We start from the raw sequence: 221500 nt of genomic DNA on the forward strand, positions 1-221500 counted from the left end.
GGATCGCGGCTTCGACCGTCGCCAGATCGGTGAAGTCGGCGAAACTCACTTGGAGGCCGGCCGAGCGCTTGCGCACCCGCTCCATCAGCCGGAACGAGCCGCCATAGATATCGTCGGTGGCCACGATATGGGCGCCGGCATCGAGCAGCTCCAGCACCGTTCCGATCGCCGCCAGACCGGAGGCGAAGGCGAAGGCCTTCGTGCCGCTTTCGAGATCGGCCACCGCGCGCTCGAAGGCGAAGCGCGTCGGGTTCTGGCTGCGGGCGTACTCAAAGCCCTTGTGCACGCCGGGCGACTGCTGGCCGTAGGTGGAGGTGGCGTAGATCGGCACCATCACCGCGCCGGTGGTCGGGTCGTGGCTCTGGCCGCCATGAATGGTGCGGGTGGAAAAGGCCAGGCGGTTCCTGCCAGATGTCGTCATTTTGCGCGGCGCCTCAGATGGTTGATCAGGTCGATACGGGTTATCAGGCCGATGAACTCCTCGCCATCGAAGACGATGGCGACCTCGTTGCGGTCGAAGACGGGTAAGAGCGCGTCGAGCGTCTGGCTGGCCTGCAGCGTGTGCAGGCTGGAGGTCATGGCAGTGCGCACCGGCGCGTTGAAACGGTCCCAGCGGCCGTCATAGGGACCGTCGACCTTGGCCAGGATGTCGCTCTCGTCGACGATGCCGACCAGCTTGCCGTCGTCGAGCACCGGCAATTGCGAGACATCGGAGCGGCGCATGCGGCCATAGGCGTTGAGCAGGGTTTCCTCGGGGCCGACTGTGACGATGTCACCCGTGCGCGGCGAGCGCATGACAAGGTCGCGCAGGTCGCCATGCTGCTCTTGGTCGGCCAAGCCCTGCTCGGCCAGCCAGATGTCGTCGAACACCTTCGACAGGTATTTGTTGCCGCTGTCGCAGACCAGCGTGACGACGCGTTTCGGCGTCGTCTGCTCGCGGCAATAGCGAAGCGCGGCCGACAGAAGCGTGCCGGAGGACGAGCCGGCCAGGATGCCCTCGCGGGACAGGAGATCGCGCACCGCCAGCATGCTCTGCTTGTCGGTGATGGAATAGGCCTTCTTGACCAGCGAGAGGTCGGCATTGGGCGGCACGAAATCCTCGCCTATGCCTTCGACGGTCCAGCTGCCGGCCTCTTCCATCTTGCCGGTCTTGATCAGCGGCGCCAGCACCGAGCCGACCGGATCGGCCAGCACCATCTCGGTTTTCGGCGAATGTTTTGCGAAATAGCGGCCGAGACCGGTGAGCGTGCCGCCGGAGCCGACGCCGACCACCACCGCGTCGACGTCGCCGTCGAGCTGGGTAAAAATTTCCGGGCCGGTGGTGGTCTCGTGCGCCAGCGGGTTTGCCGGGTTGGCGAACTGGTTGGCATAGAAGGCGCCGGGCAGCTCGGTGGCGATCTTCTCGGCCATGTCCTGGTAATATTCGGGATGGCCCTTGCCGACGTCGGAACGGGTCATGCGCACTTCGGCGCCTAAAGCGCGCAGATGCTGGATCTTCTCGCGCGACATCTTGTCGGGCACGACGAGGATTATGCGGTAGCCTTTGGGGATGCCGACCTGGGCGAGGCCGAGGCCGGTGTTGCCGGCTGTCGCCTCGACGATGGTGCCGCCGGGCTTCAGCCGGCCCGCCTTCTCGGCCGCCGCGATCATCGACAACGCGATGCGGTCCTTGATCGAGCCGCCGGGATTCTGGCTTTCCAGCTTGATGAACAGCCGGCACTTGCCGGTGTCGAATTTGGTGAGCTCGACAACCGGCGTCTGGCCGATCAGGTCGAGCACCGAGGCGTAGGGCGGACGCAGCCGCGCCAAATTGCCTTCCGCGCCGTCCGGCGCCGCTTTCCTGTGCACGCTCATCTCGGACCCTCCATGGAAGCAAGTTCGACGCGGGTTACAATCTCGCGCATGATGCCGGCCGGACTCCATTCCGGCTTCACGCATCACACAGGAGCGTCTTTTCCAGCCCTTTTGGCTTGGAAAGAAGATAGATCGTGCCAATCCGGCGGCGAGTGGGGGAATGGAATTTCGCGAGGTGCGTAATCTCCCCCCTCGCGGGGGAGATGTCGCCGAAGGCGACAGAGGGGGTCACCGCGCGTGAAGCGCTAACCTCCCTCTGCAGCAGGTAGGTCGAGCCCGGTCGAAACGACCCCTCTGCCTGCCGGCCATCTCCCCCTCAACGGGGGAGATTACGCTTCAATTGCCGCCTAGCCCCTCGATCCCAATCAGGAATCCGGATTACCGAGGCCGGCGAGATGGCGGCATCTTGCCGACCGATCACCACAGCGGCCAACCACCGCGATGCTTCAACGAACCATGTGGTTCGTTGCCGCTGCCTTTTCCACCATGCTAGCCGAATTCCGCGCGGGGCCAACGCAAGGAGCAGCCGATGAAGATTCTTGCTATGACAATTTCAAGCCCGGCGTCACGCTCGACGATCTGCGGCCCTATCTGCGCGACGAGGTCTCGAATGTCTGGCGGCTTTGGAAGGCAGGCATCGTGCGCGAGAATTATGCGCGCGCCGATGTCGGCGGCGTCATTATCGTCTTCGAGCTCGACAGCATCGAGGAAGCCAGGCGCTACACCGACGATTTCCCGCTGTCCAAGGCCGGGTTGCTGGAATGGCACTTCATCGCCTTCGACGCGCCGCTGCCGCTCGAATTCCTGTTCGACCCGACCGTCGACATCGCCAAGCCCTGGGATCGGACGGCGGCATGATCTGGTCAAGCGAAGGCATCGAGATCCCGACCAGCATGGCCGAATGGTGCGATCCGCGCCGCATGGCGCTGGTCGTCTACGACATGCAGGTCGGCATCTGCCGCCAGGTCGCAGGCGCGGCGACGATCATCGAACGCACCGGCACGGCACTGGAAGCGGCGCGCTCGGCCGGCATGCGGGTGGCGTTCACGCGCCATCTGTCGCTGCCGAAGAAATGGATGGGCGCCACGCAGTTGCGCACCGCCATGGCCTGGCAGCGGCAGGGCGATCCCGCTGCGGTAGAGCCATGGTTTCTGCGCGACGCCGAAGCGACGCGGATCGTACCCGAACTGGAGCCGCGCCCCGACGAGGCGGTGTTCGATAAGCTCACCATGTCGGCCTTCGATTCCACCGCCTTCGGCTTTGCCTTGCGTGACTGCGGCGTGCGCGCCGTGGCGCTCGCCGGCATCGCCATGGAGATCGGCATCGAGCCGACGGTGCGCCAAGCGACCGACAATGGCTTCGTGGCCGTTCTGATCGATGACGCCTGCGGCTTCGGCAACCGGGAAGCGCGCGACCGCTCGCTGGCCACGCTTCGTTTCCTCGGCGAAGCGGTTGTCACCGATGCCGCGGGCTTTTGCGGCGCGCTTGCCAGCACGGTCTGAGGAAGTGGGCTTGTTAATGCATGTCGCGCAAAAAGTGCGCAGCGGTTTTGCGATAACGGACATGCATAAAAACAAAGACTTAAAGCGCGTCGCCTGAATCCGCTTCGGCGCGACGCGCTTTAGGCGGCGGCTTCGACATCGGTGCGGAAGCGCACGCCCTCGGCGCGGCCATGCACGCTGCCCCAGTCGTAGAGCGCCTGCAGCGCAGCGGCAAGGTCGTGGCCGCGCTCGGTCAAAGTATAGCGCCCCTTGCCGTCGGGCGATGCCTCGAGCCTGACGAAACCGATCTCGACGAGATCGCCCAGGCGCTGGGTCAGCATCTTGTCGGAAAGCGACGGGATCGTCCGGCGCAATTCGGAATAGCGCAGCGGCCGCTCCTTGATCCGGGCCAGGATCACTGTCTTCCACTTGCCGCCGAGCGCATCGAGCGCGAACTCGACCGGGCAGCCATAGAGTCTACCGCGTTGGGTCATGTGCAGATGGTAGGCAAGGCGGGGCCGCGACGAAAGCGGAAATTGCCCGGCCATGTGGCCAGATTGCCTTGTCCGACTTCGCAGGCAACACTTTCAGAAAGGAGTGCGACAATGAGCGTGCGGGATCCAAATCCGGTCAATGGGCGAAAACCCAAACGCGTGGCGATCATCATCGCCAATCCGGCCGTCTCGACCACGACCGGGTGGCCGGTCGGCTTCTGGTGGAGCGAACTCACGCATCCCTGGTTCGCCTTCACCGAACGCGGCTATCAAGTCGAGATCTTCTCGCCCGACGGCGGCAAGTGCGAGGCCGATGCGCTGAGCGACCCGCGCGATCCATCGGGCTATTCGGAGACCGACCTCATCTCGCTCGGCTTCATTTCGAGCCCGAAACTTTCTGCCCTGGTCGACAACACGCGACCGGTGGCCGAGATCGATGTCGAGCGCTTCGACGCAATCGTCGTCGCCGGCGGCCAGGCGCCGATGTTCACCTACGAGCGCGCTACCGATTTGCAGTGGATATTCGTCGCCTTCCATGAAGCCGGCAAGGTGGCCGCCGCGCTCTGCCATGGCACCGCCATCCTTCGCTACGCGAGGCACACCGACGGAACGCTGCTCGCCGCCGGCAAGACCGTCACCGGCTTTGCCAATGCCGAGGAGGACTTTGCCGACAAAGCCACCTGGGAGATGGGCGCGCTCGAACGCGGCAAGCATCTGATGCCGTGGCGAATCGAGGACGAACTCAAGGCGATCGGCGCCAACTATGTCCAGGCCGGCTTGTGGCGCGGCTTTGCCGTGCGCGACGGCAATCTCATCACCGGCCAGCAGAATTTTTCCGGCGCCGAGACCGCGCGGGTCGTCTGCGAGGCGCTTGGCGGCTGAAGGTCAAACCGGAACCTGGAGTATTTGTTTTTACGCAATTCCGGACGGAAAACCGGTACGCTTTTCCTGGAATTGCTCAGCCCAGCAATTGCTTGCTGAGCTTGGCGCATTGGACGCGGATGTCGGGAATGGCGTCGATCTCGAAGAAGGTGCCGCGCGTCAGCGGGCCGACGGCGAGGAGCTTCGACGACACCGTGCCGTCGGCCGCGATCAGCTCGCATCTGGCGGTGACGTCGAGGCCGAGGCGCAGCGGATCGGGACGGGCCAGGCCGCGCTCGACCAGCGAACGCACGAGCCCGTTCGACGTCTTCGAGATGTCGCGGGCAATGCCCATGCAGTCATAGATGCGCGCGACCTCGAGCCTTTCCTGCGCCTGCGTGCCGCGCTGCTGGATCGTGACGGTGAAGCCGTCGTTCGGTTCGATGTCCGCGACGCGTCCGGCAACGAGGCGGATGCGACCCGAGCCGACCGCTTCGGTGACACGCTCGTAAACCTCCGGCGCCATGCGGTGGCGATGGATGTCCCACCAGGCTTTGGTGTGCTCGACGAAGCGGCGTTTGGCCGAGGGCGGCCAGTTCTGCCAGATCTTCTGGTTGAAGGGCCTCAAGCCGTCGACGACGTCGCGCCAGTCGCCGCCGGCCTTCTGGTTCTCGCGGATCAGGTTGCGGAACCAGCCGACGAAATAGGAGAGCTGGGTGCCGAGCGGGATGTCGGCGACATCGAGCTTGATCGGGTTGCCCTTGCGATGCGGCGAGGGCAGCAGACCGCGCCGCGACACGGCGACGATCTCGCCGCGATGGCCGCGCTGCTCCAGCGAAAGAAAGGCGTCGACCATGCTGAGGCCCGTGCCGAGCACCAGCACGGGAGCCTGCGGGTCGAGCGCCGTGTCGGCCTCCGATCCCATCCGGATGGCGCGGCCCTGGAAGGCACCCGGCTGCTCGTCATGGCCGGTGGCCAAGACGGCAAGGTGGCCGACGACGCTGGTGCCGTTGGCCAGGGCCACCTCGACGCCCGACGGGGTCGGCGAGACCGACAGGCTCTCCTCGCGGATCAGCCGCAAACGGCCGCGCTCGCGCTCGCGGTCTTCGAGATCGTCGAGCAGCTCCTTCAGATAGCGGGCATAGAGGCTGCGCGGCGCATAGAACGGCCCCTGGTCCGGCAGGGCGAGGCCGCGCTCCAGCACCCAGCGCGCGAAATTGTCCGGATCGTCGGCATAGGCGCTCATGCCCGAGGCCTTGACGTTGAGCACATGCGCGGAAAGCAGCGTCGAATAGGCCATGCCCTGGCCGAAATGCGGACGCTTCTCGATCAGCGTGACGCGCAGATCGGGGTTCGGCGATTTGAGCAGATGCGCAGCCAGCACGACGCCGCTGGCGCCGCCGCCGACAATGATGATGGAATTGCCGCGTCCAACCATGGCTGAAATTCAGGAGGCTCGAGGGGCCGCGATCGGGCCTAGACAGCCGGGGCCGACTGCCATGAGGCAGCCGATGCCGCGGCCGGCCGGCCGGCGCCACGAACGAATAGCGGTATGCGATTCAGTTGGTCGCGCATCGTTCTCTCTCCCTAATGTCGATAAGATTACTATACTAACCCGTTCGCACACGAAAGCCGGTTTCAATTCCGCCGCTATCTGGGGCATGGATTTACCTGGAAAAGGTGACAGCGGGATTTTTGTTCGCAGCCTGACCAAGCGTATTGGTCGGCTTCGTCATCCTAGGGCGAAGCGACGCGAAGCGGAGCGCAGACCCTAGGATCCATTCCGTTACATTCATGATAGGTGCCACGATGCAGAACAAAGACCCGGCGCAACACCGGACAGTTCTGTACCGTAGCATCACCTCTATTTTACGGCATGGATTCTAGGGTCTGCGCGCGTCGCTTCGCTCCTTGCTCCGCCCTAGAATGACGACAGAAGGGACGGCTCGCCAATCTCCGAGAGGCTCCGGTCACCAAGCACCCGCGACCAACCTTTTGCGCCTCCGCCGCTGGTACCTAGCGACACTTTTCCAACAAAGCCCGTTTGGTTGGAAGGATTTAACTCTACAAACCCGATAGAATTAACAGACGATAGAAAGGCAATCCGGTTTTCTCCTTTGAATGGAGCCTTTCATGTCGACCATTTCCAGACGCATTCTTGTCCTGTCGTCGGCAGCGCTGGCAAGCGCCGCCCTGCTCGGCCCAGTCATGGCCGAGGATTTGAAAATCACCATCGGCTACCAGACGGTGGTCGAGCCCTCGAAGGTGCCGCAGGCAGATGGCGCCTATGAGAAGGCGACCAAGGCCGCGATCGACTGGCGCAAATTCGATTCCGGCGCCGACGTCATCGCGGCGATCGCTTCTGGTTCGGTCGACATAGGCTATGTCGGCTCGAGTCCGCTGGCTGCGGCCGCCAGCCGCGAGCTGCCGATTGAGACCATCTTCGTGGTCGGACTGATCGGGCCGTCGGAAGCGCTCGTCGCCCGCAACGGCGCCGGCATCGAGAAAGTCGCCGACCTCGCCGGCAAGAAGGTGGCGGTGCCGTTCGTTTCAACCACGCATTACAGCCTGCTCGCGGCGCTGAAGCACGAGGGCGTCGATGCCAAGGCGGTCGAGATCCTCAATCTCAGGCCGCCGGAAATCGCCGCCGCCTTCGCGCGCGGCGACATCGACGCGGCCTATGTCTGGGACCCGGCGCTCGGCCAGATCAAGACCTCCGGCAAGGTGGTGCTCGATTCCTCGCAAGTGGCGGCCTGGGGCGCGCCGACCTTCGACGCCTGGATCGTGCGCGCCGACTTCGCCGACAAGCATCCGGAAGCGGTGCGCGACTTCGTCAAGGTGACGGGCGAGGCTTATGCCCAATACCTGGCCAAGCCAGAGGCCTGGTCGGTCTCTTCGCCTGAGGCCGGCAAGATCGCCAAGATCACCGGCGCCAAGCTGGAAGAGGTGCCGGAACTGCTCAAGGGCTATGTCTTCCCGACGCTGGACGAGCAGGCCTCCGACAAGTTCCTCGGCGGCGGCACGGTCAAGGCGATCGCGGCGGCATCGGCCTTCCTCAAGGAGCAGGGCAAGATCGACGCGGTGCTGCCCGACTATTCGAAATACGTCACGACCAAATATGCCAGCGAGGCGCTCGCCTCGAACTGAGCTTTTCTCCAGGCAGTTCCGGAAGGAAGACCGCCCTTCCTGGAATTGCTCGACAAGCGCGGCCCTTCTTCCCTGGCCTTGCGCTTGCCTGTCCCGGAGCCGCTCACGAGGCGCGGCTTCGGGGCAGGCCCCTGACCCAGCGCTTGATCCAGCGGAGGTTTGAGCCCAATGCCGCATCTGACGCTCGACAAGGTCACCGTCCACTATGACGGCCAACCGGCGCCGGCGGTCGAACGCGTTTCGCTCGACATAGGCAAGGGCGACTTCGTCGTGCTGGTCGGCCGCTCGGGTTGCGGCAAGACCTCACTGCTCAACGTCGCTGCCGGCTTGGTGAAGCCGGCGCGCGGCCGGGCCATGATCGCCGGCCAGCCGATCACCGCGCCCGGACCCGACCGCGCCGTGGTGTTCCAGAATGACGCGCTGTTTCCCTGGCTGACCGCGCGGGAAAACGTCGCCTTCGCGCTTCGATTGCGCGGCGTGAGCGCCGACAGCCGGGCACGGCGCGCCGACGAATTGCTGTCGCTGGTCAAACTCGACGGCGCCGGCGACAGGCGCATCTGGGAACTCTCCGGCGGCATGCGCCAGCGCGTCGGCCTGGCGCGCGCGCTGGCCGCCGAACCCGAATTCCTGCTGCTCGACGAGCCGCTCGGGGCGCTCGACGCGCTGACGCGCGAACGCATGCAGACGACGCTGCTCGACCTCTGGTCGGCTGCCCAGGTCGGCGTGCTGATGGTCACGCACGGCATCGAGGAGGCGCTGGTGCTTGCCACCAGGGTCGTCGTGCTGGCGCCGGGACCCGGCCATGTGGTGCGCAGCTTCGAAACCCATTTCGGCCGGCGCTATGCCGCCGGCGAGCCGATTCGCGCGATCAAGGCGGATCCGGCCTTTGCCGCGGCCCGCTCGGAGCTGACCGACGCGATCTTCGAGGGAGAGGCGGCATGAGCGTCGGCACCTACAGCGAACGACGGGAAGCCAAAGCCGGCGAGCGCGATGGATTCTCGGTGCCATGGTCGCGGCCGCGACGCGACCGGACGGGCATTTCGGCACGGCTGGTCAGCGCCATAACCATCCTCGTCCTGTTGGCCGCTTGGACGGTGTCGGCCCGGCTGCAACTGGTCTCGCCGGTCTTCCTGCCATCGCCCGCCGCCGTCTGGGCAAAGTTCGTCGTCGTCGCCCGCGACGGTTTCGTCGACGCGACGCTGATCCAGCACGTCGCCGCCAGCCTCTGGCGCGTGTTCGCCGCGCTGATCGCGGCGATCGTCGTCGGCATTCCGATGGGGCTCGCCATCGGCATCAGCAGGGTCGGACGCGGCGTGTTCGATCCGCTGCTCGAGTTCCTGCGGCCTATCCCGCCGCTCGCCTATCTGCCGCTGATCGTCATCTGGTTCGGCATCGGCGAACCGTCGAAGATCCTGGTGATCGCCATCGCCATGCTGGCGCCGGTGGCGCTGTCGACCGCCGCCGGCGTGCGCGGCGTGTCGCGCGAGCGCATCGACGCGGCGCGTTCGCTCGGCGCGACCCGGAGCCAGCTTGTCCGCCATGTCGTGCTGCCCAGCGCGCTGCCCTCGATCCTCACCGGCCTGCGCATCGCGCTCGGCGCCGGCTGGTCGACGCTGGTGGCGGCCGAGCTGGTGGCGGCGACGCGCGGGCTGGGCTTCATGATCCAGTCGGCCGCGCAGTTCCTGGTCACCGATGTCGTGGTGATGGGCATCCTGGTGATCGCGACGATCGCCTTCGCGCTGGAATTCGTCATCCGCAGGATCGAGCGCGCGCTGGTGTCCTGGGCGGGGCGGGAATGATCCGAGCCAAGGAGAATGACGATGGCCCATTCCACCGCAGTGCTTTTCGCGCATCTCGGCCGCTCGCTCGGGCACTGGCTTCTGCACCTTCCCGACGAGGACAAGCCGTCACGGGACGACGCGCCCCGATCGCCGGCGCCGGTCCGGCTCGACGCGGAGCGCGGCCGCCTGCCGCCACACGACGAGAGTTTCTACTGGGCCTGGCAATACTGGTCGCAGTGACCGGCCCTTTCCCTTCCCCAACCAGCAAAGAGGAGATCCCCATGAGCAACCTAGCCGCCGTCGACCAGGTCATTCCGCCAACCGACATCTTTCCGCTGACCGCCCGCGTGGGCGCGGAAATCAGGGGCATCCAGCTTGGCGGAAGCCTGTCGGGCGCCACCATCGCGGCGATCAACCAGCTGCTTTTGAAGCACAAGGTCGTCTTCTTCCGTGGCCAGGAGCATCTCGACGATTCCGAGCATGAGCTGTTCGCGCGGCGCCTGGGCGATCTCGTGCCGCATCCCACGCAAGGGCCGGTGTCGGGCACCGCCTCGATCCTCAATCTGGATTCGAGCCGCGGCGGCGGCCGCGCGGACCAATGGCACACGGACGTCACCTTCGTGGACGCCTATCCGAAATTCTCCGTGCTTCGCGGCGTCGTCATTCCCGCGGCCGGGGGCGATACCATCTGGTCCAACACGCACGCCGCCTATGAAAGCCTGCCGGCGCCGCTCAAGCTGCTGGCCGACAATCTCTGGGCCATCCACAGCAATGCCTACGACTATGCCGCCGTGCGGCCTCGCGCCACCGCCGAGGAAAGGAAGCATTTCGAGGAGGTCTTCACCTCGACCGTCTACGAAACCGAGCACCCCGTCGTGCGCGTGCATCCGGAAACCGGCGAGCGCTCGCTGTTGCTCGGCAATTTCGTCCAGCGCTTCGTCGGCCTGTCGAAGAGCGACTCCGCCAAGCTCTATGAATTGTTCCAGAGCTATGTGACGACGCCCGAAAACACCGTGCGCTGGCGCTGGCAGGCCGGTGACGTCGCGATCTGGGACAATCGGGCCACCCAGCATTACGCGGTGAACGACTATGGCGACCAGCACCGGATCGTGCGCCGCGCCACCGTCGACGGCGATGTGCCGGTGAGCGTCGACGGACGCCGCAGCGTCACTCACGTCAAGACGGCCAAGCCGGCGGCAAAGGCCGCGTGAAGGCAGGCGCGGCACCACCCCTTCTCCCCTTGTGGGAGAAGGTGGATCGGCGCGTAGCGCCGAGACGGATGAGGGTGCTCCAGCGGAGTGAGACGCCGGCTTTCCCTGGAACACCCCTCATCCGTCGCCTTCGGCGACACCTTCTCCCACAAGGGGAGAAGGGGGCCTTTTCCCTCAAACGCGCGGGCGGTTCGCCCAGCCGAGGCCGAGCAGGCCGACCAGCGCGGTGACGAGGCCGATGTAGAGCCATTGTCTCTGGCCGGTCATGAAGCTGCCCTGGACCAGCCCGAGCCCCTGCAGCGACCACAGCACACCGATCGCCAGCACGAGCAGCGCCAGCAAATTCCCGATCAATCGCATCAGCGAGATCCCCCTGGAAAGTCGATCCTCCACCGGAATGCGCGCGCAATAAAGGAGGGAAAGGAAGCCAGGCAATCGCTTCCGCTTCTACTTGCGGATTGACGGCCGATCCTACTCGAGACTTCCCGCAATCCGGCTCGGTCTTCACAAAGAATACGCCTGCGTGCTCCGGAAATTTCATGACAAACTGTTTCGCGGCGACTCCAAACGTGTGCCTTTGCCATGGAACCGCCAGATCAATGCCGCATTTCCCGCCTCATTCGGCACTTACGGCGGGTTGTCTGTAAACGGAGCCCACCCCTAAAAGATGAAGAAAACCAACCGCACCGCGCTTGTCGCGGTAACGATCGCGGCTGGCCTGATGGCAGGCGCGTCGAGTGCCTCCTCGGCCGCCGCGCAATGCGGACGCGCCTCCTGGTATGCTCTGCATTCGAGAACCGCGTCCGGCGAGCGCATGAATCCCGCCGAACTGACCGCTGCGCACCGCACCTTGCCGTTCGGCACCAGGCTCAGGGTCACCAACAAGAACAATGGCCGCAGCGTCGTGGTGCGCATCAACGATCGCGGTCCGTTCGTCAGAGGCCGCGTGCTCGACCTCTCGCGCGGCGCCGCCAATCAGCTCGGTTTTATCGGCTCGGGCCACACCGCGGTGTGCATGGCGCGCGTCTGATATGTCTGATATGTCCGGTAAGAGGGGCCGGACATATTTCCTACATATTTCGGCGGTGCACATTGAGCCGGCTGTGCCCTTCGAGCCGGTTTTCCAACGCTTTCGACGAAAGACCTATTCGTCACGCCACGTGACGTATTGCATCGCAACAGTATCTTGTTAACCTCGCTGCGAGACATTCGAGGCTCGGCGCTGCTCGTCGGCCCTTTGGTCGTCAGGTAGCAGCGAGGTTCCCGATGTTCTACCAGCTCTACGAAATGAACCATGCGGCGCTGCAGCCCGCCCGCCTCTACGCCGACGCGGTGCGGCTTTTCTATTCCAACCCGCTCAATCCTGTCTCGCACACGCCGCTCGGCCGTTCGGTCGCGGCAGCCGCCGAACTGTTCGAGCGCACCACGCGCCGCTACGGCAAGCCGCAATTCGGCCTGACCGAGACGGTGATCGACTGGAAGACCGTCGACGTCACTGAAAAGACCGTCTGGTCGAAGCCTTTCTGCAACCTCACCCGCTTCGAGCGTTCGCTTCCGGCGGGCCGCAAGCCGGACCCGAAGCTTCTGATCGTGGCGCCGATGTCCGGCCACTACGCGACGCTGCTGCGCGGGACGGTCGAGGCGATGCTGCCTCACGCCGACGTGCACATCACCGACTGGGTCGACGCCCGCATGGTGCCGCTGTCGCAGGGGAGCTTCGATCTCGACGACTATATCGACTATGTCGTCGACATGTTCCATGCGCTGGGTCCGGACACCCATGTGATGGCGGTCTGCCAGCCATCGGTGCCGGTGCTGGCGGCGGTGGCGCTGATGGAAAAACGCGGTGACCCCTTCGTGCCGGCGACCATGACGCTGATGGGCGGCCCGATAGACACCCGCCGCAACCCGACCGCGGTCAATCTGCTGGCCGAGGAAAAGGGCATCGGCTGGTTCCGCGACAACGTCATCATGCAGGCGCCCTGGCCGGTGCCGGGCTTCGGCCGCGAGGTCTATCCCGGCTTCCTGCAGCTCTCGGGCTTCATGAGCATGAATCTCGACCGCCATATCATCGCCCACAAGGACTTCTTCATGCACCTTGTGAAGAACGATGGCGACAACGCCGAGAAGCACCGCGACTTCTATGACGAATATCTGGCGGTGATGGACCTGACGGCGGAGTTCTACCTGCAGACCGTCGACACGGTGTTCGTGCGCCACGCCTTGCCGAAGGGCGAAATGACCCATCGCGGCGAGGCCGTCGATCCGAGCCTCATCCGCAACGTCGCCCTGTTCACCGTCGAGGGTGAGAACGACGATATTTCCGGTCTCGGCCAGACCCAGGCCGCGCACGATCTTTGCGCGAACATCCCAGCCGACAGGCAAGCCCACTACATGCAGCCGGCCGTCGGCCATTATGGCGTCTTCAACGGCTCGCGGTTCCGGTCCGAGATCGTGCCGCGCATCGTCGACTTCATCGCCAGCTATGGCCGCCAGACCCGGGTGGCGGCGAAGCCGAAGCTGGTCCGCTCCGCCAAGAGCTGAGCAAGGCGCCGAAACGCTTGCCCGGCGGCTATGCTTGCGCTGGCGGGTCGCATGCCTTGGTGATCGGCCGAGACACCCGCTGCCTCGTTATCCTAGGGCGGAGCAAGGAGCGAAGCGACGCAGCGCAGACCCAAGGATCCGTGCCGTTACATACGAATGGTGCAGCGGTGCAGAACAACCTCCGTCTTGCGCCGCCTTTGCTCTTCGCGCAACCTCACGACACGGATTCCAGGGTCTCCGCGACGGAGCTTCGCTCCTGCTTCGCCCTTGAATGACGAGGAGGCGTCCGCGCCGGTTAGGGAAGCTAACGGCGGGCGGCTTGCGGCGTTCGCCGACGGCGCTGTTGCGAAAGTGCCGCTGTCAGCATCGCGCGGGTAACCATGCCGTCAAACTAGCCGTTGTCTCTAATTGACACGGACTGTAAATCGCCTTTAACGTTTCGTTAATAAAAGAACAGGGCGGACCGGGGGACAATGACTTCCTCACCGATGACGCGGATGCTGCGCTTGTGCGCAGTCGCAGGGTTGGCGATCTCGGCCCACTGGGCGGTGCCGGCATCGGCGGCGGGCGCCATGGCCACCGGCGGCCTGACCTCGCAGCCGATCGGACACTACGATTTCTGCAAGGCGTATCCGAGTGAATGCAACATCCGCCCGGCCAATCTCGCGCCGGCCACGATGACCGACGGCCTGTGGCGCAGGCTGATCAGCGTGACCGCCAAGGTCAACGCCGCCGTCAAGCCGATGAGCGATCTCGACAATTACGGCAAGGACGAGGTCTGGACCTATCCGGACAACGGCTTCGGCGACTGCGAGGACTATGTGCTGGAAAAACGGCGCGAGCTCTATCGCATGGGCATGTCGCTCGCGGATCTCTTGATCACCGTCGTGCGCAAGCCCGACGGCGAAGGCCATTCCGTGCTGACGGTGCGCACCGACAAGGGTGACTACATCCTCGACAATCTGACCGACAAGGTCAAAGCCTGGGACGCGACCGGCTACCGCTATCTCAAGCGGCAGGCGATCGACAATACCGGCCGCTGGGTCTCGATCCGCGACGGCCAGCCGGTGCTTGTGGGATCGGTGCAATAGGCAAAGCTGGCGGCGCCAATTTCGTCATTCCAGGGCGAAGCAAGGAGCGCAGCGACGCGGCGCAGACCATAGGATCCACTCCGTTACCTATAAGCGTCACCGCGGTGCATAACGACCTCTGTTCTGCGCCGCCTTATCCTTCGCGCGAAGTCACGGAATGGATCCTCGGGTCTGCGCGTCCGCTTCGCTCCCGCTCCGCCCGTGGATGACGAAGTTCGGGCGCTTCGGCTAAACCCCACCCTTGTCATCCGGGGCAACTATCCCCTCAGCGCGGCCCGAACCGATGCGGTGATCTTCCGCAGCTCCGCCTCGTCCAGCTTCTCGATGCTCTCGGCCAGAAGATTGGCCAGCTCGGTCGCGGCGGGCGACAGGCCGGAGGTATCGATCCTGACCCTGGGATGCGAGGTCTCGGCGAGGCGGGCGAGATCCTCCGCGTCGTCCCAGATGATGTTGAAATAGCCGATGATCTTCTGGATCAGCGTCCAGGTCGGCGCGCCGCGCCGGCCATGCTCCAGCGCCGACAGATAGGCGGCGCTGACGCCGATGGCCTGAGCCATCGCCTTCTGGCTGACGCCGCGCTCGGCACGCAATGCCCTGAGCTTCTCGCCGAACGGGGTCACTGTCGCGTCCTCAAGGCCGGCATCCTCATGACCGCGTCCGCCGCAAGCGGATATAGAGCGCGCCCGAGCCGCCATGATTGCGGGCGGCATGATCATGACTCGAAACAAGGTGCCGGAAGGCCGGTGTCGACAACCAGTGCGGCACCGAGCGCCGCAAGATCCCGTCGCCGCCCGAGGACGAGCCCTTGCCGGTGATGACCAGCACGTAGCGGATGCCGCCGGCATGCGCGCGGTGCAGGAAGCCGAGCAGCAGCGAATAGGCCTCGTCCTGCGTCATGCCATGCAGATCGACGCGGCCCTCGATCGGCAGCCGGCCTTTCTTCAGCTTGTCGAGCGTCTGGTCGTCGAGCGCATGCGAGACGTGCTGCGGCTTCGGCTTCGCGGCAACGACCGGAGCGCCGTTGGCCGGCGCGGGCGCCGGCGCCGGCTTCGGCTCGACGATATCGGGAATCTCGATCGCGACCTTGCCTTTCAGCGGCCGCGTCGTCCGCGCCACCAGGTTCCATAGGATACGATCGTCCTCGCTGAGCTTGTCGTCGCGGCGGGTCACGCGCCCCTCCTGTCGACCAGCCCGCGCGGGACCAGCGCGTAGAAGTCGGCGGCGTCGCGCACAACGCCGGCGATTTCGCCGGCGGCATCGCCTGAGCCCGCGAAGAGATCGCCCCGCGCCGGACCGGTGATGGCCGAGCCGGTGTCCTGCGCGATCATCAGCCGCCGGAACGGTTTCCGGTCGAAGGCCGTGAGCGTCGGCGCATCGATGTAGAAGGGCGTGCCGAAGGTGTGCAGCAGCCGGTCGACGGCGACCGAGCGGCCGGGCGTCAGCGGCACCTTGGCGGCGGCGATCGGGCCGAGCGCCGTATCCTCGACCGGCGCTTCGCGGAAGAAAATGTAGGAGCGGTTCCGCCAGAGGATCTCGTCGACGCGGTCGGGATGCGCCTTGAACCAGGCGCGGATCGACTGCATCGTCACCTTCGCAAGCGGGATTTCGCCGAGCTCGCTCAGGATCCTGCCCGGACCGGTGAAGCGCTGGCCGGATTTGGCGGCATAGGTGACGCGGCAGAGCCTGCCATCGGTCATCTTCAGTCGCGCCGCGCCCTGGACGTGGATGAAGAAGGCGTCGACCTTGTCGGCGAGCCAGGCAATCTCGAGCTTCCGGTCGGAAAGCGCGCCGCGCTCGATCTCGCCGCGGTCGAAATATTCGACCGGACCGGCAGGCGTATCGCGCGCGAAGGCGAGATAGGGATCCATGCCGCCGGGGCGGTTTTTGTCATCGATGTCGATCAAATCGGCGGGGCGCGAGAGCAGCGGCACGGTGAACCGCTCCGTCCTGATAGGCGAGGCCTCGGCCTCCGGTTCGTAGAAGCCGGTGACGAGACCAGCGCCGCCGTTGTCGGCCGCCACCAGCATGGGAACGAAACGGCGCTCGAAGAACGATCGCGCCTCGGAACGATTCGCCGGTGAAACGGTCCGCGCTTCGGCATAGGCCTCGGCAAAGCCGTCGAATGCGACGCCGAGCGACCCGGTGCGGTAGGGCTTGGTCGGCGCGTGGAAAGCGGAGCGTCTAAACGCCGCGAAAGCGGCGAGATGGTCGTCCTCGTCCCAGCCCGGCAGGTCGCCGAAGGATTTTTGGATGAATGTGGAAGAGAGCGGCACGACCTGGCCCCGCCGCTTGGTCTCAGTCTTCTTCTTCCGTGGCGACGAGCTTCCAGTTCGGATCCCGCGAGCGGGTATCGCGGAAGAAGGTCCACACGTCCTTGACCTCGGCGACTTTCTCGGGATCGCCGTCGATGACGGCGCCGACCTTGTCGCGGGTCGCCGAAATCAGCTCGCTGACGATGCGCAGCGTGATATGCGCCTCCGAACCCTTCATCTCGGCGGCGACGATATCGACCTTGTCGATGCCGACAAAGGAGGACTGGATCTTTTCCGCCTTCGCCTCGCGCTCGCCGATCGCGGCGACGAAGCTGTCATAGACTTCGCGCGACAACAGGTTCTTCAGGGTTTTGCGGTCGCCGTCGGCGAAGGCCATGACGATCATCTCATAGGCCATCTTGGCGCCGTCGATGAAGGTCTTCGGGTCGAAGGAGGGATCGTTGTCCTTGATCGTGCGCAGACCCTTGTTGAGATCGGTGTCCGGTTTGGCGAAGGCGTCGATCGCGGCATAGGTCTCGGCCGTCGCCTCCCCCGGCATGCGCTTGCGCGGCAGCGACACCACATTCTCGGATTTCTGCGCCGCGTCCTGGTCGCGCGTGCGGCTCGCCGAATAAGGGTCGAAAGGCGGGCGCTCGTTTCCGGTGCGACGTCCAAGCACGTTGCGGAGCTGGAAGAAGATCACCACCGCCGCAATCAAGAAGAAAATCGTGCCGAAGTCGAAGAAACCCATATCTTCCGCCAATTCGATCCCTGTCCTGGCCGGACCACCAGAGCCCCTAGGATGGCGGCGGTCGCATAGCGTTCATTACCCAAAGCATATAGAACGGCGAGCGCAATCATTCAAATCAAAGGCAGCCATACCTACCTAATGGCCACAGTGCCAGCGGCGATTGCCCGCGAGGCCGCAAAAGAAGAAAGCGATCGGTAGAGATTTGCGACTTTCACTCTTCCCGCTGTTCCTGATCCTGCTGCCGCTTCTGGAGATAGCAGGCTTCGTCGTCGTCGGCCGCGAAATCGGCGCTTTGGCGACGGTCGGGCTCGTCATCCTTTCCAGCATCGCCGGCAGCCTGCTGCTTCGCCACCAGGGTTTCGGAGTGATGGCGCGGGTGCGGGCGGAAATGGATGCCGGACGCGATCCCAGCCGCCAGCTCGCGCATGGCGCGATGATCGTGCTGGCGGCGGTCCTGCTCATCATTCCAGGCTTCATCACCGACATCATCGCCATCCTGCTGCTCCTGCCGCCGGTGCGGGATCTCGCCTGGCGCCTGCTCAAGAACCGCATCGTGATGGCGACCAGCTTCAGCAGCGGCTTTTCAGCCCGCCGGCGCGACAGGGTCATCGATCTCGACGACAGCGATTACACGCGTGAGGACGACTTCAAACGCGGGCCGGACCACAATTCCCCCTGGCGGCGACTGAAGGACGACTAGGTCTTTCGACCAAAGGATTGAGCAGTCGTAGCATTGGCAAGTAGGACGCCTATCGCTTCGTCATCCTATGGCGGAGCAAGGAGCGAAGCGACGCGGCGCAGACCATAGGATCCAGCCGTGACCTGGGAGCACCGTCCGCGGCGAAGAATTCTGCTCCGCAGCATTCTTCGGCCGAGGTCACGGCATGGATTCCAGGGTCTTCGCGACGCCGCTTCGCGGCTGCTCCGCCCTGGAATGACGAGGTTGGAGCGCTTTGGCCAATCCCCAGCGTTTGCGCTTCCCGTTCCGTCTGCCGATAAAGGCAGCAAAACTTGTTTTGTCCTGCCGAGCATGGTAGCGAACCCGCGATTTCAATCCGGTCAGCAATGCTGCCCAGGCAAAAGGACAAAGGCTCATGGCCAGCAACGATGACGCCGCCGCCAATGGCAACGGCAACCAGGCACAGCCCTCGCTCAACGTGCTTGCGCAATATGTGAAGGACCTGTCCTTCGAAAGCCCTGGAGCGCCGAACTCGCTGCGCGGCCGCGACAAGGCGCCCGGCATCGCCATCAACGTCAACGTCAACGCCAATCCGCTTTCGGACAAGCAGTTCGACGTCAATCTGACGTTGAACGCCAAGGCCTCCTTCGATCAGGAAGTGCTGTTCAACGTCGAGCTGGTCTATGGCGGCGTCTTCGCCATCAGCGGCTTCCCGCAGGAGCACATGCTGCCGATCCTGTTCATCGAGTGCCCGCGGCTTCTGTTTCCCTTCGCCCGTCAGATCATCGCGGACGCCACCCGCAATGGCGGCTTCCCGCCGCTGATGCTCGACCCGATCGATTTCGCGCAGATGTTCCAGCAGCGCATCGCCGAGGACCAGGCCGCGAGCAAGGTCCAGGTGAGCTGAGACAGGCTTGGCCGGTTGGTCGAGAAGCCCGGCCTAGCGCCGGGCTTTTATTTTCTTCGACCTTCGCGAATTGCCGCTACGACAGCTCGCTCGTCATCCTAGGGCGGAGCAAGGAGCGAAGCGACGCAGCGCAGACCCTAGGATCCATGCCGTTACGCTAAAGCATTGCAACGGTTACAGAATTTTGCACCGTTGCACTCTGCGGCGACGGTCACGGCATGGATACTCGGGTCAAGCCCGAGTATGACGAAAGAATGGGCGATACAGCTAACCGCGTAGGTTGGCGCCAACGAGCAAGTGCTCAACCTACAGCCGCTTATTGTTGGCTCGGCTGGCTCCGACCTTCGCGATTTGCCATGACGAATCGTCCGGCCGTCATCCTAGGGCGGAGCAAGGAGCGAAGCGACGCGCGCAGACCCTAGGATCCATGCCGTTACGCTAAGGCGTTGCGACGGTTACAGAATTCTGCACCGTTGCACTCTACGGCAAGGGTCATGGCATGGATACCGGGTCAAGCCCGAGTATGACGAATTCATGAGGGTTTCCGCTAGCTAATCTCCGAGGTAGGCACCAGAAGCGGCCGCTCAACCGGCAGCCACCTTCAGCCACAACGCCTTTTCGCCGAGCGTGCCGACGAGGCCGGCATGGGCAGCGCGATCCGCCTCTGTGAGGCGCGGCGGCAGGGCGATCGGCCTCGCGCCGATCGAGATGTCGATATCGGCCACCTCGCCGGCGCCGTTCATCTGCACGGCCACGGTCTCGAGGACCAGCGCCGCCTGCTTGCCGCCGATGAGCTCGATGTAGACCTCGGCCAGCAATTCGGAGTCGAGCAGCGCGCCATGCTTGGTGCGGCGGGTGTTGTCGATGCCGTAGCGCCGGCAAAGCGCATCCAGCGAATTCGGGCCCATCGGATGCTTGCGGCGCGCCAGCGCCAGCGTGTCGACGATGCGGCCGGGATCGATGGCCGGATGGTCGAGCCGGCTGAATTCGAGGTTGAGGAAACCGATGTCGAACGCGGCGTTGTGGGCGATCAGCTTGGCGCCGTCGGTGAAGGCCAGCCATTCGTCGGCGATTTCGGCGAAGGTCGGCTTGCCGACCAGATCGGCTGCGCTGATGCCGTGCACGGCCTGCGCCTCGGCATGAATGGCGCGCCCCTGCGGATTGATGAATTTGTGGAAGGTGCGGCCGGTCGGGAAGCGATTGACCAGCTCGACGCCGCCGAGCTCGATGATGCGGTCGTCGCGCAGATCGAGGCCGGTGGTTTCGGTATCGAAGATGATCTCACGCATTTCGAATCAGCCTGCTCCAAGCGAGCAGAATCATACACCGGAACAAAATGGCAATGGGGCCTACTGACAACAGGCGTCAGGAAGCGTTTTTGTCGGACTTATCCCCGGTCAATTCTTGGCCATCGTCAAATCGCTGACGACGGCGGCGACCGCCGCCCGCGCGGCGTCAAAACCATGGCCGGTGTCGACGATGAAATCGGCCTGACGGCGCTTCTCGGCGTCCGGGACCTGCTTGGCAAGGATGGAGGCGAATTTCTCCTCGCTCATGCCGGGCCTTTCGAGCACACGGGCGCGCTGCACCTCGGCAGGCGCGGTGACGACCACGACCTTGTCGACGCGGTTGCGTCCGCCTGTTTCGAACAGCAGCGGGATGTCGAGCACGGCGAGCGGCGCGCCGGCGGCACGGTGCCTGGCCAGGAACGCATCGGCATCGGCGCGCACCAGCGGATGGATGATCGCCTCGAGCTTCTTCAGCGCGGCGGGATCGCCCAGCACCTTCTCGGCCAGCCGGGCGCGATCGACCACGCCCGCCTTCGTCGTGCCGGGAAAGGCCGCTTCGACCAGAGGCGCCGCCTTGCCGGCATAGAGCCGATGCACGGTCTCGTCCGAATCATGCACCGGCACGCCGGCCTCGGCGAACATTTTTGCGGTGGTCGACTTACCCATGCCGATCGATCCGGTGAGGCCGAGCACGATCATGGCTTTGCCCGCCATCTCAATGCGTTTCGATATCGGCGACGATCATGCGCCGCAATTCGGGCGTGACTTCCGGCCGCTTGCCGAACCAGCGCTCGAAACCGGGCACCGCCTGATGCAGCAGCATGCCGAGGCCATCGACCGTCTTCAGGCCGCGCGCTCTGGCCGCGGCCAGAAGCGGCGTCTCCAGCGGCACATAGACGATGTCGGTGACGATGGCATGGCCGGGCAGACCCGCCGGATCGGCGGCGAGGGTTTCGTTGCCGTGCATGCCGAGCGCGGTGGTGTTGATGAGCAGGCCGGCATCGGCAAGCAGTTCGCCGGCCGCACCGGTGCCATGCGCGGAAACGCCGGCGCCGAAGCGGTCGGCGAGTTCCTCAGCCCTTGCCAGCGTGCGGTTGACGATGCGGATGTCGCCCACACCGCGCTGCTTCAGCGCGTGGATGACCGCGCGGGACGCGCCGCCCGCGCCTAGCACCACGGCCGGCCCGTTCGCCGCCCAGCCAGGGGCGTGTTCGTCGAGATTGCCGGCAAAGCCGAGACCGTCGGTGTTGCCGCCCCACAAGATACCGTCTTCCAGCCACAGCGTGTTGACCGCGCCTATCGCCTCGGCCGCGTCGTCGCGGCGTTCGACCAGGGCAAAGGCCGCTTCCTTGTGCGGTATGGTGACGTTGCCGCCGCGATAGCCATTCTCGCCCAGCGATTTCAGGAACACGGCGAAGTCGTCCGGCGCGACGTCGATCGCGTGGTAGCTGCCGTCGATGCCGTATTTCGCCAGCCAGTAGCCGTGAATCTTCGGCGATCGCGAATGCGCGATCGGATGGCCGGTGACAAAAGCCTTTCGTTCAGCCATCGATCGCTCCCAGCGCGCGCAGCTCCTTCAGCACCGGCAGGAGCGGCAGGCCGACGATCGTGAAATAGTCGCCTTCGATCTTTTCGAAGAGCTGGATGCCCTCGCCCTCGATCTGGTAGGCGCCGACACTTGCCAAAGCCTTGGCGCCGACGCGCGCCAGGTGCCGGCCGATGAAGACGGGATCGAGCTTGCGCATGGTCAGGCCGGCGACGCCGACATGGCGCCACAGAACTTCGCCGTTGCGGCAGAGCACGGCGGCGCTGTTCAGCTGATGCGTCTTGCCGGAGAGCGCGAGCAGGTGGCGACGCGCGCTTTCCATGTCGGCCGGCTTGTGGAAGATCTCGTCACCGAGCGACAGCGTCTGGTCGCAGCCGAGCACCAGCGCGCCCGGTCTGCGCTCGCTGACCTCGGTCGCCTTGGCTTCGGCCAGGATCGCAGCGACATCTTCGGGAGACACGCCGCTGTCCTGCAAAGGCGCCTCGAGCGCCCGCTCGTCGACGTCGGCCGGCACCGCCTCGATGTCGAGCCCGGCATTGACGAGCATCGCCTTGCGGAACGGGCTGCCCGAAGCGAGTATGATTTTCTCGGCCATGGTTTTCGCCAACTAGCTCCCTTTGTTGGTTCCGGCCGGTTGGGCGCTTTGCCGGCGACCGAGATTCCATTGCTGGTCCGTTGCGCCAGCACAAACCGTGGAGATTAGCCGGAGCCATCTCCAACGTCGTCATCCTAGGGCGAAGCAGGAGCGAAGCTCCGTCGCGGAGACCCTAGGATCCATGCCGTTCACTCGATCGAAGAGCGCAACGGAGCAGAATTCTGCATCGTCGCAACGCTTCGGCGTCACGGCATGGATCCTGGGGTCTGCGCCGCGTCGCTTCGCTCCTTGCTGCGCCCCAGGATGACGAAGCGATGGGCGTTTCGGCCAATCTCCAAGGCATGCGATCCGTCGTGACTTTTCGATCTACCCGGCGACAGTGGCAGGTCCACCCTCACCCGGCTCGATCTCCGTTATCTCGTCTTTCCGCGCAGGGCAACGATGGCCGCGGCCGTCTCCTCGATCGAGCGCCGGCTGACGTCGATCATCGGCCAGCCATGTTTCGTGCATAGCTGGCGTGCATAGGCGAGCTCCTCGTTGATCGCGGCGCGGTCGACATAGTCGGTCGAAACATAGGGTGCGGTGTTGCCGAGGATGCGGTTCTGGCGGACATGCGAGATGCGCTCGGCGGTGGCGACAAGGCCGACGATCAGCGGCGTCTTGGCGGCGATCAGGCTTTCCGGCAACGGCACGCCGAGCACGATCGGAATGTTGGCGGTCTTGATGCCGCGATTGGCGAGATAGATGCTGGTCGGCGTCTTCGAGGTGCGCGAGATGCCGATCAGCACGATATCGGCATCGTCCATGTTCGCCGGAAGCTGGCCGTCGTCATGCTCCATGGTGAAGTTCAGCGCATCGATGCGGCGGAAATATTCGGCGTCGAGCACATGCTGGGCGCCGACGCGCCGCCCGGCAGGCGTGCCGAGATAGGATTGGAAGACGCTGAGCACGGGTTCCAGCACCGAGACGCAAGGCAGGCCCATGGCGGCGCAGCGCTCGTCGATGCTGCGCGCCAGCTTCTGGTCGACGACCGTATAGAGAATGATGCCGGGCTCTTCCTCGATATCCTCGAACACCTTGGCGACCTGCTTTTCGGTGCGGATCAGCGGATAGATGTGCTCGATGGCGCGCGCATCCTTGTATTGGGCGGACGCGGCGCGGCCGGCCGCCAGCAGGGTCTCGCCGGTGGCGTCGGAAATCAGATGCAGGTGGAAGAAGCTTTGCGGTTTGTTCACAGGGGGTGGTTCCAGACTGTGGGCAATTGTGGACAAGGCTGGATGAGGAAGCCTGGTCGCTGAGGGCGACTGTATCAGATGGCACCTTGTCCACAATTCGCCCTGCTGTAGGCTTTGTCGCGGCGCTGGGGACAAAACTGGGGATCAACTTTTCTTGGGCGATATCGTCCACAGCGCAAGACCTGGTGCGGGAATGCCAAGCCGCTGACTCGAAAGCCGGAATCCGATTCTTCCCCAGATCCCTCCAATTTGCGAATGAGGCCGCGCGACAATATGCTGACTGGCCTTTTCGAGCGGCAGGCGGGACAGGTCGCAACCACCACAACCAACAGACTCTTAGAATCAGAAGACTCTTTAAAAATAGATATTTGATTTAAGAGACAGCGCATGACCCCGAACCGGAGGTTCGGAAAGGATCATGCGCCAGATGATAAGTGCTACAGCGTCCTTTGCGTGTCTTAGGACGCGCGGCGCTGTAGAGAGAGGGCGCGGACTGAATGCCTGGGAAACGGATCATGCTGGACGTCCTCAAGGGCGAGACGGTTTCACCGCCGCCGCTCTGGATGATGCGTCAGGCAGGCCGTTATCTCCCTGAGTATCGCGAGACCCGGAAACGAGCCGGATCCTTCCTCGACCTCTGCTACGATCCCGACCTTGCCGTCGAAGTGACGCTGCAGCCGATCGAACGCTTCGGCTTCGATGCCTCGATCCTGTTCTCCGACATCCTCGTCGTTCCCAATGCGCTCGGACGGGAAGTCCGCTTCGAAGAGGGACATGGGCCGATCCTGAAGCCGATTGCCGCGGCTGAGATTCCAGCTCTGAACGGCGAAACGTTTCACGTGAATCTCGAACCGGTCTACGAAACGGTCCGTCGGCTGCGCGCGAAGCTGCCGGACCAAACGACGCTGATCGGCTTCTGCGGCGCGCCCTGGACGGTGGCGACCTATATGATTGCCGGCCACGGCACGCCGGACCAGGGGCCGGCGCGGCTTTTCGCCTATCGCGAGCCGGAGGCTTTCGCGCGGCTTCTGAAGATACTGGCCGACTATTCGGCCGCGTATCTCATCCGTCAGATCGAGGCAGGCGCCGATGTGGTGCAGATTTTCGACTCGTGGTCGGGCGTGCTCGACGAGGCTTCCTTCGAGGCGTTCTGCGTCGAACCGGTGGCGGAGATCGTGCGTCAGGTGATGGCGGCATATCCCGATGTGCCGGTGATCGGCTTTCCAAAAGGCGCCGGCGAGCGCTATCGCGAGTACAGGAAGAAGACGGGCATCACCGGTCTCGGCCTCGACTGGACGGTGCCGTTGTCGATGGCGAAGGAGCTGCAAGGTGAAGGCGCGGTGCAGGGAAATCTCGACCCGTTGCGGCTGGTCGCCGGCGGCAAGGCGCTGGCCGACGGCGTCGACGCCATTCTTCGCACGCTGGGCGGCGGACCGCTGATCTTCAATCTCGGCCATGGCATCACGCCGGAAACGCCGGTGGCGCATGTCGAGGCCATGGTGAAAATGGTGAGGAGCCGAGGATGACCGGCAAGAGCGACGATAACAGCGCCGGCCAGGCGATGAAGCGCATGACGATCGGCATTGTCGTTCTCGTCGTGCTGACCGCCCTGCTCTACCTCACAGCACCCGACAGCTTCTATCCCTGGGCGAAGGCGATCCATGTCATTGCCGTCATCTCCTGGATGGCCGGCATGCTCTATCTGCCGCGGCTTTTCGTCTATCACGTCGAAGCCGAGAAGGGCTCCGTGCAGTCCGAGACCTTCAAGGTGATGGAGCGCCGGCTGCTGAGGGCGATCATCAATCCGGCGATGACCCTGACTTGGGTCTTCGGCCTCTGGCTCGCCTGGAAAGGCTTTGGATTCCAGGGCGGCTGGCTGCACGCCAAGATCCTCGCGGTGCTGTTGCTTTCAGGCCTGCATGGCTATCTCGCCGGGGCGGTGAGAAAATTTGCCGAGGACCGAAACGAAAAGCCGGCGAGGCACTGGCGGATCGTCAATGAAATCCCCACATTGCTGATGATCGTCATCGTCATCCTGGTCGTCGTGAAGCCGTTCTGAGGCTTCCCCACACCCGGCAAAAGGCGGCTTGCTCTTTCAGACGACGGACGATAAAAGACGGGTCTTCCTTCCCGTCACGCGCCGCCCTTTTTTCGCTTCGGCCGCGCTCGGCATTTGTCGCATACCAGCCGATATTTTCTCCCCAAAAGCCTACCCAGAGTCCATCTAATGCAAGAAATGAAACTCGCAGAGTTCAAGAACAAGAAGCCGCCGGAGCTGATCGCCTACGCCGAATCGCTCGAGGTGGAGAACGCCAGCGTCATGCGCAAGCAGGAGCTGATGTTCGCGATCCTGAAGAAGCTCGCCACCCAGGACATCGAGATCATCGGCGACGGCGTGGTCGAGGTGTTGCAGGACGGTTTCGGTTTCCTGCGCTCGGCCAATGCAAACTACCTGCCAGGTCCCGACGACATCTATATCTCGCCCTCGCAAATAAGGCGCTTTTCGCTGAAGACCGGCGATACCGTCGAAGGACCGATCCGCAGCCCGAAAGAGGGCGAGCGCTATTTCGCGCTGCTCAAGGTCAACTCGATCAATTTCGACGACCCGGAAAAGATCCGGCACAAGATCCATTTCGACAATCTGACGCCGCTCTACCCGACCTCGCGGCTGAAGATGGAGGTCGACAATCCCACCAGCAAGGACATCTCGCCACGCGTGATCGACCTGGTCGCGCCGATCGGCAAGGGGCAGCGCGCGTTGATCAATGCGCAGCCGCGAACCGGCAAGACGGTGCTGTTGCAGAACATCGCGCATTCGATCACCGCCAACCATCCGGAATGCTACCTGATCGTGCTTCTGATCGACGAGCGTCCGGAGGAAGTCACCGACATGCAGCGCTCGGTGAAGGGCGAGGTGATCTCCTCGACCTTCGACGAGCCGGCTGCGCGCCACGTCCAGGTCGCCGAGATGGTGATCGAGAAGGCCAAGCGCCTGGTCGAACACGGCCGCGACGTCGTCATCCTGCTCGATTCGATCACGCGTCTCGGCCGCGCCTACAACACCGTCGTGCCGTCGTCCGGCAAGGTGCTGACCGGCGGTGTCGACGCCAACGCGCTGCAGCGGCCGAAGCGCTTCTTCGGCGCCGCCCGCAACATCGAGGAGGGCGGCTCGCTCACCATCATCGCCACGGCGCTGATCGATACCGGCAGCCGCATGGACGAAGTGATCTTCGAAGAGTTCAAGGGCACCGGCAACTGCGAAATCCAGCTCGACCGCAAGGTGGCCGACAAGCGCATCTATCCGGCGATCGACATCCTCAAATCCGGCACCCGCAAGGAAGACCTGCTGGTTCCGCGGCAGGACCTGCAGAAGATCTTCGTACTGCGCCGGATTCTCGCGCCGATGGGAACGACCGACGCGATCGAGTTCCTCATCGACAAGCTCAAGCAGACCAAGACCAACGCCGACTTCTTCGATTCGATGAATACGTGATTGGGTGAGGCGGGGAGCATCCCGTTTCGGCGGAAGAAGATGGCTCCTCGGTTGGAGTGAATGGCGATTGTTGGCGCTGCCCCTCATTGCCCTGCCGGGCATTTCTCCCCGTGAACGGGGAGAAAGAGGCAGCTTGTACGCAGCGCTCCTTCTTGCAACGCTGGGGATTGGCGAAATCGGCGGCGATAGCGCCCTTCTCCCCGTTCACGGGGAGAAGATGGCGGCAGCCAGATGAGGGGCGGCGCCGACGCTCGAAAACAGGGCATATGAGGGATTCCGGCTTACGTGCCGTTGGAGTCTGGCCTTCGCCGCAACAACCCTTCCAACTCGCCCGCATCAGTCACCGCCGGCAGGCACACCTGTCCGCTGCAGAACCAGGCGCCAAGCTTGTCCGTCGGCGGCAGCACGCCGCCGGGCAAAAGCGGTCGATTCGTTTCCGTACCAATCGTCACGACGATATCGACCCGACGCGGATCGGGATTTCGATTCATGACCGGAACGAGGCTTGGAGATTCCGGCTTGTCTATGATGACGAGCTTCAGCGGTTCGAGCGCCAGCGCGCAGGCGTTGACGATGCCGGCTTGGCCATAGGCCTGTTGCGCGGCGCGGCCCATGGCGAGCTCGGCGGTCGTCCAGGCTTTCTCCCAAAGGTCGAGATCGCCGGTGAGCGAGGAGAGCCGCACCAGCGCCTCGACGATCTGGCCGGTGGCTGACGGGATCGCTTCGTCGACATCGCCGCGGATGCGGATCGGAACGTCGCCGCTGTCCGACGCGGTCAGGTAGTAGCCGGTGTTTTCGCCGTCCTGATGCCAGCGGTCGAGTTCCGTGACGAACCCTCGGGCGTGATCGGAGTACGCCTCATCGCCGGTCGCCTCGAACAGGGCGATCGCCGCGTTGGTCATGGCGGCATAGTCGCTCGACAGCGCCGGAAAGAGTTTCTTGTCGGCCAGCATCGAATGCGGCAAACGGCCATCCCGGCCGGCTTCGACGATATGGGCAAAGGCCTTGGCTGCGGCGTCGATCCATTCGCGCCGACCGAGGGAACGGCCGGCTTCTGCAAGCGCCGCGATCGTCAGGCCGTTCCAGTCGGTAAGCGCCTTGCCGTCGCGGCCCGGCCTGACCCGCTTTTCCCGGATGACCAGCAGCTTCGCCTTCAGCGGCGCGAGCCGGGCGTAATCGGCGATACCCTGGCGTTGCTGGGCTTCGCTCTGGCGGATGATCGGCTTGCCTTCCCAGCCATGCGGGGCAGCCAGCTCGAAATATTGGAAGAATGGACCTGAATCGCCGCCGAGCGCGGTTTCGACCTCTTCCCTGCTCCAGGTGTAGAAAAGCCCCTCCTCGCCGTCGCTGTCGGCATCGAGGCTGGCGGCGAAGGCGCCGCCATCGGCGCGCATCTCGCGAAGCAGCCAGGCGACGGTTTCTTCGATTCGTATGCGGAACAAGTCGTTGCCGGTGGCCGCGAAGGCCCAGTTGCACATGCGGATGAGCTGGGCGTTGTCGTAGAGCATCTTTTCGAAATGCGGCACCAGCCATTGGTCGTCGGTCGAATAGCGGCTGAGACCGCCGCCGACATGATCGTAGATGCCGCCGGCGAGCATTTTTTCCAGGCTGGCGAGCACGGCGTCGCGATGCGCGGTCTGGCCGTCGCGTAGCCAGGACAGCCACAGGCTGTGCATGAAGGGCGCGTTGGGGAATTTCGGCGCGCCGCGCAAGCCGCCGAAATCGCGGTCGATCATGCCGTCGATGCGGCCCGCAAGATCGGCAAGTGCCGCGCGGTCGAGCACCGCCTTGCCTTTCGCGCCGGCCAGCCGCTGTTCGACATGGGCGGTCAGCCCGTCGGCGCTTTCGGCGAGGCTTTGCTGCTTTTCGCGCCAGGCCTTGTCGACCGCTTCCAGCACCTGGACGAAGCCCGGTCGGCCGTAGCGGGCCTCGCGCGGAAAATAGGTGCCGCCCCAGAAAGGCTTGCCGTCGGGCGTGAGAAACATGGTCAGCGGCCAGCCGCCCTGCTCGCCCATGGCATGGAGTGCGGCCATATAGATCTGGTCGATGTCCGGCCGCTCCTCACGATCGACCTTGATATTGACGAAGAGCCGGTTCATGACGGCGGCGACGGCGTCGTTCTCGAAGCTTTCATGCGCCATGACATGGCACCAGTGGCAGGCGGCATAGCCGATGGAGAGCAGGATCGGCCGTCCGAGCTCCTTCGCTTCGGCAAGCGCTGCCGGCGACCACGCCCGCCAATGCACCGGGTTGCCGCTATGCTGCTGCAGATAGGGGCTGGCTTCTTCGGCAAGCAGGTTTCGCGCAGGCAAGGTCACGATGGGCGGCTCGGCTTGGTTGATGAGCAAGGCAATTCCGGGAAAGCGCAGCGGCTTCCGTGCGGAACGTCGCATGAAAGAAGATACCTAGGGTGGTTCGGCAGGTCGGGCAAATGGTAACTTCGAAGGATTCGATCGTGGCGCTGTCGAGCGGCCGCCTGCCCGCCGGTATTGCGGTGATCCGCATCTCCGGCCCGAAGACTCGATTCGTGCTCGAAACGATTGCCGGCGGCGGCGTTAAGGATCGGTTTACCACGCGGCGCAGGCTGAAAGCGCCCGACGGTTCGATCATCGATCGCGGCCTTGTCCTGTTCTTCCCCGGTCCCGGCAGCTTCACCGGCGAGGACGTTGCCGAGTTCCATGTCCACGGCAGCCGCGCCGTTGCCACCAAGATGCTGGAGACGATCACCGGTTTCGAAGGCGTCAGACATGCCGAGCCCGGCGAATTCACCCGGCGCGCCTTTCTTAACGGGAAGCTCGATCTGGTCGAGACCGAGGCGCTGGCCGATCTGGTCAACGCCGAGACGGAGGCCCAGCGCCGCTTCGCCCTGCGCAATGCCGAAGGAGCGCAGAGCGAACTTTATGCGAGCTGGCGCCGCCGGCTGATCCATGCGCGGGCAATGATCGAGGCGGAGATCGACTTCGCCGACGAGGAGGACGTGCCGGGCTCCGTGTCCGATGCGGTGTGGGCCGACGTGGCGGCGATGATCGACGAAATCGTGCGCCACATCCAGGGTTTCAAGGCGGCCGAAATCATCCGCGACGGCTTCGAGGTCGTCATCCTCGGCGCGCCGAACGCCGGCAAGTCCAGCCTGTTCAACGTGCTGGCCAAGCGCGAGGCGGCAATCGTCACCGACGAGCCGGGCACCACGCGCGACCTGCTTGAAGTGGTGCTGGATCTCAACGGGATGCGGGTGCGGGTCGTCGATACGGCGGGCTTGCGTGAGACCGCCGGGACGGTGGAGACGATCGGCATCGAACGGGCGCGCGCCAAGGCCGGTGGCGCGGACCTGGTCCTCCTGCTGGAGGACATGGTCGATCCGCAGTCGGTGGGCGAGGGTCCGACAGGCGTTCCGTTGCTGAAGATCGGAACGAAGGCCGATCTCAAGGGCACGCTTAACGGTAACTATGACCTGGTCATTTCCTCCAAGGACGGCTCGGGGCTTTCCGGACTGCTGGATGAGATCGCGCGGCGCGCGGCCTCGGCGATTGGAAACACCGGCGATGTCCTGCCGTCCAGGCTGCGCCATGTCGAGCTGCTGAGGCAAGCAAAGGACTTTCTTGTCGCGGCGGTGTCGGGGCAGAGCCAGGAGTTGCGCGCGGAGGAACTGCGGCTGGCAACCGATCGGCTCGGACGAATCGTCGGCGTGGTGGATGTCGAGGACATGCTGGATGTCATCTTCTCGCAGTTCTGCATCGGCAAGTGATTCACGTGAAACGAGACACCGCGCGTGATTCACGTGAAACAGCGGATGGCGCTGCGGAGTGGGCGGGGAACTGCGTCAATTCAACTAGGCTAGGACGAGAGCCGCCGCATTCCTTCGCGCCCCCCTCTGCCCTGCCGGGCATCTCCCGCACTTGGGCTACGGCATGCACACATTTCTGGGCGGCTGGTTGGCGATGGCGTGCATGGCAGCATGGCGCAGCATTGTCTAATATAGCGCTAGTCGACCCCCACTCCGTCTCGGCTTCGCCGAGCCACCTCTCCCCCGATCGACGGGGTAGAGGAAAGGCGCCAAGCTTTTGCCGCCAACGCTTGTCCGGCAGCACTCCCTTCCTTTCCCTCCGGAGGGGGAAAGGTGGCGCTGCGAAGCAGCGACGGATTGGGGGAACCACGTGGCAATCAAGCCTCAGCCTGATCAGTCACGCCAGTCACAGAAGATGTGTGTATGCCGCAAGCACTTGGGGGAGATTGGCAGTTCCGCGGAAGGCGCCATCCCTGCAACGTTGGCGATTGGCGAAAGCGAGGATGACATCTGATCTCCCCCCTTGTGGGGGGAGATGCCCGGCAGGGCAGAGGGGGCGCTGTCCCGCCGACTTCTCAACGGATGGCCCGCCCCGCCATTTCATTGTTTCACGTGAAACGAGTCCGGCCTTCGTCCTTGACAGCGCCGAGCCGCGGGGACATGTGTCGGTAATCTCTGAAACCGGATTCTTGAAATGACCGATCACTATGATGTGGTGGTGGTGGGCGGCGGCCATGCCGGATGCGAGGCGGCAAGCGCTGCAGCGCGTGCCGGCGCCAGGACCGCGCTGGTGACGCTGCGTTTCGACACGATCGGCGTCATGTCCTGCAACCCGGCCATCGGCGGCCTGGGCAAGGGACATCTCGTGCGCGAGATCGATGCCATGGATGGGTTGATGGGGGGCATTGCCGATGCCGCCGGTATCCAATTCCGCCTGCTCAATCGCCGCAAAGGCCCCGCCGTGCGCGGACCGCGTACCCAGGCCGACCGCAAGCTCTATCGGCTGGCCATGCAGGCCGCGATCAGCGAGCAGGCCAATCTCGAGGTGGTCGAAGGCGAAGTTCTGGATCTCGAGATCGAAGACGGGCGGGTCGCGGCCGTGCTGGTCTCGGGCGATCGACGCCTCGCCTGCGGCGCCGTGGTGTTGACCACCGGCACCTTCCTGCGCGGGTTGATCCATATCGGCGAAAGGAAGATCGTCGCCGGCCGGATGAACGAGCAGGCAAGCCACGGGCTTTCGGCCACGATGGCCCGCACCGGCTTCAAGCTCGGGCGGCTCAAGACCGGGACGCCCCCTCGCCTCGACGGCCGGACCATCGACTGGGCGTCGCTGGACGCCCAAGCGGCGGACGATGATCCGGTGCCGTTTTCGCTGATGACCGACCGCATCGCCAATCCGCAGATCCGTTGCGGGATCACCCGCACGATGCCGGCCACCCATGAGCTGATCCGCGCCAATCTCGGCCGCTCGGCCATGTATTCCGGCTCGATCGACGGTGTCGGGCCGCGTTACTGCCCATCGATCGAGGACAAGATCGTCAAGTTCGGCGACCGCGAAGGCCACCAGATTTTCCTGGAGCCGGAAGGCCTCGACGACGACACGGTCTATCCGAACGGAATCTCGACCTCGCTGCCGGAAGATGTCCAGCTCGACATTTTGAAGACCATACCCGGGCTGGAGAAGGCGACGATGCTGCAGCCGGGCTACGCGATCGAATACGACCATGTCGATCCGCGCGAGTTGTCAACAACTTTGGAGACAAAGCGTGTCGCCGGCCTGTTCCTGGCCGGGCAGATCAACGGCACGACCGGCTATGAGGAAGCCGGCGCGCAGGGCCTGCTTGCCGGCATCAACGCCGCACGCAAGGCGTCGGCGAGCGAGCCGGTCGTGCTCAGCCGCACGGAGGCCTATATCGGCGTGATGATCGACGACCTCACCAGCCGCGGCATCGCCGAGCCCTATCGCATGTTCACCTCGCGGGCCGAGTTCCGGCTTTCGCTGCGGGCCGACAATGCCGACGAGCGGCTGACGCCCCTGGCCGATCGGCTCGGGATAGCCTCATCGGAGCGCATGCGCCGGTTCGACGAGATGGCGGGCAAGCTCGACGATGCTCGCGCGCTGGCAAAGTCGGTCACCCTCACGCCGAACGAAGCGGCGCGGCATGGGCTTGAGATCAACAAGGACGGCGTGCGCCGCTCGGCCTATGAGCTGCTTGCACATCCGGGCGTCGACATGGCTTGGCTGAAACGCGTCGAGCCCAGCTTCGCCGGGCTCGATGCGAAGACGACCGAGCGGCTCGAGACGGAAGCAAAATATTCCGTCTATCTCGAGCGCCAGCAGGCCGACGTCGCGCAGATAAGGCATGAAGAGTCGCGGCTGATCCCGGAGAGCATCGACTTTTCCGATGTGCCGGGCCTCTCCAATGAGTTGAAGCAGAAGATGAAGATGCGCCAGCCGCGTTCGATCGCCGATGCGCAGCGCATGGAAGGCATGACGCCGGCGGCGCTTGCGATCATCGTCGCTCATGTCCGCAATGCCGAGCTCGTCGCGCGAAGGTCTGTGGCGTGAGCGCCGATGACTTGGGCGGTGCTTGGGCGGGTCTGCAGGAAGCGGCGGGTCCGGTTTCACGTGAAACATTCGAGCGGCTGCAGGCCTTCGAGCAGCTCTTCCTGAAATGGAACCGCAGCATCAATCTGGCGGCGCCGTCGACGCTGGACGACGTCTGGCGCCGCCACATCCTAGACAGCGCGCAACTGGCGCGAATCGCTCCTGCAGCTACGCGGTGGGTCGACCTCGGTTCGGGCGGCGGCTTTCCCGGATTGGTGCTCGGTTTCCTGCTGGCTGAGCGGCCGGGCGCCTCGATCGATCTGGTCGAGAGCAACCGCAAGAAGGCGTCGTTCCTGCAATCGGTGATCGGCCAGTTCGGCCTGCCGGCGCGGGTGCTCGCGCGACGCATAGATGATAGCTATGCCTTTGTTACCGAACCGGAAATCGTCACGGCGCGAGCGCTGGCCGCGCTTCCGGACCTGCTCGATCTCGCCGCGCCCTGGCTGACTAAAGGAGCACGAGCGCTTTTCCACAAAGGCCGGGATTACCGGGCCGAAGTGGAAGAAAGCACTCACCGCTGGGCCTTCGATCTGGTAGAACATCCAAGCATGACCGACCCTCACGGCATCATCCTGGAAATCACCGATCTGCGCTCGGCGACCCCGCAATGAATTACTGGCATCGACCCATGAAAACTGGACCGCGTATCATCACTGTCGCCAACCAGAAGGGCGGCGTCGGCAAAACGACGACGGCTATCAATCTGGCCACGGCGCTGGCCGCGATCGGCGAGCGCGTGCTGATCGTCGACCTCGATCCGCAGGGCAATGCCAGCACCGGCCTCGGCATCGACCGCAAGGATCGCACGGTCTCGTCCTATGACGTGCTGACCGGCGAGCTCGATCTGGAGGCAGCCGCGATGCCGACGGCAGTACCCGGCCTGTCCATCGTACCGTCGACGCTCGACCTGCTCGGCATCGAGATGGAGATCGCCTCGGCGCCCGACCGCGTGCTCAGGCTGCGCAATGCGCTGCGCGCCGCCGCCGAGCGGGCGGCGCCGTTCGGCTACGTGCTGATCGACTGCCCGCCCTCGCTCAATCTTTTGACCTTGAATTCAATGGCGGCAGCCGATTCCGTTCTGGTGCCGCTGCAATGCGAGTTCTTCGCGCTCGAAGGCCTCAGCCAATTGCTCGAGACGGTCGAGCAGGTTCGCGGAACGATCAATCCGGATCTCACGATCCAGGGCATCGTGCTCACCATGTATGACGGGCGCAACAACCTCGCCAATCAGGTGGTGCAGGATGTGCGCACCCATATGGGCGACAAGGTTTACGAGACGATCATCCCGCGCAACGTGCGCGTTTCCGAAGCGCCGTCCTATGGCAAACCGGCGATCCTCTACGATCTCAAATGCTCGGGCAGCCAGGCTTATCTGCAGCTCGCCTCCGAGGTGATCCGCCGCGAGCGCAAGCTGCGCGCCGCTTGAACCGCAAGCGATCCAGCAGGTTTGGTTAATTAGCCGATTCGATTCCGAAACGATCTGGACATTATAATGAGCGAAGACCAATCAAGAAAAAGACTGGGCCGTGGCCTCGCGGCACTGATCGGCGAGATCGACCGTCCAGCGGCGCCGGAAAAGCCGAGCACGTCAGTCGCGGCGGACGGCAAGGTGCCGATCGAGTTCGTCAGCCCGAACCCGAAGAACCCGCGCCGGCATTTCGGCGATGCCGATCTCACCGATCTCGCGCAGTCGATCCGCGAGCATGGCGTCGTACAGCCCGTGGTGGCGCGGCCCTCGCCCTCGCAGCCCGGCCGCTACGAGATCATCGCCGGCGAGCGTCGCTGGCGGGCGGCGCAGCGCGCCGGCCTGACCGAGATCCCGCTCATCGTGCGCGACGTCAACGACCGCACCGCGCTGGAACTGGCGATCATCGAGAACGTGCAGCGCGCCGACCTCAATCCGGTCGAAGAGGCGCAAGGCTACCAGCAGCTCATCGACGAGCATGGCTACACCCAGGCCGATCTCGGCCAGGTCATCGGCAAGAGCCGCAGCCATGTCGCCAACACGCTGAGACTCCTGAAGCTGCCCAATGTCATCCAGAGCATGCTGGTCGACGGCGATCTGTCGGCCGGCCATGCCCGCACGCTGGTCACAGCCGAGGACCCGGCCGGGCTTGCCAAGCGCATCGTCAAGGAGGGGCTTTCGGTGCGCCAGGCCGAGGCGCTGGCGCAGATGCCCGCCGGTCCGACGCCGGCCAAAGCGAAGTCCGCGGCGAGCGCGCCGGAGAAGGATCCCGACACGCTGGCGCTGGAAAAGCTGATGACCGACACGATCGGCATGATCGTGAGCATCGAGCACAAGGGCAAAGGCGGCACGCTGCGCGTCAATTATCGCACGCTGGAGCAGCTCGACGAGCTGTGCCGGCGGTTGAAGGACGAGCGGTAAGTTTCTGATACCCAACGAGCTGGCCGGCTAATGAAGTTCTGGCTTAAGGCTGGATATGGCTGATATATCGGTGATAAACATCAAGGGGCCGGGCGTTATGCCGGCCTTTTTGTTGGCGATTGACGAAAAGCAGCGGCCATCTGCGTCGTCATTCTAGGGCGGAGCAAGGAGCGAAGCGACGCGCGCAGACCCTAGAATCCATGCCGTGACGCTAAGGCGTTGCAATGGTTACAGAATTCTGCGCCGTTGCACTCTACGGCAAGGGTCATGGCATGGATCATCGGGTCAAGCCCGAGGATGACGAAGCGCAGGGGTTCGGCCCATCCTGGCGGACGGGACAGCGCCCCCCTCTGTCCTGCCGGACATCTCCCCCACAAGGGGGGAGATCAGCCGGCACCTCGGCTTTCGCCAATCGCAGCCGCTTGGCTTGACTGCGTGGGGCATCGGCGTACGCTTAAATTAGCAAGTTGAAATTAAATGCCCTGGCGTGCCGGACAGTCGCGGCGTGGGGCTATTGCCGCGATCGAGGTGAAGCGGCGCCACCCAAAGCGACCCTGCCGATGCGCCTGACACAATGGGAGGTGTAAATGGCAGTCAGCTGGCAATTGTCTGGAAGTTACTTCGAAAATTGTAGCTGCGATGTCGTGTGTCCTTGCCTGCTGTCCACCAATGCGCAGCTGACATCGAAGCCGACGAAAGGCGTTTGCGACGTCGGCCTGGTTTTTCACATCGACAAGGGCAATTTCGGCGACGTTCGATTGGACGGCCTCAGCGTCGCGATGGTTGCCCACACGCCCGGTCCGATGGCAGACGGCAATTGGACAGCCGCCGCCTATATCGACGAAAGGGCCGATGACAGGCAGACGGAGGCGCTGGGCGCGATCTTCACCGGCGCCGCGGGCGGACCGATGGCATTGTTGGCACCCATGATCGGCACCAACCTCGGAGCCAAGAAGGTTCCGATAAGCTACCAGATAGACGGGAAGAAGCGGTCGGCAGAGATTGCAGGCGTCATGAAAATGGCGGTCGAACCGCTGCCGACCATGCGCGAGGACGGACAGATGTGGGCGGCAACCGGCCATCCCATCAATCCCGACTGGCTCGCCCTGGCGATGGGGGCGGAAGGCAGCACGTACAGCGACCATGGCATGAGCTGGGACAATTCGCGCCGCAACGGACATTACGCCCCGATCAATTGGTCCGGTCAGCAATAGCACTTGGCAGCATGCTCGGACCGCCCATGGCGTTGACGTTGCAGCGAAACATCATTCTCGCGCTGCTGATCGCTATCGCGGCGGCGGCGTGGGCCTTGCTCATCTGGCAGCAGATCGGCTTGGACGCGGACATGCGCATGGGAATCTACTCGCCCACCATGGGCATGAAGGCGCCGCTGTTCCTTGCCGTCTGGATGATCATGATGGTTGCGATGATGTTTCCAACGGCCGCGCCGATGATCCTGACGTTTCACCAAGTGCAGGCCGGCAAACGGGGGCGCGGCGAAACCTTTGTCTCGACCTGGGTGTTCGCGGCCGGGTACATGCTGATATGGGGCGCGATGGGCGTTCTCGCCTTTGCCGGCGCGGCGGGCTCGGAGGTGCTTGCCGCGTATGTCGGCTTGTCCACGGCGACGGCCGCGCGCATCGGCGGGGCGCTGCTGATGGCAGGGGGCGCCTACCAGCTCTCCCCGCTGAAATATCTGTGCCTCGCCAAATGCCGCACCCCGGTCGGCTTCATCCTGACATCGTGGCGCGACGGTCAGTGGGGCGCGGTGCGCATGGGCGTGCAGCATGGGCTCTTTTGCCTGGGCTGCTGCTGGCTTTTGTTTCTCGCTCTTTTTCCCATTGGGATCATGAACCTCGCCGCGATGGCCGTGGTCACCCTATTAATCTTTGCGGAAAAGACCCTCCCGTCGGGAGAGCGGATAGCAAAGGTGTCTGGTGTCGCCCTGCTCCTCTACGGCGCGACGGTACTGGTCTTTCCACAGGCGCTGCCAACCTTCCAGCCGGCGGACGCCATGACAATGAACTGATCAGCTTTTACCCGGCTAAGGAACTCTTGGCTTAGGACTAGGAAAGGGCTAACACGCTGGCTCTTATTACTTTGTGGCTCTGGTAATTGGCGAAATCGGCGAAGCGACTAATCTCCCCCCTTGAGGGGGAGATGGCCGGCAGGCCAGAAGGGGTCGTTCGACGTAAATCGCCGACGTCATCTTTCGACGCGAAGGGCGCTGGCGACCCCCTCTGTCGCCTTCGGCGACATCTCCCCCTCAGGGGGGAGATCAGCTGCGCTGCCCCAGCCTGGCGCTTTCCACCGCGATGCCCAGCAATGCCTGGCGCGCCAACGCTTCCGACAGATCCGGCCGCTTGCGGGTCTGCAGCACCGCGGCCTGCAGGCGGTTCAGCGCGCGGCCGAGCGCTTCGCTGTTCCAGCGCTCGAGCGTCTTTTCCACCAGCTTGCGGCGCGAGAAGAAAACCGGTGGACGGGCGCCTGCCACGACCGAGGCGGCGTTTCGGCCGCCCGATTCCATCTGGCCGCGCATCACCTGGATCGCCTGCAACTGCCGCATCGCGGAGGACAGCACCAGAAAAGGGTGGCCGCCAGACTGGCAGTGGCGGGTGAAGGCGGTGTCGAAATCGCCGACCTTGCCGTCCAGCACGGCGTCGACCGCGTCGTCGAAGGAAGCGCCGGAGACGTCGCCGGACAGCGCGTTGACGTCGTCGAGGTCGATCTCCTTCTTGCCGTGGGCGTAGAGCACAAGCTTCTCGATCTCGCCGCGCGAGGCCAGACGGTCGCCGCCGAGATTGCGTCGCAACGCCTGCCGGGCGTCGAGCGTCATCGACATGCCGGCCTTGCGCAGCTCGTCGTCGATCACCGAATCGAGATCGCGGGCTTCGTCGGCATAGCAGGGCAAGGCAATGGCGTTGCCGGCCGCCTCGACGATGGCGCGCAGGCCCGTGCCCTTCTTCAGGTCGCCGGCCTCGATGAGAATGATCGCATCCGGCGCCGGCTCGGCCGTCAGCGCCTTGATGTCGTCGGCCAGCGCCTTCTGGCCGCTGGCGTTGCGCACCCAGAGCAGCCGCCGGTCGGAAAACATCGGCACGGTGCGCGCCTCATCGAGCAGCCGGCCTTCGTCGCGGTCGACTTCCGCGCCGTCCAGCTTGACCACCGAGAACGGATCGTCGAGCGGCAGGCCGGTCTTGACCGCGAAGGTCTTCGCCCGCTCGGCGACCAGGCCGCGGTCGGGGCCGTAAAGCAGGACGATGGCCATGGCCGGATCCGGCCGCGCCAGCCACGAATCGACCTCGTATCCTTTCTTCTGTGCCATGCGGGGTGAGTTAGCACGATGGGAATGCTCGGTGAACTGTGCGTTGTTGCATTGATCCCACCCTATCAGGCGTCGGCGCCGCCCCTCATCCCCCTGCCGGACCTTCTCCCCGTATAGTGACGGGGAGAAGGGGACCGGCCGCAACCTCGGCGCTCGTTCTGCAACGCTGGTGGATTGGCGAAACCCTTGATGACGGCGCCCCTCTCCCCGTCACTATACGGGGAGAGGATGCCGGCAGGCAGGTGAGGGGCAGCGCTGCCGTCGACAACTAACCCGAAGCCAACGTGGTCGAAGCATTGCAGCCTCTTGCGCCTAAAGCCATGCGAGCATTCGCCAAATTGCGCGCAGCCTGAAAACATCGACAAGAAATTTCGCCGCCATATCTGCATCTTGTCGGCCATGTGCCGCATCGGCTCCGCGAGGCCGATGGCCGGGAGGACGGCCGCCATCTCGACCGATGAAATGGCGGCGCGGATGTGCAAATATCGCACCGGCAACATTGGAGGACGTGAGCTCATGGCCGATGCTGGAATGTTGCGCTTTCATGTGCCCGAGCCGGAGGTGCGGCCCGGCGGCACGCCCGACTTCTCGAATGTGACCATTCCCAAGGCGGGATCGGTGCCGCGCCCGGAGATCGATGTCGATCCGCGCACCATCCGCGACATGGCCTTCTCCATCATCAGGGTGCTCAACCGCGCCGGCGAAGCGGTGGGGCCTTGGGCGGGCCTGCTCACCGACGAGGAGCTGCTCGAAGGCCTGCGCCACATGATGACGCTCAGGACCTTCGACGCGCGCATGCAGATGGCGCAGCGCCAGGGCAAGACCTCCTTCTACATGCAGCATCTCGGCGAGGAGGCGGTGAGCTGCGCCTTCCGCAAGGCGCTGCAGCCGGGCGACATGAATTTCCCGACCTATCGGCAAGCCGGTCTGCTGATCGCCGACGGCTATCCGATGGTCACGATGATGAACCAGATCTATTCCAACGAGGCCGATCCGCTGAAGGGCCGGCAGCTGCCGATCATGTACTCGTCGAAGGAGCACGGCTTCTTCTCGATCTCCGGGAACCTGGCGACGCAATACATCCAGGCGGTCGGCTGGGCGATGGCCTCGGCGATCTCGAAAGATTCGCGCATCGCCGCAGCCTGGATCGGCGACGGCTCGACGGCGGAATCCGATTTCCATGCGGCGCTGGTCTTCGCCTCGACCTACAAGGCGCCGGTCGTGCTCAACGTGGTCAACAACCAGTGGGCGATCTCGACATTCCAGGGCATAGCGCGCGGCGGCTCCGGCACCTTCGCGGCGCGCGGCCTCGGCTTCGGCATCCCGTCGCTGCGCGTCGACGGCAACGATTATCTCGCCGTGCATGCCGTCGCCAAATGGGCGATCGAGCGGGCGCGGCGCAATCTCGGGCCGACGCTGGTCGAATATGTCACCTATCGCGTCGGCGCGCATTCGAGCTCGGACGATCCGTCCGCCTATCGGCCCAAGGCCGAATCCGATGCCTGGCCGCTCGGCGATCCGGTCGTCAGGTTGAAGAACCATCTCATCCACAGGAAAGTCTGGTCGGAGGATCGCCACACCCAGGCGGAGGCCGAGATCCTCGAAACGGTGATCACGGCGCAGAAGGAAGCCGAAAGCCACGGCACGCTGCATGCCGGCGGCAAGCCGTCGACGCGCGACATGTTCGAAGGCGTCTATGCCGAGATGCCGCCGCATCTCAGGCGCCAGCGGCAGCAGGCGGGGGTCTGACGATGCCGAGAAAAACCATGATCGAGGCAATCCGCGACGCCATGGACGTCTCGATGGCGCGTGACGAGCGCGTCATCGTCTATGGCGAGGATGTCGGCTTCTTCGGCGGCGTCTTCCGCTGCACGCAAGGCCTGCAGGCCAAATACGGCAAGAACCGCTGCTTCGACGCGCCGATCAGCGAATCGGGCATCGTCGGCTCGGCCATCGGAATGGCGGCCTATGGACTGAAACCCTGCGTCGAGGTGCAGTTTGCCGACTATGTCTATCCGGCTTACGACCAGATCGTCTCGGAGGCCGCGCGGCTGCGCTACCGTTCCAACAATGATTTCACCTGCCCGATCGTGGTGCGCATGCCGACCGGCGGCGGCATTTTCGGCGGCCAGACGCACAGCCAGAGCCCCGAGGCCTTGTTCACACATGTGTCGGGCCTGAAGACGGTGGTGCCGTCCAACCCGCACGACGCCAAGGGGCTGTTGATCGCGGCGATTGAGGATCCGGATCCGGTGATCTTCCTCGAGCCGAAGCGGCTCTATAACGGTCCCTTCGACGGCCATCACGACAAGCCGGTGACGCCGTGGTCGAAGCATGAGCTCGGCGAGGTGGCGGACGGCCACTACACGATCCCGCTCGGCAAGGCGGCGATCCGGCGGCCGGGCTCGGCGGTCACGGTGCTTGCCTATGGCACCATGGTCTATGTCGCCGAGGCCGCGGCCGCGGAAACCGGCATCGATGCAGAGATCATCGATCTCAGGACGCTTCTGCCGCTCGACCTCGACACGATCGTCGCTTCGGTGAAGAAGACGGGGCGCTGCGTCGTCGTGCATGAGGCGACGCTGACCTCCGGCTTCGGCGCCGAGCTGGTCGCGCTGGTGCAGGAAAACTGCTTCTACCATCTGGAAGCCCCGGTGACACGGGTCGCCGGCTGGGACACGCCCTATCCGCATGCGCAGGAGTGGGAGTATTTCCCCGGCCCGGCCAGGGTCGGGCGCGCGCTCGTCGAGACGATTGAAGCTTGAAGAAGGGGGAAGCCTGAGGATGGGCGAATATGTGATCAAGCTTCCCGATGTCGGCGAAGGCGTCGCCGAGGCCGAGCTCGTCGAATGGCACGTCAAGATCGGCGACCTGGTGCGCGAGGACGCCGTGCTGGCGGCCGTCATGACCGACAAGGCGACCGTCGAGATCCCCTCGCCGGTCGACGGCGAGATCCTTTGGCTCGGCGCCGAGATCGGCGACACGGTGGCGATCGGCTCGCCGATCGTGCGGCTGAAGGTAGCCGGCGAAGGGAATGTGAAAGCCGACGGCGACGCCAAGGCCGCACCGAAGGCAGAAACGCCGGCCGAGCCCACAGCGGCAAAGTCCGACCCGGCGCCGAACGCCGCGAAAGCGGCGCCAAAACCGGCGCAAGTCTCGGCGCAGCCTTCCGTCGCGGCGCCCAAGGGCACGCGCCCGGCGTCCGTCACCGGCGCGCCGCGTCCGGAAGGCGAAAAGCCGCTGGCCTCGCCCGCCGTCCGGCTGCGCGCCAGGGAAGCCGGCATCGATCTTCGCCAGGTTCCGGGCAGCGGCCCGGCCGGGCGCATCAGCCATGAGGACCTGGATGCCTTCCTGGCGCGCGGGCCGCAGCTTGCCCGCCCCACCGGGCTTGCCCCAAAGGACGGCATCGAGGACATCAAGGTCATCGGCCTGCGGCGCAAGATCGCCGAGAAGATGGCGCTCGCCAAATCGCGCATCCCGCATATCACCTATGTCGAGGAGATCGACGTCACGGCGCTGGAGGAGCTGCGCGCCACGTTCAACAAGGAAAAGCGCGCCGATCGCCCCAAGCTGACGCTGCTGCCCTTCCTGATGCGGGCGATGGTCAAGGCGATCGCCGACCAGCCGAACCTCAACGCCCTGTTCGACGACGAGGCCGGCATCATCCACCAGCATGAAGGCATCCATATCGGCATCGCCGCGCAGACGCCCACCGGGCTCGTCGTGCCGGTGGTCAAGCATGCCGAGGCGCGCGACCTGTGGGATTGCGCCGCGGAGGTGAACCGGCTGGCCGAGGCAGCCAAGTCCGGCACGGCCAGCCGCGACGAGCTCTCGGGCTCGACCATCACCATCACCTCGCTCGGTGCGATGGGCGGCGTGGCGACGACGCCGGTCATCAACTATCCGGAAGTGGCGATCGTCGGCGTCAACAAGATGATGGTGCGGCCGGTGTGGGATGGCACCCAGTTCATCCCGCGCAAGATGATGAACCTGTCGTCCAGCTTCGACCATCGCGTCATCGACGGCTGGGACGCCGCGGTGTTCGTGCAGCGCATCAAGGCGCTCATGGAGACGCCGGCGATGATCTTCGTGGATTGAGGGGGATGAGGTTTATCGCAAACGTAGGTAAGGCAGGGAAAGGCGCGGCGCCGGGATGTCGGCTCCCCCTTCTCCCCTTGTGGGAGAAGGCGTCGCCGAAGGATGAGGGGTGCTCCAGGGAACGCCGGCGTCTCACTCCGCTGGAACACCCCTCATCCGTCTCGGCGCTGACGCGCCGATCCACCTTCTCCCACAAGGGGAGAAGGAGAGGCGCCGCGCTCGTTTCCGAAAGGATGCAGCTGACATGAAAGAAATCTCCTGCAAGCTGCTCGTCATCGGCGCCGGGCCGGGCGGCTATGTCTGCGCCATCCGCGCCGGCCAGCTCGGCGTCGACACCGTCATTGTCGAGTTCGGCAAGCCGGGCGGCACCTGCCTCAATGTCGGCTGCATCCCGTCCAAGGCGCTCATCCATGCCGCGGAGGAGTTCGACAAGGTTGCGCACATGGCCGGCGGCAAGGATCCGCTCGGCATCAAGGTCGCCGCGCCGGCGCTCGATCTGGCCACGACGATCACCTGGAAGGACGGTATCGTTAGCCGGCTGAACAGCGGCGTCGCCGGGCTGCTGAAGAAGGCCAAGGTCAAGACGGTGCAAGGCTGGGCGACGTTCCGCGACGGCAAGACCGTCGAGGTCGAGACCGAGACCGGAACGCAGGTGATCCGCGCCGAGACGGTCGTGATCGCCACCGGTTCGGCGCCGGTCGAGCTGCCGTTCCTGCCTTTCGGCGGCCCGGTCGTCTCATCGACCGAAGCGCTGGCGCTGAGCGAAATGCCGAAGAAGCTCGCCGTCGTCGGCGGCGGCTGTATCGGGCTCGAGCTCGGCATGGCCTTCGCCAAGATGGGCGCCAAGGTCACCGTGGTCGAAGCCCTGCCGCGCGTGCTCGCGCAGTACGATGCCGAGCTGACGAGGCCGGTGCTGAAGCGGCTCGGCGAGCTCGGCGTCGAGGTGATGAGCGGCGCCAAGGCCAAGGGACTGTCGACCAAGGGCGATGCGCTGCTGGTGGAAACCGCCGACGGCAAGAACGCCAAGATCGCGGCCGACAAGATCCTGGTGACGGTCGGGCGCAAGCCGCTGACCGAAGGTTGGGGGCTGGACCAGATCGACCTCGACAAGGCGGGAAGATTCATCCGCATCGACGACCAGTGCCGGACCTCGATGCGCGGCATCTACGCCATCGGCGACGTGACCGGCGAGCCGATGCTGGCGCATCGCGCCATGGCGCAGGGCGAGATGGTGGCCGAGATCGTCGCCGGCCACAAAAGGAGCTGGGACAAGCGCGCCATTCCCGCGATCTGCTTCACCGATCCGGAGCTGGTCACAGCCGGCCTGTCGCCCGAAGAGGCCAAGGCGTTCGCCGGCGAGATCAAGATCGGACAGTTTCCCTTCGCCGCCAATGGCCGCGCCATGACCAGGCAAGGCGAGGACGGCTTTGTGCGGGTCGTGGCTCGCGCGGACAATCATCTGGTGCTGGGCATCCAGGCGGTCGGGCAGGGTGTTTCGGAACTGTCGACGGCCTTCGGCCTGGCGCTCGAAATGGGCGCGCGGCTGGAAGACATAGCCGGCACCATCCACGCCCATCCGACCCAGGGCGAAGGTTTTCAGGAAGCGGCGCTGAAGGCGCTCGGGCACGCGCTGCATATTTAAGAGAGGCTTTCCCTTTCCTCTCCCCCGATCGACGGGGGAGAGGAAGGGCGCGAACCTGTTCCTCTTGGCTCCTTTCCTCTCCCTCCGGAGGGGGGAGAGGTGGCGCTGCGAAGCAGCGACGGAGTGGGGGAAGCCGCTGTTCAAATGCGGAGGCGCGTACAACTATTCACCACCACCGAGCCTCGATCGCTTGAAACAACAACGGCCGGCGCCGGTCGACCCCCGAGCTTCGCTCGACACCTCTCGCCGATCGACGGGGGAGAGGAAGAGCGCGAACCTGTTCCTCTTGGCTCCTTTCCTCTCCCTGAGGAGGGGGGAGAGGTGGCGCTGCGAAGCAGCGACGGAGTGGGGGAAGCCGCTGTTCAAATGCGGAGGCGCGTACAACTATTCACCACCACCGAGCCTCGATCGCTTGAAACAACAACGGCCGGCGCCGGTCGACCCCCCGAGCTTCGCTCGACACCTCTCCCCCGATCGACGGGGGAGAGGAAGTCGCGAACCTCCCCAGCTCGCCAGCCGCCTGCTCTCACTATCAACGCCCCCGCGTGGATCGCATGGCGTTTCATGCTCATTGTTGCTATGGCCTGTTTCCAAGACTTGTCGCCGGCATATCAGCATGGATCTGAAGAAATATATTACGATTCGCTGCAATACCCGCGCCAGCTTCACGCCAAGCCAGTGGAGCGGCAAAGGACGGGCGAATCTCGACCCTGTCTGGCTGGTCGAACGGCTGGCTCTGTTTGACAATTACTGCGCTGCCTCGCTCGAAACACAGTCTCTGAAGGACTTTACGGTCCTCATCGCGCTGGATGCCGATACGCACGAAAATTATGTCCGGGCCGTCTGCAATTGCGTGGATGGTGTCGAGGTGAGGCCGATCCTGGTCGAGGCCGGTGAGGACCACGGCGCCCGGTTCAATGCTTTCGTCCAGGCAGACACCGACGCCCGGTTCGTGTCGCTCACGCGGCTCGACAGCGACGACGCGCTTGCGCCGAGCTTCATGGCGCGGATCGACCATCTGGCGCGAAGGGAGATTGAAAAGGGCACGGTGGACGAGCAACCTCTCTATATTGCCTTTCCGCACGGCCAGAATTTTGACACGGCAACCGGCCGCTACACCGACCATGAGTACGCCATGTCGGCTTTCGGAACCTTGGTCGAGAAGAGATCGGCGGCGATGAATGGCGTCTACAGCGACCATCACCAGAAGATGGCGACCCGCTACAACACGATCATCGCGCCGTCGAAGGATGCCCAATGGTGTATCGTCGTCCATGACAACAACGTCGCCAACGTTCTCAGGGGCAAGCCGACCGAGACGCCTTCCTTCAGAGTGGGGCGGCCAGGCGCCAAGCCACGCGAGCTTGTCCGGCAGGAGAAGCCGCCACAAGCCGCTCGGAGCACCGGCATCGCCTCGCGAACCACAGGCAACCTTGTCCGGTTTCTATCAGGGCGTCCGTTGAATTTGCGCAAATAGCGGACGCGCCGCGGGTCGGAGTTCTCCCTTCTCCCCTTGTGGGAGAAGGTGGCCGCGAAGCGGCCGGATGAGGGGTGTTCCAGGAAATGCGTCTCACTCCGCTGGAGTACCCCTCATCCGTCTCGGCGCTTCGCGCCGATCCACCTTCTCCCACCAGGGGGAGAAGGAGAGGGCGTTGCTCAGCTCGCCAGCCGGCTCACCATCTCGTGCTGCGCGTAGGCGCGGCCGAAGCGGTTGGCCAGGAAAGCGTCGAGCGCGATGTCTTCCTGGCGGACAAATCCCTTTGCCGGCAGGGTGCCGTCGGCCAGCATGTCGAGCACGGCGCAGATGCCGGAGGCGGTGGTGATCTGGATGGCGCTGCGCACGACATTGCCGACGCGGTGCGAGTAGATCTTGTTGGCGTAGGTCTCCTGCAGCAGGCGACCGTTCCTGCGCCCCGAAACGGTGACGAAGACGATGACCACGTCCTGCAGCGTGGCCGGCAGGGCGCTTTCGAAGATGTCCTTCAGCACGTCGCGGCGGTGGCGCAGCCCGAGGTCGTTGAGCAGCGCCTTCATGATCGCGGCGTGGCCGGGATAGCGGATGGTGCGGTAGTTCAGCGTGCGCACCTTGCCCTTCAGCGTCTCGGCCAAAGTGCCGAGACCGCCCGAGGTGTTGAAGGCCTCGTAGGTGACGCCGTCGAGCGAGAACTCCTCGCGCTCCTCCAGAGGCGGCACCTCGATCAGCTCGCCTTCGACGATCGCCTCGCAGGGCTCGCAATATTCGTTGATGACGCCGTCGGTGCTCCAGGTCAGGTTATAGTTCAGCGCGTTCGACGGATATTGCGGCAGCGCGCCGACGCGCATGCGCACGCTCTCCAGCGTGTCGAAGCGGCCGGCGAGATCGTTGGCGACGATCGAGATGAAGCCCGGCGCCAGGCCGCATTGCGGAATGAAGGCGCTCCTGGCATCGCGCGCCAGCTCCTTCACGCGGCGGGTCGAGACGACGTCTTCGGTGAGGTCGAGATAATGCACGCCGGTCGCTGCCGCGGCCTCGGCGATGCGCGTGGTGAGGTGGAAAGGCGCAGCGCTCAGCACGGCGAACTTGCCGGCCAGAATCTTCTCAAGCGCGCCGGGCGCTGCGATGTCGAGCTCCTGCGTTTCGACGCCGGCCGGCAATTCGGCCGCAGCGAGCTGGGCGGCGGAGCGGTCGACGAGCGTGACGCGATAGTCACCCGTGGCGGCGAGCATCTCGGCGATGGTCGAGCCGATCTTGCCGGCGCCGACGACAACGATGTTCTTCATAGTCAATTCCCCTGCCAAATTCGAATTGGCTGATTCATTGCAGCTTGCCTGTCGAAAGGAAGCGTGAAATCTGGCAGAGTGAAGCGCAACTTTAAGCGATTTGCCGAAAGGTTTCGTCGAAATGCTCACGGAAGCTGAACAGGCCCTGCTTTCCCTGCTGCGCGCCAACGCCCGCGCCTCGACGGCGGAGCTCGCGCGTAAGCTCGGCGTGTCGCGCACCACGGTGCAGAGCCGGATCGAGCGGCTGGAACAGCGCGGCATCATTACCGGCTACGGCGTCAGACTTTCACCCGACTATGAACAGGGGCTGGTCAAGGCGCATGTGCTGCTCACCGTCACGCCCAAGCTCGCCGACAAGGTGGTGCGCAGTCTCGAGGCGATGCCGCCGGTCAGGACGGTGCATTCGGTGAGCGGCAATTTCGACATGATCGTCATCGTCGACGCTCCGTCGATCAGGGATCTCGACGCCCTGCTCGACCAGATCGGCGCGATGGACGGGGTGGAGCGGACGTCGTCGTCGATCATTTTGTCGACGAGGGTGGATAGGTGAGCGGGGCCATTTGGAGATGCTGGCGGGACAGCACCCCCCTCTGTCCTGCCGGACATCTCCCCCTCAAGGGGGGAGATCAGCAGCTTCGACGCCCCGCCTACCTTGCAACGCTAGAGATCGGCGAAAGTCGAGGTGACGGCCAATCTCCCCCCTTGAGGGGGAGATGCCCGGCAGGGCAGAGGGGGGCGCGAAGGAACGCGACGTCTGCCATTTCGTTCCTGAATAAACTCGCTACGCCCTCCTTCTCTCCTGCCCCCCGTCCAGCCACCCCAAATCCTCCGGCGAAAGCTCGATATCCAGCGCCTTGAGGCTGTCCTCCAGCTCGTCAAGCGTGCGCGGGCCGATCAGCGGCACCGACGGGAAGGGCTGTGCGAGCACATAGGCCAGCGCGACATGGATCGGGCTCTTGCCGAGTTTTCCGGCCAATTCGATCGCGCGGTCGCGGCGGCCGAAATTCTTCTCCGAATACCAGACCCGCACCAGCTCCTCATTGTCGGTCCGGTCTCGGCCGGCGCGGTCGGTGAAGAAGCCGCGGCCCTGGCTCGACCAGGCGAAGTTCGGCATCTGGCGTGCCGTCAGCCAGGCCTTCCACGCATCGGTCGAGGAGGTGATGCAGCCCGCCCAGATCGGCTCCAGCATCTCGGCCAGCGAGAAGTTGTTGGAGAGCGCGCCGGGCTTCTGCTTTCCGTTCTTTTCGGCATAGCGAATAGCCTCGTCCATGCGCTCCATCGTCCAGTTGGAGCCGCCGAACAGGCCGCGGATGCGGCCGGCCCTGGCCTCGCGGTCCATGGCATCGACGAATTCGCCGACCGGCACGTCGGGATTGTCGCGGTGCATGAAATAGATGTCGACATGGTCGGTCTGCAGCCGGTCGAGTGACTGGGCGAGCTGCCTGCCGATCACATCGGGATAGCAGAGCGGCGAATGCGCGCCCTTGGCGATGATGACCGACTGCTCGCGCACGCCGCGATTCATCAGCCATTGCCCGAGCAGCGTCTCGGTGTAGCCGGCGCCATAGACAAAGCCGGTGTCGAACAGATTGCCGCCGGCCTCGAAGAAAGCGTCGAGCAGGATCGAGCCGGAGGAGAAGGTGCGGAAATCCTCGAAGCCGAGCGCCAGCCGCGACGCTGCGCGCGGCAGGCCCGGGATGGCGCGCTTGCCGATGGCGGCACCGCCGGTGCGGAGCGGCCGGCCGGAGACGGTGTTGACGTGCTTAGCCGGCTTTTCGATCTCGTATTCCAGCCCGACGGCCGCGCGCCATTTGTCGAGCACACGCAGCGTGCCGAGGCTGTCGGCCCAGGCCATGCCCGGCCAGGCGAACTCCCGGCGGCCGGCCCGGATCGCCTCGCCGGCGGCGTCGACCTCGAAGGAATAGAGGTGGCGGGTCTCGTTGACGCTGAGGGTTTCACGCGTGCCGCCGGACCGGATCACGTCGATCCGGCCCGGTCCGACATCGCGGTTGCCACCGGCGAACCAGAAGTCGGGCACCTCGATCTGGCCCTTGGTGCCGAAGATGCGCAGCACATTGTCCTGGTTGAGCGAAATGCTGCAGGAGACCTCGGCGACGATGCCGCCAGGGAAATGGAGCAGCGCCGAGGCCCATTCGTCGACGCCGGACTGGCCGAGATGGGCGGCGCCCACCACCTTGTCCGGCTCGACAAAAGCTTGTCCTGTCGCGGCGCCGGCTATCAGCCGCGCCATCGATACCGGATAGCCGCCGACATCGAGGATGCCGCCGCCGGCCAGCTCATTGGCATAAAGCCGATGCTCGGGCATGAAGCCCGGCATGGCGAAGCCGAAGCTCGACTTGATCATGCGCACCTCGCCGATGACGCCCGATTTGATCAGCTCGACCAGCTGCAGCGTCTGTGGGTGCAGCCGGTACATGAAGGCTTCGCCGAGAAAGGTGCCGGCCTTGCGCGCCGCATGCATCATGGCGTCGGCCTCGAAGGCGGTCAGCGCCAGCGGCTTCTCGCACAGCACATGCTTGCCGGCTTCGGCTGCCTTGATCGCCCATTCGGCATGACCGGGATGCGGCGTCGAGATGTAGACGGCGTCTACACCATCGTCGGCCAGCAGCGCGTCATAGCCGTCGAGGATGCGGGCGCCCGGAAAGGCTTGCGCCAGTCCCGGCTTGCCGGGGTTGCGGGCGCCGAGCGCAACCAATTCGCCGGTGCGTGACTGCGCCACGCCGCCGGCAAAGGATCTTGCGATGCTGCCGGGCCCGAGGATGCCCCAGCGTATTTTTCCAGATGTCATGTCGAATTCTCCATGGGTCGCCGCCACGCCTGGCATGCCGGCAAGAAAAATCGGGTTCAGCGGATCCTCGCGCCTGTCTTGTCGAAGAGCAGCGCGCGCTCCGCCTTGATCGAGACGGTGAAATGGTCGCCGCTGGCGCGCTGGCGCGCCGCCTCGCGTTCGACGATCAGTTCCTCGGCTCCGGCATTGGCGTAGACGTAGCTCACCGAGCCCAGATGCTCGGCGACGTCTGCCTTGACCGGAATATCGCAGCCGCCCTCGCCGGCCTCGAAGAAATGCTCCGGCCGAACGCCGAGCACGACCTCGGCGCCGACGGCCGGCAAAGCTTCGCAGAGCGGCTTCTTCAGCCTGGCGCCGCCATGATTGACGAGCTCGACGATCGCTGCGCTGTTCGACGTCTCGACGACTTTCGCCGCCAGGAAGTTCATCTTCGGCGAGCCGATGAAGCCGGCGACGAAACGGTTGGCGGGGTCGTCGTAAAGGTCGAGCGGGGCGCCGATCTGCTCGACATTGCCGGCCTTCAGCACCACGATGCGGTCGGCCAGCGTCATCGCCTCGGTCTGATCGTGCGTCACGTAGATCATGGTGACGCCGAGCTCCTTATGCAGGCGCGAGATCTCGACCCGCATCTGCACTCTCAGCTCGGCGTCGAGGTTCGAGAGCGGCTCATCGAAGAGAAAAACCTGCGGCTCGCGCACGATGGCGCGGCCGATGGCGACACGCTGGCGCTGGCCGCCGGACAATTGCTTCGGCCGGCGCTGCATCAGCTCGTCGATACACAGGATCTCGGCGGCGCGCTTGACCCGTCGTTCGGTGTCGGCCTTGGGGTTGCCGTTCATGCGCAGCCCGAAGGAGAGGTTCTGCTCCACCGTCATGTGCGGATAGAGGGCGTAGGACTGGAACACCATGGCGATGCCGCGATCGGCCGGCTCGACATCGTTCATCACCTTGCCGCCGATGGCGATCCTGCCGTCGCTGATGTCCTCCAGCCCGGCGATCATGCGCAAAAGCGTGGATTTGCCGCAGCCGGACGGGCCGACGAAGACGACGAACTCGCCGTCGGCGATATCGATGTTGGCACCATGGACGACCTGGAAGGTGCCGAAGCGCTTGACGACATTGGTGAGGGTGACCGCGGCCATCTCGCTCCTAACCTATTTGACCGCGCCGGCGGCGATGCCGGCGATGAAATGACGCTGCAAAAGCACGAAGACGACGAGCATCGGCACCGTCAGCATCACGGCGCCGGCCATGATGCCGCCCCAGGAGACCTTGGTGAGTCCGATCAGCGTGCCGAGCGCCACCGGCGCCGTCATCGCGCCGGGCTGGCTGTTGATCAGCAGCGGCCAGAGATAATTGTTCCATGAGGCGAGGAAGAGGATGATGGCCAGGGCCGCCAGCATCGGCCGCGCCAAGGGCAGCGCGACGAAGAGGAAGATGCGCCACTCCTTCACGCCCTCGACCCGCGCGGCGTCGAACAGCTCGGCCGGCATCATCGAAAAGGCCTGGCGCATGAAGAGCACGCCCAGCGAATTGAACAGCGGCGGCACGATGAGCGCGATCCAGGTGTTGGCCAAGGCGAAGTCGCGCGCCACCATGATGAATTGCGGGATCAGCACCACGGCATAGGGAAGCGTGATGGTGCCGAAAATGATCGCCACCACCAGCCCCTTGCCGAGGAACTCGTAGCGCGCCAGCGCCCAGCCGGCCATCGAGGTGAGCAGCACCGACAGGAAGGTGTAGGTCACCGCCACCGAGACGGAGATGCCGATGGCGCCGACGAAATTGGTGTCGCGCTGCAGATTGTTGAAATTGTCGAGGAAGCCGTCATGCGGCAGAAGCTCGATGCCGGGGCTGAAGATGCCGTTGTCGGGCATGGTGGAGAACACCACCATCATCCACAGCGGGAACAGCCAGACCAGTGCCAGCGGCGTCAGGAAAAGATGCAGCGCGATCGTGCGGCCGAGCCGTCTTTGAGAGCGCGAGGTCATTTCGGCTCCCCCGTCATTTTGGTTCTCTCGTCAGCCAGAGCTGGACCAGCGTGATGGCGATGGCGAGCCCCGCCATCGTGTAGGCGATCGCCGAGGCATAGCCGAAATTGAGCGAGCGGAAGCCCTGGCGGTAGAGCAGGAGACCCAGCGTCTCGGTGCCGCCGCCCGGCCCGCCACGCTCGGTGATCAGAAACGGCTCGGTGAAGAGCTGCATGGTGCCGATGATCGACAGCACGGCGCAGAAGACGATGACCGGCTTCAAGAGCGGCAGAGTGATGTGGAAGAACTGTCTCACCTTGCTGACGCGGTCGAGCGTCGCCGCCTCGTAGACGTCCTCCGGAATCGACTGCAGGCCGGCCAGGATGATGATGGCGTTGTAGCCCGCCCAGCGCCAGGTCACCGCGATCATGATCAGCGCCATGGCCGGCGTGACGTTGGAGAACCAGTCGATCTTGGGCAGGCCGACGCTGTCGAGCAGCTTGTTGACAATGCCGAAATCGAGGCTGAACATCAGCCGGAACACCGCCGAATAGGCCACCTCGCCGACCACGACCGGGGCGAAGAAGGCGAAGCGGTAGAGGCCGCGCGCCTTCAGCAGCGGCGAATTCAAAAGCACCGCCATCACGATCGCCAGCGAGATCATCACCGGCACCTGGATGACGAGGATCAAGAGCGTGTTCTTCAAAGCGTTGAAGAAGGCGGGGTCGCCGATCAGGCGGCCCCAGTTGAAGGCCGGCGCGAAGCGCCACGGCACGGTGCGTGTCGCCTGGAAGGAGATCAGGAACGAACTGATGATCGGCCAGATCCAGAAGATGGCGAAGATCAGCAGATAGGGCGTGAGGAAGCGATACGCGGTGGCGTTGCGGTAGCGCATCGTCTTCCTCCTTTCCGGTTGTTTGTTTCACGCCTGTCGTGGCGGGCGGTGTTGATACCGATGCGGCCGGTGGTAGGCCGCCATCATTTGACGAGGTCGGCGCTGCCCCTCATCCGCCTGCCGGCACCTTCTCCCCGTATAGTGACGGGGAGAAGGGAGCTGACCGCGGCCTTGGCGCTCTTCCGCGCAACGCTGGTGATTGGCGAAACCGCCGACGACAGCGTCCCTCTCCCCGTCACTATACGGGGAGAGGATGCCGGCAGGCAGGTGAGGGGCAGCGCCAGCAGTCCGGCAAGTTGCTCCTGTATCCGACCTTGCGGCATCGACGTCATGCTCACTTGACCGGCAGGCCGGTCGCCGAGGCGATCTGGCTGGCGGCGTCGTCGAGCGCGGCCTTGGCGTCCGGATAGCCGCCGGCCAGGTATTTGGTCTGCACGGCGCGGACGATGATCTCGGCGTCGCTCTGGAACTGGGTGCCGCGGCTCGGAACAACCTTCGGCAGCGTGGCGAGGATGTCCTTCCACACCGCCTGGTCGCCCCAGTAGGGCTGCCCCTGCGCGACATAGGGATCGTCGAGCGCCGAGATCAGCGAGGGCACCAGGCCGAAATCCTTCAGCATGGTGATCTGGCCCTCATTCGTCTCCAACGTGTATTTCAGATAGGCGTAGGCGGCTTCCTTGTTCTTGCTGGCCGAAGTGATGGCCAGGGAGGAGCCGCCGAGATTGGCGGCGCGCGGGCCGTCGGCAGTCAGGCTCGGCATCAGATAGACGCCCCATTTGCCGCTTTCCTTCGGCGATTCGGTGCGGATGGTGCCCTCATACCAGCCGCCATAGACCTGGGTGGCGACGGTGCCGGCCGTGTTGTTGGTGATCTTGGTCGACCAGTCGGCCGAGGAGACGATGCCGGCGTCCTTCATCTCCTTCACCTTGGTCATGGCGTCGACGCATTTCGGCTGGTTGACCGTGATCGACTGGCCGTCTTCGGCGAAATAGGCGCAGCCCTGCTCGTTGGAGATCATGCGGAAGAATTCGGTGTCGCCGTTGAAGTCGGCATTGGTCATGGAGACGCCGGGATTGGCGGCCTGGATCTTCTTGCCGGCGGCGATGAAATCGTCCCAGGTCTTGATCGAGGCGGGATCGACGCCGGCCTTCTCGTAGAAGTCGCGGCGATAGAAGACGGCGACCGGGCCGGAATCCCAGGGCATCGCATAGGCCTTGTCGCCGACCTCGAGCTCGGTGCGCTTGAAGTCGGGGAATTTCTTCTGATCCTCGGCGGTGTAGCCCAGCGTGTGCAGGTCGACGAAGCAGTCGGGGAACTGGCTCCAGTAGTTCTCGGCCTCGCCGTTCTCGATCGAGACGATGTCGGGCAGGCCGACGCCGCCGGCGGCGCAGCCGGCGATCGACTTGTCGTAGGTCGGCTGGTTGCCGAGGTCCTGAACCGTGACCTTGATGTCGGGGTATTTCTTGTTGAAGCCCTCGACGGTCGACTTCAGCGACGAAGCGGCGATGTTCCAGCTCCAGATCGTGAGTTCGCCGGATTGCGCGAGGGCCGGGCCGGAGCCCAGGGCAAGCAAAAGCGCGGCGCAGGTCAGTGTGGTGCGCATTGAAATCCTCCCATTTCGTTTGCTCTCTCACCGTGAGCATGGGTAGATTATGCGGCGCGGAAGGCTTGTCCCCGACAAAGGGAATAAGAAGTTGGCGGAAAGTAAGATGCCCGGGCGTCCGTTCTACCAGCCAGGCGCGAGCAGCGTCGAAGGCCTGCCGCTGGCTTTGCAGATGTTCCACAACCATCCGTTGGTGATGCTGAAGCCGCACTGGCACGCCCAGGTCGAGGTGAATTTCATCGTGCGCGGCAGCGTGCACTACCGCATGGCCGAGCACGAGCTCGCGCTTTCGGCCGGCGAGATGTGCCTGTTCTGGGGCGGGCTGCCGCACCAGATGGACGATCTGACCGACGACGCCATCTATGCCGGCGCGCATCTGCCCCTGGTGCATTTCTTCCGGCTGCATCTGCCGGCCGATGTCAGGCACCGGCTGATGACCGGCGCGACACTGGTGACGAATGCCACCGACCAGTCCGACAACGACAATTTCAAGCGCTGGAACGAGTACGCGCGCTCGGGCGATGCGGCCAAGGCCGAACATGCCGTCAACGAGCTGCTGCTTCGGCTCGAGCGGGTGCGCTTCGAGCCCTACCGGCTGGTGCCGGAGACCGCGTCGGGGCACGGGGCGGGCAGCCCCTTCGACCAGCAATCCTCGCGCAATGTCGGGCGCATGTGCGATTTCATCGCCGAGAATTTCCTCTACGACATCGACTGCGTGAACATAGCGGCGGCGGCCGACATCCATCCCAAATACGCCATGAGCCTGTTCAAGAAATCGACGGGCATGACGCTCAACGAATATGTCAATCTGCTGCGGCTGAGCTATGCGCAGGCGCTTTTGATGCATGAGGGCGCCAACGTGCTGAAGGTCGCAATGGACTCGGGCTTCGGCTCGCTCAGCGCCTTCAACAAGTCGTTCCGCAAGCTTGCCGGCATGTCGCCCTCCGATTTCCGCAAGGCGGGCGTCGCGCGGTAAAAATGATCAACGGTCGCCCACCCGTCGTCATTCTAGGGCGGAGCGGGAAGCGAAGCGTACCGCGTAGACCCTAGAATGACGATGTTGGGGCGCCTGCAACCTTTCAAAATTCCTGTGTCGGGGAACTGCCTCAGGCTTCTGGGACTCGCACAGCCGGAAAGCTCACCGACACGCCAAGTCCGGGATTGTTGTCGTCTAACGTGATGGTGGCGCCATGCAGGTCGGCGACGGCCTTGACGAGGCTGAGGCCAAGGCCGCTGCCCGGCGTCGTACGGCTGGTATCCAGACGGTAGAGCCGCTGGAAGACCTTTTCGCGCTCCCCGGCCGGAATGCCGGGGCCGTTGTCGCTCACGTGGACGAGGATGCGGTCGTCCTGCCGCGTCACCGACAGCTCGATCGCCGTGCCCGCAGGGCAATGCCTAAGTGCGTTCTCGACAAGATTGGCCAGCATCTGCATCAGCAGGTCGCGGTCGCCGTGGATATACCATTTCGTATCCGGAACAAGCTTCGTCGACAGCGACTTTCCGTCATCCTCGGCAACGTCGGCATAGACGTCGCCGATGGTGTCGACGACAGTGCCGACATCGAGATCGACGAAGCGCGCCTTGCGGGCGCCGGCCTCGATCTGGGCGATGCGCAGAAGCGCGTCGAAGGTCTCGTTGATCTGCGAGCTTTCGGCGCGCGCATCGGCGAGCTCGTCGGCGACGTCCTCGCCCGAAACGGTCTTGTCGGCGGCCTGCTCGAGGATCATCTGCAGGCGGTTGAGCGGCGTCTTCAGGTCATGCGCAATGTTCGCGCTAACCTCCCGCATGCCGTCGACCAGCGCCGACAGGCGGTCGAGCGCGGCGTTCACCTGGGTGGATACGGCATCGATGTCGTCGCCGTTGCCGGTCAGCGCGATACGCGTGTCGAGCCGTCCGTGCGAGACGTCGACCATGGTGGCGGCGATGCCGTCGAGCCGCCGCTGGACGCGCGAGGCAAGCAGGGCGCCGCCGGCGATCGCGAGGCCGGTGATGAACAGCGTCCCCCAGCCGAAGCTCATCAGCACGATGGTCTCCAGCTCGTCGGTCTCGGCGAGCGAGGCGGCAACCGTCAGGCTGTTGCCGCCAACCTCGCCGGTATAGGCGCGATACATCGTGTCGGGCGGCACGCCCGGCAGTCTGGCGGCGAACATCGAGAAACCGTCGGGCAGGCCGGAAGCGGTGAAGTTTCCCGCCAGATGGTTGCCGTCGGGATCGGTCAGCGAGAAAAGTTGATCCTTGTCGGGGCTGAGGTCGGCGTTGTTGTTGACCGAGGCGATGAGATCTTCCTTCTCGTTCCCCGCATAGGTCAGGGCCACGACCGTATAGGTCTCCTTGATGGATTGATCGAGCCGTCTCGCCAGGTCGGCGCTCATCAGCTGGTAGACGACCGCCCCGGACAGAATGAAGGCAAGCACGAACAGGAAGGCAAAGGCCAGCGCCAGCCGGAACGGCGTGCTGCGCAGCAGGCTGGGGCGCTTGTCCTTCATCGCACCAATTCCCTAGCACAGAAATTTTGGCCGGTCGGATGTGTTTGCCATGGCAGGTCGCATCCCTTGGAGATCGACCACTGACGCCCCTCGCTTCGTCATCCTCGGGCGGAGCAAGGAGCGAAGCGACGCAGCGCAGACCCGAGGATCCATTCCGTTACATATGAGCGCTGCGGCGGTGCAGAATTCTGCTCCGCTGCACCCTACGATCAAAGTCACGGAATGGATCCCCAGGGTCTCCGCGACGGAGCTTCGCTCCTGCTTCGCCATGGGATTGACGAGGTTGGAGGGCCTCCGCCACTTGCAAACGCTTATGATGGTTGGGCGAGACGAACAATAAGGCTGACCTGCCGACAAGCCTGCAACCTTTCAAAGTCCTTGTGTCGGGAGCTAGACGGACTTCGGCCATAACAGCCACAGCAGCGCCAGCGCCGCCGCTATCCAGACCGCAATCATGAAGATCAGGCCGGTCAGGCTGACCGGCCTGGTGCTGCGCGTGGCAGTGTCGCGGAATTCCTGCATGAGGCCGGGCGGAACCAGTTTGACCGCAAGCAGGATGCCGAGCGGAACGATAACAAGGTCGTCCAGATAGCCGACGATCGGAATGAAATCCGGAATGAGGTCGACGGGGCTGAGCGCATAGGCTGCAACCGCGCCGGCCATGACCTTCGCGTACCAGGGAACGCGTGGATCGCGGGCAGCGAGCCACAGGGCCACAACGTCGCGCTTCATGCGACGCGCCCATTGCCTTGCGGAGTCCAGCATCGACATGTCGCTTATATATGGACAGCCGGCCGGAGACGCGAGATACGATCGGGCATGGATCGTCAACCCGGCACGTGCAGGCTGTAGCCGGTGTTGCGCACCGTGTGGATGAGCGCCACGTCGAACGGCCTGTCGACCTTGGCCCGCAGCCGGCTGATATGGGTCTCGACGACGCTGGTCTTGGGATCGAAATGGAAATCCCAGACGCGCTCCAGAAGCATGGTGCGGGTAATCACGCGGCCCTCGCCGCGCATCAGCACCTCGAGCAGGCTGAATTCCCGGGGCTGCAGGTCGATCGTCTGTCCCTGCCTGGTCACCCGGCGCATGATCAGGTCCATCTCGAGGTCGGCGACGCGCAGACTGGTTTTCTGTTCCTGCGCCGCCGGCCGGCGGCCGAGCGCGTTGATGCGGGCCAGCAGCTCGGAGAAGGCGAAGGGCTTGACCAGATAATCGTCGCCGCCAGCCTCCAGTCCTTCGACCCGGTCATCGACGCCGCCGATCGAGGTCAGGAATATGGCCGGCGTCTTGATCCCCGCGGCGCGCACCGCCTTGATCATCGACAGACCGTCGAGGCCCGGAACCATGCGGTCGGCCACGATGACGTCATAGGCATCGCGGGTCGCCGCGACGAGCGCGTCATGGCCGTTGCGCAGCAGGTCGCAGGCGTGCCCGGCCTCGCTCAGCCCCCTGACGATGTAGTCGGCGGTCCTTGGATCATCTTCAACCAGCAGAAGTCGCATTTTCGCGTTTCGCCCGTGCTCCATTGCGAACGCCATGCTAGCATCGGCGGTGCACCATTCCCACAAGCCGGGGCTTACCCAGGCCTGTCCCGGTCCTTACAAATTCGTAAGAATGACCGAAAATACTGATCAGGCCTCGCAATCCCACAGGAGAGAGGCTAGAGCGTAGCGTCCCTGACTGGGCCGGAGTGGCTGACCCGAATGGCTTACACATCGCTCAAATCAGCGCCGAAAGCGTTCGACCAGCACAAGCGCCTGATCGTCGTCCAGGTCTCCGCGGTGGTGGCCATCGTCCTGCTCCTGTTTTCCAAGCCGTTTCTCAGCGAAGGCTCGAGCGGGCACGAGCTGGTGGAGACGGCCGGCTTCGGCTTCGTGCTCGTCTGCTTCCTTGGCCGGCTGTGGAGCATCCTCTATGTCGGCGGCAAGAAGAATGACGAGCTGATCGTTTCGGGTCCGTTCTCGATGACCCGCAACCCGCTCTATTTCTTCTCGATCATCGGTGCGGTCGGCATCGGGTTGATGTTCGGATCGGCGCTGGCGGCCGCGATACTGGGTCTGGCAAGCTTCCTCGTCTTCCGGTTCACGGCCAATCGAGAGGCCGAATTCCTGTTCGGCAAGTTCGGCGCCGTCTACACGGCCTATGCCGGGCGGACGCCGCGTTTCTGGCCGAACCCGATGCTCTACCGCGATCAGGACCAATTGATCTTTTCCACCAGCGCGCTGAAAAGCACGTTCCGGGACGGGCTCTATTTCCTGGCCCTGTTTCCACTCATCGAGACGGTGGAGTATTTCCGCGCGGCCGGCGTGCTGCCGACCTTGCTCACCGTCTACTGATCAGTTCCTGGAACCGCCGCTCACGCGCGGCGCGGCGCGTGCTTTCCAGAAAGATCGCCAGGCAGCCGTCTGGATCCGGATCGATTGACGGTCTGTATCCGTCAGCGTTCCGTTGAATGGCCGCACGGCTTCAACTATTTGCGTTGCGCAATTCCGAAGCGGAAAGCCGTTGTATGCTCTTCCCGGCATTGCGTCGGAGCAACACAAGAGTTCGAGTGGCTCAGCGGGCCGCTCCGAACCGGAACGGAGCACATGAAAAAGATCGGGTTTCTGTCGTTCGGGCATTGGTCGCCCTCGCCGCAATCGGGCACGCGCTCGGGCGCCGACGCGCTGCTGCAATCGATCGACCTCGCGGTCGCGGCCGAGGAGCTCGGCGCCGACGGCGCCTATTTCCGCGTCCACCATTTCGCCCGCCAGCTCGGCTCGCCCTTTCCGCTGCTTGCGGCGGCCGGAGCCAAAACCAAGCGCATCGAGCTCGGCACCGCCGTCATCGACATGCGTTACGAGAACCCGCTCTATATGGCCGAGGATGCCGGCGCCGCCGACCTCATCGCCGGCGGCCGGCTGCAGCTCGGCATCAGCCGCGGCTCGCCCGAGCAGGTGATCGACGGCTGGCGCTATTTCGGCTACGTGCCGGAAGAGGGCAAGACCGATGCCGACATGGCGCGCCGCCATGCCGAAATCTTCCTCGACCTGTTGCGCGGCGAAGGGTTCGCGCAACCCAATCCGCGGCCGATGTTCCCCAACCCGCCAGGCCTGCTCAGGCTGGAACCGTTCTCGGCGGGCCTGCGCGAGCGGATCTGGTGGGGCGCCGCTACTGACGCCACCGCGGTGTGGGCGGCCAAGCTCGGCATGAACCTGCAGAGCTCGACGCTCAAATTCGACGAGAGCGGCGAGCCGCTCCACGTCCAGCAGGCCAAGCAGATAAGAGCGTACCGCGCCGCCTGGAAGGAAGCCGGCCACGCCCGGGAGCCGCGCGTCTCGGTCAGCCGCAGCATCTTCGCCCTGGTCAACGACATGGACCGAGCCTATTTCGGCGGCAGCGAGGGCGAGGATCACTTCGGCTATATCGAGCCGGAAAAGCGCGCCGTGTTCGGCCGCACCTATGCCGCCGAGCCGGACGTGCTCATCGAGCAGCTGAAGGAGGATCAGGCGATCGCCGAGGCCGACACGCTGCTCTTGACCGTGCCCAACCAGCTCGGCGTCGACTACAACGCCCATGTCATCGAGGCGATCCTGAAGCACGTCGCGCCGGCGATGGGGTGGAGGTGAGGTCGCGGCGGGGAATCATGCCGGTGTGATCCGCTCCGAGCAATTTGAGGTGGTCTGCCGTCGCCATAGCCGAATGCTGGCGCCGCCCCTCATCTGCCTGCCGGCACCTTCTCCCCGTATAGTGACGGGGAGAAGGAGGCTGGCCGCAGCCTCGGCGCTCGTCCGCAACGCTGGCAATTGGCGAAATCGCCGATGACAGCGTTTTTTCTCCCCGTCACTATACGGGGAGAAATGCCCGGCAGGGCAATGAGGGGCGGCGCTGCCCTCTCAAGCAGGAGCCGCAGGCAGCGTCTCAAATGATGCCCCCCCCGGCAGCTCGCTTACGATATTGACAGCTGATAAAATGTCGCCCTACCTTGCGTAATCGGTTACGTAACCGATTACGACAAGTTAGGAAAGCATCGGTTGCTGTTCCGCGGCGGCGACAATTTCAAACCGACCATGATTGGTCTTGTCATCATGCTCGCCGTCATCATAGACGCCTGTCGGGAGAGGCTGTTGCAGAGGATTCGCTAGAGCAATTCCAGCAAAGCGAGTAAGCGTTTCCATCCGAAATTGTGCAGGAGCGTGTAGAAAGCCAGCGGGGGCCAAGGGACCATGACGACGATTGCCGATGTCGCGCGCTTTGCGGGGGTATCCGTTGCAACGGTCTCGCATGTGATGAACCGCACGCGCCATGTCGAGCCGGAAACGGCCGAGCGCGTGCGCGCGGCGATCGCCGCGCTGCGCTACAGCCCGAACTCGCTGGCGCGGAGCCTGCGGCGCGGCGAGACCAAGACCATCGGCCTGCTGCTGCCCGACAATTCGAACCCGTTCTTCGCCAGCGTGGCGCGCCAGATCGAGGATGCGGGCTTCGTCGCCGGCTATACGGTGATCCTGTGCAATTCGGACGGCAATGCCGAAAAGGAAGAGCGCTATCTGTCGGTGCTGTTGGCAAAGCAGATCGACGGGCTGATCTTCGCCGGCTCGTCCGACCATGCGCGGGTGTTCTCGCGCCTTTCCGCCGCCGTGCCGGCGGTGCTGCTCGATCGCGAGATCCACTCCGTCAATGTCGATTCCGTGCTGGTCGACCACGATCATGGCGGCTATCTCGCCGGGCGCCACCTGGTCGGGCTCGGCCATTACAAGATCGGTGTCATTGGCGGCCCGCGCGATTCGAGCTCCAGCCCCGCCCGCCTGCGCGGCTTTGTCCGGGCGCTCGAGGAGATGGGCCTCGAGCTGCCAGCATCGTCGGTGGTCGATTCCGACTATCATTTCGCCGGCGGCCGCCTGGCGATGGAGCGGCTGATGGAGCAGGCGCCGGACATCACGGCGGTGTTCGCCTGCAACGACCTGATGGCCATGGGCGCCATCACCGCGCTGCGCTCGCGCGGCTTGCGCGTCCCCGACGACATGTCGCTGGTCGGCTTCGACGACATTCCTTATGCCGTCACCACATGGCCGCCGCTGACGACGATCGCCCAGCCGGTCGAAAAGATCGGCACGCGGGCGGTGAACCTGCTGCTCGAGCGCCTCGGCGAGCCGGCAGCGCCCTCGCGCCGCGAGGTGCTGGCGCCGGTGCTGGTCGAGCGGGAAAGCTGCGCGGCGCGGGGGGTAGCGCGTAATCTCCCCCCTTGAAGGCGAGATGGCCGGCAGGCCAGAGGGGGTCGGTCCGACCGGGCTCGGCTTGCTCTGCAGATGGAGATTGGCGCTTCACGCGCAGCGACCCCCTCTGTCGCCTTCGGCGACATCTCCCCCTCAAGGGGGGAGATAACGCGCTCGTTCCCTCAAGCCGCCGGCTGCATGGCGGCCCTGAGCAGCATGCCGAACAGGTCGCGCGGCTCGTCGGGGTCGGCGAGCAGGTCGAGCTCCTCGTAGAGGCCGGTGGCCTTGAGCTGGTCGCGGACATAGCGCAGCGCGGAGAAATCCTCGGTGGCGAAACCGACGGAATCGAACAGCGTGATCTGCTTGGCCGACTTGCGGCCTTCGGCCTGGCCGGTCATCACCTGCCACAGCTCGGTCACCGGATGGTCGGGGTCGAGCTGCTGGATCTCGCCCTCGATGCGCGTCTGCGGCGGGAACTCGACGAAGATGTCGGAGCGCAGCAGGATGTCGCGATGCAGCTCGGTCTTGCCTGGACAGTCGCCGCCGACCGCATTGATGTGGACGCCGGAGCCGACCATGTTGTCGGTGAGGATGGTGGCGTACTGCTTGTCGGCCGTCACCGTGGTGATGATGTCGACGCCTTCCACCGCGTCCTGGCCGGTCGAACAGATGGTGATGTCGAAACCCTTGCCGGCAAGGTTGCGGGCGCATTTTTCCGAGGCCTGGCGGTCGATGTCGTAAAGGCGCAGTCGGTCGATGCCGATGAGCGCCTTGAAGGCGATGGCCTGGAACTCGGACTGGGCGCCGTTGCCGATGATGGCCATGGCGCGCGATCCCTTCGGCGCCAGATATTTGGCCGCGACGGCGGAGGTGGCCGCGGTGCGCAGCGCCGTCAGGATGGTCATCTCGGTGAGCAGCATCGGATAGCCGGAGCCGACATCGGCGAGCACGCCGAAAGCGGTGACCGTCTGGCGGCCCTCGCGCATGTTCTTCGGATGGCCGTTGACATATTTGAAGCCGTAGAGGCGCCCGTCGCTGGTCGGCATCAGCTCGATGACACCGTCATGGCTGTGCGAGGCAATGCGCGGCGTCTTGTCGAACAGCTCCCAGCGGCGGAAATCGTCCTCGATGTAGCCGGCAAGCTCGGTGAGAAACCGCTCGACGCCGATGGCGAGCACCAGCTTCATCATGCGGTCGACGCTGACGAAGGGGACGATGGCAAGGCGGGAAGGCTGGGTCATGATCAGAGGCTTCCGGAATGGCTGCGGGTCGGCCGGTCCATGATGCGGCGGCCCATCAGGCTGGCGGCGAGGTCGACCATCAGCGTTGCCGTGCGGCCGCGCTCGTCGAGGAACGGGTTGAGCTCGACCAGGTCGAGGCTGGAGACAAGGCCGCTGTCGGACAGCATCTCCATCACCAGATGCGCCTCGCGGAAGGTGGCGCCGCCGGGCACGGTGGTGCCGACGGCCGGCGCGATCGACGGATCGAGGAAGTCGACGTCGAGGCTGACATGCAGCAGCCCGTTTTCCGCTTCGACGCGACCCAAGAAGGCGCGCAGCAGCGGGGCGATGCCATGCTCGTCGATCGAGCGCATGTCATGCACGGTCACGCCCGCCTCCTTCAGCGCCCGGCGCTCGGCCGGATCGACGCTGCGCAGGCCCATGGTGCAGATGCGGGCCGGCTCGACCGCGGCCGGCAGATCCGGGAAATAACCGCTGAAGCCGGGGCGGCCGCTGGCATAGGCGAGCGGCACGCCGTGCAGATTGCCGCTGGTGGTGGTGTCGAGCGTGTGGAAATCCGGATGCGCGTCGAGCCAGAGCACGAAAAGCGGTCGGCCGCGTTCGGCCGCTCGGCGCGCCACGCCGGAGACCGTGCCGGCGGAGATCGAGTGGTCGCCGCCGAGGAAGATCGGCATGGCGTCCTTCGAGGTCGTGTAGGCCGCCTCGGCGATCGCCGATGTCCAGGCGGAAATCTCCGGCAGCGCCTTGAGCGCGAGATTGCCATGGACGACGGCGCGCGCCTGAGCCGGCTGCACCGCGCCCCAGTCCTCGACCTCGTGGCCGAGTTCCGACAGCACCGAGACGAGCCCCGCGGTGCGCAGCGCGCTCGGCCCCATCTCGCATCCCATCCTGCCCGCGCCGTCCTGCACCGGCGCGCCAACGATCCTGCAGCGCATGATTTTTTTTTGGCCCTTGCGATTGACTGCTTGGAATGAACCACCGCCGCCTGGCGGTTTGAACAGGGAAAATTGGCATTTCGAAAAGGCTGATCTATCATATTGCACATATCGTCTGATCGAAATGGACAACCATGGACGCGCTCGACGAAAGACTGGTGACGCTGCTCAGGCACGACGCGCGGCGCAGCGTCTCCGATCTCGCGCTCGATCTCGGCGTCTCGCGCGCCACGGTCAGGGCGCGCATGGAGCGGCTGGAAAAATCCGGCGAGATCATCGGCTACACCGTGGTGCTGCGCGCCGACGCCGTCGACCAGAAGATACGCGGCGTCATGCTGATCGAGATCGAGGGCCATGCCGCCGACCGCGTCATCCGGGCGCTCGGCGGTTTTCCCGAGGTGTCGACCATCCACACCACCAATGGCCGCTGGGACCTGGTGGTCGAGCTCGGCACCGCCTCGCTGACCGATTTCGACGCCGTGCTGCGCCGCATCCGGCTGATCCCGGGGATTACCGGGAGCGAGACGAGCCTGCTGCTGGCGACGCCCAGGACGACGCGGGCGAGGCTTGCGTAGGAGGCGGAGCGATCGCTGAATGGCAAAAGCGTAACCGAACATGGCGCGAAATCGTCCTCGGTGATCTGCCGCGTTCTGGGTGAAGGCGGGATGACCGAGAGCGGGCGACCGCTCGCCGGCAAACAGCACCGCATCACGTTGGGAAAGTGGCCGGTAGTCGGCCCGACAGAAGCGAGAGAGCGGGCGCGGGCAATTCTTGCTGCTGTTTGAAGGCCGCGTGCGAAACGGTAGAGCCGCTCGCTCGCTTTGCCTCTACTCTGTGGGAACGCCGGCGCAAGGGCCGGACGCGCACTGAGATCGCTTCCATACTACGTGGCAGCTCTGCAGCTGGCGGCCGCTCAGGGCCGCAGCGGTCACCAGGAGTTGTTGCGCTGATGTGCGCCAACTCGCGCATGTGTACGGCTAAAACTCTTTCAGTCCTGCCAGCCGCAAGCCCTCGAGGATTTCTGCCAATGCGAGATGGATCGTATTCCGGCAGTCCTGCCCTGATGCTCGCGATCGTGACGTCCGGCGCGAGCGCCTGGAACTTTGCCAGGTATCGTCGCGCCTCGTCCATTCGGCCGAGCTGCGCATTTGCCGCAATCAATGTCCAGTAACTCGGATCGAGCTCGGCATTGACCGCCATTGACCGCTCCGCGAACTTCAGCGCCTCGGCATAGTTACCGAGCGCCATGTGTACGAGTGCGATGTTGGTTATGGCCCATGGCGCCGTCGGATCACCCGGGCTCATCACGATCGCGCGCTGACTATGGGCGAGCGCGTCCTGCAGACTCCCGCAATGGAATTCGGCGATACCGGCGGTCATTAGCACAAACTGGCTGTTAGGGTTCGCCTCGAGGGCATTGGCGACGATCTGCATTCCCCGATCGTACTCCCGCAGGGTCACCAGCGTCAGGCCGCATTGCGCCAGCACGGTCGCATCGCCTTGCGGATCGGCAAGTGCGCGGCGCACTAGATCGCGACAGGCTGCCCGATCGTCGTCGGTGAGCGCCGGCCAGCCCATGGCAACGCGGAATTCAAGGGCCAAACAAGCGCCGGTCAGAAACGGCGCGTAGTGCGGCTCGAGTGCGACTGCTTCCATCATGAGAGCAAAGGCCTGAGCATTGTCCTCGGGCCGCGAACTGTGAGTCTTCGACAGTGCCCTCAGGTAGAGATCGTAGGCATCGAGGCTTCCCGGGCGCTTTCTACGAGAACGTTCGATTTCAGCCCGTCGGATCTGTGGTTCAATTACTCCGATGACGCTTTCGGTTATCCGATCCTGAACGTCGAACACGTCTGCCACAGCACCGTCGAATCTGTCTGCCCAAAGATGGGCCCCGCCTGTCGTCTCGATGAGCTGTGCGGTGATGCGCAGCCGCTCGCCCGAGCGTCGCACGCTGCCTTCGAGTACGTAGCGGACTCCGAGCTCCCTGGCGACCTGTCGAACGTCGATTGCCTTGCCCTTGTAGACGAAGCTCGAGTTGCGGGCGATCACCGCAAACGACCTGAAGCGACTGAGGGCGGTGATTATGTCCTCGACTATGCCGTCGGCAAAATAGTCCTGCTCCGGGTCGCCACTCATATTCTGAAATGGCAGCACCGCAAGCGCCGGCCTGTCCGGCAAGCGCTCCGTCGCACCCGACGGGCCTAACTGCTCGGCTCCGCCCGGGCGCAGTCGATAAGCTCGGATCGGCCGAACGATGTTCTTCAGCACCTGTTCGCCGATGTCCTCGAAGCGAAGGTCTATCTTTCCCGCTGCATCCTCCTGAACTCGTGCGGACACACAGATCCCGCCCGGCTCAGCGATGCTCTCCAGACGCGAGGCGATGTTAACCCCGTCGCCGAACACGTCGCCGTCCTGCTCGATAATATCGCCGACATTGATGCCGATCCGGAATTCGAGCCGGTCATCGTTGCTCGTCGCGGCATTGCGTTCGGCCATGCCGGCCTGCACCTCGACCGCACAGCGCACTGCATCGACGACACTGACGAATTCCGCCAATAGCCCGTCGCCCGTCGTCTTGACGATCCTGCCTCGATGCCTGGCGATGCATGGATCGAGGTGCTCGCGGCGATGGCCGTTCAAGCGGGCGAGAGTTCCTTCCTCGTCGGCGCCCATGAGTCGACTGTATCCGGCGACATCGGCCGCAAGGATCGCCGCGAGCTTGCGCTCTATACCGCCTGCTTCCATTCGAGTTCCTCCGAGGCCTTTGGATCATATTGGGTTAGGTTGATTGGTCCAACAGCCTCTGCGTAAGCGGCCGGCAGTTCCCGGCCGGGCGCGTGACACGCAGGCCCATTTTGCGTTCGCGAATTCCGACCTTGGCCCATCGTCGACCGACGGGACCGGGTTTCGGCTGACTGGGCTTAAACAGAACCAATCGGAGGTCTGGGCGGGATGCCCGGCAGCAGGTCTGAGGGAAATAAGCGCGAAAAAGCCGCGGCGAACCGCGGCTTTTCGTTGCTTGATCCCTGGAGGGAAACTGGAGCGGGTGAGGCGATTCGAACGCCCGACCCCAACCTTGGCAAGGTTGTGCTCTACCCCTGAGCTACACCCGCTCGCGCGGCCTTGGGCCGCAAGCCGCGCCTATATGGCCGAAGAGCGCGGCGATTGCAACAGGGAAATGACGGTCTTTTTGGCCGCAGCCCGCAAGCGCCGACGAGATCGCCCGAAGCGCCGATTTCTTCGCCGCCCTCCGCCACCCTTGCCTCGCAGGCATCATTGGCCGTAAACGGCATGACCTGCCGGACGATGCGAGGACCGATGGCGAAGACCGAAGCCGAGCTTTACGCCTTTCTTGCCGATCTCGGCATTTCCGTCTCGACGGTGCGCCATCCGCCGCTGTTCACGGTCGCCGATTCGCAGGCGCTGCGCGGCGAGATCCCGGGGGGGGCACACCAAGAACCTCTTCCTCAAGGACAAGAAGGACAATTATTTCCTCGTCACCGTCGGCGAGGAAGCGGTAGTCGATCTCAAGCAGATCCACCATCTGATTGGCGCCGCCGGCCGCGTCTCCTTCGGCAAGCCGGAAATGCTGATGGAGCTGCTCGGCGTCATCCCCGGCGCGGTCACCGTCTTCGGCCTGATCAACGATGCTGCCGGGAGGGTCAAGGTGGTTCTCGACCAGGAGTTGATGAGCCACGAGATCATCAACGGCCATCCGCTGACCAATGAGGCGACGACGACCATCGCGGCCGCCGATCTCATCAGATTCGTCGAGGCAACCGGCCACGATCCTGTTATCTTGAAAGTCTCATTATCTTGAAAGTCGGGGCTTGATCGCCACATGGAGGGCGAACTGAAATCCGACAATGACGCGCCGCGCCTTCATGCCGGCGGCGGCGCGACCGAAAGGGCGACGACATGAGTGACAACAATCCGTTCAGCGGCTCATTTGGGGGCAATGCCGGCCAGTACGCCCAATCGGTCCAGTATGGCGGGGCCGACCGCGCCAAGGCGGCGCTCGCCGAGGGGCCGGCCGCCGCGGATCTCATCAAGGACACTACGACCGCGACATTCGCGGCCGACGTCATCCAGGAATCGCGCCGCCAGCCGGTGCTGGTCGACTTCTGGGCACCGTGGTGCGGTCCCTGCAAGCAGCTGACGCCGCAGCTCGAAAAGGCGGTCAAGGCCGCCGGCGGCAAGGTCAAGCTGGTCAAGATGAACATCGACGACCATCCCTCGGTCGCCGGCCAGCTCGGCATCCAGTCGATCCCCGCGGTCATCGCCTTCAAGGACGGCCAGCCGGTCGACGGCTTCATGGGCGCCATTCCCGAAAGCCAGATCACGCAGTTCATCCAGAAGGTCGGCGGCAAGGGCGGCGGCGCGGCGTCGCAGATCACGGATGCGTTGGCGGCGGCCAGCGAGGCGCGCGAGGCCGGCGACGTGCAGACCGCGACCGACATCTATGACGCGATCCTCGAGCAGGCGCCCGAAACCATCGAGGCGATTGCCGGGCTTGGCGAGATCCTGTTCGAGGCCGGCGACAGCCAAGGCGTCGAGGCGGTGCTTGCGAAGGCGCCGGAGGACAAGAAGGACGCACCGGCGCTCGCGGCGCTGCGCGCCAAGATGACGCTGGCGGCAGAAGCGGCCACGCTCGGCAATCCGGCGGAGTTCGAGCGTCGGCTCGCCGCCAATCCGAACGATCATCAGGCGCGGTTCGACCTGGCGATGATCCAGAATGCGCGTGGCGAGCGGACGCAGGCCGCCGACAATCTCCTGGCGATCGTCAAGGCCGACCGGACATGGAACGACGACGGCGCGCGGGCGCAGCTGTTGAAGTTCTTCGAGGCATGGGGAATGACCGACGAGGCGACGCTGGCGGCGCGGCGCAAACTGTCGTCGCTGCTGTTCTCGTGAGCGCTTTGCCGGCTTTGTTGCCGTTTGCCAGGTAAGGGGCTTGCGCAGGGCGGCCACTGCGCCAGATAGGGGGCAGTGGCTTGCCCTGCCGATAAACGGGTGAACAAGCCGGGCTGCGTCGATCGCAGATTTGACCGCTGCCGGGCGACGTGTGCGGAGGGTTGAAGTGCAGGTCGGAAACGCCCGCTATCGGCTCGCGAGGGATCTGCCGTCGACGATCCCGGTGTTTCCGCTCGCCGGAGCGCTGCTGCTGCCGGGCGGCCGCATGCCGCTCAACATTTTCGAGCCGCGCTATCTGCAGATGATCGACGAGGCGATGGCCGGATCGCGGCTGATCGGCATGATCCAGCCCAGTCTCGACGGCGCGCTGCGCAACGACGGCGAGCCCGAGCTTTGCAGCGTCGGCTGCGCCGGGCGCATCATCTCGCTCGCCGAGACCGGTGACGGCCGCTACCTGATCTCGCTGCAAGGTGTCTGCCGCTTCCGCGTCACGCAGGAACTGGCGGTGAAGACGCCGTTCCGGCAATGCCGGATCGCACCCTTCCTCGCCGATCTCGAGGAGGACCAGGCCGCCGCCGAGGTAGACCGGCCGGCGCTGCTCAAGGCGTTCCGCGCCTATCTGCAAGCCAATGACCTCGAAGCCGACTGGGAAAGCGTCAGCCGGGCCGAGAACGGAATGCTGGTCAATGCGCTGTCGATGATGGCACCCTACGGGCCGGCCGAGAAGCAGGCGCTGCTCGAAGCGGCGGACTTGAAGACGCGTGCAGAGACGCTGATCGCCATCACCGAAATAACGCTCGCGCGCGAGGATGAAGATTTTGGCTCGAGCCTCCAGTAAAGTGTATTGATATTCAGGTGAGGCCGGCCTGCAAATGGCGGGTTACTGCGCTTCCGGTGCTCACGTACTTCAAGTACGCTCCGCTCCGGTTCTCGAAACCCACCACTTTCGGCTCGGCCTGACCTGAATCTCAATACACTTTGGCCCGTGGCAGTTGGACAATGGAAAAGTGAGATGGCGGCGGACAGACGTGACGGACGGAAGGCCACGGTCGACCCGAAGCTGCTGGAGCTGCTCGCCTGCCCGCTCACCAAGGGGCCATTGACCTGGGATCCCGAGCGCAGCGAGCTGATCTCGCGCGTGGCCAAGCTCGCCTACCCGGTGCGCGACGGCATCCCGATCATGCTGCCCTCGGAAGCGCGCACGATCTCGGCCGATGACGTGTTGCCGCCGCAGCCGCGGTTGAGCGGGCCGTCGTGAACGCGCTTGCGCCGCCATGCGGCCTTCGAGGTTGGCGGGACGCCCCTTACGTCGTCATCCCAGGGCGGAGCAGCCGCGAAGCGGCGTCGCGGAGACCCTGGGATCCATGCCGTGACGTTGGTCGCGAAGCGCAACGGGGTAGAATTCTGCCCGTAGCGGCGCTCGCAGGTAACGGCATGGATCCTCGGGTCTGCGCTGCGTCGCTTCGCTCCTTGCTTCGCCCGTGGATGACGAAGGCGTTTTTCGCTCCCGCTGCGTTCCTTATTGTGCTGGAAATCGCCGCTACTGAAAATTCCGCCCCTTGGGCATGACCTGTTGCGCGGTACTCGACAGGGCTTCGGCGTCCTGGCGGACCGGCAGGCCACGGTTCGCCGGAGCAGACCGGTTCGCATCCGGCTGATGCTCGATGGCGGGCGGCCGCAGAAGCACGCCCAGCCAGGATGTCAGGTCCTCGATCCTGTCGGCGACGATGTGGATGACACTCGATTCATGCTGCAGCTTGCCGGTGACGCGGATGAAGCGCGCGCCCATCACGATAGGGCGGAAGCGGTCGAAGACGCGCGGCCAGATGATGACATTGGCGATCGCCTTCTCGTCCTCGAGGGTAAGGAAGATGGCATTGCCCTTGCCGGGACGCTGGCGCACCAGCACCAGGCCGGCGACGGAGACGCGGCGGCCGTCGCGCACCGACGGCAGGTGCGCATTGGGCGTGATGCCGGCGCGGGTGAGCCGCTCGCGCAGGAAGGCGACGGGGTGCTCCTTCAGCGACAGGCCGAGCGAACGGTAGTCATGAACGACATGCTCGCCGAGCGGCATTTTCGGCAGCTTCGTTTCGGGTTCGAGATCACGCAGGCGGAGCATGGGCTGATCGAACAGCGGCAGCTTTTCGGCGGCGCTCCTGCCGTCGAGCGCGCGCACTTCCCAGAGCGCTGAGCGGCGGTCGAGGCCGAGCGAGCGGAAGGCGTCGGCCTCGGCCAGCCTTTCGATCTCGCCGACATCGAGGCCCGAACGCAGCCAGAGATCCCTGACCGATCGGTAGCCATTGCCGCGCCGGGCGACGGCGGCTTCCATCCGCTCCGCGGAAAGTCCCTTGATCTGGCGGAAGCCGAGCCTGACGGCATGCGCCGTCTCGATGACGCCGCGCATCGAGGCATGGCGTTCGAGGATGCGCGAAGGATCGAAGTCGGTGGCCTCCAGCGTGCAGTCCCAGACGGAATGGTTGATGTCGACCTCGCGTATCTCCACGCCGTGGTCGCGCGCATCGCGAACGAGCTGGGCCGGCTGGTAGAAACCCATCGGCTGCGAGTTCAGGATCGCGGCGCAGAAGACGTCGGGATAGAAGGTCTTGAACCAGCAGGAGGCATAGACCAGCAGCGCGAAGGAGGCGGCATGGCTTTCCGGGAAGCCATATTCGCCGAAACCCTCGATCTGCTTGAAGCAGCGCTCGGCGAAGTCCCTCTCGTAGCCCTTGGCGACCATGCCGTCGATCATGCGCTGGCGGTAGTTGCCGATCGTGCCGGTGCGCTTGAAGGTCGCCATGGCGCGGCGCAACTCGTCGGCCTCGCCCGGCCTGAAGCCGCCGGCGACGATGGCGATCTTCATCGCCTGCTCCTGGAACAGGGGCACGCCCAGCGTCTTGCCGAGAATCTCTTCCAACTCGGGCTTCGGGTATTCGGGCTTCTCCTTGCCTTGCCTGCGGCGCAGATATGGATGCACCATGTCGCCCTGGATCGGGCCGGGCCGCACGATCGCAACCTCGATGACGAGGTCATAGAAATTTTCCGGCTTGAGGCGCGGCAGCATCGACATCTGCGCGCGCGACTCGATCTGGAAGACGCCGAGCGTGTCGGCCCGCTCGATCATGGCATAGACGCGCCTGTCCTCTTCCGGGAGGGTGGCGAGCACATAGGGTTGTCCAAACGGATCCCGCGCTCGTGGATAATGATCGGTTAGCAAGGTGAAGGCGCGCTTCAGGCAGGTCAGCATGCCGAGCGCCAGCACGTCCACCTTGAGAATCTTCACCGCATCGAGGTCGTCCTTGTCCCACTCGACCATCTTGCGCTCTTCCATCGCCGTCTTGACGATGGGCACGACCTCGTCGAGCCGGTCGCGGGTGATGACGAAACCGCCGACATGCTGGGAGAGGTGGCGGGGAAAGCCCATGATCTCGTTGGCGCGCTCCAGCACCTGCCGAGACAACGGGTCGGTGCGGTCGAGGCCGCCGGCATTGGCCTCCTTTTCGCCGAGCTCCGAGGTCGACCAGCCCCAGATGGTGCTCGACAGGGCGCTGCGGACATCCTCCGACAGGCCCATCGCCTTGGCCACCTCGCGCAGGGCAGAACGGCCGCGATAGCTGATGACGGCGGCGGCCAGAGCGGTGCGCTTGGCGCTGTACTTCTCATAGATGTAGGCGATGACCTCGTCGCGCCGCTCGTGCTCGAAGTCGACGTCGATGTCGGGCGGCTCGTTGCGCTCCTCGGAGATGAAGCGCTCGAAGAGCGTATCGATCCGCTCGGGGCCGACTTCGGTGATGCCGATGCAGAAGCAGATGATCGAATTGGCGGCCGAGCCGCGGCCCTGGCAAAGGATTCCCTTGCTGCGGGCGAATTTGACGATGTCGTAGACGGTCAGGAAATAGCGTGCATAGTTCAAGCGCTCGATCAAAGCGAGCTCGCTGTCGATGCGCTGCAGCACATTTTCGGGGACGCCGGCCGGATAGCGCACGGCCGCCCCTTCGCGCGCCAAACGCTCGAGCTCGGCTTGCGGCCCCAGGCCGGATTCGGTCGGCTCGTCCGGATAGTTGTATTCGAGGTCGCTGAGCGAGAAGGTCAATTCGTCGGCGAAGCGCAGCGTCTCCGCCAGCGCCTGGGGATGCCGGCGGAACAGACGCGCCATCTCCAGCGGCGGCTTCAGATGGCGCTCGGCATTGGCGGTCAGCTCCAGCCCGACCTCGGAAACCGGCGTGTTGAGGCGGATCGCGGTCAGCACGTCCTGCAGCGGCCGGCGATCGGCGGCGTGGTAGAGCACGTCGTTGGTCGCCATCAGCGGGAGGCCGGCATGGTCGGACATCGCCGCCGCCTGCTCGATGCGGAAGCGGTCGTTGCCGCCATAGTCCGGCGCCACGGCCAGCCGGAGTGCGGCGCCGAAACGATCCTTGAGCCGGCTAATGAGCGCCAGATTGTCTTTCGCGCCTTCGGACAGGTCGGGCAGGATCGCCAGCGACATCAGATCGCCCCATTCGAGCAGGTCGCTCAATTCAAGCAGCGTCGCGCCCTTCTCGTTCTCGTCGCGCAGATTGGCTTGCGTCAGCATGCGGCAGAGATGGCCCCAACCCTTGCGGTCGCGGGGATAGGCGAGAATGTCCGGCGTGCCGTCGCGGAAAACCAGGCGGCAGCCGGGGTGATAGGCCAGCTTCTCGACCTTGGCCTGCTGCCAGGCGCGCACGACGCCGGCGACGGTGTTCCTGTCGGCAAGGCCGATCGATGAAAAACCATAGAATTTCGCCGTCACCACCAGCTCCTCGGGCTTGGAGGCGCCGCGCAGGAAGGAAAAGTTCGACTGGATGCCGAACTCGGCATAGGGGATGACGGTCAGCGCGTTCATGCGAAGACCCCATGCATGAACCAGCGCGGCGCGGCTTGCGGGGCGCTGCCGTAGAGGCCCTGGCGGTAGAGCCAGTAACGACGCCCCTCGCTGTCCTCGATGCGGTAATAGTCGCGGGTCGGCGCCTCTTCCTCGCCGGGCAGCTGCCGCCACCATTCCGCGGCAATGCGCTCCGGCCCTTCGGCGCGGGCGACGCGGTAAAGCGCGCGCCGCCAGCGGAAGTTCATCGGCGGCCCTTCCGGGATTTCGGTCGCCGGCACCTCGATCGGCTCGGGCGATCGGAACAGCCGCACCGGCCGCTCCGGCGGGTAGATGGTCATCGGCGGCGCGGCGCGGTCGGATTGTTTCGGCGGCATGCGCCTTCGCGGCGCTTCCGCGAAGGGAACTACCGCGACGGCGCGCTCCGGCAGATGGCTTTCGACGACGACCGGCTTCAGCACGGCGGCCTCGCCGAGGCGGGCGCGGATGCGGTCGGCGAACAAGGCGATGTCGGCGTCGTCGTCGCTCGTCTCGCCGGCAAGGTCGCCCTGCAGCATGTCGAAGGCGGCGACCGAAAGCACCGACAGCCGCACGAGGTCGAAGCCGAAGCCGGCGTCGATGTTCTGTTCCAGCGCGGTCAGCCGTTCGTGGAACAGTTTGCGGATCAGCTGCGGCTCGCGCATCGGGCGCGAGGTGCCGACCGCGATGCGGCTGACGGCGCCGTCGACGCGGAAGAGAAGAAGGGCGAGCGCCCTCGCGCCCTCGCCGCGGCGTTCGAGGTCGGCCTTCAGAGCGACGGCAAGCCGGCTCACCAGCCGTTCGATGTCGTCGGTGAGCATGATCGGCTCGGCAAGGTGGCGCTCGACCGAGAGCGGCGCCACCGGAAGGCGCGGCGACACGGCCTCGTCGAGGCGGCCGAGCGCCTGGTCGAGACGCAAAAGCAAGGTGGCGCCGAAGCGGCGGGCGAGCGGCGCGCGGGGTGCTGCCATCACCGCGCCCGCCGTGCGCAGGCCGACGCTTTCCAGGCTGATGCGGGTTTCCGGCGCGATGCGCAGCGCCGAAAGCGGCAAGGGTGCCAGAAGCGCCTCCTCCTCGCCGAAGGCCACGATGCGGTCGCCATGGAAGCGCGCCGCCGCCCAGGCGGCGCCCGGCGTCGAGGCGAGGCCAGCGCGGACATCGAAACCCTGCTCGAAGAAACGGGTGAGGATCTCGTCCTGCATGGCGCGCTCGCCGCCGAACAGATGCGTGCAGCCGGTGACGTCGAGGAACAGCCCGTCCTCGCCGTCGATCGCCACCAGCGGCGTGTAGCGGTCGCACCAGTCGGCGAGGCCTTCGAGCAGGCGGCGGTCGGCTTCCGGGTCGGCCTCCACCACGTCGATCGAAGGGTGCATGGCGCGCGCATCGGCAATGCCCATGCCGCGCTTCAATTTGAGCGCCTCAGCCCGTTCGTCGAGGGCTGCGATGCGCTGGGCGTTGCTGTCGCGATGGCTGATCACCAGCGGTGGGTGAGATGGCGGCAGGTGATGCGACGGGCGGGAACGCCAGGACCGCCCCAGACGCTGGCGCAGGATCCGTTCCGCGCAAAGGTACGGGAACCACAGCGACAGAATTCTCTGTTCTTTCGGCAAAAGCGTGCTCATCGGGGTTCCACTCCAGTGTGAATTGTCCGGGCAGGGCCGTGCGGCTCTTGCCGATATCGACGGTGAAGGCGGGGCGGCCGATCGAGCCGGCGAGCGGGCCGGCGAGCGTCTCGCGGCTCGCCGCCGGCGCCGCCGAAACGATGAGGCGCACCGGTGCCGCCGTCGGTTCGGCCTCGCCGGCCTGGCGCAGCAGCAGCACCGGGCGGCCGGCGGCTTGGGCGCGGGCGTGCAGGCGGCGCGTCGCGGTAAGGTCGAGAAGCCGCGAGCTGCCGCGGATCTCCAGGATGACTGCGGCGAAGGCCGTCATGCGGGCGGCTTCCTCGGCGATCCACAGCGCGTCGAGAAGTTTCGGCGCTTCGGAAAACAGCAATTGTTCCGGCTCGATGCCGAAGAGGGCGTGAAGCCCCCTGGCATAGGGAAAGCCGGCCTCGCGGAAAATCTCCGCCGTGCCGATCCAGAGGACCGGCAGGCCCTGTTTCTGCTTGAGGATCAGGCTGGCGAGCGAGAGCGCGAAGCCGGCAACAGTGCCGGCATCGCGGGTTTCCAACCCATGGATTTCACTGAGCGCCGCCTTGGGCAGGCCGCCGCCGAGGGCGGTATCGAGGCGTTCGATGCCGGTGTGCAGGAAGGCATCCGGCGAGGCCACGGCAAGGCCGCGCCGAACGATGGTGACGCCCGAGCCTGTGGGTTCCGCAATTCCGGACGGAAGACCGCTTCGCACTTTTCCTGGAATTGCTCGCCCTGAAATTGTTCGGGGCGCGCCAGGCACCGGCGCTTCCAGGCGCTCGGGCAGCGTTCCCTCGATCTTCGCGATCTGGCGGCGCAGGGCAAAAACAGTGTCCCGCGCCACGGCGCTCATCGCCATGACGTTCACTTCCGGCAGCAATTGTTCCTGTTATGTTCTTATAGATTCCAGAGGGCCTCGGAAGAGTCAAGCGGAGTCGCAAGGAATTTATTCCTTCAGCCTTTGCCCTGGGAATGACCCGCCGGCCGGCTTATTTGCCTCTATCGGCGCGAAAGCCTATATGCCGGGATCAAAGGAAACTTCATGGCCCGCATCTACAAGACCCGCACCTGGCACGACCAGCTCTCGCCATCGATGGACGAAATGGAGCTTCTGGCGCTGGAGGCCTATGCCCATCTGCCGGAGGAGTTCCGCCAGCTCACCGGCGAGATCGTCATCCAGATCGCCGACTTCCCGACCGACGAGATCATGGACGACCTGTCGCTGGAGACGCCCTTCGACCTGCTCGGCCTGTTCGAGGGGCGCGGCATCGCCGAGCGCTGGAACCCGCAGACCGGCGAGGGACCGAACCGCGTCACGCTCTATCGCCGCGCCATCCTCGACTACTGGGCCGAGAACGACGAGACGCTGGGCGACATCGTCACCCATGTGCTGATCCACGAGATCGGCCACCATTTCGGCCTCTCGGACGACGACATGGAGCGGATAGAGGAAGCGGCCGAGCAAGCGGCGGCGGGGTGAGAACCACATCGCCATCCCAGGCAACTCGTCATCCTAGGGCGGAGCAAGGAGCGAAGCGACGCGCGTAGACCCTAGGATCCATGCCGTGACATGCGAGCGTTGCAGCGGTTCAGAAGCCGCGCTGCCTTTCAGCGAGAGGACACAAGTTCTGCAGCGTCGCACTTTTCGGCTCAGGTAACGGCATGGATCCTAGGGTCTGCGCTCCGCTTCGCGTCGCTCCGCCCTAGGATGACGAAGTCCTAGGGGCGCCGCCCTTTCTACCCTACCAATCGCTGAGCTTGGTGTCGGGTCCGTATTCCTGACCCTCGACATCCTTCACCACCGCCTGGCCGCAGCGCATCATCTTGCTTTCCTGGTCAAAGCCATAGGTCGGCGAGCCAAACAGGTGCCAGCCCTTGTTCAGGGCCGCCGTCACCTTGTGGCAGAAAGTGGAATCGTCCGGACCGGACAGAAAGCGGTAGAGCTTCATTTTTCGACCCTGTCGTGAATATCCGCGCATCATGCGCCGATGATTGCGGCCTTCGCCAGAAGTTTCTCGGCCTCGGCCAGATGCAGCCGCTCGACCATGCGGCCGTCCAGCGCGATGACGCCCTTGCCGGCATTTTCAGGCCGCGCGAACGCGTCCCTGATCGCGCGCGCCCTGGCCAGCGTCTCCGGCGCCGGCGAAAAGGCGCGGTTCGCCGGCTCGATCTGCTCGGGGTGGATCAACGATTTGCCGTCGAAGCCCATGGCGGCCGCCTCGGCGCATTCGTGGGCAAAACCGTCGAGGTCGCGAAAATCATTGGCGACGCCGTCGATCACGTCGAGGCCGCCGGCACGAGCAGCAAGCACCAGCTGCAGCAGCCACGGCATGAGGTAACGCCGGTCGGGCGTGGCGAGAATGCCGGTCGCCTTCACCAGATCGTTCGTTCCGGCAACGAAACAAGCGAGCCTCGAAGCCGGATCGCGGCCAAGCTCGGCGATGGCACCGATGTTGAGCAGCGCCTTCGGCGTCTCGATCATCGCCCACAGCTTCACCGTGTCCGGCGCGAAATCGTCATCCAGCCGATCGCCGGCCTCGAGGATGTCGCGCGGTGTGCCGATCTTGGGCAGAAGGATGCCGTCGGGCTCGGCCTTGGCGACGGCCAGCAGGTCGTCGATGCCCCATTCGCTGCCGAGCGGATTGATGCGCACCACCATCTCGCAGCGACGCTGTGGCCGCGCGGCGAGGATGCCTGCAAGTTTGTCGCGTGCGGAAACCTTGGCGGCGGGCGCCACGCCATCCTCGAGGTCGATGATGACGGCATCGCAGGCCAAGGACGGGATCTTGGCCAGCGCCTTGTCGTTCGAGGCAGGCATGTAAAGCACCGAGCGGCGCGGGCGATAGGTGTCAACGGTCATAGCCGATCTATGCAGACTGGAGGCGGGCGAGGCAAGGCGCGGAGCAATCTCCCCCCTTGAGGGAGAAGACGCTGGCGCCAGCCTGAAGCGATTTGCCCTGCACGAAATCTGCAAATCATTGCTGAAATTCTTAGCCAATCCGCCCCGAGCTTTTCGCGTCCGCCAGTGAAACAGGCGGCATGAGAACACGCGAAAACCTCCGCTGGTCCTTGCCGCGCCGGCTGCGCAACGACGGCTGGTGGCTCGTCGAGCCGCAAAGGCTGCGCCCGATGCCGATCGTCCTGCCCTTCGTCGCGCGATCGCAATTCCGGCCAGAAAACCGTCTCACACTTTTCCCGGAATTGCTCTAATCCTGCCGTTTCATCGAACTCTACACGCTTGGCCGCTGATTCCATGCCGCACAACATCCTCGTTGCCGACGACGATCCGCATATCCGCGAGATCATCTGCTTCGCGCTGGAAAAGGCCGGCATGAAGACGAATGCCGTCGCCGACGGCGCCGCGGCGCTGCGGGCGGTCGAGCGCCGCGCGCCGGACCTCATCGTGCTCGACATCGGCATGCCGGAGATGGACGGGCTGGAGGTCTGTAGGCGGCTCAGACAGAAATCCGACGTGCCGGTCTTGTTCCTGTCGGCGCGCGATGAAGAAATCGACCGCATCCTCGGGCTGGAAATGGGCGGCGACGACTATGTGACAAAGCCGTTCAGCCCGCGCGAGCTGGTCGCCCGCGTCAACGTCATCCTGCGGCGCGCCCGCCCGGCGGTGGCGGAGGAGGAAGCCGACGACCGGCAGTTCGCGCATGGCAAGCTGACGCTCGTTCCGGCCAGCCACGCCGCGAGTTTCGAAGGCAAGCCGCTCACCTTGACGGCGATCGAGTTCGCGATCCTGAAAGGCTTTCTCGCCCGCCCGCAGCATGTGCTTGGCCGCGACGCGGTGATGGCCAACGCCTATCAATCGAACATCCATGTCTCGGAGCGCACGGTCGACAGCCATATCCGCAACATCCGCGCCAAGCTGGCGGCGGTCGGCTGCTCGGATGCGATCGCGACGGTGCATGGCGTCGGCTTCCGGCTCGGCCGATGCGGTGGTTGAGCAAGGAGAAATGGCGGCCGCGGCTCGCCACCGTCGTGGTCGCCATCCTGATCGTGGTGATGGCGCTGCCGCTGGTCGGGCTGTTCTTCTTCCGGCTTTATGAAAACCAGCTGATCCGCCAGACCGAGGGCGAGCTGATCGCGCAGGGCGCGGTCGTCGCCGCCGTCTATGCCGACGCGGTGCGCGCGGCCGGCATCGCTCCGGAGCGGTTGGGGGCGCCGATCTCGGCTGACCCTGCAAGGGACAATAACTATCCCTATCAGCCGATCGAGCCGCAGCTCGATCTTGCCGCCGACGATGTCATGCCGTCGCGACCGGCGGCCGTTCCCGCCACCGCCGATCCTGCCTTCGCCGCCGTCGGGGCGCGGCTCGACGGCATTCTGGACGAGACGCAGAAGACGACGCTCGCCGGCTTCCGGCTGCTCGATCCGCACGGCGTGGTGATTGCCGGCGGCGGCGAGGTCGGACAGTCGCTCGGCCAGGCCGAGGAGGTGCGGCGGGCGCTTGCCGGCGCCTATGCAAGCGAGCTGAGACTCAGGATCCCGGACCAGCCGCCGCCGCCGCTCTATTCGGTGAGCCGAGGCACCAAGGTGCGCGTCTTCGTCGCCCTGCCGGTCGAGGTCGCAGGCCGGGTCGCCGGCGTGGTCTACCTGTCGCGAACGCCGAACAACATCGTCAAGCACCTCTATGGCGAACGCGGCAAGGTCACGCTCGCCGCCATCGCCATCGTCGGCGGCACGCTGCTGATCGCGCTGGTGTTCATCCGTACCGTCAGCCGGCCGATCTACGCGCTGATCGAGCGTACCAAGCGGATCGCAGCGGGCGATCGCGAGGCGATGCGGCCGCTCGCCCATCACGGCACGCGCGAGATGGCGGCGCTGTCGGCCGCCTTCCTCGACATGGCGCAAAAACTGCAGTCACGCTCCGACAGCATCCAGACCTTCGCCACCCATGTCTCGCACGAGCTGAAATCGCCGCTGACGGCGATCCAGGGCGCGGCGGAATTGCTGAGGGATTCCGACGGGACGATGGACGAGGCCGAGCGGCGACGCTTTTCCGACAACATCGTCACCGATGCCGGACGGCTCAACCTGCTGGTGCGCCGGCTGCTCGAACTGGCGCGCGCCGAAAACCTGGCGCCGAGCGGTGAAAGCACGACGCTCCATGCGGCGCTGGCGCTGCTGCCGATCGACACCAGGCTGGAGGCGCGCATCGGATCGGGTGGCGATATCGGCCTCGGCATCTCGGGCGAGAATCTCGCGATCGTGCTCGCCAACCTCATCGACAATTCGGCCAGGCATAGCGCGAAGCAGGTGACGATGGATGCCGCGGCCGCCGGAGACAGAGTAACGGTCCATGTCGGTGACGACGGCGACGGCATTTCGGCCAGCAACCGGGCAAAAGTATTCGAGCCGTTCTTCACCACAAGGCGCGAGGCCGGCGGCACCGGCATGGGCCTCGGCATCGTGCTGGCCCTCCTGAAAGCGCATGATGGCACGATCAGGCTGGTTGACTCCGAACGCGGCACGCGCTTCGAGATCGATCTGCCGGTAGTTTGAGTCTGAGCATGATCTCGTCCGAAAACCGGCTCCCACTTTTCGGGATCATGTCCTAAGCCGGAGAGCCGAAAGAAGTGCGCTACGACATCGTCATCATCGGCGGGGCCATCGTCGGGTCCTCGCTCGCCTACTATTTGCGCGAAGAGGGTTTTTCGGGTTCGATCGCGCTGATCGAGCGCGATCCGCAATTTTCCCATTCGGCGACGACGCTGTCGCTGGCCTCGATCCGCCAGCAATTCTCCATCCCGGAAAACATCCGCCTGTCGCAATTCACGCTGAAACTGTTCCGGCGGCTGAAGGAAACGTTCGGCGCCGACGCCGATATCGGCTTCCGCGAGGGCGGCTATCTCATCCTTGCCGGCGAGGCCGGACTGCCGATTCTGAAGGCCAATCACGAGACGCAGATCGCCGAAGGCGCCGACATCGTGCTGGAAGATGCCGATCAGCTGACGCGCCGTTTCCCGTGGCTGTCGGCCGAAGGTATTTCCGCCGGGGCCTATGGCCGCAGCGGCGAAGGCTGGTTCGACGCGCATGCGCTGCTGATGCTGTTCCGCAAGGCGCTGCGCGACAAGAAGATCGATTTCATCGCCGCCTCGGTCACCGGCATTGCGCGCGAGGGCAACCGCGTCACCGGCGTCAGCCTCGACAATGGCGAGCGGCTCGAAGCCGGCATCGTCGTCAACGCCGCCGGACCGAACGCCGGCAAGGTCGCGGCTTTTGCCGGGCTCGCGCTGCCGGTCGAGCCGCGCAAGCGCAACGTCTTCGTCTTCGAGGCGCGCGAGAAATATGCCGGCATGCCGCTGCTGGTCGATCCCTCCGGCATCTATGTGCGGCCCGAAGGCTCGGTCTACCTCACCGGCGGCGCCGAGCCGGAGGAAGGCGATCATGCTCCCGATCCCGGGGATTTCGAGGTCGAGTGGCCGCTGTTCGAAGAGGTGATCTGGCCGACCTTGGCCACCCGCATCCCCGCCTTCGAGGCGATCAAGCCGACGCGCGCTTGGGTCGGGCACTACGACTATAACACGCTCGACCAGAACGCGGTGATCGGGCCGCACCCGGAGGTCGGGAACTTCCTCTTCGCCAACGGCTTCTCCGGCCACGGCCTGCAGCAGGCGCCGGCGGTCGGCAAGGCGCTTTCGGAGCTGATCGTGCATGGCGGGTATCGCACGATCGACTGCTCGGCGTTCGGGTATGGGAGGGTGGCCGAGGGGCGGGCGTTCCGGGAGCTGAACGTGATCTAGGCCAGCGCCCCCTTCCCCCCTTGTGGGGGAAGGTGTCGCCGAAGGCGATGGATGAGGGGTGTTCCAGGGAATGCCAGCGTCTCACTCCGCTGGAACACCCCTCATCCGTCTCGGCGCTGCGCGCCGATCCACCTTCTCCCACAAGGGGAGAAGGGGAGGTGCTAAGCCGCCCGCCGTCCTTCGCCAAAATATCCCTGCAGCCACCCAAGCACCCGCGCCCAGCCCTCGGCATGCTCGGCCGCTGCATCGGCAAACCCTGCAAACCCGCCGTGACAGATGGTGAGCCGGGTGCCGGCGGCGGTCGACTCCAGCAGATAGGCGACCGTGGTCTCGTGGCGGCCGAGCGTCGGGTGATTCCAGTCATAGCGCCTCGTCTGCACGATGCGGCGCGGCATCTCTATCTCGAGGAACGTCCCGCCGGCGGGCAGGCGCCTGCCGTCGGGAGTCCGTACCGTGACGGTCCAGGCTCCGCCGACGCGAAGATCGGCGGTCCAGCCGGTCATCCGGTAGGTCTCCGGTGAACCCCACCAGCGCTCGACGTCAGTGGTGACCAGCGCCGCAAGGACCTGCTCCGGCGACGCGAGGATTTCGGCCGCGGCCATGACCGTCTCGGCGTTCGCCATGGCTCGCGGCCAGTTATGCGGCAGCATCATTGCAACCTCCTCAGCGGTTGTTCGATATCGAACGAGGCTCAGCCCTTTGACGGCGGGCGCTCGAAACCCTTGCCGGTCTCGAGCAGGCTCTTCAGGCTCGCCAGCACCAGCGGCCAGCCCTTGGCGACATTCGCGATCAGCCGGTGCGGGCCGTCGGCCTCATGGGTGACGGCAAGCTTCATCAGCTCGCCATCCTGCTCGATGGTGAAGGTGCAGCGGGTGTAGCCGTCCTCCTTCACCTCAGGCATCCATTCGTTGCGCCATTTGATGACCAGACGTCTGGGCGGGTCGATCTCGAGGATCTCGCCCGAGTCGGCGACGCGGCCGTCGGGGAAGACCAGCTTCCAGCTCGAGCCCACCTTCCAGTCGCTCTCCTGGTAGGAGCAGAGGAAGAACTGCCGGTTGAACTCAGGGTCGGTCAGCGCCGTCCAGAGCTTTTCGGGCGTGGTGCGGATATAGGTGACGTAGACGAAGGTGTTGTCGCTCACGGCTCTTCCCTTTCAAGTCGTTTCTTCAGGTCGCTCAATGCATCCAGCCGATGGCGCTCGAACTTGCCGATCCAGCGCTCGGCGATCTCGTTGATCGGAACGGGGTTGAGGTAGTGCTCCTTTTCGCGCCCGTTGCGGACGGTGGTGACGAGGTTTGCTTCTTCCAGGATCGCCAGGTGCTTGGTCACCGCCTGGCGGGTCATGTCCATCCGTTCGCAGAGCGCGTTCAGCGTCTGCCCGTTCCGGGCATAGAGGCTGTCCAGCAATTGCCGGCGGGTCGGGTCGGCCAAAGCGCGAAAGACGGCATCCATGCTCATGGCTTTAATATGCAACCATTTGGTTGCATGTCAAGCGTCGTGACAAACCAAGCAATCACTTGCCGGTGAATGGAGTCAGTGCTTGCGGGAGAACCAGAAAGCGTCGGTCATGCGTTGCATGCCGATGCGCTCGTAAAAACCGACGGCGTCGGGCACCGAGATCAGGCCGATGCCGACCGCAGGGCCGAGCTGGCGGCGCGCCTCGTCCATCAGGCCCTTGCCGATGCCGAGCCCTTGCGCCGAGGCGGACACGGCGAGCTCGGAAATATAGCAGACCCAGGAGAAGTCGGTGACGCCGCGGGCGACGCCGACAAGCGGCTTGCCTTCGACATCGAGACGCGCCGTCAGCACCAGGCTGGCGTTGCCCAGCATCGTCTTCAGGCGGGCCTCGTCATCGATCGGCCGCGTTTCGCCAAGGCGGGATTCCACCAGCACGCGGCGGAATTCGGCCACATCGAGCGTGGGCTCGCTTGCGTAGAGGATCTTGGGAGTCGGTGCCATGCCGCCACGGTGCCAGATCGATCGGCGTTTTGAAAGCAGGCGATGCCGGTCTTGCGTCCAATGGCCCAAACTCAACTGCCAACAGCTGCCTTTCATTTGCCAGCCGCTTTGTGTAAACCGTGCGCCAGCAATTCCCGCAGAACCGAGACGGGCAAGGACCATGGACAAATTCACCAAGCTCACCGGCGTCGCCGCGCCCATGCCGATCGTCAACATCGACACCGACATGATCATCCCGAAGGATTACCTGAAGACGATCAAGCGCACCGGCCTTGGCACCGGCCTCTTCGCCGAGATGCGCTACAAGGAAGACGGTTCGGAGAATCCAGATTTCGTGCTCAACAAGCCCGCCTACCGCAAGGCGCAGATCCTGGTCGCCGGCGACAATTTCGGCTGCGGCTCGAGCCGCGAGCATGCGCCCTGGGCGCTGCTCGATTTCGGCATTCGCTGCGTGATCTCGACCTCGTTCGCCGACATTTTCTACAACAACTGCTTCAAGAACGGCATCCTGCCGATCACCGTCAGCCCGGAAGACCTGGACAAGCTGATGGACGACGCCTCGCGCGGCTCGAACGCGACGCTGTCGGTCGATCTCGAGGCCAAGGAAATCCGCGGGCCGGATGGCGGCGTGGTCAAGTTCGACCTCGACGACTTCAAGCGCCACTGCCTGCTCAACGGCCTCGACGACATCGGGCTGACCATGGAGAAGGCCGGCGCCATCGCTTCGTTCGAGAAGAAGAACGCCGAGCTGCGCCCCTGGGCCTGAGCGGCTTAGTTTCAAATCGATAGACCCGGCCATTGCCGGCCGGGCTCGTGGCGGCTGAGTGGAGGGACAGTCATGACACGCTCGCTTCTGGCCGGCGCCTGCGCCTCGGCGGCAATCCTTCTGGCCCTGGCCGGCGCCAATGCGCAGACCGAGGCGCCGGCCACCCAGCAGGCGCCCGCGGCGTCCGACCAGTCCACCGCCGGCCAGGGTGCCGCCGATCAGGGATCGGCTGACGACCAGGCCGCGTCGGATGAGGAAAAGCAGGGTCCGATCCCCTTCGAGGACGGCCAGTTCACCATCACCCAGCAGGAACAGTATGGCGAGAAGGTGCTGGCCTATGACGGCAAAGAGCTCGCCAGCAATTACGACGTCTTCTTCGAGAAGATCGTCGAGGTCGGCGGCATCAAGGTGGCGCTGTTCGATGTCGGCGATGGCGGCAATCAATGCGGCCCGGCCAGCGTGATCGCCTGGAAGACGGAGGGCGGCGAGATCCAGACCGTCACCGTCGAGCAGGACGAGTGCGGCGCGCCGCCGGTCGCGGTTTCCGACAGCGCCATCTACTACGTGCCCTATCTGCTGCCGGGAGAGACGAGGCCGGCGCTGCAATGGTCGCCCACCGGCGGGCTGACGACGTCCGGCAACCTCACCTACACGCCGGAACCCGGCACCGATTGGAAGGATGTCGATCCGTCGAAATACGACAACATCATCGACGCCTTCCACAACGAGGCCGTCTACAAGGCGGCCGAAGCGCTGCTCGGCAAGGACATGCCCGACGTGGCGACCAGCCTGCTGGTGGGCGGCGGCACCGAAAAGACGGCGTCGGGCGCCTTCTACGCCAGCGGCTGCGTGCCGCATGACTGCGGCGGCAACGACGGCTTCATGGCGGTCGACCCGGCAAAGCATCAGGTCTATTTCGCCCGCCGCGGCGACAATGGCGAGCCGCAAGCCTGGCCCGACGTCAAGAGCTGGCCGGCGGATATCAAGAAGGCGCTGGACGAGGCGCAGGGGCCGGGGAATTAGGGTTCGCGGCAGTGGTGCCGGCCATCGCGGCTTCGTCATCCACGGGCGGAGCGACGCGCAGCGGAGCGCAGACCCGAGGATCCATTCCGTGACCGCTGCCGAGGAATGCATCCGCGCAGAATTCTGCACCGCTGGGCGGCGCCTTGGCGTAACGGCATGGATTCCAGGGTCTGCGCGCGTCGCTTCGCTCCTTGCTCCGCCCTGGAATGACGACCGGAGGGATGCTTCGGCGAATCTCTGAGGCTTGCGTTTGCCTTCGTGACAACAGTCCGCCCGGCTTGGCCCACGATCGCTCCGCGCTTCTCCTGCTAAATGCGTGCCAACCAACCGCGAGGCACCCCATGCGCAAGCTCATCTCCACCGGCTCCCCCTTCGAGAAGACCGCCGGCTATTCGCGCGCTGTGGTGCAGGGCGACTGGTGTTTCGTGTCCGGAACGACCGGCTACGACTATGCCACCATGACGATGCCTAAGACGATCGAGGCGCAGACGCGCAACTGCCTCGCCACCATCGCCAAGGCGCTTGCCGACGGCGGCTTCGACATGGCCGATGTGGTGCGGGCGCACTATTATATCACCGACCAGGCCCATGTTGACGTCGTCTTCCCGATCCTCGGCGAGACCTTCGGCGACATCCGTCCCGCGGCGACGATGATCGTCTGCCAGCTCAACAAGCCTGAGATGAAGATCGAGATCGAGGTGACGGCGCTCAGGCGCACGGCTTGATGCCGGGCGCGCCAAGGCGCGAACTGCCGGGACGACATGGATAAATCAAGGATCGGCGCATGGTGAAGGTCAGGCGCATTGTCGCCAACATCGAAACGCCAGACGTCGCGGCGGCGAAACGCTTCTATCAGGACGTTCTCGGCCTCGACGTGCTGATGGATCAAGGCTGGATCGTAACCTACGGTTCCGGGGAAACGATGCAGGTGCAGATGAGCTTCATGGCGCAAGGCGGCTCTGGCACGCCGGTGCCGGATCTGTCCATCGAGGTCGACGATGTCGACGACGCGCTCGACCGCATGCGCAAGGCGGCCTTTACCATCGAATATGGTCCGGCCGACGAGCCCTGGGGCGTGCGGCGGTTCTATGTGCGCGACCCGTTCGGCCGGCTGGTCAATATTCTCTCGCACCGGTAGGCGCACACATTTCCAAGCGGCTGGCGCACGCATTGTCCAACGCAGCGCTGGTCGACCCCCACTCCGTCTCGGCTTCGCCGAGCCACCTCTCCCCCGATCGACGGGGTAGAGGAAAGGCGCCAGGCTTCTTGCCGTTAACGCTCGTCCAGCAAGGCTCCCTTCCTTTCCCTCCGGAGGGGGTAAGGTGGCGCTGCGAAGCAGCGACGGATTGGGGGAACCACGTTGGCAATCAAGCCTCGGCCTGATCAGTCACGCTGACGAGTCTCGCAATGCCCAGTCATCCTCTTGCGCCCAGCCCGCTTGGCGTTTAGCAAGGCCGCGGTTTCTCTAATACTATTGGGACGGTTCTCCATGGCTTCGAAAAATCTCTTCCTGCTCGCCGGCGACGGCATCGGCCCCGAGGCCATGGCCGAGGTGAAGAAGCTGATTGGCGCCATGAATAAGAAGCTCGGCAGCGGCTTTGCCACCGACGAAGGGCTGGTCGGCGGCTGCGCCTACGACGCGCACGGCGCGGCGATCTCCGACGCCGACATGGAAAAGGCGATGGCGGCGGACGCGGTGCTGTTCGGTGCCGTCGGCGGGCCGAAATGGGACAAGGTGCCTTACGAGGTACGCCCCGAGGCCGGGCTTTTGCGCCTGCGCAAGGACATGGAGCTGTTCGCCAATCTGCGTCCGGCGATCTGCTATCCGGCGCTCGCGGCATCCTCCTCGCTCAAGCAGGAGGTGGTCGAAGGCCTCGACATATTGATCGTGCGCGAGCTCACCGGCGGCGTCTATTTCGGCGAGCCGAAGCAGATCATCGATCTCGGCAACGGCCAGAAGCGCGGCATCGACACCCAGGTCTACGACACGTTCGAGATCGAGCGCATCTCCGGCGTCGCCTTCGAGCTGGCGCGGACGCGCAAGAACCACGTCACCTCGATGGAAAAGCGCAACGTCATGAAGTCGGGCGTGCTGTGGAACGAGGTGGTCACCCAGACCCACAAGGCCAAGTACAGCGACGTCAAGCTCGACCACATGCTGGCCGACGCCGGCGGCATGCAGCTGGTGCGCTGGCCGAAGCAGTTCGACGTCATCGTCACCGACAATCTGTTCGGCGACATGCTTTCCGACATCGCCGCCATGCTCACCGGCTCGATCGGCATGCTGCCTTCGGCCTCGCTCGGCGCGCCGGATGCCAAGACCAAGAAGCGCAAGGCGCTCTACGAGCCGGTGCACGGCTCTGCGCCCGACATCGCCGGCAAGGGCATCGCCAATCCGATCGCGATGATCGCGTCCTTCGCCATGTGCCTGCGCTATTCCTTCGGCATGGTGGCGGAAGCCGACAAGCTCGAGGCGGCGATCGCCGCCGTGCTCGACGACGGGCTGCGCACCAAGGACATCATGTCCGAAGGCATGACCGAGGTTGGCACGGTCGAGATGGGTGACGCCATCATCGCCAAGTTCCTGGGGTGACTCAAATGGTGGTCGACGTCCACTGGGCGACGACCGAAGACGCCGAGGCGCTCGCCACCGTGCTTTGCGAGATGGCGACGCACTATCGGCAGGCGCCGCTCGATCACGGCCGGGCGGCGGCCTCGGCAAGGCAGTGGCTCGGCGACGAAAGCCCGGCCTATCCGCATTTCGCGCTGGCCTTCGCGGGTGGCGAGGTGGCCGGCCTTGCTTCGGTCGCGATCGCGCATCCCGGCATCGATCTCGAACGGCTGATGTTTTTGAAGGACCTGTTCGTGCGTGAGAGCGCCCGCAATCGAGGTGTCGGCCAGGCGCTGGTCAGCTTTCTTGCGGGCCATTGCCTGGACAAGGGCATCGGCCGCATCGACCTCACCACCGAGGACTGGAACGAGGGTGCGCTGCGCTTCTACGACCGGCTCGGCGCCGAGCGCCACGGGCAAAAGATCTTCCTCAGGCTGTCGGGCGAGGCGCTGAGGACAGCTGCTAAACTGTGACTCCGGCCGGCATCGGTCCCCACCGGTTCTCTCTGAATTGAGAGGGAAGAAGGCCGAAGACGAGAAAGGCCACGGCCCCCAAAGCCGGAGTATAGCAAAGCAAGACAAGCCAGCCGGTCAGACCGATGTCATGCAGACGCCGCACGACGACTGCGATCGACGGCAGGATCGCTACCAGCACGAAAAGCAGGACTGGAATGTAGCCGATCGAGGTTCTCGGACCGTCATCGAAACCGCTTATCGCCAGGTTGAGCAGAATGCCGAAGCCGAACAGCGCGACGAGCACGACGTTGAACCAGAGATAGAACGCCCAAAACTCCTTGCGGCGGGCGCGACCGGTGAAATTGCGGTAGTCGTCGATGAGTGCGCGCAAGAAATAGCCCCACAGTCCCATCGACCTGGCGGAGCGGTTTTCGGCGGTGTGGCCGCGCTGCTGAAGATTGCCGTCCAAGGATGGCGCGGCAGGCCCCGCGGCGATGATATCATGCGCCGTTCCGTCATCCGGGGTGAACTCGACCAGCATGCCTCTGGCAATGTTCATATCCTGGGTCAGGTCGCCACGGCTGAAGATGTAACGCTTGCCGTCAACGCCGTTGATGTAGCCGTAGTCGTTTTCCTCGTCGCAGTGAAATACTGAACCGCGCACTGCCTTCCCCCTCATTGCGGGCCACTGCACAAAACCTATCTATGGTTGCAGAAAATTGCAATACGCACGCTTAACGTTAGAATTTCACCCCGGCCGGCACCGGTCCCCACTTGTTGTCGCCTGCCTGGGTGGGGATCAGCGCGAAGACGAGCGTGGCCAGCCCGCCGACATAGGGCACGAAGCAGAGGATCGCGAGCCAGCCGGTCAGGCCGAGATCGTGCAGGCGGCGCACGATAAGCGCGACCCACGGCAGGAACGTCAGCAGCACGTAAAGACCGAAGAGGCCGAGCATGACGATCGGCGCGTCGCCGCCGCCCTCGACATCGCCTCGCGACAGGTCCACGGACAGCCCGATGCCGGTGGCGACGACGAGGCCGATCGTCCAGAACAGGCAAAAGCCCCAGAACTCCTTGCGCCGGGCCCGGGCGGAGAAGTTGACGTAATTCGTCGTGAGACCGCGCCAGAAATAGCTCCACATACTGGTGGATTCCGCCGATCCGCTCTCGGCGTTGCGGCCAAAATGCGCAGGCACTGCCGGTGCGCTTCCCGGCAGCTGAACCGCTGCCGCCGTGGCAGGAGCTGTGCTCTCCGCCGAGCCGGTCACGCGGGCACGGACGGAAAAGATGTTGCTCGCCCGGTCGCCGTTCGGCTGGAATTCGACCTCGGCGCCCCTTGCCAGCGCCATGTCGCGGCGCAGGTCCTCGCGCGCGAAGCTGTAGCGCCTGCCGTCGGCACCGGCGATGAAACCGAAGCCCTGCTGCTCGTCATAGTGAAGAACTTCGCCGCGCATTGCCTGTCCCCCAAAGTTGCGCCTTGCTCAGACTGTTTAAAGTCGGCGCGGATCGCAAGAGGGTTGCGATGAAGCGTTCGAACTTCGTCATCCACGGGCGGAGCGGGAGCGAAGCGGACGCGTAGACCCGAGGATCCATGCCGTGACCTCGCGCGAAGGGAAAGGCGGTGCAGAACGAAGGCCTTTCCTGCACCGCTGCAACGCTTGTAGGTAACGGAATGGATCCTATGGTCTGCGCTGCGTCGCTCCGCTCCTTGCTCCGCCATAGGATGACGAATGCGTGGTGGCTCCCGGTCGCGCTTCGGCTAATCTTGAAGGTTGCGATTTGCGACCGAAGAAAGATGCAGGCCTTCGCCGGGTCGCCTTCCAGCTCGATCGCGAATCTCAGCCAGGCCGCTTCGCCTTCTTGTGCTTTGCCGGCTTGTCGAACTTCGCCTTGCCGGGCTTCTTCGCCCAGGGCTTCGACTCCGCCGTGCCGGCGGGCCGATGCTCGCTCGGCGCGCGCTTCTCGAACTTGGGCGCGTTCTGATCGAAAGCACGCTTGCCGCGATGCGGCTTCTTCTCTGGTTTCGGCGGCTGGTAGCCGGCTCTCGAAAGGTCCGGCGTGCCGTCCAGCCGCTTCACCGCGATGCTGCCCTGCAGTTTGCGGTCGGGGCCGATCGCCGCGAGGAACCGGTCGGCCCAGTCGGCCGCGACCTGCACGAAGGTTTCCTCCGGCTGCATCTTGATGGCGCCGATCTCGCGCTTGGAGATGTTGCCGGTGCGGCACAGCATCGGGATCAGCCAGCGCGGTTCGGCATTCTGCCGGCGTCCCACCGACAGCGAGAACCAGACGCTGTCGCCGAAATCGTCGCGGCGGCCGGGTGCTTCGTCCCTGCGCGCGAACTTTTCTTTCGACGGCGCGAACGGCGCGACGTCGAGCAGGTCCTCGGGCGCCGAGCGGCTGCCGCGGCAGAGCCGCACGAAGGCGGCGGCCACCAGTTCGGCGCCATGCTGCTCGAGAAGCGCCGTGGCGAAGTCACGCTCCTCGTCCTTCACCGGCTCGTCGAAAGCCGGGTCGGCCAGGATGCGTTCGTCGTCGCGCCTCAGCACCTCGTCGGCCGAAGGCGGGCTCGCCCAGGTCGCGGTCAGGCCGGCATTGGCAAGCAGCCGCTCGGTGCGACGGCGGGCGTTGCCCGGCACGATCAGCGCGCTGACGCCTTTTCGCCCGGCGCGCCCGGTGCGGCCGCTGCGATGCAGCAGCGTCTCCGGATTGGTCGGCAGGTCGGCGTGGATGACCAAGTCGAGATTGGGCAGGTCGATGCCGCGCGCCGCCACGTCGGTGGCGATGCAGATCCTGGCGCGGCCGTCGCGCATCGCCTGCAGCGCGTGGCTGCGCTCGTTCTGGCTGAGCTCGCCGGAAAGCGCCACGACGGAGAAATTGCGGTTGTTGAAGCGCGCGGTGAGATGGTTGACGGCGGCGCGGGTGTTGCAGAACACCATCGCGTTGGTGGCCTCGTAGTAGCGCAGCACGTTGATGATGGCGTTCTCGCGATCGGCCGGCGCGACGGAGAGCGCCCGGTATTCGATGTCGAGATGCTGCTTTTCCGCACTGCCGGCGGAGATGCGCACGGCGTCGCGCTGGTAGCTCTTCGCCAGCGTGGCGATGGAGCGCGGCACGGTGGCGGAAAACATCAGCGTGCGCCGCTCGGCGGGCGCGGCGTCGAGGATGAATTCGAGGTCCTCGCGGAAGCCGAGGTCGAGCATCTCGTCGGCCTCGTCCAGCACCACGGCCTTCAGCGCCGACATGTCGAGCGCGCCGCGACTGATATGGTCGCGCAGCCGGCCGGGCGTGCCGACGACGATGTGGGCGCCACGCTCCAGCGCGCGCCGCTCGCCGCGCATGTCCATGCCTCCGACGCACGATGCTACGGTCGCGCCGGTCAGCGCGTAGAGCCATTCCAGCTCGCGCCGCACCTGCAGCGCCAATTCCCGGGTCGGCGCCACGACCAGCCCCAGCGGCGCGCCGGCGGCGGCGAAGCGTTCTGCTCCGCCGAGCAGGCTCGGCGCCAGGGCAAGGCCGAAGGCAACCGTCTTGCCGGAGCCGGTCTGGGCCGAAACCAGCGCGTCGGCCGCGCCCAGCCCTGGCGCCAGCACCGCCTTCTGGACGGCGGTCAGCTCGACATAGCCGCGATTTTGCAGCGCCTCCGCCAGCGCAGGCACGATCGTTTCGAAACTGGACATCTTGTTCTTTCGGAATTCGGGGTTCTGCGCTCGTCGTGGAGCACAAGGCCGGCACTACGCCAGCCGAACGAATTTGGGCGTTCGTACTTCCTGCAGCCGCCGTTGTACAGAGCAAGCGGCGCCGCTTCTCCCTTCTCCCCTTGTGGGAGAAGGTGGCCGCGAAGCGGCCGGATGAGGGGTGTTCCAGGGAAAGCCGGCGTCTCACTCCGCTGGAACACCCCTCATCCGTCTCGGCGCTGCGCGCCGATCCACCTTCTCCCACAAGGGGAGAAGGAGAGGCGCTACGCCGATTGACTCTTTTACCAAAGCGCGTAAAAGCCGGCACCGAACGGGATCGTCTTCGATGCGCGGCCTTTTGATGGCTCTTCTTGCATTCGATACCCCCAGCCACGATGCGCGGCATCGGGCCGGGCGCTTCGGCGCGTCCCTCCGTTCCAGCAAGATTCTGGGTTCCAGCAAAACTACGGCCAAAACCACCACCAAAACGGTGTGATTCCCTTGGCCTAACCACCCTCTCCCGGGTTCGGCCCGGGGGACGGAACCCGCATGAGGCCGGCGGGTTTTCTCCAACAACCAAGCGGAGAGGGACAGGAGATATCGATGAGTTTCAAGGTTGCGGTAGTCGGCGCCACGGGCAATGTGGGCCGCGAAATGCTCAACATTCTGGACGAGCGCGGCTTCCCGGCGAGCGAAGTGGTGGCGCTGGCCTCGCGGCGCAGCCAGGGCACCGAAGTGTCCTTCGGCGACCGCACGCTGAAGGTCAAGGCGCTCGACACTTACGACTTTTCGGATACCGACATCTGCGTCATGTCGGCCGGCGGCAGCGTCTCCAAGGAGTGGTCGCCCAAGATCGGCAAGCAGGGCTGCGTCGTCATCGACAATTCCTCGGCCTTCCGCTACGACCCGGACGTGCCGCTGATCGTGCCTGAAGTGAACCCGGACGCGGTCGAGCTGTTCTCGCGCAAGAACATCATCGCCAACCCGAACTGCTCGACGGCGCAGCTGGTCGTCGCGCTGAAGCCGCTGCATGACGTCGCCACCATCAAGCGCGTCGTCGTCGCCACCTACCAGTCGGTCTCCGGCGCCGGCAAGGAAGGCATGGACGAACTCTTTACCCAGACCCGCGCGGTCTTCGTCGCCGACCAGGTCGACGTCAAGAAGTTCACCAAGCGCATCGCCTTCAACGTTATCCCGCATATCGACGTCTTCCTCGACGACGGCTTCACCAAGGAAGAGTGGAAGATGGTCGCCGAGACCAAGAAGATGCTCGACCCCAAGATCAAGCTGACGGCGACCTGCGTGCGCGTGCCGGTGTTCATCGGCCATTCGGAAGCAGTCAACATCGAGTTCGAGAAGCCGATCACGGCGGACGACGCGCGGGAAATTCTTCGAGACGCTCCCGGCTGCCAGGTGTTGGACAAGCGCGAGAACGGCGGCTACATCACGCCACTCGAATCGGCCGGCGAGGACGCTACCTTCATCTCGCGCATCCGCGAGGATTCGACCGTCGACAACGGCCTGTCGATGTGGGTCGTGTCCGACAATCTGCGCAAGGGCGCGGCCCTCAACGCCGTGCAGATCGCCGAGCTCCTGGTCGAGCGCGGCCTGATCCAGCCGAAGAAGAAGGCGGCCTGACGGCAGTTTTGTTATCGCTCATGGGCCGCACCGCCGCTTCGCGGCTGGCCCTCCGCGGGGGCGCCGGACGACCGGCGGCCCGCAGTCGCGGGCTCGGCCTTCGGCCGTTGGGTTATCGCTCACGGGCCGCACCGCCGCTTCGCGGCTGGCCCTCCGCGAGGGCGCCGGACGACCGGCGGCCCGCAGTCGCGGGCTCGGCCTTCGGCCGTTGGGTTTTCGCTCACGGGCCGCACCGCCGCTTCGCGGCTGGCCCTCCGCGGGGCGCCGGACGACCGGCGGCCCGCAGTCGCGGGCTTGTAGCACCTCCTCCTTCTCCCCTTGTGGGAGAAGGTGGATCGGCGCGCAGCGCCGAGACGGTTGAGGGGTGTTCCAGCGGAGTGAGACGCTGGCGACCCAATCGCTGGACGAACGATATCGCCAAGCTGGAACACCCCTCATCCGTCGCCTTCGGCGACACCTTCTCCCACAAGGGGAGAAGGGAAGGCGACCTGCTTTAAGCCTTTGATTTCAAGAATGTCTTGTCCCGAAACCGGTCCCGCTTTCGGGATACATGCTTAGCCGCCACTTTCCGCAGCCAGCTTTGCCAGTATCGCCAGCGCCTCCTGCGCCCGCTCCGCCGGCACGAACAGATGGTCGTGATAGAAGGCCGAGACCGGATTGACGCCCATGCCGGCCGCGGCAAGACGGGCCGTGATGGCAGCAAGGAAGCCGACAGCCTGCAGCGAGGAATGGATATTCAGCGTGATCATCCGGCAGCGGAACGTGCCGGCGAGGCCGGCTGATTTCGCCGCGTCCTCCGTCACGATCAAGGTCAGGCCTTCCCGCTCGCGAAAGCTCATCACCGGATGGAGTCCGTCCGGCACGGCTACGCCCGGCGCCAGCGTCGCGAAGACATGGACGTCGGGCAGCAGTTGCGGCGTCATCGACGCCAACAGTCTTTGCAGGTCGGTCTCGCCGGTCATGGTGTCTCCTTCCCGTCCACCCATCCATTGAACCACGCGTTTGGGAAAAGTGCATCGACCCTTGTAGGATAGCCCCGCTCTTCCCCGTCCTTGGCTCGAAGCTGGCAAACGGCCAGGGGCTCGAACCAACTGGAGGGAACGCCAATGAGCATTTCAACAGCCGCGCCCGTCTCGAACGGCGCCTTGTGGACCGGGCGCGTGCTCAGCGCCATCGTGGTCCTGTTCATGATCTTGGACGGCGTCATCAAGCTGCCGCCGCTCTCAGTCGTCACCGAGACGATGGGGCAGCTCGGCTGGCCGGCCGATCCAAACATCGCGCGGCTGCTCGGCATCATCGGGCTGATCTCGACGGCGCTCTATGCCTTGCCGCGCACGTCCGTGCTCGGCGCCATCCTGCTCACCGCCTATATGGGCGGCGCCATTTCCACGCATGTGCGCATCGGCAATCCGCTGTTCTCGCATACGCTGTTCGGCGTCTATCTCGGTGTTATGCTGTGGGGCGGGCTCTATCTGCGCGATGCAAGAGTGCGCGCGCTGATCCCGTTCAGCCGGTAAGTGGGAGGGGAACGATGCTTGCCACCATCCTCGTCATCCTGGTCGTGATCGTCGCCGCCGTGCTCGTCCTTGCCGCGACGCGGCCGAACGATTTCGTCGTCAGCCGCTCCGCCGGCATCAAGGCGCCGTCCGAGGCGATCTTCCCGCTGATCAACGATTTCAAGCAATGGCGAGCCTGGTCGCCCTTCGAAAAGCTCGATCCGAACATGCAGCGCACGCTTTCCGGCGCCGACAGCGGCAACGGCGCGGTGTATGCCTGGGAAGGTAACAGCAAGGCCGGCAAGGGACGCATGGAGATCACCAACTCGGTGCCGTCGTCGCTGGTCTCGCTGAAGCTCGACTTCGAAAAGCCGTTTCGGGCCAACAACACGGTCGACTTCACTTTGTCGCCGTCAGGCGACGGCACCAACGTCACCTGGTCGATGCGCGGCGCCCGGCCTTTCATAGCCAAGCTGATGGGTCTGTTCATGAATTTCGATGCGCTGATCGGCAAGGACTTCGAGGCCGGTCTCGACAATCTGAAGCGCGCCACCGAACGGTAAAAAATTAGCAGCTACAACAATATAGCTGACAGCCGGCGCAACTTGCGCCGGCAATCCTCATTGCCCTCGGGATCAAATTAGCCGTCTGCGAGTTAAAGACATGGCGGCGAGGACGGCGATCCGCGTGAGAGAGGAACCGCAATGAAGAAAGCGATGGTCATTCTGGTGTTGGCGACGGCGCTCGGCGCTTGCTCGCAAACGGAAAAGGGTGCTGCGATCGGCGGGTTGGGCGGTGCGGCTGTAGGCGCTGCCGTGGCCAACAACCCGACCCAAGGGGCCATTGTCGGAGGCGCCGTCGGCGCGGTCGCCGGCGCATTGATCGGCCATGCCAGCGAAAGCGGCCAGTGTCGCTACCGCGACCGCTACGGACGCGTCTATATCGCGCGTTGCCCGTCAGGCTATTGAGCTGATTTACCGTTCAAGCAGATAGGAACGGCGGGCGAGGACCCGCCGTTTCGGATTTTTGACGGCGTTACAGCAAATCCCGGATATGTTCCCAGGCTTCGCGGCCCAGGCTAGCATCGGCCGCGTCGTTGCCGCCATGCGCGTGCAATGTCGACCGAGAGGTGCTCTCGCCTGGCAACAGAATCCGATGACCCGCGTCGGGTGCCGCCACCAGCCTCGCGCTCTTTCCAGCATCCTTTCGGCGCCGCGCGATTGCTTCGGCAAAGTCGAGCGACGGCCACAGCGCATCGTCGCCGCCCGCAATCAGGACGATCTCCGCCGCCGTTGCCTCAACAGGAATGACGGCCTCGCGCGCCTTATCCGGGAAGATGTTCAGGCAATGCTCGAAAAGCCCTCGATAGGACACGAGGCCATCGACGTGGCCCGCTTTCCAATCCGGATCGGTCGGAACGAACGGACAAGGACGCCCGGCAATCGTCCATGACGACCGCTCAGGCCAGCTGACGCCGTCGCGGCCCGGCCCGATATTGCCCCAGACGACCGATGTCGGGCTGATTGCGACCACGGCATCGATACGCGGGTCATGAACCGATGCCAGCAGCGAGGCCTCGGCGCCTTTGGACGTCCCGACATAGACGATGCGCCGGCATCCCAATCCGACGAGACGGTCCGTCGCGGCGAAAAATGTCTCGATCGGGATTTCGCAAATTCCGGGGGTCTGGCCGTCGCCGCCGAACCACCGGAGAGCGACAGCCGACGCGCCTGCATCGGCGAACAGCCGGGCGCGAGCGACGTCGACACGGCCGCTCGATCCGCTCAACACGACGATGCCCGTCGTGGCGCCAAGGCGCCGCAACAGCGTTCCGGCAACGCTACCAGTTAGGGTTTCTTCGGTGATTGCCGGTTTGCCCATTCGTCATCCGCTCGAACGCCGCTACGAACAATAGCAAAACGGCGGGCACTGGCCCGCCGTTCTGTCGATGCGATGAAGCAGTATTTACTCGGCGGTGGCGGCTTCCGCCTCGGCGGGTGCCGCGGATGCGGCGGCAACGGCGGCGGCGGCGTCTTCCTGGGCCTTCTTCAGCAGGGCGGCGCGTTCCTGCGCCTTCTTGCCGGGCAGGGCCTTGGTCGGGTTCGAGCGGGCCGGACGCTTGGCGATGCCGGCTTCGTCGAGGAAGCGCAGCACGCGGTCGGTCGGCTGGGCGCCGTGCGACAGCCAGTGCTTGACGCGGTCGGCGTCGACCTTGACGCGTTCGCCGTCCTTCGGCAGCAGCGGGTTCCACGAGCCGAGCGCCTCGATGAAACGGCCGTCGCGCGGCGAACGGGCGTCGGCGACGACGACGTGATAGTAGGGACGCTTCTTCGAGCCCGCGCGGGCCAGTCTGATCTTCAGTGCCATTCTTTATCTCCTAAAAGCTCTGATTTCGTTGATCGGGTTTGTGGCTTTTGTCTTGTGCAAGTCGTTGTCCCAAAACCGCTGCGCAGTTTCGGGCGACATGCACTTGATTAGCCGGCTTTCGTCACGCCGTTGTTCGCGGCGATCTGTTCGTGGTGGCGGATCACTTCGCGGATGACGAAGTTCAAGAACTTCTCCGCGAAATCCGGGTCGAGATGCGCATCCTTCGCCAGTTGGCGAAGGCGGGCGATCTGCTGCTGCTCGCGCGCCGGATCGGCGGGCGGCAGGCCATGCTCGGCTTTCAGCACGCCGACCGCCTTGGTGCAGCGGAAGCGCTCGGCCAGCATATGGATGAGGGCGGCGTCGATGTTGTCGATCGAAGCGCGGTAGCCCGCCAGAACGGCGCGTGCGTCGGCCATGTCCTTCTCCTCGTTCATCGCCCCCTCACTTCTTTTTCCCAAGACCGGGCGGCCCGCCGCCGCCGAGGCCGGGAAGACCCGGCAGCTTCATGCCGCCGGGCAGGCCCGGCAGGCCACTGCCGCCAAGTCCGCCGGGCAGCCCGCCCGGCAGGCCCTTGCCGAGACCGGCTGCCTGGGCCTGTTTCTGCAGGGCTTCGAGCTGCTTCGGATCCATCTTGGAAAGATCCGGCATGCCACCGCCGGGCATCATGCCGCCGAGGCCCATCTTCGAGGCGAGGCCGCCCATCATGCCGCGCATCATGCCGCCGCCTTTGCCCTTGCCGCCCATCGCCTTCATCATGTCGGCCATGCCGCGGTGCATCTTGAGCAACTTGTTGATCTCGGCCGCGTCGGTGCCGGAGCCGGCGGCGATGCGCTTCTTGCGCGAGTGCTTCAGGACATCGGGGTTCGCCCGCTCGGCCTTGGTCATCGAGGAGATGATGGCGAGCTGGCGGCGGAACATCCTGTCGTCGAAGCCGGCCGCGGCGAGCTGGTCCTTCATCTTGCCCATGCCCGGCATCATGCCCATGATGCCGCCCATGCCGCCCATCTTCGACATCTGCTGAAGCTGCGCGGCAAGGTCGTTCAGATCGAATTTGCCCGACTGCATCTTCTTGGCCATCGCCGCCGCCTGCTCGGCGTCGATGGTCTCGGCGGCCTTCTCGACCAGGCTGACGATGTCGCCCATGCCGAGGATACGGTCGGCGATGCGCTTGGGGTGGAATTCCTCCAGCCCGTCCATCTTTTCGCCGGTGCCGATCAGCTTGATCGGCTTGCCGGTGACGGCGCGCATCGAAAGCGCGGCGCCGCCGCGGCCGTCGCCGTCCATGCGGGTGAGCACCAGGCCGGTGATGCCGACACGCTCGTCGAAGCTTTTCGCCAGGTTCACGGCGTCCTGGCCGGTCAGCGAGTCGGCGACCAGCAGGATCTCGTGCGGCGACGACACCTTCTTGATGTCGGCCATCTCGACCATCAGCGGCTCGTCGATATGGGTGCGGCCGGCGGTGTCGAGGATGACGACGTCATGGCCGCCGAGCTTCGCCGCCTGAACGGCGCGCCTGGCGATGTCGACCGGGCTCTGGCCGGCGATGATCGGCAAGGTCGCCACCTTGGTCTGCTCGCCGAGCTGGCGCAACTGCTCCTGCGCGGCGGGGCGCCGCGTGTCGAGCGAGGCCATCAGGACCTTCTTGTTCTGACGCTCGGTCAGCCGCTTGGCGATCTTGGCCGAGGTGGTCGTCTTGCCGGAGCCTTGCAGGCCGACCATCATGACGACGACGGGCGCCGGCGCGTTGAGGTCGATGGCGACGCCCTCGGCGCCGAGCATCTCGACCAGCTCGTCATGGACGATCTTGACGACCATCTGCCCGGGCTTGATCGACTTCAGCACCGCGGCGCCGACCGCCTTCTCGCGCACCTTGTCGGTGAAGGAACGCACCACCTCCAGCGCGACGTCGGCCTCGAGCAGCGCGCGGCGCACCTCGCGCAGGGCCGCCGAGACATCCGCCTCTGACAGCGCGCCGCGGCCGGTCAGGCCGTTCAGAATGGAGCCAAGGCGCTCTTGCAGAGACTCAAACATTGATCAAACCGCCCTCTATGAGCGCCTTGGATTCATGTTGATCCCTGTCGGGCCGTTGGCCCTCCACGCCTCTTGTGCGTTCCTGCAGTGATTCAAACATTCTTCTTCCTTTTCTCTGGCACCCGTGGATGCCCGAGAGGTAGTGCGTTCGCGTCGGGTCGCCAAGCAAAAGCGCAAAGCCAAAAAACACCCGGGGGCGCATCGCGCTGCCGGGTGTTGGCCTCCAGGATCGGTTTACAGCTCCTGCCTCGAAGAGGCGTCGGCGTCCTGGTCGGCTTTCGCGAAGGTGTACTCGTCGCGGAATTCGTGCGCGTCTAGACAGGAAATCGGCGGCAGAGTCAAGGCTTGGGCCGAGCGCGCTCCTCCGTCTCCCCTTGTTGTCTACGGCATGCACACATTTCCAAGCGGCTGGTCTTTGGCAATAGCGTGCATGGCTTGGCGCACGCATTGTCTAATGTAGCGCTGGTCGACCCCACTCCGTCTCGGCTTCGCCGAGCCACCTCTCCCCCGATCGACGGGGTAGAGGAAAGGGGCCAGGCTTTTTGCCGTCAACGCTCGTCCAGCAAGGCTCCCTTCCTTTCCCTCCGGAGGGGGGAAAGGTGGCGCTGCGAAGCAGCGACGGATTGGGGGAACCACGTGGCAATCAAGCCTCGGCCCGATCATTCACGCCTGTCACATAGGATGTGTGCATCCCCGAGCCCTTGTTGTGGGAGAAGCTCGGTCGGACGAGGGGTGTTGGACGGATCGCTGCCTCAAAGACGTAAGCACCTAAAATGGTTGCCTATTCAAGCGTCGCGTTTCTTCCAGCACCCCTCATCCGTCTCGGCGCTGCGCGCCGATCCACCTTCTCCCACAAGGGGAGAAGGGAAAGGCTCACGGCAAGCTTTCGCCGTCCAGGATGCGCTTGTAGAGGTCTAGATATCCCTGTGCCGTCCGGGCGATGGGAAACCGGTCGGCGGCGGATTCCCGGCACCGCTCTGGCGAAAGCGCGGCGATGTCGGCGAAGGCTTCAGCGAACTCGGCATCGGTATCGAACAGGCGTCCGGTCGCATCGTCGACGATTTCCGGCAGCGCGCCGCGCGGCGTCGTCAACACCGGCGTGCCGCAAAGCATCGCCTCGACCGGCGCCATGCCGAACGGCTCTTCCCAGGCGATCGGGTTGAGGAAGGCCTTGGCCTCTCCCAGCAAGCGCAGCTTTTCGTCGCCGTCGACAGTGCCGTGGTAGCGAAAGCGAGGCCCCAGGCTCTTGAAGAAGACGCCTTGGCGCCGGACCTTCGAGCGCAGCAAAAGCTGCCAGCGCGAGCCGCCGGCAATGTCGAGCCGGAAATCGAAGGTCTTGGCGAGATCGACCGCCCGGTTGAGATTCTTGCCGACGCGGGCAATGCCGGCCAGGAAAAGCAGCCGGTCCGTCTTGGCAGCGGACAAGCGATAGGCGTCGACCGGAAATCCGTTATAGACGAAAGTTTCCCGCCCGTGATTGCGCGCGTGGCTGGCGCTGACGAAGCTCCAGTTCTGGTCCCGGCGCGGGAAGTCCGGGGCAAAGCCGTGCATTGTGTAGAGCGCCGGGCGCGGAGTCTCGATATACCAGCCGTTGAAATGCACGATGTCGGCGTCGGCCGGGATCGCGGCGCGGCATTCGGCTGCCGAGGACACCTGCCGCACCTCGCAAAGCGGATGGCTCGAGCCGCGACCGGCGATGAGGACGACCTTGTGGCCGAGGCGGGAAAACTCATTAGCCAGCCAGTCGACCTGCCGCTCGGTGCCGCCATAGCCTTTGCAGGGAATGGCGCGTTCCGCCACCAGCGTGATGCGCATCAGAAGAGCCCGCCGGATCGCGGATCGGCCGGCCCGACCTTCAGGGGCGAGCGGCGATGCAAAAGCAGAAGCATCGTCAGCAGCGTGCTCGCGATGCCGATCGCGGCGATGAGAGCGGCGTCCCAATTCGTCCAGCCGGGGCCTTCAAGCGGCTTGGCGTTGAACAGAGCGAAGGAATTGTAACCCTGCTGGTGCGAGATCAGCAGGAAGCCGGTCAGGTTGTTGCCGAGATGGGCGCCGAACGCGGCGCCCAGATTGCCGGTCACATAGACCAGCAGCGTCAGCAGCAGCGCGAAGGCGGTGATCGAGACCAGCACGCAGGCATTGATGGCCAGCGTCGAGGCCGGGCTCCAATGCAGCGCGGTGAACAGAAGCCCCGGCAGCACGGCCCAGATCAGCGGGCTGCCAAACCGGCTGGCGAGGCCGCGCAGCAGGTAGCCGCGGAACAGAGCCTCTTCCGAGGAGGTCTGCAGAAAGGCGAGCGGCACGATCGCCACGAGGGAGAGCAGCCAGGACGAGAACGCCATCGATCCGCGGGCGATTTCCGGCTGCAGAAAATAGAGCAGGACCTCGGAGAACAACGAGGTGATCAGAACCGCGACCAGGCCCTTGAGAAAACCGCCGTGCGAGATGCGGCGATCGGCGCCGATCAGCGCCGAGAGCGGCTCGCCATGCACGAAGCGCATCGCCGCCCAAAGACCGATCCAGATGCCGGCAAACGACGCCAGCGCGGTGAGGATGCCGACAGGCGAGGCCAGGAAATCCTGGACCGGCTGTCCGGTCGCCGGGCCGGGAAGACGCAAGACGATGAAGGCGTAGGTGCCGGCGACGAGCACGACAAGTGTCGCGGCGAGCCAGAAGACAACGACGATCCCCGTTCCCATGAGGAGCCGGAGCAAGGTGGTTTTCCGGTTGGGCGAGCGCCGGTAGCGCTCGAAGGCGGTACTGTCGATGATCACGCGGGTCCCCCTGCCGGACGCTTTCGGGTCGCATGATCTAGGAGATCGGCGGTTTTGGCGCAATCGCTATGGGCGGCAATCACCCAGTTTGCGGTGTAAGACAACGCGACTACCGTATTCCATATTCGATTCGACTGGTCATTATCGTGATCCGGGACATAGAGAACCGAAAGGACGTGTACCGATGGAAGGCCAACAGGCGAAGCCCGTTGACGCCCGAAATGAGCCGACTAAGGCGATCATTGCCGACAAGGACCTGGGACGGTATTGGCAACAACATGATTCGCTGTTGGCCTTTCATAAGCTGTTCAACGAGCGGGAAACGGTAGACGAGCGCGCTGTCGCAATAGTAGGTGCGACGTTTCTTGATAACATCTTAGAACATATGCTCGTCAATTTTATGGTGGGACGATGAGAAAGAAGCGAAGAGGCTGGTTGGTGTCGATTGTCCGTTGGGGCACTTTTTCAAGCCGCGTGACGGCATGTTACTGTCTCGGACTAATCTGCAAGACGGTGCGAGACGATCTCACGCGCCGTCGGTAAAATTCGCAACAAGTTTGCACACCAACTTGAAGCAGCGTTTGACATAGAGCCAATTCGCAGTTGGTGCCTTTCGCTCAGATGGCACGAATTTTCTATGATGATGAAAGCTCCCGCTGACGCCACGCCGAGAGATGTTTTTAAGGTGGGCGTCAACCAGCTAATCACTCACCTAAACGGCATCTTGAGCGTAGCCCGCTTGGAGCGCCGTAGGATGCGTGACGAAGACAATGGCGGGCCAACATTGCTGAGATAATCCGCGTCAATCCATAATCACGAGATTATTGGAGTTGTGCGGCGGAACCGTATCGCGCAAGCTCTACAGTTTATGGACTAACCAGAAACACGTAATCGTCATCCTATGGCGAAGCAAGGAGCGAAGCGACGCGGCGCAGACCATAGGATCCTGTGTGTTGGTTCCGGTGTATGGTTGAAGTGGGAAGGAGGCCGAGTGGATCCTGGTCGTCCTTTCGGACAGGCCGCGGCATGGCCCGGTCCCTTCCCACCGGTGAACCATCAACCTGAACAGTTGCACGGGGCTGTTCCAAGCAGACCCCGCACCACAGGAAGAGGCGTGGACATGATAGTGCAGAACTATGTCGGCTGCGACATCTCCAAGCAGTGGCTAGACTTTTTTGACGAGGCAAGCGGCCGTTTTCGGCGCATCGACAACCAGGCCGATGCGATCGCTGCCTATGTGGCAGGCCTTCGTCCCGGCCAAGACTTCGTCGTCATGGAGGCGACAGGCGTGCATGACCGGCTGCTGCGCCACGCGCTGGCCAAGGCCGGCGTGCCGTTCTCGCGGCACAACCCGGCCCATACCCACCACTATGCCAAGTCGACGAGACGGCGCGCCAAGACCGATCGTCTCGACGCCAGGATGCTGAGCGACTATGGCCGTCGCTATCAGCCGGCGGCCGAGCCGGCGCCGTGTGAACAAAACGAGCAGCTTCAATCGCTTGCCCGCTACCGCGACCATCTGGTCGAGATGCGGGCAACGCTGAAGAAGCACCTCGCTGAGGCCTTCGACGAGATTGTCATTGCCGACCTTGAAGAAACGATTGCCGCCTTCGACACACGCATCCATGCGCTCGAGAGCCGGATCGCCAACGTTATTCGTCAAACCGAGGACACCGCCCGCGATTACACGCTGATGATCTCCGTGCCGGGTGTCTCCAAGGTCGGCGCGCTCTCGCTCCTGGCGCACCTGCCCGAGCTCGGCCAGCGTTCACCCAAGGCGATCGCCGCACTCGCCGGCCTTGCCCCGTTCGACAACAAGAGTGGCAAGCTCAACCGCAGGAGCCAGATCCAGGGCGGGCGATCACGCGTGCGCCGCGCCCTCTATATGGCGGCCCTCACGGCCATCCGAACCTGCGACCGGTTCAAGTCCTTCTACAGCGCACTTGCCGCCCGATCAGGCTCCAAGAAACTCGCCATCATCGCCGTCGCAAGGAAGCTCTTGGTCGTCCTCAATGCTATCATGCGCGACAAAACCGCATTCGCATGAACACAGTTGCCATGCCGTTACGTCAGAGCGATGCCAGCGGTGCAGATTCTGCTCCGCTGCTTTCTTAGGCCGGGGTCACGGAATGGATCCTCGGGTCTACGCGTCCGCTTCGCTTCCGCTCCGCCCGTGGATGACGAAGTCCAGACGCTTCGGCCAATCCCAAATGTATGCGGCGCCGCATTGAACGGATGCAAGCCGGCTGAGCCACCAACGAGCAAGCAAAACGGCCGCCATCGCTGGCGGCCGCTCTTCTCATGGCAATCAAGCCTGGTCAGCGCATCACATAGACGATGCGCCGCGTGCCGGGATCCACCAGCGCCGGCTGGTTGTTCACATAGACATAACGATAGTTGTAGTCCGGGATCTCGCGCAATTCGACCGTGTCGGGCAGGACCGCGCCGGTCACCACTTCGCCCTCGAGATAGATCGGGTCGACCCGATGCGTGGTGACGTAGGTGCCTACCTCGGCCGGCGGCCTGGCGATCGGATCAACCGGATCGCTGGCAACGATGGCGCCGGTGTAGTCGTCCTGCGAATAGACATCGTCAGCCGGCGGCGACACGACGGCGATGTCGGCATCGGCCGGCCGGCGCGTGAGCACCACGCGGCTGCCGCCGAAGTCGCCCGTCACATAGTCGGAATAGACCCAGCCGTTGCCGCCGGCTTCGGCGATGGTGCACCATTTGCTGTTTGCGATGCAGCCCCTGAGCGTAGCCGACTGGCCGGCCGCCAGCACGCCGATCACAGGATATTGCGGGCCCGGGCCGGCGCGGACGTTCAGATCCGTCAACGCCGAGACCGGCGTGTCGGCAAGGGCCGCACCCGGCATGGCGAGCAGCGCACCGGCAAGCGCCGGAAACAATACGCTTTTCATGGCTTTTCTCCGTTTTCAACGCTCCCTCGGGCTCGAAAACGAAACCAGGCCTCATGCGTTCCGGCTAAAGCGCTTGCCGCCCGCTCACGAATTGTTCCACGTCCTGCAGCATCTTGGGTGCGGATGAGCCAATCTTGCCATAATAAATGCTTGATCGTGGGCAAATTCCCCGGCATTCGCCAGCGTCGAGCGCCGCGCAGCCCCTCGTGGGCGGTGACAATCCGGCGTTTCGCTGGCAGATTTGCAACCGGGACGTGATTCAGGCAACCAGGAGAACGACATGGCATTTTTTGCCAAGGGAAGGATTTTCATGGCCGCTGTTGTGGCGGCACTTGGGCTGGCGACGGGCGCGCAGGCGGCGGCCAGCTGCGGCAAGAGCGGCGCTGGCTTCGATGCCTGGAAGCAGCAGTTTGCGGCGGAAGCACAGGCCGAGGGCGTGGGGCAGAGGGGTCTGTCCGCGCTGGCCGGCGCCACTTACGCAACAAGGACGATCGCCGCCGATCGCGCCATCCACAAGGCTTTCAGCGGCTCGGTGGAGGCGTTCATGAAGCGCCGGGGCGGGGCTGCGATCATTTCCAGGGGTCGTGCGCTGAAGAAGCAGAACGCGGCGATGTTCGACAGGATCGAACAGACCTACGGCGTGCCGCCGGGCGTGCTGCTCGCCATCTGGGGCATGGAGACCGGCTTCGGTGCGTCCATGGGCAACCAGAACACGGTCTCGGCCATTCTGACGCTGGCCTATGATTGCCGCCGCCCGGACTATTTTACCCCTCACGCCATCGCGGCGCTGAAGCTGGTCGATCGCGGCGCGCTGAGCGCCTCGTCGGTGGGCGCCATGCATGGCGAGATCGGCCACACCCAGTTCCTGCCCGGAAACGTCTTGAAGTACGGCGTCGGCAGCGGAAATCTGCGCGACCGGAACACCGCGCTCGCCTCCACCGCCAACTTCCTCAAGGGTCATGGCTGGCAGGCCGGCGCGAGCTATGAGGCGAACATGGGCGCGATCGCCGGCTGGAACTCGGCCAGCGTCTACCAGCAGGCCATCGCCCGCATCGCCGAGGCGATCGACGCCGACTGACCGAATATGCCCATTCCAACGAAAAGCCCGGCCACGCGCCGGGCTTTTCCTTATTGGGCTTGAGATCGGCGAAAGCCGGGAAGCAGGAATCTCCCTCTCGGGTGCCCCGGCGGAGATGTCGCCAGAAGCGACGGAGAGGATCCTTGCGCGTGAAGGCTGCAACGTATCCTTCGTCATTCTAGGGCGAAGCAAGGAGCGAAGCGACGCGCGCAGACCCTAGAATCCATTCCGTTACCTCAGCCAAGAAATGCAACGGTCGAGAATAGCCGCCGATGACTGCGCCAACTAAGATCGCGGCATGACAGGCTATGTTTACATGACCGCAAGCCAGAAAGGCGGCACGATCTACATCGGCGTCACCAATGATCTCGGCCGTCGAATGCCCGAGCACAAGACCGGCCAAAGCTCCAGCTTCACCAGCCGCTACGGTGTGCAGCGTCTCGTCTGGTACGAGGAGTATTTCGACATCGCCGACGCGATCCAGCGTGAGACGTCATTGAAGCGCTGGCCACGCCGATGGAAGGTGGAATTGATCGAGAAGAGCAATCCGGAATGGTTCGAGTTGTTTCGCGGAACTGGCTGGTGAACGTTCTGCACCGTGGCGGCTCTCAACCGTCACGGCATGGATTCTAGGGTCTGCGCGCGTCGCTTTCGCTCCTTGCTCCGCCCTAGAATGACGAAGGATGGGCTGCCGGGACAGCACTCCCCTTGCGGGGGAGATCAGCAGCGTCATCCCTTGCGGTTTCTTGCCGCCAGTGTCCGCAGCCTCAGCCCGTTGAGGCGGATGAAGCCTTCGGCGTCCTTCTGGTCGTAGGCGCCGCGATCGTCCTCGAAGGTGACCAGCGCGTCGGAATAGAGCGTCTTCTTCGACTTGCGGCCGGTGACGATGACATTGCCTTTGTAGAGCTTCAGCCGGACCGTGCCTTCGACGTCTTCCTGGCTCTTGTCGATCATCGCCTGCAGCATGACGCGCTCGGGCGAGAACCAGAAGCCGTTGTAGATGAGCTCGGCATAGCGCGGCATGAACTCGTCCTTGAGGTGGGCGGCGCCGCGGTCGAGCGTGATCGATTCGATCGCCCTATGGGCGGCGAGCAGGATGGTGCCGCCGGGTGTCTCGTAGACGCCGCGCGACTTCATGCCGACGAAACGGTTCTCGACCAGGTCGAGGCGGCCGATGCCGTTGTCGCGGCCGAGGTCGTTGAGCGCCGCCAGCATGGTGGCCGGCGACAGCTTCTTGCCGTTGAGCGCGATCGGATCGCCCTTGAGGAACTCGATCTCGATCTCGGTGACGACGTCGGGTGCGTCCATCGGCGAGACGGTGCGCTGGTGGACGAATTCCGGCGGCTCGCTCCACGGATCCTCCAGAACCTTGCCCTCGGAGGAGGAGTGCAGAAGGTTGGCGTCGACCGAGAAGGGCGCCTCGCCGCGCTTGTCCTTCGGCACCGGGATCTGGTGCTGCTCGGCGAAGTTGAGGAGGTCGGTGCGCGACTTGAACGACCAGTCGCGCCACGGCGCGATGACCTTGATGTCGGGGTTGAGCGCGTAGGCGGAAAGCTCGAAGCGGACCTGATCGTTGCCCTTGCCGGTCGCTCCATGCGCAATCGCGTCGGCTCCGGTTTCCTTGGCGATCTCGACCAGATGCTTGGAGATCAATGGTCGGGCGATCGAGGTGCCGAGCAGATAGGTGCCTTCATAGACCGCGTTTGCACGGAACATCGGAAAGACGAAGTCGGAAACGAATTCCTCGCGCACGTCGACGATGCGGATGTCCTTGATGCCCATCATCTCGGCCTTGCGGCGCGCCGGCTCCAGCTCGCCGCCCTGGCCGAGGTCGGCGGTGAAGGTGACGACCTCGGCGCCGAGCTCGGTCTGCAGCCATTTCAGGATGATGGACGTGTCGAGGCCGCCGGAATAGGCGAGCACGACTTTCTTCACGTCTTTGAACTTGGACATTTTGGCGGTTCCGCGGGTAAAGAAGGTTCGCGGGCGAGTATCACGGGGTTTCCGGCTCATGCAAGAGACGAAGGCAGATCCAGCGCCATCACTTCAGGTTTGACTTTGCCCCCACTCGTTACGGGCGTCAGCGCTGCCCCTCACCTGCCTGCCGGCATCCTCTCCCCGCATAGTGACGGGGAGAGGGGCGCTCTCATCGATGATTTCGCCAATCCCCAGCGTTGCAAGGTAAGGGCCAACGGCGCAGCCAGCCCTTTCTCCCCGTCACTATACGGGGAGAAATGCCCGGCAGGGCAATGAGGGGCGGCGCCGACCTCGACGATTGCCTGAAGCGGTTGCGCCGGACCGCTTGTCTGTTGCGATGCTGGACCAGAGGCCACGTCAGCCAGTTGCTAGCGTGCCCTGGCTGGCCGCGCTATAGGGTCTTCGATCCATCCCGCAGGGGCGAGCAATGTCCTTCATTCCCGACACCACGACGCTGATCCAGTTCGCCATCGCCACGATAATCCTGGCGATCACGCCGGGGCCGGACATGACGCTGTTCGTGTCGCGCACGCTGAGCCAGGGCCGCGCCACCGGCTTCGCCTCGATGGCCGGGGCGCTGTGCGGCACGCTGATCCATACCACGCTGGTGGTGGTCGGCGTCTCGGCGCTGATCGTGGCCTCGCCGATGGCCTTCTTCGCGCTGAAGATCTTCGGCGCCGGCTATCTCGTGTTCCTGGCCTGGCAGGCGGTGACGAAGGGCTCGGCCTTCTCGCCGGAGAAGAAGGAAGGGCCTCGGATCTCTTTGCTCCGCAGCTGGGCGGCCGGGCTCGGCGTCAACCTGCTCAATCCGAAGATCATCCTGTTCTTCATGACCTTCCTGCCGCAATTCGTCTCCGCGCATGATCCCAACGCGCCCGGAAAGCTGTTTTTCCTCGGCGTCATGTTCATCGCGCTGTCGATCCCGGTGACGGCGCCGATGGTGCTGGCGGCGGAGAAGTTTTCGGCGGCGATGAAGGCGAGCCCGCGCGTGACGCGTGTGGTCGACTATCTGTTCGGCGGCGTGTTCTCGGCCTTCGCGCTCAAGATCCTGACTGCACAGGCGAAGTAAGCCTACGCCGATCTCAGGTTTCCGGATCGGTCAGCGGCTCGCGGCGCCAGCTGCCGGCCCGGCGGCCGGCCGAGAGCCAGTAGAAGATGCCGCCGACCATGCCGCTGCCGATCAACGCGAGCCTGACATTGTTGTCGGCGACATCGAAATCGCCGTCGCCGAGATTATGCGCGAAGCCGAGGAAGACGATGGCGATGACGGCGCCGCCCAGCGCGTAAAACAGCCAGTCGCGCCGTCCCAGCACTTCGGCGATCAGGATGACGACCGCCGCCGGCATGAAGCCGAAATAGGCGACGAACAGCGCCAGGAAAGGCACCGAAAAATAGAGCGCGGGCGCGATCGTCGGGTGTCCTGGCTCCGGCGCGTAGCCGAAATAGCCGAGGAAAAGCACGTTGAGGAAGGCGCTCGCCGCCAGCGAGGCGACGAGATAGCCGATGAGGATGGCGGCGAAGCGGACGAGATAGGCGACGATACGCCTCACGCCTCGCCGTGCCCCGCGATCATCATGGCTTCCAGCGCCAGGCGGTCCACCTTGCGCATCCGCTCCGATTCCGACTTCAGCTGGCCGCAGGCAGCCAGGATGTCGCGGCCGCGCGGCGTGCGGATCGGCGAGGCATAGCCGGCGTTGTTGATGTAATCGGCGAACTTCTCGATCGTCTCCCAGTCCGAGCTCTGGTAGTTGGTGCCGGGCCAGGGGTTGAACGGGATCAGGTTGATCTTAGCCGGAATGCCCTTCAAGAGCTTCACCAGCGCCTTGGCGTCGTCGAGGGAATCGTTGACGTCCTTCAGCATCACATATTCGAAGGTGATACGGCGGGCGTTCGACAGGCCGGGATAGGCGCGGCAGGCGGCGATCAGCTCCTTCAGCGGGAACTTCTTGTTGATCGGCACCAGAAGGTCGCGCAGGTCGTCGTTGGTGGCGTGCAGCGAGATCGCCAGCATGACGCCGATCTCCTCGCCGGTGCGGGCGATCTCCGGCACCACGCCGGAGGTCGACAGCGTGATGCGGCGCTTCGACAGGGACAGGCCATCGCCGTCGGAGGCGATCAGCAGCGCCTTCTTCACCGCCTCGAAATTGTAGAGCGGCTCGCCCATGCCCATCATGACGATGTTGGAGACTTTTCTGCCCTCGGCCGGCACGATGGCGCCGTCCGGCGTGTCGCGGTCGGGGAAGTCGCCGAGACGGTCGCGCGCGGTGAGCAGCTGCGCCAGGATTTCCTCCGTCGTGAGGTTGCGCACCAGCTTCTGCGTGCCGGTGTGGCAGAAGGAGCAGGTCAGCGTGCAGCCGACCTGCGAGGAGATGCAGAGCGTGCCGCGCCCTTCCTCGGGGATATAGACGGTCTCGATCTCGACCGGCCGGCCGGCGCCGCGCGGCGGGAAGCGGAACAGCCATTTGCGCGTACCGTCGGAAGATATCTGCTCCTCGACGATTTCGGGCCGGGCGACGGTGAAATGCTTGTCGAGCTCGGCGCGCAGTTCCTTGGAGATGTTGAACATGTGGGCGAAGTCGGAGACGCCGCGCACATACATCCAGTGCCAGAGCTGCTGGGCGCGCATCTTGGCCTGGCGCTCAGGCACGATGCCGGCCTCGACGAGGGCGGCGCCAAGCTCGGCGCGGGTCAGGCCGATCAGCGACGGCTTCTCCGTCGCTGCAGCACGAGCGCGCAAGGCATCGCGCGCGCCTTCGGCGGTCAGATCGAATGAAAGGGTCATGGTTGCGCCAATATAAGCGGTTTGCGGCCGATTTCAGCATCGTGCCTGAAATGAAGCGCGGCGCATAGCACAGGTTGCAGGCGGAGTCATGGGGCGGGGCTTCCCTTCTCCCCTTGTGGGAGAAGGTGGATCGGCGCGCAGCGCCGAGACGGTTGAGGGGTGTTCCAGGAAACGCCAGCGTCTCACTCCGCTGGAGCACCCCTCATCCGACCGAGCTTCGCTCGGCCACCTTCTCCCACAAGGGGAGAAGGGAGAGGCGCCGATCGGCAACGACCTTACTCTTTGTATCCGGTCTTCGGCGGTGACCGCTGACGTGCGCGCCATCTTCGGTCCGATCACATAGTCGTGTTGGCGTAACGCTTCGCCACCCGGCGGCGAAATCTGAAAGGGGCAATTGTGCCCCGCGCAAAACGGGAGTGAGCAGAATGCATTCGATCAAGCTTGTCGCGATTGCCGGCCTTGTCGGCCTGTCCGTCTCGCCGGCGTTTGCCGAGGACACGATGGGAACCATGACGATGATGAAGGCAGGACAGGTGACGGCGATCATGCCCGACGGCCACATGGGCACCATGATGCCGGACGCAAAAATGAGCAGCGAAATGATGAAGTCGGCCAAGCCGATCAAGCACTGCATGATGATGATGACCGATGCCAAGGGCAAAGCCTACATGATCGACACGTCGACCAAGAAGGCACAGGCCGAATGTGAAAAAATGGCCATGTGAGCCAGCCGGATCCCGCCGGCGCGACGCGGGCGGGATCCGGCATCGTCGATCGAGCGCTCTTGGTGAAGCGCTCTTGGGGAATTGCCGGTGAGGGCTTGGCCGCGAGCGCAACCAGCCTGACCGACGGGCTTGATCGGCTGCCTCAGTGTGCTAGGCCGGATCATCACCAAGAGGGCGCAGATGGCCGGCATATCGCGAAGACACCCCATGCTGCGGCGCTCGCAGGCAATATGGGGGTCGCGGCGCGTCTGGCAGCCGCGCCTGGTGTTCTGGGCCGGCGCCCTCTCGATCGGATTGATCAGCGTGCTGTTCGCAATGCTGGCCGACCGGGCGCAGGCGCTGTTCCACGTCGTCACAGCCGGCGATGGCGGCTGGCGCTTCTACCTGCCGCTTGTCTTGACTCCGGCGGGCTTCGTGCTTTGCGCCTGGCTTGCCCATTCCTTCTTTCCGGGATCGCAAGGCAGCGGCATTCCGCAGGCGATCGCCGCCCGCCACCTGCGCGACGACGAAGACCGCGGGCACCTCCTTTCGCTTCGCCTGGCGGCAGGCAAGATCGCGCTCACCGTGTTGGGCCTGTTCTGCGGCGCTTCGATCGGCCGCGAGGGGCCGACGGTGCAGGTCGGCGCCTCGCTGATGTTGCAGGCCGCGCGCTGGGGCGGCATGGCGCAGGCGCGCGGCCTGATCCTGGCCGGCTCCGCCGCCGGCGTCGCCGCGGCCTTCAACACGCCGCTTGCCGGCATCGTCTTCGCCATCGAGGAGATGGGCCGCGCTTACGAGTCGCGCACCAACGGGCTGGTTCTGACCGCGGTGATCCTTGCCGGCCTTGCCTCGCTCGGCCTGCTCGGCAACTACACCTATTTCGGCGTCGCCAGGGATACGGTGGCCTTTGCCGCCGACTGGCCGCTGGTGGTCGCCTGCGGGGTCATCGGCGGCGGCTTCGGGGCGCTTTTCTCGCTGTTGGCGCTGAAGATCACGCGCCGCATCCGGCGCTGGAACGCTCTGCAGCCATTGTGGCGCGCGCTGCTCGTGGCAGGAATCTGCGGGCTGGCAGTTGCCGCGATCGGCCTTGTCTCGGGCGGCCTCACCTTCGGCACCGGCTACGCGCAGGCCCGTGGCGCCATCGAAGGCGCGCCGCTGCCGGCATTCTTCTTCCTGGAAAAATTCGCGGCCGGGGTGCTTTCGATGGTGTCGGGCATTCCGGGCGGCATCTTCGCGCCGTCGCTGGCGGTGGGCGCCGGTCTCGGCAGCACGCTCGGCCTGGTCTTCGGCGCCGGCACCGGTCTCGCCGCGCTGCTCGGCATGGCCGGCTATTTCGCCGGCGTCGTGCAGGCGCCGATGACGGCCTTCGTCATCATCCTCGAAATGACCGGCAACCACGACAATGTGATCGCGCTGATGTGCGCGGCGGTGCTGGGCTACGGCACGGCGCGGCTGATCTCCAACGAGCCGCTCTATCACGCGCTGTCGCGCGTCTTCATCGCCGAGGCGATCCGGCGGCGCAGGGCCGCCGAGCATCCAGGCTGAAAAAGCCGGACTTGCGGTCCGGCTTTGCCTCAAGGCAGGGTTTTGCTTTCGCCTACTTGCACTTGGCGATCGAGGCCAGCGCGGCCGAGATACCCTTCAGCGAAAAGACATAGGATGTCGGATTGCCTCGCCCCGACTTGGCCGACACTTTCATGTCGGTGCCAGTCTTCATGGCGGCGATCAGCACCGGCTCCTCGGCGGCGTTCTCGACCCAGGCCGACTTGCCGCGGGTGAACATCGAGAAGGTCTTCTTGTCGATGGTGACGGTGGCCTTGGAGCCTTCCTGGAAGTTGTAGCCGGCGATGAACTGCGGCTCGTAGGAGACCTGCTGCCCCGGACGCTGGCTGACGAAGAAGAACATGTCGCCATGGTCGAGCGACGGCGGCTGCTTGTCGGTCGGCACGGTCAGCACATAACAGACCTTGCCGCCAGCCGACTGATAGCTGTAGGTGCCCCAGGCATTGTGCTGGCCGATCTTGGTCGCCTGCTGTGCCAGCGCCGGCGCCGCGAAGGCGGCCACCAGGACCAGGCTGGAAACTATAGCAATCAATCCGCGCATCGTTCTTCCCGTATTCCCAAATGGTGCGGAGGCGGGCCGCCTGGCGTCCTGCCGTCGCTTCATTTTGATTTAATCAGGGTTACCAAACGGTGAATTTTCCTCAAGAAAAGGAGCCTCACCCCAGGAAACCGCCGCCTTTCGCGCCGCCGCTTCGGAGCGGCGGTCGCGATGTCCCGGCGCGAACTTGGAGGGTACGAAAGCGGCAAGAGTTTGTCTTCTCGCGCGGGCGGTTTCGCGGTCTCGTTGCAACGGCGCGGAGCCGGTCCTCGCTCCGGGGCTGAAGCGCGTCGCGATCCTTCGGATTCGTTCCGCACGCTTCAGGCTTTTGATTTTGCGCATGTGCTTGTCCCGAAGTCCCGAAACCGGTTCCCACTTCGGGAGACATGCTTTAGCCCTTGTCGGCCAGGGCGTCCCTGGCCGCCTGCCGGTGTGCGGGCGTGATGTGGGCGCTGACGGCGGTGATCGCGGCGGTCAGCACGGCGAGGTCGTCGGTGAAGCCGAGACCGAGGACGAAGTCGGGAATGAAGTCCACCGGCAGCACGAAATAGCCGAGCGCGGCCAGCAGGATGCCCTTGGCGCGCAGCGGCGTGTCCCTGTCCATGGCGCAATAATAGGCGGCGACCACCTCGTCCATGAACGGGATCTGCCGGGCGGCCTTCTTGGCGGTGCGCCAGAATTTCTCGCGCACCTCGCCCTCGCCGGCGAGCTTGTCGCCAAAGCCGAAGAAATCAAAACCGGAGTCCTGCGCCATCAATGTCTCCTTGGCCGCGCGACCTTGCGTGCCGGCCCGCCGCGGGAGATGTGGTGAAAGCGGGGGGCTGCTACAAGAGTTGGGCGTTGTGCTGGCCCCAGAATCGAACTCGGCAGCATTGGCCGTGGGTAAGCCGAGTTGGCAATCGCTACCTACGTTGGAGATTGGCCGGAATATCCCTCCCATCGTCATTCTATGGCGAAGCAAGGAGCGGAGCGACGCGGCGTAGACCATAGAATCCATGCCATTACTTTCGAGAGCCGCGACGGTGCGGAATTCTGCCCCGCTGCATACTACGGCAGATGTCATGGCATGGATCTCAGGGTCTCCGCGACGCCGCTGCGCGGCTGCTTCGCCCTGGGATGACGACGTCGAGGCCGTGTCCTCGCCCTACCCGAAATACCGGTTCATCCGCTTGGCGAGCTCGATGTCGAGCGCCGTGACGCCGCCTGCATCATGGGTATTCAGCGTCACGTCGACGGTCTTGTAGGCGTTCGACCAGTCAGGGTGGTGGTCCATCTTCTCGGCGGCTAAAGCCACGCGGGTCATGAAGGCGAAGGCTTCGGAGAAGTTCTTGAAGCCGAAGCTGCGTTTGATGGAGGCGCCGTCGGCGGCCAGCGACCAGCCTTCGAGTTCGGTAAGCGCGGTGGCGATCGCCTCCTTGCTGAGCTTTTCCCTGGTCATGTCGGGTTCCTGTGCTATTCGAAATTGAAACAACCATAGCGCCGGATCGATGAGCGCAAAGCCCATAAAATCCATTCTGTTCGTTTGCCTGGGCAACATCTGCCGCTCGCCTTTGGCCGAAGGCGTGTTTCGAGCCGTGCTGGCCGAGCGCGGGATGACCCGCGATATCGTGCTCGATTCGGCCGCCACCAGCGGCTGGGAGGTCGGCTCCGCTCCCGATCCGCGCTCGATCGCGGTCGCCGCAAGCCACGGCATCGACATTTCCGGACAAAGGGCGCGCAGAATAGCGCCGGAGGATTTTTCGCGCTTCGACCTGATCCTCGGCATGGACCGCTCGAATGTGCGCGATCTCAAGGCGCTGGCACCGCAGGCCGGGCGCGACCGTATCCATCTCTATCTGAAATTTGCGACCGGAGCGGAACGGGACGTGCCGGATCCCTATTACGAGGACCAGCAGGCCTTCGCCGCCGTCTACCGCATGATCCGCGAAGCGTCGGAGGCGCTGGCGAAGCGGCTGGAGGCGCGCGCGTCGGCGCCGGTCAAGGGCCAGGCTTCCTCGACGATGTAAGGGCCGCCGCCGACCGAATCGCGCGACGACATCAGTACGAAGCGGCCGACGCGGAAAGGCAACGCTGAAAAGTTGCCGCGCGCCGAAAGATATTGCGCGACGTCCGCCGGGCTCGAATTGCGCAGGCGCGCAAGCGTCACATGCGGCGAGAACTTGCGCGGATCGGCCGGCAGGCCGAGCCGCTGGCAGATGCGGTCGATCTCGCCCTGCAGCGCCGTAAGGTCCGGCGAGACGGCGACGCCGGCCCACACCGCATGCGGCTTCTTGCCGCCGAAGGCGCCGACGCCGGAGAGCGCCAGCTGGAAAGAAGGGCGGTGGATGCGATCCAGCGCGTTGGCGATCTCGTCGGCGACATGGCCTTCGACATCGCCGATGAAGCGCAGCGTCAGATGATAGTTTTCGACGTCGATCCAGCGGGCTCCGGGAAGGCCGCCCCGGAGCAGGGACAGCGAAAGAGCGGCATCACGCGGAATTTCGAGGGCGGTGAAAAGACGTGGCATGGGAAGCCTCCTGTCCTCGAATCGAAACTCTCATCCCTAGCGAATCATCGATATCCGCGCGGAGCAAGCAGTTTGTTGTCCACAAAGTTTCCCCAAGGGAAACCGTGGTATTCCAGCCTCACCAAAGCGCATCGCGATCTTTCAGGTTCGCTCAGCGCTCCATCTCTTTGACGCATTTCCGGACGGAAAACCGTTTCACACTTTTCCTGGAATTGCTCTAGGTTTTTGATTTTGCGCATGTCCTTGTCCGAAATCGGTTCCCACTTTCGGGGGACATGCTTTATGCGCCGCCATCGGCGGCAATTGCCTTCTCGACAGTGGGCAGGATGCGCTCGACGATCACTTCGACGCCCTTGGGGTTGGGGTGCAGGCCGTCCTCGAGCTGCAGGTCGGGATGGCTGGCTACGCCGTCGAGAAAGAACGGATAGAGCGGAACATCGTATTTCGCGGCGAGCCCCGGATAGATCGCATCGAAGGCCTGCTGGTAGCCGGTGCCGAGGTTGGGCGCCGCGCGCATGCCGGCAAGAAGCACGGCGATCTTGCGCTGTTTCAGCTTCGCCAGCATAGCGTCGAGGTTCTTTTCGGCGATGTCGGGCGAGACGCCGCGCAGCATGTCGTTGGCGCCGAGCTCGAGGATCACAAGCCGGGTGCCGTCCGGCACCGACCAGTCGAGCCGCGCCAGCCCGCCGCTCGTGGTGTCGCCGGACACGCCGGCATTGGCGACGGCGACGTCATGGCCTTTCGCCTTCAGCGCCGCCTGAAGCCTGTCGGTAAACCCCTGACCCGGACCGAGACCGAAGCCTGCCGTCAGGCTGTCACCGAAACCGACGATCTTGAACGTCTCGGCGCGCGCCGACGAAATGGCGCCGCAAACCGCAAGGAAAAGGATGAGGGCTGCGGCAAGAGTATGTTTGAAAGCCATGCGGCGAGCCCCATATGACCGAAACAATCCCCGGGAGGAGGCGTTCTCGTCTCCTTTTTCCACCATATAGGACGCTTTCACCGTGACAGAAGCCGTCATCGCATTGAGGGATGTCTCGCTGACGCTCGGCGAGGGAGCTTCCTCGGTCCATGTGCTGAAAGGCGTCAGTCTCGATGTGGCCGCCGGCGAAGCCACCGGCATCGTCGGCCCGTCGGGCTCCGGCAAGTCCACCTTGCTGATGGTTCTGGCCGGGCTGGAAAGGGTCGATGCGGGAACAGTGCGAATCGCCGGCGAATTGCTCAACGGCAAAAGCGAGGATCGGATTGCATCGTTCCGGGGGCGAAACATCGGCATCGTCTTCCAGTCCTTCCACCTCATCCCCAATATGACGGCACTTGAAAATGTCGCGGTGCCGCTGGAGCTCGCCGGCCATGCCGACGCGTTCGGCGTGGCGGCGCGGGAACTCGCGGCGGTCGGCCTGAGCGACCGTGTGACGCACTACCCCGGAGAGCTCTCGGGCGGCGAGCAGCAGCGCGTGGCGATCGCCAGGGCGCTGGCGCCTTCGCCGCGCATCCTGATTGCCGACGAGCCGACCGGCAATCTCGACCAGGCGACGGGAAAGCAGATCGCCGACCTCTTGTTCGCCAAGGCGGCCGAGCGCGGCATGACGCTGGTGCTGGTCACGCATGATCCGGCGCTTGCGGCCCGCTGCTCGCGTCAGGTGTCGATGCGCTCGGGGCGGATCGAGGATGCGCCGCTGCTTAAAGTGACCGCGTAACGCCATGGCGAACGGAGCCCCCTCATCCGGCCCTTCGGGCCACCTTCTCCCCGAGGGGAGAAGAGATCGCCAGCGTCGGCGCAAACCTCTTCTTCTCCCCGCCGGGGAGAAGGTGGCCGCGAAGCGGCCGGATGAGGGGGCCGCCTGGCTTCGCACGCTGAAGCTCGCCATCCGCTTCTCGCTGCGCGAGATGCGCGGCGGCCTGTCCGGCTTCATGATCTTCCTTGCCTGCATCGCGCTCGGCGTCGCGGCGATCGGCGGCGTTAATTCGGTGGCGCAGGCGATCACCGCCGGCGTCGCCAACCAGGGCCAGACGCTGCTCGGCGGCGATCTGCGCTTCCAGATCAACCAGCGCAGCGCTACGCCTGCCGAACTCGGCTTCCTCGGCAGCCTGGGCACGGTGTCGCTGAATTCGGGTATGCGCTCGATGGCGCGGCTCGAGGACGGCTCAGACCAGGCGCTGGTCGAAGCCAAGGCGGTCGACGACGCCTATCCTCTCTACGGCACGCTGGAAACCGATCCGCCGCTGCCGAAGAAGGAGCTGCTCGGCGAGAGAGCGGGCATTTTCGGCGCCGCCGCGCCCGATCTTTTGTTCGACCGGCTCAATCTGCATATCGGCGACCGGCTGAAGCTTGGCGGCGCCACTTTCGAGCTGAGGGCCAGGCTGATCAGCGAGCCGGACGCGATATCCGACGGTTTTGGATTCGCGCCGCGGCTGATGATCTCGAACGACGGACTTGCCGCATCCGGACTGGTGCAGCCCGGCAGTCTGGTCGAGAACGCCTATAAGCTGCGGCTGCCCGCCGGCGCCAGCGAGGCGCGGATCAAGGAAATCCAGGCCGCGGCGGCGAAGGAATTTCCACAGTCCGGCTGGTCGATCCGCACGCGCAGCAACGCGGCGCCTGCGCTCTCCTCCAATATCCAGCGCTTCTCGCAATTCCTGACGCTGGTCGGGCTGACGGCGCTGGTGGTCGGCGGCGTCGGCGTGGCGAACGCGGTGCGCGCCTATCTCGACGGCAAGCGCGGCGTCATCGCCACCTTCAAGAGCCTCGGAGCCTCCGGCGGCTTCGTCTTCACAGTCTATCTCGTGCAGATCCTTTTGATTGCCGGCCTCGGCATCGTGCTCGGCCTGGTCCTGGGTGCCGCCATGCCGTTCGCGGCGAGCGCGCTTCTGCAGTCGGTGATCCCGGTGCCGGCGGAGGGCGGCTTCTACGCGAGCGCACTCGCCATGGCCGCGCTCTTCGGCCTCCTGGTGACGCTGGCCTTCGCGCTCTTGCCGCTTGGGCGCGCCCGCGACGTGCCGGCGACGGCGCTGTTCCGCGAGATGGGTTTTGAGAGCCGCGGCCTGCCGCGCCTGCCCTATGCCGGCGCTGCTCTCGCGATCGTGCTCGGGCTGGCGGCTTTGGCCATATTTTCCGCCGACGACCGGCGCATCGCCTCGATCTTCGTCGGCGCCACGGTCTTTGCCTTCCTGGTGCTGCGGCTGGTGGCGGCGCTGGTGCAATGGATGGCCCGGCGAAGCCCGCGCGTGCGTTTCGTGTCGCTTCGGCTGGCGCTCGGCAACATCCATCGTCCCGGCGCGCTGACGCCATCGGTGGTGCTGTCGCTCGGGCTCGGTCTGACGCTCCTGGTGACGCTGGCGCTGATCGACGGCAATCTCAGGCGGCAGATTTCCGGCAGCCTGCCGGAGCGGGCGCCGAACTTCTTCTTCGTCGACATCCAGAGCAGCGATGTCGACGCTTTCGCCGGCCTGGTCGAAAAGGAGGCGCCGCGGGGAACGCTGGTCAAGGTGCCGATGCTGCGCGGCCGCATCATGGCGCTCAACGGCGTCGACGTCGACAAGGTGAAGATCCCCGCCGACGGCGCCTGGGTGCTGCGCGGCGATCGCGGCCTGACCTATGACGCCAAGCAGCCGGAGAACGCCACGCTGACCGAAGGCGCGTGGTGGCCGCAGAATTATTCCGGCGAGCCTCTGGTGTCGTTCTCGGCCGAGGAGGGCAAGGCGATCGGGCTGAAGCTCGGCGACACCGTCACCGTCAACGTGCTCGGCCGCAACGTGACGGCGAAAATCGCCAATTTCCGTCAGGTCGAATGGGAAACCATGGGCATCAATTTCGTCATGGTGTTCTCGCCCAACGCCTTTGCCGGTGCGCCGCATGGCTGGCTGGCGACGCTGACCGACAAGGGCGCCACCACGGCAGACGACGCGCGGCTGCTCAACGCCGTCACGCGCGCATTTCCGGCGGTGACGACGGTCCGCGTCAAGGACGCGCTCGACATCGTCAACCGGCTGGTCGCGCAATTGGGCACGGCGATCCGCGCCGCCGCCGGCGTGGCGCTGATCGCCTCGGTGCTGGTGCTCTCCGGCGCTCTGGCCGCCGGCAACCGGGCGCGCATCCATGACGCGGTGGTGCTGAAGACGCTCGGCGCGACGCGCAGGACACTGATTGCGGCCTTCTCGCTGGAATATGTGCTGATCGGCCTTGCGACGGCGCTGTTCGCACTTGCCGCGGGCGGCGTCGCGGCATGGTTCGTCGTCGCGCACATCATGACGCTGCCATCGCACTTCATGCCGCAGGTCGCGGTCGCGACGATCCTCGTCTCGCTCGGCGTCACCGTCGGCATCGGCCTCGCCGGTACCTGGCGGGTTCTCGGCCACAAGGCGGCGCCGGTGCTGCGCAACCTCTGACCCGGCGAGCGCTGGAGCAGGTTCGACCTGGTTAAATCTTTGTAAGAATGCCGGGCCGAAACGGCCAAAACCCGGCCTTTTGCCTTCTCACGAAGCGTTACGCCCCGTTACCGTCTTGTCCTTGACGTCAAGAACCATCATATTTCTGCGCAGGCATGCTGGAGCCCCGCCAGCGGCGCCTGGTCCAAAGGGCATCCCAAGCGGTCGTCCTGGGCGACCTGTCACCGGACGGGGCAGAAGCAACAGAGGATTTCCAATGGCTGATCCCATTCGCAACTACCAGACGTCCGCCGCCCCCGGCGCGCGCGTCGATATCGATCAGGGCCTGCGGGCCTACATGATCAAAGTCTACAACCTAATGGGGCTTGGCCTGCTCATCACCGGCCTTGCCGCCTGGGGCGCGTTTCAACTCGCCGTCACCGGCGACGGTCAGCTCACGGCCTTCGGCCAGCTCATCTATGCAAGCGCGTTCCGCTGGGTCGTCATCCTGGCGCCGCTGGCTGCGGTGATGTTCCTGTCATTCAGGATCCAGTCGATGAGCGTGGCGGCGGCGCAGACCACGTTCTGGGTGTATGCCGGCCTTGTCGGCCTGTCGCTGTCGACGATCTTCCTCGTCTATACCGGCACCAGCATCACCCAGACGTTCTTCGCCACGGCCGCGGCCTTCGGCGCGCTGTCGCTCTATGGCTACACGACCCGGCGTGACCTGACGGCCTTCGGATCGTTCCTGATCATGGGCGTGATCGGCCTGCTGATCGCGATGATCATCAACATCTTCCTGGCGTCGTCGGCGCTGGCCTTCGCCATCTCCGCAATCGGCGTGCTGGTGTTCGCGGGCCTGACCGCCTATGACACGCAGCGGATCAAGGAGATGTATTTCGAGGGCGACGTCTCGGACGTGGCCGGCCGCAAGGCCATCATGGGCGCGCTGCAGCTCTATCTCGACTTCATCAACCTGTTCATGTTCCTGCTGCAGTTCATGGGCGACCGCCGCTAAAGGCAGTTACCCGGTCTCACTGGACCATAGACTTCGAAAGGGCGGCCCAACGGCCGCCCTTTCTTTTTGTGCAGCCCTCTGCTGTTATCAAGGCAGGAAAACGAAATGCACAAATTATGAGCAATACAGCGATCAGAGCCGCGACGGCGGCCGACCTTGACCGAATCACGGAAATCTACGCCGACGCGGTCACGCACGGCACTGCGAGCTACGAGCTGGAGCCGCCCAACCGCGCCGAAATGGGCAAACGCTTCGAGAGCTTAGCGGCAGGCGGCTTTCCCTATCTCGTGGCGGAGAAGGACGGCACCGTGCTCGGCTATGCCTATGCCGGACCGTTTCGGCCGCGCCCCGCCTATCGGTTCGTCGTCGAGGATTCGGTCTATGTCGCGCCCGAGGCCAAGGGCCAGGGCGTGGGCTTCCTGCTGATGAAGGCGCTGATCGAGGCGGCGCGTGCGGCAGGCTTCCGCCAGGTCATCGCGGTGATCGGCGACGGCCACGCGGACAGCGTCTCGGTGCGGCTGCACGAGAAGCTCGGGTTCTACCATTCCGGACGCCTGGAAGGGTCGGGCTACAAGCACGGGCGCTGGCTGGACACGGTGTTCATGCAGCTGCCGCTCAACGGTGGCGCAGAGCTGCCGCCGGATCCGGAATCGCTGCCGGAGCGGAGATTCAGGCTCGGAGGGAAATGAGGTAACGGGAATGAAGAATCGAGAAAAACAATTCATATCAGGCGTTTAGCGCCTCTTTTCCTCAATTCTTCAGTTCTTCAATTCCCCTGTTCCTCTTCCCGGCTCAGGCCTCGACCAGCTTCAGCTTGGAATCGAAGACGCCGAGCACGCGGCCGAGTTCCTGGCCGCGCTTCAGGATGCGTCCGCCCGCGGCTATGACGGCGAAAGCGCCTTGGCGACGCGCCAGTTTCGGGTCCTTGACGATCTGGAACAGCGGCACTTCGCTGGCGCGGCGGAAGACCGAAAAGACGGCGCGATCGGAGAGATGGTCGATCGCATAGTCGCGCCATTCATTGGCCGCCACCATGCGCCCGTAAAGCCTCAGGATCTGGTCGAGCTCGCGCCGGTCGAAGCGCACCGGCTGGTCGAGGCGTGCGCTGCGCGCCTCATGCAACGGGATCAATATTCCGGATGCTTCCCCATCCTCCGTCCCGCTGCTGTGATCGGTCATGCCTCGATCCTTCGATTGATCTTGCGCAGCCAAGGTTCGCGCTTTCGCAGCCGAATTGCAAGGGCCGGCGACGCAGGCGGGCGTCGCGCGGTTTCCGCAAGGTCCAGTCACGTTTGCGAAACGTGTGTTGTCATTGGTGATGCTTCGCCACATTCTCGCCACAAATTATCCGCGCTCATGCCCCAATCTCCGACGAGTTTACCCGCGTTGCCTGAGACGGTTCGGTCCGGCACCGGCTCGTAAACCCCAAGCCCCCCGCCCACGGGTCAGCGTCGGATCGAACCAACCTCGGTTTTTCCTTGGAAAAATCAGGTGCGACGATCCCAAAACCTGAATGACCGGCGTCAGAAGCAAGCTGACGCCGGTTTTTTATTGGCTCCCCCCTTCTCCCCTTGTGGGAGAAGGTGTCGCCGAAGGCGACGGATGAGGGGTGCTCCAGGGAACGCCAACGTCTCACTCCGCTGGAACACCCCTCATCCGTCTCGGCGCTGCGCGCCGATCCACCTTCTCCCACAAGGGGGAGAAGGGGTTATGGCTTGCGAATGAATGCGGCGCCCAGGATCGGACCGGGCATGCCGTCCTTGCCGACGGACTGCAGCAGCACCGCGCAGCCGCCCTTCTTGGAGATCTCGGTCATCGGCAATTCGTAGCGCTGCGCCTTGCCGTGCCACATGCCGGCGGTCTGGATGTCGGAGACGGCGTTCCAGTAGGTCAGGCTGCGGCCGCTGTTCTCGCCCTGGCCGATCTTCACCATCTGCGGCGGATCGAAATAGACGATCACCACATGGGCGTCGGCCGGGCCATTGCCGGCGTCGCCCGCGTCAATCGTGACGCGGTCGCTGGTGCGGCTCACCTTGATGCCGACCCGCATGCCCTCGCCGGTCCTGTCCATCCGGGCCAGCGCGCCGTCGACGTCCTTGCGACTGGCGCCGTTGACATGGCTGCGGCCGTTGATGACGGCCTGCGGCGTATAGACCGAGCGGCTGCCGAAGGAGCGCATGTAGTCGTACTGCCGGTCGGTGTTCTTCTTGTTGCTCAGCGTGTCCTGCCAGCCCAGATAGTCCCAGTAATTGACGTGGTAGGCGAGCGCGACGATGTTTTCCTTGGCGGCCAGCTCGGCGAAGAATTCATCGGCCGGCGGGCAGGAACTGCAGCCCTGGCTGGTGAAGAGCTCGACCACGCCCAAGGGCTTCTCGGGCTCGCTTGCCAGCGCGGCACCGGCAAACGTTGAAAGGGCCAGCGCAAATGCCGCAAGCCGCAATGGTCCTCGAGATGCCATGACTGTTCCGATTCCCGCCGGTGACGCCGGCCTTGTTCTGATTGCTAAAATATGTGGCAGAACGGACAGTCAACGGGAAGTCACGTTGCGGTGAAATTTAGGCATCGCAACCGCAGATAAGGCGGCACCAGGAGCGCGGCTGCATTTTTCGATGCGGTTCGATTTCGGAGCCGCATCATCGCCATGTGGTAAAGTTTACCAATGCCGCCCGATCTCTATTGCGTGCGAACCGGATCAGGACTTCGAGCCGGGCCGGCGAATGCTTGGCTGGCGGCGGTTTAATTAATTAGGGAATGGCCAGTAGGGCAGTAGGGCAGTAGGGCAGTAGGGCAGTAGGGCAGTAGGGCAGTAGGGGTACCTTTTCCCTACTCCCTTACTGCCCTATTCCCTTGCTGCTTTAGGCAGCAAGATCGCGCAGTACGTATTGCAGGATGCCGCCGTTCTTGAAGTAGTCGAGCTCGTCCAGCGTATCGATGCGGCAGACGATCGGCACGTTCTTCACCGTGCCGTCGCCATAGGTGACCTTGGCGACCATCTTCTGGCGCGGCTTGATCGCGTCCAGCCCGTCGATCTCGACCAGCTCGTCGCCCTTGAGGTTGAGGGAAGCCCATGAGGTGCCGTCCTCGAAGACGAAGGGGATGACGCCCATGCCGACCAAGTTCGAGCGGTGGATGCGCTCGAAGGACTGGGCGATGACCGCGCGGACACCAAGCAGATTCGTTCCCTTGGCCGCCCAGTCGCGCGAGGAGCCGTTGCCGTATTCGACGCCGGCGAAGATCACCAGCGGCACGCCTTCCTTCCTGTATTCCATCGCGGCGTCGTAGATCGACATCTCCTCCTTCGAGGGGTAGTGGATCGTGTAGCCGCCCTCGCGGCCGTTCTCGCCCAGCATGTGGTTGCGGATGCGGATGTTGGCGAAGGTGCCGCGCATCATCACCTCATGGTTGCCGCGCCGCGTGCCGTACTGGTTGAAGTCGGCGACGCCGACGCCATGCTCGGTGAGATACTTGCCGGCCGGCGACGCCGCCTTGATCGAACCCGCCGGCGAGATGTGGTCGGTGGTGATCTTGTCGCCGAAGAGACCGAGCACCCGCGCGCCCTTGATGTCGCCGACCTTGCCGAAGGCGCGGCCCATGCCGGCGAAATAGGGCGGGTTCTGCACATAGGTCGAATGGTCGTCCCAGGCATAGGTCTGGCCTTCCGGCGCCTTGACCTTCTGCCAGTACGCGTCGCCTTTGAAGACGTCGGCATATTTGCGGGCGAAGAGCTCGCGCGTGACGTTCTTCTCGATGAACTCCTGGATCTCGGCCGAGGTCGGCCAGATGTCCTTGAGATAGACCGGCTTGCCGTCGCTGCCTTCGCCGAGCGGCTCGGTGGTGAGGTCCTTGGTGACGGTTCCGGCCAGCGCATGCGCCACCACCAGCGGCGGCGAGGCGAGGTAGTTGGCCTGCACGTCCGGCGAGACGCGGCCTTCGAAGTTGCGGTTGCCGGACAAGACCGCGGCAGCGATCAGGCCCTTGTCATTGATGGTTTTCGAGATCGGCCCCGGCAGCGGGCCGGAATTGCCGATGCAGGTTGTGCAGCCGAAGCCGACCAGGTTGAAGCCGATCTGGTCGAGTTCCTTCTGCAGTCCGGACTTCTCCAAATATTCGGCCACCACCTGGCTGCCGGGGGCGAGCGAGGTTTTCACCCACGGCTTCTGCTTGAGACCGCGCCGGTTGGCATTGCGAGCCAAAAGCCCGGCGCCGATCAGCACGCTCGGATTCGAGGTGTTGGTGCAGGAGGTGATGGCGGCGATGACGACGTCTCCATGGCCGAGATCGTAGGAGGCGCCTTCCACCGCGTAGCGCTTCGAAATCTCGGCGGCCTTCTTGTACTCGGTCTCCATCGCCTTGGCGAAGCCGGCGGGAATGTCCTGCAGCGCGACGCGACCCTCGGGGCGCTTCGGGCCGGCCATCGACGGCACGACGTCGCCGAGGTCGAGCTCGAGCAGGTCGGTGAAGACTGGATCGGGCGAGCCGGCGTCGCGCCACATGCCTTGCGCCTTCGAATAGGCCTCGACCAGCGCGATGCGGTTCTCGTCGCGGCCGGACATCGTCAGATAGCGGACAGTCTCGCTGTCGACCGGGAAGAAGCCGCAGGTGGCGCCATATTCCGGCGCCATGTTGCCGATGGTCGCGCGGTCGGCCAGCGTCATGTTGGAGAGGCCGGGACCGAAGAATTCGACGAACTTGCCGACGACGCCCTTCTTGCGCAGCATCTGGGTGACGGTGAGCACGAGGTCGGTGGCGGTGACGCCTTCCTTCAGCTTGCCGGTGAGGCGGAAGCCGATGACTTCCGGCAGCAGCATGGAGACCGGCTGGCCGAGCATCGCGGCCTCGGCCTCGATGCCGCCGACGCCCCAGCCGAGCACGCCGAGGCCGTTGATCATGGTGGTGTGCGAATCGGTGCCGACGCAGGTGTCGGGATAGGCGGTGGTCTCGCCGTCCTCGCTATTGGTCCACACCACCTGTCCCAGATATTCGAGGTTGACCTGGTGGCAGATGCCGGTGCCGGGCGGCACGACGCGGAAGTTGCGGAAGGCCTGCTGGCCCCATTTCAGGAATTTGTAGCGCTCTTCGTTGCGCTCATATTCCAGCTCGACGTTACGGGCGAAGGCCATCGGCGTGCCGAACTCGTCGACGATGACGGAATGGTCGATGACGAGGTCGACCGGCACCAGCGGGTTGATCTTCTCCGGATCGCCGCCGAGCGCCTTGATGCCGTCGCGCATGGCCGCGAGGTCGACCACGGCCGGAACGCCGGTGAAATCCTGCATCAGCACGCGGGCCGGGCGGTACGCGATCTCGACACCGGCGGTGCCCTTGTCGCTCAGCCACGCGGCGACCGCCTGAATGCTTTCCTTGGTGACGGAACGGCCGTCTTCGTTACGCAAGAGGTTCTCCAGCAGCACCTTCATCGAATAGGGCAGCTGGGCGATACCGTTAAGGCCGTTCTTCTCGGCCTCGGCGAGGTCGAAATAGACATAGTCCGCGCCACCCACGGTCAGGGTGCGGCGGCATTTGAAACTGTCGAGGGATTTTGACACGTGCGATCCGTCCTTGTCTGTTCAGCCTGAAAGGGAACGGACGCCGATGGCATGCAATCACGCGCAAAGGTGCGGGTACGGCCATTTCCGCTGTCCGCTCCCAAGCAACCCGAGCCGTTCAAGGCGGCGCGTGCGCTGGTTCGGCGCTAATTCTTCTCCCGCGCCGACCGCTGGCACGGATGAACCGCATATAGAGAATTTCCTGGAATAGTTCTAGACAGTCGAAAGGCAAATTTGTGCGATGCGGCGGCGGCCGCGAAACGGTGCTTTCGGGACAGGCAAGAATGCGGCTGATCGCCGAAAATCTGGGCGGCGAGCGCGGCGGCGAGATGGTCTTTTCCGGCATCGGATTCGCGCTCGAAAAGGGCGAGGCGCTCATCGTCACCGGGCCGAACGGCGCCGGCAAGTCGACGCTTCTGAGGGTCGTCGCCGGTCTGCTGCCGACAGCCGAAGGCAAGGTGAAGATCGAGGGCGGCGGCGAGGATTTTCCCTCGGTCGCTTCGGCCTCGCACTATCTCGGCCATCTCAATGCGATGAAGACGGCGCTCACGGTGGAAGAGAATCTGGGCTTCTGGCGCGCTTTCCAGGGTGAGCCGGGGTTGGATGTGGAGGAGGCGTTGGAGACGGTCGGGCTGGGAGGAATTGGCCACCTGCCGTTCGGCTATCTTTCGACCGGGCAAAGGCGGCGGGCTTCGATCGCGAAGCTTCTGGTCAGCCGCCGGCCGATATGGCTTCTCGACGAGCCGACGGCCGGACTGGACAAGGCGTCGGAGGAAAGGTTTGCAGGGTTGATGAGGGAGCATCTGCGGGATGGAGGAATCGTGGTGGCAGCGACGCATCTGCCGCTGGGGCTCGAAGGGGCGAAGGCGTTGAGGATGGGTGACTGATGTTGGCGCGAGGTACCCCCCTCTGGCCTGCCGGCCATCTCCCCCTCAAGGGGGGAGATCGACAGTTCGGGCGCCGCGCTAGCCTTGCTACGTTGGAGATTGGCGAAGGCCGGGGTGACATCCAATCTCCCCCCTTGAGGGGGAGATGGCCGGCAGGCCAGAGGGGGGTGCCCGGGCGGAGACATCTCAAATCATGCTAGCCCTCTTCCTGCGCGATATCCGCCTTTCCATCCGCGCTGGCGGCGGGGCGCTGATCGGCGTCATCTTCTTCCTGGCGGTGATCGCCACCATCCCGTTCGGCGTCGGGCCCGACCTCAACCTTCTGTCCCGCATCGGCCCGGCGATCCTGTGGATCGCGGCCTTGCTCGCCTGCCTGCTCGGCCTCGATCGCCTGTTCCAGGCCGACCGCGAGGATGGCTCGCTCGATCTGCTCGTGCTCAACAGCGACCGCCACATGCTGGCGCTGACGGTGCTGACCAAGTGCCTGGCGCACTGGATGGGCAGCGTACTGCCGCTGGTGATCGCGGCGCCCTTGCTCGGCCTCTTCATGAACATGGAGCCGCTTGGGATCGGCGCCACGGCGCTGACGCTGCTCGTCGGCACGCCGGCCATCACCTTCATCGGCGCCGCGGGCGCCGCGGTCGCAGTGGCGCTGCCGCGCGGCGGGCTCTTGATCTCCGTGCTGGTGCTGCCGCTCACCATCCCGGTGCTGATCTTCGGCGTCTCGGCGAGCTACGGCGCTGTGGCCGATCCGGCGCCGTTCCTGCAGCCCTTCCTCATTGTTGCCGCGCTGACGCTGTTTCTTGCCGTGGTTGGGCCGCTGGCGGCCGCGCTGGCACTGCGTCACGGGACGGATTGAGGCCGGAAGGACGTTTTCAACTGCGGCGCGGCGGCTGATTGCGCGGCCTGCGCTGCAGGGTTAAGGGAAGGCATGATCGAACGGATTGGCGTCGCAGGCGCGGAAGGCACGCACACGGGTACGCGGACATGAGCGCGCACGCCCTCTATGTCACCGCGGCCTATGCCATCACGGCGATCGTGCTGGTCGGGCTGATCGGCTGGATCCTGCTCGACCAGCGAGCGCGCAAGCGCGAACTCGCCGCGCTCGAGGCCGCGGGCGTACGGCGCCGTTCGGACAAGGCCGGGACGACGAAGCCGTGAGCACCGAAACCCAAACACCGGCCCCTCGTCGCCGCCTGTTCGTGATTTTGCCGCTGCTGGTTTTCCTTGGGCTGGCCGGGCTGTTCCTGTCGCAGCTCCTGTCCGGCCGTGACGAGTCGGAAATCCCCTCGGCCCTGATCGGCCTGCCGGCCCCGCAGACGAACCTGCCGCCGCTCGAAGGGTCGAACCTGCCGGGTCTCGATTCAAAAGCCTTCGCCGGCAAGGTGACGCTGGTCAACGTCTTCGCGTCATGGTGCGCGCCGTGCCGGGAAGAACATCCGGTGCTCTTGGCATTGTCGCAGGACAAGCGCTTCACGCTTGCGGCGCTGAACTATAAGGACCAGCCGGAGAATGCCCGCCGCTTCCTCGGCGATCTCGGCAACCCGTACCAGGCGATCGGCGTCGATCCGGCCGGGCGCGCGGCGATCGACTGGGGCGTCTACGGTGTGCCGGAGACCTTCGTCATCGGCAAGAACGGCAAAATCGCCTACAAGCATGTCGGGCCGCTGACGCCCGACTCTGCAAAGACGCTGTTGTTGCCGCAGATCGAGAAGGCGCTGGCTGCGCCGGGCTGAGGCGACCCCCCTTACGTCGTCATTCTAGGGCGAAGCAAGGAGCGAAGCGACGCAGCGCAGACCCTAGAATCCATGCCGTGGCGTTGATCGAGGAATGCGACCGCCCAGAATAAAAGCTTGGCTAGTACGCGAAATCACGGACTACGGCAAATAGGCTTTCTGCACCGCTGCGACGCTCGAAAGTCACGGCATGGATCCTTGGGTCTTCGCTCCGCTTCGCGTCGCTACGCCCAAGGATGACGAACGTCACAGACCGCACCCGGCCGCCTAAAACTCAGCCGTAGATCTGCTTGCGGATCTGGTAGAGCATCTCGGAGCGGTCGGCGCGCAGATCGGCGAGATCACGGCTCGACAGGTTCTCGATTTCGGCGACGAGACGGTTGTACTGGCGGCGCTTGGCGATGTTGGTGCGGGCGCGGGCGACGATGTTGTCGAAGATCATGACGAGGTTCCTTTGCTGCCGCATTCACGCGGCGGGTTTGTTCCTCCCTGATCGATTGCGAGCATGACATAGGAATGGTGCGTTGCAAAAGAAAGATGTTGCAATGCACCATTGCAGCCAGCGCATAGCCGGTTAACCCGATCCTAATGCCGTGCGCGGCGTTCATGATGTGGTGAAGGCAATCATCGATCTTGCCTTTGCGTCCTCCTGCTGTCTTGATCTCCCTACAGCGTCGAGCGTCCTTCCGGACGCGCAAAGAACGCTGTAGCACTTTGACTTTGAGCATGGTCCCTTTCCGAAAATCGATTCCGACTTTCGGGGCCATGCGCACGTGAATGCCGGGAGGAAAGCATGGCGGCCGCCGACTATTACGAAATTCTCGATCCACGCTTCGCGCGGCTGTTCAATGGCGGCGCGCAGGTTGAGAAGCTGTTCACCGGGTGCCGGTGGGCGGAAGGCCCGGCCTGGTTCGCGGCCGGCCGCTATGTCGTCTGGTCCGACATCCCCAACAACCGCATGCTGCGCTATGACGAGACCGACGGCAGCGTCAGCGTCTTTCGCCAGCCCTCGGGCAATTCCAACGGCAACACCGTCGACCGGGAAGGGCGGCTGGTGACCTGCGAGCATTCGGGCCGCCGCGTCAGCCGCACCGAGCATGATGGCTCGGTCACCACCGTAGCCGACACATGGAAGGGCAAGCGGCTGAACTCGCCCAACGACGTGGTGGTGAAGTCCGACGGCTCGATCTGGTTCACCGACCCGACCTACGGCATAGACACCGATTATGAAGGCGACAAGGCCGAGAGCGAGATCGGCGCCTGCTATGTCTACCGCGTCGATCCCGGCACGGGCGAGGTCGAGGCCGTCATCACCGACATGGTCAGGCCGAACGGGCTCGCCTTCTCGCTCGATGAAAGCCTGCTCTATGTCGCCGACACCGGCCGCACGCATGGGGCCGAGAACCCTGCGCATATGCGGGTATTCAATGTCGGCGAGGGCGGAAAGAAGGTCTCGGGCGGCAAGGTGTTCGCCGACTGCACGGCCGGCCTGTTCGACGGTTTCAGGCTCGACGATGCCGGACGCATCTGGACGAGCGCGGCCGACGGCATCCACTGCTACGATCCGGACGGCACGCTGATCGGCAAGGTCAAGGTGCCGGAGGTGACCGCCAATTGCGTGTTCGGCGGCGCCAAGCGCAACTGCCTCTACATCGCCGGCACCACCTCGCTCTACATGGTCCGGCTGATGGTGAACGGAGCGAAGACGTATTGAGGCTGCTGCAGTTGCGTCCTTTCGTTCGTCATCCTCGGGCTTGACCCGAGGATCCATGCCGTGACCTTCGACGTCGGATGCAGCGGTGCAGAATTCTGTAACCATTGCAATGCCTTAGCGTAACGGCATGGATCCTAGGGTCTACGCTGCGTCGCTTCGCTCCTTGCTCCGCCCTAGGATGACGATCTCATGTTTGACCGCGTATAAACGCCGCGAAACTCTGGATCGCATTTCGCATCGCCAGCCGGTTCTCGGCCTCCGCCAGGATCGCCTCCACCTCCGGCGGCTTCTTGCCGAGCAGCGCGATCTCCATTGCCTCCTCCTCATACATCGCGAACGACATGGTGCGCATGATCTCGGCAAGCGCGGCGCGGGCATAGAGCGAGCGCGGCGAGGCGTGCACCAGCATCGCCGGCTTGCCGACCGCCGCATCGCGCGACACCAGCCAGTCGAGAGCGTTCTTCAGGCCGCCCGGCACGCCATGCGCATATTCGGGGCAGGAGACGATGAGGCCGTCGGCGCGGGTGACGGCGTCGATCAGACGTGCGGCTTCGCGCGGCGTGCGCTCGCCCTCGTCGTCCGGATTGAAGATCGGCAGCCGGCCAAGTCCGCCATAGACGACGACGCGGCGATCCGCGGGCGCGTTGGCGGCTAAAGCCGCGATCAGCGCCGAATTGGTCGAAGCGGCGCGCAGGCTGCCGGAGATGGCGAGGATCTCGATCAAGGGGATGAGCCGGGGTGAGTCGTCCCCGAATGCTACCACATGGTCTGCCTGTAATCGTCGTCCAGCTCGCGGTCGATCTCGCCGGCGCTCTCGGCCAGCGCCAGCTGGTCGCGGATGATCTGGCCGAGCGTCGGCAAGCCCGCGCGGTCGTACCAGGTCTCCGGCTTCCACAGTTCGGAGCGCATGAAGGCCTTGGCGCAATGCATGTATGCGGCCTTGACCGTCACCACGATGACGCTCTGCGGCTCCTTGCCGTCGACGGCCAGGCGCTCGCGCAGGCCGGCATCGACGGTGATGCGGGCGTCGCCATTGACGCGCAGCGTCTCGTTCATGCCGGGAATGAGGAAAAGCAGCCCGACCGAAGGATTGCGGATGATATTCTCCAGCGTGTCCAGCCGGTTGTTGCCCGGGCGGTCGGGAATGGCGATGGTGCTGTTGTCGAGGATGGCGGTGAAGCCGGGCTTGTCGCCTTTCGGCGTCACATCGGCATTGCCGTCGCCGTCGGAGGAACCGACCAGCACGAAAGGGCTCTTGCCGATGAAGGAGCGGCAGTGGCCGTCGAGCGCCTTGAGTTCCTTGCGGATCGAGCCGTCGGTCGGTCGAGGCGTCTTGTAGATCGTCCTCAGCTCGTCGCGCGTGGTGAGGAATTCCATCCCCGTCCCCCTGTATTCACGCAATTCCGTACGGAAGGCTACGGCGAGTCGCCGAGCCCAACCGTTACACACTTTTCCTGGAATTGCTTTCCTTGTCCTCGTCCTTGGCTTTTTCCTCCAGCGAATGGCGCATGATCAGCGGCATCTGGCTGAAGGTGAAGAGCAAGGTTATGGGGATCGTGCCCCAGACCTTGAAATACAGCCAGGTGGCCTCGGAGAAATTCCGCCACACCACCTCGTTCAGCACGGCCAGGAACAGGAAGAAGAGCCCCCACCGGAAGGTCAGCTTGCGCCAGCCTTCCGCGTCGAGCTGGAAGGCGGAATCGAAGACATAGCCAAGCAGCGATCGGCCGAAGACCAGGCCGCCGAGCAGCGCGACGCCGAACAGGGAGTTGATGATCGTCGGCTTCATGAAGGCGAAGGTCTTGTCCTGCAGGTACAGGGCAAGCGCGCCGAACACGAAGACGACGATCGCCGAGACCAGCGGCATCAGCGGCAGGCTGCGCGTCAGCGCCCAGGACGCGCTGAGCGAGAGGGCCGTCGCGACCATGAAGAATGCGGTGGCGATCAGGATCGGTTCGCCGAGATGGGTAAGGATCGGGAACTTTTGCGCAAGCCATTCGCCGCGGATGGTGGTGAAGAAGAACACCAGGCCCGGTCCCAGCTCGAGCAGGAACTTCAAGCCGGGATTGAGCGGCTTGCGGCGCGGGTCGGACGGGTCGCGTTCGAGGATATTCATAAGGTCCTTCTTGCGCATGATCTGGCCGAAAAGCAGGCAGATCACGCCATGTTCAAGCCACGCCGGCGATCGCCCTGGCGAATTCGCTTGCGGAAAACGGTTCGAGGTCGTCGACCTGCTCGCCGACGCCGATGAAATAGACCGGCAATCTGTGCTTGGCGGCGATCGCCACCAGAATACCGCCACGCGCCGTGCCGTCCAGCTTGGTCATCACCAGGCCGTTGACGCCGGCGACATTGCGGAAGATCTCGACCTGGCTCAGCGCATTCTGGCCGGTGGTGGCGTCGACCGTCTGCAGCACGGTGTGCGGCGCTTCCGGATCGAGCTTGCCGAGCACGCGAACGATCTTTTCCAGTTCCGCCATCAGCTCGGTCTTGTTCTGCAGGCGGCCGGCGGTGTCGATGATCAGCACGTCGGAGCCGGCCTCCTTCGCCTTTTCGAAGGCGTCGTAGGCGAGGCCGGCGGCATCGGCGCCGAGCTTGGTGGCGACGACCGGAGACTTGGTGCGCTCGCCCCAGATCTTGAGCTGCTCGATCGCGGCGGCGCGGAAGGTGTCGCCGGCCGCCAGCATCACCGAAAGGCCGCCCTCGGTCAGCTTGGCCGCCAGCTTGCCGATGGTCGTGGTCTTGCCGGTGCCGTTGACGCCGACGACCAGGATGACATGCGGCTTGTGGCTGAGGTCGAGCTCGAGCGGCTTGGCGACCGGCGTCAGGACCTTTTCCACCTCGGCAGCCATGACGGCGCGGACTTCCGAGTCGGACACGTCCTTGCCATAGCGGCTGGAAGCAAGTGAATCGGTGACGCGCAGCGCCGTCTCGACGCCGAGGTCGGCGCGGATCAGCACGTCCTCCAGATCCTGCAGCGTGTCTTCGTCCAGCTTGCGCTTGGTGAAGACGCCGGCGATGTTGCCGGTGAGCTCGCGCGAGGAACGGGCAAGCCCGTCCCGCATGCGCTGGAACCAGGAGCGCCGCGGCGCCGGCTCCGGCGCCTTTTGCGGCTCGGCCTTCTGCTCGACCTTCTTCGCGACCGTCACCTTGCCGGCGGAGGGGGCGGGCTTTGGGGCGCCCCTACCTCCCCCTCGAGGGGGAGGTCCCGAGCGCAGCTCGGGGGTGGGGGTGATCGGCGCCGGCGCTGTCACCCCGCCCCGCCGCTTCGCGTCGACCCTCCCCATCGAGGGGAGGGTGGGGCGTTGGCGCGGCTTCGGGCTCAGGCGCGATCTCGGCGCGCACCGGCTGCGGCTCGATCGGCGCCGGCTGGCGAAGAGGCTGCAGAATTTCCTTCGACGTCTCGGGGGTCGGTGCCGAATCCTCTATAGGTTGGCGCTGCCCCTCACCCTTACCCTCTCCCCGTGAAGGACGGGGAGAGGGGGGCGCGGGCGTTGGCGCCTCATCCTTCTCCCCGTCTCTATACGGGGAGAAGGTGCCGGCAGGCGGATGAGGGGCGGCGCTGACCTCGGAGGTTGGCTGCGCCGGGGATGGAGTCGACGGCGGGATTTCAGGAGGCACCGGCGTCTCTGTCGGAACCTCACTTGGCGGCGTCGGCACTTCGACCGGCGCCGGTTCGGGCTGCCGCTCCGGCCGTGACGGCACGATGTCCGGCTCGCTCGGCGCGGGGGGCGGGATTTCCTGCGGCTTCGGCTCGGGCGCCGGGCCTGGTGTGGGCTCGGGCCGGGCCGGCGGCACCGGCACTTCTTCCGGCGCCGGCGGTTCGGGTGTCCCCGGCGCCGGCTGCGGTTCTTCTTCCGGCTTGGGCTCGGGCAGCGGTTCCGGCTCGGAGGGAACAACCGGCTCCGGCGCCGGCGGGATGCCCGGGGTAGGCTCGGGCTTCGGCTCTTCGGGCGCCGGCTGGGGCGCAGGCTCCTGCTCGGCTCCCGGCTTCAGCGCCTCCAGCGCGTCCCATTTGATCGGCGGCAGCGGCGCTGTCTCGTCGACGCGCTCCTCGACGACCTCTTTCCTGCCGAACGAAAATATCTTCTTGAAGAAACCAGCCATGCGTCTCGCAGTCTCAGGCGGCTTGGGCGGCAATGGGAGCCGCGATCAGGCGGGCGCCGTCATGGCCGGTGACAACCGCCTCGACGATCTCGCCCGGCGCGCCAATGGTTATCGCGGCAAGGGTAAAACCTTCGGTGCGGCCGAGGCCGTCGCGCTCGACCAGGATCGACTGGCGGGTGCCGGCAAGGGACGCTAGATGGCGGCGATAGGCGGCTTCGCCGGCGGCGCGCAGCCTGGCGGCGCGCTGCTTGATCACCTCGCGGCGCAGCTGCGGCATGCGCGCGGCCGGCGTGCCTTCGCGCGCGGAAAACGGGAAGACGTGCAGATGCGTGAGGCCGCATTCCTCGACTATTCTTTCCGAATTTTCGAACATCGCCTCGGTCTCTGTCGGGAAGCCGGCGATGATGTCGGCGCCGAAGACGATGCCTGGACGGAGCTTGCGCACGTCCTCGCAGAAGCGGATCGACTGATCGCGCAGATGGCGGCGCTTCATGCGCTTCAGGATCATGTCGTCGCCCGACTGCAGCGACAGATGCAGATGCGGCATCAGCCTGGGCTCGGTGGCGATCGCATCCAGCAGGTCGTCGTCGGCTTCGATCGAATCGATCGAGGAGAGCCTCAGTCGTTTCACATCGGGCACCTGGCGCAGGATCGTCTTCACCAGTTTTCCCAGTTTCGGACTGCCCGGCAGGTCAGCGCCAAAACTGGTCATGTCGACGCCGGAGAGCACGATCTCGGCATAGCCGTTGCCGGCCAGCCGCTTGACCTGCTCGACCACGGCGCCCATCGGCACCGAGCGCGAATTGCCGCGGCCGTAGGGGATGATGCAGAAGGTGCAGCGATGGTCGCAGCCATTCTGCACCTGCACGAAGGCACGCGCCCGGCCCTCGATGGCGTCGACCATATGGCTTGCCGTCTCGCGCACCGAGAAGATGTCGTTGACGCGCGCCTTCTCGGTGTCGTTGACGCCGAAATCGGGCAGCGCACGGTAGGAGTTCGCCTTCAGCTTCTCCTCGTTGCCGAGGACGAGGTCGACCTCGTCCATGGCGGCGAAGTTCTGCGGCTCGGTCTGCGCCGCGCAGCCGGTGACGATGATGCGCGCCTCAGGGTTCTCGCGGCGGGCCTTGCGGATCGCCTGCTTGGCCTGACGCACCGCCTCGGCGGTGACGGCGCAGGTGTTGAAGATGACAGCGCCGCCTTGGAGCGCGCCCAGGCCTGCGCTTTCGGCCTCGCGCCGCATCACCTCGGATTCATAGGTGTTGAGGCGGCAGCCGAGCGTGACGACGTCGACACCTTTGGCGAGAGCGGACATCAGGCGGCGCTTTCGGTGTCGCGTGCCCAGGCGCCGGTCGAGGGGTCGAAGCTGCCGGAAAACTCCCACTCGGCGGCGCCGGTCAGGATGACGTGGTCGTCGTCGCGCCACTCGACATGCAGTTCGCCGCCGCCCGGCGTGATCAGCGTCACGCTGCGGCCGGTGCGCTTGGTGCGGGCGGCGGCCACCACGGCGGCGCAGGCGGCGGAACCGCAGGCCCTGGTGAGACCCGCGCCGCGCTCCCAGGTGCGGACGATCATGGTTTGCGGCGAGGTGACCTGAGCGATGGTGATGTTGGCGCGCTCGGGAAAGATCGGATGGTTCTCGAGCAGCGGGCCGAAGCGGTCGAGCTCGTAGGACCAGACGTCGCGGTCGACCCAGAAGATGGCGTGCGGATTGCCCATCGAGACGACAGAGGGCGAGTGCAGCACCGGCGCGTCGATCGGGCCGATCTGCAATTCGATCATGCGGGTGTCGCGGAATTCCTCGGCGAGCGGGATCTCCTGCCAGCCGAAGCGCGGCTTGCCCATGTCGACCGAGATCGAGCCGTCGGCATGTTCCTCGGCGTTGAGGATGCCGGCGCGGGTCTCGAAGGTGAATGTCTTCAGGCCGGTCTCGGCGGCCAAAGCCTGTACCACACAGCGCGTGCCGTTGCCGCAGGCCTGCGCGCTGGTGCCGTCGGAATTCAGGATGTCGATGTAGTAGGCGGTGCCCGGCGTCCGCGCATCGTGGATCGCCATGATCTGGTCGAACTTGGTCGCGGCGTCGGCGTTGAGCGCGATCGCGGCCGACGCCGTCACGTGGTCGGCACGGCCGCGCATATCGGCAACGATGATCTCGTTGCCGATGCCGTTCATCTTGGCGAAGGGGGCGGTGCCTGCCATCGATCCCGTCATTTCCGTGTCCGTTTCGCGCTATATGGCGGAAACGGGCGGGAATTACCAGTCCGGCGCGGTCACGGAGACGCCGCGCCCGGCGACGACCAAGAGGTCGCGCCTAGGTTACAGCGAAGACACCGAGCACGAGCAGCAGGAAGAGGATCAGCACGATGCCGATCAGGATCCGCGCGCCCAAGGCGGCGGCGCCGGCAAGCGCCGGCATGCCGAGCAGGCTCGCCGCGGCGGCGACAATTAGAAGAATGATGATCCACTTGATCATGAGACCGGCTCCCTGCCGAAATTGTGTCAAGGAAGCAACGCAAGCCATGCGTTTCGGGTTCCGCTACCCGAGCGGGCTACGCGGGCGGCACATCCCACACTTCGCCCGGGCGCATGGCGCGAAAACGCTCCGGCGAAATGCCCTCGGCGGCCAATGCCTCGGCCAGCCTTTGCGCCGGCTCCTCGATCGGCTCGTCGGTGAGCTGGAAGGTGCCCCAGTGGCAGCCGGCGGCATGGGCGGCGTTGCACAGCCTCATGCCCTGGACGGCTTCCTCCGGGTTCTGGTGCTGCGGCGCCATGAACCAGCGCGGCTCGTAGGCGCCGATCGGCAGGATGGCCAACCGGAAGCCGCCGTGTCTTTCCGCCATCCGGCGGTAGTTTGTCCCGCCGTGGAAACCGGTGTCGCCGGCGAAATAGACCTTGCCTCCCGCCGTTTCGATCACGAAGCCCGCCCATAGCGCCATACGGCGGTCGCGCGCGCCGCGCGCCGACCAGTGATGCACCGGCTCGATGTGAATGACGGCGCCGTTGCCGAATTCGACCCGTTCGCTCCAGTCATGCGTCGAAAGCCGCATGTCGGGAACGGCAGCGCCGACGATCGCGTCATTGCCGAGTGGCATGACCGCCAGCGGATTGTGGCTCTGCTTCAACCGTCGCAACGTGGCGAGGTCGAGATGGTCATAGTGGTTGTGGCTGACCAGCACGAGATCGATCGGCGGCAGATCGGAAAAGGCGACGCCTGGCGCGTTGACTCGCTTCGGCCCGGCGAGGGCGAAGGGCGAGGCGCGCTCCGACCAGACCGGGTCGGTCAGGATGTTCAATCCGGCGGTCTGGATAAGCAGCGAGGCGTGGCCGACCATGGTGAGCCGAAGTGCCGCGCCCTCGATCCTTTTGTCTGGCTTCGCCTGGCGGTAGGGGCTTGGGAAAGCCGCCGGCCATTTCGAGCGTGCCCCGCTCAACTGCCATCTCAGCAAATCGCTGAAGCGCGCGGGCGGCCTGCCGTCGGGATTGAAAAAGAGCGCGCCGTCGAAATGATCGCTGGGCGGGCCGCTATAGTAGCGGTTGGCTGCTTTCTTTCCCGCGGCCATCGGTTCTCCGTCCGCTCTGTTGCTTTTTCCTGAAATAAGGATGCCGCCGCCTGGCGCAAGCATTTTGCTGACGAATGCCAAGGGCCGGAACATTGCTTGGTCTACGATCGGGACCGGAGGACGAGCGCCATGGCGATGAAGCGGACCAAGACACCATGGATGAAGGCCGGGGATTTCGGCCGCTCGCTGCCGCGCGGGCTGGGCGTCAACCTTCTGGTCACCGACATGGCGGCGATGGAAGCCTTCTTCCGCGATGTGCTCGGCGCTGAAATCATCTATGCCGACGAGGATTTCGCCGCGATCGCGCTGCTGGGCTCGATCCTCATGCTGCATGCCGATCATTCTTATCTCGACAATCCGATGACCGGCGTGACTGCCGGTGCCGAAACGCGCGGCGCCGGCATCGAATTGCGCCTCTATGGCGCCGATCCGGATGCGGTGGAGGAAAAGGCGGCGGCGCTCGGCCATGTCGTGCTGGCAGGCTCGATCGACAAGCCGCATGGCCTGCGCGAATGCTATGTCGTCGGCCCCGACGGCTATGTCTTCGTGCCTAGCGCACGGCTGCAAGCCTGAAATTTCAATAAGTTACGGCCGAGACGCCCGGCGTGTCTCCGGCAGCAGACACCCTTGAGATAAATTTGCAACACGAGCTCCGAAAACCCTATTTTAACCATATCGGGTTGAAATTCTGCCACCTTCGCCATCTTGGTGAAGCGAGTGTTTACGCGGACGGCGCCCCCCACCGGATCCGACGGAGGTTGGAATGACTTTTTCGAAGACCCGCACTTTTTCGAGAACGGGCCTTTTGGCCGTATCGCTGGCCGCGCTCGTCGCGAGCGGCTGCTCGACCTCGCGCTTCTCGTCGATGGATGACCAGCAGCCGGCGCCGCTCACGCCGGCGCCGTCCGGCACGGTGACGCAGAACCAACTGCCGCCGCCGGCCGCTCCGGGCACCACCGACCCGTCGCAATTCCCGACCGCGCCGAAGAACACGCAGGTCGCCTCGCTGCCGCCGGACGGCGCCGCGCCCGCGGGCGCCACGGACCTGACCGCGGCCAGCGTCGCCGGCGTCTGGAACGTCAGCGTCGGAGGCCAGGGCTGCAAGGTGGCGACGCCTCAGACCAAGTTCGGCGCCGGCTATCGCGCCGGGCCGCTGCACTGCCCGGCCCCGATCGACGGGATCAAGTCGTGGAACGTCGCCGGCAAGCAGCTCACGCTCTATGACGAAAACGGCGGCGCGCTGGCCAGGCTCTATTCTTCCGGCGGCGAAAAGTTCGACGGCCAGACTTCCAACGGGCAGCCGATCTCGCTTACAAGGTAAAGCCATAGGGTGTGCTGATATTCAGGTGATGCCGGCCTGCGAACGGCGGGCTCCTGCGCTTCCGGTGCTCACGTACTTCAAGTACGCTCCGCTCCGGTTCTCGCAAGCCGCCATTCTCGGCTCGGCCTGACCTGAATCTCAGCACACCCTTGGCACCTTGGCACCCCTAGAGCATTCCGCTCAGAGCAAACGACGTGACCTATGCATCTGCGTGACGGCCTCCAGACCCATGTGACCGTCAGGCAGCGCTATGACCACCTGGTAGAAACCGGCGCGGTCGGACGCGACCCGGCGCAGGAGCGTGTCGTCGCCGCGCTCGACCGGCTGACCAACGAGATCTCGGCAAAAAGGCTGGCGCAGAAATCCAGCGCGCTGGGCTGGCTGTTCGCGCGCAAAAGGCAGCCGCGGGAGCCAGTCAAGGGCCTTTACATCCATGGCGGCGTCGGGCGCGGCAAGACCATGCTGATGGACATGTTCTTCGAGCTGCTGCCGGTCAGGCGCAAGCGCCGCGTCCATTTCAACGACTTCATGGCCGACGTGCAGGACCGCATCCAAAAACACCGGGCGGCGCGCAAGAACGGCGACGTGAAGGAGGACGACCCGATCCCGCCGGTGGCGCGGGCGCTGGCCGACGAGGCCTGGGTATTGTGTTTGGACGAGTTTTCCGTCACCGACATCGCCGACGCGATGATCCTGTCGCGCCTGTTCTCGGCCCTGTTCGCCAACGGCGTCGTGCTGGTCGCCACCTCCAACGTCGCGCCGCAGGACCTTTATCGGGATGGCCTCAACCGGCAGCTCTTCCTGCCATTCATCGGCCTGCTCGAACGCAATGCCGAAGTGCTGACGCTGAATGCCGAAAAGGACTACCGGCAGGAAAAGCTCAATCGCCTGCCGGTCTATGTCACGCCTGCCGACGAGGCGGCCGACCGCGCGCTCGACGAGGCCTGGACGGCGATGACGCAAGGCAGGCCGACGGCGGAGACGACGATCGCGCTAAAAGGGCGTCATATCGCCGTGCCGCGCGCCGCCGGCGACGCCGCGCGCTTTTCCTTCGCCGAGCTTTGCGAAAAGCCGCACGGGGCGCGCGACTATCTGGCGATCGCCAACCGCTTCTCGACGATCTTCATCGACCATGTGCCGGTGCTCGGCGAAGGCAAGCGCAACGAGGCCAAGCGCTTCATCCTGCTGATCGACACGCTTTACGATCACCGCATGCGGCTGGTGATGAGCGCCGACGCGCCGCCCGAAGGGCTCTACACCGCCAAGCGCGGCACGGAAGTGTTCGAATTCGAGCGCACCGCCTCGCGACTGATCGAAATGCAGAGCCGAGATTGGCTGGAAGGCTGGGCGGAGCGACGGCAGGTTGAGGCGCCGGCAGAGGCAAGGCAGGCGCAGGGGTAGATAGGGGTTAGCTTCGTCATGTATGGACGGCCCCTTTTGGGCAAGAGGCAAAATGGCAACGACGGCGCAGGTCTGGAGCGGTCATGTATTCGGCCTTTAGTGCGGTCGATTTCGAAGACCGCTGGCCCGCAAGGGTTACGCGGATCGAGTTCCAATCATTCTAGCGCGCTTTGTATCGCGATGACGAAGGCGGAGTGTCTCGACCCAGGTCCTGACCATTTTGCCGTGCTGCTTTTTGCTCCTTACGCTTGTTGAGGGCCTCGATTTGCGTTTATGCCGCAGTCGGCGCCCTGTATTCCTGTCCCGATTGCAGCATTGCCCAGATGATGCGGGCGGTCTTGGCCGCCTGGGCGACGACGGCGACCTTGACCGGCCGCCTGGCCAGCAGGCCGCGAACCCAGGGTGAGCCCTTGTCGGGTTTGGCCCTGACCTGGCGCAACCAGGAACTGGCGCCCAGAATGAGCAGCCTTCGCAGGTCCCTGTCGCCGGCGCGGCTGATATGGCCCGTCAAGCTGTGCTTGCCGCCGGTGTCATGGCTCTTGCGGGTCAGGCCCAGCCAGGCGGCGAAGTCCCTGGCCGAAGCGAACTGGCGGCCATCGCCGATGGTGGCGACGGCTGCATGCGCGATGATCGGGCCGACGCTCGGGATCGTCGTCAGCCGCAAGGCCGCTCGCTGCTGCCTGACCTGAGCCAGGATCTGCTTGTCCAGCTTGCCGATCTCGCCATCCAGCGCCCGCCATTGCCCGGCCAGAGGCGCCAGACAGATCAACAGCGCCGCGGGAATGGCTTCATCGGCTGCCTCGATGCGCTGCAGCAGGGCCTCGATGCCTGCGGCCCCCTTGGCACCTATCAGACCCATCTCATAGAGCTGCCCACGCATGGCGTTGGCCAGTTGCGTGCGCTGGCGCACCAGAAGGTCACGTGTGCGATGCAGCGCTCGGGCCCATTGCTGTTCGACCGTCTTGATCGGCACGAAGCGCATGTCGGGCCGGCTCACCGCCTCGCAACAGCCTTGCGCATCGCGGGCATCGTTCTTGTTGCGCGCAACATAGGGCTTCACATAGGCCGGCGGCATCAGCTTGACCTCGTGGCCGAGCGCGCTCAGCGTGCGGGCCCAATGATGGGCCGAGCCGCACGCCTCCATGCCGATCAGCGCCGGCGGCTGCGCGGCGAAGAACTTCTCCACCTGCGCGCGCCGCAGCTGGCGCTGCACCACCACCTGCCCGGCTGCATCCACGCCGTGCACCTGAAACACGTTCTTGGCCAAATCGATTCCAAATCTGATAGCTTGCATGACGGACGGTCTCCTCCGCTGGGTTCCAACACGACCAGTTTGGCACATTCGATGCCGCAAGGGGCCGTCCACCCATCATTCTAGGGCGGAGCGACGCAAAGCGTCGCGGAGACCCTAGAATCCATTCGGTGACCTAGGACGTGGAACGCAGCGGTTCAGAATAGGACTCTTGTCGACACTTCTCTTCATATCGTTCTGCCTCGTGACATCGCTTCTATGTCACGGCATGGATTCTAGGGTCTATGCGCGTCGCTTCGCTCCTTGCTCCGCCCTAGAATGACGAGGCGGAGGGTCTTCGGCTAATCTCGAAGCCTGTACACGTACATGACGAAATCCTCCGCCTTGCCATGCTGCTCATTCCGCGCTTCATAAAGCGCCCGCGCCGGCTCGTTATCGGGCTCGGTGCCGACCCAGGCCTCTTCGCAGCCGTGCTCGCGGCCGATCTCGAACACAGCATCGAGCATCTTGCTCGCAATGCCTTGCCGCTGGAAAGGCGGCGCCACGCCGACTTCGTCGATGTAGAGTTCGCTCACCTTGTCGGGATGGCGGTGGATGACCGCGGCACACTGGCCGACCACCATTCCGTCGACAACCGCCACGATCATGAAATGGCCAGGCGAGGCGAGATAGGCGGCGAGGCGGTCGGGTCGGACCGGCTCGTCGAACACATCGTTCGCCATTCGCATCACAAGGGCGTCATTGCCGGGATGGAGCCTTCTGATTTCGACGTTCATTGTGTAAATTCTCCTCAGTCGGCTCACGAACTTTGACGTTTACGTAATTCCCAAACCATCTAACCGATTGAAAACACTAAGCTCGAAATAATCGTTTGAATTTCTTCCGCACCGGAGCTATTGGGTGCGGCGAAATCTCGCGGGTTCCCGCATCCTTCCGGCCTTCCCGGCCCCGTCGTCAATTCTGCCAAGATTTGGGCATCGTCACAGACAAGGGAAAACATCCTGACATGGCACGCAACAAGATAGCGCTCATCGGCTCTGGCATGATCGGCGGCACGCTCGCCCATATGATCGGCCTCAAGGATCTCGGCGACGTGGTGCTGTTCGATATCGCCGAAGGCATTCCGCAGGGCAAGGGCCTGGACATCGCGCAGTCCTCGCCGGTCGACGGGTTCGACGCCAGGCTGACCGGCGTCAACGACTATGCCGGCATCGAGGGCGCGGATGTGTGCATCGTCACCGCCGGCGTGCCGCGCAAGCCCGGCATGAGCCGCGACGACCTGCTCGGCATCAACCTCAAGGTCATGGAACAGGTCGGCGCCGGCCTGAAGAAATACGCGCCGAAGGCCTTCGTCGTCTGCATCACCAACCCGCTCGACGCCATGGTCTGGGCCTTGCAGAAGTTCTCCGGCCTGCCAACCAGCCATGTCGTCGGCATGGCCGGCGTGCTGGACAGCGCCCGCTTCCGCTACTTCCTGGCCGAAGAGTTCAAGGTCTCGGTCGAGGACGTCACCGCCTTCGTGCTCGGCGGCCACGGCGACTCGATGGTGCCGATGATCCGCTATTCGACGGTGTCGGGCATCCCGCTGCCCGACCTCGTCAAGATGGGCTGGACCTCGAAAGAGAAGCTCGACCAGATCGTGCAGCGCACCCGTGACGGTGGCGCCGAGATCGTCGGCCTCTTGAAGACCGGCTCGGCCTATTACGCGCCGGCCGCCTCTGCGATCGCCATGGCCGAATCCTACCTGAAGGACAAGAAGCGCGTGCTGCCCTGCGCGGCGCATCTGTCGGGCCAATATGGCGTCAAGAACACCTATGTCGGCGTTCCGGTGGTGATCGGCGCCGGCGGCGTCGAGCGCGTCATCGAGATCGACCTGTCCAAGGCCGAGCAGAAGATGTTCGACAATTCGGTGGCCGCCGTTCAGGGCCTGACCGAGGCCTGCACCAAGATCGCCCCGCATCTCGCTAGCAAGTAATCGCCCCTCCCCGGAGACCAAGCGCATGAACATCCATGAGTATCAGGCCAAGGCGCTGCTGAAGGGCTTTGGCGCTCCGGTCGCCGAAGGCGCGCCGGTGTTCAACGCCAGCGAGGCGGAAGCCGCCGCCAGGGCGCTGCCCGGCCCGCTCTATGTGGTGAAGAGCCAGATCCACGCCGGCGGCCGCGGCAAGGGCAAGTTCAAGGAACTCGGCCCCGACGCCAAGGGCGGCGTTCGGCTGGCGAAGTCCGCCGCCGAGGTGGCCGCCAACGCCAAGGAAATGCTCGGCCATACGCTGGTCACCAAGCAGACCGGACCTTCCGGCAAGCAGGTCAACCGCCTCTATATCGAGGACGGCGCCGACATTGCCCGCGAGCTCTATCTGTCGATCCTCGTCGACCGCTCGGTCGGCCGCGTCGCCTTCGTCGTCTCGACCGAGGGCGGCATGGACATCGAGGCGGTCGCGCATGACACGCCGGAAAAGATCCTTACCATCGCCATCGACCCGGAAAAGGGCGTGACGGCGGAAGACGTGAAGACGCTCAACGCTGCGCTGAAGCTCGACGGCGATGCGGCCAAGGACGGCGCCGCGCTGTTCCCGACGCTCTACAAGGCCTTCGTCGAGAAGGACATGAGCCTGCTCGAGGTCAATCCGCTGATCGTCATGAAGGACGGGCATCTGCGCGTGCTCGACGCAAAGGTGTCGTTCGACAACAACGCGCTGTTCCGCCATCCGGACGTGATGGAGCTGCGCGACACCACCGAAGAGGACGAGAAGGAGATCGAGGCGTCGAAATACGACCTCGCCTATGTCGCGCTCGACGGCAATATCGGCTGCATGGTCAACGGCGCGGGCCTCGCCATGGCGACGATGGACATCATCAAGCTCTACGGCGCCGAGCCCGCCAACTTCCTCGACGTCGGCGGCGGCGCTTCGAAGGAGAAAGTGACGGCGGCGTTCAAGATCATCACCAAGGATCCGGCGGTCGAAGGCATACTGATCAACATCTTCGGTGGCATCATGAAATGTGATGTCATCGCCGAGGGCGTGATCGCGGCGGTCAAGGAAGTCGGGCTGAAGGTGCCGCTGGTCGTGCGGCTGGAAGGCACCAATGCCGAGCTCGGCAAGAAGATCATCAACGACAGCGGCTTGAACGTCGTCTCGGCCGACGACCTCGACGACGCGGCCAAGAAGATCGTCAAGGCGGTGAAGGGCTGAGCGGATGCCTCCGCGCAAGATCAATCTGGTCGAGGCGGCGGACGCGAAGATCGCCAAGGTCTTCGATCCGCACATCGCCGGCGACGTCAACGACGCCCAGGCGAAGGTAGCCAAGTTCGGCGAGGTCTTCGACTGGCACGCGCATGACAATGAGGACGAGGCCTTCCTGGTGCTGCGCGGCCGGATCGCCATCGATTTCCGCGACGGGGCGGTCGAGCTCGGCGAAGGCGACTTCATCGTCGTGCCGCGCGGCGTCGAGCACCGGCCGCGTTCGCTGGCCAAGGAGCCGGTGGTGCTGATGTTCGAGCCAGCGACGACTTTGAACACCGGCAACGCCAAGAGCGACCTCACCGTCACCGATTTGAAGCGGCTCTGACCATGAACGCCTTCTCTTCCCTCTCGGCCGATCACCAGCGCCTGCAGGCGCTGGTCGGCGCGTGGCGCGGCGAGGAAGAGGTGGCGGCGACGCAATGGACCGATGCGGGCACGGCGACCGCGGAAGTGCTGGCGCAGCCTGAGTTCGGCGGCCTGTTCGTGGTGCAGCGCTATCGCCAGCGTCGCGACGGCACCGTCTCGTTCGGCGCGCATAATGTGTTCGGCTTCGACCAGCCGAACGGTCTCGTCACCATGCATCAGTTCGACTCGATGGGGTTCGTGCCGGCCTCGCCCGCAACTGGCGTGTGGGACGGCAGCCAGCTCACTCTGGAGCGCTCGTCGCCGCGCGGCGCCGCCCGCGTGACCTACGATTTCGACGGCGGCGACACCTATCGCATGCGGCTGCAATTCCAGCCGGTTGGCGGTGATGGCTGGCTAGACATGGTGCGCGGCGTCTATCGGCGCGTTTCGCCTTCCGAGATGAAGGAAGGCTGAGCGATGGAAGCGGCGGTCAGGGCGGTTGAAGGATTACACATAATCACACATATTATGGCTGTGTATTTATGTGGAGACGGACAATGAAAAACGTCACCCTGGCCATGGACGAGACCCTGCTTGAGCAGGCGCGAGGCCTTGCCGCGCGCCGCAAGACGACGCTCAACGCCCTCATTCGTTCACTGCTTGCGCATGAAGTCGAGCAGGAAGACAGGATTGCCTGGGCGCGGGAAGGGATGCGCAGGCTGATGGCCGAAAAACCTCTCGACCTGGGCCCTGCATACAAATGGAACCGGGACGAGATCTATGCCGAACGAGAAGATAGAATGCTTTCTCGACTCGAACGTCCTCCTTTACGCGGCTTCGGAGAGGACAAGTGATCCCCGCCGACATGATATCGCGCAAAGCCTTGTGCTCGAGACTGTGTTCGGCGTCTCGGGCCAGACCTTGGCCGAATTCGCGAATGTCGCGAGACGGAAGTCGGTCTTCGCCGATGCTGTGGTCGACGAGTGGCTGGTCTTTCTCGGCACGCTTCCGTTTGTCCCGGTCGACCAGGCCTATGTCACGCGGGGGCTCCGTCTCGCGCGCCGCTATCAACTCAAATATTACGACGCGGCATTGCTCGCGGCGGCGGAGCGGCTCGGCGCGCCGGTTTTCTACACCGAAGATCTCAACCATAACCAGGTCTATGGCTCGGTCCGGGCCGTCAATCCTTTCTTGTAATCGCTGAATTCAGAGGCGTTCTCTCCCATGTCCATTCTCGTCGACAAGAACACCAAGGTTCTCGTGCAGGGCCTGACCGGCAAGACCGGCACGTTCCATACCGAGCAGGCGCTGGCCTATCACGGCACCAAGATGGTGGGCGGCATCCACCCGAAGAAGGGCGGCGAGACCTGGACCGGCTCGAAGGGCGAGACCCTGCCGATCTTCGCTTCCGTCGCCGAGGGCAAGGAAAAGACCGGCGCCAACGCCTCCGTCGTCTATGTGCCGCCGGCGGGTGCGGCCGAGGCCATCATCGAGGCGATCGAGGCCGAGATCCCGCTCATCGTCTGCATCACCGAAGGCATCCCGGTGATGGACATGGTCAAGGTCAAGGCACGGCTCGATCGCTCGAAGTCGCGGCTGATCGGCCCGAACTGCCCGGGCGTGCTGACGCCCGACGAATGCAAGATCGGCATCATGCCCGGCAACATCTTCCGCAAGGGCTCGGTCGGCGTTGTTTCCCGCTCGGGAACGCTTACCTATGAAGCAGTCTTCCAGACCACCAATGTCGGCCTCGGCCAGACCACCGCGGTCGGCATCGGCGGCGACCCGGTCAAGGGCACCGAGTTCATCGACGTGCTCGAAATGTTCCTCGCCGACGACGAGACCAAGTCGATCATCATGATCGGCGAGATCGGCGGCTCGGCCGAGGAAGACGCCGCGCAGTTCCTCAAGGACGAGGCCAAGCGCGGCCGCAAGAAGCCGATGGCGGGCTTCATTGCCGGGCGCACGGCGCCGGCCGGCCGCACCATGGGCCACGCGGGCGCGGTGATCTCCGGCGGCAAGGGCGGCGCGGAAGACAAGATCGCGGCGATGGAATCGGCCGGCATCAAGGTTTCGCCGTCGCCGGCGAGGCTCGGCACGACGCTGGTCGAGGCGATCAAGGGTTAAGGGAGTAGGGGAGTAAGGCAGTAGGGGAGTAGGGAAAGATGGCGGCAGCACGTGCCCTACTCCCTTACTCCCCTATTCCCCTACTCCCCTCCAACTAAGGAGACGGAGCCAGGCTCCGCAGACGAAAATGGCAAGACAAGATCAGGCCAACGACCAATTCTCGCTCACCTCGTTCCTCTATGGCGGCAACGCCGACTACATTGACGCGCTCTACGCCGCCTATGAGGACAATCCGGCCTCCGTCGATCCGGAGTGGCAGGATTTCTTCGCGGCGCTGAAGGACGACGCTGGCGACGTTCGCAAAAACGCCACCGGCGCTTCCTGGGCGAAGCCCTCCTGGCCGCTGCAGGCCAATGGCGAGCTGGTCTCGGCACTCGACGGCAATTGGGGCCTCATCGAGAAGCACATCGAAAAGAAGGTGAAGGAAAAGGCGGTCGTCAACGGCGCGGCCCTTTCCGACGCCGACGTGCACCAGGCGACGCGCGATTCCGTGCGCGCCATCATGATGATCCGCGCCTACCGCATGCGCGGCCATCTGCACGCCAAACTCGATCCGCTGGGCATCGCCAATCCGCTCGAGGACTATAACGAGCTGTCGCCGGAAAATTACGGCTTCACAACAGCCGACTACGACCGGCCGATCTTCCTCGACAATGTGCTGGGCCTCGAGTTCGGCACCATCCGGCAGATGCTGGATATCCTCACCCGCACCTATTGCTCGACGCTCGGCGTCGAATTCATGCACATCTCCGATCCCGAGGAGAAGGCCTGGATCCAGGCGCGCATCGAGGGCGCCGACAAGGAGATCACCTTCACCGCCACCGGCAAGAAGGCGATCCTGTCGAAGCTGATCGAGGCCGAAGGCTTCGAGCAGTTTATCGACGTCAAGTACAAGGGCACCAAGCGCTTCGGCCTCGACGGCGGCGAATCGCTGATCCCGGCGCTGGAGCAGATCATCAAGCGCGGCGGCCAGCTAGGCCTGAAGGAAGTCGTGCTCGGCATGGCGCATCGCGGCCGCCTCAACGTGCTTTCCCAGGTCATGGCCAAGCCGCACCGCGCCATCTTCCACGAGTTCAAGGGCGGCTCGGCCGCGCCCGACGACGTCGAGGGCTCTGGCGACGTGAAGTACCATCTCGGCGCCTCGTCGGACCGCGAGTTCGACGGCAACAAGGTGCACCTGTCGCTGACCGCCAATCCCTCGCATCTGGAGATCGTCGACCCCGTCGTGATGGGCAAGGCGCGTGCCAAGCAGGACCAGCTCGCCGGCCGCGAGCGCGGTGAGATCGTGCCGCTGTCGGAGCGCGCCAAGGTGATGCCGCTGCTGCTGCATGGCGATGCCGCCTTTGCCGGCCAGGGCGTCATCGCCGAGATGTTCGGGCTCTCCGGCCTGCGCGGTCATCGCGTCGCCGGCACGCTGCATTTCATCATCAACAACCAGATCGGCTTCACCACCAATCCGCGCTTCTCGCGCTCGTCGCCCTATCCGTCGGATGTGGCCAAGATGATCGAGGCGCCGATCTTCCACGTCAACGGCGACGATCCGGAAGCGGTGGTGCACGCCGCGAAGGTGGCGACCGAATTCCGCATGAAGTTCCACAAGCCGGTGGTGGTGGACATGTTCTGCTACCGCCGCTTCGGCCACAACGAAGGCGACGAGCCGTCCTTCACGCAGCCGATCATGTACCGCAACATCCGCAGCCATAAGACGACGGTGCAGGTCTATGCCGACCGGCTGATCGCCGAAGGCCATATCACCCAGGCCGAGGTCGACAAGATGCGGGCCGACTGGCGCGCGCATCTCGAGTCTGAGTTTGAAGTCGGCCAATCCTACAAGCCGAACAAGGCCGACTGGCTGGACGGCGCATGGTCGGGCCTGCGCACGGCCGACAACCAGGACGAACAGCGCCGCGGCAAGACCGCGGTGCCGGTCCGCACGCTCAAGGAAATCGGCAAGAAGCTGACCGAGGTGCCGAAGGATTTCGAGGCGCACAAGACGATCCTACGCTTCCTCGAGAACCGCCGCCAGGCGATCGAATCCGGCGAAGGCATCGACTGGTCGACGGCCGAGGCGCTGGCCTTCGGCGCCATCCTGCTCGACGGCAACCCGATCCGCCTCTCCGGCCAGGATTCGGAGCGCGGCACCTTCTCGCAGCGCCATTCCGTGCTCTACGACCAGCGCGACGAGACCCGCTACATCCCGCTCAACAACCTGTCGGCGGCGCAGGCCGGCTACGAGGTCATCAACTCGATGCTCTCGGAAGAGGCCGTGCTCGGCTTCGAATATGGCTACAGCCTGGCCGAGCCGAAGGCGCTGACGCTCTGGGAAGCGCAGTTCGGCGATTTCGCCAACGGCGCCCAGGTGGTGTTCGACCAGTTCATCTCGTCCGGCGAGCGGAAGTGGCTGAGAATGTCGGGCCTGGTCTGCCTGCTGCCACACGGCTACGAGGGCCAGGGGCCGGAGCATTCGTCGGCACGCCTCGAGCGCTTCCTGCAGCTCTGCGCCGAGGACAACATGCAGGTCGCCAACGTCACGACGCCGGCTAACTATTTCCACATCCTGCGCCGGCAATTGAAGCGCGACTTCCGCAAGCCGCTGATCCTGATGACGCCGAAGTCGCTGCTGCGCCACAAGCGGGCGGTGTCGACGCTGTCGGAGATGGCGGGCGAAAGCTCGTTCCACCGGCTGTTGTGGGACGACGCGCAGCTGTTGGCCGACCAGCCGATCAAGCTGGTCAAGGACTCCAAGATACGCCGCGTCGTGCTGTGCTCGGGCAAGGTCTATTACGACCTCTACGAGGAGCGCGAGAAGCGCGGCATCAACGACATCTACCTGCTGCGCGTCGAACAGCTCTATCCGTTCCCGGCCAAGGCGCTGATCACCGAGCTGTCGCGCTTCCGAAATGCCGAGATGGTGTGGTGCCAGGAAGAGCCAAAGAACATGGGCGCCTGGTCGTTCATCGACCCCTATCTCGAATGGGTGCTGGCGCATATCGACGCCAAGCATCAGCGGGTGCGCTATACCGGCCGGCCGGCCTCGGCCTCGCCGGCGACCGGACTGATGTCGAAGCATCTCAGCCAGCTCGCTGCCTTGCTCGACGACGCGCTTGGTGAATAGGCAGGCCTTGGGCGAATAAGCAGACCCGAACGAAACAGATCTCAAGAAGAGAAGAGAACGGACAGGCACAATGGCTACCGAAATCCGCGTCCCCACTCTCGGCGAATCCGTCACCGAGGCGACCGTCGGCAAGTGGTTCAAGAAGGTCGGCGACGTGATCGCCGCCGATGAGCCGCTGGTCGAGCTCGAAACCGACAAGGTGACGGTGGAGGTGCCTGCCGCGGGCGCCGGGACGCTCTCCGAGATCACCGTCAAGGAAGGCGAGACGGTCAATGTCGGCGCGCTGCTCGGCTCCATTTCCGCCGGTGGCGAAGCGGCTGCTCCCGCCGCCGCCAAGCCGCACGCGGTGGCGCAGGCCTCGAGCCCAGACGCCGCCTCCACGACCAAGCAGGCCGCGGCCGAAACCGCCAAGGTTGCCGGCGGCGGTGGTCCGATCGAACAGCGCACCATGCCGCCGGCGCCGGCCGCGGCGAAGCTGATCGCCGAGCACAATCTCGCTGTCGACCACCTGCCGGGTTCGGGCAAGCGCGGCCAGGTGCTGAAGGGCGACGTGCTCGATGCGATCGCCAAGGGCGCGCCCTCGCAGCCGGCCGAGACGCCGAAAGCGGCACCTGCTCCCGTCGCGGCCCGCGCGCCGTCGACGACCGACGACGCCGCGCGCGAGGAGCGCGTGCGCATGACGAAGCTGCGCCAGACGATCGCGCGGCGGCTGAAGGAGGCGCAGTCGACCGCCGCCATGCTCACCACCTTCAACGAGGTGGACATGAGCGCGGTAATGGCGCTGAGGGCGAAGTACAAGGACGTGTTCGAGAAGAAGCACGGCGTGAAGCTCGGCTTCATGGGCTTCTTCACCAAGGCGGTGACACACGCGCTGAAGGAGATCCCGGCCGTCAATGCCGAGATCGACGGCACCGACATCATCTACAAGAACTTCGCCCATGTCGGCGTCGCCGTCGGCACGGACAAGGGCCTGGTGGTGCCGGTGGTGCGCGACGCCGACCAGATGTCGATCGCCGAGATCGAGAAGGAGATCGGCCGGCTCGGCCTCGCCGCGCGCGACGGCAAGCTGTCGGTCGCGGACATGCAGGGCGGTACGTTCACGATTTCCAATGGCGGCGTTTACGGGTCGCTGATGTCGACGCCGATCCTCAACGCGCCGCAGTCCGGCATCCTCGGCATGCACAAGATCCAGGAGCGGCCGATGGTGGTCGGCGGCCAGATCGTGATCAGGCCGATGATGTATCTGGCGCTCAGCTACGACCACCGCATCGTCGACGGCAAGGAAGCGGTGACCTTCCTGGTGCGCGTCAAGGAAAGCCTGGAGGATCCCGAGCGGCTGGTGCTCGATCTGTGATCGGAGCTGGTCCGCAATGAGCGGCTGGTCAGATGCCTTACGCCGATTCCTTCGGCGTGGACGCGTCTGGCTTTTCTCCGACTTGCCCGTGGTCGCTTCGCCCGCCGATTGGGGCGCCTCCGAGATCAGCAGCAATCTCGGTGTCTTCGCTCTCAGCGATGGGGAAATGGCACAGCGACAGATCGGTGCTATCACGATCGGTGAGCTTGAGTTGCCAACCGGCGAAATCGTCGCCTGCGATCCGTTGATCACTGGATTGGGACGGCCTCCGTTCAGCCGTAAGGTAAAGCCGGGACGCTATCCGGTCATACTGCTTCAAGTGCGGGGCACCGTTGCCGTGGCGGCGTTGCGATTCGGCTCTGGCTTGCCGGTGCGGTGGGAATTGGCCACTTTCGCCCGCGATCGCCCGTCGGCCTATGAGTTTGAGTTTATCGTTGATGACGCGGTTGCGTCGTTTATCGACAAGTCGGTCCTGACGCTAATGTCTGACCAAGAGGAACTTGACGATTATCTAGCTGACGTCGCGTGCACTATCGACAGGTTTTGTATCGCTAGTCCGCTTGAAGGCAACCCGATCAATGTAGCCATGTTCGACACTGGCTATGGCGACGGCGCGTATCGGTCTTTCTGGGGGTTGGACGCATCCGGCGAACCACTGCTCCTGATGACCGACTTCGAAGTGCTCGAAAACGCCGATGGCCGTAACGAGGCCGATCGATGAGGATACTTGCCTCACTCATAATCCGGTGGATGGCTAGATCGGCGGTTTTGTTGTCGGCTTCCGCCGCACAGGCCGCCTGCCCGATCCAGCTCGCCGTCTATGGCGAGGCGAAAAGCGGGGCCGAGATCGACTTCACCCCAGCCGGCACCTCGGCGACGATCACCAACAGCTTCCGCATGATCCTCGACAACAATGTCGTGCTCGACGGCATCGCGATGTGGACCGAGGGCTCCGCCTCGCGCCCGCACGGCTCGCTGATGTACAAATGCCCGACCGGCGACGTCACCGGCGAGGAGCTTGCCGCCTGCACGGTCTGGGAAGGCGTGATCTACAGCGCCGATGACAAGGGCACCCTCGGGCTGCTGCCGGCCGAGGGCACCGACGCGCCGAAAAGCCTGATCTTTCCCGATCTCGGGCCGTCGCTCGAAATGTCGGCCGCTTACGGTCCCGCCGGCTTCTCCAAGGTGCCGTGGGACGTCTTTGCGCTGAAAGGCTGCCAGGAATGAGCACCGACAACAAGACGCTGCTGGTCACCGGCGGCAGCCGCGGCATCGGCGCCGCCATCTGCCGGCAGGCAAACCAGGCCGGCTATCGCGTTGCGGTCAACTATGTCTCCAACCAGGCTGCGGCCGAGGCGCTCGTCGCCGAGCTCCAAGCCGCGGGCGGCGAGGCCTTCGCGGTCAAGGGCGATGTCGGCAGCGAGGCCGATGTCGTGGCGATGTTCGAGGCGGTGGACCGCGCCTTCGGCCGGCTCGACGCCTTCGTCAACAATGCCGGCATCGTCGACGCCAAGGCGCGTGTCGACGCGATGAGCGTCGAGCGTGTCGAGCGCATGATGCGCATCAACGTCGTCGGCTCCTTCCTCTGCGCGCGCGAGGCGGTGAAGCGCATGTCGACCCGCCACGGAGGCCAGGGCGGCGCCATCGTCAACATCTCGTCCGCCGCTGCCAGGCTGGGCTCGCCCGGCGAATATGTCGACTACGCCGCCTCCAAGGGCGCGATCGACACGCTGACGATCGGGCTCGCGCGTGAAGTCGCGCTCGAAGGCATTCGCGTGAACGCGGTCAGCCCCGGCATCACCGAGACCGAGATCCATGCCTCGGGCGGACAGCCCGATCGCGTGGCGCGGATGCAGGACATGCTGCCGATGAAGCGCGCCGGCACGGCCGATGAGGTCGCGAGCGCGGTTCTCTATCTTCTGTCGGACGCGGCCTCCTATATAACGGGCGCGATCCTCAATGTGAGCGGCGGCCGCTGAAGGCCAGACCAGAAGGACACCATCATGGCTTATGACGTCGTAATCATCGGATCGGGGCCGGGCGGCTATGTTTGCGCCATCAAGGCGGCGCAGCTTGGCCTGAAGACGGCGGTGGTCGAGAAGAACGCCACCTTCGGCGGCACCTGCCTCAACATCGGCTGCATCCCGTCGAAGGCGCTGCTCCACGCCTCCGAGATGTTCGCCGAAGCTGCGCATGCCTTCGACACGCTGGGCGTCGAGGTCGGCGCGCCGAAGCTCAACCTCAAGAAGATGCTGGCGCACAAGGATGCGACCGTGGCCTCGAACGTCAGCGGCGTCGCCTTCCTGTTCAAGAAGAACAAGATCGACAGTTTCCGCGGCACCGGCAAGGTGATCGGCGCCGGCAAGGTGTCGGTGACGGGCGACGACGGCAAGGTCGAGGAGATCGAGACCAAGAACATCGTGATTGCCACCGGCTCCGACGTCGCCGGCATTCCGGGCGTCAAGGTCGACTTCGACGAGAAGGTGGTCGTGTCCTCGACCGGCGCGCTGTCGCTGGCCAAGGTGCCCGCCAGCCTCGTGGTGGTCGGCGGCGGCGTCATCGGGCTGGAGCTCGGCTCGGTGTGGGCCAGGCTCGGCGCCAAGGTCACGGTCGTCGAGTTCCTCGACACCATCCTCGGCGGCATGGACGGCGAGGTCTCGAAGCAGTTCCAGCGGCTGCTGTCCAAGCAGGGTTTCGAGTTCAAGTTAGGGGCCAAGGTCACCGGCGTCGCCAAGTCCAAGAAGGGCGCCAGCGTGACCTTCGAGCCGGTCAAGGGCGGCGCGGCGGAAACCATCGAGGCCGATGTCGTGCTGGTCGCGGCCGGGCGCCGCCCCTACGCCGACAGCCTGGGACTGAACGAAGCGGGCGTCGAAACGGACGAGCGCGGCCGGGTCAAGACCGACGGGCATCTCAGGACCAGCGTGCCCGGCATCTATGCCATCGGCGACGTCATCGCCGGACCGATGCTGGCGCATAAGGCCGAGGACGAGGGCGTGGCGGTGGCCGAGATGATCGCCGGCCAGGCCGGCCACGTGAACTATGACGTCATCCCGAGCGTCGTTTATACCAGCCCGGAAATCGCCTCCGTCGGCAAGACCGAGGAAGAGCTGAAGAAGGCCGGCATCGACTACAAGGTCGGCAAATTCCCGTTCAGCGCCAATGGCCGCGCGCGCGCCATGCTGCACACCGACGGCTTCGTGAAGATCCTTGCCGACAAGGCAAGCGACCGCGTGCTCGGCGTCCATATCGTCGGCTTCGGCGCCGGCGAGATGATCCACGAAGCGGCAGTGCTGATGGAATTCGGCGGCTCCTCGGAGGACCTCGCCCGCACCTGCCATGCGCACCCGACCATGTCGGAAGCGGTGAAGGAAGCGGCGCTGGCGACGTTCTTCAAGCCTATCCATATTTAGCTGCGCTTGGCGCCGAACCTCCACTGCTTTCGTCATCCTAGGGCGAAGCAAGGAGCGAAGCGACGCGCGTAGACCCTAGGATCCATGCCGTGACGCTAAGGCGTTGCAACGGTTGCGTAATTTTGCGCTGTTGCGCTCTGCGGCAACGGTTTCGGCATGGATCCTCGGGTCAAGCCCCATAGGCGCTAACTTAGCAATCGATGTGCGATGGCGCGTCGTCGTCGGGGTGGTTCGCGCAAGCGGTGGAGCAGCAGGTCGAGGGAGATCAACCTGGTAGGCCCCAGTAATACAGCCATCGAGATGTTGGAGATTGCCAAGGCCACGAGACGCCAGATCGGCAGGGCGGATCGGTTCAGGCGGCCAGGGGAGAGAGTCCGGCGCCTCGGGATCGAGGGCCGGCAGGTCATCTTCGGCCAGCAGGGCGGCCAGCAGAGCGGTGTTGATCCACAGGCGAGCCAGGTCGGGATCCTTTGCGCGGAGATCTTCCAGACCCACCAGCGACTTCATGCGTTTGAACGCCAGCTCGATCTGCCATCGCAGACGATAGGTCGAGGCGAGCCGCTCAGGCGGCCAGTCATCCGGCGGCAGCGATGTCAACAGCACCAGATAGCCGGCCATCTCGATGCCGGCCTGGCTGGGTTTGTATCTCGCCTTGGCCGCCAAACGGCGCGCCGCTCGTCTGGCCTTCTCAGCCGCCTCGGGCGGCATGGGCAGGATCACCACCCGAGCGGGTATCGCGACCCTGGACTTGCCGTCCTGGACGCCCACCGAAAGATCGAGCACGCCCTTCTTGCCCGCTTCACGGCACAGCGCCAAGCGATCCAATAGCCGGCCTTGGCCATCCAGCAGGCGTGGATAGTTTGAAGGGGCACGAACCAGAAAATCAGCCCCTGCCTCGATTACCCGAGCCAGATCGTCGGCTTTGGCGTGGGCACGGTCGGCGATCCGAAGCTCTCCAGCCCTGGCGCCGCGCGACAGCCGCTCGGCTTCATGGCGATCCGTGACCTCCACCGAACAGAGCTTCAGCGTTGCAAGATCGAACACCGTGTGCACCATCCAATAAACCCGCTTGGGACCAGGCGGCGCAACTACCGTGGCGTCCACCGCCATCATCCGCAGGCCTCCGTACAAGCCGGCGAAGGCTTCGGGGCAGCGCTCGGCAAGCAATTCCGAAACCAGGCCGCCCACCCAATCAGCACTGGCCTTCAGACGCTTCAGCATCGCCACGTCGGACATCGACGCCACTCCCCGCTGCTCGGCCCAACCAGCCAGCATCCGAAGCGAGAAGCGACCCAGCACATAGGCAAAACACAGCCGCAGCAGGTCAGCAGCGCTAGCCACCTGCCGTTTGCGCAGCAGCGCCCCAGCCTCCCGCGCGCTGGTCTCCAACTCTTCCGCCGAGCCCAATCGTCCGACCAGCTCGTCCCAATCCAACGCTTGCAGCGAATCGCTCATAACCACGGTGAATCACTCACCACGATCACCGTCAAGCCTAAGTTAGCGCCTATGGGGTCAAGCCCGAGGATGACGAAGGCGCGGTTACCCGAAACAAAACGGCCCGCCTTTTGGCGGGCCGTTTGTCGTTGAGCTGTAGCTTGTTATTGAGCCGGCGCAGGTGCTGGAGCTGGTGCGGGAGCAGGCGCAGGTGCCGGAGCCGGAGCCGGGGCTGGCGCGGGCGCCGGAGCAGGTGTTGCGGGCGCCGGTTCAGGGGCCGGGGCCGGCGTGGTGGCGGCCGGCGGCTCGGCGGGCGCCGGGGCCTTTTCGCCGCCGCTTCTGCCAAAAACATAATACGCAACGATGGCCAGGATAATGACAACAAGGGCGATCAGCCACCCGCTGCCGCCGCCACCCGACGAGGGAGGGGTGCTCGGAGGGGTGAAGGGGTCGTTAGGGTTCGCCATGAAACGTGTCCTCCTTGGAAAGAAAGGCTTCAATCAACAGCCATCAAACGCGCAACCCTGAATTGGGTTTCACGCGGGCGGGCGGAAAGCGCTGAAAAACCGGCGTTTTCAGTCCGCCAGCCGCCAGACGACTCAGTTGACGGCGGTAACAGTATACCCCGCCTTGCGGAAATCTTCGACCAGTCCGTCAGGACCGGGCAGATGCAGCGCGCCGACCGCCATGAAGGCATTGCCCTTGGCCAGAATCGGCATGGCGTGGTCGACCATCACCTTATTGCGGCTGGTGATCATGGTCTGCTCGAAAGCGGCATAGTCGGCCTGGTCGTTCCCGGCATCAGGCAGCACGGCGCGGAACAGCGGCCAGAACATGCCGACCTCGCCGCGCTGGTAGAGCACGATCATCGTCTCGTTGACGTCGTTCACCTTGTCGCCGAGCTTCAGCGTCTCGACCAGCCCCTTCATGTGGTACGAAAGCGGCAGCGAGGCCATGGCGCGCAATTGGTCGGCGGCGGTTTCCAGTCCCTCGACGTCCTTTCCCGACGCCTTGGCGTCGGAGGCCAGCTTGACGTCCAGCACCGGCGCGCCGGCTGCCTGGCGTGCCACCTCGCAAGCCGGCAATGCCACCATGGCCGACAGGATCCATGGCTTCATCTTGGCGACGGTCAGGGGCGGGATGCCGCGTGCGTCGAGCCCCTTGTTCAGCACGGCCGCGTCTTCCGGCGACAGCAGCGAGGACAGCGTCGTGTTGTCGGTGAACATCATCAGGCCGGGCTCGGCGGCCATGGCGGCCATCATCTTGGCCTTGTCGAGGGCGTCGGTGGTTTCGATGATGATGGTGCCGGCGCCGTCATAGGCCTTCCGCGCGGCGGCCGGCAGCGTGGCGACGCGCGCGTCGGTCATATGCATGGTGCCGAAGAGATAGGACGGCGTTTCGCCCGGTTTCTCCAGCTTCCACAACAGGCTCTTGCCGTTCGGAACGGCGGCCGCCTCGGCCTCGATCTTCTCGAAGGCGGCGGGATCGCTCTTTGCAAGACCTGCCAGCAGATCGGTGCCGGCGCAGGCGGGAGCTTCGGCATGCGCCCTGCCGGCCAGCAGCAGGACGACGAGGAATGACAAGAAAAACAGCACGTTGAGTGCTGCAAGCAGCTTCAACGATACGAGAGCCGCGCGGTCGGCGATGGCGATGACGCGTTTCATGAGGAGCTTCTTAACCGCCAAAAGCGGCAAAACCGTTAATCGGCGGAATGAAATTGTTTGAGGTGTGGTGAGTTGTCGGATGGAACGCCCTTGGTGGTAAGCGGAAACGCCCATCGGGGTCGTCATCAACGGGCGGAGCAAGGAGCGAAGCGACGCCGCGCAGACCCGAGGATCCATTCCGAGACGTGAGCCGTGGAATGCGACGATGCAGAATCCTACACCGTTGCGAAGCGTCGAGGTCATGGCATGGATACCAGGGTCTCCGCGACGGAGCTCCGCTCCTGCTTCGCCCTGGTATGACGAAGTCTGGGTTCATGCCCTTGGATGAGCGGATTCGTAGATATCCAGCAGCCTTGCAGTGTCGACGCCGGTATAGACCTGCGTGGTCGACAGGCTGGCATGGCCGAGCAGCTCCTGGATGGTGCGCAGGTCGCCGCCGCGGCCAAGCAGGTGCGTGGCGAAGGAATGGCGCAAGGCATGCGGCGTGGCGGTGTCGGGCAGGTTCAGCGCCGAGCGCAGCTTCGCCATCTCGCGCTGCAGGATCGCCGGGTTGAGCGGTCCGCCGCGTGCGCCGCGGAACAGCAGCTCCTTCGGATCGATATGGAAGGGACAGAGCCGCCGGTATTCGGCGACCGCACGTGACGCCACCGGCAGCACCGGCACCAGCCTTGTCTTGCCGCCCTTGCCGGTGATGCGCAGCACGGTTTCGGTTTCCGTGGCGAGATCGGCGCCGGTCAGGCCGAGCGCTTCCGAGATGCGCAGGCCGGAACCATAGAGCAGCGTCAGCACGGCGGCGTTGCGGGCGGCGATCCATGGCTCTTCCGCCAACTGGCCTTCCACGGCCACGACCTGTTTCGCATCGCTCGCGGTCAGCGGCTTGGGCAGCGATTTCGGCTGACGCGGCGCGCGCAGCGCTGCCGCACCTGCCGCGTTGGCGAGACCGCGCTTTTCGAGAAAGCGCAGCAGCGAACGGATGCCCGCCAGGCCGCGGCCGAGCGTGCGGGCGCCGGCGCCGTCATTGCGGCGCGCGGCGAGGAAGCCGCGCAGATCGGCAGGCCGCAGGTCGGCGATGTCGGCGATGCCGGGCGGGCCGCCGCAATGTGCCGTCAAAAAATGCAGGAACTGGCGCGTGTCGCGCTCATAGGCTTCGACCGTCTCCGGCGAGAGCCGGCGCTCGCGCGCCAGCGTCTTCAGCCAGGTTTCGCGCGCCGCCTGAAGGTCGGGCTTTGCCGGGATGAGGAATTCCTGCATGGCCGCATTTTCCGCCCGGCAGGTTAGGAAGCGGTGAAGAGGCGATCATTGAAATGGCGACTTGAGGGCGTTAGAGCAGTTCAGCGATTGGTAAAATCGCTGAACTGCTCCAGCTATTGTTTTTTCGCAATTCCGACCGGAAAACCGTTACACACTTTTCCTGGAATTGCTCTAGAGCAAGGCAAAGGATCCGCCGATGTCCAAGCTCCAGAACCCCGTACAGATGGCTGTGATCGGTGCCGCGCACGGCATCAAGGGCGAATTGCGGGTGAAGACCTTCACCGGCGATCCGCTGGCGCTGGCCGATTACGGGCCGCTCTACGCCAAGGACGGCCGCGCCTTCCAGATCCTCGATATCAGGCCGGCCGGCACGGTGGTCGTGGTGCGCCTCAAGGGGGTCAACGACCGCAACGCCGCGGAGGCGCTTGCCGGCACCGAACTGTTCGTCGACCGTTCGGTGCTGCCGGACGATGGCGAGGAGGACGAGTTCTACCATGCCGACCTCATCGGCCTGGAGGTCAGGGACGAAACCGGGGCCATCGGCAGGGTTGTCGCCGTTCACAATTTCGGCGGCGGCGACATACTCGACGTCACGCTCGCCGGCCGCAAGGGCGTCCTGATCCCGTTCACGCAAGCCGCCGTGCCGCATGTGTCGATCGCCGACGGTTTCGTCCAGGTCGATCCGCTGGCGGCGGGGCTGGTCGACGACGAGGAGAGCGAGGCGACGGGCCATTCCGACTTCGATCCGAAGGGCAGGCCGCGCGGACCGAAGGATGCCGGGGGCAACCGGTGAGCTTCGCCGCCTCGGTGCTGACGCTCTATCCCGAAATGTTTCCGGGCGCGCTCGGCCTGTCGCTCGCCGGCCGGGCGCTGGAAACCGGCACCTGGTCGCTGGAGGCGATACAGATCCGCGACTTCGCCACCGACAGGCACCGCACCGTCGACGACACGCCGGCCGGCGGCGGCGCCGGCATGGTGATGCGCGCCGACGTGCTGGCCAAGGCCATCGACCACGCCTCGCCGCCGGGCGATCCGCGTCCGCGTCTTTTGATGAGCCCGCGCGGCAGGCCGCTCACGCAGTCCCGGGTGCGGGAATTGGCCGCCGGGCCGGGCGCCGTCATCCTTTGCGGCCGCTTCGAGGGCGTCGACCAGCGGCTGATCGAAGCGCGCGGCCTGGAAGAAGTCTCGATCGGCGATTTCATCCTGTCGGGCGGCGAGCCGGCGGCCCTGGTGCTGCTCGACGCCGTGGTTCGGCTCTTGCCCGGCGTCATGGGCAACGCCGTCTCCGGCGAGGAGGAAAGTTTCGAGAACGGCCTGCTCGAGCATCCGCACTACACACGGCCGCAGGAATTCGAGGGCAGGCCGATCCCGGACGTGCTGATTTCCGGCAATCACAAGAAGATCGCGGAGTGGCGGCGCGCCGAGGCCGAGAAGCTGACCAGGGAACGGCGGCCGGATCTGCTGGCGCCAGGTCAACCCTTGGTAAAATAGTAGAAGGCCAAAAGCAGGCCGACGGCGACGACGAAGCCGCGCACGACGCCTTGCGGCACGCGCTTGGCGATCCACACCCCGGCATAGCCGCCAAGCGCCACGCCCGGGATCATGACGATCGCCTGCGGCCAGGCGACGACGCCTCCGGAAACGAAAACCAGGATGGCGACAATCGCGATCACGATGGACAGCATGTTCTTCAACGCGTTCAGGCGGTGATAGTCGCCGGCCTGGGTGATGCCGAGGGTGGCCAGCATCATCACGCCCATGCCGGCGCCGAAGAAGCCGCCATAGACCGCGGTTGCGAACTGAGCGAGCGAACCGGCAAGCGAGCCGACCGAGGCCTGATGCTCCGGCCCGGCCGCCGGCTTCAGCCATGGCCCGGCGGCAAACAGGGCGGTGGCGGCGATGAGCAGCCACGGCACCAGGGCCCGGAACGATGGATTGTCGAGCGCCAGAAGGATGAGCGAACCGGCCAGCGCACCGCCAGCCGAGATCAGGCAAAGCAGCAGGGCGCCGCGCCAGAAATGCCGGATATCGGTCCAATAGGCGAGCGTCGAGGTGATGTAACCCGGCAGTTGCGTCACCGAGGAGGTGGCGTTGGCGACGATCGGCGGCAGGCCGACCAGCGTCATGGCGCCGAAGGTGAGGAAGGTGCCGCCGCCGGCGACCGCGTTGGCGGCGCCCGAGGCAAAACCCGCGAGGAAGAGCAGGACGGCATCGAAGAACGTCATTGAGGGGAGGCCCAGAAAGATCACTTTTCCGGCTTAGAAAGCTCGTTAGCTTCGCGCAACCCGGCAGGGCGGCAATAAGATGGTGCCATGGCCGCAAAAAATACGCCTCAAAGGCGTGACAAAGCGGCGAAATAGCTGTATGTGGCCGCCCGAACCGGGAGAACGATCTTCTGGACCCGTCAACAATGGCGGTGTAGCCGTCCCTGCCCAATGCTTTCGGCAAAGGGCATAGCCGAGCGGTCATTGGAACTGCAAGGCGAGCCGAGGACGCTCTGACTGTCGGAAGAACAAGAAGTGGATATTTGAGATGGATCTCATCCGTCAGCTCGAGGCCGAGCAGGCCGCCAAGATCGAAGCCAAGCGCAAGCTTCCCGAATTCCAGCCCGGCGACACCGTGCGCGTCCAGGTGCGCGTCACCGAGGGCAGCCGCACCCGCGTCCAGGCTTATGAGGGCGTCGTCATCGCCCGCTCCGGCTCCGGCTTCCAGGAGAATTTCACCGTCCGCAAGATTTCCTACGGCGAAGGCGTCGAGCGCGTTTTCCCCGTCTACTCGCCGATGGTCGAGGGCGTCGAGATCGTGCGCCGCGGCAAGGTGCGCCGCGCCAAGCTCTATTACCTGCGCGACCGTCGCGGCAAGTCGGCCCGTATTTCGGAAAACACCGGCGTGCGCGCCCGCAAGCTGAACGATGAAGAGCGCGACGCGCTGAACGCCGAACGCGCCCGCATCGAGGCCGAGAAGGTCGCCGCCGCCGAGGCGCTGGCCGTCGAGAAGGCCGCGCAGGACGCCGCCGAGAAGAAGGCCGCCGAGTCCGCGTCGGCCGAGTAAGGTTCTTCAACAGACATGTTTTGGAAAGGCGGCTTCGGCCGCCTTTTTCATTGTGCGGTACCCAACGTCGTCATTCCAGGGCGAAGCAGGAGCGAAGCTCCGTCGCGGAGACCCTGGAATCCATGCCGTGACCTTGATCGTAGAGTGCAGCGGAGCAGAATTCTGCACCGTTGCGGCGTTTCGAAGTCACGGCATGGATCCTCGGGTCTGCGCTGCGTCGCTTCGCTCCTTGCTCCGCCCGTGGATGACGAAGACAGGTTGACATGCATTTATCTTGTACACTAAATAATCGCGTACAAGATAAATGGAGATCGATATGTCAGCACTCTACACCACCCAGGCTCGCGTTGTCGGTGGCCGCGCGGGCCATGCCGAGACCAGTGATGGTTTACTCAAACTCGATCTGGCGATGCCGAAAGAGCTCGGCGGGCAGGGTGGCGCCACCAATCCCGAGCAGCTTTTCGCGGCCGGCTATGCCGCTTGCTTCGAAAGCGCCATCCGCTTCGTGGCGCGCAAGAAGAAGCTGCCGCTCGAGGATGCCGCGGTGACAGCAACCGTCAGCCTCCATCCGAACGACCAGGGCGGCTTCAGGCTGGGTGTCGCGCTGGCGGCGGAGACGAAAGGCCTTGATCAGGTGAGCGCGGAGGCGCTTGTATCGGAAGCGCACCAGGTCTGCCCCTATTCCAACGCCATCCGGGGCAACATCGACGTGGCGCTTTCCACGGTGGCGCTTGCGGTAAAGGCGGCATGACGACGAAGATCGAAACCAGACCCGGGGATGTCCCGGCGGATGCCGCCGGGACGATTGCCGTTCCGCGTCTCGACCAGCAGCTCTGCTTCGCGCTCTATTCGGCGAGCGGGCTGATGACCAGGCTCTACCGGCCGCTGCTCGATCCGCTCGGCCTCACCTATCCGCAATATCTGGCGATGCTGGCGCTGTGGCAGCGCTCACCCATGACCGTCGGCGAGCTCGGCGAGGCGCTGGGTCTGGATTCGGCGACGCTGACGCCGCTGATCAAGCGGATGGAGGCGGGCGGCCTCGTCACCCGCCGGCGCGATGCCGCCGACGAACGCCGGGTGCTGGTCGAGCCGACCGCCAGGGGCCAGGCGCTGCGCGCCAGCATGAAGGATGTCCAGGCGGCGCTTGCCTGCAGCATGCCGCTTGAACGCGCCGAGCTCAAAGCCCTGCACGGCACGCTTACCCGGCTGGTCGCGGGATTGCGCGAGGCCGCCGCCGATCAGGACTGATCCCGGCAACGTCCGTTCTCGAATTCACCTCTCGGAAGCATTGGAATCCACATCGACGCGGGGAATGCCGCAGCGGACCGGCTTGCAAGGCGCTTGCGGCAAGCTAAAGTCGGCGCCGGTTTTTCTCTTGGCGCACCGGGATCGTGCGGCCAATCACGTTCGGGGAGTTTGTCATGATCAAGTCGAAACTGCTTCTGGCCGGCCTGCTGGCCTGCCTTCTCGCGCCCGTCGCCGTGCTCGCCGATACGCTGCCCGATCTCGGCGGCAAGAAGGTCGTGGTGGTGACGGAGAACGCCTATCCGCCGCTGCAGTTCATCGACAAGAAGACCGGCAAGCAGATCGGCTGGGAATATGACGCCATGGACGAGATCGCCAAGCGACTGAACTTCAAGGTCGAGTACCAGAACACCTCCTGGGACGCGATGATCCAGGCGGTTTCCGACAACCAGTACAACATCGGCATGACCGGCATCACCATCAAGGATGACCGCAAGCAGAAGGTGGACTTTTCCGACCCCTATATGCGCTCGGAACAGTTCATGCTGGTGCGCGGCGATGAAAATCGCTTCACCGACGCCAAGACTTTCGGCGCCTTCAAGGACGGGCTGATCGGCGCCCAGCCGGGCACCACGCCCTTCTACACCGCGGTCTACAGCGTTCTCGACGGCAACGAGCAGAATCCGCGCATCAAGCTGTTCGAGACCTTTGGCGCGACCGTACAGGCGCTGAAGTCCGGCGACGTCGACGTGGTGCTCACCGACGGCACTGCCGGCAAGGGCTATGTCGACGCCTCCGAAGGCAAGCTCAAGCTGATCGGCGGACCGCTCGGCACCGAGGATTTCGGCTTCATCTTCCCGAAGGGCTCCGACCTGGTGAAGCCGGTCAACGCAGCGATCGCCGCGCTCAAGGCCGACGGCACGCTGGATGCGCTGAACAAGAAGTGGTTCCTTGACTACAAGATGGGGCAGTAGGCGCTTTTGCTGGCGGCACTGGTTGTGCAGGAAATCGCGCCGGCTTGGCGCTTGAGCACCCCCCTCTGTCCTGCTGGACATCTCCCCCTCAAGGGGGGAGATCGGACGTCGCGCCGGCTTTCGCTAATCTCCAACGCTGCAGAATGGGCGGTGAGGCCGAAGCTGCCAATCTCCCCCCTTGAGGGGGAGATGTCCGGCAGGACAGAGGGGGGTCTCATAGAGCGCTGCCATCGCAAAAACGGCCGCGATGGCATCGCCTGATGCCAGCGCCCGCATCCACCGCCAAACCCGAATTCCCCTGGTGGCTGGCGGCCGCGGCCGTCCTCGCCTTGGCTGCGGCGCTGGCGATCGCCGCGAGCAATCTCTATGCCGAGGTGTTCGCCACCGTCGCCAAGGGCATCGGCATCACCGTCTTCGTCACGGTGGTTGCTTTCGCGCTGGCCTCGGCGCTCGGGCTGGGCATCGCGCTGATGGCGTTGTCCGGCTCGCGGTGGCTGCGGCAGATCGCCCGCTTCTATGTCGAGATCATCCGCGGCGTGCCGATCCTGGTGCTCCTGTTCTGGATCGCCTTTGCCGGCGCGCCGGCCTTCGTCGCGGCGTGGAACGCGTTGACGGCGCCGCTGCAAAGCGCGGGCTTCCTCGGCGAGCTTCTGGTGCGCGACATCTCGCTTCTATGGCGCGCCATCATGGCGCTGACCATCGGCTATTCGGCCTTCATCTCGGAGGTGTTCAGGGCCGGCATCCAGTCTGTCGAGAAGGGTCAGATCGAAGCGGCCAAGGCGCTCGGGCTGACGCGCGTCCAGCGTTTCCGGCTGATCGTCTTTCCGCAGGCGATCCGCACCATCCTGCCGCCGCTCGGCAACGACTTCGTCGCCATGGTCAAGGATTCATCGCTGGTCTCGGTGCTGGGCGTCGCCGACATCACCCAGCTCGGCAAGATCTATGCCGCCGGCTCCTTCCGCTTCTTCGAGACCTACTCGATCGTCGCCTATATCTATCTCATCCTGACCGTCGGCCTGTCGCTGGCGCTCAGGGGGCTGGAGCAGCGGCTGCGCCGGCAGCATGAGGAATAGCCCGCGGGGGCAGTCCGCGCTACTATCCGGGCTTATCCTGTTCGATACGTGTCCGTGGAGGAACCGGCCCCATGAATTTCGACAAGGCCAATGCGGCGCTGGATTCCGTCTACACGGCCGAGACGCCGGAAGCGCTCGCCAAGGCCTATGCCGAATGGGCGGCGACCTATGACAGCGAGACCGCCTCGCTCGGCTATCTCCTGCCTTTCCTCATCACCGCCTGGGTGGCGCGCCACGTGCCTTCGGGCGAAGGCCCGTTGCTCGACGTCGGCTGCGGCACCGGCTTGTCGGGGCCGTCGCTCAAGGCGCTTGGCTATGACGCCATCGCCGGCCTCGACCTTTCCGACGACATGCTGAAGCTCGCCGGTAGCCGCCGGGCATATAACGAGCTGAAGAAGGCGATGCTCGGCGGCCCGCTGCCCTGGCCTGACGGGCATTTCCGCGCCTTCTTCTCGACCGGCGTCTTCACCATCGGCCACGCGCCGGCCGCCGGCCTGCACGAGCTGGTGCGCATCACGAAGAGCGGCGGCCACGCCATCTTCACCGTGCGCGACCAGGTTTTCGAGAGCGGCGGGTTTCAAGCGGTGTTCGACGAATTGGAGCGTGCAGGGAAATGGCGTCTCGTCGAGCAAAGCCCGTGGTTCCGCTGCTACGCGATCGGCGACCCGGAAGCGCTGGTGAAGACGTTTGTGTTCGAGGTGATGTGAGCGGTGAGTTCGCCGACCCTGGCTCCCTTCCTCTTCCTCCGGAGGGGGGAGAGGTGGCGCTGCGAAGCAGCGACGGAGTGGGGGACGGCGGTCCTCAAATGCGCCGCCGCTGACAAATCCGCACAAGAGCCTCAATCAGGGCGATTGCCCCGACTTGAATAAAACGCCTGAGCCGGTCGACCCCCACTCCGTCGAGCTTTGCTCGACACCTCTCCCCCGATCGACGGGGGAGAGGAAAGGCGCGAGTTCGCCGACCTTGGCGCTCTGCCTTTGCCCTCTGGAGGTGTGGAAGCGAGGCTGTGGAACCCAGGTTCTGCAAGCACGCCGCAATTGCCGAAAAGCCAAAACATTGCTATCTACCCCGCCATGGAAGAGCTTTTCGGCGATCCGGCCTATAAGGGTTTCGTGCTGCAGGACAGGAAGCGCCTGCCGTCGCGATTTGCCGCGCGCGTCTGCGGCGCGCTCACCAGCCGACTTAGCTGAGGCCGACTGATCAAGTCGCTTCGCCGGCTTTCAGCCCCGGCGCCAGCTTTTCCCATTCTCATATCGACGGATTTACGCACATGAGCGCACCGCGCACCCTCTACGACAAGATCTTCGACGACCATGTCGTCGACCGCCAGGACGACGGCACCTGCCTGCTCTATATCGACCGCCACCTCGTCCACGAGGTCACCAGTCCGCAGGCCTTCGAAGGCCTGCGCATGAGCGGCAGAAAAGTTCGGCATCCGGAAAAGACGCTCGCCGTGGTCGACCATAACGTGCCGACCTCGCCCGAGCGCAAATTCGGCATCAAGAACGAGGAAAGCCGCATCCAGGTCGAGGCGCTGGCCAGGAACGCCAAGGATTTCGGCATCGACTATTATTCCGAGAACGACGTCCGCCAGGGCATCGTCCACATCATCGGGCCGGAGCAGGGTTTTACGCTCCCGGGCATGACCATCGTCTGCGGCGACAGCCATACTTCCACCCATGGCGCTTTCGGCGCGCTGGCGCATGGCATCGGCACGTCGGAGGTCGAACATGTGCTGGCGACGCAGACGCTGATCCAGCGCAAGGCCAAGAACATGCTGGTGCGCGTCGACGGCCAGCTTCCGGAAGGCGTCACCGCCAAGGACATCATCCTGGCCATCATCGGCGAGATCGGCACCGCCGGCGGCACCGGCTATGTCATCGAATATGCCGGCGAGGCGATCCGCTCGCTGTCGATGGAAGGCCGCATGACGATCTGCAACATGTCGATCGAAGGCGGGGCGCGGGCCGGCCTGATCGCGCCGGACGAGACCACCTTCGCCTATGTGAAGGACAAGCCGCGCGCGCCGAAGGGCGCCGCCTGGGATGCGGCGATGGCTTATTGGAAGACACTGCATTCCGACGAAGGCGCGCATTTCGACAAGGTGGTCGTGCTCGATGCGCAGAAACTGCCGCCGATCGTCTCCTGGGGTTCTTCGCCCGAGGATGTCGTCTCGGTGCAGGGCGTGGTGCCCAATCCGGAAGAGATCGCCGACGAGAACAAGCGTTCCTCAAAGCTGCGCGCGCTCGACTATATGGGGCTGACGCCGGGAACCAGGATCACCGACATCGCGCTCGACCGCGTCTTCATCGGCTCCTGCACCAATGGCCGCATCGAGGACCTGCGCGCCGCCGCCAAGGTGGTCGAGGGCAAGAAGGTCAATCCGCGTGTCAACGCGATGATCGTGCCGGGTTCCGGCCTGGTCAAGGAGCAGGCCGAGGCCGAGGGCCTCGACAAGATCTTCGTCGCCGCCGGCTTCGACTGGCGCGAGCCTGGCTGCTCGATGTGCCTGGCCATGAACGACGACCGGCTGAAGCCGCATGAGCGCTGCGCCTCGACCTCGAACCGCAATTTCGAGGGCCGGCAAGGTTTCAAGGGCCGCACCCATCTGGTGTCGCCGGCCATGGCGGCAGCCGCCGCGATCGCCGGCCACTTCGTCGACATCCGCGACTGGAAGTAACGGCCAGCCTGGAATACAGGAAATCAGCGCAGGCGCTGGAGAATTGAAGCCGCCCCAACCTCGTCATCCCAGGGCGAAGCAGGAGCGTAAGCTCCGTCGCGGAGACCATAGGATCCTGCCGTAACCTTGATCGAAGGGTGCAGCGGAGCAGAATTCTGCACCGTTGCATCGCTCGTATTTCACGGAATGGATCCTCGGGTCTGCGCCGCCGCGTCGCTTCGCTCCTTGCTTCGCCCGAGGATGACGATCGCGATGGGCGTTCCGGCTAATCACCAAGGCGTGCGACCTGCCAACGCAAACATACTCCGACAGGAACTTATCTCTCTCCCCTTCGGATGATGTGATGGAACTCCTCGCGTCGGCCGGGCTCGTCCGTGGCGACCACCAGCGCCAGTTTCTGCTCGTCGAAAATCCTGAACCATTCGTCCCATTCGACCAATTCGTAGCCGCCGGCGTTGAACGGCCGCTCCGGGCGGTCGTTGTCTTCATAGGCGGTCTGGCCAAAAACCAGGCGCAGCATGGGTTGAGTTCCGGCCTCGGGCGACACGTCGACGACGGCCGGAAATCCGGCGCGCGCCGCCGCCCAGGAACGGATCGCATCGTGATCGGTCAGGGTGATCGTACCGGCCATCGGCGTTCTCCTTTTCGTTGGAAACGCCGGCCTTGCGGAGCCGTTCCGTAGCCTGGCTTAACGGCTTGTTTGCGCTTGCGTACTAGCATCTCCCCCTGGGTAAAGTTGGGGAAAGTCGCAGTCGTTTGGACACCGGTCTGCTCATAGCGCTGCTCAATCCCACGATAGCGCTGGCGCTCGGCGCTGCGTTCCTCGTGCTGTGGTTTCATCAGCGCCACCGCCCGTATCTGGCGGCGCTGGCGGCGAGCTATTGCCTGTCGGCCGCGGGCTTCCTGCTGCAATATTTCACGCTTCCGGTCGGCGTCGTGGCGACCAAGCTGATCTCCAACATATGCTTCACGATCGCCGCCTGCTGTCTTTCCAGCGCGATCGTCGTCCGCTACGGCCGGCGTGTGCCCTATATCGGCATCGGCATCATGACCGGCGGCGGGCTCGCCGCCTTCGCATGGTTCATGTTCGTCCAGCCGGATCTCACCTGGCGCGTGCTCAGCATGAATTTCGGCTTCGGCGGCTTGAGCCTCCTCGTCGCGGCCGAGCTCAGGCCGGTGCGCAACAATGGGCCGACCGAAAAGATCCTGTTCGTGTTGTCATTGCTTTCGGCGCTGAACTTCACCGCTCGGACCCTGATCGTCGTCATCGCGCATGGGCCGTTCCCGAGCTATGACGGTTTCTACGGTTCGTCTTACTGGACGACGGCGCTGCTGTCGCACGCGCTTTTGTCGCTCCTGATCGCGCTCTGCCTGTTCACGGCGGCGGCGCTCGACGTGATGAAGGCGCTGAAGGCCGAGACCCAGACCGACCCGCTGTCGGGGCTCCTCAATCGCCGCGGCTTCGAGGATCGGGCAGCGTTTCTGCTCGATCGATGCGCCAAGGCGGGATCTCCCGTTGCGCTCGTGCTTGCCGACCTCGATCATTTCAAGGCGCTGAACGACCGGCACGGGCATGAGGCGGGCGACAGGGTGATTGCCGATTTCGCCGCCAAGCTGCGTTTCGCCACGGGCACGCGGGGCGCTGCCGGCCGCATCGGCGGCGAGGAGTTCGCCGTCCTTCTGCCGCTCAGCGATCTCGCCTCGGCGCGCCTGTTTGCCGAAGCGATCCGCAGCTACTATTCGGCTGGCGCGATCGACGGGCTTCCTTCCGGCGTCAGGGTGACCGCGAGCTTCGGCGTCGCCGCCCGCACCGGGAATGAAGGCCTGGCGCCGCTGATGCGGCGCGCCGACGAGGCGCTCTACAAGGCCAAGAGGAACGGTCGCGACAGCGTCCGCCTCTCCTACGAGCGCCCCGAAACCGTCTTCGTGGCTGAAGCGGTCAGCGTCGGCTGAGGCGGGCTGACCCCCCGCGACTTCGTCATCCTCGGGCTTGACCCAGGGCTTGACCCGAGGATCCATGCCGTGTCGACTGCCTTAGAATGCGGCCCATCAGATTCTGCACCGTTGCGGCGCTCCAAAGTAACGGAATGGATTCTAGGGTCTGCGCGCGTCGCTCCGCTCCTTGCTCCGCCCTAGAATGACGACCGAACGGGCCTTGCAGCTAATCGCCAAGGCCTGCGGTTCCGCACCATAGCCCGCGTTAACGTGTTTTTCGCTCGTCGATGGTTTTCTGTCCGGGGGACTCAAGGAACATGGGCAGCGCTGATTTCATCCTGGTGATCAATCTGTTCGTCGCCGGGCTTCTGGCGGCGGCCTTCATGGCGATCGCCATCTATGACGTCGGGCGTGTGCCGGCGCGCTGGCTGGCCTTCGGCTATGTGCTTGGCATGGCCTATTTCGCCATCGAATTCAGCATCCCCGCCTTTGCCGATGCCCGGCTGCCGGTTGTCGTAGCCTTCGCCGTCTTCCTCGGCGCAACCATCGCCTTCAACGGCGGGCTTGCCCACAAATACGGCGTGACGCCGCCTTGGGCGCCGATGCTGTTCTTCCTGGCTGTGTCCTCGGTCGCCGTCTATTTGGTGCAAGACCTGCCGCGCCAGTCGCTCACCCGCATGATGGCCTATCAGCTTCCCTATGCCGCCATGCAGTTCACCGCTCTCGGCATCGTGCTGTCCTCCAGGCAGAGGCTCGGGCGGCTCGACCACATATTGATGCTCGTGCTCGCGGCGAGCGCCGCGCAGTTCGCCTCGAAACCTTTCATCGCCGGCGCTTTGGGCGGCTGGGGTGCCAATCCGCAATCCTATGTCGGGACGAGCTATGCGCTGGTGTCACAGTCGCTCGGCACCGTGTTCGGCTTGGCGGTGGCGCTGCTTGCGCTCGCCATACTGGTGCGCGACGTGCTCGCCGAAGCCACGTCGAAGTCGGAAACGGACGCGCTGTCGCGGCTCTTCAACCGTCGCGGCTTCGAGCGGCATGCCGCACTTGCGATGCGCGACGCCGTGCGCCAAGGCGTTCCGGTGGCGCTGCTCATTGCCGACCTCGACTACTTCAAGAGCATCAACGACAGCTACGGTCATGCCTGCGGCGATCGCGTCATCGAGACCTTTGCGGGCTTCCTGCGCGAGGCAGCGGCCGAGCACCATGTCGCCGGCCGCATCGGCGGCGAGGAATTCGCCATCATCCTGCCCGGCACCAATCTTGCCGCGGCGCGGCTGTTCGCAGAGGGCGCGCGCAGCGCGTTCAGCGCTCTGCCGATCGACGGCCTGCCCGTCGATCATCGCTGCAGCGCAAGCTTCGGTGTTGCCGAGCTTGCCGCGGATGAGAGTTTTTCAGATCTTCTTCGTCGCGCCGACGATGCGCTCTACGCAGCCAAAAATGCCGGTCGCGACTGCGTCCGGGTCTCGACCGGGCGAGGCCGGCGGCAAGGTCCGGTGCTGTTCAACGGCAGGGGCTGAGGTTAGGCATCTCGCCGTCGGAAAGCCCGTACATATAGGAGCGGCCCTTGACGAAAACCGGCGGCTGATAGCAGCCGGGCGCGCCGGCATCGTCCGAATCGTAGATCACGTCGGGCTGCCCGGCGCCGGTGTAGTCGGAAAGCTGCTTGGCGAGCCTGCCCTGGCCGACGATGATGCGCTTGTAGCCGGCGGCGCTGTCGATAACGAGATTGCCGAAGGAATCGGCATAGACGCGGTCGTGATGGCGCAGACCTGCCTCGGCCGGCGTGGCGATCGCGATGGCAAGAGCCGCCAGAGTCACGGCGGCGAAGCTTGCCCGCGCTGATTTCGAACGCATGTCGCTCTCCCTTATGCGCGCGACCCCTGGATCGCGCCCCAAACGTGGTTCGAATCAGAAATTAACCCTTTCTTAACCTTTGTTAAGGGGCTGACGCCCTGCAGGGCCGGAACTTAATGAACATGGTTAATTTCGGCGGCTGCTCTGCGCATCGCCCCCCCCAGGCCAATCCAATCGTCTCCAGGCGAGCTTGATCTTGGCGCATCGCGTGGCTGGAGCGGTTCACCGTTTTCCGGAAACGGTAACCCGCTCTATCTCTTTGTTTTCACGCAATTCCGGACGGAAAACCGTTTCCACTTTTCCTGGAATTGCTCTAGCGTGCCGCGCACGAAAGGGGCAGCGCATGAGGTTTGACCGCGCGGTTCGGATGTCGCTCGTTATTCCGGTGCTTTTAGCGGTCGCTGCCTGCGTGCCGCAGGACGGCGCGCCGAAGGCGGCGAACACGGTATCGCCGGCAGTCTCGCCTGGTCCAACGCAGCAACCCGCCGCGCCAGCCGCAGGAACTGCTGCAACGCCCAAGACACCCACGACCAAGATCATCACCGACTTGACCGCGCCGCGATCCGGCGTCGGAACGGCCACCTACAAATGCGGCAATGGCGGCATGATCACCATCCAGAATCTCGGCACGTCGCTGCGTGTGGTTGGGGCGGATGGCGGGACCGAGGAGTTCGCGGCGTCGCCCGCCAACCAGAGCAGCCGCTACCAAGCGGCGACGCATGACGCGATCGTGATCGACGGACGCGAAGCGCTGGTGATGAAGAAGGGGTCGACGCCGCAGACCTGCGCAAGATAACCTCAGCCTATCGCACTGCAGCGACGTTGCGCCGGCTTCGCGCCGCCCGCTAATCGATTGAAGCGAAATTTCCCCTTTTTGTCAGACTAAATGACGTTTCCAAAACGATTTTCCGGCTTTGACGCGGTGCAAAAAGCGCATTAGAAACCGCCTATCCGAAGCCATATATGGAGACGGCAAATGCCGCACCTGTCGCAGCTCCGGAACGCCGAACTGGGGGAGCCATGAGCAAATCACCAGCCACCCGCGCAATTGCCAGACATGAGCGGCCGCTTTCGCCGCATCTGACGATCTACCGGCCGCCGATCACGATGACGATGTCGATCATCCATCGCATCACCGGCGGCGCGCTCTATTTCGGCACGCTTCTGGTGGCGGCATGGCTGATCGCTGCGGCAAGCTCGCAGGCCGCGTTCGACTGGGTCGACTGGGCTTTCGGCTCCTGGCTCGGCCGGCTGGTCCTGTTCGGCTACACCTGGACGCTCATGCACCACATGCTGGGAGGAGTGCGCCATCTCGTCTGGGACACGGGGGTGGGCCTCGAAAAAGGCACCGCCTCGAAGATCGCCTGGGCGACGCTCGCCGGCTCGATCGTGCTCACGCTCTTGATCTGGATCGCCGGCTACATGGCGCGGGGAGCTTTCTGATGAGCGCGAAGAACACCGACATGCGCACGCCGCTGGCCAAGGTCCGCGGCCTGGGCTCGGCCCGCGAGGGCACGCAGCATTTCTGGCGGCAGCGGCTGACGGCGATCGCCAACATCCCGCTCATCCTGTTCTTCGTCGGCTTCCTGATAGCGGTCAACGGCCACGGCTATGCCGACGTGCGGGCTTCGCTCGCCAATCCCTTCGTGGCGCTGGTGCTGGCGCTGGTGCTCATTTCCGGGCTCTACCACATGCGGCTCGGCATGCAGGTGATCATCGAGGACTATGTGCATGGCGAGGGCATGAGGCTGGCGCTGATCGCGCTCAACACATTCTTCACAGTGGCTGTCGGCGTCGCCTCGCTCTTCGCCCTGCTCAAACTGGCATTCGGAGGCTGAAGTCTTGGCCAAGGACGCATCGACCGCCAAAGCGGCTTCCGCCTATACCTTTATCGATCACAAATTCGATGTGGTGATCGTCGGCGCCGGCGGCGCCGGCCTGCGCGCCACGCTCGGCATGGCCGAGCAGGGACTGCGCACCGCCTGCATCACCAAGGTGTTCCCGACGCGCTCGCATACCGTCGCGGCCCAGGGCGGCATCGCCGCCTCGCTCGCCAATATGGGGCCGGACAATTGGCAGTGGCATCTCTTCGACACCGTCAAGGGATCGGACTGGCTGGGCGACATCGACGCGCAGGAATACATGGTGCGCGAGGCGCCTGCGGCGGTCTACGAGCTGGAGCATTACGGCGTGCCGTTCTCGCGCACGGAAGAGGGCAAGATCTACCAGCGGCCGTTCGGCGGCATGATGATGAATTTCGGCGAAGGTCCGCCGGTGCAACGCACCTGCGCGGCCGCCGACCGTACCGGCCATGCCATGCTGCACACGCTCTATGGCCAGTCGCTGAAGAACAACGCGCAGTTCTTCATCGAGTATTTCGCGCTCGACCTGATCATGGAGCCTGACGGCACCTGCACCGGCGTCGTTGCCTGGAACCTCGACGACGGCACCATCCATCGCTTCTCGGCCAAGATGGTGGTGCTGGCGACCGGCGGCTATGGGCGCGCCTATTTCTCGGCCACCTCGGCGCATACCTGCACCGGCGACGGCGGCGGCATGGCCGCACGTGCCGGGCTTGCGCTGCAGGACATGGAGTTCGTGCAGTTCCACCCGACCGGCATCTATGGCGCCGGCTGCCTGATCACCGAAGGCGCGCGCGGCGAGGGCGGCTATCTCGTCAATTCCGAAGGCGAGCGCTTCATGGAGCGCTATGCGCCGTCGGCCAAGGATCTTGCCTCGCGCGACGTGGTCTCGCGCTGCATGACGCTGGAGATCCGCGAAGGCCGCGGCGTCGGGCCGAAGAAGGACCACATCTTCCTGCATCTCGACCATCTCGACCCGGCCGTCCTGCACGAAAGGCTTCCGGGCATTTCGGAATCGGCAAAAATCTTCGCCGGCGTCGACCTGACCAAGGAGCCGATCCCGGTGCTGCCGACGGTGCACTACAATATGGGCGGCGTGCCGACCAACTACTGGGGCGAAGTGCTCAATCCGACGGCAAGGAGCCCGGATCGCGTATCGCCCGGGCTGATGGCGGTGGGCGAGGCCGCCTGCGCTTCGGTGCACGGCGCCAACCGGCTGGGCTCGAACTCGCTGATCGATCTGGTCGTTTTCGGCCGCGCCGCGGCGATCAGGGCCGGCGAGGTGATCGACCGCAATTCGCCGATCCCTTCGCCCAACGCGGCTTCGGTCGAGAAGATCATGGATCGCTTCGACCGGCTGCGCCATGCTAACGGCTCGACGCCGACGGCCGTACTGCGAGAAAAGATGCAGAAGGCGATGCAGGAGGACGCGGCGGTGTTCCGCACCCAGGAATCGCTCGACAATGGCTGCAAGCGCGTTTCCGCGATCTGGGGCGAGCTCAAGGATCTCAAGGTGTTCGACCGCTCGTTGATCTGGAACTCCGATCTCGTCGAGACGCTGGAGCTGGAGAATTTGATGGCGAACGCCATCACCACGGTCCACGGCGCCGCGGCGCGCAAGGAGAGCCGGGGCGCGCACGCGCGGGAAGATTTCGCCGGCCGCGACGACGCCAACTGGCGCAAGCACACGCTGGCCCGCGTCAGCGAGGACGGCAAGGTGACGCTCACCTACCGGCCGGTGCATACCGACACGCTGCTGCCGGAAAAAGACGGCGGCATCAACCCGGCCAAGATCGCGCCGAAGGCCAGGGTGTACTGACCATGGCATCGGCGGCGGCAGGATATTCCGGCACGCCCCTTCCGGCCAAGCTCGGCCTGAAGGACGGCATGGTCGCCGCCTTCATCGCCCTGCCGCCGGAGCTCGACGAGCTTGCCGAGGCCATGGACTTCGCCAAGGTCGATCGATTGCCCGAATGGGCGGCAATCTCCGGCACCGGGAAATACGATGCCGTGCACGCCTTCACTCGCCAGCGCGCCGAGATCGAGGATCGCCTTGGCGATATCGAGACCGCGATCAAGCGCGACGGCATGGTCTGGGTCTCCTGGCCAAAGAAGGCATCGAAAGTGGCGACGGACGTCACCGAAGACGTTGTCCGCGCCGAGGCGCTGAAGCGCGACCTCGTCGACGTCAAGGTCGCCGCCGTGAACGAAATCTGGTCCGGGCTGAAGCTCGTCATCCGAAAGGACCGCAGGTAATGGTCGAACTTACGCTTCCGAAGAACTCGCAGATCAAGCAGGGCAAGACCTGGCCGAAGCCGGAGGGCGCGACGAACCTGCGCGAATACCGGATCTACCGCTGGTCGCCGGACGACGGCGAGAACCCGCGCATGGACACCTATTTCGTCGACATGGACGATTGCGGGCCGATGGTGCTCGACGCCCTGCTCTGGATCAAGAACAAGATCGACCCGACGCTGACGCTGCGCCGCTCCTGCCGCGAGGGCATTTGCGGTTCCTGCGCCATGAACATCGACGGTTCCAACACGCTGGCCTGCACCAAGGGCTGCGACGACATTTCAGGCGCGATCAAGGTCTATCCGCTGCCGCACATGCCGGTGGTCAAGGATCTGGTGCCCGACCTCACCAATTTCTACGCCCAGCATGCCTCGATCGAGCCGTGGCTGAAGACGGTCTCGCCCGAGCCGGCCAAGGAATGGCTGCAAAGCCATGAGGACCGCGAGAAGCTCGACGGGCTCTATGAATGCATCCTGTGCGCCTGCTGCTCGACCTCCTGCCCGAGCTACTGGTGGAACGGCGAGCGCTATCTCGGCCCGGCGACGCTGCTGCAGGCCTATCGCTGGCTGATCGATAGCCGCGACGAGGCGACCGGCGAACGGCTCGACAATCTCGAAGACCCGTTCCGGCTCTACCGCTGCCACACCATCATGAATTGCGCGCAGACCTGCCCGAAGGGACTCAATCCCGCGAAGGCGATCGCGGAGATCAAGAAGATGATGGTGGAGAGAAGGGTCTGAGGCCTGGCGGCTCAGCTTCGTAAGCAGCGATCCTTCGCGCCCCCCTCTGTCCTGCCGGACATCTCCCCCACAAGGGGGGAGATTGGCTGTTTCGCTGGCGGCGCTCGTCCTTCAACATTGGAGATTGGCGAAAGCCGACGTGACGTCCGATCTCCCCCCAAGTGGGGGAGATGTCCGGCAGGACAGAGGGGGGCGCTGTCCCGCCGACTTTTCGAAGGTTCTGCCTTGTAGCACTGCTTCGATGTCTGCCAAAATCGCCGTTCAGAGAACCGACAGAAATAGCCCAACCCAATGACCGATCTCCCCGTCCTCTCCCCCGCCGAAGCCCGCGTGCTCGGCTGCCTGATCGAGAAGAAGGAGCTGACGCCGGACGTCTATCCGCTGACGCTCAACGGCGCGCACGCCGCCGCCAACCAGAAGACGGCGCGCGAGCCGGTGATGGCGCTGGAGCTGACGGAGGTTCGGCGGGCGCTGAGCTCGCTCGAGCAGAAGGGCCTGGTGCGGCAGGCGTTTGCCTCGCGCGTCGAACGCTACGAGCACCTGATGGCGCAGCGCTTCTCGCTGACCACGCCGCAGATCGCGATCGTCGGCCTGCTGCTCCTGCGCGGCGCGCAGACCGCGCATGAGCTGCTCGCGCGCTCGGAACGCATGGCGCGCTTTGGGTCGATCGAGGAGCTTCGCGACAATCTCGACCTGATGATCGGCCGCCGGCCGCCGCTGGTGCAATTGCTCGAACGCGCCCCCGGACAGCGCGAGGAGCGTTATGTGCATCTGCTGAGCGGCCCGGTGGAAATGACGGCGGTCGCGGCACCGTGGCAGCCGCCGGCGACATCTTCGGATTCCGGACTTGAGGCCCGCGTTAAAGCACTGGAGGAAGAGGTTGCGGCGCTGCGGGCGAAGATCGAGGCGCTGGCTGGGCTATAGCGTTTCAGCACGGTCGGGATAATTGCCAAAGCCGGCGCTGCCCCTCATTGCCCTGCCGGGCATTTCTCCCCGTATAGTGACGGGGAGAAAGAGCTGGCCGCAACGCTGGCGCCATTTCTGCCACGCAGATGGTTGGCGAAACCGACGATGAGAGCGCCCCTCTCCCCGTCACTATACGGGGAGAGGATGCCGGCAGGCAGGTGAGGGGCGGCGCCGACGCCAGATCAGGATGCCAATCACCCAAGCTTCGCGTCGAGCGACACCTTGATCGCGCCGAGCGCCTTCGAGACCGGGCATTCGGCCTTGGCTTTCTCGGCCAGCTCCTTGAATTTCGCCGCATCGATGCCCGGCACCTTGCCGATGAGCGTGATGGCGCTGCCGGTGATGCCGGTGCCGGGCACCAGCGTCACGACCGCCTTGGCGTCGAGCTCGGCGGCCGGCGTGCCGTTCTCGGCCAGGAAATGCGAGAGCTGCATGGCGTAGCAGCCGGCATGGGCGGCGGCGATCAGCTCTTCCGGATTGGTGCCGGATTTGCCGCTCTCGTCCTCGAAGCGCGCCTTGAAGGAATAGGGCGTGCCCTTCAAGGTGCCGCTCTGCGTGTCCAGCGTGCCTTGGCCCTCTTTCAGATTGCCTTTCCAGACGGCGTTTGCGGTGCGGTCCATGAAGTCCTCCTGGCTTGTCGGGGTTCGCCGGCGGGGCGCCGGCGTTCTTCTGAACTATAGCGCGGGCGCGCGGGAAGACCATGGCGCGATGTTATCCGCCCAGGCGGCGCCTGCGAAAAAATTCCCGAAAAAAATGCGCGTGCAAAAATGTCGACTTCCAGAGGGCCTGACCGTCCTGCGGGCGGCCACGGAATTTGCGGCCGATGGAGGTTCAGGATGGACAATCTGTTTTTCGCACTTTGGAGGCGCCCCGGCCACAGGGCGCAGCAGCTGGAAGAGTTCTGGCTGGAACCGCCGCCACTCGGCGTCGGCCGGCTGGTGGCGGCGGTGGCCATCATCGGCGTGGCGGCATGCCTGCTCGACCATGCGGCGGCCGTCAGAGGCAAGGCTGACAGCGTCGCTGTCGCCCCCTATGGTTCATCACAGGAAGGGAACTGACAATGAGATATGTCCTGCTGGTCTATGGCGAGGAGAAAGACCTTCTCGCGCTCACGCCAGAGAGATCGGCCAAGCTCGACGCCGACTCGCTCGCTTACGACAGATTGCTCGACCAACAGGGCAAGCTGATCATCGCGCAGGCGCTGCAGACGGTGAAGAAGTCGAAGTCGCTTAGGCGGCGCAAGGGCAAGCGGCTGGTCACCGACGGCCCGTTCGCCGAGACGAAAGAGCAGCTTCTCGGCTTCGTCATGGTGGAGGCTGCGGATCTCGACGAGGCGCTGGCGATCGCGGACGGCATTCCGCTGGCCGAGCTCGGCACCGTCGAGGTCAGGGCGATCTACGACATACCGGGGTCATGATGCCGTCGTATGGCGATCAGGCACATTAGGGGTTTCTTCATCGCCGCAATTGTCGCGTGTTGAAGCGATGCTGCACTTCTCCTATCGTTGCCGGGATTCGGGGGAATTCGGCATGCCTTTCTTGATCGCTGTCCTTGGCGTGCTGGGCGCCGCGGCCATCTGGTGGTACCGGATGAAAGCCATGAACGAGGCCGCGCGCGAGGTCGCCGATGTCGTCGGGCGCGTGCAAGGCAATATCCGCCGCAAGAAGCTGCGCAAGCAGGCAGCGCTCTCGCCGCTGACGGCGATCGACGATCCCGTGGTGGCGGCGGCGACGCTGATCACCGCGATCGTTTCGGAACATGGCCCGATCCTGCCGCGGCGCGAGGCCGTCATCCGCGAGGTGATCGCGCAGATTGCCGAAAGCCAGAAAAAGACCGACGAGGCCGTCGTCTACGCCAAATGGGCGGCGTCGCAGATCGACGACACGACGATCGTCATCGACAAGCTGGCGCCGTTCCTGCGCGAACGCCTCGACCCGCACGAGCGCGACGATCTGCTCAGGATGCTGAGCCGCGTCGCGCAGGGCGGCGAGCAACGGCTGCGGATCGCCGACCAGCGGATGGTGAGGCTGAGGCAGAAGCTGGGCTTCGAGGTGAACTAAAGCGCGTCGCGTTGAGATGGACTCAGGCGACGCGCTTTAAGTTCTTGTTTTGATGCATGTCGTTTTCCCAAAACCGCTACGCACTTTTGGGCGACATGCATTAAGCTGAAGCTGTGGCAGCCGGATCGCCTGCCTTCGTGATCAGCCGAAACGCCCCTCACGTCGTCATTCTATGGCGGAGCAAGGAGCGAAGCGACGCGGCGCAGACCATAGAATCCATTCCGTTACCTGTAAGCGTTGCGGCGGTGCAGAAATTTTGCTCCGCAGCACCCTACGATTGACGCTACGGAATGGATCCTCGGGTCTTCGCGTCCGCTTCGCTCCCGCTCCGCCCGTGGATGACGACGTCATGCAGGCCTCGGCCAATCGCCAAGCGCTAGATCGCCTCGCCCTTCAATAGCCGTGGCGTGTCGCCGGACAGGCCCGACGCCTGGCGGATGAAGAAATCCTTCAGTTTCGGCATGCGCTCGACAAGGCCGAGGCCGATATCGCGCACGGCGCGCAGCGGGCCGATGTCGTTCGAAAACAGCCGGTTCAGCACGTCGGTGGTGACGCCCATCTGCAGCGTGTCGAAGCGGCGCCACTGCTGGTAGCGCTCGAGCACGTCGAGCGCGCCGATGTCCTGGCCGAGCCGATCGGCCTCGACCACCACTTCGGCAAGCGCCGCCACATCCTTGAAGCCGAGATTGAGGCCTTGGCCGGCGATCGGGTGGATGCCGTGCGCGGCATCGCCGGCGAGCGCGATGCGCGGCGCCACGAAGGCGCGGGCAAGGGTCAGACCGAGCGGCCAGGCGCGCGGCTTGTCGGCGACACGGATCTCGCCGAGCTTCAAGCTGAAGCGCTGCTCCAGCTCGTGCTCGAAGACGAACTCGTCGCCATCGACGAGTTTTTGCGCGTCTTGCGAGCGCTCGACCCAGACGATCGAGGAGCGGTTGGTCCCGTCCTTGTCGGGTTTCAGCGGCAGCGTGGCGAAGGGCCCGGCCGGCAAGAAATGCTCCTCTGCGCGGCCGTTGTGCGGGCGCTCGTGGGCCACGGTGCAGACGATGCCGGACTGGCCGTATTCCCATTTCACGGTCTTGATGCCGGCCATGTCGCGCAGCTTCGAATTGACGCCGTCGGCGGCGATCAGCAGTCGGGCCTTGAGCGCGGCACCGTCCGCCAGATGAACGGTGATACCGGCGCCGTTCGTGTCGAAGGCGCTGACAGCCATGCCTTCGATGATGTCGATGCCGAGCTTTGCGGCGCGGCGGCGCAGCGCCCCGTTCAGCTCCCGGTTGGCGACCATATGGGCGAAGGGCTCGCCGGGAGCCACCTCACCGTCAAAAGTGAGGAACACCGGGCGCACCGGATCGGCGGTGTGCGAGTCGGTGATGACCATCTCGGTGATCGCCTGCGCCTCCGGCGCGATCTCGTCCCAGACGCCGAGCTGCTCCAGCATGCGGCAGGCCGCGGCGGTGATCGCCGAGGCACGGCCGTCCTTGTGCCAGACGCCGGCGGGCGCGGCATCGACGATGGCGACGCCGAGGCTGGGGCGTGCCTGCTTCAGCGAGACGGCGGCGGCAAGGCCGACATAGCCGGCGCCCGCCACCAGCACATCCACGGAGGCTTTGTCTGGCCCATTCACCCTGCGGTCGACCATCGCACTTTCCTTTCGCGGCTTCCGGACGCGGCGGCGGCCGTTGCAGCTTGACTGCCCGCCCGTCCTGTCCGAAACCCGCCATGACACATCTTCGAGGGACGTGGAACATGACGGCGGCCATGGACGAGCTTCTCGACATTCTCGACCTCGAGCAGCTCGAACACAATCTGTATCGTGGTCGCAGCCCTAAGCTCGACTGGCAGCGGGTTTTTGGCGGCCAGACCATCGCCCAGGCGCTGGTCGCGGCCCAGCGCACCGTCGAGCCCGAGCGCCATGTTCACTCGCTGCACGGCTATTTCATGCGGCCCGGCGACACCAAGGTGCCGATCGTCTACGAGGTCGACCGCATCCGCGACGGCGGTTCCTTCACCACGCGCCGGGTGGTGGCGATCCAGCACGGGCAGGCGATCTTCTCGCTGGAAGCCTCGTTCCAGCAGGACGAGGTGGGGCTGGAGCATCAGCTGCCGATGCCGCGCGACGTGCCGGCGCCCGACACGCTGCTTTCGCAGCGCGAGCTGCTCGGCAAGTTCGGCGAGGCGGTGCCGGAAGGCATCCGGCGCTACTGGGAGCGCGACCGGCCGATCGAAATGAAGCCGGTGATGCTCAAGCACTATACCAGCCGCGAGAAGCTGGAGCCGGAGCAGAACATCTGGATCCGCACCACCGGTCCGGTGCCGGAAGACCGCGCGACCCAGGCGGCCGTGCTCGCCTACCTCTCCGACATGACGCTGCTCGACACCTCGACCTTCGCGCATGGCCGCGCCATTTTCGACCGCGACATCCAGGCGGCCAGTCTCGACCACGCGATGTGGTTCCATCGCAGCCATTCGCTGGACGACTGGATCCTCTACACACAGGACAGTCCCTCCACGCAAGGCTCGCGGGGCTTCACCCGCGGGTCGCTGTTCGCGCGCGACGGAACCTTGATCGCCTCGGTTGCCCAGGAAGGCCTGATCCGGCTGCGGCGCTGAGCAGGCCAGCTCTTTTCCAGCGTGGGCGCCTTCGTCGCGCAAAAGAAATCGGCCCCGACCCGATTTTGCGCGGAATTTCTTGCGTCAACCCACTGCCGCTGCCCACAGTTGCGCCACAAGCCTGCGAAATAGGCATTTTTGAAAAATTGCCTATTTTTTAAGCAGGCACCCAACCGCCGCTTTGGGCAGACACGGGTTCCAGCAGCGTCGCTCCCTTTGTTTACAATAGGTTAACGCCCTGCCTCGGCAATTGGCACGAAGCTTGAATCCTGTCGGGCACTCTCCGGCTCCCACGGGATCGGCGAAGTCGTGCAATCGCGGGGGACCGCAACAGCAAAGGGTGAAACCTTATGAAAATCGTGATGGCAATCATCAAGCCGTTCAAGCTCGACGAGGTGCGCGAAGCGCTCACCGCCGTCGGCATCCAGGGCCTGACCGTCACCGAAGTCAAAGGCTACGGGCGTCAGAAGGGACATACGGAAATCTATCGCGGCGCGGAATACGCGGTCAGCTTCCTGCCCAAGATCAAGATCGAAGTCGCAGTCGGCGCCGACATGGTCGACAAGGCCGTCGAAGCCATCACCGCGGCCGCCAAGACCGGCCAGATCGGCGACGGCAAGATCTTCGTCTTCGGCATCGACCAGGCGGTGCGCATCCGCACCGGCGAAACAGACACCGACGCGCTCTAAGCGGCGACCAGCCATTCCAACGGAGAGTTCTATGAATATACCTTCTACCTTGAAGACGACGGGACGCGCGGCCGCTTCGCTCGCTCTCGTAGCGCTGAGCACCGCCGCCGCCTTCGCGCAGGAGGCCGCTCCAGCGGCAGCGCCGGCCGCACCCGCCGCGCCGACCCCGGTGCTTGATACCGGCAACACCGCCTGGATGCTGACCTCGACGGCGCTGGTGCTGATGATGACCATTCCCGGCCTGGCGCTGTTCTACGGCGGCATGGTGCGCAAGAAGAACGTGCTCGCCACCATCATGCAGAGCTTCGCCATCACCTGCCTGGTGACAGTGCTGTGGTTCATGTTCGGCTATTCGCTCGCCTTCTCCGACGGCGGCGGCACGAACGCCTACATCGGCGGCTTCTCGAAATTCTTCCACCACGGCATCACCACCGCGACGCTGTGGCTGCCGGGCGTGGCGAACATCCCTGAACTCGTCTTCTCGATGTTCCAGCTGACCTTCGCCATCATCACGCCGGCGCTGATCGCCGGCGCCTTCGCCGAGCGCATGAAGTTCTCGGCGCTGCTGATCTTCATGGGCCTGTGGCTGGTCTTCGTCTATGCGCCGATCGCACACTGGGTGTGGGGCGGCGGCTTCCTCGGCTCGGCCGGCGTTCTCGACTTCGCCGGCGGCACGGTCGTCCACATCAACGCCGGTGTCGCGGGCCTGGTCTGCGCGCTCGTCCTCGGCAAGCGCGAGGGCTACGGCACCACCAACATGGCGCCGCATAACCTCGTCTATTCGGTGATCGGCGCCTCGCTGCTGTGGGTCGGCTGGTTCGGCTTCAACGCGGGTTCCGAGCTCGCCGCCGACGGCCTCGCGGGTGCGGCGATGATGAACACGCAGGTCGCCACCGCCGCCGCGGCGCTGGCCTGGATGTTCGCCGAATGGATCATCGCCAAGAAGCCCTCGGTGCTCGGCATCATCTCGGGCGCCGTTGCCGGCCTGGTCGCGGTGACGCCGGCTTCCGGCTTCGTCAACCCGACCGGCGCCTTCATCGTCGGCATCGTCGCCGGCGTCGTCTGCTACATCTCGGCCGTCAAGGTGAAGCACATGTTCGGCTATGACGACTCGCTCGACGCCTTCGGCGTGCACGGCGTCGGCGGCGTCATCGGTGCGCTGCTCACCGGCGCGCTCGCCGATCCGGAGATCAACGCGCTCGGCAAGGGCGCGTCGGTCGGCACGCAGATCTACGGCATCGTCTTCACCATCCTGTGGACGGCGATCGCCACCTTCGTGATCCTCTTCATCGTCAAGGCGCTGGTCGGCCTGCGCCCGAGCGCTCAGGAAGAGGTCGAAGGCCTCGACGTCACCCAGCACGGCGAGGTGGTGCCGTAAGGCCGGCTCAGCCTATCTCCTTGTCGGCGCAATTCCGGACTTTTCCCGGAATTGCCCCAGGGGCCGGCGGATCCTCCTCCCGCCGGCCCCGGATTACCCAAAGCCGCTAAGCGGTTTGCGTGGATTTTACTCCCAAGATCCCGTCGTGACGCTCTCGAAAGGGGCTCACGCCTTGAGGCCCGGAACGACCTTCCGGGCCTCTTTTTTGTCGGCGGATGAGCACGCGGCGTTTCGATCACATTCACTTGATCGCGCACGCGTGAAACACCGGTCTTTCCGGTTCCGTACTGGGACTGCGACCGCCTCGTGGCGTCCGCCAAATAACAGGGAAGGAACCAACCGATGAACTTCAAGAATATCTTCCTGGGAGCAATGGCTCTGTCGATGGTCAGCGGCGTTGCACTCGCCGGTGCTCTCGACGAGCCTGACAATATGGCTCCGTTCTTCACCGATTCCAGCATGAAGACCATGAAGTCCGAGGCCGATTTCAAGGCGGCCTGGGCCTCGACGGCGAAGGACAAGCAGGACGCGATGATGAAGGAGTGCCAGGATGCGGCGATGAGCAAGCCTCATGCCGAATTCTGCGCCAGCCTGATGATGTACGCCGGTCACAAGTGATCGCAGAAGGTCGGGCCCCGAACGGGCCTGATCGTTTTGTCTTTTGAAAAGAAGGATGGCGGGCGCGACGGCCCGCCATTTCCTCTCCGAGGTGCATCTCGGTGAAAGGCCATGGTTAATGCGGCCTTAACCTTCCCACAGATAGTCTGGCAGCCGAATCTGCCGGGGTACGCCATGCGCCCGGGCCAGGCAACGACTTACGGGGAAGAGCATGCGTTCAGGCGCTTCAGCACCGCTCGCGCTGACCGATACCGGGCACGGCATCCACGCATTCGCGAGGCGGCTGGTCGGCGCCGGCCTGTTCGTGTTCACCGCCTTCGGCGTCGCCAGCCTCGCCACCTGGAACGTCGCCGATCCGAGCTTCTCGCACGCCACTAACAATATCGTCACCAACGCCATGGGCTATACAGGCGCGGTTTTCTCCGACCTCGCCATGCAGTTCTTCGGCCTTGCCGCCGTCGCCGGCCTGGTGCCGGCGGTGATCTGGGGTTTCCTGCTCTTCTCCGCGCGCGGCGTCGACAGCTTGGCGAAGCGCGGACTGGCCTGGTTCGGCTTCGCGCTGCTTGCGGCCGCGATCGCCGGCTGCGTCACGCCGCCCAACACCTGGCCGCTGCCGACCGGCCTCGGCGGCGTGTTCGGCGACATGGTGCTGAAGATCCCTGGCATAGCCGTCGGCGGCTATCCGAAGGGATTTTTCGCCAGCATCATCGCAGTTGTGCTTGCCGCGCCGGCCTTGTGGCTGTTTGCCTATGGCTCGGCGCTGATTGCGCGCAAGAACGGCTTTGCCGTCATGGAGCGTGCCGCCGAGCCTGACCCGCGCGAGCAGGACGAGCTGCTGTTCGACGAAGATGAGGACGAAGGCGACGAAGGCATTCTGGCGCTCGGCGCCGTCACCCATTGGTGGTTGTCGTTCCGCGCCTTCCTGCACCGCCGCGCCGCGCGCCGCAGGCAGGAGCGCGACGAGTTCGAGCCTCCGATGGAGCCGCGGGCGAGCGCCTGGCGGCGCGCCGCCGAACGGGTCGAATCGGCCGAGTTCGCCGAGTCCAGGATGAGCCCCGGCGGCCGCGCCCGCGTCGAGCCGGAATTTTTCGCCGCCATGGTCAACGACCGCAGCGCCTCGGTCGATCCGGTCGATGACGATGACTTCGCAGACGAAGAGGACGAAGACATCGATTTCGACGACGAGCAGCCTGTGCCGCGCCGCGCCAATGTGCGCAACTTCCGCTCGGACGCGGCGACCCGCGTCGAGGCCCCGGGACCCCGCCCGGCCCCGGGATCGCGCGCCCAGCGCGAGGCGCAGACCTCGCTGATCGGCTCGGACAAATTCGAGATGCCGTCGCTGCATTTCCTGTCCGAGCCGAAGAACGTCGCGCGTGACCCGAGCCTGTCGAAAGACGCGCTGGAGCAGAACGCGCGGCTTCTGGAAGGCGTGCTCGAGGACTTCGGCGTCAAGGGCGAGATCATCCATGTCCGCCCGGGTCCGGTCGTAACGCTCTATGAGCTCGAGCCCGCGCCCGGCATCAAGTCCTCGCGCGTCATCGGCCTCTCCGACGACATCGCCCGCTCGATGAGTGCGATCGCCTGCCGCGTCGCCGTCGTGCCCGGCCGCAACGCCATCGGCATCGAATTGCCGAACGCCAAGCGCGAGACGGTGTATCTACGGGAAATCATGGCGAGCCGCGACTTCGAGACAACCAAGGCGAAGCTGGCGCTGGCGCTCGGCAAGACCATCAACGGCGAGGCGGTCATCGTCGACATCGCCAAGATGCCGCACGTGCTGGTCGCCGGCACCACCGGCTCGGGCAAGTCGGTCGCCATCAACACCATGATCCTGTCACTGCTCTACCGGCTGACGCCGCAGGAGTGCCGGCTGATCATGATCGACCCGAAGATGCTCGAACTCTCGGTCTATGACGGCATCCCGCATCTTTTGACCCCGGTCGTCACCGATCCGAAGAAGGCGGTGGTGGCGCTGAAATGGACCGTGCGCGAGATGGAAGACCGCTACCGCAAGATGTCCAAGGTCGGCGTGCGCAACATCGACGGCTTCAACGCCCGCGTCAGCCAAGCCGAGAAGAAGGGCGAAAAAATCTCGCGCACCGTGCAGACCGGCTTCGACCGCCAGACCGGCGAGGCGATCTACGAGACCGAGGATCTCGATCTCGAGCCGATGCCCTATATCGTGGTCATCATCGACGAGATGGCCGACCTGATGATGGTGGCCGGCAAGGACATCGAAGGGGCGGTGCAGCGCCTGGCGCAGATGGCGCGCGCCGCCGGCATCCATGTCATCATGGCGACGCAGCGCCCGTCGGTCGACGTCATCACCGGCACGATCAAAGCCAATTTCCCGACCCGCATTTCCTTCCAGGTGACGTCGAAGATCGACAGCCGCACGATCCTTGGCGAGCAGGGCGCCGAGCAGCTGCTCGGCATGGGCGACATGCTCTACATGGCCGGCGGCGGCCGCATCCAGCGCGTGCACGGCCCCTTCGTGTCGGACGACGAGGTCGAGAGGATCGTCGGCCATCTCAAGCTGCAGGGCGTGCCGGAATATCTCGACGCCATCACCGAGGACGATGACGAAGACGACGAGGACGGCTCCTCGAGCAGGGGCGGTTCCGGCGGCGGCAATTTCGAGGATTCCGACGACCCCTACGACCAGGCGGTGGCCGTGGTGCTGCGCGACGGCAAGGCCTCGACCAGCTATATCCAGCGCCGGCTCGGCATCGGCTACAACCGCGCCGCATCGATCATCGAGAAGATGGAGAAGGAAGGCATCGTCGGCCCGGCCAACCATGCCGGCAAACGCGAAATCCTGGTGCCGACGGAAGACGACAAATTCTAGCCGGCGGTGTCCGCCGGCGCCGGCCGGCTTTGAACCTTCCGGCGTGTTCATGCGACCAAGCGCCGTGCGACTCGCCAAACTTAGGCCCAACTGGGGGTCCAGATACAGCCACGACACGAATCACAGGAAGCGACCGGCATGAAGACCCAGACAGATTTCGCCCCGACCCGCCGGCAGGTGCTCGGCCTTGGCCTGGTGCTCGCGGGCGCGGCAGCCATCAACGTCGTGCCGGGCTTCCAGCTTCTGGCCCGGGCGCAGGCCGCGATTCCACCGGCGGCGCAAAAGATCGCCGACCATTTCTCCTCGGTCAAATCGATGAGCGGCGAATTCGTGCAGTTCGGGCCGAAGGGCGAGCAGACCGGCGGCAAGTTCTTCCTCGAACGCCCGGGCAAGATCCGCTTCAACTATGACGGATCGTCGAATTTCCGGGTGATCTCGGACGGCAAGTCGGTGGTGATCCTCAACAAGAAGCTGAACACCTCCGACCTTTATCCGCTGTCGAAGACGCCGCTCAAATTGCTGCTCGACGACCGGATCGATCTCTCCGGCGGGCGCGTGAAGGCGGTCAAGGAAGAGGACGACCTCACCACCATCCAGCTCTCGGACAAGTCGGTGTTCGGCAATGCCCGGATCACCATGATGTTCGATCCGAAGAGCTACGAGCTGCGCCAGTGGACGATCACCGACGCGCAGGGCAAGGACACGACGGTGATGATCTTCAACGTCAAGGAAGGCGTCTCCATCCCGCCAGACACTTTCGCCATCGATTACACGGCGAACAGAGAGCTGAATACGAAGACGCGGTAGATTCAGCTGTTGCGAAGGTTCCCCGGCGTCGGCGCTGCCCCTCATCCGCCTGCCGGCACCTTCTCCCCGTAACGACGGGGAGAAGGGACAAGCTCAAGCGCTGGCGTCCCCCTCTCCCCGTTCTTCACGGGGAGAGGGTAAGGGTGAGGGGCAGCGCCGACGCCGACGATCGTCGCCCGGCTTGTGTTTGCGGCGCGCGGCTGGCAGAGATCGGCAATCTTTTGCCGGACGTCACCGCATGCCCTTCACCATCGCCACCTGGAACATCAATTCGGTTCGCCTGCGCATGCCGATCGTCGAGCGGCTGCTCGAGGAGCACGCGCCGGACGTGCTCTGCCTGCAGGAAACCAAGGTTCCGGACGAGCTCTTTCCCGAAAAGGCCTTCCGCAAGGCGGGCTACGAGCACATCCTCTTCCATGGCCAGAAGGGCTATCACGGCGTGGCGACCGTGGCGCGCCGGCCGATCGAGCTGGTCGAGAAGCGCCGCTTCTGCGAGATCGACGACAGCCGGCACCTTTCGGTCAAAGTGCAGGCCGGCGGCAGGTCGATCCTGCTGCATAATTTCTACGTTCCGGCCGGCGGCGACGAGCCCGATCCGGAGATCAACCGGAAATTCCGCCACAAGCTCGATTTTATCTATGAGATGAACGGCGTGCCGGCGAGCCAGGATGAGGCGTCCGCCTCGATCCTGGTCGGCGATCTCAACATCGCGCCGCAGGAGCATGACGTCTGGTCGCACAAGCAATTGCTCAACGTCGTCAGCCACACGCCGGTCGAGACGGAAAGCTTCGAGGCGATGCGGCAAGCCGGCGGCTGGGTCGACCTGATGCGGCTCGACGTGCCCGCCGAGCGGAAGCTCTATACTTGGTGGAGCTATCGCGCGAAGGATTGGGAGGCTTCGGACCGCGGCCGCCGGCTCGACCATGTCTGGTCGTCGGCCAATCTGGTGCCGAGCTTCGCCGGCTACGAGATCCTCAAGGCGGCGCGCGGCTGGGAGAAGCCGTCGGATCATGTGCCGGTGATTGCGCGGTTCGATCTGGAGTAGGGTTCGACGACGGCGGTTAACGCGCGCAAACCTTGCGTTCGTCATCCTAGGGCGGAGCGTCGCGAAGCGGCGCGCAGACCCTAGGATCCATGCCGTTACCTGTGCCAAAGGATGCAACGACGCAGGACTGAGGAGAAAGCCCGGGGCGGGTCGGTTGGGTCAGGAACCCTCATTTCTGCAACGCGGCGAAGCGTCGACGTCACGGCATGGATTCTAGGGTCTGCGTGCGTCGCTTCGCTCCTTGCTCCGCCCTAGAATGACGACCCTCATCGAGCCGCCCCTTGTGCTTCACCCCATGAACCGCGGCGCGAGCTCCTCGATGCGGGCGATCATCTGCTGGAATTCTTCCAGGATGCGGTCGTGCAACTGCGCCGCCAGCTCGGGATATTCCTCCAGGATGCGGCGGAACATCCTGCGGCTCAAGCGGATCACTTCCGAATCGACAGCGGCGGAGGCGCTGGTCAGCCGGTTGGTGTCGGCGATCAGCGCCAGTTCGCTCAGCATGGCGCCAGGACCTGCCGTGCCGATCGGGACGCGCTCGCCGCCTTGTTCACGATAGAGCACGATGCGCCCGCTGACCACGACATATGCCGAGTCAGCCACGTCATCTTCGCGGTAGAGCTTATGGTCGGCCTGCAGGAAGGTGTTCTCCGCGCCGAAGGCGAGCAGGCGCAACTGTTCCTGCGTAAAGCCCTGAAAGAGCTTCACGGCGGACAGGATGCGGATGTCGTCATCCAGCGCCATCCTAGCTGTGTCCCCGAGCGGTCAGTCCAGTCCCTCCTTTGGAGCGCCGCGTCCTCCCGGACGCACAAGCGAATGCTCCAACCTTCCAATCGCGCATCGTGCGATGCGTCCAGCGAGCCGATCCATCACCCTCCAGCACCAGGATCGTACCCGAAGCAGTCCCGCCCGACCGCTCTCTTTCTAGAACATGAAATGTTTAAGGAACCAGCTTGTAGCCGCCGCTTTCTGTCACAAGAATTTCGGCATTGGAAGGATCGCGCTCAATCTTCTGGCGTAGCCGGTAGACATGGGTCTCCAGCGTGTGCGTGGTGACGCCGGAATTGTAGCCCCACACCTCTTCCAGGAGCACGTCGCGTGTCACCACTTTCTGGTCGGCCCGGTAGAGATATTTGATGATCGAGGCCTCCTTTTCGGTCAGCCGCACCTTGGCGCCGCGCGGATCGATCAGAAGCTTCTGGCTGGGCTTGAACGTGTAGGGACCGACCGAGAAGGTGGCGTCCTCGCTCTGCTCGTGCTGGCGCAATTGCGCACGAATGCGCGCCAGGAGCACGGCGAAGCGGAAGGGCTTGGTCACATAGTCGTTGGCGCCGGCCTCGAGGCCCAGGATCGTGTCGGAATCGGTGTCGTGGCCGGTCAGCATGATGATCGGCGCCTTGTAGCCGCCCTTGCGCAGGATCTTCACCGCTTCGCGGCCGTCCATGTCGGGCAGGCCGACATCCATGATGAGCAGATCGACGAGACCGCCGCGCGCCGCGGCGACGCCTTTCGCGGCGGTGGATTCCTGCTGGACGTCGAATTCTTCGTAAAGCGCCAGTTGCTCGACGAGCGTGGCTCGCAGGTCGTCGTCGTCGTCAACGATCAGAATGGTGCGTGATGTCATGGATCAATCCGTTGTTTTAAAAAGAATATTCAGTTGACCTCCCCCCATTTATGCGGAAGCTCACCGGCGCAACAGCCGATCACAGTGATTTGTTCCGTGAGACAATCATACAAGAAAAAACGCGCGCGCAATGAGGCGGGTGCATTTTTGCCGAAAGGCCTGCGTGTCGTGGTTGTGCGGGCAAGACCCGGCAACCGGGCACAGGGGTTCCTGCAAGCCGGTAAAACCGTGTTCCCCTGCGCGCTGGGACGCGGCGGCATCTCCGCCAACAAACGTGAGGGCGACGGCGCGACGCCTCTGGCCGCGATGCGGATATTGTCGGGGTATTTTCGCAACGACCAGTTTGCCGGCGGGCGCAGGACGAGGCTGGCAATGGCGCCGATCGGCCCGGATCTCGGCTGGTGCGAAGTGCCGGACGACCGCAACTACAATCGGCCGGTCAAGATCCCCTATGGCGCGAGCCATGAGCGGATGCGGCGCGCCGACAATCTCTACGACGTGTGCCTGGTGCTCGACTGGAACATCGCGCCGCGCCGGCGCGGGCGCGGCAGCGCGATCTTCTTCCACCTCGCCCGCCCAGGCTTCACGCCGACGCAAGGCTGCGTGGCGGTGACCGTGCGCACCATGGCAAGGCTCTTGCCGCTGCTGTCGGATAGGACGGTGGTGAAGGTGGTGAGGTAAGGCAGTAGGCAGTAGGCAGTAGGCAGTAGGCAGTAGGCAGTAGTCTATCCTTCCCTACTGCCCATTGCCTAATCGGCTATATCGTCTTGGACGCTGCCAGCCGGAATCCAGCAGCCCAATCCGGCCAAACTCCCGGTCCATCGCCTTGGTGACGTCCCGGCGCTTGGCGCCGATGTCGCGCAGCTGGCTGTCCGAGAGGTCTTCGACGGACTCATGCGGAATCCGGGCGGCGATCCGCGCCTGACGCAGCCAGTCGATCGCGGTGCGCAGCCAAAGCGTGATGCCGGAGCGGGATTTCGGGGCGGTGTGGGGCTTCAGGACGATCTCGGTCATGGCTCTATCCGTGTTCTCCGGACATCAAATCCGGTTTGATGTTGTTTCGATGGGGCCATCTTGCCGGATTGAAAAATAAACGGGAAACGAGTAGTTCTTGTCTCATCATCAAGTTTTATTTGGAGATCGGATGGCCCGCCTGCTGCCCGGAACGCGTGCGCTGAGGACGTTCGAGGCGGCGGCCAGGCATCTCAATTTCACCCGCGCCGCGGACGAGCTCGGCCTAACGCCGGCGGCGGTCAGCCATCAGATCAAGGAAATCGAGGATCAGCTCGACCTGGTGCTGTTCACGCGCACCAGCCGCACCATCCGGCTCACCGAAGCGGGCAACGTTCTGTTCGAAGCCTCGGTCGATGCGCTCGACCTGCTTGGCCGCGCCGTCAGCCGCGCGCGCAAGATGAACAGAGGCACGGCCTTGCTGAAAGTGACGATCGACGCGCAGTTCGCGACGAAGTGGCTGATGCGGCGCGTGGACGGTTTCCGCCGGCAGAAGCCGGGCATAGAGCTGCGCTTCGATATCACCTATGAGGTCAGGGACTTCGAACGGGACGATGTCGATATCGGCATCCGTTTCGGCGCCGGCAAATATCCGGGGCTCTGCGCCCACCGGCTGTTCGAAAACATCATCATCCCGGTCTGCAGCCCGGCGCTGCTTGCCTCGGGCCCGCCGCTGAAGGAGCCGCGCGACCTCTTCCACCACACGCTGGCGCATATCGAATGGTCGCGGCAGGGCGTGACATGGCCGAACTGGAGGATGTGGATGCAGGCGGCCGGCGTCGACGATTTCGACGACAGCCGCACGCTCGTCTTCGGCTCGGCGACCGATGCCACGCAAGCAGCGCTCGACGGCCATGCCGTGGCGCTGGCCGACTTCGCCATGGTGGCCAACGACCTTTCGCAAGGGCGGTTGATCAGGCCCTTCGAGCTTGGCATCAAAGTCGCGCCGGAATTCGCCTATTTCGTCGTCTATCCGGAAGCCATGAAGGATGACGCGCGCATCGTCGCCTTCCGCGATTGGCTCCTCGAGGAGGTCGCGAAAGACGCAGACGCTGGTTAGTCTAGCACTCTTTCTCGGAATTAGCCTGCTGGCGCAGCCGGCGCGCCGAACCAGCCGATGATCGCACCCATGATGAGCAGCACGCCCAGCCAGTGGCCGGCGTCGATCAGGGTGAGGTCCCAGCCGAAGCCTTCATAGCGGTGGTTGACCGAAAGCGTGGTGGCGACGAAGCCCAGCCAGAGCACGAAACCGAACAGCAATCCTGCGACCGGGCTCGGCTCGCCGCCGGTTATCGCGCCGACCACCAATGTCAGGATCAGGGCCATCACCAGCTCGGCGATGAAGCTGACGACGAACGGGACGGGCGAGCGCTTCATCGTCGCCGGGTCGAGTTTCGCCGCTTTCAGCCACGGCTTGCTCAAGCCCATGTACCAGACGGCGCCGAAGAGCCACGCCACGACCGCGGCGACGATCACCGCGACCCAGTTCACGACCGAAAAATCCATGAAATCCCTCCCCAAATGCATGCCGCCCAGGCGCAGAGCGATCCCGGGACAACGGCATGCCTTTCGCCGGGCGATGGAATCCCTGTTCGCCGGCCGCGTCAAGCCGGAGCAGCGGCAGCCCATCGCCAGACAGTGGTGCGCTTCACCTCCGCATCCTCCAGCACACGCGTCACCGGCACCTGGTAGACGGCGAGCGATTGCAGCCCCTTCTTCGGCAGATAGGCGCGGCCGGGATCGCCGACGAGGATGTCGGCGCCGCGCGCCGTGAGCGCCGTGAACCACGGCGTCAGCCTGTCCGCCAACGGCTTGTCGTAGAAGACGTCGCCGGCGAGCACGACATCCCAGCCGTCATCCGTTCCGATGCAGTCCGCATCGAGGAATTCGGCCTTCACGCCATTGGCCTTCAGGTTGAGCGTGATCACCGCCTCGCAAAACGGGTCGATATCGGCGGCAATCACTTGGCTCGCGCCGGCCTTCAGGGCAGCGATGGCGACCATGCCGGAGCCGGAAGCGAAATCGAGCACGCTTTTTCCCCGCACCGTCGCGGGATGGTCGAGCACATAGCGGGCAAGGCCCTGGCCGCCGGCCCAGGCGAAGGCCCAGAAGGGCGGCGGCAGACCGATCTCGGCCAGCTCCTCCTCGGTGCGCAGCCACAGGTCGTGCGCTTCGTCGGCCAGATGCAGCAGCACTTCCGGCACATGCGGCGGCGCCATCAGCGCCGTATTGTCGAGGATGAATGTCTTCGCGCTTTTCGGCGTGAGCCTGGTCACGGCGCCGGGTTGAGATCGGCCATGCGGCAGACCTCTTTCCACTCTGCCGGCGTCACTGGCTGCACGGAAAGCCGGCCAAGCCGAACCAGCGCCATCTCGGCCAGCTTCGGATTGGCCTTGACTTGTTCCAGCGTCACCGGCTTCGGCACGTCCTTGTAGGCGCGGATGTCGACGCATTCCCAGCGCGGGTCGTCGGTCGTGGTGTCGGGATGGGCGAGCGCGCAGACCTCGGCGATGCCGACGATGTCGAGGCCTTCGTTGGAATGGTAGAAGAAGCCGAGATCGCCGATCTTCATCGCCTTCATGTTGTTGCGGGCGGCATAGTTGCGCACGCCGTCCCACTGCGTGCCGGCCTTGCCTTTCGCCTTCAGCGCCTCGAAGGAAAAGACCGAGGGTTCGGATTTGAACAGCCAGTAGTTCATCTCAGTTGTCCCATTGCCATTGTCGGTTCGCCACGCACGGCGCGCTCGCGCGCTCCAACCTTTACCCTTTCCCCGTGCTCACGGGGAGGGGGAGCGCAGGCGAACAATCATGCGCTGGCAGGCCTCTGGAAGACCCAGTTCCATGCACGGATCTCGACGCTTTCGAACAGGCCTGCCTTGGCATAGGGGTCGGCGGCCGCCAAGGCTTGCGCGGCCGCCATATCCGCCGCTTCGATCATGACCAGGCTGCCTTCGGGCTTGCCGTCGGCGTCGAGGAAGGGGCCGGCAAAGGCAAGTTTGCCTTCGCCGATCAGGCCTTCGAGGAACGCCGCATGCGCCGGCCGCGTGTCGATGCGCAGCTGCAGGCTGCCGGGCTTATCCTTGCAAATCAACGCAAACAGCATCTCTTCAAGCTCCGATGTTCAGATGTCGGTTTCGGTTTTGAGCGGCCGCGTCATCAGCGCCGTCACGGCCTGGCCGATAGTCACCTTGCCGTCGAGGATGGCGGCGACGGCGGAGATGATCGGCGCATCGATGCCGCGCTCGGCGGCGATGCGGGCGGCGATGCCCGCCGTCGGCACGCCTTCGGCGAGCGGCAGGCCGGCAAGCGGCTTGCCCTGGCCGAGCGCCAGGCCGTAGGCGAAATTGCGCGACTGCGCCGAGGAACAGGTGAGCAGCAGGTCGCCGAGGCCGGAAAGCCCCATCAATGTCTCCGGCTTGGCGCCGAAAGCGGCGCCGATGCGGCGTAGCTCGACGAAGCCGCGCGTCACCATGGCCGCCTGGGCGCTGGCGCCGAGCCCGGCACCGGTGACGGCGCCGGCGGCGATAGCGAAAACGTTCTTCAGCGCGCCGCCGATCTCGACGCCGATCAGGTCGTCGCTGGAATAGCAGCGCAGGTTCTCGGCCGAGAAGCGGGCGGCAAGGTCGGCCGCCAGTTCTCCGTTGCGGGCTGCTACCACCACCGCCGTCGGCAGGCCGCGCGCGACGTCGGTGGCGAAGCTCGGACCGGAAAGCGCCGCGACCGGATTGTTCGGCAGGCTTTCCTCGACGATCGCCGACAGCAACGCCCCGGTGTCGCGCTCGATGCCCTTGGCGCAGAGGACCAGCGGCACGCCGGCCGGCACATGGCCGGCAGCGGTGGCCAGCACCGCGCGCAGCGACTGCGCAGGCGTCACCGCCAGCACGCAGTCGGCGCCGCTGAGCGCGGCGCCGATGTCGCTCGTGGCGACAATGCCGGGTTCGATCGCGATGCCGGGCAGGTAGCGCGGATTCTCGCCGCGGTCGATCGCGGCCACGGTCTCGCTGTCGCGCGCGTAAAGGCGCACGAAATGGCCGGCACGCAGCATCGCAAGCGCCAGCGCCGTGCCCCAGGCGCCGCCGCCCAGCACCGCGACGCGCCAACCGGTGGCAGGCGCCTTGCCGGTCGTGGCTTTCTTGGCCGTGTCTTTCTTCGTCATGCCTTTTTTGATCATGCCTTGGCACCGCGCCGGCCAGAGCCGACCAAGGGGGCGGAAACGCTGTCCAGCGGCCAGCGCGAGCGCGGCGCGAAATCGGCGGCGTTCTCGCCGGCCATGCCGGCGCGCAGCCGCTCGATGCCGGCCCAGGCGATCATCGCCGCATTGTCGGTGCAAAGCTTCAGCGGGGGCGCCACGAATGCGAAGCCGGCTTCGGAACAGAGCGCCTCGAGCGTGGCCTTGATCGTCCGGTTGGCGGCCACCCCGCCGGCGACGACCAGCGCGGGGTTCGCTTTGCCGGGAAATTCCTTGCGGAAACGGGCGAGCGCACGCGCGACACGGTCGCCCAGCGCATCGGCCACCGCCGCCTGGAAAGAGGCGCAGATGTCGGCGACGTCCTGGTCGCTGAGCGGCGCGATCGCGCTCGCCGCCTGGCGCACCGCCGTCTTCAGCCCGGAGAAGGAGAAATCCGGCTGCGCCGAGCCCTTCATCGGACGCGGGAAGGCAAAGCGGCTCGCGTCGCCGCTTGCCGCCGCCTTCTCGACATTCGGCCCGCCCGGATAGGGCAGGCCGAGCATCTTGGCCGTCTTGTCGAAGGCCTCGCCCAGCGCGTCGTCGATGGTCGTCGCCCAGCGCTGGTAGTCGCCGACGCCGCGCACCGCGACGATCTGGGTGTGGCCGCCGGAGACGAGCAGCAGCAGATAGGGGAAATCGAGGCTGTCGGTCAGCCTTGCCGTCAGCGCATGGCCTTCGAGGTGGTTGATGGCGATCAGCGGCTTGTTGGCGGCGGCGGCGATCGCCTTGGCGGTCATCAGTCCGACGATCAGTCCGCCGACCAGACCCGGCCCGGCCGTCGCGGCTATCGCATCGACCTGGTCGAGCGAAACATCCGAATCGGCAAGCGCTGCCTCGATGATCCCGTCCAACGCCTCGACATGAGCGCGCGCGGCGATCTCCGGCACGACGCCGCCAAAGGCGGCGTGCTCCTCGATCTGGCTCAAGACGACATTGGAGAGGATTTCGGGCGCGGAGCTGCCGTCCAGCGCCACAACGCTGGCCGCCGTCTCGTCGCAGCTCGTCTCAATGCCCAGAACGCGGATCAATTCGTCGCTGTCCATGAAGATTGTGTCATCGGTCATTCCCAATTAGGAAAAGGCCCGCAGACCTCGTATGCCGGGGGTTATCACGGACCGCGCGCCATGCAAACAACCTTGAAAATCGGAACACGCGGCAGCCCGCTGGCGCTGGCCCAGGCGCATGAGACGCGGGCGCGGCTCATGCAGGCGCACGGCCTTCCCGAACAGGCGTTCGAAGTGGTGCCGATCTCGACCAGCGGCGACCGCATCCAGGACCGGCCGCTGTCGGACGCGGGCGGCAAGGGCCTGTTCACCAAGGAGATCGAGGAAGCGCTGCTCGACGGCCGCATCGACATCGCCGTGCATTCCTCGAAGGACATGCCGACGGTGCTGCCCGCCGGGCTGGAGCTCTCCACCTTCCTGCCGCGCGAGGACGCGCGCGACGCCTTCATCGGCAAGACGGCGAAGCGGATCGCCGACCTGCCGCACGGCGCTACGGTCGGCTCGTCGTCGCTCCGGCGCCAGGCGCTGATCCGCCGGATGCGGCCGGACCTCGCCGTGGTGATCTTTCGCGGCAATGTGCAGACGAGACTGCGCAAGCTGGACGAGGGCGTCGCCGAAGGCACCATCCTCGCCTATGCCGGGCTGAAGCGGCTCGGGCTCGAAGGCGTCATCACCGACCTGATGCCGCTGGATGTCTTCCCGCCGGCGCCGGGGCAGGGCGCGATCGGCATCGAAAGCCGCATCGGCGACGGCACGGTAGAAAAATTGCTTGCGGCCATCCGCGATGTGCCGACCGGCCAGGCATTGGCCTGCGAGCGTGCGTTCCTCGCCGCGCTCGACGGCTCCTGCCGCACGCCGATCGCCGGCCATGCGACGATATCGGGCGAAAAACTGTCATTCGCCGGGCTGATCATCTCGCCCGACGGCACAGAGTCGCATGAGGTCCGGCTGGACGGTCCGGCCCGGGACGCGGCGGAGATCGGCGCTGAGGCCGCCCGGACGGTGCGCGCCAAGGCCGGCGCAAAATTCTTCGACGGCTGGGCCTGACATGCTCCGCGTCCTGGTGACGAGGCCGGAACCGGGCGCCTCGCGCACGGCCCGGCGGCTCGAAGCCCAGGGATTTCAGCCCATTCCGCTGCCCCTGACCGAAACGGCGGCGCTGCCGGTCGAGGCAAGTGTCTTCCCCGCGGCTGCCGCCGTCTGCGTCACCAGCGCCAATGCGGTCCGTCATGCGCCCAGGGAACTGGTCGCGGCGCTTGCCGCCTTGCCTTGCCATGCGGTCGGGAAAAGGACGGCCGAAGCCTGTCGCGCGGCTGGATTTACGTCCGTCTCAGAAGGTCCGGGCGACGCCGAGGCTCTGGCTGCCGCCATAGCCGGCGAGCTCGCAGGCAAGGAGATGGTCTACCTTTGCGGGCGCGTGCGCTTTCCAGTGTTCGAGGAACGGCTGACGGCAGCCGAAGTTCGTGTCCGGCCCGTCGAGACCTATGACACGGTCGAGCTGGACTACGACGATGATGACGTCATTGTCCGGTTGTCGGGCACGGCGGTCGAGGCGGTGCTGCTCTATTCGGCCAAGGCGGCTGCGGCGATGATTGGCCTCGCCAGCCGCCCAGCGCTGCGGCGTCTCTTTGAAAGGACGGAGTTTCTCACCCTTTCAGCCCGTGTCGCCAAGGCATTGGACGGGATCGGCGGGCAGAACGTCCGTATCGCCTCGCAACCCGACGAGGACGCGCTGCTGGCGCTTTTGTCGCCGCCGGGCTGAGCTCCGTCATCACACCGCCCCTTTTCACCGCTTGGTGATGTGCTAGAGCATCCCCTAGACCCTTTGAACCATCCTCAAGCCAATTCGCGGAGCCCAAGCATGGTCAAGACGCCTAAGGTGCGGCATTCGAAGAGCCGCCGCGAGCCGGTGACGATCGAGCTCGAGCCAGGCGCCGTCTCGCGAATCGCCGACGAGGATGCCGCCAAGACCGAGACCAGTACCGGGCAGACCAACGAGGCGAAGGCGGAGGAAGCCGCCGCCGCTTCTCGGCCGGAGGCTCCGGAAGAGCCGATCCATGCCGAGCAGGCCGATATCGAGCCGTGGGAGCACGCCGATTCGGCACAGACCGGGACTGGCGGGTCCGAAGCGAAGAGCAAGGACGAGGCGGAAGCGCCCTATCCGGGCGCTGAAGAGGCTCCGAAAAGCGAGCCAAAGGGCTTCGGCTACGATTTCGAGGATGCGTCCGGCGCCAGCGCTGCCGCAGCGGCGCCAAGGCCGAGCGCGGCAAGCAGCAACGATCGTATTGCGACGCCATCCGGGCGTGCCGGAGTGCGCACCATCGCCGCCGGTGTCATCGGCGGCGTGATCGCTCTTGCCGGCGCCGGTCTCCTGCAGGCGGTCGGCTTGCTTGGCTCCCCGGCCTCCGGTGGACCATCGCTCGATGGCGTCAACGGCGAGATCGCATCGCTCAAGGGTGAAATCGCGGCGCTGAAGCAAGCGGGCGACACCGGCGCTTCGGCCAAGGTGGACGGCCTCTCCTCGGCGCTCGACCAGGTGAAGTCCGATATCGCAGCGCTGAAGTCCTCGGCCGGACAGAGCGGCGATGGCACCGCGATCAAGGCGCTCAACGACAAGGTCGGCCAGATCGAGACGGCCGTCGCGGACCTGCAGAAGGCGGGTGGCGCGGCGCCCGTGGATCTTGGACCGCTCAACGAGAAACTCGCCGGGCTCGACGCGCTGGTCAAATCGGCCGGCGACGCGGCCAAGGCCGAGGACGGCCGGATCGCGGCGCTGGAACAGTCGGTGCAGCAGCTGTCCGGCAAGGTCGAGGCACAGGCCTCGCAGCCGAAGATCGCGCTGGCGATTGCCGCTTCGGCGCTGAAGGCGGCCCTCGATCGCGGCGCACCGTTCGCGACCGAGCTCGATACTTTCGCAGCGATCGCGCCGGACGCACCGGAGATCGCGGTGCTGCGTTCCTACGCCGGGAAGGGCGTGCCGACCCGCGCCACGATCGCCTCGGAGGTCGAGGCCGCCGCCAACGCCATGGTCGAGGCCGCGACGCCGGTCGACCAGAATGCCGGCTTCTTCCAGAGCCTGGTGTCGAGCGCCGAATCGCTGGTCAAGGTGCGGCCGGTTGGCACCGTCGGGGGCAAGGGTGCGCCGGAGACCGTGGCGCGCCTGGAGGTCGCGGTCAACCAGGGCGACTACGCCAAGGCGCTCGGCGAATACGACACGCTGCCCGACGCGGCGAAGTCGGCGGGCGCCGATTTTGCCGGCAAACTGAAAGCGCGGCTGGAGGTCGAGAAGCAGATCGACGCGCTCATCGCCGGCGCGACGAAGGCGTGAGGACCATCCGATGATCCGCATCCTCATCTTCCTCGCCGTCGTCTTCGCGCTCGGGCTGGGCTTCGCCTGGCTGGCCGACCGCCCCGGCGAGATGCTCGTCACCTTCAACGGCTACCAGTACCAGGTCACGCTGATGGTGGCGGCGGTGGCGATCGTCGCCGTGGTCGCAGCGGTGATGATCCTGTGGTGGCTGGTCAAGTCGCTGTGGAACAGCCCCTACACGATCTCGCGCTACTTCCGGGTGCGCCGCCGCGACCGCGGCTACCAGGCGCTGTCGACGGGCATGATCGCGGCCGGCGCCGGCGACGGCGCGCTGGCGCGCAAGAAGACCAAGGAAGCGGCCAAGCTGATCAGCTCCGACCAGGAGCCGCTGATCAACCTGCTCGACGCTCAGGCTTCGCTGCTGGAAGGCGACCATGAGGGCGCGCGGGAGAAGTTCGAGCGCATGCTCGACGATCCGGAGATGCGGCTGCTCGGTCTGCGCGGGCTCTATCTCGAAGCCGAGCGGCTGGGCGACCGCAATGCCGCCCGCCACTATGCCGGCCGAGCGGCGGCGGTGGCGCCGCAGCTTGCCTGGGCGGCGGAATCGACGCTGGAGGAACTGACCGAGCGCGGCGACTGGGACGGCGCGCTGAAGCTGGTCGAGGCGCAGAAATCGACGAGGCAGATCGAGCGCGATGCCGCCAACCGCCGCCGCGCCGTGCTGCTCACGGCCAAGGCGCAGTCGCTGGTCGACAGCGACCCGAACGCTGCCAGGACCGCGGCGCTCGAGGCCAACAAGCTGGCGCCCGATTTCGCGCCGGCGGCGGTCATCGCCGCCAATATGGTCTTCCGGCAAAACGACGTCCGCAAGGGTTCCAAAATCCTCGAGACCGCCTGGAGGGCCGAGCCGCATCCGGACATCGCCGAGCTCTACACCCATGCGAGGCCGGGCGATGCCGTGCTCGACCGCCTCAACCGGGCGAAGAAGCTGCAGGAGATGAAGAAGAACCACGCCGAATCGTCGATGGCCGTGGCGCGCGCCGCGCTCGACGCGCAGGATTTTGCCACCGCGCGGCGCGAGGCGGAGGCCGCGATCCGCATGGATCGCCGCGAGGGCGCCTATCTGTTTCTGGCCGACATCGAGGAGGCTGAAACCGGCGACCAGGGCAAGGTGCGGCAGCTGCTGTCGAAAGCCGTGCGCGCACCGCGCGATCCGGCCTGGGTCGCCGACGGCGTCGTCTCCGAACGCTGGGCGCCGGTGTCGCCGATCACCGGCAAGCTCGATGCCTTCGCCTGGCGCGCGCCGATGGAGCGGCTTGGCCAGCTGATCGACAGCGACGCGGACGTCGCGGCAGTGCCGGCAATTCCTGCGGCACCGTCCGCCGTACCGAGCGAGAAAGCGATTGAAATCGTCCCCGATCGCCCGACCGACAAGCCGGCGGTCTCGAGCGGTGGCGAGAAGGACGCTGCCGAGGCCGCGACCGATGCAGAAACCATCGGGCAGGCCAAGGAGTTGCAACGGTTGCCGGACGATCCGGGCGTCGCGCCGGAAGACGAGGCGGAAAAATCGCCGCGCCGGTTTCGTTTGTTTTGAGGCTTGTCTTGGCGGACAGGGAAAAAAAAGTGTCGATGTTCGAACGCGTATTGTCCTTCCTGAGGGATTTGCCGGCCGGCGAGGTCAAGCCGAGCGCCGACGATCCGCGCGTCGCGGCCTCGGCCCTGCTCTACCATGTGATGAACGCCGACGGCGTGCGCCAGGATGTCGAGTGGGAGCGCTTCAAGGAGATTCTCTCCGAGACCTATTCGATCAGCGGCGACGAGCTCGATGCGCTGGCGGCGGCCGGCGAGCGCGCCGACAACGAGGCGATCGACCTCTACGCCTTCACCAGCGTGCTCAAGCGCCATCTCGACGCCGAGGCGCGCAAGGCCTTCATCGGCCTGATGTGGGAGATCGTCTACGCCGATGGCGAGCTGCACGAGCTCGAGGACAACACCGTCTGGCGCGTCGCCGAACTGATCGGCGTCGAGCGGCATGACCGCATCGAGGCGCGCCGCAAGGCGGCGGCCGAGGCGCCCGGCGCGCGCGGAACGTCGAGCGACGAATAGAGGAAGCTTCTCCTTCCATGCCACCCAGACCGAGGCCGAGACCCAAGATTCTGATCGTGCTGCATCAGGAGACTTCGAGCCCCGGCCGCGTCGGCCATATGCTTCTGGAAGAAGGTTTCGATCTCGACATCCGCCGGCCGCCGCTCGGCGACGAATTGCCCTCAACGCTGGACGGCCATGCCGGCGCGGTGATCTTCGGCGGTCCGATGAGCGCCAACGACGAGGACGAATTCGTCCGCCGCGAGACCGACTGGCTGGAGATACCGCTCAAGGAAAACCGGCCGTTTCTCGGCATCTGCCTGGGCGCGCAGATGCTTGCCAATCATCTCGGCGGCAGGGTCGACGGCCATGACGAAGGACTGGTCGAGATCGGCTGGTATCCGCTCAAGGCAACCGAAGCCGGCAAGAAGCTGCTGCACTGGCCGGAGATGGTCTATCAGTTCCACCGCGAGGGCTTTTCGCTGCCGAAGGAGGCGACGCTGCTCGCGACCGCCGAAACCTATCCCAACCAGGCTTTCCGTTATGGCGAGAATGCCTGGGGCATCCAGTTCCATGGCGAGCTGACCAGGGTGATGATGCAGCGCTGGGTGGTGCGCGGCGCGCATCGCTTCGAATTGCCCGGCGCGCAGCCTGGCCGCGATCATCTCGGCGGCCGGCTGATCTGGGACATGCATTTGAAGCGCTGGCTTGGCGAATTTTTGGGCCTGATTTTTGGCAGGCCGGTGGTGGGGTAGGGCAAAAGCCAATTGCCCTGAGTGGCTGAGCTTGACCGGAGACGACTTGCGCCTGCCGAGGTGTGGACGACGGCTCTGCGCCTCATGTCGGTCGTTCAGGTGAACTTTGCCGCCCCCTCAGAGCGGACGTCGTGACACGCGCCAGCATTATAGGCTTGGGACGCGAAGGACCGCTTACAGTAGCTGAACGGCAGCTTGTCGAAGGCTCCGACCGATACCGGACCGTCGGTTGCCGGGCTCATCTCGTCCGTAGAGATCAGCTGCCGCGTCCTGAAAGCAGACATCGCAAGCGAGGACTCCGGAGGTCGCGGTTGCGCTACTCGGCAGCCGTCTCCGCTGGCGCCTCTGCCGGCCCCGAAGGCCCGGCCTCGGCATGCGGCTTGCGCCGTGAAAACAGCGACCTGAGCGTGACGTAGAACACCGGCGTCAGGAACAGGCCGACGAAGGTGACGCCGAGCATGCCGGAGAACACCGCGGTGCCGAGCGACTGGCGCATTTCTGCGCCCGGGCCTGTTGCGATCATCAGCGGCACGACGCCGAGGATGAACGAGAAGGCGGTCATCAGGATCGGCCGCAGCCTGAGGCGGCAGGCTTCGACGGCAGCCTCGGCGGCCGACAGGCCGCGTTCCTGCGCTTGCCGTGCGAATTCGACGATCAGGATCGCGTTCTTGGCGGCAAGCCCGATCAGTACGATGAGGCCGATCTGCACGAGGATGTTGTTGTCCAGCCCTCGGAAAGTCACGCCCAGCAACGCCGCGAGCACGCCGAGCGGCACCACCAGCACAATGGCGAACGGCAGCACCCAGCTTTCATATTGCGCCGCCAGCGCCAGGAACACGAACAGCACCGACAGTCCGAAGATATAGACAGCGGCATTGCCGGTGTTGCGCTCCTGATAGGCGAGCTCGGTCCATTCATAGGAGGTACCGGCCGGCAGCGTCTTTGCCGTGATCCCCTCCATCAATGCCAGCGCGTCGCCCGTGGAAACGCCGGGCGCGGCGTTGCCCTGCAACGGCACCGAGACGTACATGTTGTAGCGCTGGACCAGCGCCGGACCGGTGACATCGCGGATCTCGATCAACGTGCCGAGCGGAACCAGCGCGCCGGTCGCCGAGCGCACCTTCAGTTTCAAGATGTCGGCGCGATCGAGGCGGAACGCCTGATCGGCCTGCGCCCGCACCTGGTAGACGCGCCCGAAAGCGTTGAAGTCGTTGACATAGGCGGTGCCCAAATTGATCGACAGCGTCTCGAAGATGTTGGGGATCGGCACGTTCAGGATGCGCGCCTTGTCGCGATCGATCGCCAGGAAGAATTGCGGGCTCGAGGCGGAGAACGTGGTGAACACGCCCGTCAGCCCCGGCGTCTTGTTGGCTTTGCCGGCGATTTCGTAGGCAAGCGCCAAGATCTGCCGCATGTCGGCGCTGTTGCGCTCCTGGATTTGCAGCTTGAAACCGCCGGCATTGCCGACGCCGCGGACTGGCGGCGGTGGCAGTGCGATAATGAAGGCTTCCTTGATGCTTTGCAGGCTGCCGAACAGATTGCCGATGACCTTCGTCGCCGACTGGCCGGCCTTCAGCCGCTCGTCAAACGGCTTGAACCTGGCAAAGATCACGCCCGCGTTGCTGGCATTGGTGAAGGTCGCGCCGGAGAAGCCGGCGAAGGCGACTGCGTAGTCGACGCCAGGCGTTTTCTGGATGATCTGCGACGCCTGCTGGATGACCGCATCGGTTCTCGACAGCGAGGCGCCGTCCGGCAACTGGAGGACGACGATCGCATATCCCTGGTCGAGCGACGGAATGAAACCGCGCGGCACCGTCTGCACCATGTAGACGGTGGCGTAGATGAGGGCCGCGAAAACGGCCAGCATGGCGCCGATCGCTATCCGCGAACCGACCAGCACGCGGATGATGCTCGAATACCAATGCGCGACCCTGTCGAAGCCGCGATTGAAGCCGTCGGCGAGCGCCCGTCCGAACCGCGCCAGGAAAAAGCGCGGCGGCGCCGCCGCAGCGTGGTGCGGCTTGAACAGCAGTGCGGCCAGCGCCGGCGAAAGCGTCAGCGAATTGAATGCCGAGATCGCCGTTGACACAGCGATGGTGATCGCAAACTGCAGGTAGAACTGCCCAGAAATGCCGGGGATGAAGGCTGTCGGTACGAACACGGCTATCAGCACCAGCGAGATCGCGATGACCGCCGTTCCGACTTCGTCCATGGTTAGGTGCGACGCCGGATTGGGCGCCAGCCCACTAGCGATATTGCGCTCGACGTTCTCGACCACGACGATCGCATCGTCGACGACGATGCCGATCGCCAAAACGAGGCCGAACAGCGTCAGCATGTTGAGTGAGAAGCCGGCGGCGTAAAGCACCGCCAGCGCGCCGATCAGCGACACGGGGATCGCCACGATCGGCACGATTGCCATGCGCCACGATTGCAGGAAGACGATGATGACGATGATGACCAGCAGCATCGCCTCGAGGATCGTCTTGTAGACCTCGTGAATCGACTCGGCGACGAACTCGGTCGGATTGTAGACGATGTCGTAGCTCAACCCCTTCGGGAAGTCGCGGGAAAGCTCCTTCATCTTGTCCTGGATCTCCGCGGCTGCGGCGAGCGCATTGGTGCCCGGCCGCTGGAAGATGGCGAGCGCCACCGCCGGCTTGCCGTTGAGATAGGAGTTGGTGACGTAATCCTTGGCGCCGAGCTCGATGCGCGCCACGTCCTGCAGCGAGATCAGGCGGCCGTCGTCGGTCGATTTGACGATCACGTATCTGAAGTCGCGTGCGTCGTTGAAGCGGCCTTGCGTGGTGACCGTATACTGGAACGCAGTGCCGGTGCCGGTCGGCGGCGCGCCGATCGACCCGCCCGACACTTGGACGTTCTGGTCGCGCAGCGCCTGCACCACATCGCCCGAGGTCATCCCCAGGGCGGACAGTTTTTCCGGATCGAGCCAGATGCGCAGCGAATATTCGCGTTCGCCGAAGATGATGAGGTCGCCGACGCCGTCCAGTCTGAGCAGTATGTCGCGCACCCGCGAGCGGGCGTAGTTCGAGACGTAGAGCTGGTCGTAGGTATTGTCGGGCGACAGCATGTGCACGACCATCATCAGGTCGGGCGAGCTCTTGGTGGTGGTGATGCCGAGGCGGCGGACTTCTTCGGGCAGGCGCGGCTCGGCGACCGACACGCGGTTCTGCACCAGCACCTGCGCCTGGTCGAGATCGGTGCCCAGCTTGAAAGTGATGGTCAGCGCCATCGCCCCGTCGCCCGACGAATAGGACGACATGTAGAGCATGCCCTCGACGCCATTTATCTCCTGCTCGATCGGCGTTGCCACCGTCGCCGCGACCGTCTCGGCGTCGGCGCCCGGATACTGCGCGCGAACAACGATGGTCGGCGGCGCGATCTCGGGATATTGCGCGACCGGCAGCTGGGTATAAGCAATCCCGCCGAGGATCAGCAGGACGATCGAAACGACCGATGCGAAGATTGGGCGGTCGACGAAGAAATGTGCGAACCTCATTGCTGCAACCCGGCGGTCTCGGTCTTGGGCGGCAACGTCACCATCTCCACCTTCACCTTGGTGCCAGGCCTGGCGTGCATCAGCCCGTTGACGATGATTGTCTCGGCGCCGGTCAGGCCCGAGCGGATCACCCGATAGCCATCGAGAAGCGGTCCGGTGCGCACGGGCTTCGCCGACACCATTCCGGCCTCGTCCACCAGCAACACGATGCGCCGATCCTGATCGGCGCCGATCGCCTCGTCAGGCACCAGCACGCCGCTATGCGGCAGCGACCCCGGCACGTTGATGCGCCCGAACATGCCTGGCTGGAGAATGCCGTCGGGGTTGGCAAACCTCGCACGCACCCGCATGGTGCCGGTCGCGTTGTCGATCCGGTTCTCGGCAAAATCGAGCTTGCCCTTGAATACCGCCTGCTCGCGGTCGGCGACATGAACCTCCACATCGAGCCCGCCGCCGCCTTCCTGCATGCTGCCGCCACGCGCCTTCGCGTCGCGGGCGTAGCTGAAATACAGGCGCTCATCGACGTCGAAATAGAAGTCGATCGGATCGCGCGTGACGATGGTCGTCAGCAAGGTGGAATCCGGCTGCACGAGGTTGCCGACCGACACCAGCCGGCGGTCAATGCGTCCCGACAAGGGCGCCTTGATCTCGGTGAATTCCATGTTCAGGCTGGCCGTCGTCAGCGCAGCCGTCGCGCCCTGCATCTGCGCCTGCGCCGAAAGGTATTCCCGCCGGCGGTCGTCGACCGTGGCGGGCGAGATGTTGCCGGTCCTGGCAAGTTCGTTGGCGCGATCCAGCTGCATCTTGGAGAATTCGAGCAGGCTCTTGGCGACGTCCACTTGCGATTTGGCGGCATCATAAGCCGCCTGGTACGGACGCTGGTCGATGGTGAAGAGCAGGTCGCCCTTGTTGACCAGTGCGCCGTCCTGGAAGCTGACCTTGTCCAGATAGCCGCTGACGCGCGAACGGATGGCGACCTGGTCGACGGCTTCGAAGCGCCCGACGAACTCGTCGTCTTCGACGATTTCACGCACCACCGGCTTGGCCGCTGTCACCACGGGTAGCTGCTGGTCCTGCGCAAACGCAATGCTGCTGAAAGCCGTGCCGAGCAGGAATGCCGCCGACACGGCGGCGCGGGCAAGCCAACCGGGCGATCGACGGGGTCGCCCGGCCGCGTCGCGATGCAATTGCCCATTCCCTGGGGTGTCCATTTGCGTCCCCACTCGCTGGACCCGGAGGTCGGTTGATCCGCTTCTACGCTAAGGCTTGTCGTCGAGATCAGAGCACTGCAGTGTTGTGCATGGCAACATGATCATTTTCCATGTGGGCTGAAATGTCCACCCTGTGGCTGCCCCGCCACCCGTCCTTGTTGCCGCCAAGATGGGGCGCCAACGGAATGGCACCTTTCTGGCCAGTTCGTCCCAGAACCGGACCGCCCGCTTCCGGCCTCATATCAGCGTCGAATCCTGCGGCTTGGATCGGGCGCCCAATCAATTCCGGCTGTTGAGATGCCTCACCTGCCGCAGCGCCGGGAACAGATAGGCCCACAGCCCAGCAACCGCGACGGCGCCGATGCCGCCGACCACCACGGCGGGAACCGTGCCGATCAAGGCCGCCATGGTGCCGGCGCGGAACTCGCCGACCTCGTTGGAGGCGCCGACGAAGACCTGGTTGACGGCGTTGACGCGGCCGCGCACCTCGTCCGGCGTCCAGAGCTGGATCAGCGTCTCGCGGATATAGACGCTGAACATGTCGGTGGCGCCGAGCAGGGCGAGCGCCGCGATCGACAGCCAGGTGATGGTCGAAACGCCGAACAGCACCGTGAAGGCACCGAACAGGGCGACGAAGCCCAGCATGACCTTGCCGGCATGGTCGCGGATCGGGTGGCCGGCGAGCCAGACCGCCACGGCGATGGCGCCGATGCCGGGCGCCGAGCGTAAGAGGCCGAGGCCCCAAGGGCCAAGCTCCAGTATGTCGCGCGCATAGACCGGCAGCAGCGCCGAGGCGCCGGACAGAAGCACGGCGAAAAGGTCGAGCGAGATGGCGCCGAGCACGATCTTCTCGCTCCAGATATAGCCGAATCCGGCAAACAGCGTCTGCATCGTCGGCTTGTCGGTGGCGGTCTGCTGGGCGGGCTTGGGAATGGTGAAGACGAGAAGCGCGGCGACGAGCATCAGGATCGCCGCGGTGGCGTAGGCCACCTCCGCCGAAAGGCCGTAGAGCAGGCCGCCGGCGACCGGGCCGACGATGGTCGCCGTCTGCCAGGCGGACGAGTTCCAGGCGATCGCATTGGCGAAATGCTCAGGCGGCACGAGATTGGCGACCAGCGAGGACGATGCCGGCCCGTAGAAGGCGCGGGCGATGCCGAACAGGGCGAGCACGATGAAGATCGGCAGCGGGCTGCCAAGGCCGTGCAGCGTCAACAACAGGAGCATGAGCGCGCAGCCGGCTTCGACGAGCGACGACAATGTCATGATCAGGCGGCGGCCGAAGCGGTCCGCGACGACGCCGGTGACGAGCACCAGCAGCAACGAAGGCAGGAACTGGACGATGCCGACGATGCCGAGATCGAAGGGATTGCGCGTCAGGTCATAGATCTGCCAGCCGACGGCGACAGAGACGATCTGGGTGGCGAAAGTGGTGAGGAAGCGCGCCGTCCAGTAGCTGAGGTACGGTCGGTGCCGGAAAGCAGCGTAGCGCTGTTCGGGTGAAGTTGCTTCGATGGTCATGATTCAAGGGCCCCGTTGCGGCATTGGCCGGCGGGGCACTTCCACGGCGGGCGCTGGTCCGGCCGGAGACCCTTAACCCAGTTCGTCCCGTTGCGCGCGCAAAAAATCCGCGCCGGATGAAGGAATCCGGAATTTTCATTCGCCATGGAACGAGGATTAACCTCTCAATGCGGCTGAAATGGCCTTGAGCCCGCCGCGCAGCTCCGCTTCCTTCGGCCAGCCGAAGCCGACGCGGAAGAAGCGCTTCGGCATTTCGAACCAGTGGCCGGGGCCGACATAGGTACCGTGATCCTCGAGGAGCCTGGCGTAGAAGCGGTCGAGGTCGAAGCCGGCGTCGACGTTCAGCCGCGGGAAGCCGACGACACCGCCTTTCGGCCGCACCCAGTCGACCAGCGGCTCGCCGTCGATCCAGGCCTGGACGATGTCGCGCCGTTTCGCCATGTCGGGCAGCAGCGACTTGAGGAAGGCGTCGCGGCGTTCCAGCATGGCGCGTGCGATCGCCTCGTCGATGACGCTGCCGCAGATGCCGATCTGCTCCTTGGCGGCGAGGAAAGTCTCCTGCAGCGCCTTGTCCCTGGTGACCAGCCAGCCGATGCGGATGCCTGGGATGCCGAAGGCCTTGGACAGGGAGGAGACGCCGATGGCGGCGGGACTGAGCGATGCCGCCGAGGGCAGCCGCTCGCCATAGGAAAGGTCGCGATAGGTCTCGTCGACCAGCAGCCGGCAGCGCCGGCTTTCGGCAAGCGCGATCAGCGCGTCGAGATCGGCGCGGCTCATCATCGTGCCGGTCGGGTTGTGCGGGCAGGTGACGCTGATCAGCCTGGTGTTCGGCCGCACGGCTGCCGCGACACGTTCGACGTCGATCGCGAAACCGCTGTCGAAATCGAGATCGACATAGCCGATGGCGCAGCCGATCGCCTTGGGCGTCTCTATGTTGGTGGCGTAGTTCGGCCGCACGACGACGAGATGGTCGTCGGCCGAAAGCAGCGAGGTGGCGATGATGAACAGCGCGCCGGCGGCGCCCGCGGTCACCAGCACGTCGTCAGGGGACAGCCCTTCGTCCTGGCCGGCTATCAGCGCGCGCAGTTCCTTGTCGCCGCGATGCTCGCCGTAGAACAGGGTGAGATCGGGCAGCGACAGCCCGATGTCGGAGAACTTCCGGTCGGCGATCGAGCTTTCGGAAAGATTGTAGCGGATCCGGTCGTAGCCGTATTCCTCCGGCGCTTCCTTCTCGATCACCATCCTTGCGTAGTTCATGGCCTGCTCCCCCAAATGTTCGGCCTATCCAAGCCATAAAAGTGAGAAGCCTGCCAAGGCGGATTCGCCGGCAGGCTTCTCAACCATTCGTTTCAGGCAATCCCTGGGCGGAAGGCTACGGCGAAAGCGCCGAGCCCAACCGTTACGCACTTTTCCTGGAATTGCGCCGACGCAGCGGCGGAGGCAGGTTCTGCCTCAGGCGGTGGCTTTCGCCCTTCTTCCCCTGGCAGGCCTGGCGGGCGCCGCTTCCGCCTTGCGGCCGAGACCGATCGACTTGGCGAGCTCCGAGCGCGAGGCCGCATAGTTGGGGGCGACCATCGGGTAGTCTGCCGGCAACCCCCATTTGGTGCGGTAGGCTTCCGGCGTCAGCCCGAAATGAACGCCGATGTGGCGTTTCAGCGATTTGAACTTCTTCCCGTCCTCGAGGCAGATGATGTAGTCGGGTGTCACCGAGCGGCGGGGATTGACCGCGGGGGTGGGCGGCGGCGCGGCCGGTGCCTGCGGCTGAGCAAGTCCGCCGATCGAGGCGGCGACGCTGGCAATGAGCTCGCTCAGACCTGCTACGGGCAGGCTGTTCTTCGCGACATAGGCCGATACAATATGAGCGGTCAGCTCGAGCAGGTCGGCCGCCTTCGGTGTGTTGGTGTCCTCGTCCACGTCATTCCTCCGTCTATGCCGCATGGTTCCGAAAATCAGGATATATATCGAGGCGTTGCCGCATCCCTTTTCCGCGTCCAGGCGACGCGATATGCGGCAGGCCGGCGAATTCCTAGTCGGCAAATCTGACCAGCGCAACGATCAGTCGCGCGGTTACACGTTATTTTGAACAACTATACTGGAATGAAATAATATCAGACGATCAGCGCCTTGTCGCGCCATAGTCGAAATCCGCCTTCGAAGGCGCGGGTGTTGTCGCCACGCCTGGATTTTTCCGGCAATTCATCGAGTTTTTCGACGTTGCCGCCGCCGATAACCACATAGTCGGGCTGCAAGGCGGCACGAAGCCTGTTTACGACGTCGAAAACGTATTTGCGCCATTTTTTCTTGCCGTGCTTCACCAGTCCGCGTTCGCCGACATAGTCCTCGAAGCTGCAACCTTTCTTGTAGGGAAGATGGGCAAGCTCCATCGGCTGGCCGACATGGTCGAGGATCATTGCCGCGCCCAGACCCGTGCCCAGGCCAAGGAACAGCATGCGGCCGCCCTCGTAACTGCCGATCGCCTGCAGCAGCGCGTCATTGACGACCTTGACCGGCTTGCCGAAAGCGGCGGCGAAATCGTAGCCGTTCCAGCCCTTGCCGAGATTGAAGGGATCGAGCGAAGGCTTGTTGTCCTTGACCGGGCCGGGATAGCCCATCGAAATGACGTCGTAGTCCAGCCCCTCGGCCAATTTCTTCACCGACGCGACGACCTGCTCGGGCGTCAGGCCGGGCCCTGACTCGGTGCGGCGCACCTCGCCGCCGGCGCTGGTGAGGATCTTCACGCGAGAGCCGCCGACGTCGATGGTGAGCACGATCTGCTCGCTTGCTGCCGCGGCCGGTTTTGTTGCTTTCGCCATCCGTTGCCTCCGAATTATTTCGTCGGGTTGATCCAGCCATTGGGTGGGCCGAAGCCGTTCATGGCGTCAGCCGGTCCCCAGCTCTTCGGCTCGTAGATTTGCGGCGGCGTGGTGTCGCCAAGCACGGGGCCGACGATGCGCCAGGCGAGTTCGGCCGCGTCCTGGCGCGTGAAGAGCTGGCCGTTGCCGTTCATCGCGTCGCCGATCAGCCGCTCGTAGGGTGGCATGTCGCCCTTGGTGTCGTCGAGCGCGGTGAGCTCGACCTGCTCGCCGACCATGTCGTCGCCGGCGATCTTGCGCTGCGCGCCGATCGAGATCGCCACCTGCGGGTCAATGCGGAAACGGACATAGTTGGCATCGCCCGGCTTGATCGGGTCGAAGACGTCGAGCGGCGGCCGCTTCATCCGCACGATCACTTCGGTGGCGTGCACCGGCATGTTCTTTCCGGCGCGAATGAAGAAGGGAACGTCCCGCCAGCGCCAGGTGTCGACGAAGAAACGTACCGCGGCGAAGGTCTCGACCGGGGAGTTCGGCCGCACGCCGGGCTCGGCCAGATAGCCGTCGAACTGACCGCGCACGACATCGTCCTTGGTCAACGTGCGGATGGCGCGGAGCACCTGCACCTTCTCGTCGATCAGGTCGTCGGCCGAGCGGCCGACTGGCGGCTCCATGGCTAAAAGCAAAAGGATGTTGAGCAGATGGTTCTCGATGACGTCGCGGATGCAGCCGACATCGTCATAGAACTTGCCGCGGCCTTCGATGCCGAAATCCTCGGCCATAGTGATCTGCACGCTCTCGACGAAATTGCGGTTCCAGATCGGCTCGAGGAAGGAATTGGCGAAGCGGAAATAGAGCAGGTTCTGGATCGCTTCCTTGCCGAGGTAATGGTCGATGCGGAAGATCGACTGCTCGTCGAACACCAGATGCAGCACGCGGTTCAGCCAGCGCGCCGACTGCAGATCGTGGCCGAACGGCTTTTCCACCATCAGCCGCGCGCCGCGCGCGGTGCCGGACTGCTCCAGCCCCTGGACGACGGTCTCGAACATGGTCGGAGGGACGGCCATGTAGTGCAGCGGATGCTGCGCAGCGCCGAGCGCGGTCTTCAATCTCTCGAAGGTGGCCGGGTCTCGATAGTCGCCGCTGACATAGCGCAGCAGCGAGGCGAGCTTGCCGAACACCTTGTCGTCGACGGCGCCCAGCGTATTGACGATGCCGTCGCGGGCACGGTCCACCAGCTTGCCAACGTCCCAGGGGTCGAAGGCGACGCCGATCACCGGCTCGGCCAACGTCCCCTTGGCGACCATATGGTACAGCGCCGGAAATATCTTCTTGTGCGCAAGGTCGCCGGTCGCCCCGAAAAGCACCAGCGTGTCGGACCTCTCCTGGCTCATGCCGCCTCTCCCCTCACGCGCCGGTCTTCGGCTTCTCGACATGGCCGCCGAAGGCATAGCGCATGGCGGACAAAAGCTTGTCGGCAAAAGCGGATTCACCCTGCGAGGAGAAGCGGTCGAACAGCGCCGAGGAGAGCACCGGCGCCGGAACGCCGGTGTCGATCGCCGCCTTGAGCGTCCAGCGGCCCTCGCCGGAATCGGAGACGCGACCGCCGTATTGGGCGAGCGTCGGATCGTTCTTCAGCGCGCCGGCGGTGAGATCGAGCAGCCAGGAGCCGATGACGCTGCCATGCCGCCAGACCTCGGCCACGGCGGGCAGATCGATGTCGAATTGGTAATATTGCGGATTTTCGAGCGGGCTGGTTTCCGCGTCCGCCGTCCGGTCGCGTTTGCCGGCGTTGGCCGATTTCAGGATGTTGATGCCTTCGGCATAGGCGGCCATGACGCCGTATTCGATGCCGTTGTGCACCATCTTGACGAAATGGCCGGCGCCGCTCGGCCCGCAATGCAGATAGCCGTAAGGCGCCGTTCCGGCGTCCTTCGGCGGGTTGGAGCCCGGGTCGGCGCCCGGCGCCAGCGTGGCGAAGACCGTATCGAGGTGCTGCACCGCTTCATCAGGCCCGCCGATCATCAGGCAGTAGCCGCGTTCCAGCCCCCAGACGCCGCCGCTGGTGCCGACATCGACGAAGCTGATGCCTTTGGTGGCAAGCTTCGCGGCCTGGTCGACGGCGTCATGATAATAGGAATTGCCGCCATCGATGATGATGTCGCCAGGCTCCATGAGCGCCGCCACCTGGTCGACGATCCTGCCGGTGATCGCGGCCGGCAGCATCAGCCAGGCGCAGCGCGGCTTGGCAAGCTTGGCGACGAACTCCTCCAGCGAGGCGGCGCCGATGGCGCCGTCCTTGACCATGCCGGCGACGCTTGCCGAGTTGATGTCGTAGACGACGCATTCGTGGCCGTCGCGCATCAGGCGCCGCACCATGTTGGCGCCCATCCTGCCCAGTCCCATCATTCCGATCTGCATGGTGTCATCCTAATAGCTTGAGGAAAGAATCTTACTGGCTCTGTTCGTTTTGATCATGGTCTCGGTCCGAAAACCGGTTCCCACTTTTCGGGACCATGATCTAGTCCGAAAGATCGATGCCGACGGTGAAGTCGACATTCTCCCAGCGGCTGGCTTCGGGCCAGAAAAAAGTGAAGACGATCGTCGATCCCGCCTGTAAACCGGCGACGGCCAGGTCGACCAGATGGACGCCGAAGGCGTTTTCGGCCGTCTTGTCGTCATGCACCGTCAGCCATTTGTCGCTGCTCCAGTGGACCACGCCGCGGGCGGCGAGCTCAACGCGCAGCACCTTGCCGGCGGGGATGGAGCGGATCTTGTTGTTGAAGCGCCAGATCCTGAAGGGCGACACTGTCTTGCCCTTGATGTAGCGCTCGACGCCTTGCGGCGGCAGGTCGAAGACCGCGCCGTCACGCAGCGAGCGCAACAGCTTGATGTGCTCGGCATGCGCCCAGACCAGCGGCATGGCGCTGCCGGAAGGCGCGCCGAGCCGCAATTCGCGCTCCGCTATGTCGGGTTTGTCCCAGACCTGCTCCGGCAGAAGGCCGCCCACACCCGCCGAGCGCTCGAAGGTATCGAGCAGTTCGGCCGCCTTGTCGGCCCGCCCCGCGGCCAGCTCGTAATGGGCGCGTTCGCCCGTGAGCAGCGGCCATGGCCGGCCTTGGCCGGTGCCGTCGAAAGGCCAGCCGTCCTCGTGCTCGCCATAGCCGTCGCCGGTGTAGCGGTACCAGAGCGGACCTTGCGGCAAAGCGCAGCGCAGCGTGGCGTCGATTGCCCTGACGGTGCTCAAGATGCGCGGATCGTCGGCGGCTCTCAGGCCGAAGCGAACCAGCGCCAGCGCGTCGGGGCTTATGACGGCTTCGGCCGGCCTGTCGCCGTCGCCGGGCGGCCGGTTCTTGATCGGCACGAAGCCGTCCTTGGGCGAAGCGGCGCCGGCAGCGTCGGGCGGCGCGATGCGGACATAGTAGCCATCGATGCGTTCCCTGGCGCAGAGCTCGGTGCCGGTGACATAGGTCCAGCGCTCGATCTCCCCGTTCCAGCAGTCGGCGGTCTCGCGGAGATAGTTTGCCGGCTCATTTTTATCGCAAGCGTCGAGCATGTCGGCCGCCGCGAGCAGCGCCGCGATCTCGACGGCCAACGTGAACGGGCTGTAGCCGGCGTCCTCTTCCCAGCGGTCCTCGCCGGTGACCGGGCCGTTGCGCACGACATAGGAGGCAGCGCTTTCGATCATGGCCAGGAACTCGCGGAGCTTCGCGCGCGGCAGATGGCCAGCACGGCGAAGGGCATCGGCGAGCAGCAGCGGAAATGCGCATTCATCCATCTGGATGCCTGGCCAATAGGGCGTTCCGCTCGACCAGCAATTTTGCGGCCAATGACCGTCCGGCTGCTGGATCGAGCGGAGATAGGTCAGGATCTCGAGCGCCTGCCTGGCGTCACCGGCGGCGAGGAAGCCGCCCGCCGTCTCGACAAGGTCGCGCGGCCAGACCAGATGATAGCCGCCGAGATCGTCGTCGCCCTTGTTGAACCCCCAGGGGATCGAAAGGCTGGCGACGGCCGCTCCGGGCCTGGCGATCGACAGATGCGAGGCGAGCACCGCGGCGCCGACACGGTAGCTGTTGAGGCCGGAGGCGGCCTGCCGGTCGAGCTTTTCCAAGCCGGCCTGGAATTTCCGCCAGTTGGCGGCATAGGTTTCCGCGGCAGCCTCGAAGCCGTCCTCCAAACTTGCCAGCGCGATCTCCGCCGCCTCTTCCGGCCAGGCGCCGAAGCCAAGCGCCAGCAAGGCCGTGCCGGTGCCTGCCGAGAAGCCGATCTCGCCGGTCAGCGCCACATTGCCGTCCTCCGCCCGCTGGCAGGCCGGGTCGAGCGCGCCGCCGCTGCGGAGCTGCTGCCAGCCGTCGGAGACGCCGACATAACCGGCCGAGCAGGCGCCCCAGGGCAGCGAGGCGGCAAGCGCGACCGAAACGCCGCGACCTGACGCAAACAGAATGCGCTCTCCCTTATGCTCGCCGACCCAGGCCGTGTTGCCCATGCCGGCATTGACGAGGTGCGGCGCGAGCAGCGCGTAGACGCGGTAGTCCGAAGCCGAGCCTTTGAGCGCCGCGAAGGTGATTTCCTGCAGCAGGACGGGGCGTTTCGGATCCGTAACGATGCGCTTTTCCAGCCGGTAGGAACCATCGACCGCCGTGTTGGCCAGGCGGTAGGCCGGCACGCCGCTCTCGAAGGGCTCGACCACGTGCAGCGTATCGCGCTTCTCTTCCGAGAAGGAGCCGCCAGGACCGGTGACCATCAGCCCCATGTCGCGCGTGCAGGTGCTGTCGAGGCGCGGGTAATAGATCTCGTTCAATATGTGGCTGATGGTGAACCAGAGCGGGCTTCTCGCCGAAAGCGCTGTGCCGACGCCGCTCTTGGCGCTTGACGTC

The 221500-nt window shown here is 64.8% G+C and carries 221 protein-coding genes, 1 tRNA gene and 1 pseudogene (2 of these 223 only partly in view); 123 read left to right on the forward strand and 100 right to left on the reverse strand.

The window, feature by feature from the left end; genetic code table 11:
- A protein-coding gene (locus tag QAZ47_RS03950) for a cystathionine gamma-synthase (protein WP_278232591.1) crosses the window boundary here: on the reverse strand, window positions 1–421 show its beginning. Its footprint begins 749 nt before the window's first position; only the first 421 of its 1170 coding nucleotides appear in the window; it begins with the start codon at window positions 419–421; the stop codon falls past the left edge of the window.
- Window positions 418–1854, reverse strand: a complete 1437-nt coding sequence (locus QAZ47_RS03955; RefSeq protein WP_278205669.1) for a pyridoxal-phosphate dependent enzyme — start codon at window positions 1852–1854, stop codon at window positions 418–420. Before QAZ47_RS03955 ends, QAZ47_RS03950 begins: the two co-directional genes overlap by 4 nt.
- A 441-nt stretch (window positions 1855–2295) precedes the next feature.
- On the opposite strand from QAZ47_RS03955, the gene QAZ47_RS03960 reads away from it, so the two are divergent.
- Window positions 2296–2712: a hypothetical protein gene (locus tag QAZ47_RS03960; protein WP_278232592.1), complete on the forward strand. Its 417-nt coding sequence runs from the start codon at window positions 2296–2298 to the stop codon at window positions 2710–2712.
- The gene (locus QAZ47_RS03965) at window positions 2709–3356 is read left to right on the forward strand and encodes a cysteine hydrolase (RefSeq protein ID WP_278205671.1); all 648 of its coding nucleotides are present in this window, start codon (window positions 2709–2711) and stop codon (window positions 3354–3356) included. The genes QAZ47_RS03960 and QAZ47_RS03965 overlap by 4 nt, the downstream gene beginning before the upstream one ends.
- Window positions 3357–3475: 119 nt before the next feature.
- Here the strand turns inward: QAZ47_RS03965 and QAZ47_RS03970 are convergent, their stop codons facing one another.
- Complete coding sequence (locus QAZ47_RS03970) at window positions 3476–3883, reverse strand: helix-turn-helix domain-containing protein (RefSeq protein ID WP_278232593.1); 408 nt, start codon at window positions 3881–3883, stop codon at window positions 3476–3478.
- A gap of 57 nt (window positions 3884–3940) precedes the next feature.
- Between QAZ47_RS03970 and QAZ47_RS03975 the strand changes: the two genes are divergently transcribed.
- Window positions 3941–4711, forward strand: coding sequence for a type 1 glutamine amidotransferase domain-containing protein (locus QAZ47_RS03975; RefSeq protein WP_278232594.1), 771 nt, complete (start codon window positions 3941–3943; stop codon window positions 4709–4711).
- A 76-nt stretch (window positions 4712–4787) separates the two neighbouring features.
- On the opposite strand, the gene QAZ47_RS03980 is transcribed toward QAZ47_RS03975, so the two are convergent.
- Entirely contained in the window at window positions 4788–6128 is a 1341-nt protein-coding gene (locus QAZ47_RS03980; RefSeq protein ID WP_278205675.1) for an FAD/NAD(P)-binding protein, read from the reverse strand.
- Window positions 6129–6823: 695 nt separating this feature from the next.
- On the opposite strand from QAZ47_RS03980, the gene tauA reads away from it, so the two are divergent.
- The 5 genes from tauA to QAZ47_RS04005 all read left to right on the forward strand — a co-directional run bounded on the left by tauA (window position 6824) and on the right by QAZ47_RS04005 (window position 10829).
- Window positions 6824–7837 (forward strand): taurine ABC transporter substrate-binding protein, encoded by a 1014-nt coding sequence (gene tauA, locus QAZ47_RS03985; protein WP_278205676.1) that lies wholly within the window; start codon window positions 6824–6826, stop codon window positions 7835–7837.
- A gap of 168 nt (window positions 7838–8005) precedes the next feature.
- The gene (locus QAZ47_RS03990; protein ID WP_278205677.1) at window positions 8006–8779 is read left to right on the forward strand and encodes a taurine ABC transporter ATP-binding protein; all 774 of its coding nucleotides are present in this window, start codon (window positions 8006–8008) and stop codon (window positions 8777–8779) included.
- A complete protein-coding gene (locus QAZ47_RS03995; protein WP_278205679.1) occupies window positions 8776–9636 on the forward strand; it encodes an ABC transporter permease subunit in 861 nt (286 codons plus the stop codon). Before QAZ47_RS03990 ends, QAZ47_RS03995 begins: the two co-directional genes overlap by 4 nt.
- Window positions 9637–9657: 21 nt before the next feature.
- Window positions 9658–9858, forward strand: a complete 201-nt coding sequence (locus QAZ47_RS04000; RefSeq protein WP_278205680.1) for a hypothetical protein — start codon at window positions 9658–9660, stop codon at window positions 9856–9858.
- 41 nt (window positions 9859–9899) lie between these two features.
- Entirely contained in the window at window positions 9900–10829 is a 930-nt protein-coding gene (locus QAZ47_RS04005) for a TauD/TfdA family dioxygenase (RefSeq protein ID WP_278205682.1), read from the forward strand.
- 174 nt (window positions 10830–11003) lie between these two features.
- Here the strand turns inward: QAZ47_RS04005 and QAZ47_RS04010 are convergent, their stop codons facing one another.
- The gene (locus QAZ47_RS04010; protein ID WP_278205683.1) at window positions 11004–11189 is read right to left on the reverse strand and encodes a hypothetical protein; all 186 of its coding nucleotides are present in this window, start codon (window positions 11187–11189) and stop codon (window positions 11004–11006) included.
- A 307-nt stretch (window positions 11190–11496) separates the two neighbouring features.
- Here QAZ47_RS04010 and QAZ47_RS04015 point away from each other — a divergent pair, with 307 nt between their 5' ends.
- The 3 genes from QAZ47_RS04015 (at window position 11497) to QAZ47_RS04025 (ending at window position 14464) form a co-directional block, all read left to right on the forward strand.
- Window positions 11497–11859: a septal ring lytic transglycosylase RlpA family protein gene (locus QAZ47_RS04015; RefSeq protein ID WP_278232595.1), complete on the forward strand. Its 363-nt coding sequence runs from the start codon at window positions 11497–11499 to the stop codon at window positions 11857–11859.
- Between the two features lie 236 nt (window positions 11860–12095).
- A complete protein-coding gene (locus QAZ47_RS04020; RefSeq protein WP_278232596.1) occupies window positions 12096–13373 on the forward strand; it encodes a polyhydroxyalkanoate depolymerase in 1278 nt (425 codons plus the stop codon).
- A gap of 473 nt (window positions 13374–13846) precedes the next feature.
- Window positions 13847–14464, forward strand: a complete 618-nt coding sequence (locus QAZ47_RS04025) for a transglutaminase-like cysteine peptidase (protein ID WP_278077096.1) — start codon at window positions 13847–13849, stop codon at window positions 14462–14464.
- 257 nt (window positions 14465–14721) lie between these two features.
- On the opposite strand, the gene QAZ47_RS04030 is transcribed toward QAZ47_RS04025, so the two are convergent.
- From QAZ47_RS04030 to QAZ47_RS04045, 4 genes are read right to left on the reverse strand one after another with little or no spacing between them, the layout of a single operon-like run.
- Window positions 14722–15084 carry a helix-turn-helix transcriptional regulator gene (locus QAZ47_RS04030; protein WP_278205690.1) on the reverse strand — a complete coding sequence of 121 codons (363 nt, stop codon included), beginning with the start codon at window positions 15082–15084 and terminating at the stop codon, window positions 14722–14724.
- Window positions 15085–15109: 25 nt separating this feature from the next.
- On the reverse strand, window positions 15110–15634 hold the full coding sequence (locus QAZ47_RS04035; RefSeq protein WP_278232597.1) for a Smr/MutS family protein: 525 nt from the start codon (window positions 15632–15634) through the stop codon (window positions 15110–15112).
- Complete coding sequence (locus QAZ47_RS04040) at window positions 15631–16737, reverse strand: murein transglycosylase A (RefSeq protein WP_278232598.1); 1107 nt, start codon at window positions 16735–16737, stop codon at window positions 15631–15633. The genes QAZ47_RS04035 and QAZ47_RS04040 overlap by 4 nt, the downstream gene beginning before the upstream one ends.
- Before the next feature lie 22 nt (window positions 16738–16759).
- Window positions 16760–17467: a Tim44/TimA family putative adaptor protein gene (locus QAZ47_RS04045; RefSeq protein WP_278232599.1), complete on the reverse strand. Its 708-nt coding sequence runs from the start codon at window positions 17465–17467 to the stop codon at window positions 16760–16762.
- Window positions 17468–17669: 202 nt separating this feature from the next.
- Between QAZ47_RS04045 and QAZ47_RS04050 the strand changes: the two genes are divergently transcribed.
- Window positions 17670–18167: an FxsA family protein gene (locus QAZ47_RS04050; RefSeq protein WP_278232600.1), complete on the forward strand. Its 498-nt coding sequence runs from the start codon at window positions 17670–17672 to the stop codon at window positions 18165–18167.
- Window positions 18168–18561: 394 nt separating this feature from the next.
- On the forward strand, window positions 18562–19053 hold the full coding sequence (secB, locus tag QAZ47_RS04055; RefSeq protein WP_278205697.1) for a protein-export chaperone SecB: 492 nt from the start codon (window positions 18562–18564) through the stop codon (window positions 19051–19053).
- A gap of 584 nt (window positions 19054–19637) precedes the next feature.
- Here secB and dnaQ read toward each other — a convergent pair.
- The 5 genes from dnaQ to QAZ47_RS04080 form a co-directional block, all read right to left on the reverse strand.
- Complete coding sequence (dnaQ, locus tag QAZ47_RS04060; protein ID WP_278232601.1) at window positions 19638–20342, reverse strand: DNA polymerase III subunit epsilon; 705 nt, start codon at window positions 20340–20342, stop codon at window positions 19638–19640.
- A 108-nt stretch (window positions 20343–20450) separates the two neighbouring features.
- On the reverse strand, window positions 20451–21041 hold the full coding sequence (gene coaE / locus QAZ47_RS04065; RefSeq protein ID WP_278233770.1) for a dephospho-CoA kinase: 591 nt from the start codon (window positions 21039–21041) through the stop codon (window positions 20451–20453).
- Between the two features lie 16 nt (window positions 21042–21057).
- Window positions 21058–21891: a shikimate dehydrogenase gene (locus tag QAZ47_RS04070; RefSeq protein WP_278232602.1), complete on the reverse strand. Its 834-nt coding sequence runs from the start codon at window positions 21889–21891 to the stop codon at window positions 21058–21060.
- Entirely contained in the window at window positions 21884–22483 is a 600-nt protein-coding gene (locus tag QAZ47_RS04075; protein ID WP_278232603.1) for a Maf-like protein, read from the reverse strand. Before QAZ47_RS04075 ends, QAZ47_RS04070 begins: the two co-directional genes overlap by 8 nt.
- Before the next feature lie 413 nt (window positions 22484–22896).
- Entirely contained in the window at window positions 22897–23718 is an 822-nt protein-coding gene (locus QAZ47_RS04080; RefSeq protein WP_278205702.1) for a pyruvate, water dikinase regulatory protein, read from the reverse strand.
- Window positions 23719–24215: 497 nt separating this feature from the next.
- On the opposite strand from QAZ47_RS04080, the gene hemE reads away from it, so the two are divergent.
- The 3 genes from hemE (at window position 24216) to rho (ending at window position 27211) form a co-directional block, all read left to right on the forward strand.
- Window positions 24216–25244, forward strand: a complete 1029-nt coding sequence (gene hemE / locus QAZ47_RS04085; protein WP_278232604.1) for a uroporphyrinogen decarboxylase — start codon at window positions 24216–24218, stop codon at window positions 25242–25244.
- Window positions 25241–25777 (forward strand): protoporphyrinogen oxidase HemJ, encoded by a 537-nt coding sequence (hemJ, locus tag QAZ47_RS04090; protein ID WP_278232605.1) that lies wholly within the window; start codon window positions 25241–25243, stop codon window positions 25775–25777. Before hemE ends, hemJ begins: the two co-directional genes overlap by 4 nt.
- Before the next feature lie 168 nt (window positions 25778–25945).
- Window positions 25946–27211 (forward strand): transcription termination factor Rho, encoded by a 1266-nt coding sequence (gene rho / locus QAZ47_RS04095; protein ID WP_278205707.1) that lies wholly within the window; start codon window positions 25946–25948, stop codon window positions 27209–27211.
- A gap of 281 nt (window positions 27212–27492) precedes the next feature.
- On the opposite strand, the gene QAZ47_RS04100 is transcribed toward rho, so the two are convergent.
- The gene (locus tag QAZ47_RS04100) at window positions 27493–29529 is read right to left on the reverse strand and encodes a thioredoxin domain-containing protein (RefSeq protein ID WP_278233771.1); all 2037 of its coding nucleotides are present in this window, start codon (window positions 29527–29529) and stop codon (window positions 27493–27495) included.
- 113 nt (window positions 29530–29642) lie between these two features.
- Between QAZ47_RS04100 and mnmE the strand changes: the two genes are divergently transcribed.
- The 7 genes from mnmE to QAZ47_RS04135 all read left to right on the forward strand — a co-directional run bounded on the left by mnmE (window position 29643) and on the right by QAZ47_RS04135 (window position 38018).
- Window positions 29643–30956, forward strand: a complete 1314-nt coding sequence (mnmE, locus tag QAZ47_RS04105) for a tRNA uridine-5-carboxymethylaminomethyl(34) synthesis GTPase MnmE (RefSeq protein WP_278232606.1) — start codon at window positions 29643–29645, stop codon at window positions 30954–30956.
- A gap of 733 nt (window positions 30957–31689) precedes the next feature.
- Complete coding sequence (gene mnmG, locus QAZ47_RS04110) at window positions 31690–33564, forward strand: tRNA uridine-5-carboxymethylaminomethyl(34) synthesis enzyme MnmG (RefSeq protein ID WP_278232607.1); 1875 nt, start codon at window positions 31690–31692, stop codon at window positions 33562–33564.
- Entirely contained in the window at window positions 33561–34214 is a 654-nt protein-coding gene (gene rsmG / locus QAZ47_RS04115) for a 16S rRNA (guanine(527)-N(7))-methyltransferase RsmG (RefSeq protein ID WP_278232608.1), read from the forward strand. Before mnmG ends, rsmG begins: the two co-directional genes overlap by 4 nt.
- A 17-nt stretch (window positions 34215–34231) precedes the next feature.
- Complete coding sequence (locus QAZ47_RS04120; RefSeq protein ID WP_278077115.1) at window positions 34232–35029, forward strand: ParA family protein; 798 nt, start codon at window positions 34232–34234, stop codon at window positions 35027–35029.
- A 66-nt stretch (window positions 35030–35095) separates the two neighbouring features.
- Window positions 35096–35989 (forward strand): ParB/RepB/Spo0J family partition protein, encoded by an 894-nt coding sequence (locus tag QAZ47_RS04125; protein WP_278232609.1) that lies wholly within the window; start codon window positions 35096–35098, stop codon window positions 35987–35989.
- A gap of 587 nt (window positions 35990–36576) precedes the next feature.
- Window positions 36577–37203 carry a DUF1326 domain-containing protein gene (locus tag QAZ47_RS04130; RefSeq protein ID WP_278232610.1) on the forward strand — a complete coding sequence of 209 codons (627 nt, stop codon included), beginning with the start codon at window positions 36577–36579 and terminating at the stop codon, window positions 37201–37203.
- A gap of 26 nt (window positions 37204–37229) precedes the next feature.
- Window positions 37230–38018, forward strand: a complete 789-nt coding sequence (locus tag QAZ47_RS04135; protein WP_278232611.1) for a DUF2182 domain-containing protein — start codon at window positions 37230–37232, stop codon at window positions 38016–38018.
- 249 nt (window positions 38019–38267) lie between these two features.
- On the opposite strand, the gene holA is transcribed toward QAZ47_RS04135, so the two are convergent.
- Window positions 38268–39314 carry a DNA polymerase III subunit delta gene (gene holA / locus QAZ47_RS04140; protein ID WP_278205717.1) on the reverse strand — a complete coding sequence of 349 codons (1047 nt, stop codon included), beginning with the start codon at window positions 39312–39314 and terminating at the stop codon, window positions 38268–38270.
- Window positions 39315–39830: 516 nt separating this feature from the next.
- Here holA and QAZ47_RS04145 point away from each other — a divergent pair.
- The 5 genes from QAZ47_RS04145 (at window position 39831) to QAZ47_RS04165 (ending at window position 46531) form a co-directional block, all read left to right on the forward strand.
- Window positions 39831–41063: a 3-methyl-2-oxobutanoate dehydrogenase (2-methylpropanoyl-transferring) subunit alpha gene (locus QAZ47_RS04145; RefSeq protein ID WP_278232612.1), complete on the forward strand. Its 1233-nt coding sequence runs from the start codon at window positions 39831–39833 to the stop codon at window positions 41061–41063.
- A gap of 2 nt (window positions 41064–41065) precedes the next feature.
- Window positions 41066–42079, forward strand: a complete 1014-nt coding sequence (locus tag QAZ47_RS04150) for an alpha-ketoacid dehydrogenase subunit beta (RefSeq protein ID WP_278232613.1) — start codon at window positions 41066–41068, stop codon at window positions 42077–42079.
- Between the two features lie 19 nt (window positions 42080–42098).
- A complete protein-coding gene (locus QAZ47_RS04155; RefSeq protein ID WP_278232614.1) occupies window positions 42099–43412 on the forward strand; it encodes a dihydrolipoamide acetyltransferase family protein in 1314 nt (437 codons plus the stop codon).
- Window positions 43413–43656: 244 nt separating this feature from the next.
- Window positions 43657–45054 carry a dihydrolipoyl dehydrogenase gene (gene lpdA, locus QAZ47_RS04160; RefSeq protein ID WP_278232615.1) on the forward strand — a complete coding sequence of 466 codons (1398 nt, stop codon included), beginning with the start codon at window positions 43657–43659 and terminating at the stop codon, window positions 45052–45054.
- 412 nt (window positions 45055–45466) lie between these two features.
- The gene (locus QAZ47_RS04165; RefSeq protein ID WP_278232616.1) at window positions 45467–46531 is read left to right on the forward strand and encodes a glycosyltransferase; all 1065 of its coding nucleotides are present in this window, start codon (window positions 45467–45469) and stop codon (window positions 46529–46531) included.
- A gap of 179 nt (window positions 46532–46710) precedes the next feature.
- On the opposite strand, the gene QAZ47_RS04170 is transcribed toward QAZ47_RS04165, so the two are convergent.
- The gene (locus QAZ47_RS04170) at window positions 46711–47814 is read right to left on the reverse strand and encodes a saccharopine dehydrogenase family protein (RefSeq protein WP_278232617.1); all 1104 of its coding nucleotides are present in this window, start codon (window positions 47812–47814) and stop codon (window positions 46711–46713) included.
- A gap of 121 nt (window positions 47815–47935) precedes the next feature.
- Between QAZ47_RS04170 and QAZ47_RS04175 the strand changes: the two genes are divergently transcribed.
- A complete protein-coding gene (locus QAZ47_RS04175; RefSeq protein WP_278232618.1) occupies window positions 47936–48364 on the forward strand; it encodes an Lrp/AsnC family transcriptional regulator in 429 nt (142 codons plus the stop codon).
- 231 nt (window positions 48365–48595) lie between these two features.
- Here QAZ47_RS04175 and QAZ47_RS04180 read toward each other — a convergent pair whose 3' ends face one another.
- The 5 genes from QAZ47_RS04180 to QAZ47_RS04200 all read right to left on the reverse strand — a co-directional run bounded on the left by QAZ47_RS04180 (window position 48596) and on the right by QAZ47_RS04200 (window position 55091).
- Entirely contained in the window at window positions 48596–50623 is a 2028-nt protein-coding gene (locus QAZ47_RS04180) for an aldo/keto reductase (RefSeq protein ID WP_278232619.1), read from the reverse strand.
- A gap of 56 nt (window positions 50624–50679) precedes the next feature.
- Window positions 50680–51765, reverse strand: coding sequence for a sn-glycerol-3-phosphate ABC transporter ATP-binding protein UgpC (ugpC, locus tag QAZ47_RS04185; RefSeq protein WP_278232620.1), 1086 nt, complete (start codon window positions 51763–51765; stop codon window positions 50680–50682).
- A gap of 12 nt (window positions 51766–51777) precedes the next feature.
- Entirely contained in the window at window positions 51778–52614 is an 837-nt protein-coding gene (locus QAZ47_RS04190) for a carbohydrate ABC transporter permease (RefSeq protein WP_278205732.1), read from the reverse strand.
- A 13-nt stretch (window positions 52615–52627) separates the two neighbouring features.
- The gene (locus tag QAZ47_RS04195) at window positions 52628–53488 is read right to left on the reverse strand and encodes a sugar ABC transporter permease (RefSeq protein WP_278232621.1); all 861 of its coding nucleotides are present in this window, start codon (window positions 53486–53488) and stop codon (window positions 52628–52630) included.
- 334 nt (window positions 53489–53822) lie between these two features.
- Complete coding sequence (locus tag QAZ47_RS04200) at window positions 53823–55091, reverse strand: ABC transporter substrate-binding protein (RefSeq protein WP_278232622.1); 1269 nt, start codon at window positions 55089–55091, stop codon at window positions 53823–53825.
- Between the two features lie 106 nt (window positions 55092–55197).
- Here QAZ47_RS04200 and QAZ47_RS04205 point away from each other — a divergent pair, with 106 nt between their 5' ends.
- A complete protein-coding gene (locus QAZ47_RS04205) occupies window positions 55198–56067 on the forward strand; it encodes a helix-turn-helix domain-containing protein (RefSeq protein ID WP_278232623.1) in 870 nt (289 codons plus the stop codon).
- 130 nt (window positions 56068–56197) lie between these two features.
- On the opposite strand, the gene QAZ47_RS04210 is transcribed toward QAZ47_RS04205, so the two are convergent.
- The 3 genes from QAZ47_RS04210 to QAZ47_RS04220 form a co-directional block, all read right to left on the reverse strand.
- Complete coding sequence (locus QAZ47_RS04210; protein WP_278232624.1) at window positions 56198–57577, reverse strand: HAMP domain-containing sensor histidine kinase; 1380 nt, start codon at window positions 57575–57577, stop codon at window positions 56198–56200.
- A gap of 390 nt (window positions 57578–57967) precedes the next feature.
- Window positions 57968–58348, reverse strand: a complete 381-nt coding sequence (locus tag QAZ47_RS04215; protein ID WP_278232625.1) for a YkvA family protein — start codon at window positions 58346–58348, stop codon at window positions 57968–57970.
- A 56-nt stretch (window positions 58349–58404) separates the two neighbouring features.
- Complete coding sequence (locus tag QAZ47_RS04220; RefSeq protein WP_278232626.1) at window positions 58405–59082, reverse strand: winged helix-turn-helix domain-containing protein; 678 nt, start codon at window positions 59080–59082, stop codon at window positions 58405–58407.
- A gap of 201 nt (window positions 59083–59283) precedes the next feature.
- Here QAZ47_RS04220 and QAZ47_RS04225 point away from each other — a divergent pair, with 201 nt between their 5' ends.
- From QAZ47_RS04225 to QAZ47_RS04235, 3 genes are all read left to right on the forward strand, one after another.
- Window positions 59284–59916, forward strand: a complete 633-nt coding sequence (locus QAZ47_RS04225; protein WP_278232627.1) for an isoprenylcysteine carboxylmethyltransferase family protein — start codon at window positions 59284–59286, stop codon at window positions 59914–59916.
- Between the two features lie 252 nt (window positions 59917–60168).
- A complete protein-coding gene (locus QAZ47_RS04230; RefSeq protein WP_278232628.1) occupies window positions 60169–61188 on the forward strand; it encodes an LLM class flavin-dependent oxidoreductase in 1020 nt (339 codons plus the stop codon).
- A 597-nt stretch (window positions 61189–61785) separates the two neighbouring features.
- Window positions 61786–62805 carry a substrate-binding domain-containing protein gene (locus tag QAZ47_RS04235; RefSeq protein ID WP_278232629.1) on the forward strand — a complete coding sequence of 340 codons (1020 nt, stop codon included), beginning with the start codon at window positions 61786–61788 and terminating at the stop codon, window positions 62803–62805.
- Window positions 62806–62954: 149 nt separating this feature from the next.
- Here the strand turns inward: QAZ47_RS04235 and QAZ47_RS04240 are convergent, their stop codons facing one another.
- Both QAZ47_RS04240 and rocF read right to left on the reverse strand, forming a co-directional pair.
- Window positions 62955–64013, reverse strand: coding sequence for an ornithine cyclodeaminase (locus QAZ47_RS04240; RefSeq protein ID WP_278205746.1), 1059 nt, complete (start codon window positions 64011–64013; stop codon window positions 62955–62957).
- Window positions 64014–64015: 2 nt separating this feature from the next.
- Window positions 64016–64948, reverse strand: a complete 933-nt coding sequence (gene rocF / locus QAZ47_RS04245) for an arginase (RefSeq protein ID WP_278232630.1) — start codon at window positions 64946–64948, stop codon at window positions 64016–64018.
- Window positions 64949–65082: 134 nt separating this feature from the next.
- Between rocF and QAZ47_RS04250 the strand changes: the two genes are divergently transcribed.
- The gene (locus QAZ47_RS04250; protein WP_278232631.1) at window positions 65083–65523 is read left to right on the forward strand and encodes an Lrp/AsnC family transcriptional regulator; all 441 of its coding nucleotides are present in this window, start codon (window positions 65083–65085) and stop codon (window positions 65521–65523) included.
- A 133-nt stretch (window positions 65524–65656) separates the two neighbouring features.
- On the opposite strand, the gene QAZ47_RS04255 is transcribed toward QAZ47_RS04250, so the two are convergent.
- Both QAZ47_RS04255 and QAZ47_RS04260 read right to left on the reverse strand, forming a co-directional pair.
- A complete protein-coding gene (locus QAZ47_RS04255; protein WP_278232632.1) occupies window positions 65657–67693 on the reverse strand; it encodes an adenylate/guanylate cyclase domain-containing protein in 2037 nt (678 codons plus the stop codon).
- A gap of 293 nt (window positions 67694–67986) precedes the next feature.
- A tRNA-Gly gene (locus QAZ47_RS04260) sits at window positions 67987–68061 on the reverse strand.
- Window positions 68062–68266: 205 nt separating this feature from the next.
- Between QAZ47_RS04260 and QAZ47_RS04265 the strand changes: the two are divergent.
- From QAZ47_RS04265 to QAZ47_RS04280, 4 genes and pseudogenes are all read left to right on the forward strand, one after another.
- A pseudogene (locus tag QAZ47_RS04265) lies at window positions 68267–68768 on the forward strand (prolyl-tRNA synthetase associated domain-containing protein).
- A 98-nt stretch (window positions 68769–68866) separates the two neighbouring features.
- Window positions 68867–69862 (forward strand): thioredoxin, encoded by a 996-nt coding sequence (trxA, locus tag QAZ47_RS04270; protein WP_278232633.1) that lies wholly within the window; start codon window positions 68867–68869, stop codon window positions 69860–69862.
- A gap of 166 nt (window positions 69863–70028) precedes the next feature.
- Complete coding sequence (locus QAZ47_RS04275; protein WP_278078003.1) at window positions 70029–70700, forward strand: LON peptidase substrate-binding domain-containing protein; 672 nt, start codon at window positions 70029–70031, stop codon at window positions 70698–70700.
- A gap of 174 nt (window positions 70701–70874) precedes the next feature.
- Window positions 70875–71120 (forward strand): Trm112 family protein, encoded by a 246-nt coding sequence (locus QAZ47_RS04280; RefSeq protein WP_278205753.1) that lies wholly within the window; start codon window positions 70875–70877, stop codon window positions 71118–71120.
- A 282-nt stretch (window positions 71121–71402) separates the two neighbouring features.
- Here the strand turns inward: QAZ47_RS04280 and QAZ47_RS04285 are convergent, their stop codons facing one another.
- From QAZ47_RS04285 to QAZ47_RS04295, 3 genes are read right to left on the reverse strand one after another with little or no spacing between them, the layout of a single operon-like run.
- Entirely contained in the window at window positions 71403–74723 is a 3321-nt protein-coding gene (locus tag QAZ47_RS04285) for an error-prone DNA polymerase (protein ID WP_278232634.1), read from the reverse strand.
- A complete protein-coding gene (locus tag QAZ47_RS04290; RefSeq protein ID WP_278232635.1) occupies window positions 74720–76198 on the reverse strand; it encodes a DUF6504 family protein in 1479 nt (492 codons plus the stop codon). Before QAZ47_RS04290 ends, QAZ47_RS04285 begins: the two co-directional genes overlap by 4 nt.
- Complete coding sequence (locus tag QAZ47_RS04295) at window positions 76140–77207, reverse strand: hypothetical protein (protein ID WP_278232636.1); 1068 nt, start codon at window positions 77205–77207, stop codon at window positions 76140–76142. Before QAZ47_RS04295 ends, QAZ47_RS04290 begins: the two co-directional genes overlap by 59 nt.
- 183 nt (window positions 77208–77390) lie before the next feature.
- On the opposite strand from QAZ47_RS04295, the gene QAZ47_RS04300 reads away from it, so the two are divergent.
- Window positions 77391–77828 carry a metallopeptidase family protein gene (locus tag QAZ47_RS04300; RefSeq protein ID WP_278232637.1) on the forward strand — a complete coding sequence of 146 codons (438 nt, stop codon included), beginning with the start codon at window positions 77391–77393 and terminating at the stop codon, window positions 77826–77828.
- A gap of 262 nt (window positions 77829–78090) precedes the next feature.
- On the opposite strand, the gene QAZ47_RS04305 is transcribed toward QAZ47_RS04300, so the two are convergent.
- Together QAZ47_RS04305 and QAZ47_RS04310 are read right to left on the reverse strand one after the other, a co-directional pair.
- The gene (locus QAZ47_RS04305; protein WP_278232638.1) at window positions 78091–78297 is read right to left on the reverse strand and encodes a DUF1737 domain-containing protein; all 207 of its coding nucleotides are present in this window, start codon (window positions 78295–78297) and stop codon (window positions 78091–78093) included.
- Window positions 78298–78326: 29 nt separating this feature from the next.
- Window positions 78327–79208, reverse strand: coding sequence for a CoA ester lyase (locus QAZ47_RS04310; RefSeq protein WP_278232639.1), 882 nt, complete (start codon window positions 79206–79208; stop codon window positions 78327–78329).
- Between the two features lie 179 nt (window positions 79209–79387).
- On the opposite strand from QAZ47_RS04310, the gene QAZ47_RS04315 reads away from it, so the two are divergent.
- From QAZ47_RS04315 to QAZ47_RS04330, 4 genes are all read left to right on the forward strand, one after another.
- Window positions 79388–79558: a hypothetical protein gene (locus QAZ47_RS04315; protein WP_278232640.1), complete on the forward strand. Its 171-nt coding sequence runs from the start codon at window positions 79388–79390 to the stop codon at window positions 79556–79558.
- A 43-nt stretch (window positions 79559–79601) separates the two neighbouring features.
- On the forward strand, window positions 79602–80300 hold the full coding sequence (locus QAZ47_RS04320; RefSeq protein WP_278233772.1) for a response regulator transcription factor: 699 nt from the start codon (window positions 79602–79604) through the stop codon (window positions 80298–80300).
- The gene (locus QAZ47_RS04325) at window positions 80288–81859 is read left to right on the forward strand and encodes an ATP-binding protein (RefSeq protein ID WP_278232641.1); all 1572 of its coding nucleotides are present in this window, start codon (window positions 80288–80290) and stop codon (window positions 81857–81859) included. The genes QAZ47_RS04320 and QAZ47_RS04325 overlap by 13 nt, the downstream gene beginning before the upstream one ends.
- 74 nt (window positions 81860–81933) lie before the next feature.
- Window positions 81934–83100: an FAD-binding oxidoreductase gene (locus QAZ47_RS04330; protein ID WP_278232642.1), complete on the forward strand. Its 1167-nt coding sequence runs from the start codon at window positions 81934–81936 to the stop codon at window positions 83098–83100.
- 161 nt (window positions 83101–83261) lie between these two features.
- On the opposite strand, the gene QAZ47_RS04335 is transcribed toward QAZ47_RS04330, so the two are convergent.
- The 4 genes from QAZ47_RS04335 to QAZ47_RS04350 form a co-directional block, all read right to left on the reverse strand.
- Window positions 83262–83753 (reverse strand): SRPBCC family protein, encoded by a 492-nt coding sequence (locus QAZ47_RS04335; RefSeq protein WP_278232643.1) that lies wholly within the window; start codon window positions 83751–83753, stop codon window positions 83262–83264.
- 38 nt (window positions 83754–83791) lie between these two features.
- On the reverse strand, window positions 83792–84241 hold the full coding sequence (locus QAZ47_RS04340; protein ID WP_278205767.1) for an SRPBCC family protein: 450 nt from the start codon (window positions 84239–84241) through the stop codon (window positions 83792–83794).
- Window positions 84238–84558, reverse strand: a complete 321-nt coding sequence (locus QAZ47_RS04345) for a metalloregulator ArsR/SmtB family transcription factor (RefSeq protein WP_278205768.1) — start codon at window positions 84556–84558, stop codon at window positions 84238–84240. The genes QAZ47_RS04340 and QAZ47_RS04345 overlap by 4 nt, the downstream gene beginning before the upstream one ends.
- Window positions 84559–84633: 75 nt before the next feature.
- Window positions 84634–85059: a GNAT family N-acetyltransferase gene (locus QAZ47_RS04350; protein WP_278205770.1), complete on the reverse strand. Its 426-nt coding sequence runs from the start codon at window positions 85057–85059 to the stop codon at window positions 84634–84636.
- Between the two features lie 160 nt (window positions 85060–85219).
- On the opposite strand from QAZ47_RS04350, the gene leuD reads away from it, so the two are divergent.
- The 6 genes from leuD (at window position 85220) to QAZ47_RS04380 (ending at window position 89932) form a co-directional block, all read left to right on the forward strand.
- Window positions 85220–85825: a 3-isopropylmalate dehydratase small subunit gene (gene leuD, locus QAZ47_RS04355; RefSeq protein ID WP_278205772.1), complete on the forward strand. Its 606-nt coding sequence runs from the start codon at window positions 85220–85222 to the stop codon at window positions 85823–85825.
- Window positions 85826–85897: 72 nt separating this feature from the next.
- Window positions 85898–86848 (forward strand): hypothetical protein, encoded by a 951-nt coding sequence (locus QAZ47_RS04360; RefSeq protein ID WP_278232644.1) that lies wholly within the window; start codon window positions 85898–85900, stop codon window positions 86846–86848.
- Between the two features lie 341 nt (window positions 86849–87189).
- A complete protein-coding gene (locus tag QAZ47_RS04365) occupies window positions 87190–87573 on the forward strand; it encodes a RidA family protein (protein ID WP_278232645.1) in 384 nt (127 codons plus the stop codon).
- Between the two features lie 62 nt (window positions 87574–87635).
- The gene (locus QAZ47_RS04370; RefSeq protein ID WP_278233773.1) at window positions 87636–87986 is read left to right on the forward strand and encodes a VOC family protein; all 351 of its coding nucleotides are present in this window, start codon (window positions 87636–87638) and stop codon (window positions 87984–87986) included.
- A 351-nt stretch (window positions 87987–88337) separates the two neighbouring features.
- Complete coding sequence (gene leuB / locus QAZ47_RS04375) at window positions 88338–89441, forward strand: 3-isopropylmalate dehydrogenase (RefSeq protein WP_278205775.1); 1104 nt, start codon at window positions 88338–88340, stop codon at window positions 89439–89441.
- Window positions 89442–89446: 5 nt separating this feature from the next.
- Window positions 89447–89932 carry a GNAT family N-acetyltransferase gene (locus QAZ47_RS04380; RefSeq protein WP_278232646.1) on the forward strand — a complete coding sequence of 162 codons (486 nt, stop codon included), beginning with the start codon at window positions 89447–89449 and terminating at the stop codon, window positions 89930–89932.
- On the opposite strand, the gene QAZ47_RS04385 is transcribed toward QAZ47_RS04380, so the two are convergent.
- The 3 genes from QAZ47_RS04385 to QAZ47_RS04395 form a co-directional block, all read right to left on the reverse strand.
- Window positions 89922–90578, reverse strand: coding sequence for a DUF805 domain-containing protein (locus QAZ47_RS04385; RefSeq protein ID WP_278232647.1), 657 nt, complete (start codon window positions 90576–90578; stop codon window positions 89922–89924). The genes QAZ47_RS04380 and QAZ47_RS04385 overlap by 11 nt on opposite strands.
- Before the next feature lie 76 nt (window positions 90579–90654).
- Window positions 90655–91368 (reverse strand): DUF805 domain-containing protein, encoded by a 714-nt coding sequence (locus QAZ47_RS04390; RefSeq protein WP_278232648.1) that lies wholly within the window; start codon window positions 91366–91368, stop codon window positions 90655–90657.
- A 384-nt stretch (window positions 91369–91752) separates the two neighbouring features.
- A complete protein-coding gene (locus QAZ47_RS04395) occupies window positions 91753–93591 on the reverse strand; it encodes a DEAD/DEAH box helicase (protein ID WP_278232649.1) in 1839 nt (612 codons plus the stop codon).
- A gap of 600 nt (window positions 93592–94191) precedes the next feature.
- Here QAZ47_RS04395 and QAZ47_RS04400 point away from each other — a divergent pair.
- A complete protein-coding gene (locus QAZ47_RS04400; protein ID WP_278232650.1) occupies window positions 94192–95226 on the forward strand; it encodes an aspartate-semialdehyde dehydrogenase in 1035 nt (344 codons plus the stop codon).
- 554 nt (window positions 95227–95780) lie between these two features.
- On the opposite strand, the gene QAZ47_RS04405 is transcribed toward QAZ47_RS04400, so the two are convergent.
- Complete coding sequence (locus QAZ47_RS04405; protein ID WP_278232651.1) at window positions 95781–96188, reverse strand: ACT domain-containing protein; 408 nt, start codon at window positions 96186–96188, stop codon at window positions 95781–95783.
- 144 nt (window positions 96189–96332) lie between these two features.
- Between QAZ47_RS04405 and QAZ47_RS04410 the strand changes: the two genes are divergently transcribed.
- The 3 genes from QAZ47_RS04410 (at window position 96333) to QAZ47_RS04420 (ending at window position 97690) form a co-directional block, all read left to right on the forward strand.
- Window positions 96333–96743, forward strand: coding sequence for a DoxX family protein (locus tag QAZ47_RS04410; protein WP_278232652.1), 411 nt, complete (start codon window positions 96333–96335; stop codon window positions 96741–96743).
- Window positions 96744–96757: 14 nt separating this feature from the next.
- Complete coding sequence (locus QAZ47_RS04415) at window positions 96758–97285, forward strand: SRPBCC family protein (RefSeq protein WP_278232653.1); 528 nt, start codon at window positions 96758–96760, stop codon at window positions 97283–97285.
- Between the two features lie 141 nt (window positions 97286–97426).
- The gene (locus QAZ47_RS04420; protein ID WP_278077863.1) at window positions 97427–97690 is read left to right on the forward strand and encodes a YMGG-like glycine zipper-containing protein; all 264 of its coding nucleotides are present in this window, start codon (window positions 97427–97429) and stop codon (window positions 97688–97690) included.
- Window positions 97691–97757: 67 nt separating this feature from the next.
- Here QAZ47_RS04420 and QAZ47_RS04425 read toward each other — a convergent pair whose 3' ends face one another.
- From QAZ47_RS04425 to QAZ47_RS04450, 6 genes are all read right to left on the reverse strand, one after another.
- Window positions 97758–98603, reverse strand: a complete 846-nt coding sequence (locus QAZ47_RS04425) for an acyl-CoA thioester hydrolase/BAAT C-terminal domain-containing protein (protein WP_278232654.1) — start codon at window positions 98601–98603, stop codon at window positions 97758–97760.
- An 84-nt stretch (window positions 98604–98687) separates the two neighbouring features.
- Complete coding sequence (gene rpsP / locus QAZ47_RS04430; RefSeq protein WP_278205784.1) at window positions 98688–99089, reverse strand: 30S ribosomal protein S16; 402 nt, start codon at window positions 99087–99089, stop codon at window positions 98688–98690.
- Window positions 99090–99196: 107 nt separating this feature from the next.
- Window positions 99197–99523 (reverse strand): chorismate mutase, encoded by a 327-nt coding sequence (locus tag QAZ47_RS04435; protein WP_278077860.1) that lies wholly within the window; start codon window positions 99521–99523, stop codon window positions 99197–99199.
- Window positions 99524–99530: 7 nt separating this feature from the next.
- Window positions 99531–101120 carry a signal recognition particle protein gene (ffh, locus tag QAZ47_RS04440; RefSeq protein ID WP_278232655.1) on the reverse strand — a complete coding sequence of 530 codons (1590 nt, stop codon included), beginning with the start codon at window positions 101118–101120 and terminating at the stop codon, window positions 99531–99533.
- Window positions 101121–101993: 873 nt separating this feature from the next.
- Window positions 101994–102935 (reverse strand): glycosyltransferase, encoded by a 942-nt coding sequence (locus QAZ47_RS04445; protein WP_278232656.1) that lies wholly within the window; start codon window positions 102933–102935, stop codon window positions 101994–101996.
- Window positions 102935–103894, reverse strand: a complete 960-nt coding sequence (locus QAZ47_RS04450; RefSeq protein ID WP_278232657.1) for a type II CAAX endopeptidase family protein — start codon at window positions 103892–103894, stop codon at window positions 102935–102937. Before QAZ47_RS04450 ends, QAZ47_RS04445 begins: the two co-directional genes overlap by 1 nt.
- Window positions 103895–104078: 184 nt before the next feature.
- On the opposite strand from QAZ47_RS04450, the gene QAZ47_RS04455 reads away from it, so the two are divergent.
- Both QAZ47_RS04455 and QAZ47_RS04460 read left to right on the forward strand, forming a co-directional pair.
- The gene (locus QAZ47_RS04455) at window positions 104079–104309 is read left to right on the forward strand and encodes a hypothetical protein (RefSeq protein WP_278232658.1); all 231 of its coding nucleotides are present in this window, start codon (window positions 104079–104081) and stop codon (window positions 104307–104309) included.
- 705 nt (window positions 104310–105014) lie between these two features.
- Complete coding sequence (locus QAZ47_RS04460; RefSeq protein WP_278233774.1) at window positions 105015–105941, forward strand: IS110 family transposase; 927 nt, start codon at window positions 105015–105017, stop codon at window positions 105939–105941.
- A 271-nt stretch (window positions 105942–106212) separates the two neighbouring features.
- On the opposite strand, the gene QAZ47_RS04465 is transcribed toward QAZ47_RS04460, so the two are convergent.
- Complete coding sequence (locus tag QAZ47_RS04465; RefSeq protein WP_278232659.1) at window positions 106213–106815, reverse strand: DUF1236 domain-containing protein; 603 nt, start codon at window positions 106813–106815, stop codon at window positions 106213–106215.
- Between the two features lie 280 nt (window positions 106816–107095).
- On the opposite strand from QAZ47_RS04465, the gene QAZ47_RS04470 reads away from it, so the two are divergent.
- Entirely contained in the window at window positions 107096–107893 is a 798-nt protein-coding gene (locus QAZ47_RS04470; protein WP_278232660.1) for a lytic transglycosylase domain-containing protein, read from the forward strand.
- 298 nt (window positions 107894–108191) lie between these two features.
- Entirely contained in the window at window positions 108192–108479 is a 288-nt protein-coding gene (locus QAZ47_RS04475; protein ID WP_278205790.1) for a GIY-YIG nuclease family protein, read from the forward strand.
- A 143-nt stretch (window positions 108480–108622) separates the two neighbouring features.
- Here QAZ47_RS04475 and QAZ47_RS04480 read toward each other — a convergent pair whose 3' ends face one another.
- The gene (locus QAZ47_RS04480) at window positions 108623–109846 is read right to left on the reverse strand and encodes an argininosuccinate synthase (RefSeq protein ID WP_278232661.1); all 1224 of its coding nucleotides are present in this window, start codon (window positions 109844–109846) and stop codon (window positions 108623–108625) included.
- A gap of 451 nt (window positions 109847–110297) precedes the next feature.
- Here QAZ47_RS04480 and QAZ47_RS04485 point away from each other — a divergent pair, with 451 nt between their 5' ends.
- The gene (locus QAZ47_RS04485) at window positions 110298–110939 is read left to right on the forward strand and encodes a LysE family translocator (protein ID WP_278232662.1); all 642 of its coding nucleotides are present in this window, start codon (window positions 110298–110300) and stop codon (window positions 110937–110939) included.
- A gap of 13 nt (window positions 110940–110952) precedes the next feature.
- Here QAZ47_RS04485 and QAZ47_RS04490 read toward each other — a convergent pair whose 3' ends face one another.
- Together QAZ47_RS04490 and rlmN are read right to left on the reverse strand one after the other, a co-directional pair.
- Entirely contained in the window at window positions 110953–111420 is a 468-nt protein-coding gene (locus tag QAZ47_RS04490) for a hypothetical protein (RefSeq protein ID WP_278232663.1), read from the reverse strand.
- Entirely contained in the window at window positions 111417–112652 is a 1236-nt protein-coding gene (rlmN, locus tag QAZ47_RS04495) for a 23S rRNA (adenine(2503)-C(2))-methyltransferase RlmN (RefSeq protein ID WP_278232664.1), read from the reverse strand. The genes QAZ47_RS04490 and rlmN overlap by 4 nt, the downstream gene beginning before the upstream one ends.
- A 425-nt stretch (window positions 112653–113077) precedes the next feature.
- On the opposite strand from rlmN, the gene QAZ47_RS04500 reads away from it, so the two are divergent.
- Window positions 113078–113377 carry a hypothetical protein gene (locus QAZ47_RS04500; RefSeq protein ID WP_278232665.1) on the forward strand — a complete coding sequence of 100 codons (300 nt, stop codon included), beginning with the start codon at window positions 113078–113080 and terminating at the stop codon, window positions 113375–113377.
- 180 nt (window positions 113378–113557) lie between these two features.
- A complete protein-coding gene (locus tag QAZ47_RS04505) occupies window positions 113558–114901 on the forward strand; it encodes a chloride channel protein (RefSeq protein WP_278232666.1) in 1344 nt (447 codons plus the stop codon).
- A gap of 52 nt (window positions 114902–114953) precedes the next feature.
- On the opposite strand, the gene QAZ47_RS04510 is transcribed toward QAZ47_RS04505, so the two are convergent.
- The 4 genes from QAZ47_RS04510 to QAZ47_RS04525 form a co-directional block, all read right to left on the reverse strand.
- Window positions 114954–115460 (reverse strand): invasion associated locus B family protein, encoded by a 507-nt coding sequence (locus QAZ47_RS04510; protein WP_278232667.1) that lies wholly within the window; start codon window positions 115458–115460, stop codon window positions 114954–114956.
- 69 nt (window positions 115461–115529) lie between these two features.
- Window positions 115530–115799, reverse strand: a complete 270-nt coding sequence (locus QAZ47_RS04515; RefSeq protein ID WP_278232668.1) for a hypothetical protein — start codon at window positions 115797–115799, stop codon at window positions 115530–115532.
- 49 nt (window positions 115800–115848) lie between these two features.
- Window positions 115849–116211 (reverse strand): YkvA family protein, encoded by a 363-nt coding sequence (locus QAZ47_RS04520; protein ID WP_278232669.1) that lies wholly within the window; start codon window positions 116209–116211, stop codon window positions 115849–115851.
- Window positions 116212–116601: 390 nt separating this feature from the next.
- Entirely contained in the window at window positions 116602–116895 is a 294-nt protein-coding gene (locus QAZ47_RS04525) for a 4a-hydroxytetrahydrobiopterin dehydratase (RefSeq protein ID WP_278232670.1), read from the reverse strand.
- A 49-nt stretch (window positions 116896–116944) separates the two neighbouring features.
- Here QAZ47_RS04525 and QAZ47_RS04530 point away from each other — a divergent pair, with 49 nt between their 5' ends.
- Window positions 116945–117463 (forward strand): low molecular weight protein-tyrosine-phosphatase, encoded by a 519-nt coding sequence (locus tag QAZ47_RS04530; protein ID WP_278232671.1) that lies wholly within the window; start codon window positions 116945–116947, stop codon window positions 117461–117463.
- On the opposite strand, the gene thpR is transcribed toward QAZ47_RS04530, so the two are convergent.
- From thpR to QAZ47_RS04545, 3 genes are read right to left on the reverse strand one after another with little or no spacing between them, the layout of a single operon-like run.
- Window positions 117367–117963 (reverse strand): RNA 2',3'-cyclic phosphodiesterase, encoded by a 597-nt coding sequence (gene thpR / locus QAZ47_RS04535; protein WP_278205800.1) that lies wholly within the window; start codon window positions 117961–117963, stop codon window positions 117367–117369. The two genes, QAZ47_RS04530 and thpR, sit on opposite strands and share 97 nt — an antisense overlap.
- A 44-nt stretch (window positions 117964–118007) precedes the next feature.
- Window positions 118008–118202: a hypothetical protein gene (locus QAZ47_RS04540; protein WP_278232672.1), complete on the reverse strand. Its 195-nt coding sequence runs from the start codon at window positions 118200–118202 to the stop codon at window positions 118008–118010.
- A gap of 41 nt (window positions 118203–118243) precedes the next feature.
- On the reverse strand, window positions 118244–118885 hold the full coding sequence (locus QAZ47_RS04545; protein ID WP_278232673.1) for an arylesterase: 642 nt from the start codon (window positions 118883–118885) through the stop codon (window positions 118244–118246).
- A gap of 82 nt (window positions 118886–118967) precedes the next feature.
- Between QAZ47_RS04545 and QAZ47_RS04550 the strand changes: the two genes are divergently transcribed.
- The 4 genes from QAZ47_RS04550 to QAZ47_RS04565 all read left to right on the forward strand — a co-directional run bounded on the left by QAZ47_RS04550 (window position 118968) and on the right by QAZ47_RS04565 (window position 124038).
- The gene (locus QAZ47_RS04550) at window positions 118968–119663 is read left to right on the forward strand and encodes an ABC transporter ATP-binding protein (RefSeq protein WP_278205802.1); all 696 of its coding nucleotides are present in this window, start codon (window positions 118968–118970) and stop codon (window positions 119661–119663) included.
- A gap of 190 nt (window positions 119664–119853) precedes the next feature.
- Complete coding sequence (locus QAZ47_RS04555) at window positions 119854–122352, forward strand: ABC transporter permease (protein WP_278233775.1); 2499 nt, start codon at window positions 119854–119856, stop codon at window positions 122350–122352.
- A gap of 256 nt (window positions 122353–122608) precedes the next feature.
- A complete protein-coding gene (locus tag QAZ47_RS04560; RefSeq protein WP_278205803.1) occupies window positions 122609–123349 on the forward strand; it encodes a Bax inhibitor-1/YccA family protein in 741 nt (246 codons plus the stop codon).
- Between the two features lie 116 nt (window positions 123350–123465).
- Window positions 123466–124038 carry a GNAT family N-acetyltransferase gene (locus QAZ47_RS04565; protein WP_278205804.1) on the forward strand — a complete coding sequence of 191 codons (573 nt, stop codon included), beginning with the start codon at window positions 123466–123468 and terminating at the stop codon, window positions 124036–124038.
- A gap of 103 nt (window positions 124039–124141) precedes the next feature.
- Here the strand turns inward: QAZ47_RS04565 and QAZ47_RS04570 are convergent, their stop codons facing one another.
- From QAZ47_RS04570 to acnA, 3 genes are all read right to left on the reverse strand, one after another.
- The gene (locus tag QAZ47_RS04570) at window positions 124142–124528 is read right to left on the reverse strand and encodes a DUF2794 domain-containing protein (RefSeq protein WP_278205805.1); all 387 of its coding nucleotides are present in this window, start codon (window positions 124526–124528) and stop codon (window positions 124142–124144) included.
- Between the two features lie 529 nt (window positions 124529–125057).
- Window positions 125058–125807: a thioredoxin family protein gene (locus tag QAZ47_RS04575; protein WP_278077836.1), complete on the reverse strand. Its 750-nt coding sequence runs from the start codon at window positions 125805–125807 to the stop codon at window positions 125058–125060.
- Between the two features lie 397 nt (window positions 125808–126204).
- Window positions 126205–128895: an aconitate hydratase AcnA gene (acnA, locus tag QAZ47_RS04580; protein ID WP_278205806.1), complete on the reverse strand. Its 2691-nt coding sequence runs from the start codon at window positions 128893–128895 to the stop codon at window positions 126205–126207.
- Between the two features lie 284 nt (window positions 128896–129179).
- On the opposite strand from acnA, the gene ccmA reads away from it, so the two are divergent.
- The 4 genes from ccmA to QAZ47_RS04600 all read left to right on the forward strand — a co-directional run bounded on the left by ccmA (window position 129180) and on the right by QAZ47_RS04600 (window position 131518).
- On the forward strand, window positions 129180–129782 hold the full coding sequence (ccmA, locus tag QAZ47_RS04585; protein WP_278205807.1) for a heme ABC exporter ATP-binding protein CcmA: 603 nt from the start codon (window positions 129180–129182) through the stop codon (window positions 129780–129782).
- A gap of 193 nt (window positions 129783–129975) precedes the next feature.
- Window positions 129976–130641, forward strand: coding sequence for a heme exporter protein CcmB (gene ccmB / locus QAZ47_RS04590; RefSeq protein ID WP_278077833.1), 666 nt, complete (start codon window positions 129976–129978; stop codon window positions 130639–130641).
- 128 nt (window positions 130642–130769) lie between these two features.
- Window positions 130770–130943 (forward strand): heme exporter protein CcmD, encoded by a 174-nt coding sequence (ccmD, locus tag QAZ47_RS04595; protein ID WP_278077832.1) that lies wholly within the window; start codon window positions 130770–130772, stop codon window positions 130941–130943.
- Complete coding sequence (locus QAZ47_RS04600) at window positions 130940–131518, forward strand: DsbE family thiol:disulfide interchange protein (protein ID WP_278205808.1); 579 nt, start codon at window positions 130940–130942, stop codon at window positions 131516–131518. Before ccmD ends, QAZ47_RS04600 begins: the two co-directional genes overlap by 4 nt.
- A 274-nt stretch (window positions 131519–131792) precedes the next feature.
- Here the strand turns inward: QAZ47_RS04600 and QAZ47_RS04605 are convergent, their stop codons facing one another.
- On the reverse strand, window positions 131793–131960 hold the full coding sequence (locus QAZ47_RS04605; protein WP_278205809.1) for a hypothetical protein: 168 nt from the start codon (window positions 131958–131960) through the stop codon (window positions 131793–131795).
- 351 nt (window positions 131961–132311) lie between these two features.
- Here QAZ47_RS04605 and QAZ47_RS04610 point away from each other — a divergent pair, with 351 nt between their 5' ends.
- Window positions 132312–133232, forward strand: coding sequence for an SMP-30/gluconolactonase/LRE family protein (locus QAZ47_RS04610; protein ID WP_278232674.1), 921 nt, complete (start codon window positions 132312–132314; stop codon window positions 133230–133232).
- 187 nt (window positions 133233–133419) lie between these two features.
- On the opposite strand, the gene QAZ47_RS04615 is transcribed toward QAZ47_RS04610, so the two are convergent.
- The 9 genes from QAZ47_RS04615 to QAZ47_RS04655 all read right to left on the reverse strand — a co-directional run bounded on the left by QAZ47_RS04615 (window position 133420) and on the right by QAZ47_RS04655 (window position 140896).
- Window positions 133420–133956, reverse strand: coding sequence for an NADPH-dependent FMN reductase (locus QAZ47_RS04615; protein ID WP_278205811.1), 537 nt, complete (start codon window positions 133954–133956; stop codon window positions 133420–133422).
- 32 nt (window positions 133957–133988) lie between these two features.
- Window positions 133989–134609 (reverse strand): pyridoxamine 5'-phosphate oxidase family protein, encoded by a 621-nt coding sequence (locus QAZ47_RS04620; RefSeq protein WP_278205812.1) that lies wholly within the window; start codon window positions 134607–134609, stop codon window positions 133989–133991.
- 64 nt (window positions 134610–134673) lie between these two features.
- Complete coding sequence (locus QAZ47_RS04625) at window positions 134674–135348, reverse strand: septation protein A (protein ID WP_278077825.1); 675 nt, start codon at window positions 135346–135348, stop codon at window positions 134674–134676.
- Window positions 135349–135400: 52 nt separating this feature from the next.
- Window positions 135401–136381 carry a signal recognition particle-docking protein FtsY gene (gene ftsY, locus QAZ47_RS04630; protein WP_278205813.1) on the reverse strand — a complete coding sequence of 327 codons (981 nt, stop codon included), beginning with the start codon at window positions 136379–136381 and terminating at the stop codon, window positions 135401–135403.
- A 34-nt stretch (window positions 136382–136415) separates the two neighbouring features.
- Entirely contained in the window at window positions 136416–137339 is a 924-nt protein-coding gene (locus tag QAZ47_RS04635; RefSeq protein WP_278205814.1) for a hypothetical protein, read from the reverse strand.
- A 13-nt stretch (window positions 137340–137352) separates the two neighbouring features.
- Window positions 137353–138651 carry a tRNA (N(6)-L-threonylcarbamoyladenosine(37)-C(2))-methylthiotransferase MtaB gene (gene mtaB / locus QAZ47_RS04640; RefSeq protein WP_278232675.1) on the reverse strand — a complete coding sequence of 433 codons (1299 nt, stop codon included), beginning with the start codon at window positions 138649–138651 and terminating at the stop codon, window positions 137353–137355.
- Window positions 138651–139535, reverse strand: a complete 885-nt coding sequence (gene dapF / locus QAZ47_RS04645) for a diaminopimelate epimerase (protein ID WP_278232676.1) — start codon at window positions 139533–139535, stop codon at window positions 138651–138653. The genes mtaB and dapF overlap by 1 nt, the downstream gene beginning before the upstream one ends.
- A gap of 112 nt (window positions 139536–139647) precedes the next feature.
- On the reverse strand, window positions 139648–139809 hold the full coding sequence (locus QAZ47_RS04650) for a DUF1328 family protein (RefSeq protein WP_278205817.1): 162 nt from the start codon (window positions 139807–139809) through the stop codon (window positions 139648–139650).
- A gap of 76 nt (window positions 139810–139885) precedes the next feature.
- Entirely contained in the window at window positions 139886–140896 is a 1011-nt protein-coding gene (locus QAZ47_RS04655) for an MBL fold metallo-hydrolase (RefSeq protein WP_278205818.1), read from the reverse strand.
- A gap of 129 nt (window positions 140897–141025) precedes the next feature.
- Between QAZ47_RS04655 and QAZ47_RS04660 the strand changes: the two genes are divergently transcribed.
- The 3 genes from QAZ47_RS04660 (at window position 141026) to zapE (ending at window position 143618) form a co-directional block, all read left to right on the forward strand.
- The gene (locus QAZ47_RS04660; RefSeq protein WP_278205819.1) at window positions 141026–141469 is read left to right on the forward strand and encodes a VOC family protein; all 444 of its coding nucleotides are present in this window, start codon (window positions 141026–141028) and stop codon (window positions 141467–141469) included.
- Window positions 141470–141659: 190 nt separating this feature from the next.
- Window positions 141660–142217, forward strand: coding sequence for a protease inhibitor Inh/omp19 family protein (locus QAZ47_RS04665; RefSeq protein ID WP_278205820.1), 558 nt, complete (start codon window positions 141660–141662; stop codon window positions 142215–142217).
- Between the two features lie 201 nt (window positions 142218–142418).
- Window positions 142419–143618 (forward strand): cell division protein ZapE, encoded by a 1200-nt coding sequence (gene zapE, locus QAZ47_RS04670; RefSeq protein WP_278232677.1) that lies wholly within the window; start codon window positions 142419–142421, stop codon window positions 143616–143618.
- 271 nt (window positions 143619–143889) lie between these two features.
- On the opposite strand, the gene QAZ47_RS04675 is transcribed toward zapE, so the two are convergent.
- Window positions 143890–144912, reverse strand: coding sequence for an IS110 family transposase (locus QAZ47_RS04675; RefSeq protein ID WP_278201928.1), 1023 nt, complete (start codon window positions 144910–144912; stop codon window positions 143890–143892).
- A gap of 299 nt (window positions 144913–145211) precedes the next feature.
- Window positions 145212–145646, reverse strand: a complete 435-nt coding sequence (locus tag QAZ47_RS04680; protein ID WP_278232678.1) for a GNAT family N-acetyltransferase — start codon at window positions 145644–145646, stop codon at window positions 145212–145214.
- A gap of 230 nt (window positions 145647–145876) precedes the next feature.
- Between QAZ47_RS04680 and mdh the strand changes: the two genes are divergently transcribed.
- The 13 genes from mdh (at window position 145877) to lpdA (QAZ47_RS04745) (ending at window position 158466) form a co-directional block, all read left to right on the forward strand.
- Window positions 145877–146845 (forward strand): malate dehydrogenase, encoded by a 969-nt coding sequence (gene mdh / locus QAZ47_RS04685; protein ID WP_278205824.1) that lies wholly within the window; start codon window positions 145877–145879, stop codon window positions 146843–146845.
- A 25-nt stretch (window positions 146846–146870) separates the two neighbouring features.
- Window positions 146871–148064 carry an ADP-forming succinate--CoA ligase subunit beta gene (sucC, locus tag QAZ47_RS04690; protein WP_278205825.1) on the forward strand — a complete coding sequence of 398 codons (1194 nt, stop codon included), beginning with the start codon at window positions 146871–146873 and terminating at the stop codon, window positions 148062–148064.
- Window positions 148065–148068: 4 nt separating this feature from the next.
- Window positions 148069–148440 carry a cupin domain-containing protein gene (locus tag QAZ47_RS04695; protein WP_278205826.1) on the forward strand — a complete coding sequence of 124 codons (372 nt, stop codon included), beginning with the start codon at window positions 148069–148071 and terminating at the stop codon, window positions 148438–148440.
- Between the two features lie 2 nt (window positions 148441–148442).
- Window positions 148443–148934, forward strand: a complete 492-nt coding sequence (locus QAZ47_RS04700; RefSeq protein WP_278205827.1) for a DUF1579 family protein — start codon at window positions 148443–148445, stop codon at window positions 148932–148934.
- Window positions 148935–149017: 83 nt separating this feature from the next.
- Complete coding sequence (locus tag QAZ47_RS04705; protein ID WP_278077813.1) at window positions 149018–149314, forward strand: hypothetical protein; 297 nt, start codon at window positions 149018–149020, stop codon at window positions 149312–149314.
- Window positions 149241–149657 (forward strand): PIN domain-containing protein, encoded by a 417-nt coding sequence (locus tag QAZ47_RS04710; protein WP_278232679.1) that lies wholly within the window; start codon window positions 149241–149243, stop codon window positions 149655–149657. The genes QAZ47_RS04705 and QAZ47_RS04710 overlap by 74 nt, the downstream gene beginning before the upstream one ends.
- A 27-nt stretch (window positions 149658–149684) precedes the next feature.
- Window positions 149685–150587, forward strand: coding sequence for a succinate--CoA ligase subunit alpha (gene sucD / locus QAZ47_RS04715; RefSeq protein WP_278205829.1), 903 nt, complete (start codon window positions 149685–149687; stop codon window positions 150585–150587).
- A gap of 127 nt (window positions 150588–150714) precedes the next feature.
- On the forward strand, window positions 150715–153702 hold the full coding sequence (locus tag QAZ47_RS04720) for a 2-oxoglutarate dehydrogenase E1 component (protein WP_278205830.1): 2988 nt from the start codon (window positions 150715–150717) through the stop codon (window positions 153700–153702).
- A 70-nt stretch (window positions 153703–153772) separates the two neighbouring features.
- Window positions 153773–155056: a 2-oxoglutarate dehydrogenase complex dihydrolipoyllysine-residue succinyltransferase gene (gene odhB, locus QAZ47_RS04725; protein WP_278205831.1), complete on the forward strand. Its 1284-nt coding sequence runs from the start codon at window positions 153773–153775 to the stop codon at window positions 155054–155056.
- A 16-nt stretch (window positions 155057–155072) separates the two neighbouring features.
- Window positions 155073–155777, forward strand: coding sequence for a DUF4241 domain-containing protein (locus QAZ47_RS04730; protein WP_278205832.1), 705 nt, complete (start codon window positions 155073–155075; stop codon window positions 155775–155777).
- 29 nt (window positions 155778–155806) lie between these two features.
- The gene (locus tag QAZ47_RS04735; RefSeq protein ID WP_278232680.1) at window positions 155807–156283 is read left to right on the forward strand and encodes a hypothetical protein; all 477 of its coding nucleotides are present in this window, start codon (window positions 155807–155809) and stop codon (window positions 156281–156283) included.
- Complete coding sequence (locus QAZ47_RS04740; protein WP_278205834.1) at window positions 156280–157035, forward strand: SDR family oxidoreductase; 756 nt, start codon at window positions 156280–156282, stop codon at window positions 157033–157035. The genes QAZ47_RS04735 and QAZ47_RS04740 overlap by 4 nt, the downstream gene beginning before the upstream one ends.
- Before the next feature lie 24 nt (window positions 157036–157059).
- Window positions 157060–158466: a dihydrolipoyl dehydrogenase gene (gene lpdA / locus QAZ47_RS04745; protein WP_278232681.1), complete on the forward strand. Its 1407-nt coding sequence runs from the start codon at window positions 157060–157062 to the stop codon at window positions 158464–158466.
- 75 nt (window positions 158467–158541) lie between these two features.
- Here the strand turns inward: lpdA (QAZ47_RS04745) and QAZ47_RS04750 are convergent, their stop codons facing one another.
- The 3 genes from QAZ47_RS04750 to QAZ47_RS04760 form a co-directional block, all read right to left on the reverse strand.
- A complete protein-coding gene (locus QAZ47_RS04750) occupies window positions 158542–159921 on the reverse strand; it encodes an IS4 family transposase (RefSeq protein ID WP_278232682.1) in 1380 nt (459 codons plus the stop codon).
- A 578-nt stretch (window positions 159922–160499) separates the two neighbouring features.
- On the reverse strand, window positions 160500–161564 hold the full coding sequence (locus QAZ47_RS04755; protein ID WP_278232683.1) for a TraB/GumN family protein: 1065 nt from the start codon (window positions 161562–161564) through the stop codon (window positions 160500–160502).
- A 312-nt stretch (window positions 161565–161876) separates the two neighbouring features.
- The gene (locus tag QAZ47_RS04760; RefSeq protein ID WP_278232684.1) at window positions 161877–162815 is read right to left on the reverse strand and encodes a tyrosine recombinase XerC; all 939 of its coding nucleotides are present in this window, start codon (window positions 162813–162815) and stop codon (window positions 161877–161879) included.
- 196 nt (window positions 162816–163011) lie between these two features.
- Here QAZ47_RS04760 and rimM point away from each other — a divergent pair, with 196 nt between their 5' ends.
- Both rimM and trmD read left to right on the forward strand, forming a co-directional pair.
- Complete coding sequence (rimM, locus tag QAZ47_RS04765; RefSeq protein WP_278232685.1) at window positions 163012–163608, forward strand: ribosome maturation factor RimM; 597 nt, start codon at window positions 163012–163014, stop codon at window positions 163606–163608.
- A complete protein-coding gene (gene trmD, locus QAZ47_RS04770) occupies window positions 163605–164306 on the forward strand; it encodes a tRNA (guanosine(37)-N1)-methyltransferase TrmD (protein ID WP_278232686.1) in 702 nt (233 codons plus the stop codon). The genes rimM and trmD overlap by 4 nt, the downstream gene beginning before the upstream one ends.
- On the opposite strand, the gene QAZ47_RS04775 is transcribed toward trmD, so the two are convergent.
- Window positions 164288–165040, reverse strand: coding sequence for a sulfite exporter TauE/SafE family protein (locus tag QAZ47_RS04775; protein ID WP_278232687.1), 753 nt, complete (start codon window positions 165038–165040; stop codon window positions 164288–164290). The two genes, trmD and QAZ47_RS04775, sit on opposite strands and share 19 nt — an antisense overlap.
- Before the next feature lie 307 nt (window positions 165041–165347).
- Here QAZ47_RS04775 and rplS point away from each other — a divergent pair, with 307 nt between their 5' ends.
- The 8 genes from rplS to leuC all read left to right on the forward strand — a co-directional run bounded on the left by rplS (window position 165348) and on the right by leuC (window position 171838).
- Complete coding sequence (gene rplS, locus QAZ47_RS04780; protein WP_278077800.1) at window positions 165348–165866, forward strand: 50S ribosomal protein L19; 519 nt, start codon at window positions 165348–165350, stop codon at window positions 165864–165866.
- 316 nt (window positions 165867–166182) lie between these two features.
- Window positions 166183–166617 carry an organic hydroperoxide resistance protein gene (locus QAZ47_RS04785; RefSeq protein WP_278232688.1) on the forward strand — a complete coding sequence of 145 codons (435 nt, stop codon included), beginning with the start codon at window positions 166183–166185 and terminating at the stop codon, window positions 166615–166617.
- Window positions 166614–167114 (forward strand): MarR family transcriptional regulator, encoded by a 501-nt coding sequence (locus tag QAZ47_RS04790; RefSeq protein ID WP_278232689.1) that lies wholly within the window; start codon window positions 166614–166616, stop codon window positions 167112–167114. Before QAZ47_RS04785 ends, QAZ47_RS04790 begins: the two co-directional genes overlap by 4 nt.
- 173 nt (window positions 167115–167287) lie before the next feature.
- A complete protein-coding gene (locus tag QAZ47_RS04795) occupies window positions 167288–168085 on the forward strand; it encodes a transporter substrate-binding domain-containing protein (RefSeq protein ID WP_278232690.1) in 798 nt (265 codons plus the stop codon).
- Between the two features lie 260 nt (window positions 168086–168345).
- On the forward strand, window positions 168346–169158 hold the full coding sequence (locus QAZ47_RS04800) for an amino acid ABC transporter permease (protein ID WP_278232691.1): 813 nt from the start codon (window positions 168346–168348) through the stop codon (window positions 169156–169158).
- A gap of 71 nt (window positions 169159–169229) precedes the next feature.
- The gene (locus tag QAZ47_RS04805; protein ID WP_278232692.1) at window positions 169230–169865 is read left to right on the forward strand and encodes a class I SAM-dependent methyltransferase; all 636 of its coding nucleotides are present in this window, start codon (window positions 169230–169232) and stop codon (window positions 169863–169865) included.
- Between the two features lie 330 nt (window positions 169866–170195).
- Complete coding sequence (locus tag QAZ47_RS04810; protein ID WP_189523815.1) at window positions 170196–170348, forward strand: hypothetical protein; 153 nt, start codon at window positions 170196–170198, stop codon at window positions 170346–170348.
- An 80-nt stretch (window positions 170349–170428) separates the two neighbouring features.
- Window positions 170429–171838, forward strand: coding sequence for a 3-isopropylmalate dehydratase large subunit (gene leuC / locus QAZ47_RS04815; RefSeq protein ID WP_278205851.1), 1410 nt, complete (start codon window positions 170429–170431; stop codon window positions 171836–171838).
- Between the two features lie 316 nt (window positions 171839–172154).
- On the opposite strand, the gene QAZ47_RS04820 is transcribed toward leuC, so the two are convergent.
- Window positions 172155–172469 (reverse strand): hypothetical protein, encoded by a 315-nt coding sequence (locus tag QAZ47_RS04820; RefSeq protein WP_278232693.1) that lies wholly within the window; start codon window positions 172467–172469, stop codon window positions 172155–172157.
- Between the two features lie 125 nt (window positions 172470–172594).
- Here QAZ47_RS04820 and QAZ47_RS04825 point away from each other — a divergent pair, with 125 nt between their 5' ends.
- Window positions 172595–173791 (forward strand): GGDEF domain-containing protein, encoded by a 1197-nt coding sequence (locus tag QAZ47_RS04825; protein ID WP_278232694.1) that lies wholly within the window; start codon window positions 172595–172597, stop codon window positions 173789–173791.
- Window positions 173792–174090: 299 nt separating this feature from the next.
- Entirely contained in the window at window positions 174091–175293 is a 1203-nt protein-coding gene (locus tag QAZ47_RS04830) for a GGDEF domain-containing protein (protein WP_278205854.1), read from the forward strand.
- Here QAZ47_RS04830 and QAZ47_RS04835 read toward each other — a convergent pair.
- Complete coding sequence (locus QAZ47_RS04835) at window positions 175277–175630, reverse strand: hypothetical protein (protein WP_278205855.1); 354 nt, start codon at window positions 175628–175630, stop codon at window positions 175277–175279. The genes QAZ47_RS04830 and QAZ47_RS04835 overlap by 17 nt on opposite strands.
- Window positions 175631–175973: 343 nt before the next feature.
- On the opposite strand from QAZ47_RS04835, the gene QAZ47_RS04840 reads away from it, so the two are divergent.
- The 7 genes from QAZ47_RS04840 (at window position 175974) to QAZ47_RS04870 (ending at window position 181451) form a co-directional block, all read left to right on the forward strand.
- Window positions 175974–176426: a hypothetical protein gene (locus QAZ47_RS04840; RefSeq protein WP_278232695.1), complete on the forward strand. Its 453-nt coding sequence runs from the start codon at window positions 175974–175976 to the stop codon at window positions 176424–176426.
- Between the two features lie 224 nt (window positions 176427–176650).
- A complete protein-coding gene (gene sdhC / locus QAZ47_RS04845; RefSeq protein WP_278232696.1) occupies window positions 176651–177073 on the forward strand; it encodes a succinate dehydrogenase, cytochrome b556 subunit in 423 nt (140 codons plus the stop codon).
- Window positions 177073–177468, forward strand: coding sequence for a succinate dehydrogenase, hydrophobic membrane anchor protein (gene sdhD, locus QAZ47_RS04850; RefSeq protein WP_278205858.1), 396 nt, complete (start codon window positions 177073–177075; stop codon window positions 177466–177468). The genes sdhC and sdhD overlap by 1 nt, the downstream gene beginning before the upstream one ends.
- A 4-nt stretch (window positions 177469–177472) precedes the next feature.
- Complete coding sequence (sdhA, locus tag QAZ47_RS04855; protein WP_278232697.1) at window positions 177473–179311, forward strand: succinate dehydrogenase flavoprotein subunit; 1839 nt, start codon at window positions 177473–177475, stop codon at window positions 179309–179311.
- Between the two features lie 2 nt (window positions 179312–179313).
- Window positions 179314–179748 (forward strand): DUF3052 family protein, encoded by a 435-nt coding sequence (locus tag QAZ47_RS04860; RefSeq protein ID WP_278232698.1) that lies wholly within the window; start codon window positions 179314–179316, stop codon window positions 179746–179748.
- Window positions 179748–180527 (forward strand): succinate dehydrogenase iron-sulfur subunit, encoded by a 780-nt coding sequence (locus QAZ47_RS04865; protein ID WP_278076027.1) that lies wholly within the window; start codon window positions 179748–179750, stop codon window positions 180525–180527. Before QAZ47_RS04860 ends, QAZ47_RS04865 begins: the two co-directional genes overlap by 1 nt.
- Window positions 180528–180818: 291 nt before the next feature.
- Window positions 180819–181451, forward strand: a complete 633-nt coding sequence (locus tag QAZ47_RS04870) for a DUF480 domain-containing protein (protein ID WP_278205862.1) — start codon at window positions 180819–180821, stop codon at window positions 181449–181451.
- A 236-nt stretch (window positions 181452–181687) separates the two neighbouring features.
- Here QAZ47_RS04870 and QAZ47_RS04875 read toward each other — a convergent pair whose 3' ends face one another.
- Window positions 181688–182113 carry an OsmC family protein gene (locus QAZ47_RS04875; protein ID WP_278232699.1) on the reverse strand — a complete coding sequence of 142 codons (426 nt, stop codon included), beginning with the start codon at window positions 182111–182113 and terminating at the stop codon, window positions 181688–181690.
- A gap of 216 nt (window positions 182114–182329) precedes the next feature.
- Between QAZ47_RS04875 and QAZ47_RS04880 the strand changes: the two genes are divergently transcribed.
- From QAZ47_RS04880 to QAZ47_RS04890, 3 genes are all read left to right on the forward strand, one after another.
- Window positions 182330–182551 carry a hypothetical protein gene (locus QAZ47_RS04880; protein WP_278232700.1) on the forward strand — a complete coding sequence of 74 codons (222 nt, stop codon included), beginning with the start codon at window positions 182330–182332 and terminating at the stop codon, window positions 182549–182551.
- Window positions 182552–182553: 2 nt separating this feature from the next.
- A complete protein-coding gene (locus QAZ47_RS04885; RefSeq protein WP_278205865.1) occupies window positions 182554–182910 on the forward strand; it encodes a YciI family protein in 357 nt (118 codons plus the stop codon).
- 112 nt (window positions 182911–183022) lie between these two features.
- Entirely contained in the window at window positions 183023–183553 is a 531-nt protein-coding gene (locus QAZ47_RS04890) for a hypothetical protein (protein ID WP_278232701.1), read from the forward strand.
- A 376-nt stretch (window positions 183554–183929) separates the two neighbouring features.
- Here QAZ47_RS04890 and QAZ47_RS04895 read toward each other — a convergent pair whose 3' ends face one another.
- Window positions 183930–185192: a ubiquinone biosynthesis hydroxylase gene (locus QAZ47_RS04895; protein WP_278232702.1), complete on the reverse strand. Its 1263-nt coding sequence runs from the start codon at window positions 185190–185192 to the stop codon at window positions 183930–183932.
- Between the two features lie 107 nt (window positions 185193–185299).
- Here QAZ47_RS04895 and tesB point away from each other — a divergent pair, with 107 nt between their 5' ends.
- The 7 genes from tesB (at window position 185300) to QAZ47_RS04930 (ending at window position 193548) form a co-directional block, all read left to right on the forward strand.
- The gene (tesB, locus tag QAZ47_RS04900) at window positions 185300–186163 is read left to right on the forward strand and encodes an acyl-CoA thioesterase II (protein WP_278207789.1); all 864 of its coding nucleotides are present in this window, start codon (window positions 185300–185302) and stop codon (window positions 186161–186163) included.
- A 350-nt stretch (window positions 186164–186513) separates the two neighbouring features.
- On the forward strand, window positions 186514–186852 hold the full coding sequence (locus QAZ47_RS04905) for a P-II family nitrogen regulator (protein WP_006327120.1): 339 nt from the start codon (window positions 186514–186516) through the stop codon (window positions 186850–186852).
- A gap of 31 nt (window positions 186853–186883) precedes the next feature.
- The gene (locus QAZ47_RS04910; RefSeq protein WP_278205869.1) at window positions 186884–188230 is read left to right on the forward strand and encodes an ammonium transporter; all 1347 of its coding nucleotides are present in this window, start codon (window positions 186884–186886) and stop codon (window positions 188228–188230) included.
- A gap of 342 nt (window positions 188231–188572) precedes the next feature.
- Entirely contained in the window at window positions 188573–188848 is a 276-nt protein-coding gene (locus tag QAZ47_RS04915; protein WP_278205870.1) for a hypothetical protein, read from the forward strand.
- Window positions 188849–189059: 211 nt separating this feature from the next.
- The gene (locus QAZ47_RS04920) at window positions 189060–191696 is read left to right on the forward strand and encodes a DNA translocase FtsK (RefSeq protein WP_278232703.1); all 2637 of its coding nucleotides are present in this window, start codon (window positions 189060–189062) and stop codon (window positions 191694–191696) included.
- A gap of 138 nt (window positions 191697–191834) precedes the next feature.
- Window positions 191835–192503, forward strand: coding sequence for an outer membrane lipoprotein carrier protein LolA (locus QAZ47_RS04925; RefSeq protein WP_278232704.1), 669 nt, complete (start codon window positions 191835–191837; stop codon window positions 192501–192503).
- Window positions 192504–192741: 238 nt separating this feature from the next.
- On the forward strand, window positions 192742–193548 hold the full coding sequence (locus QAZ47_RS04930) for an exodeoxyribonuclease III (RefSeq protein ID WP_278232705.1): 807 nt from the start codon (window positions 192742–192744) through the stop codon (window positions 193546–193548).
- 288 nt (window positions 193549–193836) lie between these two features.
- Here the strand turns inward: QAZ47_RS04930 and QAZ47_RS04935 are convergent, their stop codons facing one another.
- Window positions 193837–194292 carry a cyclic nucleotide-binding domain-containing protein gene (locus tag QAZ47_RS04935; RefSeq protein WP_278232706.1) on the reverse strand — a complete coding sequence of 152 codons (456 nt, stop codon included), beginning with the start codon at window positions 194290–194292 and terminating at the stop codon, window positions 193837–193839.
- A gap of 196 nt (window positions 194293–194488) precedes the next feature.
- On the reverse strand, window positions 194489–195172 hold the full coding sequence (locus QAZ47_RS04940) for a response regulator transcription factor (RefSeq protein ID WP_040974579.1): 684 nt from the start codon (window positions 195170–195172) through the stop codon (window positions 194489–194491).
- A 147-nt stretch (window positions 195173–195319) separates the two neighbouring features.
- Here QAZ47_RS04940 and QAZ47_RS04945 point away from each other — a divergent pair, with 147 nt between their 5' ends.
- Window positions 195320–195853 (forward strand): L,D-transpeptidase, encoded by a 534-nt coding sequence (locus QAZ47_RS04945; RefSeq protein ID WP_278205877.1) that lies wholly within the window; start codon window positions 195320–195322, stop codon window positions 195851–195853.
- 54 nt (window positions 195854–195907) lie between these two features.
- Here QAZ47_RS04945 and QAZ47_RS04950 read toward each other — a convergent pair whose 3' ends face one another.
- Window positions 195908–196186, reverse strand: a complete 279-nt coding sequence (locus QAZ47_RS04950; RefSeq protein ID WP_278232707.1) for a hypothetical protein — start codon at window positions 196184–196186, stop codon at window positions 195908–195910.
- 130 nt (window positions 196187–196316) lie between these two features.
- On the opposite strand from QAZ47_RS04950, the gene gcvA reads away from it, so the two are divergent.
- Complete coding sequence (gene gcvA, locus QAZ47_RS04955; RefSeq protein WP_278232708.1) at window positions 196317–197243, forward strand: transcriptional regulator GcvA; 927 nt, start codon at window positions 196317–196319, stop codon at window positions 197241–197243.
- Between the two features lie 20 nt (window positions 197244–197263).
- On the opposite strand, the gene QAZ47_RS04960 is transcribed toward gcvA, so the two are convergent.
- The 6 genes from QAZ47_RS04960 to tsaD all read right to left on the reverse strand — a co-directional run bounded on the left by QAZ47_RS04960 (window position 197264) and on the right by tsaD (window position 201435).
- Complete coding sequence (locus tag QAZ47_RS04960) at window positions 197264–197689, reverse strand: DUF1761 domain-containing protein (RefSeq protein ID WP_278232709.1); 426 nt, start codon at window positions 197687–197689, stop codon at window positions 197264–197266.
- A 98-nt stretch (window positions 197690–197787) separates the two neighbouring features.
- Entirely contained in the window at window positions 197788–198459 is a 672-nt protein-coding gene (locus QAZ47_RS04965) for a methyltransferase (RefSeq protein ID WP_278232710.1), read from the reverse strand.
- Window positions 198456–198881 (reverse strand): EVE domain-containing protein, encoded by a 426-nt coding sequence (locus QAZ47_RS04970; RefSeq protein ID WP_278232711.1) that lies wholly within the window; start codon window positions 198879–198881, stop codon window positions 198456–198458. The genes QAZ47_RS04965 and QAZ47_RS04970 overlap by 4 nt, the downstream gene beginning before the upstream one ends.
- 107 nt (window positions 198882–198988) lie before the next feature.
- Window positions 198989–199285 (reverse strand): YciI-like protein, encoded by a 297-nt coding sequence (locus tag QAZ47_RS04975; protein WP_278232712.1) that lies wholly within the window; start codon window positions 199283–199285, stop codon window positions 198989–198991.
- Window positions 199286–199303: 18 nt separating this feature from the next.
- Window positions 199304–200338, reverse strand: a complete 1035-nt coding sequence (locus tag QAZ47_RS04980) for an NAD(P)H-dependent glycerol-3-phosphate dehydrogenase (RefSeq protein WP_278232713.1) — start codon at window positions 200336–200338, stop codon at window positions 199304–199306.
- Window positions 200339–200349: 11 nt separating this feature from the next.
- A complete protein-coding gene (gene tsaD, locus QAZ47_RS04985) occupies window positions 200350–201435 on the reverse strand; it encodes a tRNA (adenosine(37)-N6)-threonylcarbamoyltransferase complex transferase subunit TsaD (RefSeq protein ID WP_278233776.1) in 1086 nt (361 codons plus the stop codon).
- Window positions 201436–201534: 99 nt separating this feature from the next.
- Between tsaD and hemC the strand changes: the two genes are divergently transcribed.
- From hemC to QAZ47_RS05015, 6 genes are all read left to right on the forward strand, one after another.
- Window positions 201535–202461, forward strand: coding sequence for a hydroxymethylbilane synthase (gene hemC, locus QAZ47_RS04990; RefSeq protein WP_278232714.1), 927 nt, complete (start codon window positions 201535–201537; stop codon window positions 202459–202461).
- A 1-nt stretch (window position 202462) separates the two neighbouring features.
- On the forward strand, window positions 202463–203176 hold the full coding sequence (locus QAZ47_RS04995; RefSeq protein WP_278232715.1) for a uroporphyrinogen-III synthase: 714 nt from the start codon (window positions 202463–202465) through the stop codon (window positions 203174–203176).
- A 99-nt stretch (window positions 203177–203275) separates the two neighbouring features.
- Window positions 203276–204742 carry a phage tail protein gene (locus QAZ47_RS05000; protein WP_278232716.1) on the forward strand — a complete coding sequence of 489 codons (1467 nt, stop codon included), beginning with the start codon at window positions 203276–203278 and terminating at the stop codon, window positions 204740–204742.
- A gap of 10 nt (window positions 204743–204752) precedes the next feature.
- On the forward strand, window positions 204753–206318 hold the full coding sequence (locus tag QAZ47_RS05005) for a heme biosynthesis protein HemY (RefSeq protein ID WP_278232717.1): 1566 nt from the start codon (window positions 204753–204755) through the stop codon (window positions 206316–206318).
- Window positions 206319–206353: 35 nt separating this feature from the next.
- Window positions 206354–206830: a TerB family tellurite resistance protein gene (locus QAZ47_RS05010; RefSeq protein WP_278205892.1), complete on the forward strand. Its 477-nt coding sequence runs from the start codon at window positions 206354–206356 to the stop codon at window positions 206828–206830.
- A 17-nt stretch (window positions 206831–206847) separates the two neighbouring features.
- A complete protein-coding gene (locus tag QAZ47_RS05015; RefSeq protein WP_278205893.1) occupies window positions 206848–207564 on the forward strand; it encodes a glutamine amidotransferase in 717 nt (238 codons plus the stop codon).
- Window positions 207565–207880: 316 nt separating this feature from the next.
- Here the strand turns inward: QAZ47_RS05015 and QAZ47_RS05020 are convergent, their stop codons facing one another.
- The 9 genes from QAZ47_RS05020 to QAZ47_RS05060 form a co-directional block, all read right to left on the reverse strand.
- Window positions 207881–211084 carry a multidrug efflux RND transporter permease subunit gene (locus tag QAZ47_RS05020; protein WP_278232718.1) on the reverse strand — a complete coding sequence of 1068 codons (3204 nt, stop codon included), beginning with the start codon at window positions 211082–211084 and terminating at the stop codon, window positions 207881–207883.
- Entirely contained in the window at window positions 211081–212295 is a 1215-nt protein-coding gene (locus QAZ47_RS05025) for an efflux RND transporter periplasmic adaptor subunit (RefSeq protein ID WP_278232719.1), read from the reverse strand. The genes QAZ47_RS05020 and QAZ47_RS05025 overlap by 4 nt, the downstream gene beginning before the upstream one ends.
- A gap of 279 nt (window positions 212296–212574) precedes the next feature.
- Window positions 212575–213813: an MFS transporter gene (locus QAZ47_RS05030; RefSeq protein ID WP_278232720.1), complete on the reverse strand. Its 1239-nt coding sequence runs from the start codon at window positions 213811–213813 to the stop codon at window positions 212575–212577.
- A gap of 156 nt (window positions 213814–213969) precedes the next feature.
- The gene (locus QAZ47_RS05035) at window positions 213970–215070 is read right to left on the reverse strand and encodes an aminotransferase class I/II-fold pyridoxal phosphate-dependent enzyme (RefSeq protein ID WP_278232721.1); all 1101 of its coding nucleotides are present in this window, start codon (window positions 215068–215070) and stop codon (window positions 213970–213972) included.
- Between the two features lie 195 nt (window positions 215071–215265).
- Window positions 215266–215727, reverse strand: a complete 462-nt coding sequence (locus QAZ47_RS05040) for a MucR family transcriptional regulator (RefSeq protein WP_278205899.1) — start codon at window positions 215725–215727, stop codon at window positions 215266–215268.
- Window positions 215728–215921: 194 nt separating this feature from the next.
- Entirely contained in the window at window positions 215922–216626 is a 705-nt protein-coding gene (locus QAZ47_RS05045) for an ROK family protein (protein WP_278232722.1), read from the reverse strand.
- 14 nt (window positions 216627–216640) lie between these two features.
- Window positions 216641–218017 (reverse strand): glucose-6-phosphate dehydrogenase, encoded by a 1377-nt coding sequence (gene zwf, locus QAZ47_RS05050; protein ID WP_278232723.1) that lies wholly within the window; start codon window positions 218015–218017, stop codon window positions 216641–216643.
- 13 nt (window positions 218018–218030) lie between these two features.
- Complete coding sequence (gene gnd / locus QAZ47_RS05055) at window positions 218031–219044, reverse strand: phosphogluconate dehydrogenase (NAD(+)-dependent, decarboxylating) (RefSeq protein WP_278232724.1); 1014 nt, start codon at window positions 219042–219044, stop codon at window positions 218031–218033.
- A gap of 100 nt (window positions 219045–219144) precedes the next feature.
- Window positions 219145–221500, reverse strand: the 3' portion of a protein-coding gene (locus tag QAZ47_RS05060) for a glucan 1,4-alpha-glucosidase (protein WP_278232725.1). 53 nt of this gene lie beyond the right edge of the window; 2356 of the gene's 2409 nt are visible here — the last part of the coding sequence; its start codon lies off the right edge, out of view; the stop codon is at window positions 219145–219147.

This window comes from Mesorhizobium sp. WSM4904 (assembly GCF_029674545.1).
In the GTDB taxonomy this organism is placed as follows: Bacteria; Pseudomonadota; Alphaproteobacteria; order Rhizobiales; family Rhizobiaceae; genus Mesorhizobium.

Excerpts from the sequence above, each read along its gene's own strand:
- QAZ47_RS03955 (WP_278205669.1), bottom strand. The coding sequence starts at position 1,854 with ATGAGCGTGCACAGGAAAGCGGCGCCGGACGGCGCGGAAGGCAATTTG.
- QAZ47_RS03960 (WP_278232592.1), top strand. The coding sequence starts at position 2,296 with ATGCTTCAACGAACCATGTGGTTCGTTGCCGCTGCCTTTTCCACCATG.
- QAZ47_RS03965 (WP_278205671.1), top strand. The coding sequence starts at position 2,709 with ATGATCTGGTCAAGCGAAGGCATCGAGATCCCGACCAGCATGGCCGAA.
- QAZ47_RS03970 (WP_278232593.1), bottom strand. The coding sequence starts at position 3,883 with ATGGCCGGGCAATTTCCGCTTTCGTCGCGGCCCCGCCTTGCCTACCAT.
- QAZ47_RS03975 (WP_278232594.1), top strand. The coding sequence starts at position 3,941 with ATGAGCGTGCGGGATCCAAATCCGGTCAATGGGCGAAAACCCAAACGC.
- QAZ47_RS03980 (WP_278205675.1), bottom strand. The coding sequence starts at position 6,128 with ATGGTTGGACGCGGCAATTCCATCATCATTGTCGGCGGCGGCGCCAGC.
- tauA (WP_278205676.1), top strand. The coding sequence starts at position 6,824 with ATGTCGACCATTTCCAGACGCATTCTTGTCCTGTCGTCGGCAGCGCTG.
- QAZ47_RS03990 (WP_278205677.1), top strand. The coding sequence starts at position 8,006 with ATGCCGCATCTGACGCTCGACAAGGTCACCGTCCACTATGACGGCCAA.
- QAZ47_RS03995 (WP_278205679.1), top strand. The coding sequence starts at position 8,776 with ATGAGCGTCGGCACCTACAGCGAACGACGGGAAGCCAAAGCCGGCGAG.
- QAZ47_RS04000 (WP_278205680.1), top strand. The coding sequence starts at position 9,658 with ATGGCCCATTCCACCGCAGTGCTTTTCGCGCATCTCGGCCGCTCGCTC.
- QAZ47_RS04005 (WP_278205682.1), top strand. The coding sequence starts at position 9,900 with ATGAGCAACCTAGCCGCCGTCGACCAGGTCATTCCGCCAACCGACATC.
- QAZ47_RS04010 (WP_278205683.1), bottom strand. The coding sequence starts at position 11,189 with ATGCGATTGATCGGGAATTTGCTGGCGCTGCTCGTGCTGGCGATCGGT.
- QAZ47_RS04015 (WP_278232595.1), top strand. The coding sequence starts at position 11,497 with ATGAAGAAAACCAACCGCACCGCGCTTGTCGCGGTAACGATCGCGGCT.
- QAZ47_RS04020 (WP_278232596.1), top strand. The coding sequence starts at position 12,096 with ATGTTCTACCAGCTCTACGAAATGAACCATGCGGCGCTGCAGCCCGCC.
- QAZ47_RS04025 (WP_278077096.1), top strand. The coding sequence starts at position 13,847 with ATGACTTCCTCACCGATGACGCGGATGCTGCGCTTGTGCGCAGTCGCA.
- QAZ47_RS04045 (WP_278232599.1), bottom strand. The coding sequence starts at position 17,467 with ATGGGTTTCTTCGACTTCGGCACGATTTTCTTCTTGATTGCGGCGGTG.
- secB (WP_278205697.1), top strand. The coding sequence starts at position 18,562 with ATGGCCAGCAACGATGACGCCGCCGCCAATGGCAACGGCAACCAGGCA.
- dnaQ (WP_278232601.1), bottom strand. The coding sequence starts at position 20,342 with ATGCGTGAGATCATCTTCGATACCGAAACCACCGGCCTCGATCTGCGC.
- coaE (WP_278233770.1), bottom strand. The coding sequence starts at position 21,041 with ATGATCGTGCTCGGCCTCACCGGATCGATCGGCATGGGTAAGTCGACC.
- QAZ47_RS04070 (WP_278232602.1), bottom strand. The coding sequence starts at position 21,891 with ATGGCTGAACGAAAGGCTTTTGTCACCGGCCATCCGATCGCGCATTCG.
- QAZ47_RS04075 (WP_278232603.1), bottom strand. The coding sequence starts at position 22,483 with ATGGCCGAGAAAATCATACTCGCTTCGGGCAGCCCGTTCCGCAAGGCG.
- hemE (WP_278232604.1), top strand. The coding sequence starts at position 24,216 with ATGCCTGGGAAACGGATCATGCTGGACGTCCTCAAGGGCGAGACGGTT.
- hemJ (WP_278232605.1), top strand. The coding sequence starts at position 25,241 with ATGACCGGCAAGAGCGACGATAACAGCGCCGGCCAGGCGATGAAGCGC.
- rho (WP_278205707.1), top strand. The coding sequence starts at position 25,946 with ATGCAAGAAATGAAACTCGCAGAGTTCAAGAACAAGAAGCCGCCGGAG.
- mnmE (WP_278232606.1), top strand. The coding sequence starts at position 29,643 with ATGGTAACTTCGAAGGATTCGATCGTGGCGCTGTCGAGCGGCCGCCTG.
- mnmG (WP_278232607.1), top strand. The coding sequence starts at position 31,690 with ATGACCGATCACTATGATGTGGTGGTGGTGGGCGGCGGCCATGCCGGA.
- QAZ47_RS04120 (WP_278077115.1), top strand. The coding sequence starts at position 34,232 with ATGAAAACTGGACCGCGTATCATCACTGTCGCCAACCAGAAGGGCGGC.
- QAZ47_RS04125 (WP_278232609.1), top strand. The coding sequence starts at position 35,096 with ATGAGCGAAGACCAATCAAGAAAAAGACTGGGCCGTGGCCTCGCGGCA.
- QAZ47_RS04130 (WP_278232610.1), top strand. The coding sequence starts at position 36,577 with ATGGCAGTCAGCTGGCAATTGTCTGGAAGTTACTTCGAAAATTGTAGC.
- QAZ47_RS04135 (WP_278232611.1), top strand. The coding sequence starts at position 37,230 with ATGGCGTTGACGTTGCAGCGAAACATCATTCTCGCGCTGCTGATCGCT.
- holA (WP_278205717.1), bottom strand. The coding sequence starts at position 39,314 with ATGGCACAGAAGAAAGGATACGAGGTCGATTCGTGGCTGGCGCGGCCG.
- QAZ47_RS04145 (WP_278232612.1), top strand. The coding sequence starts at position 39,831 with ATGGCCGATGCTGGAATGTTGCGCTTTCATGTGCCCGAGCCGGAGGTG.
- QAZ47_RS04150 (WP_278232613.1), top strand. The coding sequence starts at position 41,066 with ATGCCGAGAAAAACCATGATCGAGGCAATCCGCGACGCCATGGACGTC.
- QAZ47_RS04155 (WP_278232614.1), top strand. The coding sequence starts at position 42,099 with ATGGGCGAATATGTGATCAAGCTTCCCGATGTCGGCGAAGGCGTCGCC.
- lpdA (WP_278232615.1), top strand. The coding sequence starts at position 43,657 with ATGAAAGAAATCTCCTGCAAGCTGCTCGTCATCGGCGCCGGGCCGGGC.
- QAZ47_RS04170 (WP_278232617.1), bottom strand. The coding sequence starts at position 47,814 with ATGAAGAACATCGTTGTCGTCGGCGCCGGCAAGATCGGCTCGACCATC.
- QAZ47_RS04175 (WP_278232618.1), top strand. The coding sequence starts at position 47,936 with ATGCTCACGGAAGCTGAACAGGCCCTGCTTTCCCTGCTGCGCGCCAAC.
- QAZ47_RS04180 (WP_278232619.1), bottom strand. The coding sequence starts at position 50,623 with ATGACATCTGGAAAAATACGCTGGGGCATCCTCGGGCCCGGCAGCATC.
- ugpC (WP_278232620.1), bottom strand. The coding sequence starts at position 51,765 with ATGGCCGCGGTCACCCTCACCAATGTCGTCAAGCGCTTCGGCACCTTC.
- QAZ47_RS04190 (WP_278205732.1), bottom strand. The coding sequence starts at position 52,614 with ATGACCTCGCGCTCTCAAAGACGGCTCGGCCGCACGATCGCGCTGCAT.
- QAZ47_RS04195 (WP_278232621.1), bottom strand. The coding sequence starts at position 53,488 with ATGCGCTACCGCAACGCCACCGCGTATCGCTTCCTCACGCCCTATCTG.
- QAZ47_RS04200 (WP_278232622.1), bottom strand. The coding sequence starts at position 55,091 with ATGCGCACCACACTGACCTGCGCCGCGCTTTTGCTTGCCCTGGGCTCC.
- QAZ47_RS04205 (WP_278232623.1), top strand. The coding sequence starts at position 55,198 with ATGCCCGGGCGTCCGTTCTACCAGCCAGGCGCGAGCAGCGTCGAAGGC.
- QAZ47_RS04210 (WP_278232624.1), bottom strand. The coding sequence starts at position 57,577 with ATGAAGGACAAGCGCCCCAGCCTGCTGCGCAGCACGCCGTTCCGGCTG.
- QAZ47_RS04215 (WP_278232625.1), bottom strand. The coding sequence starts at position 58,348 with ATGTCGATGCTGGACTCCGCAAGGCAATGGGCGCGTCGCATGAAGCGC.
- QAZ47_RS04220 (WP_278232626.1), bottom strand. The coding sequence starts at position 59,082 with ATGCGACTTCTGCTGGTTGAAGATGATCCAAGGACCGCCGACTACATC.
- QAZ47_RS04225 (WP_278232627.1), top strand. The coding sequence starts at position 59,284 with ATGGCTTACACATCGCTCAAATCAGCGCCGAAAGCGTTCGACCAGCAC.
- QAZ47_RS04230 (WP_278232628.1), top strand. The coding sequence starts at position 60,169 with ATGAAAAAGATCGGGTTTCTGTCGTTCGGGCATTGGTCGCCCTCGCCG.
- QAZ47_RS04235 (WP_278232629.1), top strand. The coding sequence starts at position 61,786 with ATGACGACGATTGCCGATGTCGCGCGCTTTGCGGGGGTATCCGTTGCA.
- QAZ47_RS04240 (WP_278205746.1), bottom strand. The coding sequence starts at position 64,013 with ATGACCCAGCCTTCCCGCCTTGCCATCGTCCCCTTCGTCAGCGTCGAC.
- rocF (WP_278232630.1), bottom strand. The coding sequence starts at position 64,948 with ATGCGCTGCAGGATCGTTGGCGCGCCGGTGCAGGACGGCGCGGGCAGG.
- QAZ47_RS04250 (WP_278232631.1), top strand. The coding sequence starts at position 65,083 with ATGGACGCGCTCGACGAAAGACTGGTGACGCTGCTCAGGCACGACGCG.
- QAZ47_RS04255 (WP_278232632.1), bottom strand. The coding sequence starts at position 67,693 with ATGGAAGCAGGCGGTATAGAGCGCAAGCTCGCGGCGATCCTTGCGGCC.
- trxA (WP_278232633.1), top strand. The coding sequence starts at position 68,867 with ATGAGTGACAACAATCCGTTCAGCGGCTCATTTGGGGGCAATGCCGGC.
- QAZ47_RS04280 (WP_278205753.1), top strand. The coding sequence starts at position 70,875 with ATGGCGGCGGACAGACGTGACGGACGGAAGGCCACGGTCGACCCGAAG.
- QAZ47_RS04285 (WP_278232634.1), bottom strand. The coding sequence starts at position 74,723 with ATGAACGCGCTGACCGTCATCCCCTATGCCGAGTTCGGCATCCAGTCG.
- QAZ47_RS04295 (WP_278232636.1), bottom strand. The coding sequence starts at position 77,207 with ATGGCGATGAGCGCCGTGGCGCGGGACACTGTTTTTGCCCTGCGCCGC.
- QAZ47_RS04300 (WP_278232637.1), top strand. The coding sequence starts at position 77,391 with ATGGCCCGCATCTACAAGACCCGCACCTGGCACGACCAGCTCTCGCCA.
- QAZ47_RS04305 (WP_278232638.1), bottom strand. The coding sequence starts at position 78,297 with ATGAAGCTCTACCGCTTTCTGTCCGGTCCGGACGATTCCACTTTCTGC.
- QAZ47_RS04310 (WP_278232639.1), bottom strand. The coding sequence starts at position 79,208 with ATGACCGTTGACACCTATCGCCCGCGCCGCTCGGTGCTTTACATGCCT.
- QAZ47_RS04315 (WP_278232640.1), top strand. The coding sequence starts at position 79,388 with ATGAGAACACGCGAAAACCTCCGCTGGTCCTTGCCGCGCCGGCTGCGC.
- QAZ47_RS04320 (WP_278233772.1), top strand. The coding sequence starts at position 79,602 with ATGCCGCACAACATCCTCGTTGCCGACGACGATCCGCATATCCGCGAG.
- QAZ47_RS04325 (WP_278232641.1), top strand. The coding sequence starts at position 80,288 with ATGCGGTGGTTGAGCAAGGAGAAATGGCGGCCGCGGCTCGCCACCGTC.
- QAZ47_RS04335 (WP_278232643.1), bottom strand. The coding sequence starts at position 83,753 with ATGATGCTGCCGCATAACTGGCCGCGAGCCATGGCGAACGCCGAGACG.
- QAZ47_RS04345 (WP_278205768.1), bottom strand. The coding sequence starts at position 84,558 with ATGAGCATGGATGCCGTCTTTCGCGCTTTGGCCGACCCGACCCGCCGG.
- QAZ47_RS04350 (WP_278205770.1), bottom strand. The coding sequence starts at position 85,059 with ATGGCACCGACTCCCAAGATCCTCTACGCAAGCGAGCCCACGCTCGAT.
- leuD (WP_278205772.1), top strand. The coding sequence starts at position 85,220 with ATGGACAAATTCACCAAGCTCACCGGCGTCGCCGCGCCCATGCCGATC.
- QAZ47_RS04360 (WP_278232644.1), top strand. The coding sequence starts at position 85,898 with ATGACACGCTCGCTTCTGGCCGGCGCCTGCGCCTCGGCGGCAATCCTT.
- QAZ47_RS04365 (WP_278232645.1), top strand. The coding sequence starts at position 87,190 with ATGCGCAAGCTCATCTCCACCGGCTCCCCCTTCGAGAAGACCGCCGGC.
- leuB (WP_278205775.1), top strand. The coding sequence starts at position 88,338 with ATGGCTTCGAAAAATCTCTTCCTGCTCGCCGGCGACGGCATCGGCCCC.
- QAZ47_RS04380 (WP_278232646.1), top strand. The coding sequence starts at position 89,447 with ATGGTGGTCGACGTCCACTGGGCGACGACCGAAGACGCCGAGGCGCTC.
- QAZ47_RS04390 (WP_278232648.1), bottom strand. The coding sequence starts at position 91,368 with ATGCGCGGCGAAGTTCTTCACTATGACGAGCAGCAGGGCTTCGGTTTC.
- QAZ47_RS04395 (WP_278232649.1), bottom strand. The coding sequence starts at position 93,591 with ATGTCCAGTTTCGAAACGATCGTGCCTGCGCTGGCGGAGGCGCTGCAA.
- QAZ47_RS04400 (WP_278232650.1), top strand. The coding sequence starts at position 94,192 with ATGAGTTTCAAGGTTGCGGTAGTCGGCGCCACGGGCAATGTGGGCCGC.
- QAZ47_RS04405 (WP_278232651.1), bottom strand. The coding sequence starts at position 96,188 with ATGACCGGCGAGACCGACCTGCAAAGACTGTTGGCGTCGATGACGCCG.
- QAZ47_RS04410 (WP_278232652.1), top strand. The coding sequence starts at position 96,333 with ATGAGCATTTCAACAGCCGCGCCCGTCTCGAACGGCGCCTTGTGGACC.
- QAZ47_RS04415 (WP_278232653.1), top strand. The coding sequence starts at position 96,758 with ATGCTTGCCACCATCCTCGTCATCCTGGTCGTGATCGTCGCCGCCGTG.
- QAZ47_RS04420 (WP_278077863.1), top strand. The coding sequence starts at position 97,427 with ATGAAGAAAGCGATGGTCATTCTGGTGTTGGCGACGGCGCTCGGCGCT.
- QAZ47_RS04425 (WP_278232654.1), bottom strand. The coding sequence starts at position 98,603 with ATGGGCAAACCGGCAATCACCGAAGAAACCCTAACTGGTAGCGTTGCC.
- rpsP (WP_278205784.1), bottom strand. The coding sequence starts at position 99,089 with ATGGCACTGAAGATCAGACTGGCCCGCGCGGGCTCGAAGAAGCGTCCC.
- QAZ47_RS04435 (WP_278077860.1), bottom strand. The coding sequence starts at position 99,523 with ATGAACGAGGAGAAGGACATGGCCGACGCACGCGCCGTTCTGGCGGGC.
- ffh (WP_278232655.1), bottom strand. The coding sequence starts at position 101,120 with ATGTTTGAGTCTCTGCAAGAGCGCCTTGGCTCCATTCTGAACGGCCTG.
- QAZ47_RS04445 (WP_278232656.1), bottom strand. The coding sequence starts at position 102,935 with ATGCGCATCACGCTGGTGGCGGAACGCGCCATTCCCTGCAAAGGCTAT.
- QAZ47_RS04455 (WP_278232658.1), top strand. The coding sequence starts at position 104,079 with ATGGAAGGCCAACAGGCGAAGCCCGTTGACGCCCGAAATGAGCCGACT.
- QAZ47_RS04460 (WP_278233774.1), top strand. The coding sequence starts at position 105,015 with ATGATAGTGCAGAACTATGTCGGCTGCGACATCTCCAAGCAGTGGCTA.
- QAZ47_RS04465 (WP_278232659.1), bottom strand. The coding sequence starts at position 106,815 with ATGAAAAGCGTATTGTTTCCGGCGCTTGCCGGTGCGCTGCTCGCCATG.
- QAZ47_RS04470 (WP_278232660.1), top strand. The coding sequence starts at position 107,096 with ATGGCATTTTTTGCCAAGGGAAGGATTTTCATGGCCGCTGTTGTGGCG.
- QAZ47_RS04475 (WP_278205790.1), top strand. The coding sequence starts at position 108,192 with ATGACAGGCTATGTTTACATGACCGCAAGCCAGAAAGGCGGCACGATC.
- QAZ47_RS04480 (WP_278232661.1), bottom strand. The coding sequence starts at position 109,846 with ATGTCCAAGTTCAAAGACGTGAAGAAAGTCGTGCTCGCCTATTCCGGC.
- QAZ47_RS04485 (WP_278232662.1), top strand. The coding sequence starts at position 110,298 with ATGTCCTTCATTCCCGACACCACGACGCTGATCCAGTTCGCCATCGCC.
- rlmN (WP_278232664.1), bottom strand. The coding sequence starts at position 112,652 with ATGACCCTTTCATTCGATCTGACCGCCGAAGGCGCGCGCGATGCCTTG.
- QAZ47_RS04500 (WP_278232665.1), top strand. The coding sequence starts at position 113,078 with ATGCATTCGATCAAGCTTGTCGCGATTGCCGGCCTTGTCGGCCTGTCC.
- QAZ47_RS04505 (WP_278232666.1), top strand. The coding sequence starts at position 113,558 with ATGGCCGGCATATCGCGAAGACACCCCATGCTGCGGCGCTCGCAGGCA.
- QAZ47_RS04510 (WP_278232667.1), bottom strand. The coding sequence starts at position 115,460 with ATGCGCGGATTGATTGCTATAGTTTCCAGCCTGGTCCTGGTGGCCGCC.
- QAZ47_RS04515 (WP_278232668.1), bottom strand. The coding sequence starts at position 115,799 with ATGCGCAAAATCAAAAGCCTGAAGCGTGCGGAACGAATCCGAAGGATC.
- QAZ47_RS04520 (WP_278232669.1), bottom strand. The coding sequence starts at position 116,211 with ATGGCGCAGGACTCCGGTTTTGATTTCTTCGGCTTTGGCGACAAGCTC.
- QAZ47_RS04525 (WP_278232670.1), bottom strand. The coding sequence starts at position 116,895 with ATGACCAGGGAAAAGCTCAGCAAGGAGGCGATCGCCACCGCGCTTACC.
- QAZ47_RS04530 (WP_278232671.1), top strand. The coding sequence starts at position 116,945 with ATGAGCGCAAAGCCCATAAAATCCATTCTGTTCGTTTGCCTGGGCAAC.
- thpR (WP_278205800.1), bottom strand. The coding sequence starts at position 117,963 with ATGCCACGTCTTTTCACCGCCCTCGAAATTCCGCGTGATGCCGCTCTT.
- QAZ47_RS04540 (WP_278232672.1), bottom strand. The coding sequence starts at position 118,202 with ATGCGCAAAATCAAAAACCTAGAGCAATTCCAGGAAAAGTGTGAAACG.
- QAZ47_RS04545 (WP_278232673.1), bottom strand. The coding sequence starts at position 118,885 with ATGGCTTTCAAACATACTCTTGCCGCAGCCCTCATCCTTTTCCTTGCG.
- QAZ47_RS04555 (WP_278233775.1), top strand. The coding sequence starts at position 119,854 with ATGCGCGGCGGCCTGTCCGGCTTCATGATCTTCCTTGCCTGCATCGCG.
- QAZ47_RS04560 (WP_278205803.1), top strand. The coding sequence starts at position 122,609 with ATGGCTGATCCCATTCGCAACTACCAGACGTCCGCCGCCCCCGGCGCG.
- QAZ47_RS04565 (WP_278205804.1), top strand. The coding sequence starts at position 123,466 with ATGAGCAATACAGCGATCAGAGCCGCGACGGCGGCCGACCTTGACCGA.
- QAZ47_RS04570 (WP_278205805.1), bottom strand. The coding sequence starts at position 124,528 with ATGACCGATCACAGCAGCGGGACGGAGGATGGGGAAGCATCCGGAATA.
- QAZ47_RS04575 (WP_278077836.1), bottom strand. The coding sequence starts at position 125,807 with ATGGCATCTCGAGGACCATTGCGGCTTGCGGCATTTGCGCTGGCCCTT.
- ccmA (WP_278205807.1), top strand. The coding sequence starts at position 129,180 with ATGCGGCTGATCGCCGAAAATCTGGGCGGCGAGCGCGGCGGCGAGATG.
- ccmB (WP_278077833.1), top strand. The coding sequence starts at position 129,976 with ATGCTAGCCCTCTTCCTGCGCGATATCCGCCTTTCCATCCGCGCTGGC.
- ccmD (WP_278077832.1), top strand. The coding sequence starts at position 130,770 with ATGAGCGCGCACGCCCTCTATGTCACCGCGGCCTATGCCATCACGGCG.
- QAZ47_RS04605 (WP_278205809.1), bottom strand. The coding sequence starts at position 131,960 with ATGATCTTCGACAACATCGTCGCCCGCGCCCGCACCAACATCGCCAAG.
- QAZ47_RS04610 (WP_278232674.1), top strand. The coding sequence starts at position 132,312 with ATGGCGGCCGCCGACTATTACGAAATTCTCGATCCACGCTTCGCGCGG.
- QAZ47_RS04620 (WP_278205812.1), bottom strand. The coding sequence starts at position 134,609 with ATGGAATTCCTCACCACGCGCGACGAGCTGAGGACGATCTACAAGACG.
- QAZ47_RS04625 (WP_278077825.1), bottom strand. The coding sequence starts at position 135,348 with ATGAATATCCTCGAACGCGACCCGTCCGACCCGCGCCGCAAGCCGCTC.
- QAZ47_RS04635 (WP_278205814.1), bottom strand. The coding sequence starts at position 137,339 with ATGGCTGGTTTCTTCAAGAAGATATTTTCGTTCGGCAGGAAAGAGGTC.
- mtaB (WP_278232675.1), bottom strand. The coding sequence starts at position 138,651 with ATGTCCGCTCTCGCCAAAGGTGTCGACGTCGTCACGCTCGGCTGCCGC.
- dapF (WP_278232676.1), bottom strand. The coding sequence starts at position 139,535 with ATGGCAGGCACCGCCCCCTTCGCCAAGATGAACGGCATCGGCAACGAG.
- QAZ47_RS04650 (WP_278205817.1), bottom strand. The coding sequence starts at position 139,809 with ATGATCAAGTGGATCATCATTCTTCTAATTGTCGCCGCCGCGGCGAGC.
- QAZ47_RS04655 (WP_278205818.1), bottom strand. The coding sequence starts at position 140,896 with ATGGCCGCGGGAAAGAAAGCAGCCAACCGCTACTATAGCGGCCCGCCC.
- QAZ47_RS04660 (WP_278205819.1), top strand. The coding sequence starts at position 141,026 with ATGGCGATGAAGCGGACCAAGACACCATGGATGAAGGCCGGGGATTTC.
- QAZ47_RS04665 (WP_278205820.1), top strand. The coding sequence starts at position 141,660 with ATGACTTTTTCGAAGACCCGCACTTTTTCGAGAACGGGCCTTTTGGCC.
- zapE (WP_278232677.1), top strand. The coding sequence starts at position 142,419 with ATGCATCTGCGTGACGGCCTCCAGACCCATGTGACCGTCAGGCAGCGC.
- QAZ47_RS04675 (WP_278201928.1), bottom strand. The coding sequence starts at position 144,912 with ATGCAAGCTATCAGATTTGGAATCGATTTGGCCAAGAACGTGTTTCAG.
- QAZ47_RS04680 (WP_278232678.1), bottom strand. The coding sequence starts at position 145,646 with ATGAACGTCGAAATCAGAAGGCTCCATCCCGGCAATGACGCCCTTGTG.
- mdh (WP_278205824.1), top strand. The coding sequence starts at position 145,877 with ATGGCACGCAACAAGATAGCGCTCATCGGCTCTGGCATGATCGGCGGC.
- sucC (WP_278205825.1), top strand. The coding sequence starts at position 146,871 with ATGAACATCCATGAGTATCAGGCCAAGGCGCTGCTGAAGGGCTTTGGC.
- QAZ47_RS04695 (WP_278205826.1), top strand. The coding sequence starts at position 148,069 with ATGCCTCCGCGCAAGATCAATCTGGTCGAGGCGGCGGACGCGAAGATC.
- QAZ47_RS04700 (WP_278205827.1), top strand. The coding sequence starts at position 148,443 with ATGAACGCCTTCTCTTCCCTCTCGGCCGATCACCAGCGCCTGCAGGCG.
- QAZ47_RS04705 (WP_278077813.1), top strand. The coding sequence starts at position 149,018 with ATGAAAAACGTCACCCTGGCCATGGACGAGACCCTGCTTGAGCAGGCG.
- QAZ47_RS04710 (WP_278232679.1), top strand. The coding sequence starts at position 149,241 with ATGCCGAACGAGAAGATAGAATGCTTTCTCGACTCGAACGTCCTCCTT.
- sucD (WP_278205829.1), top strand. The coding sequence starts at position 149,685 with ATGTCCATTCTCGTCGACAAGAACACCAAGGTTCTCGTGCAGGGCCTG.
- QAZ47_RS04720 (WP_278205830.1), top strand. The coding sequence starts at position 150,715 with ATGGCAAGACAAGATCAGGCCAACGACCAATTCTCGCTCACCTCGTTC.
- odhB (WP_278205831.1), top strand. The coding sequence starts at position 153,773 with ATGGCTACCGAAATCCGCGTCCCCACTCTCGGCGAATCCGTCACCGAG.
- QAZ47_RS04730 (WP_278205832.1), top strand. The coding sequence starts at position 155,073 with ATGAGCGGCTGGTCAGATGCCTTACGCCGATTCCTTCGGCGTGGACGC.
- QAZ47_RS04735 (WP_278232680.1), top strand. The coding sequence starts at position 155,807 with ATGGCTAGATCGGCGGTTTTGTTGTCGGCTTCCGCCGCACAGGCCGCC.
- QAZ47_RS04740 (WP_278205834.1), top strand. The coding sequence starts at position 156,280 with ATGAGCACCGACAACAAGACGCTGCTGGTCACCGGCGGCAGCCGCGGC.
- lpdA (WP_278232681.1), top strand. The coding sequence starts at position 157,060 with ATGGCTTATGACGTCGTAATCATCGGATCGGGGCCGGGCGGCTATGTT.
- QAZ47_RS04750 (WP_278232682.1), bottom strand. The coding sequence starts at position 159,921 with ATGAGCGATTCGCTGCAAGCGTTGGATTGGGACGAGCTGGTCGGACGA.
- QAZ47_RS04755 (WP_278232683.1), bottom strand. The coding sequence starts at position 161,564 with ATGAAACGCGTCATCGCCATCGCCGACCGCGCGGCTCTCGTATCGTTG.
- QAZ47_RS04760 (WP_278232684.1), bottom strand. The coding sequence starts at position 162,815 with ATGCAGGAATTCCTCATCCCGGCAAAGCCCGACCTTCAGGCGGCGCGC.
- rimM (WP_278232685.1), top strand. The coding sequence starts at position 163,012 with ATGTCCAAGCTCCAGAACCCCGTACAGATGGCTGTGATCGGTGCCGCG.
- QAZ47_RS04775 (WP_278232687.1), bottom strand. The coding sequence starts at position 165,040 with ATGACGTTCTTCGATGCCGTCCTGCTCTTCCTCGCGGGTTTTGCCTCG.
- rplS (WP_278077800.1), top strand. The coding sequence starts at position 165,348 with ATGGATCTCATCCGTCAGCTCGAGGCCGAGCAGGCCGCCAAGATCGAA.
- QAZ47_RS04785 (WP_278232688.1), top strand. The coding sequence starts at position 166,183 with ATGTCAGCACTCTACACCACCCAGGCTCGCGTTGTCGGTGGCCGCGCG.
- QAZ47_RS04790 (WP_278232689.1), top strand. The coding sequence starts at position 166,614 with ATGACGACGAAGATCGAAACCAGACCCGGGGATGTCCCGGCGGATGCC.
- QAZ47_RS04795 (WP_278232690.1), top strand. The coding sequence starts at position 167,288 with ATGATCAAGTCGAAACTGCTTCTGGCCGGCCTGCTGGCCTGCCTTCTC.
- QAZ47_RS04800 (WP_278232691.1), top strand. The coding sequence starts at position 168,346 with ATGCCAGCGCCCGCATCCACCGCCAAACCCGAATTCCCCTGGTGGCTG.
- QAZ47_RS04805 (WP_278232692.1), top strand. The coding sequence starts at position 169,230 with ATGAATTTCGACAAGGCCAATGCGGCGCTGGATTCCGTCTACACGGCC.
- leuC (WP_278205851.1), top strand. The coding sequence starts at position 170,429 with ATGAGCGCACCGCGCACCCTCTACGACAAGATCTTCGACGACCATGTC.
- QAZ47_RS04820 (WP_278232693.1), bottom strand. The coding sequence starts at position 172,469 with ATGGCCGGTACGATCACCCTGACCGATCACGATGCGATCCGTTCCTGG.
- QAZ47_RS04830 (WP_278205854.1), top strand. The coding sequence starts at position 174,091 with ATGGGCAGCGCTGATTTCATCCTGGTGATCAATCTGTTCGTCGCCGGG.
- QAZ47_RS04835 (WP_278205855.1), bottom strand. The coding sequence starts at position 175,630 with ATGCGTTCGAAATCAGCGCGGGCAAGCTTCGCCGCCGTGACTCTGGCG.
- QAZ47_RS04840 (WP_278232695.1), top strand. The coding sequence starts at position 175,974 with ATGAGGTTTGACCGCGCGGTTCGGATGTCGCTCGTTATTCCGGTGCTT.
- sdhC (WP_278232696.1), top strand. The coding sequence starts at position 176,651 with ATGAGCAAATCACCAGCCACCCGCGCAATTGCCAGACATGAGCGGCCG.
- sdhD (WP_278205858.1), top strand. The coding sequence starts at position 177,073 with ATGAGCGCGAAGAACACCGACATGCGCACGCCGCTGGCCAAGGTCCGC.
- QAZ47_RS04860 (WP_278232698.1), top strand. The coding sequence starts at position 179,314 with ATGGCATCGGCGGCGGCAGGATATTCCGGCACGCCCCTTCCGGCCAAG.
- QAZ47_RS04865 (WP_278076027.1), top strand. The coding sequence starts at position 179,748 with ATGGTCGAACTTACGCTTCCGAAGAACTCGCAGATCAAGCAGGGCAAG.
- QAZ47_RS04870 (WP_278205862.1), top strand. The coding sequence starts at position 180,819 with ATGACCGATCTCCCCGTCCTCTCCCCCGCCGAAGCCCGCGTGCTCGGC.
- QAZ47_RS04875 (WP_278232699.1), bottom strand. The coding sequence starts at position 182,113 with ATGGACCGCACCGCAAACGCCGTCTGGAAAGGCAATCTGAAAGAGGGC.
- QAZ47_RS04880 (WP_278232700.1), top strand. The coding sequence starts at position 182,330 with ATGGACAATCTGTTTTTCGCACTTTGGAGGCGCCCCGGCCACAGGGCG.
- QAZ47_RS04885 (WP_278205865.1), top strand. The coding sequence starts at position 182,554 with ATGAGATATGTCCTGCTGGTCTATGGCGAGGAGAAAGACCTTCTCGCG.
- QAZ47_RS04890 (WP_278232701.1), top strand. The coding sequence starts at position 183,023 with ATGCCTTTCTTGATCGCTGTCCTTGGCGTGCTGGGCGCCGCGGCCATC.
- QAZ47_RS04895 (WP_278232702.1), bottom strand. The coding sequence starts at position 185,192 with ATGGTCGACCGCAGGGTGAATGGGCCAGACAAAGCCTCCGTGGATGTG.
- tesB (WP_278207789.1), top strand. The coding sequence starts at position 185,300 with ATGACGGCGGCCATGGACGAGCTTCTCGACATTCTCGACCTCGAGCAG.
- QAZ47_RS04905 (WP_006327120.1), top strand. The coding sequence starts at position 186,514 with ATGAAAATCGTGATGGCAATCATCAAGCCGTTCAAGCTCGACGAGGTG.
- QAZ47_RS04910 (WP_278205869.1), top strand. The coding sequence starts at position 186,884 with ATGAATATACCTTCTACCTTGAAGACGACGGGACGCGCGGCCGCTTCG.
- QAZ47_RS04915 (WP_278205870.1), top strand. The coding sequence starts at position 188,573 with ATGAACTTCAAGAATATCTTCCTGGGAGCAATGGCTCTGTCGATGGTC.
- QAZ47_RS04920 (WP_278232703.1), top strand. The coding sequence starts at position 189,060 with ATGCGTTCAGGCGCTTCAGCACCGCTCGCGCTGACCGATACCGGGCAC.
- QAZ47_RS04925 (WP_278232704.1), top strand. The coding sequence starts at position 191,835 with ATGAAGACCCAGACAGATTTCGCCCCGACCCGCCGGCAGGTGCTCGGC.
- QAZ47_RS04930 (WP_278232705.1), top strand. The coding sequence starts at position 192,742 with ATGCCCTTCACCATCGCCACCTGGAACATCAATTCGGTTCGCCTGCGC.
- QAZ47_RS04935 (WP_278232706.1), bottom strand. The coding sequence starts at position 194,292 with ATGGCGCTGGATGACGACATCCGCATCCTGTCCGCCGTGAAGCTCTTT.
- QAZ47_RS04940 (WP_040974579.1), bottom strand. The coding sequence starts at position 195,172 with ATGACATCACGCACCATTCTGATCGTTGACGACGACGACGACCTGCGA.
- QAZ47_RS04950 (WP_278232707.1), bottom strand. The coding sequence starts at position 196,186 with ATGACCGAGATCGTCCTGAAGCCCCACACCGCCCCGAAATCCCGCTCC.
- gcvA (WP_278232708.1), top strand. The coding sequence starts at position 196,317 with ATGGCCCGCCTGCTGCCCGGAACGCGTGCGCTGAGGACGTTCGAGGCG.
- QAZ47_RS04960 (WP_278232709.1), bottom strand. The coding sequence starts at position 197,689 with ATGGATTTTTCGGTCGTGAACTGGGTCGCGGTGATCGTCGCCGCGGTC.
- QAZ47_RS04970 (WP_278232711.1), bottom strand. The coding sequence starts at position 198,881 with ATGAACTACTGGCTGTTCAAATCCGAACCCTCGGTCTTTTCCTTCGAG.
- QAZ47_RS04975 (WP_278232712.1), bottom strand. The coding sequence starts at position 199,285 with ATGCTGTTTGCGTTGATTTGCAAGGATAAGCCCGGCAGCCTGCAGCTG.
- QAZ47_RS04980 (WP_278232713.1), bottom strand. The coding sequence starts at position 200,338 with ATGACGAAGAAAGACACGGCCAAGAAAGCCACGACCGGCAAGGCGCCT.
- hemC (WP_278232714.1), top strand. The coding sequence starts at position 201,535 with ATGCAAACAACCTTGAAAATCGGAACACGCGGCAGCCCGCTGGCGCTG.
- QAZ47_RS04995 (WP_278232715.1), top strand. The coding sequence starts at position 202,463 with ATGCTCCGCGTCCTGGTGACGAGGCCGGAACCGGGCGCCTCGCGCACG.
- QAZ47_RS05000 (WP_278232716.1), top strand. The coding sequence starts at position 203,276 with ATGGTCAAGACGCCTAAGGTGCGGCATTCGAAGAGCCGCCGCGAGCCG.
- QAZ47_RS05005 (WP_278232717.1), top strand. The coding sequence starts at position 204,753 with ATGATCCGCATCCTCATCTTCCTCGCCGTCGTCTTCGCGCTCGGGCTG.
- QAZ47_RS05010 (WP_278205892.1), top strand. The coding sequence starts at position 206,354 with ATGTTCGAACGCGTATTGTCCTTCCTGAGGGATTTGCCGGCCGGCGAG.
- QAZ47_RS05015 (WP_278205893.1), top strand. The coding sequence starts at position 206,848 with ATGCCACCCAGACCGAGGCCGAGACCCAAGATTCTGATCGTGCTGCAT.
- QAZ47_RS05020 (WP_278232718.1), bottom strand. The coding sequence starts at position 211,084 with ATGAGGTTCGCACATTTCTTCGTCGACCGCCCAATCTTCGCATCGGTC.
- QAZ47_RS05025 (WP_278232719.1), bottom strand. The coding sequence starts at position 212,295 with ATGGACACCCCAGGGAATGGGCAATTGCATCGCGACGCGGCCGGGCGA.
- QAZ47_RS05030 (WP_278232720.1), bottom strand. The coding sequence starts at position 213,813 with ATGACCATCGAAGCAACTTCACCCGAACAGCGCTACGCTGCTTTCCGG.
- QAZ47_RS05035 (WP_278232721.1), bottom strand. The coding sequence starts at position 215,070 with ATGAACTACGCAAGGATGGTGATCGAGAAGGAAGCGCCGGAGGAATAC.
- QAZ47_RS05045 (WP_278232722.1), bottom strand. The coding sequence starts at position 216,626 with ATGGCGAAAGCAACAAAACCGGCCGCGGCAGCAAGCGAGCAGATCGTG.
- zwf (WP_278232723.1), bottom strand. The coding sequence starts at position 218,017 with ATGAGCCAGGAGAGGTCCGACACGCTGGTGCTTTTCGGGGCGACCGGC.
- gnd (WP_278232724.1), bottom strand. The coding sequence starts at position 219,044 with ATGCAGATCGGAATGATGGGACTGGGCAGGATGGGCGCCAACATGGTG.